This window comes from Pseudomonas serbica (genome assembly GCF_028823535.1).
Taxonomy (GTDB): Bacteria; Pseudomonadota; Gammaproteobacteria; order Pseudomonadales; family Pseudomonadaceae; genus Aquipseudomonas; species Aquipseudomonas serbica.
The window spans coordinates 282,264-447,637 of the sequence record NZ_JAQIYM010000004.1 but is presented as its reverse complement, the minus strand read 5'-3'; the positions used below and the strand labels follow the sequence as shown (position 1 = coordinate 447,637).

At 60.3% G+C, this 165,374-nt stretch carries 152 protein-coding genes, 2 tRNA genes and 1 pseudogene (1 of these 155 only partly in view); 90 read left to right on the top strand and 65 right to left on the bottom strand.

The window, feature by feature from the left end:
* Positions 1–161 precede the first annotated feature (161 nt).
* The 6 genes from NQL71_RS09060 to NQL71_RS09035 form a co-directional block, all read right to left on the bottom strand.
* Positions 162–971 carry an ABC transporter permease gene (locus NQL71_RS09060; RefSeq protein WP_046816458.1) on the bottom strand — a complete coding sequence of 270 codons (810 nt, stop codon included), beginning with the start codon at positions 969–971 and terminating at the stop codon, positions 162–164.
* On the bottom strand, positions 961–1,908 hold the full coding sequence (locus tag NQL71_RS09055) for an ABC transporter permease (RefSeq protein WP_046816459.1): 948 nt from the start codon (positions 1,906–1,908) through the stop codon (positions 961–963). Before NQL71_RS09055 ends, NQL71_RS09060 begins: the two co-directional genes overlap by 11 nt.
* A gap of 1 nt (position 1,909) precedes the next feature.
* Positions 1,910–2,947: an ABC transporter ATP-binding protein gene (locus NQL71_RS09050; protein WP_046816460.1), complete on the bottom strand. Its 1,038-nt coding sequence runs from the start codon at positions 2,945–2,947 to the stop codon at positions 1,910–1,912.
* A 209-nt stretch (positions 2,948–3,156) separates the two neighbouring features.
* Positions 3,157–4,308 carry a putative ABC transporter substrate-binding protein YdcS gene (ydcS, locus tag NQL71_RS09045; protein ID WP_046816461.1) on the bottom strand — a complete coding sequence of 384 codons (1,152 nt, stop codon included), beginning with the start codon at positions 4,306–4,308 and terminating at the stop codon, positions 3,157–3,159.
* 83 nt (positions 4,309–4,391) lie between these two features.
* Positions 4,392–5,849 (bottom strand): gamma-aminobutyraldehyde dehydrogenase, encoded by a 1,458-nt coding sequence (locus tag NQL71_RS09040; RefSeq protein ID WP_046816462.1) that lies wholly within the window; start codon positions 5,847–5,849, stop codon positions 4,392–4,394.
* Between the two features lie 131 nt (positions 5,850–5,980).
* Positions 5,981–6,895, bottom strand: coding sequence for a LysR family transcriptional regulator (locus NQL71_RS09035; protein WP_008151654.1), 915 nt, complete (start codon positions 6,893–6,895; stop codon positions 5,981–5,983).
* Between the two features lie 677 nt (positions 6,896–7,572).
* Between NQL71_RS09035 and NQL71_RS09030 the strand changes: the two genes are divergently transcribed.
* The 8 genes from NQL71_RS09030 (at position 7,573) to NQL71_RS08995 (ending at position 16,805) form a co-directional block, all read left to right on the top strand.
* A complete protein-coding gene (locus NQL71_RS09030; protein ID WP_046816465.1) occupies positions 7,573–8,250 on the top strand; it encodes a tellurite resistance TerB family protein in 678 nt (225 codons plus the stop codon).
* A 117-nt stretch (positions 8,251–8,367) separates the two neighbouring features.
* A complete protein-coding gene (locus tag NQL71_RS09025; protein WP_046816466.1) occupies positions 8,368–9,990 on the top strand; it encodes a methyl-accepting chemotaxis protein in 1,623 nt (540 codons plus the stop codon).
* The gene (locus tag NQL71_RS09020; protein WP_274642532.1) at positions 9,990–10,526 is read left to right on the top strand and encodes a chemotaxis protein CheW; all 537 of its coding nucleotides are present in this window, start codon (positions 9,990–9,992) and stop codon (positions 10,524–10,526) included. Before NQL71_RS09025 ends, NQL71_RS09020 begins: the two co-directional genes overlap by 1 nt.
* The gene (locus NQL71_RS09015; protein ID WP_274642531.1) at positions 10,523–11,794 is read left to right on the top strand and encodes a CheR family methyltransferase; all 1,272 of its coding nucleotides are present in this window, start codon (positions 10,523–10,525) and stop codon (positions 11,792–11,794) included. The genes NQL71_RS09020 and NQL71_RS09015 overlap by 4 nt, the downstream gene beginning before the upstream one ends.
* Positions 11,791–12,474 (top strand): chemotaxis protein CheW, encoded by a 684-nt coding sequence (locus tag NQL71_RS09010; RefSeq protein WP_046816469.1) that lies wholly within the window; start codon positions 11,791–11,793, stop codon positions 12,472–12,474. The genes NQL71_RS09015 and NQL71_RS09010 overlap by 4 nt, the downstream gene beginning before the upstream one ends.
* Positions 12,471–14,750 (top strand): hybrid sensor histidine kinase/response regulator, encoded by a 2,280-nt coding sequence (locus NQL71_RS09005; RefSeq protein ID WP_046816470.1) that lies wholly within the window; start codon positions 12,471–12,473, stop codon positions 14,748–14,750. The genes NQL71_RS09010 and NQL71_RS09005 overlap by 4 nt, the downstream gene beginning before the upstream one ends.
* Positions 14,747–15,757, top strand: coding sequence for a chemotaxis response regulator protein-glutamate methylesterase (locus NQL71_RS09000; protein ID WP_046816471.1), 1,011 nt, complete (start codon positions 14,747–14,749; stop codon positions 15,755–15,757). The genes NQL71_RS09005 and NQL71_RS09000 overlap by 4 nt, the downstream gene beginning before the upstream one ends.
* Before the next feature lie 46 nt (positions 15,758–15,803).
* On the top strand, positions 15,804–16,805 hold the full coding sequence (locus NQL71_RS08995) for a response regulator (protein WP_274642530.1): 1,002 nt from the start codon (positions 15,804–15,806) through the stop codon (positions 16,803–16,805).
* A gap of 77 nt (positions 16,806–16,882) precedes the next feature.
* Here NQL71_RS08995 and NQL71_RS08990 read toward each other — a convergent pair whose 3' ends face one another.
* A complete protein-coding gene (locus NQL71_RS08990; protein WP_274642536.1) occupies positions 16,883–17,239 on the bottom strand; it encodes a hypothetical protein in 357 nt (118 codons plus the stop codon).
* Between the two features lie 382 nt (positions 17,240–17,621).
* Here NQL71_RS08990 and prfB point away from each other — a divergent pair.
* The 7 genes from prfB (at position 17,622) to NQL71_RS08955 (ending at position 24,503) form a co-directional block, all read left to right on the top strand.
* Positions 17,622–18,717 (top strand): peptide chain release factor 2 gene (prfB, locus tag NQL71_RS08985; RefSeq protein ID WP_109790603.1). Its coding sequence is split into 2 segments (ribosomal slippage): positions 17,622–17,693 and positions 17,695–18,717, totalling 1,095 coding nucleotides; the frame shifts between segments, so codons are not numbered across the junction.
* A 95-nt stretch (positions 18,718–18,812) separates the two neighbouring features.
* Positions 18,813–20,315: a lysine--tRNA ligase gene (lysS, locus tag NQL71_RS08980; protein WP_033043263.1), complete on the top strand. Its 1,503-nt coding sequence runs from the start codon at positions 18,813–18,815 to the stop codon at positions 20,313–20,315.
* A gap of 98 nt (positions 20,316–20,413) precedes the next feature.
* Positions 20,414–21,130, top strand: coding sequence for a TetR/AcrR family transcriptional regulator (locus tag NQL71_RS08975; protein ID WP_274642529.1), 717 nt, complete (start codon positions 20,414–20,416; stop codon positions 21,128–21,130).
* A gap of 129 nt (positions 21,131–21,259) precedes the next feature.
* Entirely contained in the window at positions 21,260–21,814 is a 555-nt protein-coding gene (locus NQL71_RS08970; protein WP_046816476.1) for a hypothetical protein, read from the top strand.
* Between the two features lie 32 nt (positions 21,815–21,846).
* On the top strand, positions 21,847–23,124 hold the full coding sequence (locus tag NQL71_RS08965) for a flavohemoglobin expression-modulating QEGLA motif protein (protein WP_046816477.1): 1,278 nt from the start codon (positions 21,847–21,849) through the stop codon (positions 23,122–23,124).
* Positions 23,125–23,262: 138 nt separating this feature from the next.
* Positions 23,263–24,177, top strand: coding sequence for an alpha/beta hydrolase (locus tag NQL71_RS08960; RefSeq protein ID WP_248687797.1), 915 nt, complete (start codon positions 23,263–23,265; stop codon positions 24,175–24,177).
* Positions 24,174–24,503: a PA3694 family proteiin gene (locus NQL71_RS08955; RefSeq protein ID WP_046816479.1), complete on the top strand. Its 330-nt coding sequence runs from the start codon at positions 24,174–24,176 to the stop codon at positions 24,501–24,503. Before NQL71_RS08960 ends, NQL71_RS08955 begins: the two co-directional genes overlap by 4 nt.
* A gap of 76 nt (positions 24,504–24,579) precedes the next feature.
* Here the strand turns inward: NQL71_RS08955 and lptF are convergent, their stop codons facing one another.
* From lptF to NQL71_RS08940, 3 genes are all read right to left on the bottom strand, one after another.
* Positions 24,580–25,377 carry a lipotoxin F family OmpA-related lipoprotein LptF gene (lptF, locus tag NQL71_RS08950; RefSeq protein ID WP_046816480.1) on the bottom strand — a complete coding sequence of 266 codons (798 nt, stop codon included), beginning with the start codon at positions 25,375–25,377 and terminating at the stop codon, positions 24,580–24,582.
* Positions 25,378–25,422: 45 nt separating this feature from the next.
* Complete coding sequence (locus NQL71_RS08945; protein WP_046816481.1) at positions 25,423–25,830, bottom strand: DUF4398 domain-containing protein; 408 nt, start codon at positions 25,828–25,830, stop codon at positions 25,423–25,425.
* Positions 25,831–26,103: 273 nt separating this feature from the next.
* Entirely contained in the window at positions 26,104–26,448 is a 345-nt protein-coding gene (locus tag NQL71_RS08940; protein WP_046816482.1) for a hypothetical protein, read from the bottom strand.
* 200 nt (positions 26,449–26,648) lie between these two features.
* Here NQL71_RS08940 and ppc point away from each other — a divergent pair, with 200 nt between their 5' ends.
* From ppc to NQL71_RS08905, 7 genes are all read left to right on the top strand, one after another.
* Entirely contained in the window at positions 26,649–29,279 is a 2,631-nt protein-coding gene (gene ppc / locus NQL71_RS08935; RefSeq protein WP_274642528.1) for a phosphoenolpyruvate carboxylase, read from the top strand.
* 289 nt (positions 29,280–29,568) lie between these two features.
* The gene (gene adk, locus NQL71_RS08930; RefSeq protein WP_046816485.1) at positions 29,569–30,216 is read left to right on the top strand and encodes an adenylate kinase; all 648 of its coding nucleotides are present in this window, start codon (positions 29,569–29,571) and stop codon (positions 30,214–30,216) included.
* An 87-nt stretch (positions 30,217–30,303) separates the two neighbouring features.
* Positions 30,304–30,978: a tRNA (adenosine(37)-N6)-threonylcarbamoyltransferase complex dimerization subunit type 1 TsaB gene (gene tsaB, locus NQL71_RS08925; protein ID WP_046816486.1), complete on the top strand. Its 675-nt coding sequence runs from the start codon at positions 30,304–30,306 to the stop codon at positions 30,976–30,978.
* A gap of 206 nt (positions 30,979–31,184) precedes the next feature.
* Positions 31,185–31,490 (top strand): hypothetical protein, encoded by a 306-nt coding sequence (locus NQL71_RS08920; RefSeq protein ID WP_046816487.1) that lies wholly within the window; start codon positions 31,185–31,187, stop codon positions 31,488–31,490.
* The gene (locus NQL71_RS08915) at positions 31,487–32,347 is read left to right on the top strand and encodes a DUF72 domain-containing protein (protein WP_274642535.1); all 861 of its coding nucleotides are present in this window, start codon (positions 31,487–31,489) and stop codon (positions 32,345–32,347) included. Before NQL71_RS08920 ends, NQL71_RS08915 begins: the two co-directional genes overlap by 4 nt.
* Before the next feature lie 32 nt (positions 32,348–32,379).
* On the top strand, positions 32,380–33,201 hold the full coding sequence (locus NQL71_RS08910; protein WP_274642527.1) for an isocitrate lyase/PEP mutase family protein: 822 nt from the start codon (positions 32,380–32,382) through the stop codon (positions 33,199–33,201).
* A 2-nt stretch (positions 33,202–33,203) separates the two neighbouring features.
* Positions 33,204–33,899 (top strand): extensin-like domain-containing protein, encoded by a 696-nt coding sequence (locus tag NQL71_RS08905; RefSeq protein ID WP_274642526.1) that lies wholly within the window; start codon positions 33,204–33,206, stop codon positions 33,897–33,899.
* Between the two features lie 3 nt (positions 33,900–33,902).
* Here the strand turns inward: NQL71_RS08905 and NQL71_RS08900 are convergent, their stop codons facing one another.
* On the bottom strand, positions 33,903–34,526 hold the full coding sequence (locus tag NQL71_RS08900) for an energy transducer TonB (protein WP_248687801.1): 624 nt from the start codon (positions 34,524–34,526) through the stop codon (positions 33,903–33,905).
* Between the two features lie 93 nt (positions 34,527–34,619).
* Between NQL71_RS08900 and NQL71_RS08895 the strand changes: the two genes are divergently transcribed.
* A complete protein-coding gene (locus NQL71_RS08895) occupies positions 34,620–35,402 on the top strand; it encodes a class I SAM-dependent methyltransferase (protein ID WP_046816492.1) in 783 nt (260 codons plus the stop codon).
* A gap of 123 nt (positions 35,403–35,525) precedes the next feature.
* Here NQL71_RS08895 and NQL71_RS08890 read toward each other — a convergent pair whose 3' ends face one another.
* Positions 35,526–36,164, bottom strand: a complete 639-nt coding sequence (locus NQL71_RS08890; protein ID WP_046816493.1) for a TetR/AcrR family transcriptional regulator — start codon at positions 36,162–36,164, stop codon at positions 35,526–35,528.
* A 93-nt stretch (positions 36,165–36,257) separates the two neighbouring features.
* Between NQL71_RS08890 and NQL71_RS08885 the strand changes: the two genes are divergently transcribed.
* The 3 genes from NQL71_RS08885 (at position 36,258) to NQL71_RS08875 (ending at position 41,972) form a co-directional block, all read left to right on the top strand.
* On the top strand, positions 36,258–37,358 hold the full coding sequence (locus NQL71_RS08885; RefSeq protein ID WP_046816494.1) for an efflux RND transporter periplasmic adaptor subunit: 1,101 nt from the start codon (positions 36,258–36,260) through the stop codon (positions 37,356–37,358).
* A gap of 6 nt (positions 37,359–37,364) precedes the next feature.
* A complete protein-coding gene (locus NQL71_RS08880) occupies positions 37,365–40,430 on the top strand; it encodes an efflux RND transporter permease subunit (RefSeq protein WP_046816495.1) in 3,066 nt (1,021 codons plus the stop codon).
* Between the two features lie 198 nt (positions 40,431–40,628).
* Positions 40,629–41,972 carry a Fic family protein gene (locus tag NQL71_RS08875; protein WP_046816496.1) on the top strand — a complete coding sequence of 448 codons (1,344 nt, stop codon included), beginning with the start codon at positions 40,629–40,631 and terminating at the stop codon, positions 41,970–41,972.
* 108 nt (positions 41,973–42,080) lie between these two features.
* Here the strand turns inward: NQL71_RS08875 and NQL71_RS08870 are convergent, their stop codons facing one another.
* Together NQL71_RS08870 and plsB are read right to left on the bottom strand one after the other, a co-directional pair.
* Complete coding sequence (locus NQL71_RS08870; protein ID WP_046816497.1) at positions 42,081–42,770, bottom strand: DUF4197 domain-containing protein; 690 nt, start codon at positions 42,768–42,770, stop codon at positions 42,081–42,083.
* Between the two features lie 39 nt (positions 42,771–42,809).
* Complete coding sequence (gene plsB, locus NQL71_RS08865; protein ID WP_166618525.1) at positions 42,810–45,305, bottom strand: glycerol-3-phosphate 1-O-acyltransferase PlsB; 2,496 nt, start codon at positions 45,303–45,305, stop codon at positions 42,810–42,812.
* Between the two features lie 165 nt (positions 45,306–45,470).
* Between plsB and NQL71_RS08860 the strand changes: the two genes are divergently transcribed.
* Complete coding sequence (locus NQL71_RS08860; protein ID WP_007964248.1) at positions 45,471–45,680, top strand: cold-shock protein; 210 nt, start codon at positions 45,471–45,473, stop codon at positions 45,678–45,680.
* Positions 45,681–45,751: 71 nt separating this feature from the next.
* Here NQL71_RS08860 and NQL71_RS08855 read toward each other — a convergent pair whose 3' ends face one another.
* From NQL71_RS08855 to NQL71_RS08840, 4 genes are all read right to left on the bottom strand, one after another.
* On the bottom strand, positions 45,752–46,129 hold the full coding sequence (locus NQL71_RS08855; protein ID WP_046816499.1) for a hypothetical protein: 378 nt from the start codon (positions 46,127–46,129) through the stop codon (positions 45,752–45,754).
* An 84-nt stretch (positions 46,130–46,213) separates the two neighbouring features.
* Positions 46,214–47,023: a putative RNA methyltransferase gene (locus NQL71_RS08850; RefSeq protein ID WP_166618524.1), complete on the bottom strand. Its 810-nt coding sequence runs from the start codon at positions 47,021–47,023 to the stop codon at positions 46,214–46,216.
* The gene (gene dapE, locus NQL71_RS08845; protein WP_046816501.1) at positions 47,023–48,174 is read right to left on the bottom strand and encodes a succinyl-diaminopimelate desuccinylase; all 1,152 of its coding nucleotides are present in this window, start codon (positions 48,172–48,174) and stop codon (positions 47,023–47,025) included. The genes NQL71_RS08850 and dapE overlap by 1 nt, the downstream gene beginning before the upstream one ends.
* Positions 48,175–48,386: 212 nt before the next feature.
* The gene (locus tag NQL71_RS08840) at positions 48,387–50,978 is read right to left on the bottom strand and encodes a glycosyltransferase (protein WP_046816502.1); all 2,592 of its coding nucleotides are present in this window, start codon (positions 50,976–50,978) and stop codon (positions 48,387–48,389) included.
* A 210-nt stretch (positions 50,979–51,188) separates the two neighbouring features.
* Here NQL71_RS08840 and tcdA point away from each other — a divergent pair, with 210 nt between their 5' ends.
* Entirely contained in the window at positions 51,189–52,007 is an 819-nt protein-coding gene (gene tcdA / locus NQL71_RS08835) for a tRNA cyclic N6-threonylcarbamoyladenosine(37) synthase TcdA (RefSeq protein WP_046816503.1), read from the top strand.
* Between the two features lie 113 nt (positions 52,008–52,120).
* Here tcdA and NQL71_RS08830 read toward each other — a convergent pair whose 3' ends face one another.
* The 4 genes from NQL71_RS08830 to NQL71_RS08815 form a co-directional block, all read right to left on the bottom strand.
* Positions 52,121–52,525 (bottom strand): SufE family protein, encoded by a 405-nt coding sequence (locus NQL71_RS08830; RefSeq protein WP_166618522.1) that lies wholly within the window; start codon positions 52,523–52,525, stop codon positions 52,121–52,123.
* A complete protein-coding gene (locus tag NQL71_RS08825; RefSeq protein ID WP_274642525.1) occupies positions 52,522–53,727 on the bottom strand; it encodes an aminotransferase class V-fold PLP-dependent enzyme in 1,206 nt (401 codons plus the stop codon). Before NQL71_RS08825 ends, NQL71_RS08830 begins: the two co-directional genes overlap by 4 nt.
* Positions 53,728–53,857: 130 nt before the next feature.
* Entirely contained in the window at positions 53,858–54,892 is a 1,035-nt protein-coding gene (gene dapD / locus NQL71_RS08820; RefSeq protein ID WP_046816506.1) for a 2,3,4,5-tetrahydropyridine-2,6-dicarboxylate N-succinyltransferase, read from the bottom strand.
* A gap of 33 nt (positions 54,893–54,925) precedes the next feature.
* On the bottom strand, positions 54,926–55,288 hold the full coding sequence (locus NQL71_RS08815) for an ArsC family reductase (RefSeq protein ID WP_046816507.1): 363 nt from the start codon (positions 55,286–55,288) through the stop codon (positions 54,926–54,928).
* 198 nt (positions 55,289–55,486) lie between these two features.
* Here NQL71_RS08815 and NQL71_RS08810 point away from each other — a divergent pair, with 198 nt between their 5' ends.
* Positions 55,487–57,118: a Na+/H+ antiporter gene (locus NQL71_RS08810; RefSeq protein WP_274642524.1), complete on the top strand. Its 1,632-nt coding sequence runs from the start codon at positions 55,487–55,489 to the stop codon at positions 57,116–57,118.
* Between the two features lie 8 nt (positions 57,119–57,126).
* On the opposite strand, the gene dapC is transcribed toward NQL71_RS08810, so the two are convergent.
* The 3 genes from dapC to map form a co-directional block, all read right to left on the bottom strand.
* Positions 57,127–58,326 (bottom strand): succinyldiaminopimelate transaminase, encoded by a 1,200-nt coding sequence (dapC, locus tag NQL71_RS08805; protein WP_248686055.1) that lies wholly within the window; start codon positions 58,324–58,326, stop codon positions 57,127–57,129.
* 121 nt (positions 58,327–58,447) lie between these two features.
* Positions 58,448–61,150, bottom strand: a complete 2,703-nt coding sequence (locus NQL71_RS08800; protein ID WP_046816510.1) for a [protein-PII] uridylyltransferase — start codon at positions 61,148–61,150, stop codon at positions 58,448–58,450.
* 41 nt (positions 61,151–61,191) lie between these two features.
* Positions 61,192–61,974, bottom strand: coding sequence for a type I methionyl aminopeptidase (map, locus tag NQL71_RS08795; RefSeq protein ID WP_046816511.1), 783 nt, complete (start codon positions 61,972–61,974; stop codon positions 61,192–61,194).
* Positions 61,975–62,347: 373 nt separating this feature from the next.
* Between map and rpsB the strand changes: the two genes are divergently transcribed.
* The 23 genes from rpsB to ispD all read left to right on the top strand — a co-directional run bounded on the left by rpsB (position 62,348) and on the right by ispD (position 88,588).
* Positions 62,348–63,085: a 30S ribosomal protein S2 gene (rpsB, locus tag NQL71_RS08790; RefSeq protein ID WP_003222119.1), complete on the top strand. Its 738-nt coding sequence runs from the start codon at positions 62,348–62,350 to the stop codon at positions 63,083–63,085.
* A gap of 190 nt (positions 63,086–63,275) precedes the next feature.
* Positions 63,276–64,139: a translation elongation factor Ts gene (tsf, locus tag NQL71_RS08785; RefSeq protein WP_046816512.1), complete on the top strand. Its 864-nt coding sequence runs from the start codon at positions 63,276–63,278 to the stop codon at positions 64,137–64,139.
* Between the two features lie 211 nt (positions 64,140–64,350).
* Positions 64,351–65,094, top strand: coding sequence for a UMP kinase (pyrH, locus tag NQL71_RS08780; RefSeq protein ID WP_003222124.1), 744 nt, complete (start codon positions 64,351–64,353; stop codon positions 65,092–65,094).
* Complete coding sequence (gene frr / locus NQL71_RS08775) at positions 65,091–65,648, top strand: ribosome recycling factor (protein ID WP_008057309.1); 558 nt, start codon at positions 65,091–65,093, stop codon at positions 65,646–65,648. The genes pyrH and frr overlap by 4 nt, the downstream gene beginning before the upstream one ends.
* Before the next feature lie 13 nt (positions 65,649–65,661).
* Complete coding sequence (uppS, locus tag NQL71_RS08770) at positions 65,662–66,417, top strand: polyprenyl diphosphate synthase (RefSeq protein WP_046816513.1); 756 nt, start codon at positions 65,662–65,664, stop codon at positions 66,415–66,417.
* Positions 66,417–67,223, top strand: coding sequence for a phosphatidate cytidylyltransferase (locus tag NQL71_RS08765; RefSeq protein ID WP_046816514.1), 807 nt, complete (start codon positions 66,417–66,419; stop codon positions 67,221–67,223). Before uppS ends, NQL71_RS08765 begins: the two co-directional genes overlap by 1 nt.
* Positions 67,220–68,410: a 1-deoxy-D-xylulose-5-phosphate reductoisomerase gene (ispC, locus tag NQL71_RS08760; RefSeq protein ID WP_046816515.1), complete on the top strand. Its 1,191-nt coding sequence runs from the start codon at positions 67,220–67,222 to the stop codon at positions 68,408–68,410. Before NQL71_RS08765 ends, ispC begins: the two co-directional genes overlap by 4 nt.
* A 77-nt stretch (positions 68,411–68,487) precedes the next feature.
* Complete coding sequence (gene rseP, locus NQL71_RS08755; protein ID WP_046816516.1) at positions 68,488–69,840, top strand: RIP metalloprotease RseP; 1,353 nt, start codon at positions 68,488–68,490, stop codon at positions 69,838–69,840.
* 72 nt (positions 69,841–69,912) lie between these two features.
* The gene (gene bamA, locus NQL71_RS08750; protein WP_077184456.1) at positions 69,913–72,288 is read left to right on the top strand and encodes an outer membrane protein assembly factor BamA; all 2,376 of its coding nucleotides are present in this window, start codon (positions 69,913–69,915) and stop codon (positions 72,286–72,288) included.
* A gap of 45 nt (positions 72,289–72,333) precedes the next feature.
* Positions 72,334–72,837, top strand: coding sequence for an OmpH/Skp family outer membrane protein (locus NQL71_RS08745; RefSeq protein ID WP_008057318.1), 504 nt, complete (start codon positions 72,334–72,336; stop codon positions 72,835–72,837).
* Positions 72,838–72,840: 3 nt separating this feature from the next.
* Complete coding sequence (lpxD, locus tag NQL71_RS08740; protein WP_046816518.1) at positions 72,841–73,896, top strand: UDP-3-O-(3-hydroxymyristoyl)glucosamine N-acyltransferase; 1,056 nt, start codon at positions 72,841–72,843, stop codon at positions 73,894–73,896.
* Between the two features lie 108 nt (positions 73,897–74,004).
* Positions 74,005–74,445 carry a 3-hydroxyacyl-ACP dehydratase FabZ gene (fabZ, locus tag NQL71_RS08735; RefSeq protein WP_007978374.1) on the top strand — a complete coding sequence of 147 codons (441 nt, stop codon included), beginning with the start codon at positions 74,005–74,007 and terminating at the stop codon, positions 74,443–74,445.
* Entirely contained in the window at positions 74,442–75,218 is a 777-nt protein-coding gene (gene lpxA, locus NQL71_RS08730) for an acyl-ACP--UDP-N-acetylglucosamine O-acyltransferase (RefSeq protein ID WP_046816519.1), read from the top strand. Before fabZ ends, lpxA begins: the two co-directional genes overlap by 4 nt.
* A 2-nt stretch (positions 75,219–75,220) precedes the next feature.
* Positions 75,221–76,351 carry a lipid-A-disaccharide synthase gene (gene lpxB, locus NQL71_RS08725; protein ID WP_046816520.1) on the top strand — a complete coding sequence of 377 codons (1,131 nt, stop codon included), beginning with the start codon at positions 75,221–75,223 and terminating at the stop codon, positions 76,349–76,351.
* An 11-nt stretch (positions 76,352–76,362) separates the two neighbouring features.
* Complete coding sequence (gene rnhB / locus NQL71_RS08720; RefSeq protein WP_046816521.1) at positions 76,363–76,989, top strand: ribonuclease HII; 627 nt, start codon at positions 76,363–76,365, stop codon at positions 76,987–76,989.
* 77 nt (positions 76,990–77,066) lie between these two features.
* The gene (dnaE, locus tag NQL71_RS08715; RefSeq protein ID WP_248686057.1) at positions 77,067–80,588 is read left to right on the top strand and encodes a DNA polymerase III subunit alpha; all 3,522 of its coding nucleotides are present in this window, start codon (positions 77,067–77,069) and stop codon (positions 80,586–80,588) included.
* Positions 80,589–80,738: 150 nt separating this feature from the next.
* Complete coding sequence (locus tag NQL71_RS08710) at positions 80,739–81,686, top strand: acetyl-CoA carboxylase carboxyltransferase subunit alpha (RefSeq protein WP_046816523.1); 948 nt, start codon at positions 80,739–80,741, stop codon at positions 81,684–81,686.
* 159 nt (positions 81,687–81,845) lie between these two features.
* On the top strand, positions 81,846–83,162 hold the full coding sequence (gene tilS, locus NQL71_RS08705; RefSeq protein WP_425520678.1) for a tRNA lysidine(34) synthetase TilS: 1,317 nt from the start codon (positions 81,846–81,848) through the stop codon (positions 83,160–83,162).
* Between the two features lie 274 nt (positions 83,163–83,436).
* Complete coding sequence (gene pyrG, locus NQL71_RS08700) at positions 83,437–85,068, top strand: CTP synthase (RefSeq protein ID WP_046816525.1); 1,632 nt, start codon at positions 83,437–83,439, stop codon at positions 85,066–85,068.
* Between the two features lie 5 nt (positions 85,069–85,073).
* Positions 85,074–85,919 (top strand): 3-deoxy-8-phosphooctulonate synthase, encoded by an 846-nt coding sequence (kdsA, locus tag NQL71_RS08695; protein WP_077184445.1) that lies wholly within the window; start codon positions 85,074–85,076, stop codon positions 85,917–85,919.
* A 226-nt stretch (positions 85,920–86,145) separates the two neighbouring features.
* Positions 86,146–87,435, top strand: coding sequence for a phosphopyruvate hydratase (eno, locus tag NQL71_RS08690; RefSeq protein WP_077184442.1), 1,290 nt, complete (start codon positions 86,146–86,148; stop codon positions 87,433–87,435).
* Positions 87,436–87,605: 170 nt separating this feature from the next.
* Positions 87,606–87,884, top strand: a complete 279-nt coding sequence (gene ftsB / locus NQL71_RS08685; protein ID WP_008057335.1) for a cell division protein FtsB — start codon at positions 87,606–87,608, stop codon at positions 87,882–87,884.
* Complete coding sequence (ispD, locus tag NQL71_RS08680) at positions 87,881–88,588, top strand: 2-C-methyl-D-erythritol 4-phosphate cytidylyltransferase (RefSeq protein ID WP_046816528.1); 708 nt, start codon at positions 87,881–87,883, stop codon at positions 88,586–88,588. The genes ftsB and ispD overlap by 4 nt, the downstream gene beginning before the upstream one ends.
* Positions 88,589–88,643: 55 nt before the next feature.
* Here the strand turns inward: ispD and NQL71_RS08675 are convergent, their stop codons facing one another.
* A complete protein-coding gene (locus NQL71_RS08675; RefSeq protein WP_046816529.1) occupies positions 88,644–89,540 on the bottom strand; it encodes a LysR family transcriptional regulator in 897 nt (298 codons plus the stop codon).
* Between the two features lie 108 nt (positions 89,541–89,648).
* On the opposite strand from NQL71_RS08675, the gene NQL71_RS08670 reads away from it, so the two are divergent.
* From NQL71_RS08670 to rpoS, 8 genes are all read left to right on the top strand, one after another.
* Positions 89,649–90,761 (top strand): S-(hydroxymethyl)glutathione dehydrogenase/class III alcohol dehydrogenase, encoded by a 1,113-nt coding sequence (locus tag NQL71_RS08670; protein WP_046816530.1) that lies wholly within the window; start codon positions 89,649–89,651, stop codon positions 90,759–90,761.
* A gap of 8 nt (positions 90,762–90,769) precedes the next feature.
* Positions 90,770–91,618, top strand: a complete 849-nt coding sequence (gene fghA, locus NQL71_RS08665; protein ID WP_248686059.1) for an S-formylglutathione hydrolase — start codon at positions 90,770–90,772, stop codon at positions 91,616–91,618.
* Between the two features lie 41 nt (positions 91,619–91,659).
* The gene (gene ispF, locus NQL71_RS08660; RefSeq protein WP_077184434.1) at positions 91,660–92,133 is read left to right on the top strand and encodes a 2-C-methyl-D-erythritol 2,4-cyclodiphosphate synthase; all 474 of its coding nucleotides are present in this window, start codon (positions 91,660–91,662) and stop codon (positions 92,131–92,133) included.
* A complete protein-coding gene (truD, locus tag NQL71_RS08655) occupies positions 92,130–93,188 on the top strand; it encodes a tRNA pseudouridine(13) synthase TruD (RefSeq protein WP_274642522.1) in 1,059 nt (352 codons plus the stop codon). The genes ispF and truD overlap by 4 nt, the downstream gene beginning before the upstream one ends.
* Positions 93,176–93,928: a 5'/3'-nucleotidase SurE gene (gene surE, locus NQL71_RS08650; RefSeq protein WP_046816534.1), complete on the top strand. Its 753-nt coding sequence runs from the start codon at positions 93,176–93,178 to the stop codon at positions 93,926–93,928. The genes truD and surE overlap by 13 nt, the downstream gene beginning before the upstream one ends.
* Positions 93,929–93,966: 38 nt before the next feature.
* Positions 93,967–94,602 (top strand): protein-L-isoaspartate(D-aspartate) O-methyltransferase, encoded by a 636-nt coding sequence (locus tag NQL71_RS08645; RefSeq protein ID WP_166618534.1) that lies wholly within the window; start codon positions 93,967–93,969, stop codon positions 94,600–94,602.
* Positions 94,603–94,814: 212 nt separating this feature from the next.
* The gene (locus tag NQL71_RS08640; protein ID WP_077184425.1) at positions 94,815–95,672 is read left to right on the top strand and encodes a peptidoglycan DD-metalloendopeptidase family protein; all 858 of its coding nucleotides are present in this window, start codon (positions 94,815–94,817) and stop codon (positions 95,670–95,672) included.
* A 104-nt stretch (positions 95,673–95,776) separates the two neighbouring features.
* A complete protein-coding gene (rpoS, locus tag NQL71_RS08635; RefSeq protein WP_046816537.1) occupies positions 95,777–96,784 on the top strand; it encodes an RNA polymerase sigma factor RpoS in 1,008 nt (335 codons plus the stop codon).
* Between the two features lie 460 nt (positions 96,785–97,244).
* Here the strand turns inward: rpoS and fdxA are convergent, their stop codons facing one another.
* Together fdxA and mutS are read right to left on the bottom strand one after the other, a co-directional pair.
* Complete coding sequence (gene fdxA / locus NQL71_RS08630; RefSeq protein ID WP_046816538.1) at positions 97,245–97,568, bottom strand: ferredoxin FdxA; 324 nt, start codon at positions 97,566–97,568, stop codon at positions 97,245–97,247.
* Positions 97,569–97,710: 142 nt separating this feature from the next.
* The gene (gene mutS / locus NQL71_RS08625) at positions 97,711–100,290 is read right to left on the bottom strand and encodes a DNA mismatch repair protein MutS (protein WP_046816539.1); all 2,580 of its coding nucleotides are present in this window, start codon (positions 100,288–100,290) and stop codon (positions 97,711–97,713) included.
* 203 nt (positions 100,291–100,493) lie between these two features.
* Between mutS and NQL71_RS08620 the strand changes: the two genes are divergently transcribed.
* From NQL71_RS08620 to recX, 6 genes are all read left to right on the top strand, one after another.
* Complete coding sequence (locus NQL71_RS08620; protein ID WP_046816844.1) at positions 100,494–101,228, top strand: LexA family transcriptional regulator; 735 nt, start codon at positions 100,494–100,496, stop codon at positions 101,226–101,228.
* 144 nt (positions 101,229–101,372) lie between these two features.
* A complete protein-coding gene (locus NQL71_RS08615; protein ID WP_077184422.1) occupies positions 101,373–101,723 on the top strand; it encodes a phage holin family protein in 351 nt (116 codons plus the stop codon).
* 189 nt (positions 101,724–101,912) lie between these two features.
* The gene (locus NQL71_RS08610; RefSeq protein WP_046816541.1) at positions 101,913–102,470 is read left to right on the top strand and encodes a glycoside hydrolase family 19 protein; all 558 of its coding nucleotides are present in this window, start codon (positions 101,913–101,915) and stop codon (positions 102,468–102,470) included.
* A gap of 108 nt (positions 102,471–102,578) precedes the next feature.
* Entirely contained in the window at positions 102,579–103,079 is a 501-nt protein-coding gene (locus NQL71_RS08605) for a CinA family protein (protein ID WP_077184530.1), read from the top strand.
* A gap of 83 nt (positions 103,080–103,162) precedes the next feature.
* Complete coding sequence (gene recA / locus NQL71_RS08600) at positions 103,163–104,221, top strand: recombinase RecA (protein ID WP_008060630.1); 1,059 nt, start codon at positions 103,163–103,165, stop codon at positions 104,219–104,221.
* Positions 104,222–104,229: 8 nt separating this feature from the next.
* Positions 104,230–104,697 carry a recombination regulator RecX gene (recX, locus tag NQL71_RS08595; protein ID WP_046816542.1) on the top strand — a complete coding sequence of 156 codons (468 nt, stop codon included), beginning with the start codon at positions 104,230–104,232 and terminating at the stop codon, positions 104,695–104,697.
* A gap of 40 nt (positions 104,698–104,737) precedes the next feature.
* Here recX and NQL71_RS08590 read toward each other — a convergent pair whose 3' ends face one another.
* Positions 104,738–105,856 carry an LOG family protein gene (locus tag NQL71_RS08590; RefSeq protein ID WP_046816543.1) on the bottom strand — a complete coding sequence of 373 codons (1,119 nt, stop codon included), beginning with the start codon at positions 105,854–105,856 and terminating at the stop codon, positions 104,738–104,740.
* A gap of 481 nt (positions 105,857–106,337) precedes the next feature.
* Between NQL71_RS08590 and NQL71_RS08585 the strand changes: the two genes are divergently transcribed.
* Complete coding sequence (locus NQL71_RS08585) at positions 106,338–106,532, top strand: hypothetical protein (protein ID WP_046816544.1); 195 nt, start codon at positions 106,338–106,340, stop codon at positions 106,530–106,532.
* Between the two features lies 1 nt (position 106,533).
* On the opposite strand, the gene NQL71_RS08580 is transcribed toward NQL71_RS08585, so the two are convergent.
* A complete protein-coding gene (locus NQL71_RS08580) occupies positions 106,534–106,956 on the bottom strand; it encodes a PA3611 family quorum-sensing-regulated virulence factor (RefSeq protein WP_046816545.1) in 423 nt (140 codons plus the stop codon).
* 186 nt (positions 106,957–107,142) lie between these two features.
* On the opposite strand from NQL71_RS08580, the gene NQL71_RS08575 reads away from it, so the two are divergent.
* From NQL71_RS08575 to NQL71_RS08565, 3 genes are all read left to right on the top strand, one after another.
* Positions 107,143–107,886, top strand: coding sequence for a tRNA-uridine aminocarboxypropyltransferase (locus NQL71_RS08575; protein ID WP_274642521.1), 744 nt, complete (start codon positions 107,143–107,145; stop codon positions 107,884–107,886).
* A gap of 219 nt (positions 107,887–108,105) precedes the next feature.
* Positions 108,106–108,756, top strand: a complete 651-nt coding sequence (gene erdR / locus NQL71_RS08570; protein WP_034149864.1) for a response regulator transcription factor ErdR — start codon at positions 108,106–108,108, stop codon at positions 108,754–108,756.
* A 75-nt stretch (positions 108,757–108,831) separates the two neighbouring features.
* Positions 108,832–109,194, top strand: a complete 363-nt coding sequence (locus NQL71_RS08565; RefSeq protein WP_034149863.1) for a diacylglycerol kinase — start codon at positions 108,832–108,834, stop codon at positions 109,192–109,194.
* Here NQL71_RS08565 and NQL71_RS08560 read toward each other — a convergent pair.
* Positions 109,191–110,117, bottom strand: coding sequence for a LysR family transcriptional regulator (locus tag NQL71_RS08560; protein ID WP_046816547.1), 927 nt, complete (start codon positions 110,115–110,117; stop codon positions 109,191–109,193). The genes NQL71_RS08565 and NQL71_RS08560 overlap by 4 nt on opposite strands.
* 139 nt (positions 110,118–110,256) lie before the next feature.
* Here NQL71_RS08560 and fpr point away from each other — a divergent pair, with 139 nt between their 5' ends.
* Entirely contained in the window at positions 110,257–111,036 is a 780-nt protein-coding gene (fpr, locus tag NQL71_RS08555; RefSeq protein WP_008054100.1) for a ferredoxin-NADP reductase, read from the top strand.
* Positions 111,037–111,166: 130 nt separating this feature from the next.
* Here fpr and tsaA read toward each other — a convergent pair whose 3' ends face one another.
* From tsaA to rimO, 6 genes are all read right to left on the bottom strand, one after another.
* Entirely contained in the window at positions 111,167–111,865 is a 699-nt protein-coding gene (tsaA, locus tag NQL71_RS08550) for a tRNA (N6-threonylcarbamoyladenosine(37)-N6)-methyltransferase TrmO (protein WP_077184528.1), read from the bottom strand.
* 168 nt (positions 111,866–112,033) lie between these two features.
* The gene (locus NQL71_RS08545) at positions 112,034–112,804 is read right to left on the bottom strand and encodes an SDR family oxidoreductase (protein WP_046816548.1); all 771 of its coding nucleotides are present in this window, start codon (positions 112,802–112,804) and stop codon (positions 112,034–112,036) included.
* A gap of 209 nt (positions 112,805–113,013) precedes the next feature.
* Positions 113,014–113,484 (bottom strand): YehS family protein, encoded by a 471-nt coding sequence (locus NQL71_RS08540; protein ID WP_166618510.1) that lies wholly within the window; start codon positions 113,482–113,484, stop codon positions 113,014–113,016.
* A 74-nt stretch (positions 113,485–113,558) separates the two neighbouring features.
* Positions 113,559–114,269: an rRNA pseudouridine synthase gene (locus NQL71_RS08535; protein ID WP_046816550.1), complete on the bottom strand. Its 711-nt coding sequence runs from the start codon at positions 114,267–114,269 to the stop codon at positions 113,559–113,561.
* Positions 114,270–114,349: 80 nt separating this feature from the next.
* Positions 114,350–114,823: a GNAT family N-acetyltransferase gene (locus NQL71_RS08530; protein ID WP_046816551.1), complete on the bottom strand. Its 474-nt coding sequence runs from the start codon at positions 114,821–114,823 to the stop codon at positions 114,350–114,352.
* A gap of 112 nt (positions 114,824–114,935) precedes the next feature.
* Positions 114,936–116,273, bottom strand: coding sequence for a 30S ribosomal protein S12 methylthiotransferase RimO (rimO, locus tag NQL71_RS08525; protein WP_008052161.1), 1,338 nt, complete (start codon positions 116,271–116,273; stop codon positions 114,936–114,938).
* A 289-nt stretch (positions 116,274–116,562) separates the two neighbouring features.
* Here rimO and NQL71_RS08520 point away from each other — a divergent pair, with 289 nt between their 5' ends.
* Positions 116,563–118,464 carry a potassium transporter Kup gene (locus NQL71_RS08520; protein WP_046816552.1) on the top strand — a complete coding sequence of 634 codons (1,902 nt, stop codon included), beginning with the start codon at positions 116,563–116,565 and terminating at the stop codon, positions 118,462–118,464.
* A 248-nt stretch (positions 118,465–118,712) separates the two neighbouring features.
* Here NQL71_RS08520 and NQL71_RS08515 read toward each other — a convergent pair whose 3' ends face one another.
* From NQL71_RS08515 to NQL71_RS08500, 4 genes are all read right to left on the bottom strand, one after another.
* On the bottom strand, positions 118,713–120,008 hold the full coding sequence (locus tag NQL71_RS08515; RefSeq protein WP_077184411.1) for a virulence factor family protein: 1,296 nt from the start codon (positions 120,006–120,008) through the stop codon (positions 118,713–118,715).
* Entirely contained in the window at positions 120,008–122,650 is a 2,643-nt protein-coding gene (gene mprF / locus NQL71_RS08510) for a bifunctional lysylphosphatidylglycerol flippase/synthetase MprF (RefSeq protein ID WP_046816554.1), read from the bottom strand. The genes NQL71_RS08515 and mprF overlap by 1 nt, the downstream gene beginning before the upstream one ends.
* A gap of 277 nt (positions 122,651–122,927) precedes the next feature.
* Positions 122,928–123,004: transfer RNA gene (locus NQL71_RS08505), tRNA-Met, on the bottom strand.
* Positions 123,005–123,234: 230 nt separating this feature from the next.
* A tRNA-Met gene (locus NQL71_RS08500) sits at positions 123,235–123,311 on the bottom strand.
* Between the two features lie 298 nt (positions 123,312–123,609).
* On the opposite strand from NQL71_RS08500, the gene dinB reads away from it, so the two are divergent.
* The gene (gene dinB, locus NQL71_RS08495; RefSeq protein ID WP_248686063.1) at positions 123,610–124,671 is read left to right on the top strand and encodes a DNA polymerase IV; all 1,062 of its coding nucleotides are present in this window, start codon (positions 123,610–123,612) and stop codon (positions 124,669–124,671) included.
* Positions 124,672–124,732: 61 nt separating this feature from the next.
* On the opposite strand, the gene NQL71_RS08490 is transcribed toward dinB, so the two are convergent.
* The 4 genes from NQL71_RS08490 to NQL71_RS08475 all read right to left on the bottom strand — a co-directional run bounded on the left by NQL71_RS08490 (position 124,733) and on the right by NQL71_RS08475 (position 129,549).
* Positions 124,733–125,689 (bottom strand): hypothetical protein, encoded by a 957-nt coding sequence (locus NQL71_RS08490; RefSeq protein ID WP_046816556.1) that lies wholly within the window; start codon positions 125,687–125,689, stop codon positions 124,733–124,735.
* 17 nt (positions 125,690–125,706) lie between these two features.
* Complete coding sequence (locus NQL71_RS08485) at positions 125,707–127,422, bottom strand: proline--tRNA ligase (RefSeq protein ID WP_077184405.1); 1,716 nt, start codon at positions 127,420–127,422, stop codon at positions 125,707–125,709.
* A gap of 142 nt (positions 127,423–127,564) precedes the next feature.
* Positions 127,565–129,124 carry an AmpG family muropeptide MFS transporter gene (locus NQL71_RS08480; protein WP_046816558.1) on the bottom strand — a complete coding sequence of 520 codons (1,560 nt, stop codon included), beginning with the start codon at positions 129,122–129,124 and terminating at the stop codon, positions 127,565–127,567.
* Positions 129,125–129,168: 44 nt separating this feature from the next.
* Positions 129,169–129,549 (bottom strand): MGMT family protein, encoded by a 381-nt coding sequence (locus NQL71_RS08475; RefSeq protein WP_178134187.1) that lies wholly within the window; start codon positions 129,547–129,549, stop codon positions 129,169–129,171.
* A 136-nt stretch (positions 129,550–129,685) separates the two neighbouring features.
* On the opposite strand from NQL71_RS08475, the gene NQL71_RS08470 reads away from it, so the two are divergent.
* Positions 129,686–130,693 (top strand): DUF481 domain-containing protein, encoded by a 1,008-nt coding sequence (locus tag NQL71_RS08470; RefSeq protein ID WP_046816560.1) that lies wholly within the window; start codon positions 129,686–129,688, stop codon positions 130,691–130,693.
* A 161-nt stretch (positions 130,694–130,854) separates the two neighbouring features.
* Here the strand turns inward: NQL71_RS08470 and NQL71_RS08465 are convergent, their stop codons facing one another.
* Positions 130,855–131,064, bottom strand: coding sequence for a cold-shock protein (locus tag NQL71_RS08465; protein ID WP_002554837.1), 210 nt, complete (start codon positions 131,062–131,064; stop codon positions 130,855–130,857).
* Between the two features lie 354 nt (positions 131,065–131,418).
* Between NQL71_RS08465 and dcd the strand changes: the two genes are divergently transcribed.
* A complete protein-coding gene (dcd, locus tag NQL71_RS08460) occupies positions 131,419–131,985 on the top strand; it encodes a dCTP deaminase (RefSeq protein WP_046816561.1) in 567 nt (188 codons plus the stop codon).
* Positions 131,986–132,092: 107 nt separating this feature from the next.
* Entirely contained in the window at positions 132,093–132,302 is a 210-nt protein-coding gene (locus NQL71_RS08455) for a hypothetical protein (RefSeq protein WP_017336784.1), read from the top strand.
* A 118-nt stretch (positions 132,303–132,420) separates the two neighbouring features.
* Here NQL71_RS08455 and pdeM read toward each other — a convergent pair whose 3' ends face one another.
* Both pdeM and NQL71_RS08445 read right to left on the bottom strand, forming a co-directional pair.
* Positions 132,421–133,080 carry a ligase-associated DNA damage response endonuclease PdeM gene (gene pdeM, locus NQL71_RS08450; protein ID WP_046816562.1) on the bottom strand — a complete coding sequence of 220 codons (660 nt, stop codon included), beginning with the start codon at positions 133,078–133,080 and terminating at the stop codon, positions 132,421–132,423.
* Positions 133,077–135,563 (bottom strand): ligase-associated DNA damage response DEXH box helicase, encoded by a 2,487-nt coding sequence (locus NQL71_RS08445; RefSeq protein WP_274642520.1) that lies wholly within the window; start codon positions 135,561–135,563, stop codon positions 133,077–133,079. The genes pdeM and NQL71_RS08445 overlap by 4 nt, the downstream gene beginning before the upstream one ends.
* A gap of 134 nt (positions 135,564–135,697) precedes the next feature.
* Here NQL71_RS08445 and NQL71_RS08440 point away from each other — a divergent pair, with 134 nt between their 5' ends.
* On the top strand, positions 135,698–136,198 hold the full coding sequence (locus tag NQL71_RS08440; protein ID WP_248686066.1) for a hypothetical protein: 501 nt from the start codon (positions 135,698–135,700) through the stop codon (positions 136,196–136,198).
* 46 nt (positions 136,199–136,244) lie between these two features.
* Here the strand turns inward: NQL71_RS08440 and NQL71_RS08435 are convergent, their stop codons facing one another.
* The 8 genes from NQL71_RS08435 to NQL71_RS08400 all read right to left on the bottom strand — a co-directional run bounded on the left by NQL71_RS08435 (position 136,245) and on the right by NQL71_RS08400 (position 146,008).
* Positions 136,245–137,009: an ABC transporter ATP-binding protein gene (locus tag NQL71_RS08435; RefSeq protein ID WP_020797089.1), complete on the bottom strand. Its 765-nt coding sequence runs from the start codon at positions 137,007–137,009 to the stop codon at positions 136,245–136,247.
* Between the two features lie 13 nt (positions 137,010–137,022).
* The gene (locus NQL71_RS08430) at positions 137,023–138,141 is read right to left on the bottom strand and encodes a succinylglutamate desuccinylase/aspartoacylase family protein (protein ID WP_077184390.1); all 1,119 of its coding nucleotides are present in this window, start codon (positions 138,139–138,141) and stop codon (positions 137,023–137,025) included.
* A 24-nt stretch (positions 138,142–138,165) separates the two neighbouring features.
* Positions 138,166–138,876, bottom strand: coding sequence for an ABC transporter permease (locus NQL71_RS08425; RefSeq protein ID WP_046816566.1), 711 nt, complete (start codon positions 138,874–138,876; stop codon positions 138,166–138,168).
* Positions 138,873–139,601 carry an ABC transporter permease gene (locus NQL71_RS08420; protein ID WP_046816567.1) on the bottom strand — a complete coding sequence of 243 codons (729 nt, stop codon included), beginning with the start codon at positions 139,599–139,601 and terminating at the stop codon, positions 138,873–138,875. The genes NQL71_RS08425 and NQL71_RS08420 overlap by 4 nt, the downstream gene beginning before the upstream one ends.
* A gap of 56 nt (positions 139,602–139,657) precedes the next feature.
* On the bottom strand, positions 139,658–140,440 hold the full coding sequence (locus NQL71_RS08415) for a transporter substrate-binding domain-containing protein (protein ID WP_046816568.1): 783 nt from the start codon (positions 140,438–140,440) through the stop codon (positions 139,658–139,660).
* 217 nt (positions 140,441–140,657) lie between these two features.
* Positions 140,658–142,343, bottom strand: coding sequence for an ATP-dependent DNA ligase (locus NQL71_RS08410; protein ID WP_274642519.1), 1,686 nt, complete (start codon positions 142,341–142,343; stop codon positions 140,658–140,660).
* Positions 142,340–143,365, bottom strand: coding sequence for a ligase-associated DNA damage response exonuclease (locus NQL71_RS08405; protein WP_274642518.1), 1,026 nt, complete (start codon positions 143,363–143,365; stop codon positions 142,340–142,342). Before NQL71_RS08405 ends, NQL71_RS08410 begins: the two co-directional genes overlap by 4 nt.
* 192 nt (positions 143,366–143,557) lie before the next feature.
* Complete coding sequence (locus NQL71_RS08400) at positions 143,558–146,008, bottom strand: penicillin acylase family protein (protein ID WP_077184381.1); 2,451 nt, start codon at positions 146,006–146,008, stop codon at positions 143,558–143,560.
* Between the two features lie 223 nt (positions 146,009–146,231).
* On the opposite strand from NQL71_RS08400, the gene NQL71_RS08395 reads away from it, so the two are divergent.
* From NQL71_RS08395 to NQL71_RS36750, 3 genes and pseudogenes are all read left to right on the top strand, one after another.
* Positions 146,232–146,891, top strand: a complete 660-nt coding sequence (locus NQL71_RS08395; protein WP_166618502.1) for a peptidase inhibitor family I36 protein — start codon at positions 146,232–146,234, stop codon at positions 146,889–146,891.
* 409 nt (positions 146,892–147,300) lie between these two features.
* Positions 147,301–148,095 (top strand): annotated as a pseudogene (locus NQL71_RS36755) (PAS domain-containing protein); the annotation flags it as partial.
* A 6-nt stretch (positions 148,096–148,101) separates the two neighbouring features.
* On the top strand, positions 148,102–148,641 hold the full coding sequence (locus NQL71_RS36750) for a methyl-accepting chemotaxis protein (protein ID WP_425520679.1): 540 nt from the start codon (positions 148,102–148,104) through the stop codon (positions 148,639–148,641).
* A gap of 92 nt (positions 148,642–148,733) precedes the next feature.
* Here the strand turns inward: NQL71_RS36750 and NQL71_RS08385 are convergent, their stop codons facing one another.
* From NQL71_RS08385 to NQL71_RS08375, 3 genes are all read right to left on the bottom strand, one after another.
* Complete coding sequence (locus NQL71_RS08385) at positions 148,734–149,270, bottom strand: hypothetical protein (protein WP_166618500.1); 537 nt, start codon at positions 149,268–149,270, stop codon at positions 148,734–148,736.
* 169 nt (positions 149,271–149,439) lie between these two features.
* A complete protein-coding gene (locus NQL71_RS08380) occupies positions 149,440–150,078 on the bottom strand; it encodes a glutathione S-transferase family protein (protein WP_077184371.1) in 639 nt (212 codons plus the stop codon).
* A gap of 137 nt (positions 150,079–150,215) precedes the next feature.
* The gene (locus NQL71_RS08375; protein WP_046816576.1) at positions 150,216–151,103 is read right to left on the bottom strand and encodes a LysR family transcriptional regulator; all 888 of its coding nucleotides are present in this window, start codon (positions 151,101–151,103) and stop codon (positions 150,216–150,218) included.
* 152 nt (positions 151,104–151,255) lie between these two features.
* Between NQL71_RS08375 and NQL71_RS08370 the strand changes: the two genes are divergently transcribed.
* Entirely contained in the window at positions 151,256–152,551 is a 1,296-nt protein-coding gene (locus NQL71_RS08370; protein WP_046816577.1) for an SLC13 family permease, read from the top strand.
* Positions 152,552–152,704: 153 nt separating this feature from the next.
* On the opposite strand, the gene gntR is transcribed toward NQL71_RS08370, so the two are convergent.
* The gene (gene gntR, locus NQL71_RS08365; RefSeq protein ID WP_046816578.1) at positions 152,705–153,736 is read right to left on the bottom strand and encodes an HTH-type transcriptional regulator GntR; all 1,032 of its coding nucleotides are present in this window, start codon (positions 153,734–153,736) and stop codon (positions 152,705–152,707) included.
* A 215-nt stretch (positions 153,737–153,951) separates the two neighbouring features.
* Between gntR and NQL71_RS08360 the strand changes: the two genes are divergently transcribed.
* Both NQL71_RS08360 and NQL71_RS08355 read left to right on the top strand, forming a co-directional pair.
* Entirely contained in the window at positions 153,952–154,485 is a 534-nt protein-coding gene (locus NQL71_RS08360) for a gluconokinase (RefSeq protein WP_046816579.1), read from the top strand.
* An 81-nt stretch (positions 154,486–154,566) separates the two neighbouring features.
* Complete coding sequence (locus NQL71_RS08355; protein ID WP_046816580.1) at positions 154,567–155,919, top strand: GntP family permease; 1,353 nt, start codon at positions 154,567–154,569, stop codon at positions 155,917–155,919.
* 90 nt (positions 155,920–156,009) lie between these two features.
* Here the strand turns inward: NQL71_RS08355 and alaC are convergent, their stop codons facing one another.
* Positions 156,010–157,227, bottom strand: coding sequence for an alanine transaminase (gene alaC, locus NQL71_RS08350; RefSeq protein WP_274642517.1), 1,218 nt, complete (start codon positions 157,225–157,227; stop codon positions 156,010–156,012).
* A gap of 139 nt (positions 157,228–157,366) precedes the next feature.
* Here alaC and NQL71_RS08345 point away from each other — a divergent pair, with 139 nt between their 5' ends.
* From NQL71_RS08345 to NQL71_RS08335, 3 genes are all read left to right on the top strand, one after another.
* Entirely contained in the window at positions 157,367–158,029 is a 663-nt protein-coding gene (locus tag NQL71_RS08345; protein ID WP_077184357.1) for a LysE family translocator, read from the top strand.
* Positions 158,030–158,097: 68 nt separating this feature from the next.
* The gene (locus NQL71_RS08340; RefSeq protein WP_077184354.1) at positions 158,098–158,583 is read left to right on the top strand and encodes a GyrI-like domain-containing protein; all 486 of its coding nucleotides are present in this window, start codon (positions 158,098–158,100) and stop codon (positions 158,581–158,583) included.
* Positions 158,584–158,681: 98 nt separating this feature from the next.
* A complete protein-coding gene (locus tag NQL71_RS08335; RefSeq protein ID WP_274642516.1) occupies positions 158,682–159,170 on the top strand; it encodes a GNAT family N-acetyltransferase in 489 nt (162 codons plus the stop codon).
* Between the two features lie 36 nt (positions 159,171–159,206).
* Here NQL71_RS08335 and NQL71_RS08330 read toward each other — a convergent pair whose 3' ends face one another.
* Positions 159,207–159,692, bottom strand: a complete 486-nt coding sequence (locus NQL71_RS08330; RefSeq protein WP_046816585.1) for a GNAT family N-acetyltransferase — start codon at positions 159,690–159,692, stop codon at positions 159,207–159,209.
* A gap of 140 nt (positions 159,693–159,832) precedes the next feature.
* On the opposite strand from NQL71_RS08330, the gene NQL71_RS08325 reads away from it, so the two are divergent.
* The 3 genes from NQL71_RS08325 to NQL71_RS08315 all read left to right on the top strand — a co-directional run bounded on the left by NQL71_RS08325 (position 159,833) and on the right by NQL71_RS08315 (position 161,907).
* Entirely contained in the window at positions 159,833–160,258 is a 426-nt protein-coding gene (locus NQL71_RS08325; RefSeq protein ID WP_046816586.1) for a YybH family protein, read from the top strand.
* 67 nt (positions 160,259–160,325) lie between these two features.
* On the top strand, positions 160,326–160,670 hold the full coding sequence (locus NQL71_RS08320) for a YciI family protein (protein WP_046816587.1): 345 nt from the start codon (positions 160,326–160,328) through the stop codon (positions 160,668–160,670).
* Position 160,671: 1 nt separating this feature from the next.
* Positions 160,672–161,907, top strand: a complete 1,236-nt coding sequence (locus tag NQL71_RS08315) for an RNA polymerase sigma factor (RefSeq protein ID WP_274642515.1) — start codon at positions 160,672–160,674, stop codon at positions 161,905–161,907.
* 112 nt (positions 161,908–162,019) lie between these two features.
* Here NQL71_RS08315 and NQL71_RS08310 read toward each other — a convergent pair whose 3' ends face one another.
* Entirely contained in the window at positions 162,020–162,874 is an 855-nt protein-coding gene (locus NQL71_RS08310) for a LysR family transcriptional regulator (protein WP_077184351.1), read from the bottom strand.
* Between the two features lie 88 nt (positions 162,875–162,962).
* Here NQL71_RS08310 and NQL71_RS08305 point away from each other — a divergent pair, with 88 nt between their 5' ends.
* A complete protein-coding gene (locus tag NQL71_RS08305) occupies positions 162,963–163,409 on the top strand; it encodes a multidrug/biocide efflux PACE transporter (protein ID WP_077184348.1) in 447 nt (148 codons plus the stop codon).
* On the opposite strand, the gene NQL71_RS08300 is transcribed toward NQL71_RS08305, so the two are convergent.
* Entirely contained in the window at positions 163,393–165,006 is a 1,614-nt protein-coding gene (locus NQL71_RS08300) for an inorganic phosphate transporter (RefSeq protein ID WP_274642514.1), read from the bottom strand. The two genes, NQL71_RS08305 and NQL71_RS08300, sit on opposite strands and share 17 nt — an antisense overlap.
* 223 nt (positions 165,007–165,229) lie before the next feature.
* On the bottom strand, positions 165,230–165,374 hold the end of the coding sequence (locus NQL71_RS08295) for a PepSY domain-containing protein (RefSeq protein WP_046816592.1). Its footprint extends 164 nt past the window's final position; only the last 145 of its 309 coding nucleotides appear in the window; its start codon lies beyond the right edge, outside the window — the gene reads right to left on this strand; it ends in the stop codon at positions 165,230–165,232.

The window sequence follows — 165,374 nt, the reverse complement described above, 5'->3', positions numbered from 1 at the left end:
ACGCCGCCTTCGCCGGCAAGCCGGCTCCTACAGGATTCGGTTTTTGTAGGCGCTGGCTTGCCAGCGAAGACGTCATCACAGGCAACGTCGATGTTGGCTGACCCAGCGCTTTCGCCGACAAGCCGGCTCCTACAGGATTCGGTTCCTCCAGGGGTATTCGGTTACTTGCCGCCGCTCCCCGCCACGCTTTCACCGCCACGGGTCAGGTAATAGGCGCCAAGGATCGGCAGCATGGTCACCATCATCACCAGCATCGCCACGACGTTGGTCACCGGCACGTCCCGCGGCCGGCTGAGCTGGTTGAGCAGCCACAGCGGCAGGGTGCGTTCATGGCCGGCAGTGAAGGTGGTGACGATGATTTCGTCGAACGACAGCGCAAACGCCAACATGCCGCCGGCCAACAGCGCCGAGCCGAGGTTCGGCAGGATGATGTAGCGGAAGGTCTGCCAGCCGTCGGCGCCGAGGTCCATCGAGGCTTCGATCAAGCTGTGGGAGGTGCGGCGCAAGCGGGCGATGACGTTGTTGTAGACGATCACCACGCAGAAGGTCGCGTGGCCGACGATGATGGTGAACATCCCCGGCTCGATGCCCAGCGTCTTGAACGTCGCCAGCAGCGCGATCCCGGTGATGATGCCTGGCAGGGCGATCGGCAGGATCAGCATCAGCGAGATGCCTTGCTTGCCGAAGAAGTCCCGGCGATACAGCGCCGCCGAAGCCAGCGTGCCGAGGACCATGGCTATCAGCGTGGCAATCGAGGCGATCTGCAACGACAGCTTGATGGCTTCGAGCACGTCCGGCCGGGAAAACGCCACGCCGATCCACTTCAGGGTGAAGCCCTTGGGCGGAAAACTGAACGCCGCGTCTTCGGTATTGAAGGCATACAGGAAGATGATCAGGATCGGGAAGTGCAGGAACACCAACCCGCCCCAGGCGGCAATGCGCAGGCCTAATGAGGCTTTTTCAGAGTGCATCGAAGGCCCCCAGTCGTTTGACGATGGACAGGTAAATGGCGATCAGCACGATCGGCACCAGGGTGAAGGCGGCCGCCATCGGCATGTTGCCGATCGCACCTTGCTGGGCGTAGACCATGCTGCCGACGAAGTAGCCCGGCGGGCCCACCAGTTGCGGCACGATGAAGTCGCCCAGGGTCAGCGAGAAGGTGAAGATGGAACCGGCGGCGATGCCCGGAATCGCCAGCGGAAGTGTCACTTGCATGAAGGTCTGGCGTGGCTTGGCGCCGAGGTCTGCCGACGCTTGCAGCAGCGACGGCGGCAGGCGTTCCAGCGAGGCCTGGATCGGCAGGATCATGAATGGCAGCCAGATGTAGACGAACACCATGAAGCGTCCCAGGTGCGAGGTCGACAAGGTACTGCCGCCGACGCCGGGAATGCCCAGGATGAACTGCAAGACCGGCTCCAGTCCCAGGTGCTGGACGAACCACTGCGCCACGCCACCCTTGGCCAGCAACAGGGTCCAGGCATACGCCTTGACGATGTAACTGGCCCACATCGGCATCATCACCGCGATGTAGAAAAACGCCTTGGTCTTGCCGGTGGTGTAGCGCGCCATGTAGTAGGCAATCGGGAACGCGACGATGGCGCTGGCGATCGAGACGACGACCGCCATGCTCAAGGTGCGCAGGATGATGTCGAAGTTCGACGGCTGGAACAGCGCGGCGAAGTTGGCCAGGGTCAGGTCGGGGGTGACCGCCATGGTGAAGTCGTCGAAGGTGTAGAAACCTTGCCACAACAGGGTCAGCAACGAGCCGAGGTAGATCGCGCCGAACCACAGCAGCGGCGGCACCAGCAGCATCGACAGGTACAGGTTCGGCCGGCGATACAACAGGTTGGAAAATCGGCGCAACGGCGAGCCACTGGCCGGGTTTTGCGGGAGAGCGACGCTGGTCATTTCACACCTCACCCACGATGGTGTCGTGCAACGGGATCATCGCTTCACGCGCCCAGCGTGCGCTGAGGCGTTGTCCGGTCTGATGTTGTGCGCTGCTGTCGATCCACTGGTTGTTGGCCTGGCTGATGTTCAGGGTCTGGCCGTTTTCCAGTTTCAGTTCATAGCGGGTGGCGCTGCCCTGGTACTGGATATCGTGCAGTAGACCGCTGACTTCGATTTCGTGCGCGGCCAGCGGCCCTTCGGCAAAACGCACGTGTTCCGGGCGAATCGAAAACGGCTGTGGGTTGCCGCTCAATTGCTTCGCCAGGTCGCCGCGAATCACGTTGGAGGTGCCGACGAACTCCGCCACAAACGTGGTCGCGGGTTTCATGTAGAGATTGCGCGGGGTGTCGACTTGCTCGATGCGACCCTTGTTGAACACCGCCACGCGATCGGACATCGACAGCGCTTCGGTCTGGTCGTGGGTGACGAAGATGAAGGTGATGCCGAGCTGGCGTTGCAGCTTCTTCAGCTCGCTCTGCATTTGCTCGCGCAACTTCAGGTCGAGCGCGCCCAAGGGTTCGTCGAGCAGCAGCACTCGCGGACGATTGACCAGGGCGCGGGCCAGGGCCACGCGCTGGCGCTGGCCGCCGGACAGTTGCACTGGCTTGCGCTCGCCGTAACCGCCGAGGGCGACCATGTCGAGGGCTTCTTCGGCGCGTTTCTGGCGCTCGGTTTTGCCCACGCCTTTGACCTTCAAGCCATAGGCGACGTTGTCGAGTACGTTCATGTGCGGGAACAGTGCGTAATCCTGGAACACGGTGTTCACGTCACGCTGGTACGGCGGCAGGCCGGCGGCCTCCTCGCCATGAATACGGATCGAGCCCGCGCTCGGTTGTTCAAAACCGGCGATCAGGCGCAGGCAGGTGGTTTTGCCCGAGCCCGAAGGCCCGAGCATGGAAAAGAACTCGCCGTCCTGGATGTCGATGGAAACCCGGTCAACGGCTTTCACTTCGCCGAACTGACGGGAAACGTTGGTGAACTGGACTGCAAGCGTCATGGTGCGGTGCTCCGAAAAGGCGAGGGCCGTCGCAGCGGCCCTGCCTGGACTTCTGAAAAATCTGAATCGAATACGGTGTGCTGGCTGTAGAGATCCCCTGTGGGAGCGGGCTCGCTCGCGAATGCAGTGTGTCAGGCAACATCAATGCTGGATGTGATGGCCTCTTCGCGAGCAAGCCCGCTCCCACAGGGGCGGTGTCATCTCACAAACTATCTGCCGCCCATGATCGCGATGTAGTCCTGGGTCCAGCGGCTGTACGGCACGAACTTGCCGCCTTCGGCCTGTGGGGTTTTCCAGAAGGCGATCTTGTCGAACTGGTCGAACCCATTGGTCTTGCAACCTTCGGCGCCGAGCAATTCGCTTTCCTTGCACGCGGCCGGTACCGCTGGCAACGAACCGAACCACGCCGCCACGTCACCCTGGACTTTCGGTTGCAGCGACCAGTCCATCCATTTGTAGGCACAGTTGGGGTGCTTGGCTTCGGCATGCAGCATGGTGGTATCCGCCCACCCGGTGGCGCCTTCTTTCGGGATGGTCGAGGCGATCGGCTGTTTCTCGTTGACCAGGCCGTTGACCTGATACGGCCAGGCCCCGGACGCGACCACGCCTTCGTTCTTGAAGTCGCTCATCTGTACGGTGGTGTCGTGCCAGTAGCGGTGGATCAACGGCTGCTGGCCGCGCAACAGATCAAGCACCGCCTTGTATTGCGCTTCGGTCAGTTCGTAGGGGTTCTGGATGCCCAGTTCCGGCTTGGCGGTCTTGAGGTACAGCGCCGCGTCGGCGATGTAGATCGGGCCGTCATAGGCTTGCACGCGGCCCTTGTTTGGCTTGCCGTCCGGCAGGTTTTCGGCATTGAACAACACGCCCCAGCTGTCGGGCGCGGTCTTGAAGACGTTGGTGTTGTACATCAATACGTTCGGACCCCACTGGTACGGGGTGCCATAGGTCTGGTTGTTGACCACGTACCACGGCGCATCTTTCAGGCGCGGGTCGAGGTTCTTCCAGTTCGGGATCAACGTCGTGTTGATCGGCTGCACTCGCTTGCCGACGATCAGGCGCAGGGAGGCGTCGCCGGATGCGGTCACCAGGTCATAACCCCCCTTGGCCATCAGGCTGACCATCTCGTCAGAGGTCGCCGCAGTCTTCACGTTGACCTTGCAGCCGGTTTCCTTCTCGAAACCGGTCACCCAGTCGTAGGCCTTGTCGCTTTCGCCACGTTCGATGTAGCCAGGCCACGCCACGATATCCAGTTGGCCTTCGCCGGCACCGACAGCCTTCAACGGCTCGGCGGCCTGGACACTGGCACTGGCCAGCAGCGCTGTGGTGATTGCACTGAGCAGTGCGGTCTTGTGCACGAACATGGGATTTCCCTCTTCTTCAAATTATGGTCGGGGCAGTTGTGAACGTGGTGAAGCATGCCGCTATCGGCTTGTTATTAGCGTAGTCAGAGATGCTGCCCGTGGCGGGCCATGATGTGCCGCACCACGCTGTAGTCCTGGAGTGAATCGCTGGACAGGTCCTTGCCATAGCCCGACCGCTTGAGCCCGCCGTGGGGCATTTCGCTGACCAGCATGAAATGGCTGTTGATCCAGGTGCAGCCATACTGCAAGCGCGCCGCGACCTGCATCGCCTTGTCCAGGTTCTGGGTCCAGACCGAGGAGGCCAGGCCATATTCCGAGTCGTTGGCCCAGTCCACGGCTTGTTCGAGCTGATCGAAACGGGTCACGGTGACCACTGGCCCGAACACTTCGCGCTGGACGATTTCATCGCTTTGCTTGCAACCGGCGAGCAACGTCGGCTGGTAATAGAAGCCGGCACCGGAATGCACCGCCGCACCGGTCACCCGTTCGATATGGGGTTGGCCCAGGGCACGTTCGACGAAACTGGCCACGCGGTCGCGCTGGCGGGTGCTGATCAGCGGGCCGATTTCGTTGTCGGCATCGCGTTTGCCGGCGAAACGCAGGCTGCTGACTGCCGCACCGAGTTCGGCTACCAGGCGATCGTGGATGCCGGCCTGTGCATACACCCGGCAAGCGGCAGTGCAATCCTGCCCGGCGTTGTAATAGCCATAGGTGCGCACGCCTTCGACAACCGCCTGGATGTCGGCATCGTTGCAGACGATTACCGGCGCTTTGCCGCCCAGTTCCAGGTGCGTGCGCTTGAGGGTTTTTGCCGCGGCCTGGAGGATTTTCTGCCCGGTGACGATATCGCCGGTCAGCGACACCATGCGCACCTTGGGATGGCTGACCAGGTGACTGCCGACGCCTTCGCCGCCACCGCAGACAATGTTGATCACGCCGGGTGGCAGGATCTCGGCCAGCGCCGGGGCCAATGCCAGGATCGACAGGGGCGTGTGCTCCGATGGCTTGAACACCAGGGTGTTGCCGGCGGCCAGGGCCGGGGCGATTTTCCATGCCGCCATCATGATCGGGTAATTCCACGGCGCGATGGACGCAACGACTCCGATAGGATCACGACGCACCATGCTGGTGTAGCCAGGCAGGTACTCGCCACTGAGCTGGCCGGTCTGGCAACGCACGGCGCCAGCGAAAAAGCGGAACACATCGACCGTGGCACTCAGGTCGTCCTGGCGGGCAAGGTGCAACGGCTTGCCACAGTTCAGGGATTCAAGGCGGGCGAGCAGGTCGGCGTTTTTTTCGATGGCGTTGGCGATGTCGAGCAACAGGTTCGAACGCTGCTGCGGCGTGGTCCGCGACCACCCGGCAAAGGCACGGTGGGCGGCGAGGATGGCGGCTTCGACTTGTTCGGTGCTGGCTTCGGCAATGTGCGTCAGGACTTCGCCTGTGGCCGGGTTGAGGATCGGTTCGACACGGCCTTGCCCTGCGACTAATTCACCCTCGATCAACAATGCGGTGAACAACGGGGTCTGCGCGCCAGCCATTTTGCGGGTTCTCTTATCTTGTGTGGCCATGCTGCTCCCTGTGACTGGGGCTGGCCGTCTTATATGGATGCAACAAGACTAGTGCGCAGACCCGAGGTCGACAAATTCTAAATACTGAAGGTGGCGTTCGATTAAATAGATGGCTTGCGCCCGCCGTGGGGTTGCTCGCGGGCGACGGTCAGGAACGGGTCCACCAAGGCCGGGCGGGCGGTCCCGCGGCGCCAGGCCAGGCCGACATCGAGGGTCTGGCTGAGGTCGGCAATCGGCCGCGCTTCGATGATGTCGCCCTCCAGCGACCACGGCCGGTACGTCATGTCGGGCTGGATCGACACGCCAAGGCCCGCGGCCACCAGGCTTCGCACGGCTTCGGTCGAGGCGGTGCGCAGAGTGATGCGCGGTTGCAGGGAGGCGGCTGTCCACATGCGCTGGGCATTGCGGTCCATTTCATCAACGTTCAATTGGATCAGCGGCTCGCGGGCCACGTCGGCCAGGTTGATGCTGTCGTGTTCCAGTAGCGGATGCTGGGCCGGTAGCCACAAGCGATGGGGCGAATGGGTCAACACTTCGGTCTGCAGGGCGTGGCGGTCTTCGAGGTTGGAGAGGATCAGCACGCCGACATCGATCTCGCCGCTGACCAGCAAGTGTTCGATGTACGGGCGCTCGTCCTCCATCACGCGGATCTCGACATTGGGGTAGGCGCGCTGGAAGCGCGTGAGCAGATCCGCCAGGTAATAACCCGCCACCAGGCTGGTCACCCCGATGATCAGTTGCCCGGCCACCTGGTCGGTGCTTTGTTGCAGGCTGCGCTTGGCGTTGTCCACGGTGGCCAGGATCAGGTGCGCCTGACGCAGGAACTGGTGCCCCTGATGGGTCAGGGTCATGCCCTTGGCGTGGCGATTGAACAGGCCGACGCCGATTTCCTGCTCAAGTTGCTGGATCGCCAGGGTCAGGGTGGACTGGGAAATGAACGCGGTTTGCGCGGCGGCAGAGATCGAGCCTGTCTCGGCCACGGCAATGAAATGACGGATTTGACGCAAGGTCATCATGAAGAGCGTACCCGGTGCACTGTTTTATAGACTTTATCGAGTGTATATCTTTTTTTTCGATGGAAGCCTCAACCGGGTTTCGGGCGAGTACCACGCAGGCGCCTACGATGGTGCTCATCATTTCCTGTTTTTTGCCGACACGCTTGAGACTGCAGGACCCTTGAACTGGGAGGTGGCGCGATGAGCATCAGGAAATTGTCATTGGGATTGGGACTTTTACTTGGCCTGGGGGGAACTTGCCTGGCGTCTGCTCCAATCGGACGAGGTGATATCCATTTCCAGGGAGCGATAGTGGAAGCGCCGTGCAAGGTGTCTGTTACCGGCCAAGTGTTGGCGATGCATGGCTGCCCGAGAGCCGCGCATGGCGGCGGCAGCAGTGCGTCGGGCATGGAGCCGGCAGTGACTGTCAGTTCGCTCGATTCTTCGGCCGTCCCCGCCAGGTTGCAGGTCAATGACGGGCCGCTCCCCCGGCAATACAGGTTGCTGGACGCTGCCTCCAGACCGATCAGTTCGGGAAACTATCGGGTCACCCTGACCTATCCCTGAGCATTATCGCCCCCCGGGAATCTGCCTGCCGGCAACATCCGGAAGCAATCCTGCCGGGAGTCGCCGGGCACTTTCGATCTAGGCTGGTGGCCTTAGTGTCCGGTTGAACCCTTTTTTTTTGGAGGCGGAAAATGATCACCCGTGGATTGCTCGACCAACTGCTCAAGTCTGGTCAGGATTTATTGCAAAAAAAGACCGGTGAGACGCAGAACAAAGGCGCGAGCGGCGGCATCGGCAGCCTGCTCTCCGGTGCTGGCGGCGGTGCCTTGGCCGCCGGGGCCATGGGCCTGCTGCTGGGTAACAAGAAGGCGCGCAAGGTCGGGGGCAAGGTCGCGGTGTATGGCGGTCTCGCCGCATTGGGCGTGTTGGCCTACAAGGCCTATGGCAACTGGCAGGCCCAGCAGGGCACGGCCCCGAGGAATGAACCGCAAACCCTTGATCGCCTGCCGCCTGCGCAAGTAGAGCAGCACAGCCAGGCGATTCTCAAGGCCCTGGTGGCGGCGGCCAAGGCCGACGGTCATATCGACGCGCGCGAACGCGAGCTGATCGAAGGTGAGTTCAGCAAGCTCGACAACGACCAGGCGCTGCAACACTGGCTGCACGCTGAACTGAATAAACCGCTGGACCCCAGCGATGTCGCCCGCGCCGCCAGCACCCCGGAAATGGCGGCCGAGATGTACATCGCCAGCGTGATGCTGGTGGATGAGGAGAGCTTCATGGAGAAGTCCTACCTCGATGAACTGGCGCGGCAGCTCAAGCTGGAACCGGGATTGAAGGCGGAGTTGGAAAAACAGGTTCGCCAAGCCTGAAAAATCGGCCACTTCCATTTTTTTGCCAAGAGATGAGAAGTGGCGCAACCGTCTTATAAATGAAACAGCGCCCTCGGCTATACTCCCCGCATTTCGAAATGCCCCCGAGGATTGACTGTGAAGAACTGGACGTTGCGCCAACGCATTTTGGCGAGCTTTGCGGTAATTGTCGCCATCATGTTGCTGATGGTGGTCGTCTCGTATTCGCGCCTGTTGAAGATCGAGAGCAGCGAAGCCAGCGTTCGTGAGGATGCGCTGCCGGGGTTGTATTACAGTTCGATGGTGCGCGGCGCCTGGTCCGACAGTTATCTGCGGATGCTGGAGATGCTGGGACTGGAGCAGGGGCAGGGCTTTAGCGCCAAGGATGCATCGGACTTCAAGGACTTCTCCGAACGTCTGCAGGAGCAGATGGAGCTTTATCGCGAGACGGTCACGACGGATGAAGACAAGGTCGAGTATGCCGCGTTTGAAAAACACCACGCGGACTACAACCGGATCCTGCTTGCCGTCACCGAGTTGCATAAACGCAATCAGGACGCCGAAGCCATCAGGATGTTCAACGAAGAGTTGACCCCCGCCTGGACGGCCGGTCGCATGAAGCTCAGTGATATCCTGCGCCACAATAAAGCCGTGGCAGACCAGGATGTGGCGGCCATTGACGATGCGGTGATCACCGCCAAGGTCATCATGGGCATTTCCCTGGTGTTTGCCGTGCTGGCCGCCGGCCTCTGTGGCCTGCTGTTGATGCGCGCAATCATGGCGCCGATGAATCGCATCGTGCAAATCCTCGAAATCATGCGCACGGGCGACCTCAGTACGCGCCTGAACCTTGAGCGCAAGGATGAATTCGGTGCCGTGGAAACCGGCTTCAACGACATGATGGCCGAGCTGACTTCCCTGGTGTCCCAGGCCCAGCGCTCGTCGGTGCAAGTGACCACCTCGGTCACCGAGATTGCCGCGACGTCCAAGCAGCAACAGGCCACTGCCACTGAAACGGCCGCCACCACCACCGAAATCGGCGCGACTTCCCGTGAAATCGCCGCCACTTCCCGTGACCTGGTGCGCACCATGACCGAGGTGTCTACCGCAGCCGACCAGGCCTCGGTGGCCGCCGGCTCCGGGCAACAGGGCCTGGCGCGCATGGAAGAGACCATGCATTCGGTGATGGGCGCGGCTGACCTGGTCAACGCCAAGCTGGCGATCCTCAACGAGAAGGCCGGCAACATCAACCAGGTGGTGGTGACCATCGTCAAGGTCGCCGACCAGACCAACCTGTTGTCGCTCAACGCGGCGATCGAGGCCGAGAAGGCCGGCGAATACGGTCGCGGTTTTGCCGTGGTCGCCACCGAAGTGCGGCGCCTGGCGGACCAGACCGCCGTCGCCACCTACGACATCGAACAGATGGTGCGCGAAATTCAATCGGCAGTGTCGGCCGGTGTAATGGGCATGGACAAGTTCTCCGAGGAAGTGCGCCGTGGCATGTTCGAGGTGCAGCAGGTCGGCGAGCAGTTGTCGCAGATCATCCATCAGGTTCAGGCGCTGGCGCCGCGGGTGTTGATGGTCAATGAAGGCATGCAGGCCCAGGCCACCGGCGCCGAGCAGATCAACCACGCGCTGGTGCAATTGGGTGATGCCAGCAGCCAGACCGTTGAGTCCCTGCGCCAGGCCAGTTTCGCCATCGACGAGCTGAGCCAGGTGGCGGTAGGGCTGCGTAGCGGCGTCTCGCGATTCAAAGTCTGATGAGCGAACTCACGGCCAGGCGCACCGTCGTGAAACAGGCGGCGCATGCGTTGTTTCTGGTGTTTCGCATCGGTCACGAGCGTTATGCCTTGCAGGCGACCGAGGTGGCGGAAGTGCTGCCGCGCCTGCCATTGAAGCCGATCGCCCAGGCGCCGCACTGGGTAGCCGGGATATTGGCCTATCGCGGTGCGGTGGTGCCGGTCATCGACCTCAGCGCATTGACTTTTGGTACGCCTGCGCAGGCGCGCACCAGCACGCGACTGGTATTGGTGCACTACCGCGCGGATACAAGCGCCGAGGCACAACTGCTCGGGCTGATCCTGGAGCGGGCCACCGACACTTTGCGTTGCGACCCGGCAGAATTTCAGCCCTATGGCCTGGACAACCCCCAGGCGCCCTACCTGGGGCCCGTGCGTGAGGATGCCCAGGGTTTGTTGCAATGGGTGCGGGTGGCCGATCTGCTGGATGATCAAGTTCGTACGCTGCTGTACCCGACGCCACCGCTGGACCTTTCATTGCTGGAGCCGCGGCGATGAGCAGCGACCAGCGTTTTTTCGATTTCCTCAAGGAGCGCATCGGCCTCGACGTGACGTCTGTCGGTCCGGCGATCATCGAGCGTGCGGTGCGCCAACGCAGCGCTGCATCCCAGGCGCAGACGGCCGACGAATACTGGCGAACCCTGCAGTGTTCAAGCGACGAGCAGCAGGCGCTGATCGAGGCAGTGATTGTTCCCGAGACCTGGTTTTTCCGTTATCCGGAATCCTTCGCCACCCTGGCGAAGCTGGCGAGCAGACGCCTGGCCGACCTCAACAACATGCGCGCCCTGCGGATTCTCAGCCTGCCGTGCTCCACCGGCGAAGAGCCTTATTCGATTGCCATGGCGCTACTGGATGCCGGGCTCAAGCCGCACCAGTTCAAGGTCGACGGCATGGACGTCAGCCCGCTGTCCGTGGACAAGGCGCGGCGTGCGTTGTATGGCAAGAATTCATTTCGCGGTCAGGACATTGCCTTTCGCGACCGCTACTTCATCGCCGAGAACGACGGCTATCGACTCAGCGCCCGGGTGTTGGATCAGGTGAGCCTGCAGGTCGGCAATCTGCTCGATCCGGCCTTGCTGGCCAACGAGCCACCTTTTGACTTCGTGTTCTGCCGCAATCTGCTGATCTACTTTGATCTGGCCACGCAAAAGCAGGTTTTCGAGGTACTCAAGCGTTTGACCCATCTCGATGGCGTGCTGTTTATCGGGCCGGCCGAAGGCAGCCTGCTGGGGCGCCTGGGCATGCGCTCGATCGGCATCGCGCAGTCCTTTGCCTTCAGTCGCCAAAGCGCTCCTGAGCCCGAGCCTCTGCCGACATTCGTACCAACATCCTTGCCGATGCCGCTACCCGTGCGCAGGATCGCCCCGGTGCCGACTCCACGGCGGCCGTTCGCCAGCGTTACGCCGACATCGCATGCGGCCAAACCGAACAATTCCGAGGCTGTCGCGCTGCTGGCGAACGTCGCCGCGCTGGCCAACGAAGGCAAAAGCGCCGAAGCTCGCGCCGCCTGCGATCACTATTTGCGCCACCATGAGCCGGTGGCCCAGGTGTTTTACTGGCTGGGGCTGCTCAGCGATGTCGCCGGCAGTGTCCTCGAAGCCCAGGGTTTTTATCGCAAGGCGTTGTACCTCGAACCGCAACATTCCGATGCGTTGATGCACCTGGCTGCCTTGCTGCAATCCCAGGGCGATACCGTGGGAGCCAGACGATTGCAGGACCGCGCCGCCCGCAGCGAGCGCGCCGCTGACAGTGAGCGTAAACGATGATCGCCTCCGACTCCTTGAACGTCACCCATGCAGATGCCCAGGCCATCGACGATTGCTGGAACCGTATCGGCATCCATGGCGACAAGTCCTGCCCGCTGCTGATCGAACACATCCATTGCCGCAATTGCGCGGTGTATTCGGCGGCCGCAACGCGTCTGCTGGATCGTTACGCGCTGCAACAGGACGACCGCGCGTCAATGTCCGTTGCAGTCGAGAGCGAGGTGCAGACCCGTTCGTTATTGATGTTTCGCCTCGGCGAAGAATGGCTTGGGCTGGCCACACGCTGTCTGGTGGAAGTGGCGCCGTTGCAAGCCATTCACTCCTTGCCCCATCAGCGCTCCCGGGCCTTGCTCGGGGTGGCGAATGTGCGGGGTGCGCTGGTGGCGTGCCTTTCCTTGGTCGAGTTGCTGGGACTCGATAGCGTCAGCAGCGTGCCCAATGGTGTGCGGGTCATGCCGCGGATGCTGATCATTGCCGCCCACGGCGGTCCCGTGGTGGTGCCGGTGGACGAAGTGGACGGGATTCATGCCATCGACGAACGCATCCTCGATGCGGCGTCCCGCTCTGGTGCGCAAGCCAGTGCCAAGTACACCCGTGGTGTGATGCAGTTCAAAGGTCGCAGCCTGCGCTGGCTGGATGAAGAGCAGTTGTTGTCCGCCGTGACCCGGAGCCTCACATGACCCCCGAGCAAATGCGCGACTCCTCTTTGCTGGAACTGTTCAGCCTGGAAGCCGAGGCCCAGACCCAGGTGCTGAGCGCAGGCCTGTTGGCGCTGGAGCGCGATCCGACCCAGGCCGATCATCTCGAATCCTGCATGCGCGCGGCGCATTCGCTCAAAGGCGCGGCTCGAATCGTCGGCGTCGATGCCGGCGTCAGCGTCGCGCATGTCATGGAAGATTGCCTGGTCAGTGCCCAGGAAGGGCGCCTGTACCTGCGCCCGGAACACATCGATGCGTTATTGCAAGGCACCGATTTGCTGATGCGCATCGCGACTCCTAACAGTGTGTCGGGGCCTGCGGAAATCCAAGCCTATGTCGCCTTGATGGGGCGCCTGCTGGATCCGATGGCCGCCGCGGTACCGGACCTGGCACCCACCGCGCCGGTGATGGCAGAACTGCAACTCCAAGCACCCGTGGTGGAAGAGCTGGCGCCGTCCGTCGAGCCGCTGGCGGTTGCGCCGAAACAGAACCGGCGCACCACCGAAAACGGCGAGCGCGTGCTGCGGGTCACGGCTGAGCGCCTGAACAGCCTGCTCGATCTGTCGAGCAAATCCCTGGTGGAAACCCTGCGGCTCAAACCGCACCTGGCCACCATGCAGCGGCTCAAGCGCATGCAGAACAACAGCCTGCGGGCCCTGGAAAACCTAAACCTGCACCTCAAGGACCAGGCCCTGAGCCTCGAAGCCCGGGAAGCCCTTGAAGATGCCCGTCGGCTCTTGGCTGAATCCCAGCAACTGCTGGTGGAAAAAAACGCCGAGCTGGACGAGTTCGCCTGGCAGGCCAGTCAGCGCGCCCAGGTGTTGTACGACACGGCCCTGGCTTGTCGCATGCGGCCGTTTGCCGATGTGTTGAGCGGCCAGGTACGGATGGTCCGTGACCTCGGTCGTAGTCTCGGCAAGCAGGTAAGGCTGGAGATCGAGGGCGAGAAAACCCAGGTCGACCGTGACGTCCTGGAAAAACTCGAAGCGCCCCTGACGCATCTGCTGCGCAACGCCGTGGATCACGGTATCGAGACCCCGGAACAAAGGCTGTTGGTCGGCAAGCCGGAGGAAGGCCTGATCCGTCTGCGCGCCTCCCATCAAGCCGGCTTGCTGGTGCTGGAGTTGAGCGATGACGGTAATGGCGTCGATCTGGAGAAGGTCCGGCGCAGCATCGTCGAGCGCCAGTTGTCCCCGGCCGATACGGCCGCGCAACTGAGTGAAGAGGAGCTGCTGACGTTCCTGTTCCTGCCAGGCTTCAGTCTGCGCGACACAGTCACTGAAGTCTCCGGGCGCGGTGTCGGCCTGGACGCAGTGCAGCACATGGTCCGCCAACTGCGCGGAGCGGTCGTGCTGGAGCAGACGGCAGGTAAAGGCAGTCGCTTCCATCTTGAAGTGCCGCTGACCCTGTCGGTGGTGCGCAGCCTGGTGGTGGAGGTCGGCGGCGAGGCCTATGCCTTCCCGCTGGCCCACATCGAACGCATGTGCGATCTGGAGCCGGCGGATATCGTTCAGGTCGAGGGCCGCCAGCATTTCTGGCACGAAGGCCGGCATGTCGGGCTGGTGGCCGCCAGTCAATTGTTGCAGCGTCCGGCGAACCAGGTGGCTCAGCAAACCTTGAAAGTCGTGGTGATCCGTGAGCGCGATACGATCTATGGCGTCGCGGTCGAGCGCTTTATCGGTGAGCGTACATTGGTGGTGCTGCCCCTGGATGAGCGTCTGGGCAAGATCCAGGACATCTCGGCCGGCGCCTTGCTCGACGACGGTTCGGTGGTGTTGATCGTCGACGTCGAGGACATGCTGCGTTCGGTGGACAAACTGCTTAACACCGGGCGCCTGGAGCGCATCGCGCGCCAAGGCAGTCAGGCGGTCGAAGCGGCCCGCAAGCGGATCCTGGTGGTCGACGACTCCCTGACCGTGCGTGAGCTGCAGCGCAAACTGCTGCTCAATCGAGGGTATGACGTGGCCGTGGCGGTCGATGGCATGGATGGCTGGAATGCCTTGCGTTCGGAGGATTTCGATCTGCTGATCACCGACATCGACATGCCGCGCATGGACGGCATCGAGCTGGTGTCGTTGTTGCGCCGGGACAACCGCCTGCAATCGCTGCCGGTGATGGTGGTGTCCTACAAGGACCGTGAAGAAGACCGTCGTCGTGGACTGGACGCCGGGGCCGACTATTATCTAGCCAAGGCCAGCTTTCACGACGACGCCCTGCTCGATGCGGTGGTTGAGCTCATTGGAGGAGCACGGGCATGAAAATCGCAATCGTCAACGACATGCCCATGGCCGTGGAGGCCTTGCGCCGGGCATTGGCCTTCGAGCCGGCGCACCAGGTGATCTGGGTGGCGGGCGATGGCCGGGAGGCCGTGCAAAAGTGTGCCGAACACACGCCCGACCTGATCCTGATGGACCTGATCATGCCGGTGATGGACGGCGTGGAAGCCACCCGGCGCATCATGGCCCAAACGCCCTGCGCGATCGTCATCGTCACCGTCGATCGCCAGCAGAACGTGCATCGGGTGTTCGAGGCCATGGGCCATGGCGCCCTGGATGTAGTCGACACGCCGGCCCTCGGCGCGGGCAATCCCCAGGAAGCGGCGGCCCCACTGTTGCGCAAGATCATGAACATCGGCTGGCTGATCGGCGACAAGGGCAATCGGGAGCGACCGGCCCCGAGTCCCGCGCGCAGTTGCGGCCCACGCCAGAGCCTGATCGCCATCGGTTCATCCGCTGGCGGGCCGGCGGCCTTGGAAATCCTGCTCAAAGGCCTGCCCCGGGACTTTTCCCCGGCCATCGTGCTGGTGCAACACGTCGACCAGGTATTCGCCGCCGGCATGGCCGAATGGCTCGGCAGCGCCAGCGGCCTGAACGTACGCCTGGCCCAGGAGGGCGAGCCGCCGCAAAGCGGCACCGTGCTGCTGGCGGGCACCAATCACCATATCCGGTTGTTGAAAAACGGCACGCTGGCCTACACGGCTGAGCCGGTCAACGAGATCTACCGTCCCTCTATCGATGTGTTTTTCGAGAGCGTGGCCAGTTACTGGAATGGCGACGCGGTTGGCGTTTTGTTGACCGGCATGGGGCGAGATGGGGCGCAAGGGCTTAAACTCATGCGCCAGCAGGGCTACCTGACCATCGCGCAGGACCAGCAGAGCAGTGCGGTGTACGGCATGCCCAAGGCGGCTGCGGCCATCGATGCCGCCGTGGAAATACGCCCGCTGGAAAAGATAGCGCCTCGTTTGCTGGAGCTTTTTCCCAAATGACCCTCTCAACAGCAATCCTGGCCCAAGTAGTTTCAGGTGAACGCACATGAATGATTTACAGCTCGACGACTTCAAGACTGACGAAAATGCCGCCATGGTGCTGTTGGTGGACGATCAGGCCATGATCGGCGAGGCAGTACGACGCGGGTTGGCGAACGAAGAAAACATCGACTTCCACTTCTGCGCCGACCCGCACCAGGCCATTGCCCATGCCGTGCGCATCAAGCCGACAGTGATCCTGCAGGATCTGGTCATGCCTGGGCTCGACGGCCTGAGCCTGGTGCGCGAATACCGCAAACACCCGGCGACCAAGGACATTCCGATCATCGTCCTGTCGACCAAGGAAGACCCGCTGATCAAGAGCGCGGCGTTCGCAGCCGGGGCCAACGACTATCTGGTCAAGCTGCCGGACAACATCGAGCTGGTCGCGCGCATCCGCTATCACTCGCGTTCCTACATGACGCTGCTGCAGCGGGATGCGGCGTACCGCGCCTTGCGGGTCAGCCAGCAGCAGTTGCTCGACACCAACCTGGTACTGCAACGACTGATGAACTCCGACGGCCTGACCGGGCTGTCGAATCGTCGGCATTTCGATGAATACCTGGAGCTGGAATGGCGCCGCTCGATACGCGAGCAGAGCCAGTTGTCGTTGCTGATGATCGATGTGGACTACTTCAAGACCTACAACGACACCTTCGGCCACCTGGAAGGCGACGAAGCCCTGCGCCAGGTCGCCGCAGCCATCCGTGACGCCAGCGCCCGACCTTCCGACCTGCCGGCCCGTTATGGCGGCGAAGAGTTCGCCCTGGTACTGCCCAATACCTCGCAGGGTGGGGCGCGGCTGGTGGCGGAAAAACTGCGCATGACCGTGGCCGCGCTGAAGATCCCGCATATCGCCCCAACAGAAGGATCGAGCCTGACCATCAGCATCGGCCTGTCGACCATCACCCCGACGGCAGGCAGCAATTGCCGCGAACTGATCTCGGCGGCGGACAAGGGGTTGTACCTGGCGAAGCACAATGGGCGGAATCAGGTGGGGATTGAATAATAGGTGGGGATTTTGGATGTCGGACAGGTTCTTGGTTTGCGGAAGATAAGAATCTGTCAGTTATTCAGTTGAGGTCATCAAAGGGCTACTGTCGCAATGAGCCCGGCTGCTCCCAGAGAAAATCCTATGATCGCGCCACGACCTGGCAGCTCTTTCAACATCGCATATATGACGATGGGTTCTAATATGAGGAGCAATGTCAGGGAGGCGACCGTTACCACCCATATATTGCCGGTGCCTTGGTATCCCAGCCAGTACGCTAGTACGAGGCTGATACCTGCAATGCAGATAAGCGTTATCGGTTTGAGGAACATTAATGGTGTTTCGAATGGATGGCCGGGAAGTTTTGATGCATATACTTCACTGTAAATTGTCAGGATTTCTCCAAAGATCATAAGTGTCAGCGACATCGCTAGGTAAGATTGAGACTTCATATTGATCTGAGTTGTCCGGGGGGTGATTTTAAAAAGCATTCCTTGATTTGTGACTTTGGTACTACTTGGTCTATGTGTTTATAGTGGCCGGGAGGGGGCTAAGCAATCCATAACTTAGTAGGAATGTTCTTGTTGTTTTATGGGGGATTTCCTACAGGTTTTTCGAGGTGCATCTTTTGGCGAAAAGCTTTCACGACGCAGGAGAAGCTCACTGGGTTGAGGAATTCGCTCGGTTCGCGCCGAGAGGCTCAGCTATGCCCAGGAACAGGAGTTTTCGGAATTCATCTGATTTCCACTCATAGCCGCCAGGCGGGCTGCCGTGGCAGCCTGATTACGGTATACTCGCCGGCTTTCAAAAGTTCGCCAACGAGTGCTGCCCGCCATGGAAATCAACCCGATCCTTAACACCATCAAGGACCTGTCCGAGCGCTCCGAAACCATTCGGGGGTATCTTTGACTACGATCAAAAGCATGAGCGTCTGACCGAGGTCAATCGCGAGCTTGAAGATCCGAGTGTCTGGAACAAGCCTGAATACGCCCAGGAGCTGGGTCGCGAGCGCGCTGCGCTGGCGCAGATCGTCGATACCCTGGACGAATTGAACACCGGTCTGGCCGATTGCCGCGACCTGCTGGACATGGCCGTCGAAGAGAACGACGAAGGCGCCGTAGGCGATGTCGTCGCCGAGCTGGCCCGTCTCGAGGAAAGTCTGGCCAAGCTGGAATTCCGCCGCATGTTCAGCCACGAAATGGACCCGAACAACGCGTACCTGGACATCCAGGCCGGTTCCGGTGGCACCGAAGCCCAGGACTGGGCCAACATCCTGTTGCGCATGTACCTGCGCTGGGCCGACAAACGCGGTTTCGACGCGACCATCATGGAACTGTCGGCCGGTGAAGTCGCCGGGATCAAGGGCGCCACCGTGCACATCAAGGGCGAATACGCCTTTGGCTGGCTGCGTACCGAAATCGGCGTGCACCGCCTGGTGCGAAAAAGCCCGTTCGACTCCGGCAACCGTCGCCACACCTCGTTTTCCGCTGTGTTCGTCTCGCCAGAGATCGATGACAAGGTGGAAATCGAGATCAACCCGGCAGACCTGCGGATCGACACCTATCGTTCCTCCGGTGCCGGTGGTCAGCACGTAAACACCACCGACTCGGCCGTACGTATCACCCACGTACCGACCAATACCGTGGTCAGCTGCCAGAACGAACGTTCCCAGCACGCCAACAAGGACACCGCCATGAAAATGCTGCGGGCCAAGTTGTACGAGCAGGAAATGCAGAAGCGCAACGCGGCGTCCCAGGCGCTGGAAGACACCAAGTCCGATATCGGCTGGGGTCACCAGATCCGTTCGTACGTGCTTGATGCCTCGCGTATCAAGGACCTGCGCACCAACATCGAACGCAGCGACTGCGACAAGGTACTCGACGGCGATATCGACGAATATTTGGAAGCCAGCCTGAAATCCGGGCTGTAAGTCACTGACACACCGCGATGCCCTGTAGGAGCCGGCTTGCCGGCGATCCCCGGCCGTAGGCCGGGGAAAACGAACCAGATGGAATATTTAAAGACATGAGCGACCTAGAACTCGACCCGCAAGCCCTGCAACAGGAAGAAAACTCCCTGATCGCCCTGCGCAAGGAAAAGCTTGCTGCCGAGCGCGCCAAGGGCAATGCCTTCCCGAACGACTTCCGCCGCGAAAACTACTGCAATGACTTGCAGAAACAGTACGCGGACAAGACCAAGGAAGAGCTGGCAGAGGCTGCAATCCCGGTCAAGGTTGCCGGTCGCATCATGCTCAACCGTGGCTCGTTCATGGTGATCCAGGACATGACCGGTCGCATCCAGGTCTACGTCAACCGCAAGACCCTGTCCGAAGACACCCTGGCCGCGGTGAAAACCTGGGACATGGGCGACATCATCGCAGCCGAAGGCACCCTGGCCCGTTCCGGCAAGGGCGACCTGTACGTTGAAATGACCAACGTGCGCCTGCTGACCAAATCCCTGCGCCCGCTGCCGGACAAGCACCACGGCCTGACCGACACCGAGCAGCGCTATCGCCAGCGTTACGTTGACCTGATCGTCAACGAAGACGTGCGCCAGACGTTCCGCGTGCGTTCGCAAGTCATCGCCCACATCCGCAGCTTCCTGATGAAGCGTGACTTCCTGGAAGTGGAAACGCCGATGCTGCAGACCATCCCGGGTGGCGCGGCAGCCAAGCCGTTCGAAACCCACCACAACGCGCTGGACATGGAAATGTTCCTGCGTATCGCGCCAGAGCTGTACCTCAAGCGCTTGGTGGTTGGCGGTTTCGAGAAAGTGTTCGAGATCAACCGCAACTTCCGTAACGAAGGCGTTTCGACTCGTCACAACCCTGAATTCACCATGTTGGAGTTCTACCAGGCCTACGCCGACTACGAAGACAACATGGACCTGACCGAAGAACTGTTCCGTGAACTGGCACAGCTGGTCCTGGGCAGCACCGACGTGCCGTACGGCGACAAGGTGTTCCACTTCGGCGAACCGTTCGTGCGCCTGTCGGTCTTCGACTCGATCCTCAAGTACAACCCTGAGCTGACCGCCGACGACCTGAACGACATCGACAAGGCACGCGCTATCGCCAAGAAGGCCGGCGCCAAGGTGCTGGGCTTCGAAGGCCTGGGCAAACTGCAGGTGATGATTTTCGAAGAGCTGGTCGAGCACAAGCTGGAGCAGCCACACTTCATCACCCAGTATCCGTTCGAAGTATCGCCGCTGGCCCGTCGCAACGACGAGAACCCGAACGTCACCGACCGCTTCGAGCTGTTCATCGGTGGTCGTGAAATCGCCAACGCCTACTCCGAGTTGAACGACGCGGAAGACCAGGCCGAGCGTTTCATGGCCCAGGTGGCCGACAAGGACGCGGGCGACGACGAAGCCATGCATTACGACGCCGACTTCGTTCGCGCGCTGGAGTACGGCATGCCGCCGACGGCGGGCGAAGGCATCGGCATCGACCGCCTGGTGATGCTGCTGACCAACTCCCCGTCGATCCGCGACGTGATCCTGTTCCCGCACATGCGGCCACAAGCGTAAGTGTTTCAATTAAAAAGCCGCCTTTGAGGCGGCTTTTTATTGCCTGTCTGGTACAAACGTATCAACTTGTTAGTTTCATCTGAGAGGAAAGACCTGTCGTGAATCGTGCAATAGCTCAAGAAGGTGCAGCGGGTATCGCCACTGCGGTCGCTGAAAGTGTTCAGTACCAGGGCCGCAAGGCCAGCCGACAGGGCAGCGAGCAGCGTCGACAGGACATTCTCGATGCCGCGATGCGCATCGTCGTGCGTGATGGCGTACGGGCCGTGCGCCATCGTGCAGTGGCTGCCGAGGCTCAAGTGCCGTTATCGGCGACCACTTACTACTTCAAGGATATCGATGACCTGCTCACCGATACCTTCGCCCAATACGTGGAGCGCAGCGCGGCCTACATGGCCAAGCTGTGGGTGAACAACGAGGGCCTGCTGCGCGATATGATCGCCAGCGGCGACGGCAGTCCACAGGCGCGTTCAAAGCTGGCGGACGATATTGCACGGTTGATGACAGAGTATGTTCATCGGCAGCTGGTGACCCGTCGTGAGCATTTGATGGCCGAGCAGGCGTTCCGCCAGGAAGCGCTGTTGAACCCGCGCCTGGCCGAGTTGGTGCGCTCCCATCAACAGATCCTGCTGCAGGGTTCCTGCCAGCTTTTCCAGGTGCTGGGCTCCCGCGAACCGCAACAGGATGCCAAAGTGTTGACGGCGATAATCGGACGGATGGAATATCAGGGCCTGCTCAACGACGCCGAACCGGTCGCCGAAGAGGAAATGCTCGGTATCCTGACGCGTTACATGCATTTAGTGCTGGCGTCGGTTTAATCCCTTGTGGGAGCGGGCTTGCTCGCGAATGCGGTTGCACAATCAACGTCTATGTCGACTGAAACTGCGCATTCGCGAGCAAGCCCGCTCCCACATTAGGTAGGCGTGCGTTCCAAAAGGGAGTGTTGAATGAGAGTCTGGCGCGTCGTAGTGGTCGCCTTGTCGTTCCTGTTGCTCAGTGGCTGCCTGGTGACCTTCAAGGAGCCGCTGCCTACGCGCGAGCCTGTGCCCAAGGGCTTGCTTGGCAAATGGACCAGCACCAATGCCTGGGGTGAGCCGGTCAACCTGGAGCTGACGCGCATCGGCAACAATCGCTATCAGGCCGTGAGTTACTTCAAGGCCAAACCAAAGGAGCGCGAAGCCTATCCTTTCACCGTGTCACGCCACGGCAGCCGCTGGTATCTATCGGCGAAAGTACCGGCGAAGTTCGGCGGGCATTTCACCATCGGCGGGTTTGAACTCACCGACCAGCATGAACTGGTGGTGTATAACCTCGACCTTGAACAGATCAACCAGGCTCTGGGACAGAAGGCCTTGAGCGGCGAGAGCTTCCAGACCGACGACGGCGATGGCGTGTTGATCAACAGCCCCGTGGACCAAGTGTCCGCCTACCTCGACGACCCGGCCAATTCCGATGTGTTCGTCGAAGTGGTGCGTTACCAGCGCCAGGTCAAAGCCAAGTAACCCAGCACAGCAGATTTCTACAGGAGTTTCGGGTGGACGATTACCAGCAGTCGATACGCATTTTGTCCGATCGCATTGTGCTGGCGCAGACGCCGATTCGCGTCCTCGATGCGGTCAAATGGGACGACAGCATCCGCAAGGGCTTCCTCAAGGCCAAGGGCAAGGAGATGCCGGCGGTGGACCGCGACTACTACCTCAACCGTCCGTTGGCCTTCGATTCCAGCAAGGTGAAGCTGGAATTCCAGAACATCGAGCGCGACATCACCCGCCAGCTTGGCCAGTTCAACCCGGTCGGGCAGATCATGCGCCGCATGTGCAAGGAATACCGCATGGTGGTGCGCATGCTCGAAGCGCGCGGCACCGAGGATTTCGGCCTGATTTCCCAGGAGTTGTACGGCGCTGCGTCCGATGCGTTCCACGCTGGCGACCCGACGCTGTCCGACCTGGGCATGATGCTGTCCGAATACCTGAACAACATCGACGGTCGTGGCGATCTGAAAGATGAACCGAAGACGCTGACGGCCAAGGATGCCGTCGACCTGTTGCAGCATCGCTTGAACAAGGTGTTTGGCGAGGCAGAGGAAACCATCCGGGTGTTCGAGTCCGACGGGATCGTCGCCGATGCGGCAGCCGGCGCCGACTACATCAAGATCCGCTCCGATGCGATGTTCAACCAGCGCGATGTGCGCGCCCTGGAAGTCCACGAAGGGCTGGTGCACGTCGGCACCACCCTCAACGGCCTGAACCAGCCGATCTGCACCTTCCTGGCCAAAGGTCCACCCTCGTCAACGGTGACCCAGGAAGGCCTGGCGATCCTGATGGAAATCATCACCTTCGCCTCGTACCCGAGTCGCCTGCGCAAACTGACCAACCGCACGCGGGCGATTCACATGGTGGAGGAGGGCGCCGACTTCCTGCAGGTGTTCGAGTTCTTCCGCGAACAGGGTTTCGAAATGCCCGAGAGCTACAGCAACGCCAGTCGCGTTTTCCGTGGCTCGGTGCCGACAGGTCTGCCCTTTACCAAAGACTTGTCCTACCTCAAGGGCTTTATCATGATTTACAACTACATTCAGCTGGCGGTGCGCAAAGGCAAGCTGGAGCAGATACCGCTGCTGTTCTGTGGCAAGACCACCCTGGAAGACATGCGCACCTTGCGCCTGTTGGTGGACGAGGGGCTGGTGGTGCCGCCCAAGTACCTGCCGGAACAGTTTCGCGACATGAACGCGTTGTCGGCGTGGATGTGCTTCTCCAACTTCCTCAACCACCTGAGCCTGGACCGGATCGAGGCGGATTACTCCAATATCCTGTAATCACGACAACTTCTGTAGGAGCTGGCTTGCCAGCGAAGAACGATAACGCGGTGCGGCAGGTAAACCGCGTTACGGCGTTCGCTGGCAAGCCAGCTCCTGCAGGGTCAGATATTCACATATATCGCGAGGTTTCAACGGATGAGAATCCTCGGCATCTTCTGCCTTCTCCTGGTCCTCAGCGGCTGCAGTTCCTTGCTGTTCTACCCCGAACCCGGCCAGCTGTTCACCCCGGAAAAAGCCAAGCTCGAATACCGCGAGGTCACCCTGACCACCGCCGACGGTCTCAAGCTGAACGCCTGGTGGCTGCCGGCGAAAAAGGGGGTCGAGGTCAAAGGCACCGTCCTGCACCTGCACGGCAACGGCGGCAACCTGCCCATGCACCTGGGCGGGAGCTGGTGGTTGCCCAAGGAGGGTTACCAGGTACTGCTGGTGGACTATCGCGGCTATGGTTTATCCGAGGGCGAGCCGAGCCTGCCGGCGATCTACCAGGACATCGACGCCGCGTTCAAATGGCTCGACCAGGCCCCCGAGGTCAAGGGCAAGCCACTGATCCTGCTCGGCCAAAGCCTCGGTGGGTCGATGGCCGTCCACTACCTGGTGCAACACCCCGAGCGGCAAAAGCAGCTCAAGGCCCTTGTGCTCGATGGCGTGCCCGCCAGTTACCGTAGCGTCGGCCGCTATGCGCTGAGCAATTCATGGGTGTTCTGGGCGTTCCAGGTGCCGCTGTCCTGGTTGGTGCCCGATGGCGACAGCGCGATCAACTCCATGGCGCAACTCAATGGTGTGCCGAAACTGATCTACCACAGCATCGACGATCCGCTCGTGCCTCTTTCCAACGGGATCCGACTGTATCAAGCTGCGCCGCCGCCGAGGGTGCTGCAATTGACCCGTGGCGGTCATGTGCAGACATTCGCCGACCCGGTCTGGCGCAAGGTCATGTTGCGTTATCTCGATGACCCGCAGCATTTCAACGGCCTGCGCCGCCTGGGTGAAATCCCCAATTACCCGGCGCCACCAAATTCAGAAAATGAACCATCAGAGAGCCCGCAATGAGTGAAGAACGCAACGCCATCCCGCTGATCATCACCGGTATCTGCAGCATCCTCGGCACCGTCGCCGCCCTGTGGTGGTACGGCTACCTGCACTTCGCCAAGCCAGAGGATGCGTTGCTGCTCAACGAATTCACCATGCTCAAGACCGTGCCGGGCGAAGACTACAAAGTCTCCCTGGAGCCGGCGGCGCAGGTGGCGCAGTGCATCGATGGTGTGCTGGTATTGTTCGATACCGAGCAGAAAGGATTGACCGGCGTGTTGATCAACAACAAGAAAAAGGCCGTGCGTTGCATGGGGCAGGAAACGCCGCAGAAGCTGGAGCAGTAAACACAAATAAAATGTGGGAGCGGCGGTGCGACGATTCGACTTGCTCGCTCCCACATTGGTTTTGCGTTATTGCCAATTATTGGGTGTTGGCACTCACCGCCGAACGTGGAATCACCGGCTGGTTGTCATTGGAAATGGTCACTTCCACCCGACGGTTCTGGGCCCGGCCCGAGACGCTGGTGTTATCCGCTACGGGATACTCCTTGCCATAGCCCTGGGCGACGATGCGGGTCGGATCGACGCCCATCTTCACCAGCGCCGTGCGCACGGAGCTGGCGCGACGTTCCGACAGTGACTGGTTATGCGAGGTGGTACCGGTGCTGTCGGTGTAGCCCTCGACAATCACTTTGCGATCCGGATTGTCCCGCAGGTACTGCGCCAATTTGTTGATGTTCACCAGACCATTGGATTTCAGCTCGGCCTTGTCGGTGGCGAACAGCACATCACCGAAGGTCACCAGCGTGCCGCGATCGGTCTGCTTGGCGTTGAGGCTGTCCTGCAACTGCTTGATCTGCTGGTCGCGGGCGTCCAGGCGGGCCTGGGCCCGTTGCGCGGAAGCATTTTTCAGGTTGGCTTCGGCGGTACGCAGAGCGATGGTCTGTTTCGCCACTTCGACGCGCTGATTGGTCAGGTAGGCCAACTGATCGACCTTGGCCGCATCTTCCTTGTCCAGATAGGCTTTATCGGCCTTGTCCAGATAATCACTGGCTTCCTTGGTTTCCAGCGCCGCGACTTTGCTCGCCTGCGGGTTGGCCTGCAGCCCTGAATAATTGGTGCGGGCCTGTTCAAGGCTAGGGTTCGGTGGCGTGGAGCACGCAGCCAGGGCGACGCTTGCGGCCAGCAGGGCAGGGATCATCATGTGTTTGCAATTCATGGTTTAGTCCTTTCAATCGATTAAGAAATACGTCGCGCCGCGCCGTTACTGAACGGTGCGCTGGCTTTCCTGACGCAGTTCCTGAACCCCTTTCTGAGAGTCCTTCACAGACTGTTCGGCTTTCATCGCCTGGGCTTTGCGCTCGGCTACGCGAGCGTCCCACTCAGCCTGTTCGGCCAGGGTCCTGGCTTGATCGTACTGCTTGTCGTGCATGGCAATTTCGGCTTGCTTGAGCTTGTCCTGTGCAGCTTTCATTTCCACGGCGGCGAATTCGGTACCGCCGGCGCTGACGGCGCTGTTGACCGCTGACTCGGTGACGGCGAATTGCTCGGTAGGCGGGTTACCGGCGCAACCGGCCAGTACGAGACTGCCACCGATCGCCAGTGCCGCCATTTTCAGACCGTGCAGGGAAGAGGATTTGCCAGTTCGGGTTTTCATTGATTTCAACTCCATTGGGCTAACTCCTGAGCAACGTGAACATCCATCCTGGGCAAGGAGCCGAAAGCTACCGTTTTGGGGGCGTTTTGATACGGCCGTCCCAGGCGTGGTTACTGGGTTGACCCGAGGCGTTTTTTGAAAGTTCAGAGAAATTAGCCTGCTACCGAAAAAAACTTCGACGAAGTGGGCGGGGCTCTATACCGAGGATTGTGGCGATAAGCATGCATGTTCACGCCCCTCGAAGGGGGCGCGAACAGCGTTTTTCAGAAGGGAAGATAGGGGAAAAAATCAGTGTTTCTGTTTGTCGCCCCCGGCCGACAAATCGTGCAGATGACGACGGGACAAGGCGAGAAAACGTGGGGTCGGGCCGATGTCTTCGTACAGCGGGTCGCCTTCTTCGTCAGTGGCTACCACGGTCGTACCTTTCACATAGGGAAAGCTTTTTTCCAGTTCTTCCAGGGCAGCCCCGATCAGTTCGCCCAACAGTTCTTCGGGATGCCGCTTGGGGTACATCTCGATGATCGCCGCAAGCCGTGCGGCAGCCTCCACGTCCAGATGAATCGAATAGCCTGTGTCGGTCAGGCGACCTTTGGCGTTTTCTTCCCAGTGGTTGGCAAGCTCGCGGATTTTCATAATGACCTCATTGCGCTCCTGCTCATTGCAGGCGGGGAATGTCCGGCAGGCGCCGGCGACAGCCGTTGTACGGCGTACTGTTGAGACTAGCTTCAACGCCAAAGGTTTACAGGCCCTTCGTCGTCTTGCTTGTAAGAACCGGTCTGGAGCGGCACTCTTAAGGTTCCTGGTCGACCGGATTTTTCGCTGGAGAACTGTTGATGACCGATATTGATGCACGCTTGCGCGAAGACGTTCACCTGCTGGGTGAGTTGTTGGGCAACACCATTCGTGAACAGTACGGGGACGGCTTTCTCGACAAGATCGAACAGATCCGCAAGGGCGCCAAGGCTGACCGTCGCGGCTCCATGGATGCCGAACTGAGCGCCAGCCTCAACCAGTTGACGGAAGACGAATTGCTCCCGGTGGCGCGGGCCTTCAACCAGTTTCTCAACCTGGCCAACATCGCCGAGCAGTACCAGCTGATCCACCGTCGCGAAGAGTCCCAGCCGGCACCATTCGAGGCGCGGGTATTGCCGGAGCTGCTCGCCCGCCTGCGCGCCGAAGGTCATGGCGCCGAGTCCCTGGCCCGGCAACTGGGTCGACTTGAAATCGAGCTGGTGCTGACCGCACACCCGACCGAAGTCGCGCGCCGTACGTTGATTCAGAAATACGACGCCATCGCCGCGCAACTGGCAGCCCTGGACCATCGCGACCTGACCAGCGCCGAGCGTGAGCAGATCAAGTCGAGGTTACAGCGCCTGATCGCCGAAGCCTGGCACACCGAAGAAATCCGCCGCACGCGGCCGACGCCCGTCGACGAAGCCAAATGGGGCTTCGCGGTGATCGAACACTCGCTGTGGCAAGCGATCCCCAATTACCTGCGTAAGGCCGACCAGGCCCTGCACGCCGCCACCGGCCTGCGCTTGCCTCTGGAAGCCGCACCGATTCGCTTTGCCTCGTGGATGGGCGGCGACCGCGACGGCAACCCGAACGTGACGGCGGCGGTGACCCGTGAAGTGCTGTTGCTGGCGCGCTGGATGGCGGCTGACTTGTACCTGCGCGATGTCGATCACCTGGCGGCCGAGTTGTCGATGCAGCAGGCCAGTGAAGAATTGAAGGCCAAGGCAGGCGACAGCGCCGAACCCTACCGCGCGGTGCTCAAACAGCTGCGCGAACGCCTGCGCGCGACCAGAAACTGGGCGCACACCGCGTTGTCGACGCCGACGCCGGCACCCGCCGATGTGCTGCAGAACAATCGCGACCTGCTCGACCCGCTGGAGCTGTGCTATCACTCGCTGCATGAGTGCGGCATGGGCGTGATCGCCGACGGTCCGTTGCTCGATTGCCTGCGCCGGGCCGTGACGTTCGGCCTGTTCCTGGTGCGCCTCGATGTGCGCCAGGACTCGTCGCGCCATACCGCGGCGATGACCGAAATCACCGATTATCTTGGCTTGGGTCGCTATGAAGACTGGAGCGAAGAAGAGCGCATCAGCTTCCTGACGCGCGAACAGAGTAACCGTCGGCCCTTGCTGCCGGCCCACTACACGCCCTCGGCCGACACCGCCGAAGTGCTGGCGACATGCCGGGAAATCGCCGCCGCGCCAGGGGCGTCGCTGGGCTCGTACGTGATCTCCATGGCCGGTGCCGCTTCCGATGTGCTCGCGGTGCAGCTGTTGCTCAAAGAGTCCGGCGTGTTGCGGCCGATGCGCGTGGTGCCGCTGTTCGAAACCCTCGCCGACCTCGACAACGCGGGCCCGGTGATCGAGAAGTTGTTGTTGCTGCCGGGCTATCGCTCGCGCCTGCAAGGACCGCAGGAGGTGATGATCGGTTATTCCGACTCGGCCAAGGACGCAGGGACCACGGCGGCGGCCTGGGCGCAGTACCGGGCGCAGGAGCGGCTGGTGGATATCTGCCGCGAACAACAAGTGGAACTGCTGTTGTTCCATGGTCGCGGTGGCACCGTGGGGCGTGGCGGCGGCCCGGCCCACGCGGCGATCCTGTCGCAGCCGCCGGGTTCGGTCGCCGGACGCTTCCGCACCACCGAGCAGGGAGAAATGATTCGTTTCAAGTTTGGCCTGCCGGACATCGCCGAGCAAAACCTCAATCTGTACCTGGCCGCGGTACTCGAAGCGACCCTGCTGCCGCCGCCACCGCCAACGCCTGAGTGGCGCCACTTGATGGACGAACTGGCCGCCGACGGCGTCAGCGCCTACCGCGCCGTGGTGCGGGAAAATCCGCAGTTCGTGGAGTATTTCCGCCAATCCACCCCGGAACAGGAACTGGGGCGCCTGCCGTTGGGCAGTCGTCCGGCCAAGCGACGTGCCGGCGGGATCGAAAGCCTGCGGGCCATCCCGTGGATCTTCGGCTGGACCCAGACCCGGCTGATGCTGCCGGCCTGGCTGGGCTGGGAAGCGGCACTGAGCAAGGCGCTGGAGCGCGGTGAAGGCGAACTGCTTGCGCAGATGCGCGAGCAATGGCCGTTCTTCCGCACTCGCATCGACATGCTGGAGATGGTCCTGGCCAAGGCCGACGCGGATATAGCCCGGTCCTACGACGAGCGATTGGTCGAACCGGACTTGCTGCCATTGGGTGCGCACTTACGCGACCTATTGTCGCAGGCGTGCGCCATCGTTCTCGGGCTGACCGGCCAGTCACAGCTGATGGCACATAGCCCAGCCACCCTTGAATTCATCCGTTTGCGCAACACTTACCTCGACCCGCTTCATCTATTGCAGGCCGAGTTGCTGGCACGATCGCGGCAACCGGATGTGGCACAGGACAGCCCGGTAGAACAGGCGTTACTGGTGTCTGTGGCGGGGATTGCCGCCGGTTTGCGCAATACCGGCTAAGGTTTTTTGCCAGGGGTTGGAGCATCCGGCGCGGGCGTCGGATGCGGCTCGATGGCGGGTGCAAAAGTGCTGCCAGGCGACAGTTAATGATGGGGTTGCGACTTGGGGAACCGGGTTGCGGGGTCATGACAGACAGCGGTTTCTCCGACTTTTGGCGGCTTGTGTGGGCGCAGCCTGCTGTGTATCTTGAGCAGCCTTTGGCCGTTTGGGCGGTCACGACCCTATTTTTGAGATTGGCCCCACGAGGCGAATCTGACGTTATCTAAATAAAAAATTGAGGAGCACATCGATGCGCGTCATTCTGCTGGGAGCTCCCGGGGCCGGTAAAGGTACTCAGGCTAAGTTCATCACCGAAAAATTCGGCATTCCGCAAATCTCCACGGGCGACATGCTGCGTGCTGCGGTCAAGGCCGGCACCGAGCTGGGCATCAAGGCCAAGAGCATCATGGATGCCGGTGGCCTGGTGTCCGATGACTTGATCATCGCCCTGGTCAAGGACCGTATCGCCCAGCCTGACTGCGCCAACGGTTTCCTGTTCGACGGTTTCCCGCGCACCATTCCCCAGGCTGAAGCCCTGGTGACTGCCGGTGTCGAGCTGGACGCAGTGGTTGAAATCGCCGTTGAAGACGAAGAGATCGTGCAGCGTATCGCCGGTCGCCGCGTTCACGAGGCCAGCGGTCGCGTTTACCACATCGTCTACAACCCGCCGAAAACTGCCGGCAAGGACGACATCACTGGCGAAGAGCTGGTGCAGCGCAAGGACGACACCGAAGAAACCGTGCGTCATCGCCTGTCGGTCTACCATTCGCAGACCAAGCCGCTGGTGGACTTCTACCAGAAGCTGTCGGCTGCCAACGGCAAGCCGAAGTACAGCCATATCGAAGGCGTCGGTTCGGTTGAATCGATCACCGCCAAGGTGCTTGAAGCACTGAGCTAAAAAAACGCTTCATCTTCTACGGCCCGCTTGCGGGCCGTAGTTGTTTATACTGGCGCACTTTTTCTGACCTCTCTTGTGGATACATCGATGAGCACCTTGCTGGCCCTGGACACCGCGACTGAAGCTTGCTCCGTTGCCTTGCTGCATGACGGCAAAGTGACGAGCCATTACGAGGTGATTCCGCGCCTGCATGCACAGAAGCTGCTGCCGATGATCCAGCAGTTGCTCGCCGATGCCGGCACCACCCTGCAAGCGGTCGACGCCATCGCCTTCGGTCGGGGGCCGGGCGCGTTCACTGGCGTGCGCATTGCCATCGGCGTGGTGCAAGGCCTGGCGTTTGCACTCGATCGTCCGGTATTGCCGGTGTCGAACCTGGCGGTGTTGGCCCAACGCGCCTATCGCGAACATGGCGTCAGCCAGGTCGCGGCGGCCATCGATGCGCGGATGGACGAGGTGTATTGGGGCTGCTACCGCGAAACCGCGGGGGAGATGCGCCTGGTCGGCGCCGAAGCGGTATTGCCTCCGGAGTCGGCCGCGTTGCCGGCCGATGCCAGTGGCCAATGGTTCGGTGCAGGCACCGGCTGGGGTTATGCCGAGCGCATCGCCGTCGACCTGAGCGGCCAGGATGCGGGCATGCTACCCCACGCCGAAGATTTGCTGACCCTGGCGCGGTTTGCCTGGGCGCGGGGCGAGGCGATCGTGGCGGATGAGGCGCAGCCGGTTTATCTGCGGGACAAGGTAGCGACGCCTAAGGCGCGTTAATCCTTGAAACCGTGTCGTCCCGTTCGCGAGCCCGCCCGCTCCGGGCGGCGATCCGACGAAGGCGATCTCCCTGACGAAACCAATCGTCGTTTTCTAACCCCGGGTTTTAAACCTTTTGCCTTTTATGTGTTCTAGTTATCACTGGGCGGTTTGCGATGTGGCTTAGGTGCCACTAGACTGCCATTACTGATACCGAGCATGCACCTATGCGTATAGACGGCGTTTCCTCTCAGTCCTACCCCATCAAGCGCAAGCCTCGCAAAGATCAGGTCGTGCATGACGAGTCCGTCGATATCGAAGGCGAGCTGGAGTTCGCCTCTGAAGAGCAACTGGCTGCCCGTGCCGCCAAAGCCGCTGCGCAAAAGCTGAGCAATCTTCCCGCCCGTCAGCAGGACATGCTTTATCACCGCGCGATGAGCAGAAGCGTGGCAATGGCACTCTCCAGCTATCTGAGTACTGCCAGTTTCGTCGATTGGGATGCGCAAGTGCTGGGCCTCGATCTGTACATCTGATGCTGCCTTACTACCTCGGTTGCCCGTCCTGGAGTGAAAGCGCCTGGCGCGATTATTTGTATCCAGCAGATGCCAGGCCCGCGGAATTTCTCGATCTGTATTCCCAGGTATTCAACGCCGTCGAAGGCAATACAACCTTCTATGCGAGCCCGGCTGCGAGCACGGTGCAGCGCTGGGCAGAAACCATGCCCGAGCATTTTCGCTTCACCGCCAAATTTCCCGGTGACATCAGCCACGGCGGTGACTTGCGCGAACAACTGACCGCCGCCGAGACCTTCACCCAACTGCTCAGCCCCCTCGGTGAGCGGGTTTCGCCACTGTGGTTGCAGTTGTCGAAAAGCTTCACGCCACAACGCTTGCCCGAACTGGCCGGCTTTATCGATGGCCTGCAACGACCGCTGGCCGTAGAAGTGAGGCATGACGACTTTTTCGCCAAGGGTGATAGCGAGCGCGAGCTCAATCGCCTGTTGCTCGATCGCGGTGTCGAGCGCATTTGTCTCGATCCCCGTGCGTTGTTCAGCTGCACCTCGACCGAGCCTTCGGTACTGCACGCCCAATCGAAGAAACCCCGTGTGCCCCCGCGTCCGGCAGCATTCACGCGGTTTCCACAGGTGCGCTTCATCGGTCATCCGCAGCTTGAGGCCAACGATCCGTTCCTGCTGCCGTGGGTGGAGAAAATTGCCCTGTGGATCGAAGAGGGCCGTACGCCCTATATCTTCCTGCACACCGCCGACAATCTGCTCGCGGCGAAACTGGCGCAACGTTTTCATGCGCGCCTGATGATGCGACTACCTGGCTTGCCGGCGCTGCCTGAGCTATACAGAGAGCCCGCGGCCGAGCAACTTGGCTTGCTCTGACAGCGGACTCGTTTCCCTACAGGAGCCTGCCAATGGATGCGCAAACCCTTCGAGCCCAAGCGTTCAGAGCCCTGCACGAACGCCAGGGGGCTTTTGTGATTCCCAATCCGTGGGATGCAGGTTCGGCGAAAATACTCGCCAGCCTGGGTTTCGAGGCGCTGGCGACCACCAGCGCCGGTTACGCTTTTTCCCAGGGACGCCCCGATGGCGGCCTGACCCTGGACGACACCGTGGCCAACGTCCGGGCGATCGTCGCCGCCACCGACCTGCCGGTCGCGGTCGATCTGGAAAACGGCTTTGCCGATGATCCCGCCGAGTGCGCGCAGAGCATTCTGGCGGCTGCGGGCGCCGGTGCCGTCGGCGGTTCGATCGAAGACTTCACCGGCCGTGCGCAGGGGCCGATTTATTGTTTCGAGCATGCCGTCGCGCGCATCGAGGCCGCCGTCGCGACCGCCCGCAGCTTGCCTTTCGCGTTTACGTTGACCGCCCGGGCCGAGAATTTCCTGCATGGCAATCCGGATCTGGCTGACACGATTCGCCGCTTGCAGGCGTTCGCCGAAGCCGGCGCGGACGTGTTGTATGCGCCGGGATTGCGCAACGCGGAAGAAGTCCTGGCGGTGGTCCGCGCCGTGGCGCCCAAGCCGGTCAACGTATTGATGTCCGGCGGCTTGAAGCTGACGGTCGAGCAACTGAGCGAAATGGGCGTCAAGCGCATCAGCGTCGGCTCGGCGTTGGCCTTGGCGGCGATGGGCGAGTTCTATCGCGCCGCCGGGGAGATCAGGACAGCGGGCACGTTCGGCTTCACGTCACGTTCCATGCCGTACGCCCAGGCCAATCAGTTTTTCAAAGGCTGACGATGCGGCTTCGGGGGTATCTGCTGCTGGTACTGGTGATCATCGCAGCGGCAGGTGCGGGCGTCTGGCGCGGCTGGATTTCGCTGCCGCCGCAGTGGAATCCCTGGGCACCGCTGGACGTAAAGGCCGCGCCGAACCTGTTGACCCGCTACAAACTGATGCGGCTGCGCGCTGATCCGCAGCTGTGCGACCAGGCGCTGAGCAGCTCTGGATTGCGTGTGACCCGTCAGGCCGACAGCCCGGACGCCCAATGTCCGCTGACCAATACCCTGCGAGTCCAGGGCAGCGGAGTCGCCCTGAGCAGCAGTTTCCTCGCCAGTTGCCGACTGGCGGTGTCGTTTGCCCTGTTCGAGCATCACGCTTTGCAACCGGCGGCGCAGGCGGTCTATGGGCAAGCGGTCACCCGGGTCGAACATCTTGGCAGCTTTGCCTGTCGCAATGTCTACAGTCGCGAGAATGGCAGGCGTAGCCAGCATGCGTCGGCCAATGCGCTGGATATCGCCGGTTTTCGCCTGGCTGACGGTCGGACCATCAGCGTGCTAAAGGATTGGCCGAAGGATAATCAGGACGCGCAGTTTCTAAGGCAGGTTCGCGATGGCGCCTGCGGCCTGTTCAGTGTGGTGTTGAGCCCGGATTACAACGCCGCCCATCGCAATCACTTTCATGTGGATGTCGGGCCGTGGTGGGTCTGCCGTTGAGGCTCAGGCGGCGAGGCGCAGGTTCTGCAGAACGATCGGGCGCGCCCAGCGGCTGTCGAAATCGAGCTGCTTCTGTTGTTCCACCAATTCTTCAGGCGAGAACGGCGGGAACGGCTTGTCCAGCAGCTCGAGTTCGAACTCGGCGATGGGCAGGTGCAGCGCACGCGGTTGTGGAGCCGGGCCCGCTGCTGGCAGGGGCTGGCCGGCGGTGAGTACGATCGGTCGGACCCAGCCACTCTCGAAGTCCTGCTGCTTTTGCTGGGCGTCGATTTCTTCAGGCGGGAAGGGTGGGAACGGCTTGTCGGCCAGGTCCATGTCGAACTCGGCAATCGGCAGGAACAACGGCTCTGGCGGACGAACTTCGTTGTCCCTCACGTCGCATTCGCGCTGGGAAACGATGTGTGCCAGCAAGTCGCTGCCAACGCTGGGCTCAACCGGGCTGTCGAGATCGACCGGTGGAAAATTCAACGATTCAGGCAGCACTGCTTCACCCGACTGTTCGGCCAGCGCACGGGCAAAGAAATCCTGCCAGATGTGACTGACGCCGCTCAGCGCCTGGGTGTTGCGCAGGTTGTAGTCGCCGTAGGGCGAGATAAAACCTGTGATTGTGGGTTGAATGTCTGACATTTCTCTCGGTCGACGCTCAGCTCTGGCAAAATGCTCGTTAGTTTTGTTATCGGCCGTTTTTGCCGATCATTAATTTTTTGAGCGTGTTTTCCGATGATTGATCAACCTGCGGCCTGCCGCATCCATGTCGAGGCGCTGGGCGCGGCCTTCGAGCCCCAGGCCGAGCAATGGGCCGAGCGCCTGGGCCTGCCGCTACAAATGGCTGATGGCGAGTTCGCGTTGCAGGTGGGTGACCAGGGGTTGCAGCTGCAACAGTTGGGGCCGGATGCGCCAGGCCCGGTTCGGGTGGATTTCGTCGAGGGAGGTGCGGCGCATCGGCGGTTGTACGGTGGCGGTAGCGGCCAGATGATCGCCAAGGCTGTTGGCATCGCCCAGGGCGTACGCCCGCGTGTGCTGGATGCCACCGCCGGGCTGGGCAAGGATGCGTTCGTGCTGGCCAGCCTGGGCTGCGAGATGAGCCTGATCGAGCGTCAGCCATTGATCGGTGCCTTGCTCGAAGATGGCCTGGCCCGGGGCGCGGAAGATTTCGACGTGGCGCCAATCGTGGCGCGCATGCGCCTGCTCAAGGGCAATTCGATCGAGGTGATGCGCCATTGGGAGGGCGACCCGCCGCAGGTGATCTACCTCGACCCGATGTTCCCCCATCGTGAGAAAACCGCCTTGGTGAAGAAGGAAATGCGCCTGTTCCGGCCGCTGGTAGGGGATGATCCCGATGCACCGGCCTTGCTCGAAGCGGCATTGGCGTTGGCCACCCACCGGGTTGTGGTGAAGCGCCCGCGCAAGGCGCCATGCATCGAAGGGCCGAAGCCGAGTCATGCGCTGGATGGCAAGTCCAGTCGATATGACATCTATCCGAAAAAGGCGCTCAAGCCGTAAGACCGAGTCGCCCCAATCGCGAGCAGGCTCGCTCCCACAGGGAATCTACGATGTGGCATAGATCCATGTGGGAGCGAGCCTGCTCGCGATGGGGCCAGACCCGGCAGCCTGAATCTATTTGGCTCACTCAGGCCGATAAGCCCGCATGAACAACCCCACCACTTCCTGCACATGGCTCTCGGCCGCATCGCCGGTCAACGGCTCGCCGCAGCCGTAAAGCAACCGAAAATTCGCCGCGCCCTTGAGCAGGCAGAAGAAGTGTTCCGCCGCGTTGCGCGGTTTATCGATACTCAACACGCCACTTTCGTTGATTCGCGCCAGCAACCGCTCCATGCCGTGGAGCATGCGCTGGGGCCCAGCCTCGAAGAAGATCAGCGAGAGTTTCGGGTCCTGGCTGCCCAACGCCATGATCAGGCGATGCAGGTTCACCGACTCGTCGCTGTTGATCAGCTGATGAAAGCCGCGGGCGATGTTCAACAGCACCGTTTCCACGGCCACGCCTTCCGGCAATTCGAAGAACAGCGACGGCAATTGCTCCTCGCATTTGGCCACCACGGCGGCGGAGAACAGCGTCTCCTTATCGTTGAAGTGACTGTAGACCGTCAGCTTCGACACCCCGGCCTGCGCAGCGACTGCATCCATGCTGGTGTTGGCGTAACCCTTAGTCAAAAACAGCGTTTTCGCTGCATCGAGGACCGCCTGGCGCTTGGCCAGATCCTTGGGGCGGCCCGGGCCACTGGGTGCTGAAAGATTGTTCGGCATATTCGCTTTTATTACTGGACTGGTGAGTTTGCTATTAATAACATACTCGTCAGTATAATTATTCCAAGCACCATTGGCGAAAGGTCCTTCACCATGTTCCGCTATGCCTTGCCCCTCGCGTTGCCAGTCACCCTGGCGTTTTTATTGACCGCGTGTGGTCATGAGGAGGCGCCTGCTGTCAGCGTGCGCCCGGCCATGGTGGTGCAGCCACAGCCTTCGACCCAGGCGACGGAAAGCTATCCCGGCGAAGTCCGCGCTCGCTTTGAACCGGACCTGGCGTTCCGCATTGGCGGCAAAGTCAGCCGACGACTGGTCGACGAAGGGCAGCGGGTCAAGGCCGACCAACCGCTGGCGGAACTCGATCCCCAGGACGTACGCCTGCAACTGGAAGCCACCCGCGCCCAGGTCGCCGCCGCCGAAGCTAATCTGAACATGGTGCGCGCCGAGCGTGATCGTTATAAAACCCTGATGGAGCGGCAGCTGGTCAGCCGTTCGCAGTACGACAATCACGAAAACCTTTATCGGTCCGGTGAAGCGCGTCTTAAACAGATCAAGGCCGAATTCAACGTCTCGACCAATCAGGCCAGTTACGCGGTACTGCGCGCGCCGCAGGATGGTGTAGTCGCCAAGCGTGCGGTGGAAGTCGGGCAAGTCGTCGCGGCCGGGCAAACGGTGTTCACCCTGGCCACCGATGGCGAGCGGGAAGTGTTGATCAGCCTGCCGGAGCAGAGCTTCGGCCGCTTCAAGGTCGGCCAGCCGGTGTCGGTTGAATTGTGGACGCAACCGGATCAGCGCTTCGCCGGACACATCCGCGAACTGTCGCCGGCCGCCGATCCCAAGTCCCGCACCTTCGCTGCGCGTATCGCCTTCAATGCCGGCAGGGTGCCGGCAGAACTCGGCCAGAGCGCCCGGGTCTTCGTGCAGACCGACGCGGCCGTACCGTTGTCGGTGCCACTGTCGGCGCTGACCGCGGAAAATGGCGTGACCTACGTCTGGGTCGTCAGCGCCAACAACACCTTGAAGAAGACCCCGGTGCGGGTCGGCGCCTTCGGTGAAAAAACCGTCCCCGTGCTCGAAGGCCTCAGTGCCAGCGACTGGGTAGTGGCCGCCGGCGTCCATGTGCTTCTCGACGGGCAACAAGTGCGTCCGGTGGATCGCTCCAACCGCGTGGTCAATCTGGCGGACAAGGAGTAATCCCCGATGGGTTTCAATCTTTCTGCCTGGGCGCTGCGTAATCGCCAGATCGTCCTGTTCCTGATGCTTTTGCTGGCGATCGTCGGCGCACTGTCCTACACCAAGCTGGGTCAAAGCGAAGACCCGCCGTTCACCTTCAAGGCCATGGTGATCCGCACCAACTGGCCGGGAGCGACTGCGCAGGAAGTCTCGCGCCAGGTCACCGAGCGCATTGAAAAGAAGCTGATGGAAACCGGCGAGTACGAGCGCATCGTGTCGTTCTCCCGCCCGGGTGAATCCCAGGTGACGTTCATCGCCCGTGACTCCATGCACTCGGTGGATATCCCGGACCTCTGGTATCAGGTGCGCAAGAAGGTCAGCGACATTCGTCACACCCTGCCGCCGGGCATTCAAGGGCCGTTCTTCAATGATGAATTCGGCACTACCTTCGGCAATATCTACGCCCTGACCGGCGAGGGCTTCGATTACGCCGTGCTCAAGGACTATGCCGACCGCATCCAGATCCAGCTGCAGCGGGTCAAGGATGTAGGCAAGGTCGACCTGCTCGGATTGCAGGACGAAAAGGTCTGGATCGAGCTGTCCAACGTCAAGCTCGCCACCCTCGGGCTGCCCCTGGCGGCGGTGCAACAGGCGCTTGAAGAGCAGAATGCGGTGTCCACCGCCGGGTTCTTCGAAACCAGCAGCGAGCGATTGCAGCTACGGGTCACGGGTAATTTTCAGACGGTCGAAGAGATCAAGAACTTCCCGATTCGTGTCGGCGATCGGACGTTCCGCATCTCGGATGTCGCAAACGTGCGACGCGGGTTCAACGATCCACCGGCACCGCGCATGCGCTTCATGGGTGAGGACGCCATCGGCCTGGCCGTGGCGATGAAGGACGGTGGTGACATCCTGGTGCTGGGCAAGGCCCTGGAAATCGAGTTTGCCCGTATCCAGAAAAATCTCCCGGCCGGCATGCAATTGCGCAAGGTCTCCGACCAACCGGCCGCGGTGAAGACCGGGGTCGGCGAGTTCGTCCAGGTGCTGGTCGAAGCGCTGGCCATCGTGTTACTGGTGAGCTTCTTCTCCCTCGGTGTGCGCACCGGCATGGTGGTGGCCCTGGCCATTCCGCTGGTGCTGGCGATGACGTTCGCCTGCATGTATTACCTGGGGATTGGCCTGCACAAGATTTCCCTCGGCGCGCTGGTGCTGGCGCTGGGCTTGCTGGTGGACGACGCCATCATCGCCGTGGAAATGATGGCGATCAAGATGGAGCAGGGCTTCGACCGGATCAAGGCGGCGAGTTATGCCTGGACCAGTACCGCCTTCCCGATGCTCACCGGCACGCTGATCACCGCTGCCGGTTTCCTGCCGATCGCCACCGCGCAATCGGGTACCGGTGAATACACCCGGTCGATCTTCGAAGTGGTGACCATTGCGCTATTGGCGTCCTGGGTGGCGGCGGTGCTTTTCGTGCCGTACCTGGGGGAAAAACTCCTGCCGGACCTGGCGAAAATTCATGCAGCCAAACACGGTGCCGGCCAACCCGATCCCTACGCCACGCCGTTTTATCAGCGCGTTCGGCACCTGGTGGAATGGTGCGTGCGCTGGCGTAAGACGGTGATCATGGCGACCGTGGTGCTGTTCATTGCGTCCATCGTGCTGTTTCGTTTTGTGCCACAGCAGTTTTTCCCGGCGTCGGGCCGACTGGAGTTGATGGTTGACCTGAAACTGGCCGAAGGCGCGTCCCTGAGCAACACGGCCGAGGAGGTCAAGCGCCTCGAAGCCTTGCTCAAGGACAAAGCCGGGATCGACAACTACGTGGCCTACGTCGGCACCGGTTCGCCGCGTTTTTACCTGCCGTTGGATCAGCAATTGCCAGCGGCGAGCTTCGCCCAGTTCGTTGTCCTGGCGAAAACCATCGAGGAGCGTGAATCCCTGCGCACCTGGCTGATCACTACCCTCAACGAACAATTTCCGGCCATGCGCTCGCGGGTCACTCGTTTGGAAAACGGTCCGCCAGTTGGTTATCCGGTGCAGTTCCGGGTGACCGGTGAACACATCGAGGAAGTCCGCGCACTGGCCCGCAAAGTCGCGGCCAAGGTTCGCGAAAATCCCCATGTGGTCAACGTCCACCTGGACTGGGAAGAGCCGAGCAAGGTGGTGTACCTGAACATCGATCAGGACCGTGCGCGGGCATTGGGGGTGAGCACGGCGAACCTGTCAAAGTTCTTGCAGAGCTCGCTGACCGGTTCCAGCGTCAGCCAGTACCGCGAAGACAACGAGTTGATCGAGATCCTGCTGCGCGGCACCTTGCACGAGCGCACCGAGCTGTCGCTGCTGCCAAGCCTGGCGGTGCCGACCGACAATGGTCGCAGCGTGGCCCTGTCGCAGATAGCGACCCTGGAATACGGCTTCGAGGAAGGCGTGATCTGGCACCGCAATCGCCTGCCCAACGTCACCGTGCGTGCCGACATCTATGGCAAGGAACAACCGGCGACCCTGGTGCAGCAGATCATGCCGACGCTGGACCCGATCCGCGCGGAACTGCCTGACGGGTATTTGCTGGATGTGGGCGGTACGGTCGAGGATTCTGCGCGTGGGCAGAACTCGGTGAAGGCCGGCGTGCCATTGTTTATCGTGGTGGTGTTGACCTTGCTGATGCTGCAATTGCGCAGTTTTTCGCGCACGGCGATGGTGTTCCTGACAGCGCCCCTGGGCTTGATCGGGGTGACGCTGTTCCTGATGGTGTTCCGTCAGCCGTTCGGGTTTGTCGCCATGCTCGGGACCATCGCGCTGTCGGGGATGATCATGCGTAACTCGGTGATCCTGGTGGATCAGATCGAGCAGGATATCGCTGCCGGGCTGAAACCCTGGCAGGCGATCATCGAGGCCACGGTGCGGCGTTTCCGGCCGATTGTGCTGACCGCGCTGGCGGCGGTCCTGGCGATGATTCCGCTGTCGCGCAGTGTGTTTTTCGGGCCGATGGCAGTGGCGATCATGGGGGGGTTGATCGTGGCGACGGCGTTGACGCTGTTGTTCCTGCCGGCGTTGTATGCGGCCTGGTTCCGGGTCAAGAAAGAACCGGCCTGATTGTTCAAGCGTGTACACCTGTAGGAGCTGCGGCAGGCTGCGATCTTTGATCTTGATTGTCAAAATCAAATAATCGTCCAACCACGGCCCGAACCTGCGGCACTTCCTACAGCCATATCAGAACCGTCCGATATTGAGACTCGCAGGTCCGGATGTTGTACTCAAGACTCGGTTTCACGAGTTTTCGAGACAGCTCCAATGAAGAAGCCACCCATGCTGAAGGGGCGGTCAGACCCGGTTTTTGATTTGCTGACAAAGTCGCCCCACAAGGAGCGCCTCACTGAATACCTCGCCTTGCTCAAGCCCCTGGACGAGCAGGGGCGCTATTTGCCATTCGATGATTTGCGTTATCGCTGGGCCTCTGGACTGGATTCGAATCTTTGCTGGGCTTTGGTCAAGAAAGCCCGAACAGCGCAGTACGCCAGCCTGTTGCCATTGGGTGAGCCGGTGCAATGGGGCCGTTTCCTGTTGACGCCCTTGGCGCAAAAAGCGATTTCCTCCGTGGACCGTCGAACGACGACGGCCGCGTTGGAATACATGAGCAGCCAGATCGGCGAGAACGCGCATTTCAGCTACCTGCTCAACGACCTGATCGAAGACGAAGCCATCAGCAGCAGTCAGCTCGAGGGTGCAGCGACTACCACTCGGGTGGCCAAGGACATGCTCAAGCGCCATCGCCTGCCGCGTACGCCGGATGAGCGAATGGTCATCGGCAATTACAGGATGATGAACTTTGCCTGGGAGAAACGGAACGAGCCCTTGAGTGTCGAGCTAATCACGGCACTTCATCGCGTTGGCGTATCCGGTATCGACGATGCGCAATATTCGCCAGGGCATCTGCGGATCAGGGATGACGTGGTGGTGCAGGACGGCCAGGGCAATACCGTTCATGTACCGCCTCCCGCCGCGGGGCTCGCTGCCCGATTGCGGGTGTTGTCGCAGTGGATCAATCAATCCCATGACGATCCGCACCGTGTGGATCATCTGCACCCGTTGATCAAGGGCATCGCGCTGCATTTTGCCCTGGGTTATGAGCATCCTTTTCGCGATGGCAACGGCCGCGTCGCGCGGGCGTTGTTCTACTGGTTCATGTTCAAGAACGATTTCTCGGCGTTTCGCTACATCGCAATCAGCGTCTTGCTGCGCAATGCGCCGGTGAAATACGGCCGTTCCTATCTCAACACCGAAGCGGATGACCTGGACCTGACGTATTTCATCGATTTCCAGTGTTTGGTGGTGCTGCGTGCTGTCAGCAGTTTTACCGAGGCCTACAGGAAAAGTCTTGTTAATGCCGAGAGCCTTGATCGTTGGTTGTCGGAGTCCGGGTTTTTCGAGCGGCTGAGTGGGAAGCAGCGGGCGGTGTATCAGGTGGCCAGGAGCGGGATGGCGAAGGAGTTTACGGCGATCAATGTGAAGGAGAATCTGGGGTGTTCGTACAACACGGCGTCGGCCACCTTGAACGGATTAGTGGATTTGGCGTTGTTCGAGAAACGCAAGCTGGGGCGTGAGTGGGTGTATTTTCTGCGTGTTAAAGCGAACTGATTTGTGGGAGCGAGCCTGCTCGCGAAGACGGTAAGCCTGCCAACATTTATGTTGACTGAACGGGCCTCATCGCGAGCAGGCTCGCTCCCACAGGTTTTTCGGAGAGGTTTAGAGCGTACCAAATACTTTCTTGGCCAAACTGGTCGCCGCCGCCGCCGGGTTCTGGCGGATGGTTTCTTCCTGTTTGCCGATCATCTCGAACAAGCCGTTCAACGCCTGTTCGGTCACATAGTTTTCGACGTTGGCATTCTTCGCGTCGATCACGCCCATGGTCGCGGCCTGGCCGGCGAAGGAGTTGTACTGCTGGGCCAGGCCGACCTGGTCGGTGGCTTGCTTGACGATCGGCAGGAATTTGATGCGGATTTGTTCGCGGCTGGTCTTGTTCAGGTATTGGGTGGCCGAGTCATTGCCGCCGCTGAGGATGCCCTTGGCGTCTTCCACGGTCATTTTCTTCACCGCATCGACGAGGATTGGCTGGGCCTGGGTCACGGCGTTTTCCGCCGCTTTGTTCATGCTGGTTTCCAGTTGGTCGACCTGATCACCCATGCCGAACTGTTTCATTTTGCTGGCGACCTTGCCCAGTTTGCCCGGCAGCTCGATTTTCACCTCTGGGTTGTTGCTGAAGCCACCCGGGGTGCCGAGTTGTTTCACGGCCAGTTGCGCGCCTTGGGTCAGGGCGTCCTTGAGCCCGCCGGTGGCGTCTTTCTGCGACAGGTCGCTGAGGGACAGTGCCGCGGCGCTGGCGGAGATCATCAAGCCTGCGCACAGGCCGGCAAAGCTTAGGGTGGGGCGGAACATGGCAACTTCCTTTTTCAAAAAAATTCTGGGCGAGTCAATCTAGACGGTTGGCGTGGGCTGATCCGCCGCATCTTCGCTGCGATGCAACGCCACCTGACGGATCGACAAGCGAATCTCTGCCGGCAACACCCGTTTGGCCGCGCCTTCGGCCAGTTCGCCGAGCAGCTCGTGATAGCTCAGCTTGCCGGCCTCGTCGCGCTTGAGCACTTGAAGGTCGAGCATCGTCTGGATGAAGTGGCGGAACAGGCTCTTGTCGAAGAATTCCGGGGCGTTCAAGCCATGCAGTATCGACAGGCGCTGGGCCATGACCGTGCACAGGTCTTCCAGCTCTTCGGCGCTGATGCTGTTCTGGCCGCTGTTGAGCAGCAAGGACACGGTCATGTAGAAACGCTGCAACGTCTGGGCGATGCTTTTCGACAGCAGCGTCAGCAGCACAAAATGCCGCGAGCTTGGCGCCGGGCGCAGGTACACGTTGTTTTCGAAACGCAGCAGGCCTTGCTCGACGAAGGCTTCCAGCCACTGGTCGATCACCGCGTCCAGTTCGTCCAGCGACCAGCGAATGAACAACTCCGCTTGCAGGTAGGGGTACAGCGCACGGGTGTAGCGCAGGACCTGTTCGCGGCTCATGCGCGACGCGCTCTGGAAGAAACTCGCGAGCAGCGACGGCAGCGCAAAGATGTGCAGCACGTTGTTGCGGTAGTAGGTCATCAGGACGGCGTTCTGCTCGTCCAGATAGAGAATCTTGCCCAGGGCGTCGCTTTGCTCGGACAGCAGGTCCATGTCCTTCACGTGCTCAATCAGAGTGCGACCATCGCCGTCCGGCAGCGTGGTGTGCGGCGAGTACGGGACTTTGCGCAACAACGCCAGGTACAGGTCGAGGACCCGCGCCATTGCGCGATCGTCCAGGGCCAGGCGGCTGGTGGACAGCAGCGCCAGCGCAACCAGGTTGACCGGGTTGATCGCCGCCGCTTCGTTCAAGTGCCGGGCGACTTTTTCACCGAGGCGGTTGGTGGTTTCGTTGAGCCAGGCCGGTTTGAACTGCGGGCCCAGTGCCTGCGTGCGCCAGTCCGGCTGCTCGCTGTCGAGGAATTGCGCGAGTTTGATCGGCTCGCCGAAGTTCACCGCCACTTGACCGAAGCGCTGCTTGAGCGCGCCGATGACTTTGAAGATGTCGAAGATCGATTCTTTCTTCTTGGTCGCGCCCCGCAACTCGCCAAGGTAGGTGCGGCCTTCCAGCACGCGCTCGTAACCGATGTACACCGGTACGAAGACGATGGGCATGCGCGACGAACGCAGGAAGCTGCGCAAGGTAATCGCCAGCATCCCGGTCTTCGGTTGCAGCATGCGCCCGGTGCGTGAGCGGCCGCCCTCGACGAAGTATTCGACCGGGAAGCCTTTGGTGAAGAGGGTGTGCAGGTATTCGTTGAATACCGAGGTGTACAGCGGGTTGCCCTTGAAGGTGCGGCGCATGAAAAACGCACCGCCGCGACGCAGCAGGCCACCGATCCCGGGCATGTTGAGGTTGATCCCGGCGGCGATGTGCGGCGGGGTCAGGCCATTGCGGAACAACAGATAGGACAGCAGCAGGTAGTCGATATGGCTGCGGTGGCAGGGTACGTAGATCACTTCGTACCCCGGGGCGACTTTTTGCACCCCTTCGATGTTGTTGACCTTGATGCCGTCGTAGATCTTGTTCCAGAACCAGCTCAGCACCACTTCCATGAAGCGGATCGCAGTGTAGGTGTAGTCCGAGGCGATCTCGTTGCCGTAGCGCAGGGCTTGGGCCTTGGCTTTTTCCGCAGAGATGTTTTCACGCTCGGCTTCGTCGAGGATCGCTTGCTTGACCAGCGGCTGGTTGACCAGGCCCTTGACCAGATTGCGCCGGTGGGAAATATCCGGTCCGATGACGGCGGCTTTGAGGTTGCGAAAGTGCACCCGCAAAATGCGCTGGGCCATGCGCACGGTGCGCTCGTGGCCCTTGTTGTGCTCGATCAGTTCGCGCAGGTGGATCGGCGCGGAGAACTGCACGCGGGTCTTGCGCCCCAGCACGATGATGCTGAGCAAGCGACGCAAACGCCCGGTAACGGCCCAGCTGTCGGCGAACAACAGTTTCCATGGACTGTTTTCGCTGTCCGGCGACTGGCCCCAGAACACGCTGACGGGAATGATCTGCGCGTCTTCGGCAGCGTTCTGGCTCAAGGCGCTGACCAGGCGGGTCAGGGTGGGCGGTGCGCCGCGCTTGTCCTGGCGGCCTAGCCAGTCCGGATCCGGGGTCAGGTAGAAGAACGCGGCCGGTTCCAGCAGGTTGCCCACCGAGACTGGCAGCACCGGGCGCGGCAGGCCGGCCTTGGTGCATTCGGTGTCGACCACGGCGAGGTCGGTCAGCGAAGGATTTTGCAGAACGTAGAACACCGGACGACTGCGGTCGAGGTTGAGGGTGAACGACGACTGGTTGATCGTCTCCGAGCGAACCCAGAGGTACAACAGCCGGCGCAGGGTGCCAAACACAAGACGGCGGAACGGGGAGCGGGTCATACGGCTTCTGCGTGAGTGAATAAAACCGAGCGTTTGCTCGGGCGCTCGATAGTGTGCCGGATTCGCTGAAAATCGGCAAAAAAGCAGTCAACCAATCTGTAGTTGAGACTTTTTGTGTGTGTCATATACTCGGCCGCTCAAAATAAAAACAACGGGGGTACTGACATGGCTACGCGCGAAACCGGCAATGTGAAGTGGTTCAACGACGCCAAGGGCTACGGCTTTATTCAGCGCGAGGACGGGGTGGACGTGTTCGTGCATTACCGCGCGATTCGCGGGGAAGGGCATCGCTCGCTGACCGAGGGTCAGCAGGTGGAATACGCGGTGGTGACCGGCGAGAAGGGCTTGCAGGCTGAGGATGTGGTAGGTCTGTAACTCGGATCTTCAGATCACCCAGAACCAATGTGGGAGCGAGCAAGCCCGCTCCCACATGTGATTGGCGTCGTTTACGCGGTTTTCCAGGTGATCTCTTCTTCACCATCGGCGCTGATGCGAATCCAGCGATCCGCCGTCTCTTCACCTTCTTCCTCGACCCAGCTACCCGGTGCGCAGCGCACTTCGACGTTGAGTGCGGCGAACGCGGCGCGGGCGCAGGCGATATCGTCGTCCCACGGCGTCTGGTCGCTTTCCAGGTACAGGCTGTTCCATTTCCCTACGGCCTTGGGCAACCAGGTTACTGGCACGTTGCCGGCCTTGCATTTGTAGGTCTGGCCTTTCTGCACCCAGTCGGTGCACGGGCCCAATGCCGTGCCGAGCCAGGCCGAGATGGCCTTGTGGTCGACGTCGGCGTCTTTCAGGTAAATCTCGATATCGGGTTGGCGCATGGATGTCCTCACTGCGTGTCTGAAAAATCCATTCGCGGATTTAGCCGGCCTCGGGCCGTTGCCCAAGGCCAAAAATGTTTGAAGTTATTGAAGTACGAAATAATCGTAGCGCATCGACACGGTGACCTCGAAAGGCTCGACCTGCTCGATAACCGCTGCCCGGCGTTCGGCACTGGCACGCCAGCCGTGGGGCGTCATGGCCAGCAGGTTCGCCCGGTCCTGACCGCTGGCAAGCGTCAGTTTGAATGTCAGGGTTTCGCTGTGTGCCAGTGCCATGCCTTCGGGCACCAGGTCCAGGTGCTTGTCGTCGATGTACTCGCGGACTTCGTCGTACAGCCGCTCACGCAGCTCCATCAGGTGGCCGCTGGTCGGCCCGACTTTCATCAGGCCGCCGCCGGGGCTGAGCAGGCGCTTGGCTTCTTCCCAATCCAGCGGGCTGAAGACACTGGCCAGGAACTGGCAGCTGCCCGACGCGAGCGGCACGCGGGCCATGCTGGCGATTAACCAGGTGAGTCCGGGATTGCGTTTGCAGGCACGCTTGACCGCTTCCCGGGAAATGTCCAGGGCGTAGCCGTCGGCGTCCGGCAAGGCGTCGGCGATCTGCGCGGTGTAATAGCCCTCGCCACAACCGATGTCCACCCAGCGCTGTGGCGCGTAGCCGGCAGCCAGTTCCGCGAGGCGCTTGGCCACCGGCGCGTAATGGCCGGCGTTGAGGAAGTCGCGGCGGGCCTCGACCATCGCCTGGTTATCCCCAGGGTCGCGGCTGTTCTTGTGCTGCACCGGCAACAGGTTCAGGTAACCCTGGCGCGCGCGGTCGAAACGATGCCCGGCGGGGCAGGCCACGCCGTTGTCCACCGCGCTCAGCGGTTCGCTGCAGATCGGACATGCCAGCATCAGGCGAGCAACTTGATCAGGGTCTGGTAGTAGATTTCGGTGAGCACATCGAGATCGGCCGCCAGCACCCGCTCATTGACCTGGTGGATGGTCGCGTTGACCGGCCCCAGCTCAACCACTTGCGTGCCCATGGTCGCGATGAAGCGGCCATCGGAGGTACCACCACTGGTGGACGCCTTGGTTTCCCGACCGGTGATGTCCTTGATGCTCGACGACACCGCATCGAGCAGCGCGCCCGGTTCGGTGAGGAACGGCAGGCCGGACAATGCCCAATCGATGTGCCAGTCCAGGCCATGCTTGTCGAGGATATCGGCGACGCGCTTCTGCAGGCCTTCGACGGTGGATTCGGTGGAGAAGCGAAAGTTGAACACCGCGATCAGGTCACCCGGGATCACGTTGGTCGCGCCGGTCCCGGAGTTGACGTTGGAAATCTGGAAACTGGTCGGCGGGAAGAAATCGTTGCCGTGGTCCCAGTGCTCGGCGGCCAGTTCGGCCAAGGCCGGAGCTGCAAGGTGGATCGGGTTCTTCGCCAGGTGCGGGTAGGCCACGTGGCCCTGAACACCGCGTACGGTAAGCTTGGCGCCGAGGGAGCCGCGACGGCCGTTCTTGACCACGTCACCGACCAGGGTGGTGCTCGACGGTTCGCCGACGATGCACCAGTCCAGACGCTCCTTGCGCGCGGCCAGGCGTTCAACCACCGCCTTGGTGCCGTGATGCGCCGGGCCTTCTTCATCGCTGGTGATCAGGAAGGCGACCTTACCCTTGTGGTCCGGGTAGTCGGCGACGAAACGCTCGGCGGCCACGGTCATCGACGCCAGGCTGCCTTTCATGTCCGCCGCGCCGCGGCCGCAGAGCATGCCGTGCTCGTCGATCACCGCGTTGAACGGGTCGATCTGCCAGGCCGTCACGGGACCGGTCGGCACCACGTCGGTGTGGCCGGCGAAGCACAGCACGGGCCCATCGTGTTTGCCGTGGGTGGCCCAGAAGTTATCCACATCTTCGATGCGCATCGGTTCCAGGGCAAAACCGGCATCGCCCAGGCGCTGCATCATCTGCTTCTGGCAATCGGCATCGACCGGGGTCACGGACGGACGGCGGATCAGGTCGATGGCGAGTTGAAGGGTCGGCGAAAGGTCGGCGTGGGCCGTCATGGAAAACTCCGGAAGCTGTAAATGCGGGAGCGAGCCTGCTCGCGATGGCGGTCTGTCAGCCAACATAGTTGTTGAATGTGACGGACTCATCGCCAGCAGGCTGGCTCCCACAGGTATTGGGTCGGGCCATAAGGCCGCTGGGCGCGCAAAATGGCGGTTATCTTAAAGCAAAACGGCGACCATTGGCCGCCGTTTAGTGCATCCGGGCTGATTTAGACCACCGGTGCCGTTTGCCCCTCGACCGACGGTTTCGGCAGCGACGACAGGAACGCCATGATCAGCGCGGCCAGGTACGGCAGCGACTGCACCAGCAACATGGTCACCCAGAAGCGCATGTCGTTGCTCGGCATGCCGTTCACCAGGTAAATGCCCAGGGCCGCGCCCCACAACAGCAACATGATGAACACTTCTTCTCGAGCCTCGGAAATCGCCACCCAAAAGCCGTGGTTATCGGCGTTTTTCGGCGTGCGGAAGAACGGAATGCTGCTGGTGAAGAAGCCGTACAGCACTGCCTTGGCGATGGTGTGCGACAACGCCAGCCCGGCCAGCGCCGCGCAGAATGCGTCCTTGAGGTTCACGCCCACCGCACGACGGTAGAGGAAGATGATCTTGCCGACCTTGAACACGAACAGCGCCAAGGGCGGGATGGCGAAAATCAGCAGCGGCGGGTCGACCCGTTGCGGCACGATGATCATCGCCGCCGACCACAACAATGCGCCGACGGTGAAGAAGATGTTCATGCCATCGGCCACCCACGGTAACCAACCCGCGAGGAAGTGGTAGCGCTGGCCGCGCGTCAGTTGGGTGTCCTTGCCGCGCAGCAGGCTGGCGGTGTGGCGCTTGATGATCTGGATGGCGCCGTAGGCCCAGCGGAAACGCTGTTTCTTGAAGTCGATGAAGGTATCGGGCATCAAGCCTTTGCCGTAGCTGTCGTGGTAATACGCCGCCGACAGGCCTTTTTCGAACACGCGCAAGCCCAGTTCGGCGTCTTCGCAGATGCACCAGTCGGCCCAGCCCAGTTCTTCGAGCACCGAGCGGCGGGTCATGGTCATGGTGCCGTGCTGGATGATCGCGTCACGGTCGTTGCGGGTGACCATGCCAATGTGGAAGAAGCCTTTGTATTCCGCGTAGCAAAGCTTCTTGAAGGTGCTTTCGTTCTGGTCGCGGTAATCCTGCGGCGATTGCACCACGGCAATCTTCGGATCGGCGAAGTGCGGCACCATGTGCTTGAGCCAGTTGGGGTGCACGCAGTAATCGGAGTCGATCACGGCGATCACTTCCGCATCCTTGGCGGTGTGCGGAATCAGGTAGTTCAGCGCGCCGCCCTTGAAACCGGCCAAGGGTGCGACGTGGAAGAACTTGAAGCGCGGACCGAGGGTTGCGCAGTAATCGCGCACCGGTTCCCAGACCGCCGGGTCCTTGGTGTTGTTGTCGATGATCAGGACTTCGAAGTCCGGATAGTCGAGGTTGGCCAGGGCGTTGAGGGTCTGTTTGACCATCTCCGGCGGCTCGTTGTAGCAGGGCACGTGGATCGACACTTTTGGACGGTAGCTGGAGTCGCCTTCCACCGGCAGGAACTCGCGTCGGCGCTTGTGCACCCACACGGCTTCGGCCAGTTCATGGGCCTCGGTCAGCAATACGATGAATACACCGAGCGCACCAAGTGCTAGCAGGAATCCTACGGTCAGGCTGAACCATGTGCTGTATTGCTGGCTGTAGTCATAACCGATCCACACCAGCACCGAACCGCAGAGGAACGCGATGAAGGTCAGGAAGGTACGGCCACGCTGACGCAGGGCCGAGCCGTCGATCATCAGCAAGGTCAGCGACAGCAAAGCCAGAACCACCGAGCCGATAGCCAGCACACGCCATTGCGGAATGGCGACCACCGGGCCTTCGAAGTTGAATTTCTGTTGGCGCGCGGCGTTGAACACGCCCCAATAAGCACCCACCGAGCCTTCATCGCTGGCCTTCCACGGTTGGTCGAACGCTTCGATCACGAAGTAGTTGAAGCCCTGGCGGTTGAGCTTGTTGACCAGGGTTCTCAGGTAGATCGCCTGGTCTGCCGGCGACGCATCGGCACCTCCGCGCATGCGGCCGTTGCTCGGCCAGCCCACTTCGGACAGCAGCAGCGGCTTTTTCGGGAACATCTTCTTCAGGTCGCGGGCGCGATCGAGGACGAACTGCCCGGCCTTGTCCATCGGGATGAATTCCCAGTACGGCAGCACGTGGGCGGCGATCAGGTCGACGTGCTTGGCCAGTTCCGGGTGCTCTTTCCAGACGTGCCACTGTTCGGACGTGGTCACCGGCACCTTCACGGCGGCGCGGACGCGGTCCAGCATGACGCTGAGTTCCTGGGCAGTGATTTCCTTGCGGAAGATCGCTTCGTTACCGACCACCACGCGAACCACACTGCGTGAGGTATTGGCGATTTCGATGGCGCGGGTGATTTCGCGCTCGTTGCGCTCCTGGTCCGGGCTGATCCAGATTCCCAGCGTCACCCGCAGGCCGAACTCTTCCGCCAGTTTGGGAATGTTCTCCAGCGTGCCATCGACCGAGTAAGTACGGATGTTGTCCGTCAGCTTGCTCATGATCTCCAGGTCACGACGCATTTGATCGTCGGTCGGGTACTGCTCTTTCTGTGGGAATTGACCCTGCTGGAAAGGTGAGTACGAGAAGCCGGAGATCTGTTCGGGCCAGTTGGGGGCGGTCACCGGGCGATTGATCAGCGCCCAGAAGCCGGTAAACAAGGCAGCGATGGCGAGCACCACCACCAGGTTGAGTCCAAATTTACGCGATGACATAGTTATTTCGGGTTCCAAAGACTGTGGAACGAAGGAACGGTCGGACCGCCAAGGGGCGCGCATCCTACACTGGGCATTCTCTGAACGTACAGCGGACAGGGAATTACCCGATATTGGGCAATTCACTTTCACATAAGTTCTTACACTTACCGCTTGAAGCCTAAAATTTAGTGCTGCGAAGGCCTATACTGCGCGCCGGTTTTTGAGGTGATGGTCATGAGTACAGAAGATCCGCGGTTTGCAGGCATCGCCCGCTTGTATGGCATCGAGGGCCTTGAGCGCCTGCGCGCAGCCCATGTGGCGATCGTCGGCGTCGGCGGCGTCGGTTCCTGGGCGGCGGAAGCCATGGCCCGCTGCGGTGTCGGCGAGATTTCGTTGTTCGACCTGGACGATGTCTGCGTCAGCAACGCCAACCGCCAGCTGCACGCGCTGGACAGCACCGTCGGCAAACCCAAGGTCGAGGTAATGGCCGAGCGCCTGCGCGGGATCAACCCGGATTGCACGGTGCACGCGGTGCCGGATTTCGTCACCCGCGAGACCATGGCCGAGTACATCACACCGAACATCGACTGCGTGATCGACTGCATCGACAGCGTCAACGCGAAAGCGGCGCTGATCGCCTGGTGCAAACGGCGCAAAATCCAGATCATCACCACCGGCGGCGCGGGCGGGCAGATCGACCCGACGCTGATCCAGGTCTGCGACCTCAACCGTACGTTCAACGACCCGCTGGCGTCGAAAGTGCGCTCCACCTTGCGCCGCGACTATGGCTTCTCGCGCACCGTGACCCGTCATTACAGCGTGCCGTGCGTATTCTCCACCGAGCAACTGCGCTACCCGAAACCCGATGGCAGCATTTGTTTGCAGAAGAGTTTTGTCGGTGACGGCGTGAAGCTCGACTGCGCCGGCGGGTTTGGCGCGGTGATGATGGTGACGGCGACCTTCGGCATGGTCGCGGCGACCAAGGCGGTGGACAAGATCGTGGCGGGTGTGCGGCGGCCGGCGGAGCGCGTTAAACCTCAAGCCTGAGGTTGTTGCTGATGGCCTCTTCGCGAGCAAGCCCGCTCCCACATTGGAAATGCGCCGAACACAAATCCCCTGTGGGAGTGGGCTTGCTCCGGGCGGCGTTCCGACGAAGGCGATTAACCGGCCAACTCCATCATCCGCTGAAGCACCGCATTCAGGCCGTTACTACGCGACTGCGACAACTGCCGCCCCAACCCCAATTGATTGAACCACTCCGGCAAATCCACCTGCCGCAACTCAGCCGCTGACAACCCGTTGACCCGCGCCAGCAGCAATGCCACCAGCCCCCGAATCAACCGCGCATCGCTGTTGGCGCTGAACTGCCAATGACCGTCACGTAACTCACCCACCAGCCACACCTGGCTTTCACAGCCGTGCACCCGGTTGGCGTCGCACATGTCCGAGTCGCTCAAGGCGGGCAGGCGCTCGCCCCATTGCATCAACAGCCGCGCACGTTGCTCCCAGCCAGCGGCAGCCTGAAAGGTTTCGAGTGCGGTAACGGCGTCGGCGGGCAAACTCATCGCAGCAACTCCAGCGCCTGGTCCAGGGCTTCAAAGAATCGTTGCAGGTCCTCGGAATCGTTGTACAGCGCCAACGACACCCGAATCGCCCCGGCCAGCTTGTAGCTTTTGAGCAAGGGCATGGCGCAGTGATGACCGGCGCGCACGGCGATGCCCTGTTCGGTCAGCAGGTGCGCCAGATCCGAGTTATGCACACCTTCGACGGTAAAACTGGCCAGGGCCACCTGCGGCGTGCCCAACAAGCGAATGCCGTCGCGTGCCGCAAGTCCTTTCAACAGACAGGCATGCAGCGCTGCTTCATGGGCCGAGACCGCGTCCTGATCGAGACCGACGAGGTAATCCAGGGTTGCCCCCAGCCCGATGACACTGGAGATCGGCGGCGTTCCGGCCTCGAAACCCAGTGGGGCAGGGCGAAAGCGAGCGCTGAGGTAGTCAGCGTCCAGCACCATTTCGCCCCCGAACTGCCAGTGACGCAGTTGCTTGAGCGCCTCGTTGCGCCCGAACAGCACGCCCAGGCCATCGGGGCCGTAGAGCTTGTGGCTGGAAAACACATAAAAGTCGCAGCCCAGCGCCTGCACGTCGTGCCGGCCATGGACCACGCCCTGGGCGCCGTCGATCACGGTCAGCGCGTTGTGTGCCTTTGCCTGCGCCAGCAGCGCGGGTAGCGGTTGCCAGGCGCCGATGACGTTGGACAGCTGGCTGACGGCCAGCAGGCGTGTGCGAGGGCCGATCAACCGTCCGGCGGCTTCAAGGTCGATCACGCCGTCGACATCCAGCGGCAGGATCACCAGCTTGAGGTTGCGACGGGTTGCCAGTTGTTGCCATGGCAGCAGGTTGGCGTGGTGTTCCAGGGCGCTGATGGCAATCTCATCGCCTGGATTGAAGAGAGGCTCCAGGCCATAGGCCAGGAGGTTCAGCGCGGAAGTCGCGCCGTGGGTGAAGATGATTTGACCGCTGTCGCCGGCATTGAGCCAATGGGCGGCTTTGCGCCGACTGTCCTCGAACGCCTGAGTGGCGTGAGCGCCGGGCAGGTGTTGCGCCCGATGCACGTTGGCCGCGCCGTTGGCGTAGTAATGCGCCAGGGCATCGAGCAGGGCTTGGGGTTTTTGCGTGGTGGCGGCGTTGTCCAGGTAGGTCTGGCCTTGCCGTTGCAGGGCGGCGATGGCTGGAAAGTCGGCGCGCCAGGGAGAGAGAATCATCATGCTATCGGGCCCTGGTGAACATGGGCGGGGTATACACAAGACACTGTGGGAGCGAGCCTGCCCGCGAAGGCGTCCATATGGATGCCAGAAGCTTCGCGAGCAGGCTCGCTCCCACAAGTGCCTGCGGCACTTAGTTGTGAGCGTGCAGTGCTTCGTTCAGTTCGATCGCCGATTTGTGGGTTTTGCATTCCACGGCACCGGTTTCCGAGTTACGACGGAACAGCAGGTCGGTCTGGCCGGCCAGTTCACGGGCCTTCACGACCTTGACCAGCTTGTTGTTCTCGTCCAGCAGCGCCACCTTGGTGCCAGCGGTCACGTACAGGCCCGATTCAACGGTGTTGCGGTCGCCCAACGGGATGCCGATACCGGCGTTGGCGCCAATCAGGCAGCCTTCGCCCACCTTGATCACGATGTTGCCGCCACCCGACAGGGTGCCCATGGTCGAGCAACCGCCGCCCAGGTCCGAACCCTTGCCGACGAATACGCCGGCGGAAACGCGGCCTTCGATCATGCCCGGGCCTTCGGTGCCGGCGTTGAAGTTGATGAAGCCTTCGTGCATCACGGTGGTGCCTTCGCCCACGTAGGCGCCCAGGCGCAGGCGCGCCGCGTCAGCGATACGCACACCCGCCGGTACCACGTAGTCGGTCATTTTCGGGAACTTGTCCACCGAGAACACCTCCAGCAGCTCGCCGCGCAGGCGGGCTTCGAGTTGATGCTCGGCCAGTTCGGCGAGGTCGATTGCGCCCTGGCTGGTCCAGGCCACGTTCGGCAGCAGCGGGAACACGCCCGCCAGGTTCAGGCCGTGCGGCTTGACCAGGCGATGGGACAACAGGTGCAGCTTGAGGTAGGCCTCAGGCGTGGAGGTCAGCTGTGCATCTTCGGCCAGGACAGTGGCGACCAGCGGCTTGTGGCTCTCGGCCAGACGGGTCAGCAGGGCGGCCTGGGTAGCGTCGACGGCTTTCACGGCTTCAGCCAGTTGCGAGGCTTGCGCGGTGGTGAAGGTGATGGCCTGGTTGCCTTCGCTGTAGCCCAGGATCGGCGCGATGGCAGCGACCAGTTCGGCCGAAGGATTAAGCAGCGGCTGTGCGTAAAATACTTCCAGCCAGGCGCCTTGACGGTTTTGAGTGCCGACACCAAAGGCCAGGCTGAATGGGGTAGTGGACATGTTGATACCTCTAACAAAATTGAAACGGGCTGCTTACTTGAGCGCGGCCGCGTAGATATCTGGCTTGAAGCCAATCAGGGTTCGGTCACCGAGATCGAGCACCGGGCGCTTGATCATCGAAGGTTGTGCGAGCATCAATTCAATGGCTTTCGGCTGGTCGAGATCGGCTTTGCGTTCGTCGTCGAGCTTGCGAAAGGTCGTGCCTGCACGGTTCAACACCACTTCCCAGCCGTGCTCGTTGCACCATTGGGTCAGGTGTTCACGGTCGATACCGACCGCTTTGTAATCATGGAAGTCATAGCTGACAGCATGTTCATCAAGCCAGGTGCGCGCCTTTTTCATGGTGTCGCAGGCCTTGATGCCGAAAAGGTGCAACGTTTTACTTGAAACGGTCAAGGAATCGCCCCCTTTACAGGTGTCGGAAATAAAAGGTGTCGGATTATGCCATGGCCGGACGGTTTCGCGGCGGCTGTAGGACAAAACCTGTGGTAACGCGGTTGTGACAGCGTGCGACATAGGTACAAGGGCCAGCACATAGTCTAAGCGGCTAATATGGCACTTCAAATGCTGTCGATTGTCCGGGAACCCCGTTTTATGCAAACCGCCTACACCGTCCTGATCCTGTTGATGCTGGTGGGCGTTTCACGCTTGCTGGGGCGGGTGATCCCGCTTCCATTGCCGTTGGTGCAAATTGCCGCGGGTGCCTTGCTGGCCTGGCCGACCCTCGGCCTGCATGTGGCGCTGGACCCCGAATTGTTCCTGTTCCTGTTCCTGCCGCCGCTGTTGTTTTCCGACGGTTGGCGCATGCCCAAGCGTGAATTCTGGCAGCTACGTGGACCGATCCTGACCCTGGCCGTGGGTTTGGTGCTGTTTACCGTGGTCGGCGCCGGGTATTTCATTCACTGGTTGCTGCCAGGTATCCCGCTGCCCGTGGCGTTTGCGTTGGCGGCAGTGCTGTCGCCCACGGACGCCGTGGCGGTCTCGGCGATCTCCCAGAATCGCTTGCCGACGCCCTTGATGCACATTCTGCAGGGCGAGGCGCTGATGAACGATGCCTCGGGTCTGGTGACCTTCAAGTTCGCGCTTGTGGCCGCCGTGACCGGGGCATTCTCGCTGGCCAACGCCAGTGTCACCTTTGTCTTGGTGGCGGTGGGCGGCCTGGCGATTGGCGTCGCGTTGAGCTGGCTGGTGGGGCGCCTGCGCGCGTGGATGATCGCCCGTGGCTGGGATGACCCGGCCACCCACGTCGTGTTCATGTTGTTGCTGCCGTTTGCCGCGTACGTGCTGGCCGAGCGCGTGGGTGCATCGGGCATCCTGTCGGCGGTAGCGGCGGGGATGATGCAGAGCTGGCTCGACCTGCTGCCGCGCCAGACCAACACGCGGCTGCTCAATCGCAGTGTCTGGTCATTGCTGGAATTCGCCTTCAATGGCCTGATTTTCCTGCTGTTGGGCTTGCAGTTGCCAGACATCATCAAGGCCGTTGCCAGCCATGAAACCTCGCTGTGGCCGACGCTGTTGTATCGCTGCTTCGATGTGCTGGCGATTTTCCTGGTGTTGCTGGTGCTGCGGTTCGTCTGGGTGCAAAGCATCTGGCGCCTGTCCATTCTGTTGCGGCGCTGGCGTGGCAAGGCTGAGATTACCCGGGTGCCGAGCGCCCGTTCCTGCTGGTTGCTGACCGTCGGTGGCGTGCGCGGGGCAGTGACGCTGGCGGGTGTGATGTCGGTGCCGATGTTCATGGGTGCCGACGCATTTCCCGAGCGTGACCTGCTGATCTTCATCGCGGCCGGGGTGATTCTGCTGTCGTTGATCGCCGCCTGCATCGCCTTGCCGTTGCTGCTGCGCGGCATCGAGAAAAGCCCGGACGACAAGCGCCGCAATGAAGTGCGCGACGCCTGGCGCAAAACCGCCGAAGCAGCCATCCATGCCCTTGAAACCGAAGAGGTCAACCCACAGGACGCCGCTCAAGCGGCGCTGGCGGCAGAGCTCAAGGCGCGGATCATGTCCGAATATCGGCATCAGCTGGAGGTGTTCAATGACTCGGCCGAAGCCCAGTCACTGGCGTTCCAGATGGATTTGCTGGAGCGGCGTTTGCGCTTGAAGGCGCTGCGGGCGCAGCGCCTGGAGCTGTACAGCCTCAGTCGTCATCACCAGATCGGCGATGACGTGTTGCGTGAGGTGTTGGGTGAGCTGGATCTGAGTGAAGCCAAGCTCGGCCAGGTGAAATAACCCCGCGGTTATTTGCGGCGCTGGATGAAGTCGCGGATACGTTGCGCAGCCTCGACACACTCGGCCAACGGCGCAACCAGCGCCATGCGCACACGGCCGGCACCCGGATTGACGCCATCGACATCCCGCGACAGGTAGGAGCCCGGCACCACGGTCACATGCTCCTGCTCGAACAGGTCGCGGCAGAAGGCTGCGTCGTCACCGGCCACATTCGGCCACAGGTAAAAACCGCCGTCCGGGCGTTGCACGTCCAGCACCGGGCTGAGGATTTCCAGCACGGCGTCATACTTTTCGCGATACAGCGCACGGTTGGCGCGTACGTGTACTTCGTCGTTCCACGCGGCGACGCTGGCCAGTTGGGTCTGGACCGGCATCGCGCAGCCGTGGTAGGTGCGATAGAGCAGGAAGCCCTTGAGAATATCCGCGTCACCGGCCACGAAGCCCGAACGCAGGCCCGGCAGGTTGGAGCGCTTGGACAGGCTGTGGAAGACCACGCAACGCTTGAAATCCTTGCGGCCCAATTCCACGCACGCGCTGAGCAGGCCGGCCGGCGGCGTCTGTTCGTTGAAATACAGCTCGCTGTAGCATTCGTCGGCGGCGATCACGAAGTCGTGTTCGTCAGCCAGGGCAATCAGCTTCTTCAGGGTGTCGACCGGGATCAACGCGCCGGTCGGGTTACCCGGCGAGCACAGGAACAGGATCTGGCAGCGTTTCCAGATGTCCGGGGAAACGGCATCGAAATCCGGGTTGAAGCCGTTTTCGTCCAGGCACGGCAGGTAGTGCGGCTTGGCCCCGGCGAGGAACGCGGCGCCTTCGTAGATCTGGTAGAAGGGGTTGGGGCTGACCACCAGGGCATCGTCGCCACGATTGACCACGGTCTGGGTGAAGGCGAACAGCGCTTCACGGGTACCGTTGACCGGCAGCACGTTGCGCGCCGGGTCGATCCAGCCGTTCGGCACGCCGAAGCGACGCTCGCACCAGGCGGCGATGGCTTCGCGCAGCGCGGGGATACCGAGGGTGGTCGGGTACACGGCCATCTGATCCAGGTTGCTGGCCAACGCCTCGGCGACGAAGCTGGGCGAGCGGTGCTTGGGTTCGCCGATCGACAGCGCGATAGGGCGCTTGTCCGGGTTGGGCGTGACGCTGCCGAGCAGGGCGCGGAGCTTTTCGAACGGGTAGGGCTGGAGCTGGGTCAGGGCGTTGTTCATGAGGGCCTCGTTCAATGTGGGAGCGGGCTTGCTCGCGAAAGCGGTGTGTCTGTCGCCATCAATGGTGTTTGACAGGACGCTTTCGCGAGCAAGCCCGCTCCCACAGGGGGAATATGTATATTCAGATACTGATGCGCGACAACTTGATATCGGGTTCCTGGTTAACACTCAACTGCTCGACGATTGCGTCTTGCAACCGACTGCACAACAACGGGTCGGACAACGGCTGGTTGTTCGCGTCGGTAATGAAGAACACGTCTTCCACGCGCTCGCCGAGGGTGGCGATCTTGGCGTTTTGCAGCGACAGGTCGAACTCCAGGAAAATCGTGCCGACCCGTGCCAGCAGGCCAGGGCGGTCAGGGGCGGTCAGTTCCAGTACGGTCACCGGACGCTGGGCGTCATTGTGGATCGTCACCTGTGGCGCAAAGGCGAAATGCTTGAGCTGGCGCGGCACCCGACGCTGGATGATGGTCGGGTAATCGTCCGGATTGCGCAGGGCTTCGGTCAGGCCGTCACGGATCTGCTTGACCCGCGCCGGATTATCGCCGATCGAGTCGCCGTCGGTGTCGAGCACAATGTAGGTGTCGAGGGTGAACTGGCTGCTGGAGGTGATGACCCGGGCGTCATGGATGTTCAGGTTGAGCTGGTCCATCGCGGCCACGGTCACGGCGAAGAAGTCGTGCTGGTCCGGTGCGTAGATGAAGATCTGCGTGCCACCCTCGAACTCGCGCTGGGTGGTTTCCTTGATCAGCACCAGCGGCCCGCCGTCGGCTGGCTGCTGGAGGATCGCATCACTGTGCCAGGCGACGTCGCCGGCAGTGTGGCGCAGGAAATAGTCATCACCCAGTTGCGCCCACAATTGCTCGACGTCGTCCGGGTCGGTGCCGCCCCGCACGAGGATGTCCAGCGCGGCGCTTTGGGTCTGGCGGATTTGCTCTTCGCGGTCCACCGGGTTCTCCAGGCCGCGACGCAGGGCGCGCTTGGTTTCGGTATAGAGCTGGCGCAGCAGGCTGGCCCGCCAGGAGTTCCACAGCGTCGGGTTGGTGGCATTGATGTCGGCGACCGTCAGCACGTACAGGTAGTCGAGGCGGGTTTCGTCGCCCACGGTCTGGGCGAAATCATGGATCACCTGCGGGTCGGACAAATCCTTGCGCTGGGCCGTGGTCGACATCACCAGGTGGTTTTGCACCAGCCAGACGATCAGGCGGCTGTCCCACACCGGCAACTGATGGCGCTGGCAGAAGGCCTCTGCGTCGACCGCGCCGATTTCCGAGTGATCGCCGTGCCGGCCCTTGCCGATGTCGTGGTACAGGCCGGCCAGGTAGATCAGTTCGGGCTTGGGCAGCTTGGCCATGAGCTTGCTGGCCAGCGGGAATTTCTCCGAGACCTGGGTGTACTGCAGCTTACGCAGGTGCTTGATCAGGTTCAGGGTGTGGGCGTCGACCGTATAGATATGGAACAGGTCGTGCTGCATCTGCCCGACGATGAAACCGAATTCCGGCAGATAACGCCCGAGAATGCCGTAGCGGTTCATCCGGCGCAGGTTGCGGTGGATGCCGATCTTGCATTTGAACAGCTCGATGAACAGGCTGGTGTTGCGAATGTCGTTGCGGAAGTTGTCGTCGATCAGGTGCCGATTCTCGCGCAGCAGACGAATGGTGTCGGCACGCACACCCTTGATTTCCGGTTGTTGGGCCATCAGCACGAAAATCTCGAGCATGGCGAACGGCGTGCGGCGGAACACATTGTCGTTGCGCGCTTCGATATAGCCGTCGTGCAGCTGGAATCGCGAGTTGACCGGTTGTGGCGGTGCCGCATCCTCCGGCGCGAGGATGACTTCCTCGAAGTGCTGGATGATCAGGTCGCTGAGCTGGGCAATGCTCATGACCACGCGGAAATATTGCTGCATGAAGTTCTCGACGGCCTGCTTGGCGTCGTCCCCCTCAAACCCCAGCAGCCCGGCAATGGTGCGCTGGTGATCGAACAGCAGGCGGTCTTCGGAGCGTCCGGCGAGCATGTGCAGGGCGTACCGGACCTTCCACAGGAACTCCTGGGAGGAAGCCAGCAAGGCGTTTTCACTTTCGACCAGGAACCCTTCGCCGGCCAGTGCCCGCAAGTTCAAGGTGCCGTATTCGCGACGGGCCACCCAGAGGATCGTCTGGATATCCCGCAAGCCACCGGGCGAGCCCTTGACGTTGGGTTCCAGGTTGTATTCGGTGTCGTTGTACTTGTGGTGACGAGCCTTCTGCTCGGCGCGCTTGGCCAGGAAGAAGTCCTTGCTCGGCCACATGTGCGCGGTGCTGGTGACATCCAGCATGCGTTGGCGCAAGTGTTCCGGGCCGCAGATGGTGCGGCTTTCCATCAGGTTGGTCACGACTGTCAGGTCGGCGCGGGCCTCCTGGGCACACTCCTCGACCGACCGAACACTCTGGCCGACTTCCAGGCCGATGTCCCACAGCAGGGTCAGGAAACGCTCGATGGAATCGCGGAAAACCTCGTGGTCGGCACTGTCGAGCAGGATCAACAGGTCGATGTCGGAATAGGGGTGCAGCTCGCCACGGCCGTAGCCGCCGACCGCGACCAGCGCGATGTCGGCGTCTTCACTCCAGTCGAACTGTTCCCAGGCCTTTTGCAGGAGGTTGTCGACGAACCAGGCGCGGTCCTCGATCAATCGGCGAATGTCCCGGCCGCTGCGAAAGCGTCCGTCGAGCACTTCGCGAGCCTGGCGGATCGCCTTCTTGAAGGCCGCGATCGGGCTGGCCTTCAGGGCCAGTTCAGCCTGGAACTGGCCACGATCGAAGAGTTCGGGATCCACCTGCGGCATTGATTGGCTTTCCTTTCTATAGGCTGGGGACGGTGACGGGATCAGGCCGAAACGCGGGGGATGGTGTCATCGCTGCGCAAGGTGAAGATCTCGTAGCCGGTTTCGGTCACCAGGAGGGTGTGCTCCCACTGCGCCGACAGCTTGCGATCCTTGGTGATCGCGGTCCAGCCATCGCCCAGCACCTTGGTGTCGGCCTTGCCCTGGTTGATCATCGGCTCGATGGTGAAGGTCATGCCGGCTTTGAGCTCCATGCCGGTGCCGGCACGGCCGTAGTGCAAAATCTGCGGCTCTTCGTGGAACACCTTGCCGATGCCGTGGCCGCAGAACTCGCGAACCACCGAGAAGCCGTTTTTCTCGGCGTGCTTCTGGATGATTTCACCGATGTCGCCCAGGCGGCAGCCGGGCTTGACGATTTCGATCGCCTTGTACATGCATTCCTGGGTTACTTGCGACAGGCGCTCGGCCCAGACAGGTACGGTGCCGACGTGGAACATGCGGCTGGTGTCGCCGTGGTAGCCGTCCTTGATGACGGTGACGTCGATGTTCAAGGTGTCGCCATCCTTGAGCGGCTTGTCGTTCGGGATGCCGTGGCAGACCACGTGGTTGATCGAGGTGCAGATCGACTTCGGGTAGCCCTTGTAATTCAGCGGGGCAGGGATGGCCTTCTGTTCGTTGACGATATAGTCGTGACAGATCTGGTTCAGTTGATCGGTGGTAACGCCCGGTTTGACATGTTCGGCAATCATTTCCAGCACATCGGCGGCCAGTTTGCCGGCGACGCGCATTTTTGCGATGTCCTCGGGGGTTTTGAGGGTGACGGTCATACAGGCTCTCTCTGCGCTCGATGGCGCTTTCTTGACGAAAAGGGCGTTGCGCGATCGCTCTTCGCAGCCCTGAAAAACGCGATTCTAACAGACGATCAACGCAAATCCGCGGCTCTGTGCATCGCTTCTCTTTATAGAATGGTGCATTCTGGGCGGATTCCAAGGGGGTGATGATGAGCATTCGCCTCGATTGTAGAATCCGGGTTCCGTTTTTCCCTGCCTTGTGATATAAAATGCGCCGCTTTCCGGGGATGCCCCGAAAAGCCTAAATCCACACACGTGTCGACACGATGACCTGGGTGCCGCAAGCGAAATGCTGGTGGTTGGTCATTGGGATACGTGGAGGCCAAACCCGACTTATTAAGGAACTATCATGTCCCAAGTCAACATGCGCGATATGCTGAAGGCCGGTGTGCACTTCGGTCACCAGACCCGTTACTGGAACCCGAAAATGGGTAAATACATTTTCGGCGCGCGTAACAAGATCCACATCATCAACCTTGAAAAAACCCTGCCAATGTTCAACGAAGCTCTGACTTTCGTAGAGCGTCTGGCCCAGGGCAAAAACAAGATTCTGTTCGTCGGCACCAAGCGTTCCGCTGGCAAGATCGTTGCTGAAGAAGCAGCACGTTGCGGTTCGCCGTACGTCGATCACCGCTGGTTGGGCGGCATGCTGACCAACTTCAAGACCATCCGTGCTTCCATCAAGCGTCTGCGTGACCTTGAAGTACAAGCCGAAGACGGTACTTTCGCCAAGCTGACCAAGAAAGAAGCGCTGATGCGCTCCCGTGACCTGGAAAAGCTGGATCGTTCCCTGGGTGGTATCAAGGACATGGGCGGTCTGCCAGACGCTCTGTTCGTTATCGACGTTGATCACGAGCGCATCGCGATCACCGAAGCCAACAAGCTGGGCATCCCGGTCATCGGCGTTGTCGATACCAACAGCAGCCCGGAAGGCGTTGACTACATCATCCCAGGCAACGATGACGCAATCCGCGCTATCCAGCTGTACATGGGTTCGATGGCTGACGCTGTGATCCGTGGTCGCAACAACGTTGCCGGCGGCACCGTAGAGTTCGCAGCTGAAGAAACTCAGGCTGCAGCTGAGTAATTGACGCCCTGGCGTTGACTCAGTAAGCAAAAAGGGGGCTTGGCCCCCTTTTTGCCACCTCGAAAACCATTTGTCGGCGCCCACTGATCTATCTGTAACGTGCGGCAGCTAACAAGGATGGTTCGGGAAGAATTGAACGCCCGTTCGATCGGGTGGAATGGTTGATAACCTATCCAAGAGGAATTTAGAAATGGCAGAGATTACTGCAGCGTTGGTCAAAGAACTGCGCGAGCGTACTGGCGAAGGCATGATGGACTGCAAAAAAGCCTTGACCAAGGCTGGCGGCGACATCGAAAAAGCCATTGATGACATGCGTGCTTCGGGCGCCATCAAGGCTGCCAAGAAAGCGGGCAACGTTGCCGCTGAAGGCGCTATCGCCATCAAGGCTGACGACAAGTCCGCCGTACTGCTGGAAGTGAACTCGCAGACCGACTTCCTGGCCCTGCAAGACGACTTCAAGAACTTCGTTGCTGCCAGCGTAGAAAAAGCCTTTGCTGAAAAACTGACCGACGCAGCTCCGCTGATCGCCGCTCAGGAATCGGCTCGTGAAGCCCTGGTGGCCAAAGTTGGCGAAAACGTCAACATCCGTCGCCTGGTTCGCGTTGAAGGTGACGTGGTCGGTACTTACCTGCACGGCAACAAGATCGGTGTTGCTGTTGTTCTCAAGGGCGGCGATGTTCAGCTGGCCAAAGAGATCGCCATGCACGTGGCTGCAAGCAACCCTGAGTTCCTGCTGCCTTCGCAGGTTTCGCCAGAAGCCATCGAGCGTGAAAAGGGCGTTTTCATGTCCTTGAACGAAGACAAGATGAAAGGCAAGCCTGCTGAAATCGTCGAGAAGATGATTGCTGGCCGTATCACCAAGTTCCTGGCCGAAGCCAGCCTGGTTGAGCAAGCTTTCGTCATGAACCCAGAGCTCACCGTTGGTGCCCTGGCCAAGAAAGCCGGCGCTGAAATCGTTTCCTTCACCTACTTCAAGGTAGGCGAAGGCATCGAGAAGCCAGTTGACAACTTCGCTGAAGAAGTTGCCGCACAACTGGCTGCCGCCAAGCAATAAGACGGTTTTTTTAACTGTCGCCCTGAAGAGGCTGCCCGCTCACGCGCGCAGCCTCTTTTCAGATGGGCAGCCAATTTTTATTGGCTTCCGTTTGGAACTGGCTTACAAAGCCATGTTCCGATGGCGCTGAAGCAGCGCCACGCTAGAGTGAACGCCAGCTGAAAACAGCTCGCAAAGAATTTTTTAAAATACGCCGCAGGAGAGATTCGCAATGGCTCAGCAGGGCAGTGGTTATCAGGCTCGCTATAAACGCATTCTACTCAAGCTTAGCGGCGAGGCCCTGATGGGCTCGGAAGAGTTCGGGATCGACCCGAAAGTTCTGGATCGCATGGCGCTGGAAGTCGGCCAACTGGTCGGTATCGGTGTCCAGGTCGGCCTGGTGATCGGCGGCGGCAACCTGTTCCGCGGCGAAGCGCTCAGCAAGGCGGGCATGGACCGGGTCACCGGCGACCACATGGGCATGCTGGCCACTGTGATGAACGCCCTGGCCATGCGCGATGCGCTGGAACGTGCCAATATCTCGGCCATCGTGATGTCGGCCATCTCCATGGTTGGTGTGACCGATCACTACGATCGCCGCAAGGCCATGCGCCACTTGAACTCCAAGGACGTGGTGATTTTCGCGGCCGGCACCGGCAACCCGTTCTTCACTACGGATTCGGCTGCTTGCCTGCGTGCAATTGAAATCGACGCCGATGTCGTGCTCAAGGCAACCAAGGTCGATGGCGTCTACACCGCTGACCCATTCAAAGACCCGCATGCCGAGAAGTTCGATCATCTGACCTACGATGAAGTACTGGATCGCAAGCTGGGCGTGATGGATCTGACGGCTATTTGCCTGTGCCGCGACCACAAGATGCCGTTGCGCGTATTTAACATGAACAAGCCCGGCGCCCTGCTGAACATCGTGCACGGTGGCGCTGAAGGGACCCTGATCGAGGAAGGCCAACAATGATCAACGAAATCAAGAAAGACGCTCAAGAGCGCATGCAGAAGTCCGTCGAATCGCTGGCGCACAACTTCGGTCGTATCCGTACCGGCCAGGCTCACCCGAGCATCCTGGAAGGTGTGATGGTGCCGTACTACGGTGCCGATACCCCGATCAAGCAAGTAGCCAACATCACCGTCAAAGATGCTCGCACCCTGCAAGTCGTTGCCTTTGAGCGCAACATGCTGGGCGCCGTCGACAAGGCGATCGGTAGCGCTGGCCTGAACCTGAACCCGACCAACCTGGGCGAGCTGCTGCTGATCTCCATGCCGGCCCTGACCGAAGAAACCCGCAAGGGCTTCACCAAGCAGGCGCGTGACGTGGCTGAAGACGCGCGTGTTGCTGTGCGCAACATCCGTCGCGATGCCAACAGCCAGCTCAAGGATCTGGTCAAGGAAAAGGAAATCAGCGAAGACGAAGAGCGTCGCGCAACCGGCGAAATCGATGATCTGACCAAGAAGTACGTGGCTCAAATCGACGCGAACCTGGCGCAGAAAGAAAAAGACCTGATGGCCGTATAAGGGTCGCGTTTTCATGGAAAAGACCAAGCAGGTTGCACCTTCCGCGGTGCCGCGCCATGTCGCGATCATCATGGATGGTAATAATCGCTGGGCGAAAAAACGCTTTATGCCGGGTGTCGCCGGGCATAAAGCGGGTGTGGATGCGGTTCGGGCGGTCATCGAGGTGTGTGCCGAAGCCAAGGTGGAAGTGCTGACCCTGTTCGCGTTCTCCAGCGAGAACTGGCAGCGTCCTGCCGATGAAGTCAGTGCCTTGATGGATCTGTTCTTCAAGGCATTGCGTCGAGAGGCCAAGCGCCTCAACGACAACAACATCAGCTTGCGCATCATTGGCGACCGTTCGCGCTTTCATCCGGAGCTTCAGGCTGCCATGCGTGAAGCCGAGGCCATGACAGCCGGCGCCAATCGCTTCGTCCTGCAGATCGCCGCCAACTACGGCGGTCAGTGGGATATCGCACAAGCCGCACAGCGTCTGGCGCGTGAAGTTCAGGCAGGGCACCTGCGGCCGGAAGACATTACCCCGGAACTGCTGCAAACCTGTCTGGCCACCGGCGACCTGCCGTTGCCGGACTTGTGCATCCGTACCGGCGGCGAACATCGCATCAGTAACTTCCTGCTGTGGCAACTGGCCTACGCCGAGTTGTACTTCTCCGACCTGTTCTGGCCGGACTTCAAACACGATGCCATGCGCAATGCGCTGGCCGATTTCGCATCTCGCCAGCGCCGCTTCGGTAAAACGAGCGAGCAGGTCGAGGCTGGAGCCCGGGTTTAATGCTTAAACAACGAATCATCACCGCGCTGATCCTGCTGCCGATTGCCCTGTGTGGGTTTTTTCTGCTGGAGGGTTCCGCTTTTGCGCTGTTCATCGGCCTGGTCGTGACCCTGGGCGCCTGGGAATGGGCGCGCCTGGCCGGTTTCACTGCGCAAGCGTTTCGTGTCGGCTATGCCGCCGTCGTCGCAGTGATGCTGTTCGTCATGTACATCCTGCCTGGCCTGGCGCCCTGGGTGCTGGGGGCTTCGGTGCTCTGGTGGGCGCTGGCGACCTATCTGGTGCTGACCTACCCGCGCTCCAGTGCGCATTGGGCGAGCGCCGCCTGCAAGCTGTTGATCGGCCTGCTGATCCTGTTGCCGGCCTGGCAAGGCCTGGTGCAGATCAAGCAGTATCCGCTGGGCAACTGGTTGATCATGGCGGTGATGGTGTTGGTCTGGGGGGCGGACATTGGCGCTTATTTCTCCGGGCGTGCTTTCGGCAAGCGCAAGTTGGCGCCTCAGGTCAGCCCAGGCAAAAGCTGGGAAGGCGTATATGGCGGCCTGGCCCTGAGCCTTGTGATCACCACCCTGGTTGCCCTGGTGCGCGACTGGACGGTGGCTGAATTGTTCAAGGGGCTGATCGGCGCTGCGCTGATCGTGTTCATCTCGGTGGTGGGTGATCTCACCGAAAGCATGTTCAAGCGCCAGTCCGGGATCAAGGACAGCAGCAACCTGCTACCTGGGCATGGTGGCGTGCTGGACCGCATCGACAGCCTGACCGCGGCGATCCCGCTGTTTGCCGTGCTGTTGTGGATGGCCGCACCGTGAGCCGCCCTCAGCAGATTACCGTCCTGGGGGCGACCGGTTCGATCGGTCTGAGCACCCTGGATGTCATCGCTCGTCACCCCGAGCGCTATCAAGTCTTCGCCTTGAGCGGTTTCAGTCGTCTGAGTGAACTGCTGGCGCTGTGCGTGCGTCACGCGCCACGGTACGCCGTGGTGCCTGAAGCCAGTGCTGCCCGCCGATTGCAGGATGATCTGCACGCCGCCGGCCTATCGACTCGCGTACTGGTAGGGGAGGAGGGGTTGTGCCAGGTGGCTGCCGACCCTGAGGTCGATGCGGTGATGGCGGCCATCGTCGGTGCGGCGGGCTTGCGCCCGACCTTGGCGGCCGTCGAGGCCGGCAAGAAGATCCTCCTGGCCAACAAGGAAGCGCTGGTCATGTCTGGCGCATTGTTCATGCAGGCCGTGCGCAAGAGCGGGTCGGTGTTGCTGCCGATCGACAGTGAGCACAACGCGATTTTCCAGTGCATGCCCCGGGATTTTGCCCGTGGCCTGGAGTCGGTCGGCGTGCGCCGGATCCTGCTGACCGCCTCTGGCGGTCCGTTCCGGCAGACGCCCATGGCTGAACTGGCGCATGTTTCGCCCGAGCAGGCCTGTGCCCACCCTAACTGGTCCATGGGGCGCAAGATCTCGGTCGATTCGGCCAGCATGATGAATAAAGGGCTTGAGTTGATCGAGGCCTGTTGGCTGTTCGATGCCAAGCCTTCCCAGGTTGAGGTGGTGATCCACCCGCAAAGCGTGATTCATTCGCTGGTCGACTACATCGACGGTTCGGTCTTGGCCCAGTTGGGTAACCCCGACATGCGCACGCCGATTGCCAACGCCCTGGCCTGGCCGGAGCGAATCGACTCCGGCGTGCCGCCGCTGGATCTGTTTGCCGTCGCGCGCCTGGACTTCCAGGCTCCGGATGAAGATCGGTTCCCGTGCCTGCGCCTGGCGCGTCAGGCAGCCGAGGCGGGCAACAGCGCTCCGGCGATGTTGAATGCGGCAAATGAAGTCGCTGTGGCAGCCTTTCTCGACGGACGGGTTCGTTACCTGGAAATCGCGAGTATCATCGAGGAAGTACTCAATCTCGAACCTGTGGTTGCAGTGAGTGATCTTGAGGCGGTGTTCACGGCGGACGCCAAGGCGCGTGTGCTGGCCGGGCAATGGTTAAGTCGCCACGGGCGTTAAGTATTGCAATGCGCTGGCCCATGCAGCACTGGATGCAGCACTGGATGCAGGGCTCGATAGAAATGCGGAGAAAATAGATGAGCGCGCTCTATATGATTGTCGGCACCCTGGTCGCTTTGGGCGTGCTGGTTACCTTCCACGAGTTCGGCCATTTCTGGGTCGCGCGTCGCTGTGGGGTCAAGGTGCTGCGTTTCTCCGTGGGCTTCGGCATGCCGCTGCTGCGCTGGCACGACAGGAAGGGTACTGAATTCGTGGTAGCTGCCATTCCGCTGGGTGGCTACGTGAAAATGCTCGATGAGCGTGAGGGTGAAGTACCGGCCGATCAGCTCGATCAATCCTTCAACCGTAAAACCGTGCGCCAGCGTATTGCGATCGTGGCGGCGGGGCCGATTGCCAACTTCTTGTTGGCGATGGTGTTTTTCTGGGCATTGGCGATGCTCGGCACCGAACAGGTCCGTCCGGTCATTGGTGCTGTAGAGTCTGGAAGCCTGGCTGCCAAGGCGGGCCTGAATGCAGGCCAGGAAATCGTGGCCATCGACGGCGAGCCCACTTCGGGTTGGGCGGCGGTCAATCTGCAATTGGTCCGTCGCCTGGGTGAAAGCGGTTCACTGCAGCTGGTGGTTCGTGAGCAGGGCACCACAGTGGATTCGCCTCGTGAGCTGGTGCTGGACAAATGGCTCAAGGGCGCTGATGAGCCGGATCCAATTCGCTCCCTGGGCATTCGCCCCTGGCGCCCGGCATTGCCGCCCGTCCTCGCTGAACTGGACTCCAAAGGCCCGGCCCAGGCTGCCGGCCTGAAGACCGGTGACCGGCTGTTGGCGCTCGACGGCAAGGCGGTGGATGACTGGCAACAGGTCGTCGATACAGTCCGCATGCATCCTGATACCAAAATCATGCTGCGGGTCGAGCGTGATGGTGCTCAAATCGATGTCCCGGTGATGTTGGCTGCCCGTGGCGAAAAAAAGGCACCCAGTGGTTACTTGGGGGCAGGGGTAAAAGCTGTCGATTGGCCACCAGAGATGATTCGCGAAGTCAGTTACGGGCCGTTGGCAGCCGTGGGGGAGGGGGCTCGCCGCACTTGGACGATGAGCCTGCTGACCCTCGATTCGCTGAAGAAAATGTTGTTCGGTGAGCTCTCGGTAAAAAACTTGAGTGGACCGATAACCATTGCTAAAGTGGCGGGCGCTTCGGCCCAGTCGGGTGTCGCTGATTTCCTGAATTTCCTTGCTTATCTGAGTATTAGCCTGGGGGTTCTGAATTTGCTGCCCATTCCTGTGCTGGATGGGGGGCATTTGTTGTTTTATCTGATTGAGTGGGCGCGTGGTCGTCCCTTGTCGGATCGGGTGCAAGGTTGGGGGATACAGATCGGTATCAGTTTGGTGATCGGGGTGATGTTGCTTGCTCTGGTTAATGATCTGGGTCGACTGTAACGCTTCGCTGAATTGCGAATCTGCCGCATTTTGCGGCAGTTTTTATTGCCAGTTGGAATAAGAAAGGACTTCATGAAACGTCTGCTGCTAACTGCGGTTCTCACCGTATTGATGATCGCCGAAGTTCACGCCGAGTCCTTCACTATCTCTGATATTCGCGTCAATGGCCTCCAGCGGGTCTCCGCGGGTAGCGTCTTTGGTGCTTTGCCGTTGAACGTCGGTGAACAGGCGGATGATCGTCGCCTGGTGGAATCCACTCGTGCGCTGTTCAAAACCGGGTTCTTTCAAGATATCCAGCTGGGCCGCGATGGCAACGTCCTGGTCATCACGGTAGTCGAGCGTCCGTCGGTTGCCAGTATCGAGATCGAAGGCAACAAGGCGATCTCCACCGAAGACCTGATGAAGGGCCTCAAGCAATCCGGCCTGGCCGAAGGCGAGATCTTCCAGCGCGCCACCCTCGAAGGTGTACGTAACGAGCTGCAGCGCCAGTACGTGGCCCAGGGTCGCTACTCGGCTACCGTCGACACCGAAGTGATCCCGCAGCCACGCAACCGCGTCGGCTTGAAGGTCAACATCAACGAGGGCACCGTTGCGGCTATCCAGCACATCAACGTGGTGGGCAACACGGTGTTCGCGGACGAAGACCTGATCGACCTGTTCGAACTCAAGACCACCAACTGGCTGTCGTTCTTCAAGAACGATGACAAGTACGCCCGTGAAAAACTCTCCGGTGACCTGGAGCGCCTGCGTTCCTACTACCTTGACCGCGGCTACATCAACATGGATATCGCTTCGACCCAGGTGTCCATTACCCCGGACAAGAAGCACGTCTACATCACCGTCAACATCAACGAAGGTGACAAGTACACCGTTCGTGACGTGAAGCTGAGCGGCGACCTGAAAGTCCCTGAAGACCAGGTCAAGTCCCTGCTGCTGGTGCAGAAAGGCCAGGTGTTCTCGCGCAAGCTGATGACCACCACGTCCGAACTGATCACCCGTCGCCTGGGTAACGAGGGCTACACCTTCGCCAACGTCAATGGCGTGCCTCAGCCCCACGATGACGATCACACGGTAGACATCACTTTCGCCGTCGATCCAGGCAAGCGTGCCTACGTGAACCGCATCAACTTCCGTGGCAACACCAAGTCCGAAGACGAAGTGCTGCGTCGTGAAATGCGTCAGATGGAAGGCGGTTGGGCGTCGACCTACCTGATCGACCAGTCCAAGACCCGTCTGGAACGTCTGGGCTTCTTCAAGGAAGTCAACGTTGAAACCCCGGCCGTACCGGGTGTCGATGACCAGGTTGACGTCAACTACAGCGTTGAAGAGCAGGCCTCCGGTTCGATTACCGCCAGTGTCGGTTTCGCCCAGAGCGCGGGCTTGATCCTCGGTGGTTCGATCACCCAGAACAACTTCCTCGGTACCGGTAACAAGGTCAGCATCGGCTTGACCCGCAGTGAATACCAGAGCCGCTATAACTTCGGTTACGTCGACCCCTACTGGACTGCCGATGGCGTGAGCCTGGGCTACAACGCCTTCTATCGTACAACTGACTACGACGACCTCGACGTCGACGTTGCCAGCTATGCCGTGGACAGCCTGGGTGCGGGCGTGAGCGTCGGCTACCCGATCAGTGAGACTTCGCGTCTGACCTTCGGCCTGACGGCCCAGCAGGACGAGATCAAGACGGGTGTGTATACCGTTGACGAGATCTTCGACTTCGTTAACAAGGAAGGCGACAAGTACCTGAACTTCAAGGCTTCGGCCGGTTGGTCCGAGTCCACCTTGAACAAAGGCGTACTGGCAACGCGTGGTCATTCCCAGAGCCTCGTGCTGGAAACCACGACGCCGGGCAGCGACCTGTCGTTCTTCAAGCTCGATTACCGCGGCCAGTTGTTCCAGCCTTTGAGCGACAACTACACCATGCGCCTGCATACCGAATTGGGTTATGGCGATGGCTACGGTTCGACCGATGGCTTGCCATTCTATGAAAACTACTATGCTGGTGGTTTCAACTCGGTTCGTGGCTTCAAGGACAGCACTCTGGGTCCTCGCAGTACCCCAAGTACCGGCAAGAACCCTGGCACTGCTTTCGACCCGGACCAGGATCCGCTGCCGTTCGGTGGTAACGTGCTGATCCAGGGTGGTGTGGAAGTACTGTTCCCGCTGCCGTTCGTCAAGGACCAGCGTTCCCTGCGCACTTCGGTATTCTGGGATGTGGGTAACGTATTCGACTCATCGTGCTCGGATACTGTGAACGCCGATGGCACGAAGTCCAACACCAAGTGTAACGATATCAGTCTGAGCAATATGGCCAGTTCCGTCGGTGTGGGTGTGACCTGGGTCACCGCACTGGGTCCTCTGAGTTTCGCGCTGGCCCTGCCAGTCAAGAAGCCGGATGACGCTGAAACTCAAGTGTTCCAATTCTCCCTCGGCCAGACGTTCTAAGCGTCTGACCCAAGATAACGACAATGGATTTTGTAGGAGTGCATCGTGCGTAAGTTGACTCAATTGGTTCTCCTGGCTTCCGTACTGGTCGCAGGTCCGGCATTTGCCGACATGAAAATCGCTGTCCTGAACTATCAGATGGCCCTGCTGGAGTCCGATGCGGCCAAGAAATACGCCGTGGATGCCGAGAAGAAATTCGGTCCTCAGCTGAGCAAGCTCAAGACCCTGGAAAGCAGCGCCAAGGGGATCCAGGATCGTCTGATGGCCGGTGGCGACAAAATGCAGCAAGGCGAGCGTGAGCGTCTGGAGCTTGAATTCAAGCAAAAGGCCCGCGACTTCCAGTTCCAGTCCAAGGAGCTGAACGAAGCCAAGGCCGTTGCCGACCGTGAAATGCTGAAGCAGCTCAAGCCGAAACTGGACAGCGCTGTGGAAGAAGTCATCAAGAAAGGTGCTTTTGACCTGGTCTTCGAGCGTGGTGCAGTGATTGATGTCAAACCTCAGTACGACATCACGCGCCAGGTTATCGAGCGCATGAATCAGCTGAAATAATCCATGACAGTGACCATTAAGCTCGGCCAACTGGCCGAGTTCCTCGGCGCCACGCTACGTGGCGACCCGGAGAAAGCAATTACTGGGCTAGCCACCTTGCAGGAGGCTGGCCCAGCTCAGTTGAGCTTTCTCGCAAACCCCCAATACCGGAAATACCTGGCAGGCAGTCAGGCGGCAGCGTTGTTGCTCAAAGCCGCTGACGCCGAAGGTTTTGTCGGGGATTGCCTGGTGGTGCCCGATCCTTACGCTGCCTACGCGCGTGTTTCCCATTTGTTCGATCCCAAGCCCAAGGCGGCCGCCGGCGTTCACCCGACGGCAGTGATTGCCGCGGACGCGGTGGTCGATCCGGCTGCGAGTATCGGTGCATTTGCGGTCATCGAAAGCGGGGCGCATATTGCCGCCGGTACCACTATTGGCGCGCATTGCTTCATCGGCGCCCGTAGCGTTGTCGGCGAAGGTGGCTGGCTGGCACCGCGCGTCACGCTGTATCACGACGTGCGCGTGGGCAAGCGGGTGGTGATTCAGTCCGGTGCAGTGCTCGGTGGTGAAGGCTTCGGCTTTGCCAACGAGAAAGGCATCTGGCAGAAAATCGCCCAGATCGGCGGTGTCTTGGTCGGCGACGACGTGGAAATCGGCGTGAATACCGCCATCGACCGTGGCGCGCTGGCCGATACCGTCATTGGTAACGGCGTGAAGCTCGACAACCAGATTCAGATCGCCCACAACGTCCAGATTGGTGATCACACCGCCATGGCGGCGTGCGTGGGTATCTCCGGCAGCACCAAAATCGGCAAGCATTGCATGCTCGCCGGTGGCGTAGGGCTGGTGGGGCATATCGATATTTGCGACAACGTGTTCATCACCGGGATGACCATGGTGACCCACTCGATCACCGAGCCGGGTGCCTATTCGTCCGGTACGGCGATGCAGCCAGCCGCCGAGTGGCGCAAAAGCGCGGCACGTATCCGCCAGCTCGATGACATCGCGCGGCGTCTGCGACAGCTGGAAAAGCAAACAGGGGAAGTGACCCCTGGCGGTAATGCTTCATCAGATGGCTGATACCATTTCCATATCAAGCGTGCACAGCCGCTAGACTGCGACCTTGATTTGCTAGAGGAGTGTGCGTCAGTCGCGCACTCCCAATCTTTACATAGGCTTCCCCCCGAAATGATGGACATCAACGAGATTCGCGAATACCTGCCTCACCGTTACCCGTTCCTGCTGGTGGACCGGGTAGTGGAGCTGGATGTTGAAGGCAAGCGCATTCGCGCCTACAAGAATGTCAGCATCAACGAACCGTTCTTCAATGGTCACTTTCCTGCGCATCCAATCATGCCAGGCGTACTGATCATCGAAGCGATGGCTCAGGCTGCAGGGATCCTTGGTTTCAAGATGCTCGACGTGAAACCCGCCGACGGCACCCTTTATTACTTCGTCGGCTCCGACAAGCTGCGCTTCCGCCAGCCTGTACTGCCGGGCGATCAGCTGATCCTTGAAGCCAAGTTCATCAGCTGCAAGCGTCAGATCTGGAAGTTCGAGTGCCAGGCTTCGGTCGATGGCAAGCCGGTCTGCTCTGCTGAAATCATCTGCGCGGAACGCAAACTATGAGTTTGATCGACCCTCGCGCAATCATCGATCCGACGGCCGTTCTGGCTGACGGCGTCGAGGTCGGCCCGTGGTCGATCATCGGCGCAGGTGTGGAAATCGGCGAGGGGACCGTGATCGGGCCGCATGTGATTCTCAAGGGCCCGACCCGAATCGGTAAGTACAACCGTATCTACCAGTTTTCCTCGGTAGGTGAGGACACGCCCGATCTGAAATACAAAGGCGAGGAAACCCGCCTGGTGATGGGCGACCACAACGTCATCCGCGAAGGCGTGACGATCCATCGTGGGACCATTCAGGACCGTTCGGAAACCACCCTGGGCGATCACAACCTGATCATGGCGTACGCCCACATCGGTCACGACAGTGTCATCGGCAACCACTGCATCCTGGTCAACAACACGGCGCTGGCCGGCCACGTGCACGTGGAAGACTGGGCGATCCTGTCCGGTTTTACCCTGGTTCATCAGTATTGCCACATTGGTGCCCACAGCTTTTCCGGCATGGGTACGGCGATCGGCAAGGACGTCCCGGCGTATGTCACGGTGTTCGGCAACCCGGCCGAAGCCCGCAGCATGAACTTTGAAGGCATGCGCCGTCGCGGTTTCAGCGAAGACGCGATCCACGCCCTGCGTCGTGCCTACAAGGTGGTCTATCGCCAGGGCCTGACGGTTGAGCAGGCGCTCGCCGAACTGGCCGAATCCTCTGCCCAGTTCCCGGAAGTGGCGGTGTTCCGCGACTCCATACAGTCCTCGACCCGCGGCATCACACGCTAACCATGGCCAATTTGCGTATTGCGCTGGTGGCAGGTGAGGCTTCCGGCGACATTCTGGGCGCGGGTCTGATGCGCGCGCTGAAGGCTCGCCATCCGGCGGTCGAGTTCATCGGTGTCGGCGGCCCGTTGATGCAGGCCGAAGGCCTGGCGTCCTACTTTCCCATGGAACGTCTGTCGGTGATGGGCCTGGTGGAAGTCTTGGGTCGGTTGCGTGAATTGCTGGCGCGCCGTAAGAAGCTGGTGGCCGACCTGATCGCCGCGAAACCAGACGTGTTCATCGGCATCGATGCCCCGGACTTCAATCTCAATATCGAACTCAAGCTGCGTCAGGCCGGGATCAAGACCGTGCATTACGTCAGCCCGTCGGTCTGGGCCTGGCGGCAGAAGCGGGTGCTGAAGATTCGCGAAGGTTGCGACCTGATGCTTACGCTGTTCCCGTTCGAAGCGAAATTCTACGAAGAGAAGGGTGTGCCGGTGCGGTTTGTCGGGCATACCCTGGCCGATGCCATTCCGCTCGAAGCCGACCGCGCTGCGGCGCGAGCCGAGTTGGGATTGCCTGAAGGGCCGTTGGTTGCACTGATGCCGGGCAGTCGTGGCGGCGAAGTGGGCCGGCTCGGTGCCTTGTTTCTCGATACGGCCCAGCGCCTGCGGGCAATGCGACCCGGAGTGCGGTTTGTAGTGCCATGCGCCAACCCACAGCGCCGGGCCCAGCTTGAAGAACTGCTGGTGGGTCGCGATTTGCCGCTGACCTTGCTCGACGGCAAGTCCCATCTGGCCTTGGCGGCATGCAATGCCGTGCTGATTGCCTCCGGTACAGCAACGCTTGAAGCCTTGTTGTACAAGCGGCCAATGGTCGTTGCCTATCGCCTGGCACCGCTGACGTTCTGGATTCTCAAGCGCATGGTGAAAAGCCCCTACGTCTCCTTGCCGAACCTGCTGGCCCAACGCCTGTTGGTGCCCGAGTTGCTGCAGGATGACGCCACCGTCGAAGCCTTGGCCCAGACCTTGTCGCCGCTGATCGAAGGTGGCCAGGAGCAAACCCGTGGTTTTGATGAAATTCACCGGACCCTTCGTCTGGACGCTTCCAACCAGGCTGCGGATGCAGTGCTGAACCTGATCGGCCAAGTACAATGAGTAAAGCAAGCATGCAGATGGGGCTGGATTTCACCTTGGTCGCTGAAGTGGAAGAATTGGTTGCCGGTGTCGACGAAGTCGGCCGCGGCCCACTCTGTGGCGCCGTGGTGACGGCGGCTGTGATTCTTGATCCGAACCGTCCGATCCTCGGCCTGAACGACTCGAAGAAGCTCACCGAGGCCCGGCGCGAAAAACTCTACGACGAAATCTGCGAAAAAGCCCTGAGCTGGTGCATTGCCCGCGCCGAAGTCGAAGAAATCGATGAGCTGAACATCCTCCACGCCACCATGCTGGCCATGCAGCGCGCCATCGCCGGGCTGCACATCCAGCCGAAACTGGCGATGATCGACGGCAACCGTTGCCCGAAACTGTCGATGCGTGCCGAAGCGGTGGTGCAGGGCGATGGCAAGGTTCCGGCGATCGCCGCGGCATCGATCCTGGCCAAGGTCAGTCGCGACCGTGAAATGGCTGCTTTCGAATTGATCTACCCGGGTTACGGGATCGGCGGGCACAAAGGCTACCCGACGCCCGTTCATCTGGAAGCGCTTGCACGCCTGGGGCCGACCCCGATTCACCGACGCTCGTTTGCCCCGGTGCGTCTGGCGTACGAGGCCCGGGAGAGTCTCATCGAGACTTAGTTGCAAGGCTGATTTTTTTTACCAAGGCCCGGTACAATCCGGGCCTTGTTGTTTTCATGACTTAACGCAGGATCACTATGCCGGCTTCATTCGTTCACCTACGCCTGCACACTGAATACTCCCTGGTCGACGGTCTGGTGCGGATCAAGCCGCTGGTCAAGACGCTGGTCGGCATGAACATGCCTGCCGTAGCGGTCACTGACCAGAACAACATGTGTTCCCTGGTCAAATTCTACAAGAACGCCATGGGTGCCGGGATCAAGCCGATCTGCGGCGCCGACCTGTGGCTGTCGAACAAGGATCCGGACAACCCCCTGAGCCGGATCAGCCTGCTGGTGATGAATGCCGCGGGTTATCGCAACCTCACCGAGTTGATTTCTCGCGGTTTCATCGAAGGGCAACGCAATGGCTCGATCATCATCGAGCGTGAGTGGGTAGCCGAAGCCAGCGACGGCCTGATCATGCTGTCGGCGGCCAAGGAAGGCGAGATCGGCCAGGCCATGCTCAGCGGAAACCCCGACGAAGCGGAAAACCTGGCGCGTGAATGGATGGCGGTTTTCCCGGATCGCTTCTACCTGGAAATCCAGCGCACCAACCGCCCCAACGATGAAGAGCAATTGCACGGTGCCGTGGCGCTGGCAGAGAAGATCGGCGCACCGCTGGTCGCGACCAACGACGTGCGCTTCATCAAGCAGGAAGATTTCGCCGCCCACGAAACCCGTGTGTGCATCGGCGAGGGTCGGGCCCTCGACGACCCGCGACGTTCGAAGAATTACAGCGATCAGCAGTACCTCAAAAGTGCCGAGGAAATGGCCGAGCTGTTCAGCGACATTCCCGAGGCGCTGGAAAACACCGTCGAGATCGCCAAACGCTGCAACATCGAAGTCAAGCTGGGCACGCACTTCCTGCCCAACTTCCCGATTCCCGATGGCATGACCATCGATGAGTACTTCCGCAAGGTGTCCTTCGATGGCCTGGAGGAACGGCTGTCCGTCCTGTTGCCCAAGGACACCACCGAAGACTACGAAGCCAAGCGCCAGGTCTATGTCGACCGGCTGAATTTCGAACTGGATATCATCATCCAGATGGGGTTCCCCGGTTACTTCCTGATCGTGATGGACTTTATCCAGTGGGCCAAGAACAACGGCGTGCCGGTAGGTCCAGGCCGTGGATCGGGTGCCGGGTCGCTGGTGGCCTACGTGCAGAAAATCACCGACCTCGACCCGCTGGAATATGACCTGCTGTTCGAACGTTTCCTCAACCCGGAACGGGTTTCCATGCCCGACTTCGACGTCGACTTCTGCATGGACGGTCGCGACCGGGTGATCGACTACGTTGCCGAGAAATACGGCCGCAACGCGGTAAGCCAGATCATCACGTTTGGTTCCATGGCCGCCAAGGCTGTGGTCCGCGACGTGGCGCGGGTGCAGGGCAAGTCTTACGGCCTGGCGGATCGCCTGTCGAAGATGATCCCGTTCGAAGTCGGCATGACCCTGGAAAAGGCCTACGAACAGGAAGAAATCCTGCGCGACTTCATCAAGGTCGATGAGGAAGCCGCGGAAATCTGGGAGATGGCCCGCAAGCTTGAAGGCGTTGTACGTAACGTCGGCAAGCACGCCGGTGGCGTGGTGATCGCGCCGACCAAGCTGACTGACTTCTCGCCTATTTATTGCGACGAAGCAGGCGATGGCCTGGTAACCCAGTTCGACAAGGACGACGTTGAAGCCGCCGGCCTGGTGAAGTTCGACTTCCTGGGCCTGCGGACCCTGACGATCATCGACTGGGCGCTGAAGACCATCAACCGTGACCGCGCCAAGGTCAACGAGCCGCCGCTGGACATCGCGTTCATCCCGCTGGACGACAAACCGACCTACAGCCTGCTGCAAAAAGCCGAAACCACGGCGGTGTTCCAGCTTGAATCGCGCGGCATGAAGGAGCTGATCAAGAAGCTCAAGCCCGACTGCCTGGAAGACTTGATCGCACTGGTGGCACTGTTCCGCCCCGGCCCGCTGCAATCGGGCATGGTGGACGACTTCATCAACCGTAAGCACGGTCGCGCCGAACTGGCGTATCCGCACTCGGACTACCAGTACGAAGGCCTCAAGCCAGTATTGGCCCCGACCTACGGCATCATCCTGTACCAGGAACAGGTGATGCAGATTGCCCAGGTGATGGCGGGCTACACCCTCGGTGGTGCGGACATGCTGCGTCGGGCGATGGGTAAGAAAAAACCCGAGGAAATGGCCAAGCAGCGAGGCGGTTTCATCGAAGGTTGTGCGACCAACAACATCGATGCGGACCTCGCCGGTAACATTTTCGACCTGGTGGAAAAATTCGCCGGTTACGGCTTCAACAAGTCCCACTCCGCAGCCTATGGCCTGGTGTCGTACCAGACCGCGTGGCTGAAAGCGCACTACCCGGCGCCGTTCATGGCCGCGGTGCTTTCGGCGGACATGCACAACACCGACAAGGTCGTGACCTTGATCGAAGAAGTGCGCACGATGAAGCTGCGTCTCGACGCGCCGGACGTGAACACGTCCGAGTTCAAGTTCACGGTGAACGACGAAGGCCGGATCATTTATGGCCTTGGCGCGATCAAGGGCGTGGGTGAGGGCCCGGTGGAGGCGATCACCGAAGCGCGGCAGGACGGTCCGTTCAAGGACCTGTTCGACTTCTGTGCCCGGGTCGACCTCAAGCGCATCAACAAGCGCACCCTCGACGGCTTGATCCGTAGCGGTGCGCTGGATCGCCTGGGCCCGTATTTCCATGACGAAGCCAAAGCCTATCAGGCCAATATCGACCGCAACCGAGCGGTATTGCTGACCGCGATGGAAGAGGCGATCAAGGCCGCCGAACAAACCGCCCGTACCCACGACAGCGGGCATGCCGACCTGTTTGGCGGGCTGTTTGTCGAAGAGGATGCCGACGTCTACGCCAATCACCGCAAGGCCAAGGAACTGACCCTCAAGGAACGGCTCAAGGGTGAGAAAGACACCCTGGGCCTGTACCTGACCGGTCACCCGATCGACGAATATGAAGGCGAAATCCGCCGGTTCGCCCGTCAGCGCATCATCGACCTCAAGCCTGCGCGCGATACCCAGACCGTTGCCGGCATGATCATCGCCCTGCGGGTGATGAAGAACAAGAAAGGCGACAAGATGGGCTTCATCACCCTCGACGACCGTTCGGGGAGGATCGAAGCGTCGCTGTTCGCCGATGCGTTCCATTCCGCGCAATCGCTGTTGCAGACCGATGCGATGGTGGTGGTCGAAGGTGAAGTCAGCAACGACGACTTCTCCGGCGGCCTGCGCTTGCGGGTCAAGCGCGTGATGAGCATGGAAGATGCGCGCACCAACCTGGCCGAAAGCCTGCGCCTGAAGTTGCATGCCAAGGATCTCAAGGGCGATCAGCTACGCTGGCTGGGTGAGCTGTTGAAGCGTCACCGCGGTGCATGCCCGATCACCATGGACTACACCAGTCCCGATGCGAAAGCCTTGCTGCAGTTCGGCGAAGGCTGGCGAATTGACCCGGCGGATGCGTTGATTCAAGCCCTGCGTGACCAGTTCGGGCGAGACAACGTCTTCCTCCAATACCGTTAACGGTCAGGGTGTCGCTTTTGACTTTGAGCGGGACCCTGAGCTTGACCAGAATTTAATCTCGACCTGAACGCGCCTGTCCCTTATGGTAGGGCGCGAATAGACAACCGGCCGGCCCAAGCTCTCTTGGACGTCGACCCAAGACGGACGCCTATGAACCCGAATTTTCTAGATTTCGAACAGCCGATCGCCGACCTGCAAGCCAAGATCGAAGAGTTGCGCTTGGTCGGTAATGACAATTCGCTGAATATCGGCGATGAGATTTCCCGCCTGCAGGACAAGAGCAGTACGCTGACCGAGGACATCTTCGGCAAGCTGACCAGCTGGCAGATCGCGCGTCTGGCGCGTCACCCGAAGCGTCCATATACCCTGGACTACATCGAACACATCTTCACCGAGTTCGATGAGCTGCACGGCGACCGCCACTTCTCCGACGACGCTGCCATCGTGGGCGGCATTGCCCGCCTGGACGACCAGCCAGTCATGGTCATCGGTCACCAGAAGGGCCGCGAAGTGCGCGAAAAGGTTCGCCGCAACTTCGGTATGCCGCGTCCGGAAGGCTACCGCAAGGCCTGTCGCCTGATGGAAATGGCCGAGCGTTTCAAAATGCCGATCCTGACCTTCATCGACACCCCGGGTGCTTACCCTGGCATCGACGCTGAAGAGCGCAACCAGAGCGAAGCGATTGCCTGGAACCTGCGCGTGATGGCTCGCCTGAAAACCCCAATCATCGCCACTGTGATCGGTGAGGGTGGTTCCGGTGGTGCGTTGGCCATCGGCGTTTGCGATCAGCTGAACATGCTGCAGTACTCGACCTACGCGGTGATCTCGCCGGAAGGTTGCGCCTCGATCCTGTGGAAAACCGCCGAGAAAGCACCGGACGCCGCAGAGGCCATGGGCATCACTGCCGAGCGTCTCAAGGGCTTGGGCATCGTCGACAAGGTAATTGGCGAGCCATTGGGCGGCGCGCACCGTGATCCGGCAGCTGCGGCTGCCTCGATCCGTGCCGAGCTGAGCACGCAACTGGCGATGCTGAAGAAGCTCGACCACAAGGCGCTGCTGGACCGTCGTTACGAGCGTCTGATGAGCTACGGTCTCTGATCTGACCGCGCTTTACTCATGTGGGAGCGGGCTTGCTCGCGAACGCGGTATAACAATCGACAATTTTGTTGGATGTTAAGCCCCTTCGCGAGCAAGTCGAATCGTCGCACCGGCGCTCCCACATTTGATTTGCGCTAGGTGATCGATATGAGTCATCCCATGATGAATCTGCCTGGCAGGCTGTTGCTGAATCTTCAGCCCTGGCGCCACGCTACAACCTGGCATATCGCTTTCTCCGGTGGTCTCGATTCCACCGTGCTGCTTCATCTCCTCGCCGATCTGGCAAAAAACCAATCTCTGCCAGCGTTGAACGCCATCCATGTCCATCATGGCCTTCAGGCTGCGGCTGAGGCGTGGCCAGAGCATTGCCGTTCTATGTGCGAGTCGCTGGGAGTGCCGCTGCAAGTCATTCGCGTCCAGGTGCAACCCGGCGCCAGCCTTGAGCGTGCCGCCCGTGATGCGCGGTATGCGGCGTTCATCGAGGCCACTCAAGCCAATGAAGTGCTGCTGACGGCCCAGCACCGAGACGATCAGGCGGAAACCTTGCTGTTTCGCCTGCTACGTGGGGCTGGCGTAAGAGGATTGTCAGGGATGCCGCGCCAGCGCCCGCTGGGCAAGGGGCAACTGCTGAGGCCCTTGCTCGATGCAACCCGTGCCGAGCTTGAGGCCTATGCATCGCAACACAAGCTGCGCTGGATCGAGGATCCTTCAAACCAGGATCGCCAGTTCTCACGCAATTACCTGCGTCATCAGGTGTTCCCGGCCTTGACCCAACGCTGGCCGCAGGCCATGGCGAGCATGGCGCGCAGTGCTGCGCATTTGAGCGAGGCGCAGGAATTGCTAAATGAGCTGGCACGGATCGATTTGAGCGAGGCCAGCGCCGCCAGCGAATTCGATTGGTTGAAATTGCCGTCGATCAAGTTGGCGACTCTGGAAAAACTTTCCGACGCCCGCCAGCGAAATGCGCTCAGCCACTGGCTCGAACCCCTGACTCGGCTGCCAGACAGTGACCATTGGTCGGGTTGGCTCGATTTGCGCGATGCCACCGGCGACGCCCGGCCGATCTGGCGCCTGGCCGAGGGTGAGCTGCATCGGGCGGGCGGGCGTATCTGGTGGTTATCCGGTCGCTGGTTGCGCCCAGCGCCAGTGCCTGGAGCATGGCTTGAGCCCGCGCAGCCGCTGGCGTTGCCCGACAACGGTGTGCTCACGCTGAATGGGCAAATCCCTGATGGCCCCTTGCAGATCCGCTATCGTGAAGGGGGCGAGGTGATGGAGTTAGCTGGCCGCGGCCATCGCGACCTGAAGCGATTGCTCAACGAGCGCGGGGTGCCGCCGTTCGTGCGCGGCAGATTGCCGCTGCTGTTCAAAGACGGGCAATTGCTGGCGGTGGCCAATCTGTCGGGGCTGGATGGCGAGGCGGCCGGAGGCTGGAATCTACATTGGCAACCACCAGGCGAAGATCAAGGTTTGAGCTGAAAGGGGCTTTCCGGTAGACTACGCTCCCTTCTTGATACAACTTCTGTGGATTCGCCTGAATTGCAGGAGTTGCCGATTACCAAGCAGTCTTTGCTGGGCGATTCCAAAAAATGTGTAGCGAGCAACGAACCGGTGTTTCATCTCCCGGTCTGTCCCAACGCGGCGGTTTTTTTGAAAGGTGCACTGTGATTAATGCAGGTGATCGGGGGCTTCGGCCTTCCTTCGCTTTCCCCGGCGGCTCGGACCGCTTTAACGCAGACTTCTAGGGTTTTTCATGACGCGCTACATATTCGTCACGGGCGGTGTTGTTTCTTCATTGGGGAAAGGCATTGCATCGGCATCATTGGCGGCCATCCTGGAGGCGCGGGGACTTAAGGTCACCATGCTGAAGCTGGACCCGTACATCAACGTCGACCCGGGCACCATGAGCCCGTTCCAGCACGGTGAGGTGTTCGTCACCCACGACGGCGCCGAGACCGACCTGGACCTGGGCCACTACGAGCGGTTCATCCGCACGACCATGACCCAGAACAACAACTTCACCACCGGCCGTGTCTACGAACACGTCCTGCGCAAAGAGCGCCGTGGTGACTACCTGGGTGCAACCATCCAGGTGATTCCGCACATCACCGACGAAATCAAGCGCCGCATCATCAAGGGCGCGGGCGATGCCGACGTGGCGATGGTCGAGATTGGTGGCACCGTGGGTGACATCGAGTCGCAACCGTTCCTCGAGGCCATCCGCCAGCTGCGTTTCGAAGTCGGCGCCAAGCGCGCGATGCTGATGCACCTGACACTGGTGCCGTACATCGCCACTGCCGGCGAAACCAAGACCAAGCCAACCCAGCACTCGGTGAAGGAACTGCGTTCCATCGGCCTGCAGCCAGACGTGCTGGTCTGCCGCTCCGACCACCCGATCGATGTGTCTTCGCGTCGCAAGATCGCGCAGTTCACCAACGTTGAAGAACGTGCGGTGATCGCTCTGGAAGACGCCGATACCATCTACAAGATCCCGGGCATCCTGCACTCCCAGGGCCTGGACGATTTCGTCGTCGAGCGTTTCGGCCTGCAATGCGGCGGTGCCGATCTGTCCGAATGGGAAGCCGTGGTCGACGCCAAGCTCAACCCTGAGCACGAAGTGACCATCGCCATGGTCGGCAAGTACATGGAGCTGCTGGACGCCTACAAGTCGCTGATCGAAGCGATGAGTCACGCCGGCATCAGCAACCGTACCAAGGTCAACCTGCGCTACATCGATTCCGAAGACATCGAGAACCAGGGCACCGCGCTGCTGGAAGGCGTCGACGCGATCCTGGTGCCTGGCGGCTTCGGTCTGCGTGGCGTGGAAGGCAAGATCACTGCCGTTCAGTACGCTCGCGAAAACAAGGTGCCATACCTGGGTATCTGCCTGGGCATGCAAGTGGCCGTGATCGAGTTCGCACGTAACGTGCTGGGCTGGAAAGACGCCAACTCCACCGAGTTCGATCGCGCCAGCGGTCACCCGGTCGTGGGCCTGATCACCGAGTGGGAAGATGCCACCGGCGCTGTCGAAATCCGTACCGAAGCGTCCGACCTGGGTGGCACCATGCGCCTCGGCGCGCAGGATTGCCTGCTGGAGCCGGGCTCCCTGGTTCACGATTGCTACGGCAAGGACGTGATCGTCGAGCGTCACCGTCACCGCTACGAAGTGAACAACAACCTGCTGCCGCAAATCATCGAAGCCGGCCTGAAAATCTCCGGTCGCTCCGGTGATGGCGCGCTGGTCGAAGTGGTTGAAGCCCCGGATCATCCATGGTTCGTCGCTTGCCAGTTCCACCCTGAGTTCACCTCGACGCCTCGCGACGGTCACCCGTTGTTCAGCGGTTTCGTCAAGGCAGCTTTGGCTCAACACCAGAAGAAGGCTTGAACCTCATGGCGCAGAAGATCATCCGCGTAGGCGATATCGAGATTGCCAACGACAAGCCCATGGTGCTGTTCGGTGGCATGAACGTGCTGGAAAGCCGCGACATGGCGATGCAGGTCTGCGAAGAGTACGTGAAGGTTACCCAGAAACTGGGTATCCCTTACGTGTTCAAGGCCAGCTTCGACAAGGCCAACCGTTCCTCCGTGACCTCTTACCGTGGCCCCGGCCTGGAAGAGGGCATGCGGATTTTCCAGGACATCAAGCAAGCCTTCGGCGTGCCGATCATCACTGACGTCCACGAGCCCGAGCAGGCCGCGGTCGTCGCTGAAGTCTGCGAGATCATCCAGCTGCCGGCCTTTTTGTCGCGCCAGACCGACCTCGTGGTCGCGATGGCCAAGACCGGCGCGGTGATCAACATCAAGAAAGCCCAGTTCCTCGCACCTCATGAAATGAAACACATCCTGAGCAAGTGCGTGGAAGCGGGTAATGATCAGTTGATCCTCTGCGAACGCGGTTCGAGCTTCGGCTACAACAACCTGGTGGTCGACATGCTCGGCTTCGGCATCATGAAGCAGTTCGAGTACCCGGTGTTCTTCGACGTGACCCACGCGCTGCAAATGCCCGGCGGTCGCTCCGATTCCGCCGGCGGTCGTCGCGCCCAGGTCACCGACCTGGCGAAGGCCGGCATGAGCCAGTCCCTGGCGGGCCTGTTCCTGGAAGCCCACCCGGATCCGGACAACGCCAAGTGCGACGGTCCTTGCGCCTTGCGCCTGGACAAACTGGAGCCATTCCTGGCCCAGCTCAAGGCTTTGGACGAACTGGTGAAGAGTTTTCCTGCCATAGAAACCGCGTAATATCGGCAACCCCGATCCTGTGTAGGAGCTGGCTTGCCAGCGATGAGGCCCGAAAGGACGCCATCGCCAGCAAGCCGGCTCCCACAAATGTGACCTGTAGGAGCTGGCTTGCCAGCGAAGGGGCCCGAAAGGACGCCATCGCCAGCAAGCCGGCTCCCACAAAGTAATGCGAAAGTTATAAATCGAGCGGTACAGCGTTTTCGTCAACTTTGGAGTGTTTACAACAATGGCTAAAATCGTCGACATCAAAGGTCGTGAAGTTCTCGACTCCCGTGGCAATCCCACCGTGGAAGCGGATGTGCTTCTCGACAACGGCATCATCGGCAGTGCTTGCGCGCCGTCCGGTGCTTCCACTGGCTCGCGTGAAGCGCTCGAGCTGCGTGATGGCGACAAGAGCCGTTACTTGGGCAAGGGCGTCCTGAAGGCCGTCGCCAACATCAACGGTCCGATCCGCGACCTGTTGAAAGGCATGGACCCAAGCGACCAGAAAGCGCTGGATCACGCGATGATCAAGCTCGACGGTACCGAAAACAAGGCAACCCTGGGCGCCAACGCGATCCTCGCCGTTTCCCTGGCCGCGGCCAAGGCAGCAGCACAGGACCAGGACCTGCCGCTGTACGCTCACATCGCCAACCTGAACGGTACCCCGGGTGTCTACTCGATGCCGGTTCCGATGATGAACATCATCAACGGTGGCGAGCACGCCGATAACAACGTCGACATCCAGGAATTCATGGTGCAGCCGGTTGGCGCCAAGTCTTTCTCGGAAGGCCTGCGCATGGGTACCGAGATTTTCCATCACCTCAAGGCTGTCCTGAAGGCCCGTGGCCTGAGCACTGCCGTGGGTGACGAAGGTGGTTTCGCCCCTAACCTGGCTTCCAACGAAGACGCTTTGAAAGTGATCTCCGAGGCCGTGGCCAACGCCGGTTACAAGCTGGGCACCGACGTGACCCTGGCCCTGGACTGCGCAGCCAGCGAATTCTACGAAGACGGCAAGTACAACCTGTCCGGCGAAGGCCAGGTGTTCACCGCTGAAGGTTTCGCTGATTACCTGAAAGGCCTGACCGAGCGTTACCCGATCATCTCCATCGAAGATGGCCTGGACGAGTCCGACTGGGCTGGCTGGAAAATCCTCACCGACAAGATCGGCGAGAAGACCCAGCTGGTAGGCGACGACTTGTTCGTGACCAACACCAAGATCCTGAAAGAAGGCATCGACAAGAAGATCGCCAACTCGATCCTGATCAAGTTCAACCAGATCGGCACCCTGACCGAAACCCTGGAAGCCATCCAGATGGCCAAGGCCGCTGGTTACACCGCCGTGATCTCGCACCGTTCGGGCGAAACCGAAGATTCGACCATTGCCGACCTGGCCGTGGGCACTTCGGCTGGCCAGATCAAGACCGGCTCCCTGTGCCGTTCCGACCGCGTTTCCAAGTACAACCAACTGCTGCGTATCGAAGAGCAGTTGAATGGCAAGGCCAAGTACAACGGTCGCAGCGAATTTCGCGGTTGATCGATTGCTGATAAAAAGACAGCGGATTGTGTCGGAAAAATCGCTATAGCGACGTTTTTGCCACTAATCTGATGCCTTATAAGCACAAGCCTGGTTCTTCCAGGCTTCGTGCTATCAGTAGCTTCATGTTTTGATGTGGCTGTCTTTTTTCACTGGATACCTGATATTCGATGCGCAGTCCCAATTGGTTGTTCCTCGTCTTGCTCCTGCTGCTGGCTGGCCTGCAGTACCGCCTGTGGGTGGGAAACGGAAGTCTGGCGCAAGTGGCCGAGCTGACTCAGCAGATTGCCGATCAGCAAGCTGAGAACCAGACGCTGCTGGAGCGCAATCGGGTGATGGACGCGGAAGTCAGTGAGTTGAAAAAGGGCATGGAGACCGTTGAAGAGCGGGCTCGCCATGAATTGGGCATGGTCAAGGACGGTGAAACCCTTTACCAGTTGGCACAATGAACCTGTCTCTGCCGGCCTTCTGGGCCGTGATTCCTGCCGCGGGTGTCGGTGCCCGTATGGCCGCGGACCGTCCCAAGCAATATCTGCAACTGGGCGGGCGCACTATTCTCGAACACAGCCTCGGCTGTTTCCTCGATCATCCTGGCCTGAAGGGCCTGGTGGTCAGTCTTGCTGTTGATGATCCTTATTGGCCGAACCTGGCCTGTGCTGGCGACAAACGCATCCAACGCGTCGACGGCGGCGCCGAGCGTTCCGGGTCGGTGCTCAATGCCTTGCTGCACTTGCATGCGTTGGGTGCTGAGGATGAGGATTGGGTGCTGGTGCACGATGCGGCACGGCCCAACCTGAGTCGCGATGATCTGGACAAGTTGTTGGGCGAACTGGCGGATGACCCGGTGGGCGGACTGTTGGCGGTGCCTGCGCGGGATACGCTTAAACGGGTCGATAAACAGGGTCGTGTGGTTGAGACCGTGGATCGCAGTGTGATCTGGCAGGCCTACACACCGCAGATGTTTCGCCTGGGTGCACTGCATCGCGCATTGGCGGACAGCCTGGTGGCGGATGCTGTCATCACCGATGAAGCGTCGGCCATGGAGTGGTCCGGGATGGCGCCTCGGCTGATCGAAGGGCGATCCGATAACCTTAAGGTCACTCGCCCTGAAGACCTTGAATGGTTGAGACAGCGTTGGACGAACCGCCGCTGAAAGATCGCGTACAACGTGCCCCTGCAGGGACTGCCGAAGGCGGAATCTTTTGCTCTTAACCCCGATACTCCGGCCGCTCGGCCAACCCTTCCTTCAAATAATCCACCAGCTTGCGCACCTTGGGCGACAAATGCCGTTGCTGCGGATACAGCGCCCACACCGCCGTATTGGGCGGTTGATGCGCTTCCAGCAGCGAAATCAATGCGCCGCTTTTCAGATGCTCCAGCACGTAATAATCCGGTAGCTGACACAACCCCACGCCCTGTAGCGCCGCATCCAGCACCGCTTGCCCACTGTTGCAGCGCCAGTTTCCCTGCACCCGTTGCGAAAATTCCCGTCCGTTTTGTTCCAGTTGCCAGAGGTCCGAACTGCCAATGAGACAATTGTGCCGGCTCAATTCCGACAAGCTGTGTGGCCGACCATAACGTTCCACGTAGGAAGGCGACGCGCATAGATACATGCGCCGTGGCGCCAGGCGCGTGGCCACCAGTCTCGAGTCCTGCAGGCGCCCCAGGCGGATCGCCAGGTCCAGGCCCTCATGCACCAGGTCGAGTTGGCGGTTACTCAATTCGATGTCGATCCGCAGTTGTGGATAAAGCCCCATGAAACGGGTCACCAGCGGCACGATGAACCGTTCGCCGTACGCCACGGCACAGGTCATGCGCAGCATGCCCTTGGGTTCGCTGGTCAAGTCGCCGACCGCCCGCAGCGCTTCTTCGCGACCATCCTGCAAACGCTGGCAATGTTGCAGGAACGTTTGCCCGGCCTCGGTCAGTGTGACCCGGCGCGTGCTGCGATAGAGCAGACGGGTTTGCAGGCGCTCTTCGAGGCGTACGATTTGTCGACTGATATGCGAGGACGAAACGCCCAGGCGTTCCGCGGCAGCGGTGAACTGGCTGCATTCGGCGACGGCAACGAATTCGTCGATACCTTCCCAGCGACTGTCAGGCATTTAATGATTATCCCTGTATGGCAATAATGTTTTGCTTTTGTCCTGATTATTCACCGTAAGACGCTGTATTACACTCCTTGTCTCGTTTTTATTCACTGGAGAACCACCATGATCAAGTCGCGCGCTGCCGTTGCCTTTGAGGCCAAGAAACCCCTCGAGATCGTTGAAGTCGATGTCGCCATGCCCAAGGCCGGTGAAGTGTTGCTGCGGGTGGTGGCTTCCGGTGTTTGCCATACCGATGCCTACACCCTCTCGGGGGCTGACCCGGAAGGCATCTTTCCGTCGATCCTCGGTCACGAAGGTGGGGCGATTGTCGAGGCGATCGGCGAAGGCGTTACCTCGGTGGCGGTGGGCGACCATGTGATCCCGCTGTACACCCCGGAATGCCGTCAGTGCAAATTCTGCCTGTCGGGCAAAACCAACCTCTGCCAGGCCATTCGAGCGACCCAGGGCAAAGGCCTGATGCCAGATGGCACTTCGCGTTTTTCCTACAAGGGTGAAACGATTTTCCACTACATGGGCACTTCGACGTTCTCCGAGTACACCGTGTTGCCGGAAATTTCCGTGGCCAAGATCGCTAAAGAAGCGCCACTGGAAAAAGTCTGCCTGCTCGGTTGCGGTGTCACCACCGGCATCGGCGCAGTCCTCAACACCGCCAAGGTGAAACCCGGTGATACCGTGGCCATTTTCGGCCTCGGCGGCATCGGTCTGTCGGCCGTCATCGGCGCGGTCAAAGCCAAGGCCGGTCGTATCATTGCCATCGATATCAACCCGGCCAAATTCGAGATCGCCAAGCAGCTGGGTGCAACCGATTGCGTGAACCCGAAAGATTTCGACCGTCCGATCCAGGAAGTCATCGTCGACATGACCGATGGCGGCGTCGATTTCTCCTTCGAGTGCATCGGCAACGTGCAATTGATGCGTGCCGCCCTTGAGTGCTGCCACAAAGGTTGGGGCGAATCGGTGATCATCGGCGTCGCCGGTGCCGGCCAGGAAATATCCACCCGTCCGTTCCAGCTGGTCACCGGTCGCGTCTGGCGCGGTTCGGCGTTCGGCGGAGTGCGTGGCCGTACCGAATTGCCAAGCTACGTGGAAATGGCCGAAACCGGTGAGATCCCGCTGGATACCTTCATCACCCACACCATGGGCCTGGAAGATATCAACAAGGCTTTCGACCTGATGCATGAAGGAAAAAGCATCCGCTCCGTCATCCATTTCTGAGGTCCGCCATGAGCCTGGAAAATATCTCCTGCCAGAAAAGCTTCGGCGGCTGGCACAAGCGTTATCGCCATCGCTCGGAAACGCTCGGCTGCGACATGGTTTTCGCGGTGTACCTGCCACCGCAAGCGGAGCAGGGCGGCAAATTGCCGGTGCTGTACTGGCTGTCCGGCCTGACCTGCACCGACGAGAACTTCATGCAGAAGGCCGGCGCCATGCGCATGGCCGCCGAGCTCGGGCTGATCATCGTCGCGCCGGACACCAGTCCCCGTGGCCCCGACGTACCGGGCGATCCGGACGGCGCCTGGGACTTTGGTCTCGGGGCCGGGTTCTACCTGAACGCCACCCAGGAACCCTGGTCGCGGCACTATCGGATGCATGACTATGTCGTGCAGGAATTGCCTGCATTGGTCGAGGCGCATTTCCCGGCGTCGGACAAGCGCGGCATCAGCGGCCACTCCATGGGTGGCCACGGTGCGCTGGTCTGTGCCTTGCGCAATCCGGGGCGTTATCGGTCGGTGTCGGCGTTCTCGCCAATCAACAATCCGATGGACTGCCCTTGGGGTCAAAAGGCTTTCTCCCGTTACCTGGGTGAAGACCGTTCGAAATGGCGCGAGTGGGATGCCTGCGCATTGATTGCCGAGGCCGATGAAAAGCTGCCGCTGCTGGTCGACCAAGGTGATCGCGACGATTTCCTGGCCACCCAGCTCAAGCCTGAAGCCTTGCAACAGGCGACCAGACTGGCCGGCCATCCGCTGACGTTGCGTCTGCAACCGGGCTACGACCACAGCTATTTCTTCATCGCCAGTTTCATCGAAGATCACTTGCGGCATCACGCGCATGCTCTAGCAGGCCAATAGCAGGTAGAATCACGCCCTGACAAAATTCGGGGCGTTTTTTTATGCGTATTGGCCACGGCTATGATGTGCACCGTTTCGCTGAAGGCGATTTCATCACTCTGGGCGGCGTGCGCATTGCACACGGCTTCGGGCTGCTCGCTCACTCCGATGGTGACGTCCTGCTGCATGCCTTGAGCGATGCATTGCTCGGCGCTGCTGCGCTGGGTGACATCGGCAAGCATTTCCCGGACACCGACCCGCAATTCAAGGGCGCCGACAGCCGCGTGCTGTTGCGTCATGTCGTCGAATTGATCCACGCCAAAGGCTGGAAAGTCGGTAACGTCGACAACACCATCGTTGCCCAGGCGCCGAAAATGGCCCCCCATATCGAATCGATGCGCGCGCTGATTGCCGCGGATCTTCAAGTTGAATTGGATCAAGTGAACGTGAAAGCCACCACCACCGAAAAGCTCGGCTTTGTCGGTCGCGAAGAAGGCATTGCCGTGCATTCCGTTGCCTTGTTGCTGCGCGCATGAACGAACTGCAATTACTCGGCCCGCGGGCCTACGGTGAAGCACTCGGTACCGCCGTACTGAAAGCCATCGCGGAAGATTTCCAAGTCGACGAAGTCCTTGATATTCCCTTGAGCGGCGACGGCGAACACCTGTGGATCTGGGTGGAAAAGCGCGGTCTGAATACCGAAGAGGCGGCACGCCGAATCGCCAAGGCGGCGGGTGTGTCATTGCGTACTGTCAGCTATGCCGGGCTCAAGGATCGCCAGGCGCTGACGCGCCAGTGGTTCAGCGTGCAATTGCCGGGCAAGGCTGATCCGGATCTGTCGGCGGCAGAAAACGATACGCTGAAAATCCTCAAGACCAGCCGCCACAAGCGCAAGCTGCAACGCGGTGCCCATTCGGCCAACGGCTTCACATTGCGTCTGACGCAATTCACTGGCGACAAGGCGGCGATCGAAGAACGCCTGCAACTGATCGCCAGGCAAGGCATCCCCAATTATTTCGGCGTCCAGCGTTTCGGGCACGACGGTGGCAACGTCGTCGACGCCCGCACCTGGGCCGCGCGCAAGGCCTTGCCGGAGCAACGCAACGTGCGTTCGCGCCTGCTGTCGACCGCCCGCAGTTTCCTGTTCAACCAGGTGTTGGCCGCGCGTGTCGCTGACGGCACCTGGCAGCGTGCTCAGGTCGGCGATCTGCTGGCGTTCACCGACAGCCGCAGCTTTTTCCCGGCCGGCGAAGCCGAGTGCAGCGACCCGCGACTGGCGATTCTTGATCTGCACCCGACGGGTCCGCAGTGGGGCGAAGGTGACTCGCCGGCCACGGGCGCTGTCCATGAACTGGAGCAGGCGATCGCCGCTCGCGAAGCAGACCTTCGCGATTGGTTGATCAACGCCGGAATGAGCCACGAACGTCGCATCCTGCGGCTGCCCATTGCCGGGTTGACGTGGCATTATCCCGAGCCTGACATTCTGCAACTGGAATTCGTCCTGCCGGCCGGATGCTTCGCCACCGTATTGGTGCGCGAGCTTGTTGATCTGGTGCCGGTGGGGCAGACGGACAGCCCATGCGTATTCTGATTTCTAATGACGACGGGGTAACCGCACCCGGACTCGCCGCGCTTTATGCTGCGCTGGCGGATTACACCGAGTGCGTGGTCATTGCCCCGGACCAGGACAAAAGCGGCGCGAGCAGTTCGCTTACGCTCGACCGTCCGTTACACCCTCATACGCTGGCCAACGGCTTTATCAGCGTGAATGGCACGCCAACCGACTGCGTGCACCTGGGCCTCAATGGCCTGCTGGAGCGTGAAGCGGACATGGTCGTGTCCGGCATCAACCTGGGCGCCAACCTGGGGGACGACGTGCTGTATTCGGGTACCGTGGCGGCGGCGCTCGAAGGTCGGTTCCTGGCGCGTCCTGCGTTTGCCTTTTCGCTGGTCTCGCGACAAGTCGACAACCTGGCCACGGCGGCCTACTTTGCGCGCAAACTGGTCGAGGCCCATGCGGATCTCGAACTGCCACCGCGTACGGTACTGAACGTGAACATTCCCAATTTGCCGCTGGAGCACATCCGCGGCATCCAGTTGACCCGCCTCGGCCATCGCGCCCGCGCGGCGGCCCCTGTGCAGGTGGTCGACCCGCGTGGCAAGTCCGGGTACTGGATCGCGGCGGCGGGCGATGCTGAGGATGGCGGGCCCGGCACGGATTTCCATGCCGTGATGCAGGGCTATGTTTCCATCACTCCGTTGCAACTGGATCGCACCTTCAATGATGCCTTCAGGAGCCTCGACGGTTGGTTGGAGGGGTTGCATCCATGACCCGTGGACAAGACGACATGTTGCACCGCGGCATCGGCATGACCTCGCAGCGTACCCGCGAGCGCCTGATTCAGCGCCTCTACGAGGAGGGGATTTCCAACGCCAAGGTGCTGGAAGTCATCCGTCGTACACCGCGTCACCTGTTCGTAGACGAGGCACTGGCGCACCGGGCCTACGAAGACACCGCGCTCCCCATCGGCAACAACCAGACCATCTCCCAGCCTTACATGGTGGCTCGCATGAGTGAGTTGCTGCTCGAAGCCGGGCCGCTGGACAAGGTCATGGAAATCGGCACCGGGTCGGGTTATCAGACCGCAGTGCTGTCGCAACTGGTCGAGCGGGTTTTTTCCGTGGAGCGTATCAAGGTGCTGCAGGACCGGGCCAAGGAACGCCTGGTCGAGCTGAATCTGCGTAACGTGGTATTTCGCTGGGGCGATGGTTGGGAGGGCTGGCCTGCACTGGCGCCCTACAACGGTATTATCGTGACGGCGGTGGCAACCGACGTACCGCAAGCGCTGCTGGATCAACTCGCGCCAGGGGGGCGCCTGGTGATCCCGGTCGGCGCCGGTGAGGTGCAACAATTAATGCTGATCATTCGGGAAGAACATGGATTCTCCAGGCGCGTCCTGGGGTCGGTGCGCTTCGTCCCGTTACTCAATGGTCCACTGGCCTGAGCATTTATTTAAACGTGCTGAATTCTCTTCGATTGCCTCTGTCTTACAGCGGCGGCGATTGATTAAACGGGTTGTTTTGTCAGGCAGCAAACGTGTGCGCCAAGCCATTTCGCTTCATTAAGGGTAAAGCCGGTACGGCCCGTTATACTTGCGACACTTCGTGCTGTAACACGGCAAAATCACATTTTCAGCCACCACAAAGGGAGCGGCGGGTGAGTCTCACAGTCATAGCGCAGCGTATGGGTACAACGAGCTTTCAGCGCCTGGTGACTGGCCTTGTCATGAGCACCTTGCTGGTTGGTTGCTCCAGTAACAAATCCAGCGACGTCCGCGTTGTCGATCGCAATAATGCTGCCGCCCAGCGGCCGGCCGTGACCACGGGGCAGTACGTCGTTCGACCCAAGGACACCCTGTTTTCCATCGCCTTTCGTTATGGCTGGGACTACAAGGCGTTGGCGGCACGCAACAACATTGCGCCGCCGTACACCATCCATCCAGGTCAGACGATTCGCTTCGATGGGCGCAGCGGTTCAACGCCGACCACAGTGGTCAGCTCGTCCAGTTCCTCGCCTTCATCCTCGAGTAAAACCACGGTCATTCGCCGCTCTGCAGACGGTACGACCACGACCACACCGGTGGTTGTACCGTCCGTCGCCAACAAGCCGGCACCCGCTCCACTCCCTCCAGCGGGCCCAGCCCCGACCGGCTGGGGATGGCCTTCTAATGGCATTTTAATTGGTAAATTCTCTTCAAACGGTAGTTTGAATAAAGGAATTGATATCGCAGGGGATTTGGGACAGCCTGTTTTAGCTGCGTCTGATGGGACGGTGGTATACGCCGGGAGTGGCTTAAGGGGCTACGGCGAATTAGTCATCATCAAACACAGTGAAACCTACGTCAGTGCCTACGGACATAACCGCAGGCTGTTGGTTCGGGAGGGGCAGCAGGTCAAGGTCGGACAGACAATTGCCGAAATGGGGTCAACGGGTACAGACCGGGTGAAACTGCATTTTGAGATTCGCCGCCAAGGTAAACCTGTAGATCCGCTGCAATTCCTGCCACGTCGTTGATCGCTTCCAGCCTGTTCCGTCACGTAGAGGGGACAGGCTCCAGCGTTGCCAAGGATAAAGGCGCCGCTTGAGCTTGAGGTCGAACTCACCAAAGGACTATAACAATGGCTCTCAGTAAAGAAGTGCCGGAGTTTGACATCGACGATGAGGTTCTCCTAATGGAGACCGGCATCGGCACGGATTCGATGTCGAATGATGAAGGGGCGGCTCCACCTTCCGTTCGTGCCAAATCCAAACACTCCGCGACATTGAAGCAACACAAGTACATCGATTACACGCGTGCACTTGATGCCACGCAGCTGTACCTCAATGAAATCGGCTTTTCCCCTCTACTGTCCCCCGAAGAAGAAGTTCATTTTGCGCGCCTGTCGCAAAGTGGTGATCCGGCCGGGCGCAAACGCATGATCGAAAGTAACCTGCGGCTGGTGGTGAAAATCGCCCGACGTTACGTCAATCGGGGGCTGTCGCTACTCGACCTGATCGAAGAGGGCAACCTCGGCTTGATTCGGGCGGTGGAGAAGTTCGACCCTGAACGCGGCTTCCGCTTCTCGACCTACGCAACCTGGTGGATTCGTCAGACCATCGAGCGCGCGATCATGAATCAGACCCGGACCATCCGGTTGCCGATCCATGTGGTCAAGGAGCTCAACGTGTACCTGCGGGCTGCGCGGGAACTGACGCAAAAACTCGATCATGAACCCTCACCCGAAGAGATCGCCAACCTGCTGGAAAAACCGGTAGCAGAGGTCAAGCGCATGCTCGGCCTCAACGAGCGGGTTTCTTCGGTCGACGTCTCGCTGGGTCCGGATTCGGATAAAACCCTGCTGGACACCCTGACCGACGATCGCCCAACCGATCCATGCGAGCTGCTGCAGGATGACGACCTGTCTCAAAGCATCGATCAGTGGCTCTCGGAGTTGACCGACAAGCAACGCGAGGTGGTTGTACGCCGCTTCGGCCTGCGCGGTCACGAGAGCAGCACCCTTGAAGATGTAGGCCTGGAGATTGGCCTGACCCGGGAACGGGTCAGACAGATTCAGGTAGAAGGTCTGAAGCGCCTGCGTGAGATCCTGGAGAAAAACGGGCTGTCGAGCGAGTCGCTGTTTCAATAAGCCATTCGTTAGTGCTCAGTGAAAAGCCCCGACTGGTTCGGGGCTTTTCGTTGTTGGGCGATAGCGCAGCTTTGTAGCTTCACGGTGTAAGTCATCGCTTACTCTTTTCGTAAGTGTTCACTATTTTTACAGGTTGGCAGTCGACCATATTGTTTAGAGGTCAGTCCTATCTATTTGAAAAGCCAGTAAGTTTTTTAATATGAAGGGGATGTGACAAGCCATCCTGGCCGAGGCGGGCGATTGCTCCTGACGCTAAACACTCTAGTATCGGTGATGTGTCTACGGACAGACACACTCCTCATGGACGAGGGGGAAAGGACATCGCAGGAAGCGATTCATCAGGATGTGAAAAAGGAATACAGGGAATAGGGAAAAAGTGGGCGGGTCGAACCGCCCCTTTTTTTGCCTGCAGAAAAGCAAAAAGGCCCTTGTGAGGCCTTTTTCGGGAACGCGGGGATAATCAGCGTTCGAGGTGTTCGATCTTGCCTGGCTTGCCATCCCACTCGGCAGAGTCGGGCAATGGCTCTTTGCGTTCGGTAATGTTCGGCCAGATTTCAGCCAGCTCAACGTTCAGCTGGATGAAGTTTTCCATGCCTGCAGGTATTTCATCTTCGGAGAAGATGGCCACAGCCGGGCATTCAGGTTCGCACAGTGCGCAGTCGATGCACTCATCCGGGTGAATCACCAGGAAATTCGGGCCTTCGTAAAAGCAGTCCACCGGACAGACTTCTACGCAGTCGGTGTACTTGCACTTGATGCAGTTGTCGGTGACGACGAAGGTCATTTCTAATTTTCTCCTCAGGCGCGGCTTGCTGCGCCCCTTCACATAGGGGTCGCAAGGTTTGGGAGCGATAGTCTGCAAGCCAGGCTAATAGCCAGCAGCATCCCAAACCGCGCGAGATTCTAACAGCTTGCAAGCCTGTGCGTTAGACCCGTGTCTTTAGTGTATAGAGCATTTCGAGTGCGCGCCGTGGCGTCATGTTATCCAGATCGAGTCTGGCCAGTTCATCCAGCACCGGGTGTGGCAGGCTGGCGAACAGATCGCTTTGCTGCGGCGCGGCTGGTTTGCCTTTGGTCGGCGCAGGCGCTTCGTGGGGCAGGGCAGTGTCTTCCAGCCGGCTCAAATGCTCACGGGCACGCGTGATCACTTCGTTCGGCACGCCGGCCAACTGCGCAACCGCCAGGCCATAACTCTGGCTGGCTGGCCCTGGCAGTACATGGTGCAGGAACACGATGCGTTCGTTGTGCTCGGTGGCATTGAGATGCACGTTGGCCACCAACGGCTGGGCTTCCGGTAGCACCGTCAGCTCAAAATAGTGGGTGGCGAACAGCGTGTACGCCCGCAGGTGCGCCAGGCGCTCCGCCGCTGCCCAGGCCAGGGACAAGCCGTCGAAGGTGCTGGTGCCGCGCCCGACCTCGTCCATCAGCACCAGGCTGCGTTCGGTGGCGTTGTGCAGGATGTTGGCGGTTTCGCTCATCTCGACCATGAAAGTCGAGCGCCCACCGGCCAAGTCGTCGCTGGAGCCGATCCGGGTGAAAATCCGGTCGACCAGGGACAGCTCGCAGCTGGCGGCCGGGACGAAGCTGCCGATGTGCGCCAGCAGCACGATCAACGCCGTCTGCCGCATGTAGGTGGATTTACCGCCCATGTTCGGACCGGTGATCACCAGCATGCGGGTATTGTCGTCGAGGCTCAGGTCGTTGGCCACGAACGGGGTGGTCAATACCTGTTCAACCACCGGGTGGCGACCCTGGCTGATGCGCATGCACGGCTCGCTGACAAAGCGCGGGCAGTTCAGGTCGAGGTTCAGCGCCCGTTCGGCCAGGTTGCTCAGCACATCAAGCTCGGCCAGCGCGGCCGCCGTGTCCTGCAGCGGTGGCAACTGGGCGATCAAGTCTTCGAGAAGTGCTTCGTACAGCATCTTCTCGCGCGCCAGGGCACGGCTTTTGGCGGACAGTGCCTTGTCTTCAAAGGCCTTCAGTTCCGGCGTAATGAAGCGCTCGGCACCTTTGAGGGTCTGGCGACGAATGTAATCGGCGGGTGCGGATTCGGCCTGCTTGCTCGGCAGTTCGATGAAGTAGCCGTGGATGCGGTTATAGCCGACTTTCAGGTGAGACAGGCCAGTGCGGGCTTTTTCCCGGGCTTCGAGGTCGATCAGGAATTGCCCCGCGTTCTCGCTGAGCGATTGCAGCTCATCGAGCTCGCTGTCGTAACCGGTTTTCAACACGCCGCCGTCACGGATCACCGCAGGCGGGTTGTCGATGATGGCTTTTTCCAGCAATGCCGCCAGCTCCGGATAGGTGCTGGTGGTGGTTGCCAGTTGGTTGAGGTGTGGCGCTTCCAGCTCGGTCATTGCCGCTTGCAGTTGCGGCAGCGCGCCGAGGGCATCCCGCAGGCGAGCGAGGTCTCGTGGGCGGGCGTTACGCAGGCCGATCCGGGCGAGAATGCGCTCGATGTCGCCGATTTCCTTGAGCTGCGGTTGCAGCTTTTCGAAACGGTAGCCGTCCAGCAGGCAAGTGATTGAGGTCTGGCGCGCCAGCAACACGCTCAAGTCACGCAGCGGACGGTTCAGCCAACGGGTCAGCAGGCGGCTGCCCATGGCGGTCTGGCAGCGATCGACCACCGATTGCAAGGTGTTGTCGCGGCCACCGGCCAGGTTGGTGTCCAGTTCCAGGTTGCGGCGGCTCGCACCGTCCAGCACTACCGTATCGTCCAGGCGTTCATGGCGCAGGCTGCGCAAGTGCGGCAGGGCGGTGCGCTGGGTTTCCTTCGCATAGGCCAGCAGGCAGCCGGCTGCGCCGATGGCCAGGGTCAGGTTTTCGCAACCGAACCCTTTCAGGTCCTGGGTAGAGAATTGCTGGCACAGACTCTTCAGCGCCGAATCGCGCTCGAAGTCCCAGGGTGCCCGACGACGAACGCCACGACGCTTCTCGGCCGGCAGATCCTTGGGCCAGTCATCCGGGATCAGCAATTCCACCGGATTGACGCGTTCCAGTTCCGCCAGCAGGTTTTCCCAGCCCTTGATCTCCAGCACGCTGAAGTTGCCGCTGGTGATGTCCAGCACCGCCAGGCCGAACAGGCGCTCATCCCCCAGCACGGCAGCGATCAGGTTGTCCCGGCGCTCATCGAGCAGGGCCTCATCGCTCACCGTGCCCGGGGTGATGATCCGCACCACCTGACGATCCACCGGGCCTTTGCTGGTGGCGGGATCGCCGACCTGCTCGCAGATCACCACGGATTCGCCCAGTTTCACCAACTTCGCCAGGTATCCTTCCGCCGCATGGTAGGGAATACCGCACATCGGGATAGCCTGGCCAGCCGACTGCCCGCGAGCGGTCAGGGTGATGTCGAGGAGCTTGGCGGCCTTCTTCGCGTCTTCATAGAAGATCTCGTAGAAGTCGCCCATGCGGTAGAACATCAATTGGTCAGGGTGCTGGTTCTTCAGGCGCCAGTACTGCTGCATCATCGGCGTGTGCGAGGACAGGTCGGAGAGGGCTTTATTCATCGGATTGCCAGGAAAACTCGTTCAAAAGGTGTGGGGCAAAAGCGGGCATTGGCACGGCTTTTCCGCGATGGGCGCAAGGTTACCATGGGCAGTCTTGTCGACGCAGGCATCCACGGCCGGGTGACGCCTTTATTGATGACTCATGCATGGGTTATGCAAATAAGCATTTGTCGCGGCAAAAAACTTCGAGCAATATGCGCATTATGCAAAAACGCAATGTTTCGACCGTTTTACGAGCGCTGCTCGACCAGCACGGTATCTCCCCCACGGAGCTACACCGTCGTACCGGCGTGCCTCAATCCACGCTCTCGCGCATCCTCGGCGGGAAGATCGTCGATCCTTCGGATAAACACATTTCGAAGATCGCCGATTACTTCGCGGTAAGTACCGATCAACTGCGCGGCCGTGCGGTTATCGCGCCGACGATCAGTGCCCGGCGTGAAGCCGCGCATTCTCAGCTCACCGACATCAGTCTGTGGGACGATGACACCCCCATCGATGACGACGAGGTTTCGGTACCTTTTCTTCGTGAGGTTGAATTGGCTGCAGGATCAGGAAGATTCGTCATCGAAGAGAGCGAGCGCGCCAGCCTGCGCTTTGGCAAGCGCAGCCTGCGTCATAACGGTGTGCAATTCGACCAGGCCAAATGCGTGACGGTACGCGGCAACAGCATGCTGCCCGTGTTACGCGACGGCGCCACGGTGGGGGTCAACGCCGGCAAGCGAGGGATTGGCGATATCGTCGATGGCGACCTGTATGCCATCAACCATAACGGCCAGTTGCGGGTGAAACAGCTGTATCGACTGCCGACAGGGATTCGCCTGCGCAGCTTCAACCGCGAAGAGCACCCCGACGAAGACTATTCCTTCCTGGAGATGCAGGAGGAGCAGATCCTTATCCTCGGCCATGTGTTCTGGTGGGGCATGTACGCTCGTTGATCTTTCGTGTACTTGCCTCGCACCTGCCTGGACTGCATTTCTTGCGTGTTAAAGAATGCATTAGTGCATTGACTGTATATGCATCCATGCATAATCTAGGGCCTGCCCGTTAACATCGCACCCCAAACATCCTGGAGGCCCGGCATGACAAACGAGCAACAATTGTTGTTGGACCTGCCGATCTGGCTTGTCGTCACGCTTGCAGTGGTCAGCGGGGTGTCCGGGGAAATGTGGCGCGCCGACAAGGAGGGCGCCCGTGGCTGGTCGCTGCTGCGACGAGTGGCCCTGCGCTCCGGGGCCTGCATGGTCTGCGGTGTCTCGGCAATGATGCTGCTGTACGCCGCCGGGATGTCGATCTGGGCCGCTGGCGCCTTCGGGTGCCTCACGGCGATAGCCGGGGCCGACATGGCCGTTGGTTTGTACGGGCGCTGGGTGGCCAGGCGCATCGGTATAGAGGACGGGCCGCAGCGCGATTCTCGCTCCGACCAACAGTGAATCGGTGTCACTCTGCTCGCTGGCATGAGCGCGGCGCAGCGCGACACAACACGGCGCAACAATTGCTGGCGAGGCTTGCGCGGGGCAGATCTGTAATCTTGCGATCGGGGCACGGTGTCCAACACGCTGAAGACGGAATTCCACCAACCTCACCTTGCCAGTCTCATGCATCAATCAAAGGAGCGAGCGATGCGCCTCACCGAGCAACAGTTACTCATGATTTTTCCAGTCGCCCGCACTCGGGCGGGCGTGTTCATCCTGGCCCTCAATGACGCCATGGCACGTCGTAATATCAATACTCCGGTGCGCACTGCCGCCTTCCTGGCGCAAATCGGCCACGAGTCGGGGCAGTTGCAGCATGTGCGGGAGTTGGGCAGCGAGAAGTATTTCGAGAAATACGATGCCGGGGTCCTGGCCAGGCGCTTGGGCAATTCCCCTGGCGACGGTCAACGCTACCGGGGCCGTGGTCTGATCCAGGTCACCGGCCGTAGTAATTATCTGCAATGCAGTCGGGCACTGTTTAGTGATGAGCGCTTGTTGCAACATCCCGAACTGTTGGAGCTACCACAGTGGGCCGCTGAGTCCGCCGCCTGGTTCTGGGAGCGAAACGGCCTTAATGAACTGGCCGACGGCGATGAGTTCAACAGTATTACCCGACGGATCAATGGGGGCTTGAACGGGCTGCAGGATCGGTTGCTGCTTTGGGAACGGGCAAAGGCGGTGTTATGCCCGCCTGCAAGCCTGTGAGGCCTGCGTCAGAGCGGTTGCCCGCTCACATTTTGATCGGTCCTGTCACTTGCAAGCGCTACTCGCTCGTGTACGTTAGGCCCCATTCCGCTCGATCAGGAGATGACCGTGAAAGAAATCACTCAGCTGGCCGCTGAACTCGGCAGGCGTCTACAGGTTCTCAATGCCCACGTCACCGCCGCAGAGTCCTGTACGGGCGGCGGTATCAGCGAGGCGATTACCCGGATACCGGGTAGCTCGGCATGGTTCGAGGCCGGTTATGTCACCTATTCCAACCGACAGAAGACGCTTCAGCTGAATGTCCCGACCGAATTGTTTTCAACGGTGGGGGCGGTCAGTCGGGAAGTGGTCGAGGCCATGGTCCGTGGAGCACAGGAAAAGAGCAGTGCACGTTTTGCCGTGGCGGTCAGCGGAGTGGCAGGGCCGGACGGCGGTTCGCCAAACAAGCCGGTGGGCACCGTCTGGTTGGCGTGGGGTGTCGACGAGCAGGTGTTCAGCGAGGTGCAGCACTTTGCCGGTAACCGCGACGAGGTTCGCCGACAAACGGTGAAGGCCGCGCTAGAGGGGCTGCTGCGTCATGCCGCGGGAGAAATCTCAAATCAGGGGTAGGCGATCCGCAAACGCTGTGGAATAATACTGTCTACTTATACAGGTGTTGGCCGTCAGGCCTTATTGATTACGTGAGGACTTTAATGGACGACAACAAGAAGAAAGCCTTGGCTGCGGCCCTGGGTCAGATCGAACGTCAATTCGGCAAGGGTGCCGTAATGCGTATGGGCGATCAGGACCGTCAGGCGATCCCGGCCATCTCCACTGGCTCTCTGGGTCTGGACATCGCTTTGGGCATTGGCGGTCTGCCAAAAGGCCGCATTGTTGAAATCTACGGTCCTGAATCCTCCGGTAAAACCACACTGACATTGTCCGTGATCGCCCAGGCTCAGAAAGCCGGCGCGACCTGCGCATTCGTCGATGCCGAGCACGCCCTGGATCCTGAGTACGCCGGCAAGCTGGGCGTCAACGTCGACGACCTGCTGGTGTCCCAGCCGGACACCGGTGAGCAAGCCCTGGAAATCACCGACATGCTGGTGCGTTCCAATGCGGTTGACGTGATCATCGTCGACTCCGTGGCGGCGCTGGTGCCGAAGGCTGAAATCGAAGGCGAAATGGGTGACATGCACGTGGGCCTGCAAGCCCGCCTGATGTCCCAGGCGCTGCGTAAAATCACCGGCAACATCAAGAACGCCAACTGCCTGGTGATCTTCATCAACCAGATCCGCATGAAGATCGGCGTGATGTTCGGCAGCCCGGAAACCACCACCGGTGGTAACGCGCTGAAGTTCTACGCCTCGGTGCGTCTGGACATCCGTCGTACTGGCGCGGTGAAAGAAGGTGATGAAGTCGTCGGTAGCGAAACCCGCGTCAAGGTTGTCAAGAACAAGGTGGCTTCGCCGTTCCGTCAGGCCGAGTTCCAGATTCTTTACGGCAAGGGCATCTATCTCAATGGCGAGATGATCGACCTGGGTGTTCTTCACGGGTTCGTTGAAAAATCCGGTGCCTGGTATGCCTATAACGGCACCAAGATCGGCCAGGGTAAAGCCAACTCGGCCAAGTACCTGGCGGATAACCCGGATATTGCCGCAACGCTCGAGAAGCAACTGCGTGACAAGTTGTTGTCTCCAGCTTCGGTAGCAGACGCCAAGGCTTCTGCGGTCAAAGAGACTGAAGACGATCTGGCTGACGCTGATATCTGATTGATCCGATGACCGCCGTACTCGATACCCTCGTCGCGGTGCGGCGAACCGCAATGGACCTGCTCGCACGACGCGAGCATGGTCGAGTCGAGCTGACGCGTAAACTGCGTCAGCGCGGCGCTCTCCCCGAAATGATCGAAACAGCACTCGACCGATTGACGGAAGAGGGTTTGTTGTCCGAATCCCGCTATCTTGAAAGTTTTGTTTCCTACCGCGCCCGTTCTGGCTATGGGCCGTTACGCATTCGTGAAGAATTGAGCCAGCGCGGCCTGCAACGTAGCGACATCGAACTCGCCTTGCGTGAGAGCGGCATCGACTGGCAGGAGCAATTGCAAGACACCTGGCGGCGCAAATTTTCCGGGCAATTGCCGATAGACGCCCGTGAGCGTGCCAAGCAAGGCAGGTTCCTGGCGTATCGGGGATACTCCATGGAAATGATCAGCCGCTTGTTCAGCGGTCGAGGGATGGACGATTGACTAAAACGGCTCGCTATTTCAATAGCGGGCCGTTTTTGCCTCACGAAACCTTTAATGACTCTCGAGTATGCTGCTGCACAGTTGACTGGTTTTGCGCCCAGTTTTCCGCCAGGTTGATGTAATCCACCAATTCGCGCAGCCGCCCATGATTACGGGCCGTGAAGGTGAAGGCCAGTCGCGCCAGGTGACTGAACTGTGCTTCGTCGTGCTCCTCGCCGTTGTAGGCATGTTGATGGAATTGATCGCTCAGGCACAGGTCGGCGAATGCCTCCTGCATGTGCTCGAGAGCCTGGTCACTGAGCTTGTGGTTCATGCGAATCACGAACTGATGCTTGAGCCAGCGGCTGGAGTGGTAATTGCTGTAGAACTGGTTGATCTGCTCCACCGCTTCTTCGGCACTGTAGACCAGCTTCACCAGCTTCATGTCGGCGGGCAGGATGTAGCGATTTTCCTCCAGTTGATGGTGGATGAAGTCCAGCGCCCCTTGCCAGAATTTGCCGCCCGGCGCGTCCAGCAGCACCACGGGCACCAATGGGCTTTTACCCGTCTGGATCAGCGTCAGTACTTCCAGCGCTTCGTCCAGGGTGCCGAACCCGCCCGGACACAACACCAGTGCGTCCGCTTCCTTGACGAAGAACAGCTTGCGGGTGAAGAAAAAATGGAAGGGCAGCAGGTTGGTCGTGCCCTGGACGGTCGGGTTGGCATGTTGCTCGAAGGGCAGGGTGATGTTGAATCCCAGACTATTAGCAAGTCCTGCTCCTTCGTGGGCCGCGGCCATGATGCCGCCTCCCGCACCCGTGATGACCATCATGTCCGAGCGCGCCAGGGCGGCGCCCAGTTCTCGGGCGAGGCCATACAAGGGGTGTTCCACTGGCGTGCGAGCGGAGCCGAAAACAGTGACCTTGCGTCGCCCCTTGAATTGCTCCAATACACGGAACGCATGCTCGAGTTCGCGCAGGGTTTGCAGGGTTATCTTGGCATTCCAGCGGTTGTGGTCTTCCTGGGCCATGCGCAGCACGGTCAGGATCATGTCGCGGTAGATCGGAGTGTTCGGGCTATTGGGTGAAACCAGGTTAAGTTGTTCTTCGACCTTGCTGATGAGGTCGTGGCCGCTTTCTTCAAAATGACGGCTCAGGAGGTCATTCGGTTGGTAAGGCATTCAACTTCTCCTTCTGCACAGAGCCATCGGCTTCGACAATTCACCGTCAACGCCACGACACGTCATGTGTCGCTGTCTGCCCAGGCCCATGCCTGGGCGATCCACTTGACCCGATCGGCGATCGAGTCATCCATACCGGCTCTGTCTTTCCCTTGGATGAAAGAAACGTTCGCATAGCGCAAGACCTAACGGGCGGCCCTTTTTCCTGCTCTGACAAATGAACGTGGATACCTGAAATCTAGACCCTCGCGGTTATTCGTGCCTTGATCATTGCGCCGCAAAGTCTTTCCTGGCAACCGTTTATTGACGATTTGCAAGGTGGTTTCACCGCTCGTCAGAACCCGCCCCGGGCACTCTGCACTCTGATTTACTTAGATACAGGTATTACACGACAACTTCGCGTCAAGGGCAGGGCGCAGGGTACAAGCGGTTCAAGGATTTTTTCGCTCATCACGAGTGAAGTGCAGGGAGCTGGCAAGCCATGGCCAGGGTCATTCTGGAGATCGATACGCAACTGTATCGATTGCTGAAGTCATCAGCCGAGATCCATCATCTGAGTCTCGAGGAGGAGTGTTGCCGGCGTCTTATGGACGCGGAGCGGCGCTCACGCTATTTGCAGGCGTTGGTGGCGGAACTGCGCGCCGAGGATGAACAGCGGCGCGCAAAATCTCACTGACTCACTTTTTCTTCTGGGTTGCTTTCGGGCAATCCGATTCCTTATAGCTGGCAGAGCCGACCGCACGGTTGGTCTTTACTTCGGTGAAGTCGTAACGCATGACCGCGCCCTTGGCCATCAGCTTGCGGTAGGACGGGTTGTTGCATACCGACGCGCCAAGCTGGAAGTACACGGCCTTGGGATCGGCGCGCATCTTGTTGGCGTGACTGCTTTGCACGCTCAGATGATTGATCAGCACATTGCCTTCGACCGTGTAGCCCTGATCGAGAATGTCTTCATTGATCGCCCGTGGAGTGCCGACGCTGCTTTGCGCGGCGACGTTTCGCAGCTCTCTGTTCAGATTCTGCTCACTCAAGGACGCAGCCTGAGCGTTGAAGGACGACGCCAGCAGAATGGCAGCGGTGGGAACGATAAAGCGCAGCATGAAACTCTCCTGGGGCAGTGATGGGGGTTTGACCCACCACATGACTGTGCGTTCAGTGGCGGCGAATTATAGGGGAGCAGGCCTGGACGGTACAGGTTTGCACGGGTAGGTCTGGTAAACTGCCTGCTCTTTCTCCCTGCGAGTGTTTTTCGTGTCGATCTCTTTTTCCTGCCGGCGTGGCTTGCAATGAACTATGCCCCCAACGCCGTTGCCCGTCTGCGCGACCAGCGCGAAGAGGAAGGCATCAAGCCGATCCAGGCCCGTGGCTGGCGGGCGACCCGCTGCCGCGCGTGCCGCGTGATCGAGAGTCACTGCCTGTGCGCCTGGCGCCCGCAGGTCGAGACTCGCTCCGGGGTGTGCTTGATCATGACCGGCAAGGAAGTATTCAAGCCCAGCAACACCGGCTGGCTGATTGCTGATGTGGTGCGTGACAACCATGCCTTCATCTGGTCGCGTACCGAGGTCGATCAACAACTGCTGGCGTTGCTCTGCGACCCGCAATGGCAGCCTTATCTGGTCTTCCCGGGTGAATATGTCGCGCCCGAGCGGGTGACTCACAGCGTGGCAGTCGATCACACCCGGCGCCCGCTATTCATTTTACTGGACGCGACCTGGACAGAAGCCCGGAAGATTTTCCGCAAAAGCCCCTATTTCGACGCGCTCCCGATTCTCAGCCTGTTGCCCGAGAAGCTCTCCCGTTATCAGCTGCGCCGCTCTACTCGCAGCGAACACCTGTGCACCGCGGAAGTCGCGGCATTGTGTCTTGATCTGGCGGGCGATGTAGAGGCGGCGTCGGCACTCGACGCTTATTTCGATGTGTTCAGCCAGCATTACCTCGATGCCAAGCGTCAGCTGGAAATGAATGTTTCGACGCCGGCGCACACCGAGTTGCTGGCCTATGTTCAGCCAGCCGGGGTATTGATGGACTGATTGTCGCCAATGCTGCAATAAAGTGTGCCGGCCATGTCGCTTGACCACCCCGGTTTCGCTGGGCATGCTTGGCGCCGATTAGGGTGCGGCCAGAGTTTGAAACGCCGTTTTTTGCGTTGAACGTGCCCTGTTGGTGCAGCTCTGTGGCTGTTACCTTGAGTTGTTTTGGTGAGTCCCGAATGCATCGGGCATCCCATGAAAAACAGGATCATTTGAAAAATGGCCACATACGAAATCCTGATTGCCGATGACCATCCGCTTTTTCGTTCCGCCCTGCATCAAGCGCTGACCCTGGGCCTGGGCCCGGATGTGCGCCTGGTAGAAGTGGCGAGCATTGCCGAACTGGAGACCCGCCTGACCGAAAAGGCAGACTGGGACCTGGTGCTGCTGGATCTGAACATGCCGGGTGCGTACGGTTTTTCCGGGTTGGTGCTGTTGCGCGGCCAGTATCCGCAAATTCCTGTGGTCATGGTTTCGGCCCAGGAAGAAGCGACGATCATGGTGAAATCCCGCGAATTTGGTGCAAGCGGTTTCATACCCAAGTCCAGCGACCTGAGCGTTATCCAGAAAGCGGTGCGCGCGGTGCTCGATGGCGATGTGTTCTGGCCACCGCAGGCGTTCGAAGCCGTCAGCGTTTCCGATGAAGCCAAGGCGGCCAGTGAAGGCCTTGCCAGCTTGACTCCGCAACAGTTCCGGGTGCTGACCATGGTCTGCGAAGGGTTACTGAACAAGCAGATTGCCTACGAGCTGAGCGTTTCCGAAGCGACCATCAAGGCTCACGTAACCGCGATTTTTCGTAAGCTGAATGTGCGCACCCGCACCCAGGCGGCGCTGCTGCTGCAACAACTTGAGTCAATTTCAAGCCATTAAGCGCTGGCATCTTCACGCTTTTTTGACTTTGGTTGATCTAGCTTTCTCACTCCTTTTTTGGTCAGTTCCTACTCTATGTCACCTTTCAAAGGCCAGACCGGCCTGAAACGTATCCTCAATGCCTCCGGTTACTCGCTGGACGGCCTGCGTGCAGCTTTCACCGGTGAAGCCGCTTTTCGGCAACTGGTGTTGCTCAACGTCATTTTGATCCCGCTGTCGTTCTTCTTGAACGTGAGTCGTGTCGAGCAGGCGTTGCTGATTGCGGTCTGCCTGCTGGCGCTGATCGTCGAGTTGCTCAATTCTGCCGTGGAAGCGGCCATCGATCGCATTTCCCTGGAATTGCACCCGTTGTCGAAAAACGCCAAGGACATGGGCAGCGCCGCCCAATTTGTGGCCTTGACCATGATCGCGCTGGTTTGGGCGGTGATCCTGCTTTAAGCGATCGCTGGCAGGACGATCTCGTCGCTGCGTTGCACCCCGGCGGTGAACGCGCGGCACAGGTCGAGGAATTCACGCATCGCCGAGGTCTGGTACTTCTGCTTGTGCCAGATGAAATAGAACTGTCGCGCCAGGTCCAGGTCCGGAGTTTCCACCGCGACCAGGCTGCCGCGACGGAAAGCATCCCGCAACGCCAGTCGCGAAATGCAGCCTATCCCCAGGCCGGATTCCACGGCGCGCTTGATGGCTTCGGTGTGTTCCAGTTCGAGGCGGATATTGAGCGCACTACGGTGATGGCGCATAGCCTGGTCGAACGTCAGGCGCGTGCCTGAGCCTTGTTCGCGCAAGATCCAGGCTTCGTGGCTCAACTCCTCCATGCTCGCGGTACCGCGTTTGGCCAGCGGGTGCTGCGGCGCGCAAAAGACCACCAGCTCATCTTCGACCCAGCTTTGCACTTCGATGTCCGGGTGGCTGCAATCGCCTTCGATCAGACCCAGGTCAATTTCGTAGTGGGCAACCTGTTGCACAATATTGGCGGTGTTCTGCACGTGCAGCTTTACCTGGCTTTCCGGGTGGCGCTGCATGAAGCCGCCGATCAACAGGGTCGCGAGGTAATTGCCGATGGTCAGGGTTGCGCCCACCGCCAATGAGCCGAAACCGGATTTGCCATTGAGCAGGTCTTCGATCTCCTTGGCCTGGTCGAGCAAGGCCACCGCCTGGGGCAGTAGCTGTTTACCCAGGGCGTTGAGGCTCAGCCGCTTGCCGGCGCGATCGAACAGCTGGCAGCTGCACTGGCGCTCCAGTTCGGTGATTGATGTGCTCGCCGCCGACTGCGAGAGGTTAAGCAGGCCCGCAGCACGGGAAACGCTTTCCTGCTGGGCGACGGCAACGAACACTTGAAGCTGACGGAGAGTAAATCGCATATCGATATAACCGATAACCCTTATCTTAATAATCCAGTTAACAGATATTGTCGGCGCTATTAGAATGCGATGCAATTGCGCACCGCCGGTCTCTTCCAGAAAGAGCAAGCGCAGACCCAATCTCCAGGAGTCCCCGTACATGAGCAACATGAACCACGAGCGTGTCCTCAGTGTTCATCACTGGAACGACACTCTGTTCAGCTTCAAGTGCACCCGTGATCCGGGCCTGCGCTTCGAGAACGGTCAGTTCGTGATGATCGGCCTGCAACAGCCCAACGGCCGCCCGCTTATGCGCGCTTACTCGATTGCCAGCCCGAACTGGGAAGAGCATCTCGAGTTCTTCAGCATCAAGGTGCCTGATGGTCCGCTGACTTCCCAGCTGCAGCATCTGAAGGAAGGCGACGAGATCATCATCAGCAAGAAGCCTACCGGCACGCTGGTGCTGGATGACTTGAAGCCTGGCAAACATCTGTACCTGCTCAGTACCGGTACCGGCCTGGCGCCGTTCATGAGCGTCATCCAGGACCCGGAAACCTACGAGCGTTTCGAAAAAGTGATCCTGTGCCACGGCGTGCGTTACGTCAATGAAGTCGCCTACCGCGAGTTCATCACCGAGCACTTGCCGCAGAACGAGTTCTTCGGCGACGCCCTGCGTGACAAGTTGATCTACTACCCGACCGTGACCCGCGAGCCGTTCGAGAACGAAGGTCGCCTGACCGACCTGATGCGCAGCGGCAAGCTGTTCAGCGACATCGGCCTGCCACCGATCAACCCGCAGGACGACCGCGCCATGCTGTGCGGTAGCCCGAGCATGCTCGACGAGACCAGCGAAGTGCTGAACAGCTTCGGCCTGAAGGTTTCGCCGCGGATGCGCGAACCGGGTGATTACCTGATCGAGCGTGCGTTCGTCGAGAAATAAGCACCAGTAACTGCTTTTGTTTTACCTGTGGGAGCGAGCCTGCTCGCGATGGGGGAGTGTCAGTCGACATCAATGTTGGCTGTCACACCGCAATCGCGAGCAGGCTCGCTCCCACAGTCGTTTCTGGTGTTCAGCCCTTTGCGGGAATGACTTCGAGCACGCGGATCTGCTCGGGGCACGGATAATGCCAGCGCACATCCACATCCCAGAATTGCGCACCGTATTCCCGTTCCGGCACAGGCGTCTGGTACGCCGGGCGCGGATCTTGCGCCAGGCATTGCTCGATCAGTTCAACCAATGGCTCTTCAAGGCGCTGGGCATGCCCGTGAGCCTGTTGCAGGGCCGACTTCGTCCACTGTACTGGAATCAGTTGTGGCGCGGCGCTGGCGATGCTGTTGGTGGCTGTGTCGATGATGTCGGCGTAAGGCACGTAGGGTTTGATATCGAGGATCGGTGTACCGTCCAGCAGGTCGATCCCGGATATCCACAGGCGATCGGCTTCGACCTTGTCCAGTTTGACCACTGACTGGCCAATGCCGTTAGGTCGGTGGGTGGCGCGGGTGGCGAACACGCCCATGGATTTGTTGCCGCCAAGGCGCGGAGGGCGGACTTTGAGCCGTGGTTTTTCCTCCAGGGCCTGGTGGAACAGGAACAGCAGCCACACGTGGCTGACCTGCTCCAGGCCCTGCACTGCATCCCCTTGATCGAACGGTGCCACCAGTTCCAGTACGCCACGGGCGGCCGGGGCCAGTTGCGGTTGGCGCGGAATGGCGAACTTCTCCTTGAAGCAGGAGTGTACGAAGCCGATGGGGGAAACGCTGTAGGTCATGGTTTGGGGTCGAGGCAGAATTAAGGCGCGCATGATAACCCGTTCGACCAGCATTCAGTTGTGCCTGTGCCGGCCCCTTCGCGAGCAAGCCCGCTCCCACATTTGATATAGGGTACACAGGAGATCAGTGTGGGAGCGGGCTTGCTCGCGAAGGCCGTAACGCCGATTTCAGAGGCTAAACCCACCGTCCAGCGGAATGATGTTCCCGGTCATGTACGCCCCAGCCGTACTCGCCAGGCTGATCGCCAGCGCCGCCATTTCTTCCTCGCGTCCCCAGCGCTTCATCGGGATCAGCGCGGTGTCCTGCGCCAATGCCTGCTCGTCATGGCCGATGTGCTGGGTCATCTTGCTCGGGAAGCGCCCCGGGGCGATCACGTTGACGTTGATGTGCTGGCTCACCAGTTCCCGCGCCAGAATCCGCGACAGTTGATGCAAGGCTGCTTTGCTCGGTCCGTAGGCATACGCCTGTTCGCCGAAGGATGAAATCCCGGCGACTGAACCGATATTGATGATACGTGCCGGGTTCGCGGGCGAACCGGCCTTGCGTAACAGCGGCAGAAATTGCTGGATGCAGTTGAATACGGAAGTCACATTCAGCTGCATGACCTTTTCCCAGCCCTTGATCGGGTAGCTTTCCAATGGCGCCCCCCACGTGGTGCCGGCGTTGTTTACCAGAATATCGAGGTGGGTCATCTGCTCGCCCAGGCGCGTGGCCAGTTGCTGCACGCCTTCTTCAGTCGCCAGGTTGGCGGCCACGGCGTGACAGCGTCCGAGCGCGCCGAGCTCATCGGCGGTTTGCCGGCAGGCTTCGACATCGCGGGCACAGACGTAAACGGTGGCGCCAGCCTCGACATAGGCCTTGGCGATCATTTTGCCGATGCCGCGGGTTCCGCCGGTCACCAGTGCGGTGCGGCCTTGCAGGGAAAAGTAGGAATGCATGGCGAATCCTGAAGACAGAAGGTCATTACACCCTAGCCGTCAGTCGCAGGAAGCGGAGCCATTATTTTTGCGCGGAATGGGAAGCCATACGGCCGGACGTCGACCCCTGTAGGAGCTGGCTTGCCAGCGAAGGGCCCGAGAGCCTTGCGGCGATCAACCAGCCGCCTTCGCTGGCAAGCCAGCTCCTACATGGGCGATCAGCGTCGAGGTTATTGCGGGCGCACACGCAGGGTCAGGCCCTTGAGGAAGTTGCGCAGCAGCTGGTCGCCACACGGGCGGTAGTTGGTATGGCCAAACTTGCGGAACAGCGCGCTCAACTCAGGTTTGGAGACAGGGAACTCGGCGGCCTTGAGGATCGCGTGCATGTCGTCTTCTTTCAGCTCGAAGGCCACGCGCAGCTTTTTCAGGATGATGTTGTTGGTCACCGGCACTTCGATTGGCTGCGGTGGGCGGTTTTCGTCCTTGCCGCGCTTGAAGATCACCAGGCCGTCGAGGAAATGCGCCATGACTTCGTCCGGGCAGCGTACGAAGCCTTCTTCGTCTTCCTCTTTCTTGTCGAGGTAGGTCAGCAGGTCCGGCAAGGTCACGTCCATGCCGCCGAGCTTGATGATCTCGATGACTTTCTTGTCACTGATGTCGAGCATGTAGCGCACGCTGCGCAGTACGTCGTTATGAATCATGGTGTGCAATCCTGATATTCAGCAGTGGGCGCCGCATAGCCGCGGCGCCAGAATGTGTGGCGGCGTGAGAAGCCTTAGAACTTCTCTTTGCCGGACAGGTAGCGCCATTGCCCCAGAGGCACCTTGCCAATGGACACGCCGCCGATACGGATGCGACGTATGCCCACGACCTTCAGGCCGACGGCCTGGCAGAACAGGGCGATCACGCCCGGTTGCGGGTTCTTCATGGCGAAGCGCAGACGGTTTTCGTTCTGCCAGCTGGCCTTGACCGGCGGCAGTTCCTTACCCTTGTAGGTCAGGCCGTGCTGCAGGCGATTGAGGCCATGCTCAACCATGTTGCCTTCGACTTCGACCACGTATTCCTGCTCGATCTTGCTGGAGTCGGCGGTGAGCTTGCGCAGGATCTTCCAGTCCTGGGTGAACACCAGCAAACCGCTGGCATTGGCCTGCAGGTCGGTGCTGGCGGTCAGGCGCTGGAAATGGCCCTTGAGCGGGCGCTTGCCGTAACGGTGCTCCTCGCTCAGGGTTTCGGCGCTGATGGTCGCCATGGCGCTTTCCACGTCCATGCCCGCGGGCACGTTGAGCAGGATGGTCACTGGCTCCGGCGCGGTGGCCTTGGCGTCCTTGTCCAGCTCGACTTTCTGGTCGGCGACTTTGAACTGCGGCTCGTCGACGACTTCGCCGTCGACGGTGACCCAGCCGCCCTCGATGAACAGCTCAGCCTCCCGACGGGAACAGCCGACGAGTTCGATGAGGCGTTTGGAGAGACGAATCGGGTCAGTCATGACAGGGCCGTAACAAAAAAGGGGTGGGCATTGTACCTGCCTGGCGCCGGTTAAGCCCGGTTCCATTTGTGGGAGTTGTGTCAGCCGTGGTGTGAGCGCTGCTGATTCTGCCGCAACCGCATATGCAACAGCGGATAGGGCTGCCCCATGCCATCGACCTCCGAACGCCCGATCACCTCGAAGCCCTGCTTGAAGTAAAACCCCAGGGCTTGCGGGTTCTGTTCGTTGACGTCCAGTTCATCGGCATTGAGGTTTTCCAGGGCGTAGCGCAGTAAGCGCTTGCCAAGGCCCTGGCCGCGGTGCGCCGGGTCGATGAAGAGCATCTCGATCTTGCCCGCCGCGACGCCGGCGAACCCGGTGATTCGCTGCTGCGGGTCTTTGGTGCAGATCAGCATCACCGCGTCGAGGTAGCGGGTCAGCACCAGGTTCTTCAACAGTTCGATGTAGCTGTCCGGCAGAAAATCGTGGGTAGCACGGACCGAGGCCTCCCAGACCCGGGTCAGTTCTTCGTAGTCGCTTTGTTTCGGTGTATGAATGACCGAATGTTGGCGCATGCCAGCCTGCCCCTTGGGTTGTTGGAGATGAGAATCCGTTCCTCTCCAAACGATAGCCGTAAAAAAGCCCCGCATCTCGTCAAGAGAGCAGGGCTTTTCGTATTTTTTGCGTTTAGATCTGTTCAGCCCACAGGTCGTATTCGTCGGCGTCGGTCACTTTGCACCAGACTTTGTCGCCCGGCTTCAAGTTGCTGCCGTTGTCGATGAACACGTTGCCGTCGATTTCCGGGGCATCGAAGAAGCAGCGGCCGACCGCGCCTTGCTCGTCGACTTCATCGACCAGCACTTCGATTTCACGGCCGATGCGCATTTGCAGGCGCGCCGAGCTGATGGCCTGCTGGTGCGCCATGAAGCGCTCCCAACGGTCCTGCTTGACGTCGTCCGGGACGACTTCCAGGTCCAGGTCATTGGCCGGGGCGCCTTCTACCGGCGAGTACTGGAAGCAGCCGACGCGGTCGAGCTGGGCTTCGGTCAGCCAGTTCAGCAGGTACTGGAAGTCTTCTTCGGTCTCGCCGGGGAAGCCGACGATGAAGGTCGAGCGGATGATCAGGTCCGGGCAGATTTCGCGCCAGTTCTTGATCCGCGCCAGGGTCTTGTCTTCGAACGCCGGGCGTTTCATCGACTTGAGCACTTTCGGGCTGGCGTGCTGGAACGGGATGTCCAGGTACGGCAGGATCTTGCCGGCGGCCATCAGCGGGATCAGCTCGTCGACGTGCGGGTACGGGTAAACGTAGTGCAGGCGCACCCAGACACCGAGGGTGCTGAGGGCTTCGCAGAGTTCGGTCATGCGGGTTTTCACCGGCGCGCCGTTCCAGAAGCCGGTGCGGTACTTCACATCGACGCCGTAGGCGCTGGTGTCCTGGGAGATCACCAGCAACTCCTTGACGCCGGACTTGACCAGGCGCTGGGCCTCGTCGAGTACGTCACCGACCGGACGGCTGACCAGCTTGCCACGCATCGATGGAATGATGCAGAAGCTGCAGCTGTGGTTGCAGCCTTCGGAAATCTTCAAGTAGGCATAGTGGCGCGGGGTCAGCTTGATGCCTTGTGGCGGCACCAGGTCGATCAGCGGGTTGTGATCCTGGCGCGGCGGCACGACTTCGTGCACGGCGTTGACCACTTGCTCGTACTGCTGCGGACCGGTCACGGCCAGCACGCTCGGGTGCACGTTGCGGATGTTGCCTTCTTCGACGCCCATGCAGCCGGTGACGATGACCTTGCCGTTTTCCTTGATGGCTTCGCCGATCACTTCCAGGGACTCGGCCTTGGCCGAATCGATGAAGCCGCAGGTGTTGACCACCACGACGTCGGCGTCCTGATAGGTGGACACGACGTCATAGCCTTCCATGCGCAGCTGGGTCAGGATGCGCTCGGAGTCGACCAGTGCTTTGGGGCAACCCAGGGATACGAAGCCAACTTTAGGATTGGCCGGCGCAGGAGTGGTGGACATGTCTAACCTCGGTATTTGTGACGCCTCCAGCCGAAGACGGCAAGGCGACAGACGGGCGCCATGTTGCGCCTCTGGTCAAAAAGTGCGCAATTCTATCGATGGCGGACGCAGTTGACCAGCTTTATGCAGGGAAATACGACGAGTGCTGCGCTATGCTTCGCGCCGTTGGGCTTTACCGATTTTTTACAGTCAACGAAACGTCTGTAACAGCAAGTAAAACAGCGCATGCTGCGTGACAAAGCATAGTGCTTCTTCATAGAAGCCCAGGTCTGGGTAGTAGGAGTGGTGGATGGGTCAGGCAAGTAGTCAGGCTGAGGGTGCCGGTCACTCGGCGGCCAAGCCTATTGGCATGCTGGTCGCGGCGGTCGGGGTGGTTTATGGCGATATCGGCACGAGCCCGCTGTACACCCTCAAGGAAGTGTTTTCGGGGGGCTATGGCGTACCGGTCAACCATGATGGCGTGCTGGGCATTCTGGCACTGATCTTCTGGTCGCTGATCTGGGTCGTGTCGATCAAGTACATGATGTTTGTCCTGCGCGCCGACAACCAGGGCGAAGGCGGGATCATGGCCTTGACCGCGCTCGCCCGGCGGGCGGCGGCAGGGCATGCGAAATTGCGCACGCTGCTGGTGGTCTGCGGGCTGATCGGTGCGGCGTTGTTTTATGGCGACAGCATGATCACCCCGGCGATTTCCGTACTCTCGGCCATTGAGGGCCTGGGGCTGGCCTTCGACGGCATCGACCACTGGGTGGTGCCGCTGTCGCTGGTGGTGCTGGTAGGGCTGTTCCTGATCCAGCGTCACGGCACCGCGCGCATCGGCATCCTGTTCGGGCCGATCATGGTCACCTGGTTCGTGGTGCTCGGGGCATTGGGTGTCCATGGGATCATCCAGCACCCAGAAGTGCTGCAGGCGATGAACCCGGCGTGGGGCGTGCGCTTCTTCGTCGTGCACCCGGGCATGGGCGTTGCGATCCTTGGCGCGGTAGTGCTGGCATTGACCGGTGCCGAGGCGCTGTATGCCGACATGGGCCACTTCGGCCGCAAGCCGATTGCCCGTGCCTGGTTCATCCTGGTGCTGCCGGCGCTGGTGCTCAATTATTTCGGCCAGGGGGCGCTGCTACTGGGCGATCCGGAAGCCGCACGTAACCCGTTTTACCTGCTGGCGCCAAGCTGGGCGCTGATTCCGCTGGTGGCGCTGTCGACCCTGGCCACGGTGATCGCTTCCCAGGCGGTGATTTCCGGGGCGTTCTCCCTGACCCGCCAGGCGATCCAGCTCGGCTACATACCGCGCATGCACATCCAACACACCTCCAGCGCCGAGCAGGGCCAGATCTACATCGGCGCGGTGAACTGGGCGCTGATGGTCGGCGTGGTGCTCCTGGTGCTGGGTTTCGAATCCTCCGGTGCCCTGGCCTCGGCCTACGGCGTGGCGGTGACCGGGACCATGCTGATGACCAGTATCCTGGTGTCGGCGGTGATACTGCTGTTGTGGAAGTGGCCACCGGTGCTGGCGGTGCCTGTCCTGTTGGGCTTCCTGCTGGTGGACGGAGTGTACTTCGCCGCCAACGTGCCGAAGATCGTCCAGGGTGGTGCGTTCCCGGTGATTGCCGGTATCGCGCTGTTCGTGTTGATGACCACCTGGAAGCGCGGCAAGCAGCTGCTTGTGGAGCGAATCGACGAGGGTGGCCTGCCGCTGGAGATTTTCATCAGCAGCATCGCCGTGCAGCCGCCGCACCGCGTGCAGGGCACGGCGGTGTTCCTCACCGCGCGCCCGGACGCCGTGCCCCACGCGCTGTTGCACAACCTGCTGCATAACCAGGTGCTGCACGAACAGGTGGTGCTGCTGACGGTGGTCTACGAAGATATCCCGCGCGTGCCGGCGAGCCGACGCTTTGAGGTTGAATCCTACGGCGAAGGCTTCTTCCGGGTGATCCTGCATTTCGGTTTCACCGACGAGCCGGACGTGCCGAAAGCGCTGAAACTGTGTCATCTCGATGAGCTGGACTTCAGCCCGATGCGCACCACGTACTTCCTCAGTCGCGAGACGGTCATCGCCTCCAAGCTCGAAGGCATGGCCCGCTGGCGCGAGGGGTTGTTCGCGTTCATGTTGCAGAACGCCAACGGCAATTTGCGCTTCTTCAATTTGCCGCTGAACCGGGTGATTGAACTGGGGACGCAGGTAGAAATGTAAGCCGATAAAAAAGCCCCCGTTGCCTTGCGGCAGCGGGGGCTTTTTTGTGTACATTGCCTGAAGGCGACAACGATCCAGAATGTGGGAGCGGGCTTGCTCGCGAAGACGGACTGACAATCGACAGTGATGTCGCCTGACCCACCGCTTTCGCGAGCAAGCCCGCTCCCACATTTGGATTTCTGGTGCTTGCAGGAATGAAAAAGCCCCCGCAACCGAACGGCAGCGGGGGCTTTTTTGTGCGGCTCAGATCACTCTTGAGCTTCTGTTTGCTGCGCTTGCCGCTTCTCGATCACATCCACCAACCGCTGGGCCAGGGCCGGGTAGTTTTCATCGAAGTGGTGACCACCGGGCAACTTGATCGCTTCGCCCACCGCGCTCTTGTCGGTGCAGCCGCTTTCGTCGACTTCTTCCTCACCGTAGATGCACACCACTTTGGCGGCGGGCAACTTGGCCATTTCCGGGCCGGTGGCGGCTTCCTTGCCGGCGTTGCCGAGCCAACCCTCGACTTCGATTTCGAAGCTGCCGGTGCGGGCGAAGGCCAACAGGATAATGGCGTCGACGCGCTGCTGCTCGGACTCTGCCAGGCGGTTGTAGATCGCCGGCAGCACATCGGCGCCGAACGAGTAACCGGTCAGGATGAAGCGCTTGGTGCCCCATTTCTGCCGGTAGTGCTGCATCAGCTCGGCGAGGTCCAGGGCGCTTTGCTCGGGGCTCTTGTGCTGCCAGTAGTAGCGCAGGGTGTCGATGCCGACCACGGGGTAGCCGATCTTGGCCATCTCGCCCGCGACGTCGCGGTCGAGGTCGCGCCAGCCGCCATCGCCCGACAGGAACAGGGTAACCGTATCCTTGGCCTGGCCGGCGGGCACTTCCACCACCGGGATCTGCAGGCCACCGGCGTCCTTGTCGCCACCGACCAGCAGTTTGCGCAGTTCGTTGTTCAACACTTGCGGCAGGTTGATGTCGTAGTCGCTGATGCTGGTTTCGGCGTTGGGCTGGTCTCGCACGAAACCGGCGCTGGTGTCGTCCGGGTTGTCGTTCCACGCCACCAGCCAGTGGCCATGAGCAGCGCTCTTTGGCAGCAGGTGGGTGCAGCCGGGTTTTTCCAGCGCCAGGTCCACCGACACGGCCTGGGCGTTGTCGTTCTTCTGCTCGGACAGCCAGCGCCAGGCCAGCACCGCGCCTGGGCCTATGCCGCTGACCAGCGTGGCCGGGCCCTTCAGTTCCCGCAGGCCCGACTGCAGGGCACGGCTTTGCAGCAGGCAGTCCTTGGGCAGGATCACCTGGACAATCTGCGCCGAACCGCTGCGACTCAGGGTCAGCAATTGCTTGTCGCTGAGCTTCTGGTCTTCGTTGACCGCCACCAGTACCTGGGCTTTTGCCGTGGTGCCGGGGATGACCCGGGTCATGGCCGCGCCGCCGGCAGCGGGTAATTGTTCGAGGGTCGGTTCCGGGGCCGGGCGTTTGAGGTACCAGTAGCCACCACCGAGAATCAGGGCCACCACTACCAGGGTGCCCAGTACATAGCGCAGGGAGCGTTGAATCATCAGCGTTTCACCAATCCAGTCAAGCCACCCGCGATCAGGGCGGCAGTGTCGGCCAAGGCAACCAGCGGATCGAGTCCGGCGGGCACGGCCATATAACGGGGTTCCCAGTCAGGCTGGAACTTGTCTTTGAAGCGGCGCAAGCCTTGGAAGTTGTAGAGCTGCTCACCACGGCGGAATACCATCGAGCCCAGGCGCTGGGTCAAGGGTGCACCGCGACGGGGCTGCAGCCCCGACAATGGCACCATGCCCAGACTGAAACGCGCGTATCCGTGACTCTTATAGTGTTGGATCAGGCCGACCATCATGAACTCCATGGTCAGCTTGGGGGCGTCCGGGTGTGCGCGCATCAGGTCGAGGCTGGCCAGGTCATGGCCGTAGGTCTCGAGCAGGTTGGCGAACGCCACCGGGCGTCCTTCGAAACGGATCACTGCAATGCGGAAGTGCTTAAGGTAATCGTCGCTGAAACGGCCGAGGGAGAAGCCTTTCTCGCGCACGTTCTTGCCGGTCAGCCAGGCATCGGAGATGACCTTGAGCTCATCCATTGGCGCTTGTCCTGGTTCATGGATTTCCAGCGACAAGCCATCGCGGGTTCCACGGTTCCAGGTGTAACGCAGGTCCTTCATCTCCTTGCCCTTGGCCTCAAGGTCAAAGCGCACGAGATCGACCCTGGCTTCTTCGCCCAGTTTGATCGCGGTCAGGCCGATGTCCATGTAGTACGGCAGGTTTTCCGCGCGCACTTGATAGAACACGGGGCGGGCGTGATGGATATCGCACAGGTCGCGGAACTGCCAGATCATTTCCGCCCGTTGCTGGCCCGGGCCGATCGGGTCATACAGCGCCACGAGGCTGCGGCCGCGACGGGCGTACATCAGGAACGCCTCATCGTTGGGGTGGAATAGCAGTGCCTTGTCGCCGGTCAGGGCCAGGCCGCCATCCGGTTGCGCGGATGCCATGAGGATCTTGCTTGCGCGGGCAAGCTCATCGGGTGTGGGCAGGTGGATCACCGGGCGTGCGGTGCGCAGCAACCAGGTCAGCGAAACCACCACCAGCAGGACCGCCGCGCCGAGTAGCGAGCGCAAGCCACGGGGGGCATCGGCATCGAGGGTGAACTGCCACCAGAGTTGATGGCTGTACGGAACGTCCTGGTAAGCGAACAGCAGCAGCCACATCGAGGCGCCGAGTACGCACACGCTGGCCACCAGGTACAGGGGTGAAAACGGCAGCTCGGTCAGGCGGCTGGGGCGATAGAACGAGCGGCGGAAAACCCCCAGCAGGCTCGCCGTCAGCACCATCAGCGTGGCTTCCTCCCAGTCGAAGCCCTTGAGCAGGGAGAGCAGGGCGCCGACCAGCAGCAGAATGGTGGTCAGCATCCACGCCGCCGACAGGCGACGACGCAGGCCCTGGGCCAGCAACAGGCACAACACGCCGATCAGGCTGGCGCCAAAGTGCGAGGCGTCGACCAGGCGGTGCGGGATCAGAAAGCCGATATGTTCAAGGCGCGTGTCGATTTCCGGGGTCGCGCCGGAGAACAGCAAGACAACACCGGACAGGAACACCAGCAGCGCCAATATAGGCGCGGCCAAGCCGGAAGCCGCGCGCAGGGTCTGGCGCGTCTGGAACAAGCGCTGGCCTTCGCTGATCAGCAGGAACAGGCAGGCCACCAGCATCGGCAGCACCACATAGATCAGGCGATAGAGCAGCAGGGCGGCGGCCAGTGGAGCAGCGCCGAGTGTGTCGGAGAAGGCCGCGAGCAGGATCGCCTCGAACACGCCGACGCCGCCCGGCACATGGCTGAGTACGCCAGCGGCCAGGGCCAGCAGGTACACCAGAAGAAAGGCGCCGAACGGCGGTGCTTCCGGCAGCAACAGATAGAGCACGGTGGCGGCGGCGGCCACGTCCAGCGCGGTAATGATCAGTTGCAGGAAAGTCAGGCGGCGCCCGGGCAGGCGCAGGGTGCGGCGGCCGATCTTGACCAGCAGGTTGTCGGCGTAAGGTTGTTCCGGCAGGCGACGGCGGTAGATACCGATGGCCAGTACCGTGAACAGCAGCAGCACAGCCGCCGCCAGGGTGCCCAGCAAGACTTGCGAAAGCCCCAGGGCGGCGGAGGCGTCGGGCAAGTCGCTGAGTGTCGCCAGCGCGGCAAGCGGTGGCAGGGCGCAGCCGAGCGAGAGGCTGGCGAACAGCGTCATGCGTGCGACTTCAGTGGCCCCCAGGCCATGACGCGCATACAGGCGGTAGCGAACCGAGCCGCCGGACAGCATCGAAAGACCAATGGCATTGCCGATGGCAAAAGCGGTGAAGCCGCCCAGCGCCAGGGTTCGTGGTGCCAGGCTTACGCCGGCGTAGCGGCTGGCCGACCATTCGTAACCGAGCAAAATGATGAAGCCTGCGACGGTAGCGCCCAGCGCGCCCAGCAGTGCCGGTTGCGGAACCTCGAGGATCGAGTCGTGCAACGCGTCCAGGTCGAGTTCGCTCAACAAGTGACGACAGGCAATCAGCGCGATGGTGAACAACAGTAGGGTGACCGCCAGGCCGATGGGTTGGCGGTACTTGCTGATTCGATCAAGCAAGCGTAACCGCTGCGCCTTGATCGGCTGTGTCGCTGTGACGGTGTCTTGTGGATCAGACGAGTTGGCGCGCATCAATCACCTCTTGGATTGTGCGCGACAGGATGGGGGTATCCAGCCAAGTTACCAATCCCTGTAGAAAAAAATAATCACAAATATTAACGACTGGCACCCTGTCCCGGTGACAGTTCGTCGTCAGTCGTAGAGGGCTCATCCTGCGATTGAGCATAGTCGGAACCCAGCGAATCGGTGACCCGGAGGGCTCACTGCACAGTGACAGGTCATTGTTGCGAAAGGACTTTTTCAACAGATACAAAAAAGGCCACTCTTTCGAGTAGCCTTTTTTGATGTTTGGTTGCGGGAGCCGGATTTGAACCGACGACCTTCGGGTTATGAGCCCGACGAGCTACCAGACTGCTCCATCCCGCGTCTGTGTGGCGGCATTCTATAGAGAATCGCCGGGGTGTCAACCGTTAATCCCCAATTGAGTCAAATAAGTGTGAGAAAGCGCAAAGCACGGGGGAGGTGACATAAGTTGCGGAATCAAAACGATTTCTCATCGCCGCGTATTGCAAGTCACTGCGAGGCTTGGGCAGGCCGACGACAAAAACTGACACGCACAAAAAAGGCCACTCTTTCGAGTAGCCTTTTTTGATGTTTGGTTGCGGGAGCCGGATTTGAACCGACGACCTTCGGGTTATGAGCCCGACGAGCTACCAGACTGCTCCATCCCGCGTCTGTGTTGGCAATTCTATAGAAATACGCCAGGGTGTCAACCTGCTATTTCGATAAAACCTGTTCCTGTTCAATCGCTTAGCTGCCGATGGTGGTGTGCTGGAGGCCTGAGAGGCAGGCATGGCAAGGGCTGCGGCTCTATTGGGGGGCTCTTCTCGATTGAGAAAATAAATTTCTCACAGGTTTCCTACGAGTAAAAAAGAAGCAACAAGGTACTGGTGCTATATACAGTTGTCAGTGAGATACTGTTTTTCCTACACCGCGTGACGCTATTTCTACACCATGAACACCGCGTTGAAATGACCCAGCGAAAAATCATCCACGTCGATTGTGACTGTTTCTACGCCGCCATCGAGATGCGGGATGACCCGCGCCTGGCAGGAAAACCCTTGGCGGTCGGCGGGTCGGCGGACCGACGTGGGGTGATTGCCACCTGCAATTATGAAGCGCGGGCCTATGGCGTACGTTCAGCCATGTCCTCCGGGCATGCCCTGAAGCTGTGCCCGGACCTGACGATCGTCAAGCCGCGCATGGAAGCCTATAGGGAAGCGTCCAGGGAAATTCATACGATCTTTCGCGATTACACCGACATCATCGAGCCGCTTTCCCTGGATGAGGCCTACCTCGATGTGTCGGACAGCGCTCATTTTGGCGGCAGTGCGACGCGAATTGCCCAAGACATACGCCGACGCGTCTCTAATCAGTTGCACATCACCGTCTCCGCCGGGGTGGCGCCCAACAAGTTCCTGGCCAAGATCGCCAGCGACTGGAAAAAGCCCAACGGGTTGTTTGTCATTACCCCGAGTCAGGTCGAGGCGTTTGTCAGTGGCTTGCCAGTGAGCAAGCTGCACGGGGTCGGTAAAGTCACCGCCGAGAGACTGGGCAAGCTCGGCATCGTCGACTGCTCGCAACTGCGCGAATGGAACAAGTTGGCGCTGGTGCGCGAATTCGGCAGTTTTGGCGAGCGACTCTGGAGCCTGGCCCGGGGGATCGATGATCGCCTGGTGCATAACGACAGTCGCCGCCAGTCCATCAGTGTCGAAAACACCTACGACGTCGACTTGCCGGATCTGCGCAGTTGCCTGGACAAATTGCCGGAGCTGCTGGAGACCCTGGCCGGTCGCATGGCACGAATCGACAGCAGCTATCGGCCGGGCAAACCTTTCGTCAAAGTGAAGTTCCATGATTTCACCCAGACCACGCTGGAGCAGGCCGGGGCAGGGCGGGATCTGGGCAGTTATCAGCTGTTGCTGACCCAGGCGTTCAATCGAGGCGGTAAACCGGTGCGGTTGTTGGGGGTAGGGGTCAGGCTGGAGGATTTGCGGGGCGGGTTCGAGCAGATGGAGTTGTTTGAGCGTTGAAAATCAAAAGATCGCAACCTTCGGCAGCTCCTGCAGGGGCTGCGATCTTTTAACAGGCGCCTCAGTTCGGACGGGGATCCGCCGCCACCAGTCGCCCGGCATCCTTGGTCAGGGATTTGAGGAATTCGGCCTGCAACTCGGGGTCGTTGCGGGTCAGTTCGATCAGGCTCTGTTCCAGTTCGGTGGCTTCTTCTTCCAGGCCCAGCTCCGACAGGCGCTTGACCCGGTGAACCCACTGGCTCACTTCGTCATCTTCCAGGTCGTCGTAAATCAACCCATGGGCTTCGAGCAACTTGCCGCGCAAGGTGCTGCTCAGCGCCAGCGACGAATCGCTGTGCACTTCGTCCTTGGCGTCCTGGACGTTGATCTGCAGCTTGGTCAGGTGATTGAGGTCATGTTCGGCGAACGGGCTGTCCAGCAGGTTCAGGCGCAATACGCCGTTCTTGTCGGTGCTCAGCTCGAAGGTTTCCTTGCCGGCCTTGACTTCGACTGGGCGCTCGCTCCAGGGCAGGCTCGAATACTCCGTGCGCTTGTCGAGCTGGACTTCATCGATACCGGCCAGGTTCTGCTGAGCGCGTCCATGGGACTGCACGTTCATGAACGGGTTGAGCCCGGCGAAGCCGTAGCTGAACCAGTCCTTGGTCATGCTGTCCGGCAGATTGCCCAGGGCGAACACGTTGGCCACATTGGCGCCGACACCGGCCACCACCGCGACCGCGCCCAGCGGGATCTCGTAGACCTCCCGCCAGGGTTGGTACGGGGTGTAGCGATCGTAATGGCGGGTGACCTCGAACTCGGTGACTTCAAAAGTCTTCTGCTCGTGGATTTTCACCCGACGTTGCGGCAGCTCAAGCACCTTGGGCTCGCCAACATCGATCTGCAGGCTATGGTCGAGCAGTTTTCGCTCGACTCGTTCCTCGTGCTCGCTGCGTTGTGACATGTGGTTGGCACAGCCGCTGACCAGCAGGGTGCCGCACAGGGCGGCACCACCGAGGCCTAAGGTGTTTCGCTTGAACATGACGTCTCTATCTGGTTTCAGCGGCGGATACGGGCCTGAAGGAAAGGCAGTACGTCAGCGACGGGCAGCGCTTGCGGCTCGGCCTCGGTACGGCTCTTGTATTCCAGGTTGCCTTCGGCGAGGCCGCGGTCGCTGACCACGATCCGGTGAGGAATGCCAATCAGCTCCATGTCCGCGAACTTGATGCCCGGGCTGGTTTTCTTGTCGCGGTCATCCAGCAGTACTTCGAAGCCGGCAGCAGTCAGTTCGGCATACAGCTTGTCGGTGGCTTCGCGAACCAGTTCGGTTTCGTAGCGCAGTGGCACCAGGGCAACCTGGAAGGGGGCCAGGGTGTCGCTCCAGATGATGCCTTTGTCGTCGTTGTTCTGCTCGATGGCAGCCGCGACCACGCGGGAGACGCCGATGCCATAGCAGCCCATTTCCAGGGTCACCGGCTTGCCGTTCTCGCCCAGCACTTCGCACTTCATCGCCTTGCTGTACTTGTTGCCCAGCTGGAAGATGTGCCCGACTTCGATGCCGCGCTTGATTTCCAGGGTGCCCTTGCCGTCGGGGCTAGGGTCGCCGGTGACCACGTTACGCAGGTCGGCCACGGTCGGTACTGGCAGGTCGCGCTCCCAGTTCACGCCGAAGTAGTGCTTGTCGTCGATGTTGGCACCGATGCCGAAGTCACTCATCAGCTCGACGGAACGGTCGATGATGATTGGCAGTGGCAGGTTCAACGGGCCCAGGGAGCCGGCGCCGGCGCCAATGGCGTCACGCAGCTCGGCATCGCTGGCCATGACCAGCGGGCTGGCCACGCCTGGCTGGTTCGCCGCCTTGATTTCGTTGAGTTCGTGGTCGCCACGGATGATCAGGGCGATCAACTTGCCTTCTTCCTCGGCATGCACGATCAGGGTCTTGATGGTCTTTTCGATCGGCAGGTTGAAGCCTTCGACCAGTTGCGCAATGGTCTTGGCGTTCGGGGTGTCGACCAGACGCAGTTCTTCGGTCGGCGCCGCGCGCGAGGTCTCGCGTGGCACGGCTTCGGCCTTCTCGATGTTCGCCGCGTAGTCGGAACCGTTGCTGAAAACGATATCGTCTTCGCCGGACTCGGCCAGCACGTGGAACTCGTGGGAACCGGCGCCGCCGATGGAGCCGTTGTCGGCTTCTACAGGGCGGAACTTCAGGCCCAGGCGGGTGAACACATTGCAGTACGCCTGGTGCATGCGGTCGTACGTAACCTGCAGCGAAGGCTGGTCAGCGTGGAACGAATAGGCGTCCTTCATGATGAATTCGCGGCCGCGCATCAAACCGAAGCGTGGACGGATCTCATCACGGAATTTGGTCTGGATCTGATACAGGTTGATCGGCAGCTGCTTGTAGCTGCTCAATTCGTTGCGCATCAGGTCGGTGATGACTTCTTCATGGGTCGGGCCGGCGCAGAAGTCGCGACCGTGGCGATCCTTGAAGCGCAGCAATTCAGGGCCGTACTCTTCCCAGCGCCCGGATTCCTGCCACAGCTCAGCCGGTTGAGTGCTTGGCATCAACACTTCCAGCGAACCGGCGGCATTCATTTCTTCGCGAACGACGGCTTCGACCTTGCGCATCACTCGCAAGCCCATCGGCAGCCAGGTGTACAGGCCCGAGGCGAGTTTGCGGATCATGCCGGCGCGCAGCATCAGCTGATGGCTGATCACGACCGCGTCGGAAGGCGTTTCTTTCTGTGTGGCAAGCAAAAATTGACTGGTGCGCATGGTTGGCCGTTATCGATTGCTGATGACGAGAAATGACGGAGCATTGTACGGGCGAGTTCCGCTGGCGTACAGGCGTGCGGTCGGTGCGGTGGCAGGAGGACGGAATTGCTTCCGTCCTCTGTAGGATTTCTGCGATTGTTTCCTAGGATTCTTCCACAACCTGGGTCGGAACCGGTTCCGGCGTCGGTGTAGGACCTGCGCGACGGTTCTCCTGGAACCAGTGCAGGGCGATCAGCAGCAGCGTCGGAACCCCCAGCAGGGCGGTGATCAGGAAGAAGTTGTGGTAACCGAATTTCTCGACCATGACGCCTGAATAACCGCCGATGAGGCGCGGCAGCAAGAGCATGATCGAGCTGAGCAGGGCGTATTGGGTGGCGGAGAACTTGAGGTTGGTCAGGCTCGACAGGTAGGCGACGAACGCCGAGGTCGCCAGGCCCGAACTGAAGTTGTCCAGGGAAATGGTGAGGATCAGCATGTTCAGGTTGGCGCCCATGTCAGCGAGCATCAGGAACAATATATTGGTGCCCGCCGACGCTACGCCGCCAATGAACAGGATTGGCAGGATGCCAAAGCGCACGATCAACAGGCCGCCCATGCCGGCGCCTACCAGGGTCATGATCAGGCCAAAGATCTTGCTGACGCTGGCGATCTGATCCTTGGTGAAACCCTGGTCGATGTAGAACACGTTGGCCATGACGCCCATGACCGTATCGGACATCCGGTAGGTCGCGATCAGCCCCAGCAGCAGTAGCGCTTGCCAGCGATAGCGCAGGATGAAGTCGTTGACCGGCGTCAGCACCGGCGCCAACCCCCGGCGCCCGATGGCCGAGAGGCACAGGGCAGTGAGCGTGGTGTAGAGGATCGCGCGCAGGAACGCGCGGTCTTCAAGCAGCAGGTCGAGCAGGCTCACGCCTTCGAACAGCACGCTGGCGAAGTCGGTGTTGTAGAGCTGGGTAAACATCGCTGGTACGGAGACCAGTAGCACGATCAGGACGAACACCGAAGCCAGTTGATGCGCAAAACTGTAGCGTCCGGCCTGCAGTTGCGTACGCAGGGGTACCGAAGGTTCGCGCATGACGAAAGAGGTAAGCAGCGCCGGGACCATCAGGGCACCGAACAACAGGTAAGTGCCGGCCCAGGCCGAATGCTTGTAGTTGAACCCGGTGGAGCCGAAGCCCTCGGCAAAGAACAGTGCGCCGGCCGTGGCCAGCAGTGCCGCGATGCGGTAGCCAGACATATAACTGGCGGCAAGCGCCGCCTGGCGACTGTCGTCGGCGATTTCCAGGCGGTAGGCGTCCACCGCAATGTCTTGCGTTGCCGAGGCGAACGCGACGACCACCGCGATGGCGATCAGCCAGGACAAATGCTTTTGCGGGTCACAAAAACCCATGCCGACCAGGCCGAGAATGACCAGCCCTTGCGACAGCACCAGCCAGGAACGTCGTCGGCCGAGTTTGCCGAGCAGCGGAAGGCGCCACTGGTCGAGCAGGGGGGACCAGACCCATTTGAAGGCATAAGCCAGGCCGATCAGGCTCGCATAGCCGATGGTTTCGCGCGCCACACCGGCTTCACGCAACCAGACCGAAAGCGTCGAGAACACCAGCATGTAGGGCAGGCCGGCGGCGAAACCCAGCAGTAACAGTACGAGCGTCGAAGGGCTGGCATAGGCAGCAAGCGCGGCGCGCCAGGTTTTACGGGGCATGGGCTGGAGTCTGCCTCAAGAAATACGGAAACAAAGCGCGCACTCTAACCGCTGTGCTCTACCGGGCGCCACCCATGGCGCTGAATATCAACACGATTATTCTGGATACTGATGCCCTCCATGCGCAATCGCGCACGTTGTTCGTCCCCGGAAGCACTGCCTGCGGGCAGGCTCAGGCGCCCGCCGGCACCGAGCACGCGGTGCCAGGGCAATTTGCTGTCGCCGGGCAGTTGGCTCAGTGTCCTGCCGACCCAGCGAGCGGCGCGTCCCAGTCCCGCCAGTTCGGCGAGTTGACCATAACTCACGACCTTGCCTTCGGGTACTTGCGCGAGTGTCAGGTAGAGCGCCGTGCGTCGGATTTGCGCGGCACTGTCGGGTTGTTCGGTTGGCTCGATCACGTTCGCAGTTCCTGAAGTCGTTCGCAGTACCGTCTGTAGAGTAAAGGCTGGATCGCCAATTGAGAAATGAACTCATTAGAAATAGTCGGGTCAGTCCTTGCTAGGGTCTTATTCCTGCGAATAATGCCGACTTTTTTTCGCGAACCTGAGCCTGTATTTGCTTATGTTGTCCAGAACGTTGCTATGCCTCGCTGTTGTCAGTGCTTCCACTCCCTTGCTCGCAGATACCGTCTGGTTGAAGAACGGTGACAAGCTGAGCGGCAAGATCATCCTGTTCGATGGCGGCAAGTTGCTCGTCCAGACTGAATATGCGGGAGCGGTCCCGATCGACTGGAAGCAGGTCAAGACCCTGGAAAGCGATCAGGAGTTGCTGGTCAAGCAGGACGCCTACACCGGCGAGAAGGCCAAGTCGCTGCATGCGGCAGAGGATGGCAAGGTCACCCTGGAAAACGGTGAGGCGCCCAAGACGGTCGAGCTGGCGAGTGTCCAGCAAATCCTCAAGCCCAAGCCGGTGGTCGAAGACCTGGTGTGGAAAGGCAATATCGATGCGGCGCTCGACTATCAGCGGGCTGACAAGGATACCGACGATTACGACATCGATTTCAAGACTACGGCACGCCATGGTCGGTGGCGGCATACCGCAGAAGGCGAGTACAACCGCGAATTCCAGGATGACGTGGTCACTACGGATAATTGGCGCGCAGAGTACTCCCTCGATCGCTTCCTGACGGAAAAATGGTTCTGGCAAGGTCGCCTGGTGTACAAGCGTGACAAGGTCGAAGACCTTTCCCGTCAGCGTACTGTCGGCACCGGTCCTGGTTATCAGTTCTGGGATAACGAGCTGGGGGCATTCTCCCTGGGCTCGCTGGTCAACCGCACGGATTATCAATTCAGCGATGGCAGCAAAGAGAACTTCTATTCTGTCGCGATGAAGTGGGACTACAACCGTTACCTGATTGGCAAGAAAGTCGAATTCTTCACCAATGGCGAGGTGGGCAAGCCGTTGTCGGGCGTGGCCGAATACGCGTTGGATGCCGAGATGGGCTTGCGTTACAAGGTGACAGACTGGGCATCGCTGAACCTCAAGGCTGAGCGGGACATTATCGACGGCACCGATGATGCTGACCTGGACAAGACCCGATACACGGCCGGATTTGGCGTGACCTGGTAAACGCAAAAAGATCGCAACCTTCGGCAGCTTCTACAGGGTGTACATCAATCCTCTGTTGGAGCTGTAGAAGGTTGCGATCTTTTTTGCCCGACAAAAAAAACAGGCGGGCACAAAAAAGCCCCGCTGTTGAGGGCGGGGCTTTTTACTAAAGCAAGTACAAGTTAGATAACTTGAACTTCTTCAGCTTGCATGCCTTTCTGACCGCGGGTAGCGATGAAAGAAACCTGTTGGCCTTCTTTCAGGCTTTTGAAGCCGTCGGATTGGATAGCTTTGAAGTGAACGAACAGGTCGTCACCGGATTGTGGAGTGATGAAGCCGAAGCCTTTTTCATCGTTGAACCACTTAACGGTACCGGTTTGGCGATTAGACATGGTGTAACTCCTTGAACAAAGATAACTGCGACTCAGGAAAAACCCTGGCCGAGACTGAGTGCAAAGAGCAGGAAAAATTCTTGTAGATGGTTGGATCGAAATTCAACATATCGTGTAGAGATTCTCAGTGACACAAGCAGCACAGTGACGCCACCTTAACCCTTTTTCCGGAACGTGCCAATGCTTCTTGCGAAGGTTTCTCTGTTTTAAGGATCGACGGTGTGTCGGTTCGTCGCCAATGCAGGTAATTCCTGGATGTCTGGCGAGGAATTGCAGCGCGGACTTTGAACCCGGCGGCGCGCCCGGTAAGATGCCGGACAGATTTTTTCCACCTCGCTATTCAGGACACCCGCCATGAGCATCAAATCGGACAAGTGGATTCGCCGCATGGCGCAGGAACACGGCATGATCGACCCTTTCGTCGAGCGCCAGGTGCGTGGCAGCGACGATAGCCGGGTGATCTCCTACGGCGTGTCCAGCTACGGCTACGATGTGCGTTGCACCAATCACTTCAAGGTGTTCACCAACATCAATTCGGCGATCGTCGACCCGAAAAACTTCGATGCCGGCAGCTTCGTCGACATCCACAGTGACGTGTGCATCATTCCGCCGAACTCCTTCGCGCTGGCCAGCACTGTCGAATACTTCCGCATTCCGCGCAATGTATTGACCATTTGCCTGGGTAAGAGCACCTATGCGCGTTGCGGCATCATCGTCAACGTCACGCCGCTCGAGCCTGAGTGGGAAGGCCACGTGACCCTGGAGTTTTCCAACACCACCAATCTGCCGGCGAAAATCTACGCCAACGAAGGCGTGGCGCAGATGCTGTTCCTTGAATCGGACGAAGAGTGCGAAGTGTCCTACAAGGACCGTGGCGGCAAATACCAGGGCCAGCGCGGCGTCACTCTGCCGCGTACCTGAGTCAGCCGTCTGACGAACCGTGGGAATTCCTGGGCGCGCGTACACTCTATGGAATGTACTGTTCCGATTCGCGCAAAGCGGGTCGGGCCATCGCCCAGGAGTGCTTTATGAAGATCGACCCGCGTATAAGTGCCGAACTGGCAAGGCTTGAGCCCAATCAGGTTGGCGTCCTGGCCTGGTCCTTGTTGGCACACCCGCCAATCAGCATGGCCGGTGGCATCCCCGGCCAGCCTGATCCCGATACCCCCAACGAACAACCGACCGAACCCGGCGAGCCCACTTTGCCTGACGAACCGCCTCCTGCGCCGGTTGCCTGACATCGCCTGCGTTTGCCGGTGTTTGTAGGAGCGAGCTTGCTCGCGAAGAACGCGAGGGCAATGCGTTTTCCCGGGAAGCCCGCGTCAGCGTTAACGTCCATCGCGAGCAAGTTCGCTCCTACAAGGACACCGGCCAAATTTCGTTGTCGCCGATGACAAAAATCCTGCAGTCGTCGTCCCGTTCAACCTGATAGCCGCCGGTAAACGCGCCGAAGGCGGGTAGCAGGCTGATATCCCCGCCAAGTCTGAAACAGGCCAATCGCAGGCTCTGCCGACCCCGTCCGTTCAGGCGATAAACCGGATGCACGTGCCCGGCGAGCACGTGCCGTTGCGGGTGCGGCTTGGGTTCGTGTTGCAAGGCGAACGGCCCCAGCAGCAAGGGCTCAGGCACCACGCGAATGTTCAACGAAGCCGGCGGGTCCCCGGCGCGCTTGTCGTGGTTGCCGCGAATCAGCGTCATCGGCAGTTCGGCGTTGCGTGCTCTCCAGTCAGCCAAGGCGTTCAGGGTGGCGCTCGCATGTGAGCCCGGTCCGTGAAGAAAGTCCCCGAGGAAAATTAGCTGTCGGCAAGGCAAGCTGGCCAGCAGTCCGTCAAGCACGGCGATATTGCTGCGGGTGGTGCCCTGCGGGACCGGTTGGCCAAGGCTTCGGTAAGCGGCGGCCTTGCCGAAATGCACGTCGGCGATCAACAGGGCATGTTGCGCTGGCCAGTAGAGGGCTTTTTCCGGCAGCAGCCAAAGCTCCTCACCGGCCAGGCGCACGGGGTAGGGCGAACTCATCGTGCTTTCCCCATACCGGCGGTTTTCTCGAGGTCGCTGACCATGCGCCTGATGCGGTCGGCGAGTTTTTCCGAGCTCATGCTCTCGCGCATACGTTCCACCAGCAGTGGAAACCCGAGGGGCGTAGGACGTTTGACCAGATGCAGGTCGAGACGCAGACGACGGATGTGCGCCAAGGTCTGTTCCAGGCGATGAATATCCAGTTCTTCGCGCAGGACTTCTTCGCCGGCTTGGGCTAACAGCAGGTTTTCCGCGTCGTACTGTCTGAACACCTCGAAAAACAATCCGCTCGACGCTTGAACCTGACGTGTGCTTTTCGGTGCGCCGGGGTAACCGGCGAACACCAGTCCGGCGATCCGGGCGATTTCCCGAAAGCGCCGCAAGGCCAGTTCTCCGGCATTCAGGCTGGCGAGTGCATCCGCCAGCAAATGCTCTGGACTGAACAGGTCGGGGTTCAATGCCTGCGCCCAATCCACAGGGGTGGCGCTGAGCAGTTCCAGCCCGTAATCATTGACCGCGATGGAAAATGTCAGTGCCTGCTGCTGGCTGACTCGCCACGCCAGCAAACTCGCGAGGCCCAGATGCACCTGGCGGCCGGCGAAGGGATACAGGAACAAGTGCCAGCCCTCACGGGACTTCAGCGACTCGGCCAGCAACGATTGCGACGTCGGCAAACCAGACCAGCGTTGCTGCACCTCCAGCAGAGGGCGCAATGCCTGCATTTCCGGGCCGCTGAACTCGCCGTGCGCCGCTGCACTGAACCGCTCGACCACCGCTTGTGCCAGTTCATTGGAAAGTGGCATGCGCCCGCCATTCCAGCGCGGTACCGCGGCTTTCTTCACGGTGCTGCGTTTGACATAGGCGGTCATGTTTTCCACGCGCACCAATTCCAGCAGGCGACCGGCAAACAGAAAACCGTCACCGGGTTTGAGCCGTGCGATGAAACCTTCTTCAACACTGCCCAGTTGCTTGCCGCCGCCCTTGCTCCAGAACTTCAACTGAATACTCGCATCGCTGACAATCGTGCCGATACTCATGCGGTGGCGTCGGGCAAGTCGCGCATCGGGTACCCGCCAGATTCCCTGTTCATCCGGTTCGACCCGGCGGTAATCCGGATAGGCTGTCAGGGAAAGTCCGCCATGGTGTACGAAAGCCAGGGCCCAGCTCCAGTCCGCCAGGGTGAGATCACGATAAGCCCAGGCTGTGCGTACTTCATCAAACAATTCATCGGGCACAAACCCACCGCCCAGGGCCATGCTGACAAGATGCTGGACCAGCACATCCAGAGGTTTATGGGGTGACTTTCGAGGTTCGATCCGTCGTTGCGCCACCGCGTCCTGTGCCGCTGCCGCTTCGATCAGCTCCAGGCTGTGCGTCGGTACCAGTGTCACCCGTGAAATCCGCCCCGGCGCATGCCCCGATCGGCCCGCACGCTGCATCAGCCGCGCCACGCCTTTGGCCGAGCCAATTTGCAGCACCCGTTCCACCGGCAGGAAATCCACTCCCAGATCCAGGCTGGAGGTGCAGACCACCGCCTTGAGTTGACCCTCCTTGAGGGCGCGCTCCACCCAGTCACGGGTTTCACGGGATAACGAACTGTGGTGCAGTGCGATCAGCCCGGCCCAGTCCGGCCGCGCTTCCAGCAACGCCTGATACCAGATCTCCGATTGCGCTCGAGTGTTGGTGAAGACCAGGCTGCTGGCGCTGGCTTCCAGTTGCGCGGCGACCTGCGGCAACATTTTCAGACCGATATGTCCGGCCCATGGAAAGCGTTCGATTTCGGGCGGCAGCAGCGTGTCGACCTGCAGTTTCTTTGGCGTGCGGCCTTCTACACTGACGCCGCCTCCCTGTGGGATCAAAACCTGTTCGGCGTGGGCTTGATTACCCAGCGTTGCGGAAACGCCCCATACGATCAATTGCGGATTCCAGCGGCGCAGACGGGCGAGGGCCAATTGCAGTTGCACGCCGCGTTTGTTGCCGAGCAATTCGTGCCACTCGTCGACCACCACCAAGCGCAACGTCGCGAGCGCCGTTGCCGCGTCTGCCCTGGCAAGCATCAGGGTGAGGCTTTCCGGCGTGGTGATCAGGGTGGTAGGGAGGCGCCGGTTCTGGCGCGCGCGTTCGCTGCTGCTGGTATCGCCCGTACGCAGGCCGACGCTCCACGGAATCTGCAGGTCTGGCAACGGCCCTTGCAGCGCGCGGGCGGTGTCCGCCGCCAAGGCGCGCATCGGGGTAATCCACAGGACTGTCAGGGGGGGAGAAACTACCTTTCGTTTACGCGAAGTTTCAACAGTCGGGGAGCAGCAAGCAAAGCGATTGAGTGCGCCAAACCAGATCGCATAGGTTTTGCCGGCGCCGGTGCTGGCATGGAGCAACCCGGACTGCCCGTGCTCGACGGCCGCCCATACCTGTTTCTGGAAGTCGAACGGCTTCCAGTCGCGAGCGGCAAACCAGCGTTTTGCGAAGTCGTTTTGGGTTCCCATTCGGGCCGCATGCGCTCTGAAAGGCTTCTTTCAATGACCACGTCGGGCTGGCAAAGGTTTAATCAAATGCCTGGCTCGGCTCACTTGCCGCTGCGCCATCCGCGCACTTTTCATATTCGGAAATAACTGTGTTAGTGGCTGAAACCTATTGGCCGATTGGCCGTGGTTTTATCGCTGCACCGGTCGCGCTGGCGCATTTTGCGAAAGCCGACCGCGCGCCGTTGTCCATGAACAGGAAAAGGAATATTCAGATGAAGTCAGTTCGTGCGGGGCATTTGCGTGCCGATTTGATCGCGCAGAGTGCGAGTGAGCCCCTCGCGTTTCGAGCGGCGCCCACGCTCGACTATTTCGAGCAGCCGGGCCTGCACTGCCTCGGGGCGAGCAATGGTCAGGACAAAGCATTTTACGTCTATCTGCCGCGCGGTATCGAGAGTGGCAGGTTTCATCTGGGGCTGAGTGAGCGCTCACCCATGATCATCCATGTGACGGGCGACTCGGAAGCGGAGCTGTATCGAGGGGCGCTTGAGTTGACGGTGGGAGGCGACGCACAGTTTGCCGGTAGTTTCCGTGGTCTGGACGCTGAAGGAATCGAGGTGGAGAACGGCAGCTTCAGGCTTGAGCACGCCAGTGGCTGAACCTCAAATGAAAGGGAAGCCCATGCTCCCCTTTCAACTGCGACCGTTACTTCAGGTTGCCGCTGAGGAACTGTTTAAGACGCTCGCTTTTGGGGTTGCCCAGTACGTCTTCCGGCGCGCCTTCTTCCTCCACCAGGCCCTGGTGCAGGAACAACACCTGGCTCGACACTTTGCGCGCGAAGCTCATTTCGTGGGTGACCATGATCATGGTCCGGCCTTCTTCGGCCAGGCCCTGGATCACCTTGAGTACTTCACCCACCAGTTCCGGGTCCAGTGCCGAGGTCGGTTCGTCGAACAGCATCACTTCCGGCTCCATCGCCAACGCGCGGGCAATCGCCACTCGTTGTTGCTGGCCACCGGAAAGGAATGCCGGGTACTGATCCGCTACGCGCGCCGCCAGCCCGACCTTGTCGAGGTAACGCCGGGCACGGTCTTCGGCTTCCTGCTTGCTGCAGCCCAGCACCCGGCGCGGGGCCATGGTGATGTTTTCCAGCACCGTCATGTGGCTCCACAGGTTGAAATGCTGGAACACCATGGCCAGGCGGGTGCGGATCCGTTGCAGTTCATCGGCATCGGCCACGTGCATGCCGTGACGATCCTTGATCATGCGAATGGCTTGGCCGTCGAGGCTCATGGCGCCGTCGTTGGGTTGTTCGAGGAAATTGATGCAGCGCAGGAAGGTACTTTTCCCGGAGCCACTGGCACCGATCAGGCTGATGACGTCGCCCGTGTTGGCCTTGAGCGAAACGCCCTTGAGCACCTCATGATCGCCATAGCTTTTATGCAGGCCTTCAATGGTCAGTTTGTACATGGAGCATGCATCCTCAAGGCGAAAGTAGGTAGCCGCTGCGATAGGCTTCGGCGCCCGCGACGTGGGCGATCACCATGCCAGCCGTGGCCATGCGCCGCAGCGAACGGGCGTACATCAAGCCGGCGGCGGTGCAATGGACAGGCGTGACGCGGTCGCTGATCGGGTCAATGATTTCGGCGATCACTTGCCCGGCTTCGAGGTATTGCCCCGGCAGCGCACTGAACACCAGCAACCCGCCGATCGGCGTCGCCACAGGTTCCACGCCGGCCAGGGGAGTGGCCGGGTAGGGCAGGTCGGGCAATGGCGCCGGTTCACCGGCAATCGCGCCGAACTGGATCAGGTAATCGACCAGCGCCTGGCAGTCGAGGCTCGCCAACGGGTGGCTGACGTCGCCCTGGCCGCGCAGTTCGACGGTGACCGAAAAACTGCCCAAGGGAATGTCGAAGTGCTCGCCGAACCGCTCTTTCAACTGCCACCAGAGCAAGGTGAAGCACTCGTCGAACGACTGGCCGCCGGAATCGGTAGCCAGCAGACTGGCTTGGGCGCCGATGTAGCGGGCCAGCGGCTCGACCTGCGACCAGGCCTCGGGCGTGGTGTACAGGTGGGCGACAGCTTCGAAATCGCAATGCAGGTCCAGCACCATGTCGGCATCGCAGGCCAGCCGTTGCAGGGTCAGGCGCTGGGATTGCAACTGGGTGCTGGCGGTCTGGCGTGCCAAGGCTTGGCGCAGGCTGTCGCGGATCAGTTCGAGGTTGCGCTGCGGGTCGTCGCCGAGTTGGCCTTCGATCGCATTGCCGACCTCTTCGCTCAAATCGACGAACCAGCGGTTGAAGTTCTGCCCGCTTTCGAGCTCATAGCGGCCCAGCGGTACATCCATCAGCACCTGTTCCAGGCCGGCCGGGTTGGCCACGGGCACCAGGACGATTTCGCTGCGCAGTCGGCCAGCGGCTTCCAGCTCGGCCAGGCGTTGCTTGAGGTGCCATGCCACCAGCATGCCGGGCATTTCATCGGCGTGCAGGGATGACTGGATGTAGATCTTGCCCTTGGCCGGTTGTGGGCCGAAATGAAAACTGTGGATCTGTCGTGCGGTCCCCGGCAAGGGGGCCAGCAGGTCGTGTATCTGGTGGCGCATTTTTTTCTTATCCCGAAGCGGGTCCTAGTGGGTCGGCCCGAGGAAGGCCAGCCAGCGGCGTTCGGCGAGGCGGAACAGGCCGACCAGCGCAAAGGTGACGGTCAGGTAGATCAGCGCGGCGATGCCGAACGACTGGAAGGTCAGGAAGGTCGCCGAGTTGGCGTCCCGAGCGACTTTCAGGATGTCCGGGATGGTCGCGGTGAATGCCACAGTGGTCGAATGCAGCATCAGGATCACTTCGTTGCTGTAGTAGGGCAGCGAGCGACGAAGGGCCGAAGGCATGATCACGTAGGCGTACAGCTTCCAGCCTGTCAGGCCATAGGCCTTGGCTGCTTCGACTTCACCATGGGCCATGCTGCGGATCGCCCCGGCGAAAATCTCCGTGGTGTAGGCGCAGGTGTTCAGGGCGAAGGCCAGGATGGTGCAGTTCATCGCATCGCGGAAGAAACTGTCGAGTATCGGTTGCGCGCGTACGGCGGCCAGGCTGTAGATCCCGGTGTAGCAGATGAGCAGCTGGATATACAAAGGCGTGCCGCGAAACAGGTAGGTGTAGAACTGCACCGGCCAGCGGATGTAGAAGTGCGGTGAGACCCGGGCGATCGACAGCGGAATCGAGACGATGAAGCCGATGAAGATCGACGCACTGAGCAACCACATGGTCATGGCCAGGCCGGTGATGTTCTGGCCATCGGTGTAAAGGAAGGCTTTCCAGTATTCCTGCAGGAGTTCGATCATCGTACGGCCTCCCGGGTACCGGCGGCGTAGCGGCGTTCGAGCCAGCGCAGAATGACGTTGGAGGCACTGGTGATCGCCAGGTAGATCAGGGCGGCGAGTACCAGGAAGTAAAACAGTTGATAACTGCTTTTACCTGCATCCTGGGCAGCCTTGACCAGGTCGGCGAGGCCGATGATCGACACCAGTGCAGTGGCCTTGAGCATGACCATCCAGTTGTTGCCGATACCCGGCAGGGCATAGCGCATCATTTGCGGGAACACCACGATACGGAAACGCTGGCCGCGCTTGAGCCCGTAGGCGGTGGCCGCTTCGACCTGGCCGCGAGGCACGGCGAGGATGGCGCCGCGGAAGGTTTCGGTGAAATACGCGCCGTAGATGAAGCCCAGGGTCAGTACCCCGGCGCTGAACGGGTTGATCTCGATGTATTCCCATTCCATGTAGTCGGTGAGCGACGTCAGCCAGGTTTGCAGGCTGTAGAAGATCAGCAGCATCAGCACCAGGTCTGGCACCCCGCGAATCAGCGTGGTGTAGCACTGGGCAAGCAGGCGCAGCAATTTGACTTTTGACAGCTTGGCACTGGCGCCCAGCAGACCGAGCAACACGGCCACCAGCAGCGACATCGCCGATAACTTGATGGTCATCCAGGTACCTTCCATCAGCAGCGGGCCAAAGCCCTTGAGGCTGAAGGCGGAAAGCCCCAGGTTTTGTAATAGGGTTTCGAACATAAATCAGCAACCTGATCGGATGAAAAAAGCGCCCATCACGAGATGGGCGCCGGGCATTACTTGCCGCTGTACAGGTTCAGATCGCCAAAGTGTTTCTTTTGAATGGTGGCATAGGTGCCATCATCGTGTAACGCTTTGATACCTTTATCCAAAAGTGCTTTCAGCTCGGTGTTACCTTTCTTAATACCGATTGCAGTCTTGGCTGGCAGCAGTTCGCTGTCGACGGGTTTGCTGATTTCGTAACCGGCGCCGTTTGGCGACTTCAGGAAGCCAAGTTCAGCTTGCAGCATGTCCTGGATCCCGGCGTCGAGACGACCGGAAGTCAGGTCGGAATACACCTGGTCCTGGTTCTGATAGGCCTGGGTTTTCACCCCAGCCTTGTCCAGAACGGCCTTGGCATAGGCTTCCTGGATGGTGCCTTGTTCGTAGCCGACGGTCTTGCCTTTCAGCGAAGCGACGTCTGCCGTGATGCCGGAACCTTTCTTGGACACGTAAGCGGTCGGGCCGGAGAACAGTTCGCTGGAGAAGTCGATGACTTTTTCGCGGGCCGGGGTGACGGTCATCGAAGAGATGACACCGTCGAATTTATTGGCCTTGAGACCAGGAATCATGCCGTCGAAATCGCTCTCGACCCATTTGCACTTGACCTTCAACTCGGCACAGATCGCATTACCCAAGTCGATGTCGAAACCTACCAGGTTGCCGTCGGCCGCTTTCGACTCGAACGGTGCATAGGAAGGGTCAACACCAAAACGCAATTCCTTGTATTCCTTTGCCAGCGCGGAGCCGGCTGCTACGCACAACGCCAGTGCAGAAAGGGTCAGCAATGCTTTTTTCATTATTCAATCCCTAAGAACCAATATGAGCGCTTGTGGCGCAGAATTATTGTTACTGGTAAGCGTAAGTCCTGATGAAAGTAGCAATTTCCGAACCAGAGTGCCGAACAAGCGTTTAAAAGGTGTTCGGGAAATTGCAGGAGGGGATTAGTGCACGAAAATGGGCGTCATGAAAAGCCCGCACTTTTTTGGTTCTGCGTGAAGCTGGCAAGGATGAAGATCAGCCAAGCAAATCCTGCAGTGTCCCCAGGTGATCAGCCTCTTCGACCGACTTGTCCTGGCGCCAGCGCAGCATCCGCGGAAACCTCACCGCAATCCCGCTTTTGTGGCGTTTGGACAGGGCAATGCCCTCGAAACCCAGTTCAAACACCAGGCTCGGCTTGACGCTGATCACCGGGCCGAATTTTTCCACCGTGGTCCTGCGTACGATGTTGTCGACCTGGCGCATTTGCTCATCGGTCAAACCCGAATAGGCCTTGGCGAACGGCACCAGGGCGCGCTCACTGGCGTCGGGTGGTGCGTCCCAGACAGCGAAGGTGTAATCGCTGTAGAGGCTGGCCCGGCGGCCATGACCGCGCTGCGCATAGATCAGCACCGCGTCGACACTGAACGGGTCGACCTTCCATTTCCACCAGACCCCCATGTCCTTGGTGCGCCCGACGCCGTAGAGCGCGTCCCGCGCCTTGAGCATCATGCCTTCGACGCCGAGCCTGCGTGATTCTTCCCGCTGCCGGGCGAGGTCGAACCAGTCTTCCCCGGTCAACAGGGGCGAGGCGAGCAGCAGCGGATTGTTAGCCTGGGCGATCACCCGCTCCAGCTGACTGCGCCGAAGGCTTTGCGGCTGGTTGCGCCAGTCCGCCCCCTGCCATTCCAGCAAGTCGTAGGCGAGGATGGCCACAGGCACCTCATTGAGAATCTTGCGGGTCAGGTTTTTACGGCCAATCCGCTGTTGCAACAGGGCAAAAGGTTGCACGGCAGGGGCCTCCGGGGCGGGGTCGAAGGCAACTTCCGTGTCCGATCGAGCGGCTTTCCAGGCGACGATCTCGCCGTCGATCACGGTACCGTCGGGCAGGCAGTGGATCAGGCTGTCGAATTCCGGAAAGCGATCGGTGACCAGTTCTTCACCCCGCGACCAGATCCACAGGCGCCCCTCGCGCTTGACGATCTGGGCCCGGATGCCGTCCCACTTCCATTCCACCTGCCACCGGCTGGCGGCACCGAGCTGCGCCTCGAACTGCTCAACCGGTTGCGCCAGGGCATGGGCGAGAAAAAACGGATACGGCTGACCGCCCCGTTGCGCATGCTCGTCGGGCGATTGTGCGGCGATCAACTTCAGGTAGCTGGCGGCACTGGGCCGGTTGGACAGGTCGGTATAGCCCACCATTCGCTGGGCCACGCGTTTGCTGTCCAGTTGGGCCATGGACGCCAGGGCGCGGGTCACCAGCAACTTGGAAACCCCGACGCGAAAGCTGCCGGTGATCAATTTGATGCACAGCATCAGGCTGGGACGGTCCAGTTGCGACCAGAGAACGGGCAGGCGTTCGGCAAGCACATGCGGGGATTCGCCGCGCAATGGCAGCAGTTTTTCTTCGATCCACACCGCCAGGCCGTCGCCGGAACGGTAGGGCATTTCGGGCAGCACCAGGGAAATGGTTTCCGCCAAATCGCCCACCGCCTGGTAGCTCTCTTCGAACAGCCAGGATGAAAGCCCGGAATAGGCCACTGCCAACTCCCGCAGGATGCGAACCGGCACCAGTTGCCTTGGGCGTCCACCGGACAGAAAGTACACGGCCCACGCGGCATCTTCCGGTGTGGCTCGGGCAAAGTAATCCTGCATTGCCGCGAGCTTTGCGTTGCTCGACGTCGTGGCATCGAGTTCGGCGTACAGTTGGGCGAACGCCTTCATGGTGCGGCCTCGATGGCTTCGACTGTCGATGCTTCCTCATCGTCGCCGTACTCGGTACTGAAACCTTGGGCATCGAGGCCTTGTTCGCGCAGGTGGCGCACCAGTACCGCGACAGAACCGTGGGTGACCATCACCCGCTCAGCCCCCGTCTGTTCGATGGCCCAGAGCAAACCGGGCCAGTCAGCGTGATCGGACAACACGAAACCGCGATCCACTCCGCGTCGCCGACGGGCTCCGCGCAATCGCATCCAGCCGCTGGCGAAGCCGTCGCTGTAGTCGCCGAAGCGGCGCATCCAGGTGCTGCCACCGGCGGAAGGTGGCGCGATGACCAGCGCTTGGCGCAGGATCGGATCATTCTTGTTGAAGTCACCGGCGTAGAGCGTTGGCGGCAGATCAATGCCGGCCTCACGATAGACACGGTTCAACGGCTCGACCGCGCCATGCGCCAGGATGGGGCCAAGGCTGGCATCGATGCCGTGGAGGATGCGCTGGGCCTTGCCGAAGGAATAACAGAACAGCACGCTGGCTTTGTCTTGCTCGGCGTTGGCTTGCCACCACTGGTTGATCTCGGCAAAGACCTGCGCCTGCGGCTGCCAGCGATAGATTGGCAGGCCGAATGTCGACTCGGTGATGAAGGTGTGGCAACGCACCGGCTCGAATGCGGCGCAGGTGCCATCGGGTTCGATCTTGTAGTCCCCTGACGCGACCCAGACCTCCCCGCCATATTCCAGGCGCACCTGGGCCGAGCCGAGTACGTGGCCGGCGGGGTGGAAACTCAGGGTGACGCCGTGATGCAGCAGTCGCTCGCCATACGCCAAAGTTTGCAGGTTGATGTCCTGGCCCAATCGCGCACGCAGAATTCCTTCACCGGATGCTGCCGCCAGGTAATGCTGGTTACCGGTTCGGGCATGGTCACCATGGGCGTGAGTGATGACGCAACGCTCAACCGGCCGCCACGGGTCGATGTAGAAATCGCCGGCAGGGCAGTACAAGCCTTCGGGACGCGCGATGACAAGGTCCACGTTGCTATCCAGGTGGAGGGTCTTGTTAGCTAGGAGACTGGCGCGGTGGAAGAAGTTCTATCGGGATGTCCAGGCAAACAACCTACCCCTGTAGGAGCGAGCTTGCTCGCGAAAGCGGCTTCACATTCAACCTGTATGTTGACTGGTACACCGCCTTCGCGAGCAAGCCCGCTCCCACATTTTGGTCCCGCGTTATTTGCCAGGTGTCAGGGTCAGGCGCTTGGTTCCATACACCCGGTCAAAATTCGCCGGCTGCATCGGCAAGCTCTGGTACTGCCCCTTCAGCCACGGCTCGATGCCGTTGAGGTAGTTTGGGCTGGCCGGGTTGCCGGACTGGCCGGTGGCGATCTGGCCCATCAACGGTTCGGGCTGGCCGAAGTCGACGATCAATCGCATGGCCGGTACCCGGGTCGTGTTGAAGTCCTGGCCCACGGCATAGGCGGCCGTGTTGAGGGTCGTCTGGTCGCCACCGGCCGGCTGTGGACCGCGCACGGTCTGGCCACTGGCGTTCTTCCACTCATAGCGGTGCAATTTACCCCACTGCCAGGCTTTGTGATCGCCGCCCAACTGACTGTCGCCGGCAGTGATCGCTGCGGCCAGGCTGCGGGCGAGGATTGCCGGTTTGTCTTCTTTCTGCGCGGTGCGCACGTCATCCCAGAACGGACTGTCTTCGCGCCCCAGCAAATGGTCGGCCTGGGCCGCGTAAGACAATGAGCCGTTGGCGATGAAGGCTTGCCACGCCGGGCTGCCTTGCGGTCCCAATTCATCGAGGAAAATCTGCCGGGTGCTTTCCTGCAGGAACAGCTCATAGATCGCCGCGTCGGCGGAGGTCGCGCCGAGTTTGCCGTCAAACGCCATCAAGCGGGTCAAGGCCTCGCGTGCCTTGCCGCGATCCGCCACTGGCAAGGCTTCGATGGCCTGCTTCAGCGGTTGGGACATCCCCGGTGCCTCGAACATCTTCTTCAGTTTCGCGGCGAACGTGGTGGTCTGGTCGTATTGCATGGCGATCAGGCTACGGGTGTCATGTTTGCCCACCCCAGCCAGCTCGGCCAAGCGCTCGCCGCGTTCCGGTGCCGACCAGGAGTTGGACAGCTGCATGCCATAGCCATGGGGAATGACCCGCTGGTTGGCGGTGCCGAGCCAGCCCTGGGCCGGGTCCTGATCGTAGGGGTGCAGCATCGGGTCGGCGTAACCGTCCCAATCGTAACGCCCCTCCCAGCCGGGCGAGGGCAGCAGGCCTTCGCCTTCGCGGCGGTTCGGATAGCGACCGGTGACCTGCCAGCCAATATTGCTCGCATCGGCGAACACCAGGTTCAGGGCAATGGCCCGAATCTCGCGGCTGGCGTCCGACGCTTTCTCGACGTTCTGCGCACGGGACAGGTCGAAGAAGGCGTCCAGGCTCTTGTCATCGGTGAAGCTCGGCGTTTGCAGGGCCAGGCCGAATCCGCTGCCCTGGGCCAGGCCTTGGGCACTGTTGAGCAGGGGGCCGTGGCGGGTTTCGAACACCGCTTCGCGAATCGGCCGCTGGCCTTTGACGAAGTAGGTTTCGTTACGCACGATCGCCGGCTGCCACTTGCCAGCGGTCTCGTAGGACAGGCCATTGCCCTGGCGTTTGATTTTTTCCAGGAACAGGTCCTGGTTATCGCCCATGACGGTTGTCATGCTCCAGGCCACTTTGCCGTTGAACCCGTCCAGTACCATCGGCAAGCCGGCGATGGTCGCACCGGAGGCCTGATACTTCGGTGCGCGGATCTGCACGTAGCTGAACAGCGACGGCACCCCCATCGGGCCATGGCTGTCGCTGGCCAGCAGGCTTTTACCGCTGCGGCTGCGTTGCGGCGCAATGGCCCAGTTGTTCGATGAAGTGGCGCCCAGCAGGTTGAGTCCGGACAACTGGCCGGTGGCCTTGCTGATGTCAGCCAGCCCCGGTACTTGGCCGTTGAGCTTGATGCCTTGCAGCTTCTCACTTTCGCCCAGCGGCAGTTTTTCATCCGGAGCCGAAGGGGTCAGCCACGGCAGTTTGTCGGTGGTGACGGTCTGGGCCAGCACCAGCGAGGCAATTTCCTCGGGCAGGTTGGCGGATTGGCTGAAGTTGAACAGGCAGAAGATCAGCGCCGAATCTTCCGGCTTCCAATACTCGGGCTTGTACCCGGTGGCAACGAGGTCGGCAGGCAGCTTGTCGCGGTAGCGGAACAAATAGGCGTTGACGCCGCGGGCATAGACTTCGAAGAAGCGCTTGAGCCGCGGTGAAGAGGCCTTGTACAACTCGCCGGCGTTTTTCTTCAGGTTGACCGCGCGCATATAGCGGTCAGCGTCCAGCACGTCCGACCCCTGCATCTCGGCCAATCGACCCTGGGCAAGCAGTCGCAGAGTGACCATCTGAGTGATGCGGTCACTGGCGTGCACATAGCCGAGGGCAAACAGTGCATCGTGGAAACTGTTGCTTTCGATCAACGGCATGCCCATGGCATTGCGCCGCACCGAAACGTTCTGCGCCAGCCCTTTGAGCGGCTGAACACCGGAGGTGGGCGGGAGGGTGTCCTGGGCGTTGAAGCTCTGACAACCGGTCAGGCTTAAAACACCCGCCACTGCTGCGGCAACGCCGAACCGGGGTAGAAAATGTGAAAGGGCTGGCGAGGCCATGGCAAAGCTCCTGCGGGGTAGAGGCGGCGGCGCGCAATAAAGGCGCTACGTTAGTGAGCAGGAGGGGGCCGCGCAAGCGGGAGGCGGGGTTATTTCAACAATCGGCCCGATGGCGCCATCCGTCGACCCTGTTAGTTCTGACAGTAGACAATCAATTGTGTCGAACGGACTCTGGTTTCCTGCTCACGCTGTCTTCAGCGTTCCAGGCGCACGGAGTCTCTACATGAACAGCAAATGGCTGGTTAGCTTCGTGGCAATCTGTCTCGGTGTCGGCGCACTGCTCTTTTCGGCGAAGCAGGCGACGGTCAAGCGCAGCCCCTATACGTTGTTTGAACCGCCCATGACGGTTGAACAAAAAGCCGAGGTGCAGCAGCAAATTGACCGACAACTCATTCATAAGTCTGGCGGGCATCAAGTCAGTGCGACTCAAGTGACTTACGACAACGGTGCCGCCGTGCTGACCTTCCCGGTACCCGGCGACGCAGGTCAGTCGGATAGCGCCTGCGATTACGGTTACGTGTGTCTCTGGACCGCTGCGGATTTCGCTGGCAGGAAATTGTCCTTGCTCAGCACCGCGAGAAGCCGCCCGGTCAATCTGTCCGACTACGATATGAACGCCCAGGTCGTCTCCTGGCAGCACAACAATAAGGCCCACTCAGTGAAGATCTTCGGTGTCGATGGACCTGGCGCCAGGGGCAACATGGTGATGAGCAATATCAGGGAGGTGATCCTGGGCAGGGGCTGTTGTCCGTTCAGTCTTCCCGACGATGTGCGCATCATTGACTCCTGGACGGAGATCAAGGCCCAGAACCGATTGACCGAGCATAACGCCCGGGTCGTGAGCATCGCGTTTGCCCCCATGTTCATGTTGTTTGCCCAGTGAATGCATCAGCTGGCACCCAGACCTGCAGCTGCTGAACCGTTTTTGTCCTCAATGCTGGCCGACTAGTGGCCTTGCAAGCCCAAAGCCGGTGTCTATGCTGAGCCCTAATTAACCATATCGATCGTTATCGGCGTATGTGGTCCATCGAGCCAAGCTGCCAGAGTGCGCAACCCAAGGCACCGACACACTTGCAGGACGTTATCCGGAAATGGAGTTCGCTTATGAGCACGTTAGGGCTGGCCCGACCCCGGGCTATCAAGAGAAGGATGTCTTGATGAGAGTGGCGTGTTAAGGACCTCTCCGATCGAACATCACCTATCACCTGATTGATTCCTCCTCGTTGGAGGAACGCGTGTACCTGTTCTATTGAACGTAGTGGTGGATTTTGAAAGACCGGCAACTTTCATGAATGCGCATAGGTGATACGACCATGTTTAACCTGCATCACAAGGCTGACCTGCTGGAAATCGAACGTTTCAGCTGCGCGCTGACCGAAGCCAACGCCAAGCTGGCGGCTGTCAGTCGGTCCATGGCTATGATTGAATTCACCCCCGATGGCATCGTGATCGAGGCCAATGAGAATTTTTGCAAAGCCATGGGTTACAGCGGCGAAGAAGTGCGCGGCAAACATCACCGGATATTCTGCGAGGAGGCGTTCTACCGCAGTGAGGAGTACGCCAAATTGTGGCGCGATCTCGCACGGGGCGAGCCGATCAGCGGCACCTTCCAGCGCTTGAACAAGAGCGGCAAGGAGATCTGGCTCGAAGCCAGCTACATGCCGGTGTTGGGTCCCGACCGCCAGGTGCGCAGCGTGATCAAGGTGGCCACCGACATTACCGCCCGAGTCAACCAGGACCACGAAAACCAAAGCAGGCTCGCCGCCCTTGGCCGCTCCATGGCCGTAATCGAGTTCACCCCCGAAGGCCGAGTGATCACGGCAAACGACAACTTCCTGAAAACCACGCAGTACTCGCTCAATGAAATCGTCGGGCAGCATCACAGCATGTTCTGCCATCGCGCCGAAGCAGAGTCCCAGGGCTACAAGAACTTCTGGGCCTCACTCAACCGAGGCGAATATCATTCCCATCGTTTCGAGCGCAAGAACAAGCAGGGCCAGACGATATTCCTTGAGGCCTCCTACAACCCGTTGTTCGACGCCAAGGGTCGCCTGTACAAGGTGGTCAAGTTCGCCAGCGACATCACCCAACAGATGACCACCCTGCAAACCGCCGCGGACTCGGCCCACAGCACCTCGGTGCAAAACGACGCCTGCGCGCGCAAGGGCTCCGAGGTGGTGCAGCAGACGGTGCAGATCATCCAGGACATTTCCAAGGACCTGAACCAGGCGGCGCTGAGCATCGACGCGGTGAACAAGCAGTCGGAGATCATCGGCTCGATCGTCCAGACCATCCGCGGCATTGCCGACCAGACCAACCTGTTGGCGCTCAACGCCGCCATCGAAGCGGCCCGCGCCGGCGAACATGGGCGAGGGTTTGCCGTGGTGGCCGATGAAGTGCGCAGCCTGGCCGCACGCACCAGCCAGGCCACCCTGGAAATCGTCGATGTGGTGCGCAAGAACCACGACCTGTCATTGAGTGCGGTGTCGAGCATGCAGTCGAGCCTGAGTCGAACCGGACTGGGCGTGGAACTGGCGAACGAGGCGGGGGAGGTGATCCTCGAGATCCAGCAGGGCTCGCGGCATGTGGTGGACGCGATCAGCCAGTTCAACTCGACCTTGCAGTTGAACTGACCGGCACCTCTCCTGTAGGAGCTGGCTTGCCAGCGAAGGCGTCCAGAAGATCGATCAAAGGTTCAAGGCCGCCTTCGCCGGCAAGCCGGCTCCTACATTTGTTGCTGGGTGATTTCACCACTGTATTGGGCTTTCTCGGTTTGAGCCAGCTTCGCCTTGTCCAGCAGGCGCTCGGCTATTTCCTCGCCGATGGCTTGTTGTTTCTCCGGCGGCATCTGATCGATCTGCTCCTGGGTCAACCCCATCTCCTCCAGGATCGCATCGCGCATGCGCTGTTCCGGGGTCTTGCTCATGTAGTCCTTGAATGCGGACGTCGCCGAGCCATCGCCAATCCTGTCCTTGACCTCGTCAGGCAGTGGCGCAGTGGTCGCTTGCAGGCCCACGCGGGTCTTGGCGAACGCTTCATCGACGTTGTCGCTGATCCGGCTGGCTTCGCTCACTTGTTGCGTGGCCAGTTGCGTGGCGGATTCCTCGACCTGCGTGCTGGCTTGCGTGGTCTGCGCCTGCACGTTGTTTTGCAGGGCCTGGGTCATGACGCTTTGCAGGCCGGCGGCGGCTTCGGCGACCGAGTCTTCACCGGGGCGTTTGGGGAGGGGCGTTACCAGGTTCAATTTTGCACTGACCAACATGATAGGCAGACCTTGTAGGTATTGGCGGTGCAGTGCATTGAGCAAAGAGTATGCCTATACAATAAATTCCTTCAATATCAATAAGTTGAGACTTTACAACCGACAGCTGACCCACAGGCTGCGGTCAACCCTTGCCGTCGGGCGGCAAGGGTTTGCAAGGCATGACTAATCAAGGCAGGCCATTACAGCAGTGTTTGAGGAAGCCCGGGTGTTGCGCCAGGCGCTTGAAATACTCGTCGACGGCCGAATAGTCGGGCCGCTCCATGGGCGTCATCAGCCAGCGGTTGACCGAGAGCCCAATGACAATGTCGGCCACGCTGAATTTTGCCCCGGCGACATAGGCCTGGGTGGTCGCGAGCTGATGTTCGAGAATGGCCATCTTCTGGTTCCAGCCGCGTACGCCGACTTCGATGCGATGGGCTTCCTGGAATTCCGGATCCTTGCGCACCAGCGCCATGAACGCGTAGCTCCAGGACGAATTGAGATCGGTGGCCTGCCAGTCCATCCACTGCTCCACCCGGGCGCGCGCGGCCGGATCGCTGGGCAGCAGCTCCGTATGGTGGTGCTGGTGCCTGGCGCTCAGGTAGCGGCAAATGGTGTTTGACTCCCACAGCACACCGGCATCATCGATGATCACCGGTACCTGTGCGTTGGGGTTGTACCGCAGGAACTCGGGGCTGTGGGTCGAGGCAAAACCGCTGCCCCAATCCTCGCGTTCATAGGAAAGGCCCAGTTCCTCACAGGTCCACAGGACCTTCCTGACGTTGATCGACGAGGCTTTTCCCAGAATCTTCAGTGTGTGTTCCATGGAACGACTCCAGCGAGAGTGGCGTATATTCAAGTGTAGGAGCTACCGCAGGCTGCGATCCTTTGATCTTGGTTTGCGCAGCAATAGCACGCAGCAGTGGTGAGGGAGGGAACTCCTTAACCACAATGGACAATCAATTAGGAAGACTCGATTCTCGTCGAACTAATCAGGTCTTCGACCAGGGTTGACCGGTTCGCCGTTCGTGTGGCCAACCCAAGTATAGCCTTGGGCCAATCAAGCCCAAGCGCTCTGTAGTGCAGGCCATCGCGTTGAATTCGCTGCATCGATGCGGGTACGACCGCAATACCCATCCCCGCTGATACCAGGTTAACAGCGGACGATAGTTGGGGAGCCTGCTGACGGATGATCGGATTGAAACCACTCTGCCGACAGGCAGCCACGATATCCGCACTCAGTCCATAACCGGATTTGCGCGAATACAGGATGAAGTTCTCCTGCCGTAAATCAGCGAGGGACAGTCGCTGGTACGACGTTAATGGGTGGCCATCTGGCAGGACAACAATAAGGGGTTCTTCGGACAGGGTGATGAAATCAATATCGCCGCCCATGGCAAACGGAGGCCTCACAAACGCGGCGTCAATTTCTCCACGGCCGAGTCTGGAAATGAGTGATTCGCTATTGTTCTCTTCAAGGTTGACCTCAACCTTGGGGTGCTGTTGCTGATACCGCCTGATCAAACCGGTGACCGTATCGTTAAACGAGGCGGATTCGGTAAATCCCAGGTTCAATGAGCCGACCTCACCTCGCGCAACGCGGCGCGCATTTTTTTGGGCGTCCTCGGCACGTGCAAGAATGTCTCGTGCTGATACCAGGAATGCCTTGCCTGCGTCGCTGAGTACGACGCCGCGTCCTACACGGTGGAAAAGCGGCGTACCGATTTCATCCTCCAAATCACGTATCTGCTGTCCAAGCGGGGGCTGGGCGATTCCAAGTTGTTCGGCTGCTCGTGTGAAGTTTTCAGCTTGGGCCGTGACGACGAAATAACGTAAGTGCCTGAGTTCCAATTAGGACTCCAAAGATACTGATTCTGGATTTTCTAAATATTAGACATTTTATTTTTCCGCCGCCATGCTTCTCCTACGCTAAAAGTGCAGTCGGTGGTTCGATCAGGACGAATACGTCCGTGAACCGAAGCCGCAGAACATAGGAAAGTAATATGGATGCTCAACTGATAATAGTTGCCGGACTGGTCGCTGTGACAATCTTGCTATGGGCAACACGTAGACTTCCGGAGTACTTGACTGCACTTTTGTTTTTCGCGGTTGCGATGATCCTCCATGTCGCTCCCGCTTCCTTGATCTTCTCCGGTTTTACCTCTGCTGCATTCTGGCTCGTCATTAGCGGCTATGTCATCGGGATTGCTATTCGTAAAACGGGATTGGCCTCTAGATTTGCCAGGGTACTCGCGGTCCATCTTTCCAGGTCTTACCCGCAAATGGTCGCTGGCATAGTCGGCCTCACTTACATGCTTGCCTTTGTTATGCCTTCTAACATGGGACGTATTGCACTTCTAATGCCGATCGTACTGGCGCTTGCTGATCGAGTGGGTTTCAGGGAGAAACGTCCAGGGCGTATAGGGCTTTCACTCGCTGTCGGCTTTGGCACCTTCCAACTTTCGGCATCCATTCTGCCAGCGAATGTTCCAAATCTTGTTATGGCCGGGTCGATCGATACCACGTACGGGATTCAACTCTCTTATCTGCCGTATCTGATACTACATGCACCCGTACTTGGCATTCTGAAGGGGGCTGCACTGTGTGCATGTGTTGTCTGGTTATTTCCGGATAAGGTGGAAAAAAGCATAGAAGTGGAACCCACTCGTCCTTTGAGTCCTGAGGAAAAGAGATTAGGCGTTCTCTTGCTGATGACCCTGGGACTCTGGCTTACCGATTCCTTGCACGGAGTTTCTCCTGCTTGGGTCGGTCTCGTGGCAGCTTGCTTATGCCTGCTTCCACGAGTCGGCTTTGTATCCAGTGACGAATTTGGTCAAGAGGTAAATCATCGGACCGCGGTGTATGTTGCAGCAATCCTCGGCCTCGCTGCACTTGTAGGACAAAGCGGACTGGGAACCTTTATAGGAAATGAACTACTGGCTATCGCACCGTTGGATCCGTCCTCACCGTTCAGCAGTTACGCCTTGATCGTAGGGTTTTCCACGCTGCTCAACTTTGTGGTCACAGCGAACGGAGTGCCAGCCCTATTTACTCCCCTGGCGCAGTCGTTAGCCACTGCATCCGGGTTGCCTTTATTAAGTGTTCTGATGATTCAGGTCATCGGGTTTTCAACACCGCTCCTGCCCTACCAAGCCTCACCGATTGTTCTCGCCATTGAAATGGGAAGAATCCCTTTCATGGCAGCTTTACGATTGAGTCTTGCGCTTGCACTCATTACCTTTGTTGTATTGGTTCCCATCAATTATGGATGGTTCGTCTTTCTGGGTTGGTTACCCTGACCCTGAAGCACGTTACAGGTTAACCGAATAACCAAAGTCGATCTCGCTAGAATGGCTGCCAGTACTTACTCCTGCCAATGATTCATTATCCTGGCTACTGATTCTGAAGCGGCAGACACGGACCATTCTTAATCCGTGTCGCCGAACGTGCCTTTAAGTACTCTCGCGCACCTTCAACTCAAACCCCATGTCCTGTACCGGTCTGGCCACGGTATTACCGGCCATCAGCGTCAGCATCTGCTCCGCCGCGCGACGGCCGATGGCTTCGCGCGGTGTGTTGATGCTGCTCAGGCGCGGGACCATGTGTTCGGACATCGGCAAATCGTTGAAACCCAGGATCGCCACCTGTTCGGGGATCTTGATCCCGCAGCGCATGGCTTCGAGCAGGGCGCCCTGGGCCAGGTCGTCGTTGCCGAAGAAGATCGCATCGACGTCCGGGTGGCTGGCCAGCAGTTGCAGGAACAGTTCGCCACCCAGGCCGACGGAGGAGGAGCGCGGGGTCAGCACTTCCAGGTCCGGGTCGTACAGGCCGGCCTTTTTCAGGGCCTTGCGGAAACCCTCACCGCGCAGCAAGGTGCGTTGATCGAGCTGTGCGCCGATGTACGCCAGGCGTTTGCGCCCGCGCGAGAGCAAGTGCTCGGCCGCCGTTTCGCCGGCCGCCAGTTGCGAAAAGCCAACGCAATTGAGACCGGCAGCGCTGTCCAGTTCCATCATGTACACACATGGGATATTGCTGGCTTCGATCATCCGCCGCGAACTTTCGGTGCGGTCGAAACCGGTCAGCAGCAAGCCGCGAGGCTGATAGGCCATGTAGTTGCGCAGCAGGTTTTCTTCTTCGTCGCGCGAGTAATGGAAGTTGCCGATCAGCACTTCGAAGCCCTTGGGGCGCAGGACCTGATGAATGGCTTCCAGGGTGTCGATGAACAGCAGGTTGGACAGGGAGGGCACCAACACCACCACCGAATGGCTCTGCGCCGAGGCCAGGGCACGGGCTGCGGGGTTGACCACGTAGTTGAGTTCCAGCGCGGCTTTCTGGACTTTTTCCACCAGTTCAGTGGCCACCGTGCTGACCCCGCGCAGGGCGCGGGAGGCGGTAATCGGACTGACACCGGCCAGGCGTGCCACTTCGTTCAGCGTAGGGCGGCCAGTGGTGCGGGTATTTTTATCGTTTTTAGTTGGAGTCATCGACGGCTTGCCAAACAAAATTCAAGGCACTAAGGTAGCGCTGTCTCGATGCAGCTGCAAATGCGTGAGCGGGGGTTCGCCTGATCCTCGCTTTTTGGCGTTGGGGACACACATGCTGCAACCCACAAAATGACAAGAAAGGCGTCGGCAACTTCTGCTTTTGGTCTGGTGTCATAACTGGCAAAGGTAGCGCTGTCTGCGCGCTGAGGTGTTACATGAATCATCCCATCACCGCCCTGGTCATCATGGGCGTTGCCGGTTGCGGCAAGACGTGCGTCAGCGAGGCCCTGTGCCAACTGAGCGGCGCCACTGCCATTGAAGGCGACTCTTTCCACCCTGCCGCCAATATCGAAAAGATGAGCGCGGGAACCCCCCTGAACGATGAAGACCGCGCCGGCTGGCTCGACAGCCTGTGCGATGAACTGCGCCGCATCGATGCCAAGGGCCAACGCCCTGTGCTGACCTGCTCGGCGCTCAAGCATATTTACCGCGAGCGCCTGCGCAGCGCCTTGCCGGGCCTGGGCTTCGTGTTCCTGGAGTTGACCCCGGAAGTCGCCGCCGCACGCGTCTCCCATCGCCCGGGTCATTTCATGCCGGCCACCTTGATCGAAAGTCAGTTCGCCACCCTCGAGTCTCCCAAGGGCGAGCCGCTGACACTGGCGCTCAATGCCTCGATCTACAGCGTTGAAGAATTGGCCGCTCAAGCCCACACCTGGTGGCAGGCCAACGGCCTGAAGCAGGCGGTATGAGCGTGCTTGCAAAGACAGCGCTGTCCGCGCGACTACTGATTAACCCGCTTTAATAACAACAACAACCAGGAGACACCCCTAATGTTTGGCATGTCCCACGAGACGTTCCTTCTGCTCGACGCAGTGGTCACGGTGATCGGGCTTATCGTCCTGATCACCAAGTTCAAGTTGCACCCCTTTCTGGCCCTGATCATCGCCGCCGCCTTCCTCGGGCTGACCTCCGGCATGCCGATCGGCACCATCATCAAGGCGTTCCAGGACGGCTTTGGCGGCGTGCTCGGTTTCGTCGGCATCATCCTCGCGCTGGGGACCATGCTCGGCAAAATGATGGCTGAGTCGGGCGGGGCGGACCAGATCGCCCAGACCTTGATCCGCGCCTTCGGCAAGGACAAGGTGCAGTGGGCAATGATGTTTGCGGCCTTCCTGGTCGGTATCCCGTTGTTCTTCGAAATCGGCTTCGTGCTCCTGATTCCGCTGGTGTTCATCGTCGCCCGTCGCACTGGCGTGTCGATCATCAAGATCGGTATCCCGCTGCTGGCCGGACTCTCCGCCGTCCACGGCCTGGTGCCGCCGCACCCGGGTCCGTTGCTGGCCATCGGCGTGTTCGGTGCCGACATCGGTAAAACCATTCTGTACGGCCTGATCGTTGCGCTGCCGACGGCCATCATCGCGGGCCCTATCTACGGTACCTTCATTGCCAAGCACATTCCTGGTCATCCGAACCAGGAGCTGGTGGATCAACTGGCCCGCGAAACCGATACGGCTGAACTGCCGAGCTTCGGCATCACCCTGGTGACCGTGCTGCTGCCGGTGTTCCTGATGCTGCTCAAGACGTTTGCCGACGTGGTGCTGCCCGACGGCAACATCTTCCGCGCCTTCATGGACCTGATCGGTCACCCGATTTCGGCGTTGCTGCTGGCATTGCTGCTGTCTCTGTATACCTTCGGCTACAAGCAGGGCATCGGTTCCAGCCAAATGATGAAATGGCTGGATGCGAGCCTCGCACCAACCGCCGCAATCATTCTGATCATCGGTGCCGGTGGTGGCTTCAAGCAGATGCTGGTGACCAGTGGTGTGGGTGACGTGATCGGCCACATGGCGGTCAATGCGCAGATCTCGCCGATCCTGCTGGCCTGGCTGGTGGCGGCGGTGATCCGCATCGCGACCGGTTCGGCGACCGTGGCAACCATTACCGGCGCGGGCATCGTGGTGCCGGTGGTGGGGATGATTCCGGGGGTCAACCGTGAGCTGCTGGTGCTGGCCACCGGTGCAGGTTCCCTGATTCTGTCCCACGTCAACGACGCCGGTTTCTGGCTGGTCAAGCAGTACTTCAACATGACCGTGGCCGAAACCTTCAAGACCTGGACGGCGATGGAAACCATCCTGTCGGTGGTGGGCCTGGGCTTTATCCTGTTGTTGTCGCTGTTCGTCTAAGCGATTCGCCAGGCACAAAAAAACCGCAGCGATGCGGTTTTTTTGTGGGTGATGATCTCAGGATGAACGAGATCCAGTATGGGTTTTGTTTCAGGCGTTGGTTTTCGGGGCTAACCCATCCGCCCGGAACATCCCGCGAATCCCGCGTACCGCCTGACGAATCCGGTCCTGGTTTTCGATCAGGGCGAAGCGCACGTGATCATCGCCGTACTCGCCAAACCCGACGCCCGGTGAGACGCAAACCTTGGCTTCGGCCAGCAGTTTCTTGGCGAACTCCAGCGAACCCAGGTGCGCGTAAGCCTCGGGAATCTTGGCCCAGACGTACATCGACGCTTTCGGGTTTTCCACCATCCAGCCCAGTTCATGCAGGCCTTTGACCAGTACGTTGCGGCGCTGCCGATACTGTTCGGCGATGTCGAGCACACATTGCTGATCGCCTTCCAGCGCGGCAATGGCCGCCACTTGCAGCGGGGTGAAGGTGCCGTAGTCGTGGTAACTCTTGATCCGCGCCAGGGCGTTGACCAGTTCCGGGTTGCCGACCATGAAGCCGATGCGCCAGCCTGCCATGTTGTAGCTCTTGGACAGGGTGAAAAACTCCACCGCGATGTCCTTGGCGCCGGGCACCTGCATGATCGACGGGGCTTTCCAGCCGTCGTAGACGATGTCGGCGTAGGCCAGGTCGTGCACCACCAGCACGTCGTACTGCTTGGCGAGGGCGATCACCCGCTCGAAGAAGTCGAGCTCCACGCACTGGGCGGTGGGGTTGGACGGGAAACCGAGGATCATCATCTTCGGTTTCGGGATCGAGCCGCGGATGGCCCGTTCCAGTTCAGCGAAAAAGTCCACGCCCGGCACCAGCGGCACCGAGCGCACCTGGGCGCCGGCAATCACGGCACCGTAGATGTGGATCGGGTAGCTCGGGTTGGGCACCAGCACGGTGTCGCCCTGGTCGAGGGTGGCCAGCATCAGGTGCGCCAGGCCTTCCTTGGAACCGATGGTGACGATGGCTTCGGTTTCCGGGTCGATGTCGACCGCGTAGCGATCCTTGTACCAGTTGGAAATCGCCCGGCGCAGGCGCGGAATGCCCTTGGACGTGGAGTAGCCATGGGTGTCTTCGCGCTGGGCGACAGTGACCAGTTTTTCGACGATGTGCGGCGGCGTGGCGCCGTCAGGGTTACCCATGCTCAAGTCGATGATGTCTTCGCCACGACGACGGGCGGCCATCTTCAGCTCGGCAGTGATGTTGAAAACGTAGGGGGGGAGTCGATCTATGCGCGCAAAGCGGCGCGGCGAACCTTGTTCGGCCATTGTTGCCTCGGATAACGTAAGCGCCCGGAACCGTCCGAGCGACGCTGGCCACTGCGGTGGCCTGTGGCGGAATGTACGATCTGGCGTGGCAGAATGTCCAGCCTCAAGGTAAACAAAATTTTGTGAAGGAAAGGGTTCGATGGAATTTACCAGTGGCTTCCTGTTAAGCCTGTCGCTGTGCCTGGACATCGGCGTGGCCAACATCGCAATGATCACCTTGGCCATGCAGCGCGGCTATTTTCAAGGCTTTGCCCTGGGCTTGGGCACCTGCGTCGGCGACCTGATCTACGCGGTGCTGGCGCTGGCCGGCATGACCGTGTTGTTGCAATACGAAACCGTGCGTTGGGTGTTGTGGATCGGTGGTTCGGCGTTGCTGGTGTATTTTGCGGCGAAGATGATTTACTCGGCGATCCACCATGAGGCGCTGTTGGCCGAAACCGCCGAGGTCGGCCACAACTCCCATCGCAAGGAGTTTTTCCGTGGGATTTTTCTCGCCATGTCGTCGCCCAGTGCCATTCTCTGGTTCGCCGCGGTAGGCGGCACGCTGATCGCCCGTTCCGGCGGCGGTGGAGCGCTCAGCTCGGCATTGTTTCTCGGTGGATTCCTTTGCGCCGGGCTGCTGTGGTCCGCAGGCCTGTGTTTCGCGGCAAGCCACGGGGGCAAGTTGCTCGGCGACAAGTTGCTGCGCTATTCCTACCTGGCATCAGCGGCGATCTTCTGTTATTTCGCAGTGTACGTGATCCTATCGGGCTACAACGAGTTTGTCGGTTCCGGTGCCGCCCCGCCGTTGCACACCCTGTAACTGGGCGAATCGGGTTTGGCTTCTATACTCCCAGCCGAACCCACTTTTTACCTTCCAGGAGTCGAGTCATGGACGAGAAAACACGCGTCGAAGTGACGGAACCACGCTTCGAACACGGGCACTTCCTGCTGATTGCAGGGCTTGGCGAACAATTTACCCAGCAAACCGTGACAGGCATTCCCGAGCTATGGGAAAAATTCATTCCCCATATCGGCAATGTTCCTGGGCAAAAAGGCGAAGTGACCTACGGCGTCTGCTGCAATTTCGACGGCAAGGGCGGCTTTGATTACATTGCAGGCGTCGAGATCAGCAAGCTGGATGATTTGCCGGATACCTACCGCTGGGTCGAGGTCCTGCCGCAGCAATATGTGGTGTTCGAACACAAAGGTTCGCTGGACACCCTGCCGCAAACCTTCCAGTACATCCATGGCACCTGGCTGCCGCAGTCCGGCCGCGAGCTGTTGAACGCCCCGGAATTCGAACGCTACAGCGAAGACTTCAACCCCAAGCTCAATACCGGCACGCTGGAACTCTGGTTGCCGATCAAGGTGTGACCAGTACATCGAGAGACGGGTCAGCCGATTCGTCTCTCGATGTCGCGCCGAGGCTGATTTATCATCCACGGCCTTTCCCTCGCCGATTCCGAGCCGTCATGAACACCCTCATCCGTAATGTCACGCCTGCTGACCTGGACCGCTGCTACGCCATCGAAACCCTTGCCTATGAAGGTGACGAAGCCGCGACCCGGGAGAAAATCGCCACTCGCATCGCCACCTGGCCCGAAGGTTTCATCGTCGCGCAAGTGGACGACGTGGTTGCCGGTTTCATCAATTCCGGCGCGGCGTTCCAGGTGGAAATGTCCGACGAGGCGTTCAAGGAACTCATCGGCCACGACCCGGCCGGACCCCACGTGGTGATCATGTCGGTGGTCGTGTACCCGGATTATCAGGGCCTGGGCCTGGCGAAGCGCCTGATGGGCGAGTTCATCGAGCGCATGCGCACGATGGGCAAGGCCAGCATCAACCTGATGTGCAAGGAGCGGCATATTCCGTTGTACGCAGGCTTTGGCTTCGCCTACGTCAAGCCATCGGCGTCGGATCATGGCGGGATGGCCTGGCACGAAATGACCCTGAACCTCTGAACCCGACGCAGATCCCACATTGGATTGTCGTCAGACTCAGAATCTCAGGCTCATCCGCCGCTCATAGCCGATCCGCCCCTTGTACGCTTCGCCACTGTCGACAAAACCATACCTGGCATACAGCGCAATGGCAGTGTCGTTGTCGGCATCCACCGACAATTCCAGCCCCCTGATTTCCGGCCACGCCAGGCGCGCCACTTCGGGTAGCGCTTGCAGGCAGGCCTTGCCATACCCTTTGCCCTGGGCGCGCTGATCGACCTGCAACGCATGCAGCGTGGCGCTGTGCTCGTCAGCCCAGGCGGGCAATACCGGTGGGCGCTTGAGCAGCAGGAATGCGACAGGCATGTCTTCGGCCAGCAAGGTAAACCCTTTGACGCCGGGGCCCGGCCTGGATAGCAGGGTGTGCAATGCACCGTGAATGTCGCCGCAAAACCTGATTTGTTCCGGGTGTACTTCGATGGCCTCGACCTGCTGGCGCTGCAACGCGTTCAGGCTTTCGTAAGGCACGAGTCGGGTTGTCACTGGAGTGTCCTTTTTCCAACCGAAATGAGCCTCGGATTCTAGCGAGTTTGCGCTTGTGGATTATTTTTATTTCGACTGTCGATCTGGCGGATCGTCGGACGACTAAGGGTGTCTTCCAGTAAAAACCACGGAGAACCACGATGAGCGCTACCCACGAAATCCAGACCCTGATCGCCACCTACCGTGAGGCTGTCATCTCCAAGGACGTCGACAGAATCATGGCCCTTTACGCCGACAACATTGTCTCCTACGACGCCGTCAAAGCCCTGCAATTTCGCGGCAAGGCAGCCTACCGCGCGCATTGGCTCGAATGCATGGAAATGTGCCAGGGCCAACACAAGTTTGACTTCGAACATATGAACATCGTCGCCGATGAACACATCGCTTTCGCCCACTGGCTGGCCCATTGCGGCGGCACCAACGAGAAGGGCGAAACCCAGGCCTGCTGGATGCGCGTAACCGCCTGCTATCGGCGCGAGGCCGGGCAATGGCGCATCGTCCACGAACACTGGTCGGCGCCATTCGACATGATGAGCGGCACGACCTTGTTCAACCTGGAACCCTGATCGTCGGCAAGCCGTGCGAAACGGCCGATCTGCGACCATAGTTGATCCGTTCAATCGGGAGAGCGCGATGAAGTATTTATGCCTGGTCTACAGCGATGAGCGCCTGCTGCATTCGCTGCCGGAAAGCCCCAAGGACGAGGAATGCATGGCCTATGCCGAGTCGATCCAGGGCAGTGGCCGGATGGTTGCCGCCGAAGCGCTGGAGTCGGTGCAGACCGCCACCACGGTGCGCATGCGCAACGGCAAGTTGTCGATCACCGACGGCCCATTCGCCGAAACCAAGGAGCAGTTGGCCGGCTTCTACCTGATCGATGCCAAGGACCTCAACGAAGCCCTGCAGGTCGCCGGGAACATCCCGGCGGCGCGGGTCGGCAGTGTCGAAGTGCGTCCCGTTCGGCAGTTGAATCCTTAAGATGCCGGGGCTGTCGGCACAGGCCAGGGTCGAGCAGGTTTATCGCCAGGAGTCGCGACGTATCCTGGCGACCCTGATTCGCCTGCTCGGCGATTTCGACCTCGCCGAAGAGGCCTTGCACGAAGCGTTTTTCGTCGCGGTGCAACGCTGGCAGCAGGACGGCGTGCCGGACAATCCGCGTGCCTGGCTGGTATCCACGGGGCGCTTCAAGGCCATCGATGTGCTGCGCCGGCGTGCGCGCTTCAATGCTTCGCGGCCCTTCTTACAGGCGCAACTCGAGGCGTTGGAGCAAGCCGACTGGAGCGACGAAGACGTGGAAGACGATCGCCTGCGGCTGATCTTCACTTGCTGTCACCCGGCATTGGCGGCGGACGCCCAGGTGCCGTTGACGCTGCGCGAAGTCTGCGACCTGACCACGGAAGAAATCGCCCGGGCCTTTCTCTCGGCACCGGCCACCATCGCCCAGCGCATCGTGCGCGCCAAGGCGAAGATCCGTGACGCGAAAATTCCCTATCAGGTGCCATCCCATGCCGAACTGCCCGAGCGCCTCGACAGCGTGCTGCGGGTGATTTACCTGGTATTCAACGAAGGCTATTCGGCGTCCGGCGGGGCACAAGTGACCCGCGAAGACTTGACCCGCGAAGCGATTCGCCTGGGGCGTTTGTTGATGGAGTTGCTGCCTGAGCCGGAGGTCATGGGCTTGCTGGCCTTGATGCTGTTGCACGAGTCCCGGCGCGTGGCCAGGACCTGCGCGGACGGCGACTTGATTCTGCTGGATGACCAGGACCGCACGCTGTGGGACGCGCAGATGATCACCGAAGGTTGTGCCTTGGTGGAGCGCGCATTGGGCACCCGACGATTCGGCCCGTATTGCCTGCAAGCGGCAATTGCCGCGGTGCATGCCGAAGCGCCGTCGATCGAGGCAACCGACTGGGTGCAGATCGTCGGGCTGTATGACGTGTTGCTGCGGGCCTGGCCGTCGCCGGTGATCGAATTGAACCGGGCGGCGGCGATCTCCAGGCGCGATGGCCCGTTGGCAGGGCTTACCCTGGTCGAGGCGATTCTGGCGCGGGGTGATCTGCTCGATTACCACCTGGCGCATTCGGCGCGGGCGGAGTTCTGCCGGCAGTTGGGCAGGGTGGAGCAGGCGCGGGCCGCCTATCGGCGGGCGCTGGAGTTGACGCAGCAGGAGCCGGAGCGGCGGTTTATCGAGGCTCGGTTGCAGGCGTTGGAGTGATGTGATTTTTGCTGGGCCCTTCGCGAGCAAGCCAGCTCCCACAGGGAATGGTGTGCACCACAAACCCTTTGAGGGGGTGAGCCTGCTCGCAAAGAGGTCAGAAGCCACACCCCTATTCCAGCATTTTGCCCAGCAACCAGCTCCCAGCCGGCCCCGGCGGATGCAAGCGTGACCACAAGGCATCCACCGACACCGTTTTCGGCCAGCCACGCACCTCCAATTCCTGCAACGCCCCCGCGCCAAAACGCCCAACCAGCCAGCGTGGCAGCGGCGCCCAGCCGAATCCTCCCTGGGCCATTTCCAACAGCATCAGGTAACTGGGTGCCGACCAGACCCGTCCCTTGGCACGGCTTTCGTAGGGGTTGACGATGGTCGCCAGGCGCAGCTCGCGATGCTGTTGCAGTGTGTCCTGGTCAATATTTTCCTGCTTGGCCAGCGGATGCTGGCGGGACACGAACAGGGCGAATTCCGTGCGTTCGTCCACGGTCGAGCTGACCAGGTCCGGCGGATAGCTCTCCTGCATTTCAGCGAAGGCGATGTTGGCCCGACCGCTTTGCACCAGTGCGACCAGATCATCGCATTCGGCAATCAGGCATTCGAGTTCCAGGTCGGGATAACGCCGCTCGAATGCATTGAGTGCCACTTCAAAGCGATCGGACTGATAAGTGTCGGAAAGCGCCACGGTGAGCTTCGCCTCGACGCCCTGGGACAGTTGGCTGGCGGTCATTTCCAGGCGACTGGTGGCGGCCAGGATCTCTTCGGCCCGTTGCAACATGACGTGCCCGGCGGGGGTCAGGCTGGGCTTGCGGCTGCTGCGGTCGAACAGTGTCAGGTTCAGATCGATTTCCAGGCTGGCCACCGCAGCGCTGATGGTCGACTGACTACGGCCCAATTTGCGCGCCGCGGCGGAAAACGAGCCTTGGGTCGCAGCCTGGACGAACGCCTGCAGCACTTCCTGGGATGCCATGAACTATCGCCTTGATCGATGGTTATTGGTTATGAAGTATCGGTCTGAGGTTGGATGATGGCAACCATCGTTACCAGGGAGTCAGGCCATGAGCGCCAATAAATCCATTACCGAACGTATTTTCCAGGCCATCGGGTTCGAACTGCTGGCCATCCTGATCTGTACGCCGTTACTGGCCTGGATCATGGACAAACCGATGCTGGAGATGGGCGCTGTCACGGTGGTCATTGCCGTGTTGGCCCTGGCATGGAACGTGGTTTTCAACGGCCTGTTCGACCGTGTGCTCAAGCGTTTCGCCATTGCCCACAACGCCTGGGTCCGCGTGGTGCACGCGCTGTTGTTCGAAGGCGGACTGGTCGCCCTCGGCGTACCCTTGATTGCCTGGTGGCTGAATATCAGCCTGTGGCAGGCGTTCCTTCTGGATATCGGCGTGCTGCTGTTTTTCCTGCCGTACACCTATGTTTACCACTGGGTGTATGACGTGGTGCGCGAGCGGATGGTCGTTCGCTCTACCTTATTCAGAACAATTGGGTGAACAGCCAGTACAAACTGCCCGACAACACTATCGCCGCCGGCAAGGTCAGTACCCAGGCCATCAGCAGGTTGCGGATGGTCTTCATCTGCAGGCCGCCGCCATTGGCAACCATGGTCCCTGCCACTCCTGACGACAGCACGTGGGTGGTCGAGACCGGCAAGCCGAACATGTCGGCGGCACCGATGGTCAGCATGGCCACGGTCTCCGCCGAGGCGCCTTGGGCGTAAGTCAGGTGGGACTTGCCGATTTTCTCGCCCACGGTCACCACGATGCGCTTCCAGCCGACCATGGTGCCCAGGCCCAGCGCTATCGCTACAGCGATCTTCACCCACAACGGGATGAAGCGCGTGGCGTTGTCGATCTGCTGCTTGAACAACTGCAATTTGCCGGTGGTATCGGCGTCGAAGTTACCGACCTTGTTCTTGTCCATCAGGCGAATGGTCTCGCTGGTCAGGTACATGTCGTTGCGCACGTTGCCCATGGCTTGCGCCGGGACTTTGGACAGCGAACCATAACCCTTCACTTCGTTGCCGATGTTGCCGGTCAGTGCCGCAAGGGCAGGGATCAGTTGCGGCGTGACTTTCTTGCTGCGCACGTAATCGGAGAGGATCGGTCGCGGGTCGGCCGGTGCCGGCAGCGGTGCACGCTTGACCAGCGCCTGCTGGGTCACTTCGGCCACGGCGGCAAACTGCAACGCCTGATCCGCGGGCATGGTGCGGTTCAGCGCATAGGCCATCGGCAAGGTCCCGACCAGAATCAGCATGATCAGCCCCATGCCTTTCTGACCGTCATTGGAGCCGTGGGCGAAGGACACGCCGGTGCAGGTCAGGATCAACAGGCTGCGAATCCACCACGGCGGCGCAATATTGCCCTTGGGCTCCTTGTACAGCGCGCGATTCTTGACGAAGGCTCGCAGGGTCAGGAGCAACATTGCGGCGCAGCCGAAGCCGACCAGTGGCGAGAGCAGCAGGGCGTAACCGACCTTGGTCGCCTGCGCCCAGTCCACACCGCTGGTGCCGTCGCGCCCGTGCATCAGGGCATTGGCTACGCCGACTCCGATGATCGAACCGATCAGGGTGTGCGATGACGAGGCCGGCAGGCCCAGCCACCAGGTGCCGAGGTTCCACAGGATTGCGGCGATCAGCAGGGCGAAAATCATCGCAAAACCCGCCGATGAACCGACTTGCAGAATCAGCTCGACCGGCAACAGCGCGATGATGCCGAACGCCACCGCACCACTGGACAGCAGCACCCCGAGGAAGTTGAAGAACCCGGACCAGACCACCGCGAAATTCGGTGGCAGCGAATGCGTATAGATCACTGTGGCGACGGCGTTGGCGGTGTCGTGGAAACCGTTGACGAACTCGAAGCCCAAGGCAATCAGCAAGGCCACGCCCAGGAGTATGAACGGCGTCCAGGTGGTCACCACCGTGCCAAGCTCGCTCACGTCGTGTATCAGGCTATAGGCGGTGAACAGCAGCCCGAGGCTCAGTACTGTGAAAAACACCACCAGAGTGTACGCGCCGGGTTTTTTGTCCAATTGCGGTTTGACGCTGATGGCGGGCGCCGGGGCGGCGGTGAAAGAGGGAGTGGCCATGCCGGACATTCCTGAGGGGAAAGGAGTGTCGCCCATGATCGATGCGAAATATTACAGAGAAACTGCGCTGGATCAGGTTTTGTTTTTTTTGCGGTGACCACCGATCGAAAAATCCACGCGCCTACTAATCCTGGCGCTTGGGAAACGCCCAACGACCTGCCATGCCACCCAGACGCAGAAAAGCCGCACGATGTTGCCATCGTGCGGCTTTTCTCCGGGGGTATCAGTCGTCTTGCTTGTTCTTCAGGACTTCACCGGTGGCGGCATTCAGGTCCACGTCCCATTCAACATTCTTGGCGTCGCGCAGTTCGACTTCGTACTCATAGATGTCGGAGTGCTTGTCCAGGTCGCTGTCGGTAATCGTCGCG

Excerpts from the sequence above, each read along its gene's own strand:
- NQL71_RS09060 (WP_046816458.1), bottom strand. The coding sequence starts at position 971 with ATGCACTCTGAAAAAGCCTCATTAGGCCTGCGCATTGCCGCCTGGGGC.
- NQL71_RS09055 (WP_046816459.1), bottom strand. The coding sequence starts at position 1,908 with ATGACCAGCGTCGCTCTCCCGCAAAACCCGGCCAGTGGCTCGCCGTTG.
- NQL71_RS09050 (WP_046816460.1), bottom strand. The coding sequence starts at position 2,947 with ATGACGCTTGCAGTCCAGTTCACCAACGTTTCCCGTCAGTTCGGCGAA.
- ydcS (WP_046816461.1), bottom strand. The coding sequence starts at position 4,308 with ATGTTCGTGCACAAGACCGCACTGCTCAGTGCAATCACCACAGCGCTG.
- NQL71_RS09040 (WP_046816462.1), bottom strand. The coding sequence starts at position 5,849 with ATGGCTGGCGCGCAGACCCCGTTGTTCACCGCATTGTTGATCGAGGGT.
- NQL71_RS09035 (WP_008151654.1), bottom strand. The coding sequence starts at position 6,895 with ATGATGACCTTGCGTCAAATCCGTCATTTCATTGCCGTGGCCGAGACA.
- NQL71_RS09030 (WP_046816465.1), top strand. The coding sequence starts at position 7,573 with ATGATCACCCGTGGATTGCTCGACCAACTGCTCAAGTCTGGTCAGGAT.
- NQL71_RS09020 (WP_274642532.1), top strand. The coding sequence starts at position 9,990 with ATGAGCGAACTCACGGCCAGGCGCACCGTCGTGAAACAGGCGGCGCAT.
- NQL71_RS09015 (WP_274642531.1), top strand. The coding sequence starts at position 10,523 with ATGAGCAGCGACCAGCGTTTTTTCGATTTCCTCAAGGAGCGCATCGGC.
- NQL71_RS09010 (WP_046816469.1), top strand. The coding sequence starts at position 11,791 with ATGATCGCCTCCGACTCCTTGAACGTCACCCATGCAGATGCCCAGGCC.
- NQL71_RS09005 (WP_046816470.1), top strand. The coding sequence starts at position 12,471 with ATGACCCCCGAGCAAATGCGCGACTCCTCTTTGCTGGAACTGTTCAGC.
- NQL71_RS09000 (WP_046816471.1), top strand. The coding sequence starts at position 14,747 with ATGAAAATCGCAATCGTCAACGACATGCCCATGGCCGTGGAGGCCTTG.
- NQL71_RS08995 (WP_274642530.1), top strand. The coding sequence starts at position 15,804 with ATGAATGATTTACAGCTCGACGACTTCAAGACTGACGAAAATGCCGCC.
- NQL71_RS08990 (WP_274642536.1), bottom strand. The coding sequence starts at position 17,239 with ATGAAGTCTCAATCTTACCTAGCGATGTCGCTGACACTTATGATCTTT.
- lysS (WP_033043263.1), top strand. The coding sequence starts at position 18,813 with ATGAGCGACCTAGAACTCGACCCGCAAGCCCTGCAACAGGAAGAAAAC.
- NQL71_RS08970 (WP_046816476.1), top strand. The coding sequence starts at position 21,260 with ATGAGAGTCTGGCGCGTCGTAGTGGTCGCCTTGTCGTTCCTGTTGCTC.
- NQL71_RS08960 (WP_248687797.1), top strand. The coding sequence starts at position 23,263 with ATGAGAATCCTCGGCATCTTCTGCCTTCTCCTGGTCCTCAGCGGCTGC.
- NQL71_RS08955 (WP_046816479.1), top strand. The coding sequence starts at position 24,174 with ATGAGTGAAGAACGCAACGCCATCCCGCTGATCATCACCGGTATCTGC.
- lptF (WP_046816480.1), bottom strand. The coding sequence starts at position 25,377 with ATGAATTGCAAACACATGATGATCCCTGCCCTGCTGGCCGCAAGCGTC.
- NQL71_RS08945 (WP_046816481.1), bottom strand. The coding sequence starts at position 25,830 with ATGGAGTTGAAATCAATGAAAACCCGAACTGGCAAATCCTCTTCCCTG.
- NQL71_RS08940 (WP_046816482.1), bottom strand. The coding sequence starts at position 26,448 with ATGAAAATCCGCGAGCTTGCCAACCACTGGGAAGAAAACGCCAAAGGT.
- ppc (WP_274642528.1), top strand. The coding sequence starts at position 26,649 with ATGACCGATATTGATGCACGCTTGCGCGAAGACGTTCACCTGCTGGGT.
- adk (WP_046816485.1), top strand. The coding sequence starts at position 29,569 with ATGCGCGTCATTCTGCTGGGAGCTCCCGGGGCCGGTAAAGGTACTCAG.
- tsaB (WP_046816486.1), top strand. The coding sequence starts at position 30,304 with ATGAGCACCTTGCTGGCCCTGGACACCGCGACTGAAGCTTGCTCCGTT.
- NQL71_RS08920 (WP_046816487.1), top strand. The coding sequence starts at position 31,185 with ATGCGTATAGACGGCGTTTCCTCTCAGTCCTACCCCATCAAGCGCAAG.
- NQL71_RS08910 (WP_274642527.1), top strand. The coding sequence starts at position 32,380 with ATGGATGCGCAAACCCTTCGAGCCCAAGCGTTCAGAGCCCTGCACGAA.
- NQL71_RS08905 (WP_274642526.1), top strand. The coding sequence starts at position 33,204 with ATGCGGCTTCGGGGGTATCTGCTGCTGGTACTGGTGATCATCGCAGCG.
- NQL71_RS08900 (WP_248687801.1), bottom strand. The coding sequence starts at position 34,526 with ATGTCAGACATTCAACCCACAATCACAGGTTTTATCTCGCCCTACGGC.
- NQL71_RS08895 (WP_046816492.1), top strand. The coding sequence starts at position 34,620 with ATGATTGATCAACCTGCGGCCTGCCGCATCCATGTCGAGGCGCTGGGC.
- NQL71_RS08890 (WP_046816493.1), bottom strand. The coding sequence starts at position 36,164 with ATGCCGAACAATCTTTCAGCACCCAGTGGCCCGGGCCGCCCCAAGGAT.
- NQL71_RS08885 (WP_046816494.1), top strand. The coding sequence starts at position 36,258 with ATGTTCCGCTATGCCTTGCCCCTCGCGTTGCCAGTCACCCTGGCGTTT.
- NQL71_RS08880 (WP_046816495.1), top strand. The coding sequence starts at position 37,365 with ATGGGTTTCAATCTTTCTGCCTGGGCGCTGCGTAATCGCCAGATCGTC.
- NQL71_RS08875 (WP_046816496.1), top strand. The coding sequence starts at position 40,629 with ATGAAGAAGCCACCCATGCTGAAGGGGCGGTCAGACCCGGTTTTTGAT.
- NQL71_RS08870 (WP_046816497.1), bottom strand. The coding sequence starts at position 42,770 with ATGTTCCGCCCCACCCTAAGCTTTGCCGGCCTGTGCGCAGGCTTGATG.
- plsB (WP_166618525.1), bottom strand. The coding sequence starts at position 45,305 with ATGACCCGCTCCCCGTTCCGCCGTCTTGTGTTTGGCACCCTGCGCCGG.
- NQL71_RS08860 (WP_007964248.1), top strand. The coding sequence starts at position 45,471 with ATGGCTACGCGCGAAACCGGCAATGTGAAGTGGTTCAACGACGCCAAG.
- NQL71_RS08855 (WP_046816499.1), bottom strand. The coding sequence starts at position 46,129 with ATGCGCCAACCCGATATCGAGATTTACCTGAAAGACGCCGACGTCGAC.
- NQL71_RS08850 (WP_166618524.1), bottom strand. The coding sequence starts at position 47,023 with ATGCTGGCATGTCCGATCTGCAGCGAACCGCTGAGCGCGGTGGACAAC.
- dapE (WP_046816501.1), bottom strand. The coding sequence starts at position 48,174 with ATGACGGCCCACGCCGACCTTTCGCCGACCCTTCAACTCGCCATCGAC.
- NQL71_RS08840 (WP_046816502.1), bottom strand. The coding sequence starts at position 50,978 with ATGTCATCGCGTAAATTTGGACTCAACCTGGTGGTGGTGCTCGCCATC.
- tcdA (WP_046816503.1), top strand. The coding sequence starts at position 51,189 with ATGGTCATGAGTACAGAAGATCCGCGGTTTGCAGGCATCGCCCGCTTG.
- NQL71_RS08830 (WP_166618522.1), bottom strand. The coding sequence starts at position 52,525 with ATGAGTTTGCCCGCCGACGCCGTTACCGCACTCGAAACCTTTCAGGCT.
- NQL71_RS08825 (WP_274642525.1), bottom strand. The coding sequence starts at position 53,727 with ATGATGATTCTCTCTCCCTGGCGCGCCGACTTTCCAGCCATCGCCGCC.
- dapD (WP_046816506.1), bottom strand. The coding sequence starts at position 54,892 with ATGTCCACTACCCCATTCAGCCTGGCCTTTGGTGTCGGCACTCAAAAC.
- NQL71_RS08810 (WP_274642524.1), top strand. The coding sequence starts at position 55,487 with ATGCAAACCGCCTACACCGTCCTGATCCTGTTGATGCTGGTGGGCGTT.
- dapC (WP_248686055.1), bottom strand. The coding sequence starts at position 58,326 with ATGAACAACGCCCTGACCCAGCTCCAGCCCTACCCGTTCGAAAAGCTC.
- NQL71_RS08800 (WP_046816510.1), bottom strand. The coding sequence starts at position 61,150 with ATGCCGCAGGTGGATCCCGAACTCTTCGATCGTGGCCAGTTCCAGGCT.
- map (WP_046816511.1), bottom strand. The coding sequence starts at position 61,974 with ATGACCGTCACCCTCAAAACCCCCGAGGACATCGCAAAAATGCGCGTC.
- rpsB (WP_003222119.1), top strand. The coding sequence starts at position 62,348 with ATGTCCCAAGTCAACATGCGCGATATGCTGAAGGCCGGTGTGCACTTC.
- tsf (WP_046816512.1), top strand. The coding sequence starts at position 63,276 with ATGGCAGAGATTACTGCAGCGTTGGTCAAAGAACTGCGCGAGCGTACT.
- pyrH (WP_003222124.1), top strand. The coding sequence starts at position 64,351 with ATGGCTCAGCAGGGCAGTGGTTATCAGGCTCGCTATAAACGCATTCTA.
- frr (WP_008057309.1), top strand. The coding sequence starts at position 65,091 with ATGATCAACGAAATCAAGAAAGACGCTCAAGAGCGCATGCAGAAGTCC.
- uppS (WP_046816513.1), top strand. The coding sequence starts at position 65,662 with ATGGAAAAGACCAAGCAGGTTGCACCTTCCGCGGTGCCGCGCCATGTC.
- NQL71_RS08765 (WP_046816514.1), top strand. The coding sequence starts at position 66,417 with ATGCTTAAACAACGAATCATCACCGCGCTGATCCTGCTGCCGATTGCC.
- rseP (WP_046816516.1), top strand. The coding sequence starts at position 68,488 with ATGAGCGCGCTCTATATGATTGTCGGCACCCTGGTCGCTTTGGGCGTG.
- bamA (WP_077184456.1), top strand. The coding sequence starts at position 69,913 with ATGAAACGTCTGCTGCTAACTGCGGTTCTCACCGTATTGATGATCGCC.
- lpxD (WP_046816518.1), top strand. The coding sequence starts at position 72,841 with ATGACAGTGACCATTAAGCTCGGCCAACTGGCCGAGTTCCTCGGCGCC.
- fabZ (WP_007978374.1), top strand. The coding sequence starts at position 74,005 with ATGATGGACATCAACGAGATTCGCGAATACCTGCCTCACCGTTACCCG.
- lpxA (WP_046816519.1), top strand. The coding sequence starts at position 74,442 with ATGAGTTTGATCGACCCTCGCGCAATCATCGATCCGACGGCCGTTCTG.
- lpxB (WP_046816520.1), top strand. The coding sequence starts at position 75,221 with ATGGCCAATTTGCGTATTGCGCTGGTGGCAGGTGAGGCTTCCGGCGAC.
- rnhB (WP_046816521.1), top strand. The coding sequence starts at position 76,363 with ATGCAGATGGGGCTGGATTTCACCTTGGTCGCTGAAGTGGAAGAATTG.
- dnaE (WP_248686057.1), top strand. The coding sequence starts at position 77,067 with ATGCCGGCTTCATTCGTTCACCTACGCCTGCACACTGAATACTCCCTG.
- NQL71_RS08710 (WP_046816523.1), top strand. The coding sequence starts at position 80,739 with ATGAACCCGAATTTTCTAGATTTCGAACAGCCGATCGCCGACCTGCAA.
- tilS (WP_425520678.1), top strand. The coding sequence starts at position 81,846 with ATGATGAATCTGCCTGGCAGGCTGTTGCTGAATCTTCAGCCCTGGCGC.
- pyrG (WP_046816525.1), top strand. The coding sequence starts at position 83,437 with ATGACGCGCTACATATTCGTCACGGGCGGTGTTGTTTCTTCATTGGGG.
- kdsA (WP_077184445.1), top strand. The coding sequence starts at position 85,074 with ATGGCGCAGAAGATCATCCGCGTAGGCGATATCGAGATTGCCAACGAC.
- eno (WP_077184442.1), top strand. The coding sequence starts at position 86,146 with ATGGCTAAAATCGTCGACATCAAAGGTCGTGAAGTTCTCGACTCCCGT.
- ftsB (WP_008057335.1), top strand. The coding sequence starts at position 87,606 with ATGCGCAGTCCCAATTGGTTGTTCCTCGTCTTGCTCCTGCTGCTGGCT.
- ispD (WP_046816528.1), top strand. The coding sequence starts at position 87,881 with ATGAACCTGTCTCTGCCGGCCTTCTGGGCCGTGATTCCTGCCGCGGGT.
- NQL71_RS08675 (WP_046816529.1), bottom strand. The coding sequence starts at position 89,540 with ATGCCTGACAGTCGCTGGGAAGGTATCGACGAATTCGTTGCCGTCGCC.
- NQL71_RS08670 (WP_046816530.1), top strand. The coding sequence starts at position 89,649 with ATGATCAAGTCGCGCGCTGCCGTTGCCTTTGAGGCCAAGAAACCCCTC.
- fghA (WP_248686059.1), top strand. The coding sequence starts at position 90,770 with ATGAGCCTGGAAAATATCTCCTGCCAGAAAAGCTTCGGCGGCTGGCAC.
- ispF (WP_077184434.1), top strand. The coding sequence starts at position 91,660 with ATGCGTATTGGCCACGGCTATGATGTGCACCGTTTCGCTGAAGGCGAT.
- truD (WP_274642522.1), top strand. The coding sequence starts at position 92,130 with ATGAACGAACTGCAATTACTCGGCCCGCGGGCCTACGGTGAAGCACTC.
- surE (WP_046816534.1), top strand. The coding sequence starts at position 93,176 with ATGCGTATTCTGATTTCTAATGACGACGGGGTAACCGCACCCGGACTC.
- NQL71_RS08645 (WP_166618534.1), top strand. The coding sequence starts at position 93,967 with ATGACCTCGCAGCGTACCCGCGAGCGCCTGATTCAGCGCCTCTACGAG.
- rpoS (WP_046816537.1), top strand. The coding sequence starts at position 95,777 with ATGGCTCTCAGTAAAGAAGTGCCGGAGTTTGACATCGACGATGAGGTT.
- fdxA (WP_046816538.1), bottom strand. The coding sequence starts at position 97,568 with ATGACCTTCGTCGTCACCGACAACTGCATCAAGTGCAAGTACACCGAC.
- mutS (WP_046816539.1), bottom strand. The coding sequence starts at position 100,290 with ATGAATAAAGCCCTCTCCGACCTGTCCTCGCACACGCCGATGATGCAG.
- NQL71_RS08620 (WP_046816844.1), top strand. The coding sequence starts at position 100,494 with ATGCAAAAACGCAATGTTTCGACCGTTTTACGAGCGCTGCTCGACCAG.
- NQL71_RS08615 (WP_077184422.1), top strand. The coding sequence starts at position 101,373 with ATGACAAACGAGCAACAATTGTTGTTGGACCTGCCGATCTGGCTTGTC.
- NQL71_RS08610 (WP_046816541.1), top strand. The coding sequence starts at position 101,913 with ATGCGCCTCACCGAGCAACAGTTACTCATGATTTTTCCAGTCGCCCGC.
- recA (WP_008060630.1), top strand. The coding sequence starts at position 103,163 with ATGGACGACAACAAGAAGAAAGCCTTGGCTGCGGCCCTGGGTCAGATC.
- recX (WP_046816542.1), top strand. The coding sequence starts at position 104,230 with ATGACCGCCGTACTCGATACCCTCGTCGCGGTGCGGCGAACCGCAATG.
- NQL71_RS08590 (WP_046816543.1), bottom strand. The coding sequence starts at position 105,856 with ATGCCTTACCAACCGAATGACCTCCTGAGCCGTCATTTTGAAGAAAGC.
- NQL71_RS08585 (WP_046816544.1), top strand. The coding sequence starts at position 106,338 with ATGGCCAGGGTCATTCTGGAGATCGATACGCAACTGTATCGATTGCTG.
- NQL71_RS08580 (WP_046816545.1), bottom strand. The coding sequence starts at position 106,956 with ATGCTGCGCTTTATCGTTCCCACCGCTGCCATTCTGCTGGCGTCGTCC.
- NQL71_RS08575 (WP_274642521.1), top strand. The coding sequence starts at position 107,143 with ATGAACTATGCCCCCAACGCCGTTGCCCGTCTGCGCGACCAGCGCGAA.
- erdR (WP_034149864.1), top strand. The coding sequence starts at position 108,106 with ATGGCCACATACGAAATCCTGATTGCCGATGACCATCCGCTTTTTCGT.
- NQL71_RS08565 (WP_034149863.1), top strand. The coding sequence starts at position 108,832 with ATGTCACCTTTCAAAGGCCAGACCGGCCTGAAACGTATCCTCAATGCC.
- NQL71_RS08560 (WP_046816547.1), bottom strand. The coding sequence starts at position 110,117 with ATGCGATTTACTCTCCGTCAGCTTCAAGTGTTCGTTGCCGTCGCCCAG.
- fpr (WP_008054100.1), top strand. The coding sequence starts at position 110,257 with ATGAGCAACATGAACCACGAGCGTGTCCTCAGTGTTCATCACTGGAAC.
- tsaA (WP_077184528.1), bottom strand. The coding sequence starts at position 111,865 with ATGACCTACAGCGTTTCCCCCATCGGCTTCGTACACTCCTGCTTCAAG.
- NQL71_RS08545 (WP_046816548.1), bottom strand. The coding sequence starts at position 112,804 with ATGCATTCCTACTTTTCCCTGCAAGGCCGCACCGCACTGGTGACCGGC.
- NQL71_RS08540 (WP_166618510.1), bottom strand. The coding sequence starts at position 113,484 with ATGATTCATAACGACGTACTGCGCAGCGTGCGCTACATGCTCGACATC.
- NQL71_RS08535 (WP_046816550.1), bottom strand. The coding sequence starts at position 114,269 with ATGACTGACCCGATTCGTCTCTCCAAACGCCTCATCGAACTCGTCGGC.
- NQL71_RS08530 (WP_046816551.1), bottom strand. The coding sequence starts at position 114,823 with ATGCGCCAACATTCGGTCATTCATACACCGAAACAAAGCGACTACGAA.
- rimO (WP_008052161.1), bottom strand. The coding sequence starts at position 116,273 with ATGTCCACCACTCCTGCGCCGGCCAATCCTAAAGTTGGCTTCGTATCC.
- NQL71_RS08520 (WP_046816552.1), top strand. The coding sequence starts at position 116,563 with ATGGGTCAGGCAAGTAGTCAGGCTGAGGGTGCCGGTCACTCGGCGGCC.
- NQL71_RS08515 (WP_077184411.1), bottom strand. The coding sequence starts at position 120,008 with ATGATTCAACGCTCCCTGCGCTATGTACTGGGCACCCTGGTAGTGGTG.
- mprF (WP_046816554.1), bottom strand. The coding sequence starts at position 122,650 with ATGCGCGCCAACTCGTCTGATCCACAAGACACCGTCACAGCGACACAG.
- dinB (WP_248686063.1), top strand. The coding sequence starts at position 123,610 with ATGACCCAGCGAAAAATCATCCACGTCGATTGTGACTGTTTCTACGCC.
- NQL71_RS08490 (WP_046816556.1), bottom strand. The coding sequence starts at position 125,689 with ATGTTCAAGCGAAACACCTTAGGCCTCGGTGGTGCCGCCCTGTGCGGC.
- NQL71_RS08485 (WP_077184405.1), bottom strand. The coding sequence starts at position 127,422 with ATGCGCACCAGTCAATTTTTGCTTGCCACACAGAAAGAAACGCCTTCC.
- NQL71_RS08480 (WP_046816558.1), bottom strand. The coding sequence starts at position 129,124 with ATGCCCCGTAAAACCTGGCGCGCCGCGCTTGCTGCCTATGCCAGCCCT.
- NQL71_RS08470 (WP_046816560.1), top strand. The coding sequence starts at position 129,686 with ATGTTGTCCAGAACGTTGCTATGCCTCGCTGTTGTCAGTGCTTCCACT.
- NQL71_RS08465 (WP_002554837.1), bottom strand. The coding sequence starts at position 131,064 with ATGTCTAATCGCCAAACCGGTACCGTTAAGTGGTTCAACGATGAAAAA.
- dcd (WP_046816561.1), top strand. The coding sequence starts at position 131,419 with ATGAGCATCAAATCGGACAAGTGGATTCGCCGCATGGCGCAGGAACAC.
- NQL71_RS08455 (WP_017336784.1), top strand. The coding sequence starts at position 132,093 with ATGAAGATCGACCCGCGTATAAGTGCCGAACTGGCAAGGCTTGAGCCC.
- pdeM (WP_046816562.1), bottom strand. The coding sequence starts at position 133,080 with ATGAGTTCGCCCTACCCCGTGCGCCTGGCCGGTGAGGAGCTTTGGCTG.
- NQL71_RS08445 (WP_274642520.1), bottom strand. The coding sequence starts at position 135,563 with ATGGGAACCCAAAACGACTTCGCAAAACGCTGGTTTGCCGCTCGCGAC.
- NQL71_RS08435 (WP_020797089.1), bottom strand. The coding sequence starts at position 137,009 with ATGTACAAACTGACCATTGAAGGCCTGCATAAAAGCTATGGCGATCAT.
- NQL71_RS08430 (WP_077184390.1), bottom strand. The coding sequence starts at position 138,141 with ATGCGCCACCAGATACACGACCTGCTGGCCCCCTTGCCGGGGACCGCA.
- NQL71_RS08425 (WP_046816566.1), bottom strand. The coding sequence starts at position 138,876 with ATGATCGAACTCCTGCAGGAATACTGGAAAGCCTTCCTTTACACCGAT.
- NQL71_RS08420 (WP_046816567.1), bottom strand. The coding sequence starts at position 139,601 with ATGTTCGAAACCCTATTACAAAACCTGGGGCTTTCCGCCTTCAGCCTC.
- NQL71_RS08415 (WP_046816568.1), bottom strand. The coding sequence starts at position 140,440 with ATGAAAAAAGCATTGCTGACCCTTTCTGCACTGGCGTTGTGCGTAGCA.
- NQL71_RS08410 (WP_274642519.1), bottom strand. The coding sequence starts at position 142,343 with ATGAAGGCGTTCGCCCAACTGTACGCCGAACTCGATGCCACGACGTCG.
- NQL71_RS08400 (WP_077184381.1), bottom strand. The coding sequence starts at position 146,008 with ATGGCCTCGCCAGCCCTTTCACATTTTCTACCCCGGTTCGGCGTTGCC.
- NQL71_RS08395 (WP_166618502.1), top strand. The coding sequence starts at position 146,232 with ATGAACAGCAAATGGCTGGTTAGCTTCGTGGCAATCTGTCTCGGTGTC.
- NQL71_RS36750 (WP_425520679.1), top strand. The coding sequence starts at position 148,102 with ATGACCACCCTGCAAACCGCCGCGGACTCGGCCCACAGCACCTCGGTG.
- NQL71_RS08385 (WP_166618500.1), bottom strand. The coding sequence starts at position 149,270 with ATGTTGGTCAGTGCAAAATTGAACCTGGTAACGCCCCTCCCCAAACGC.
- NQL71_RS08380 (WP_077184371.1), bottom strand. The coding sequence starts at position 150,078 with ATGGAACACACACTGAAGATTCTGGGAAAAGCCTCGTCGATCAACGTC.
- NQL71_RS08370 (WP_046816577.1), top strand. The coding sequence starts at position 151,256 with ATGGATGCTCAACTGATAATAGTTGCCGGACTGGTCGCTGTGACAATC.
- gntR (WP_046816578.1), bottom strand. The coding sequence starts at position 153,736 with ATGACTCCAACTAAAAACGATAAAAATACCCGCACCACTGGCCGCCCT.
- NQL71_RS08360 (WP_046816579.1), top strand. The coding sequence starts at position 153,952 with ATGAATCATCCCATCACCGCCCTGGTCATCATGGGCGTTGCCGGTTGC.
- NQL71_RS08355 (WP_046816580.1), top strand. The coding sequence starts at position 154,567 with ATGTTTGGCATGTCCCACGAGACGTTCCTTCTGCTCGACGCAGTGGTC.
- alaC (WP_274642517.1), bottom strand. The coding sequence starts at position 157,227 with ATGGCCGAACAAGGTTCGCCGCGCCGCTTTGCGCGCATAGATCGACTC.
- NQL71_RS08345 (WP_077184357.1), top strand. The coding sequence starts at position 157,367 with ATGGAATTTACCAGTGGCTTCCTGTTAAGCCTGTCGCTGTGCCTGGAC.
- NQL71_RS08340 (WP_077184354.1), top strand. The coding sequence starts at position 158,098 with ATGGACGAGAAAACACGCGTCGAAGTGACGGAACCACGCTTCGAACAC.
- NQL71_RS08335 (WP_274642516.1), top strand. The coding sequence starts at position 158,682 with ATGAACACCCTCATCCGTAATGTCACGCCTGCTGACCTGGACCGCTGC.
- NQL71_RS08325 (WP_046816586.1), top strand. The coding sequence starts at position 159,833 with ATGAGCGCTACCCACGAAATCCAGACCCTGATCGCCACCTACCGTGAG.
- NQL71_RS08320 (WP_046816587.1), top strand. The coding sequence starts at position 160,326 with ATGAAGTATTTATGCCTGGTCTACAGCGATGAGCGCCTGCTGCATTCG.
- NQL71_RS08315 (WP_274642515.1), top strand. The coding sequence starts at position 160,672 with ATGCCGGGGCTGTCGGCACAGGCCAGGGTCGAGCAGGTTTATCGCCAG.
- NQL71_RS08310 (WP_077184351.1), bottom strand. The coding sequence starts at position 162,874 with ATGGCATCCCAGGAAGTGCTGCAGGCGTTCGTCCAGGCTGCGACCCAA.
- NQL71_RS08305 (WP_077184348.1), top strand. The coding sequence starts at position 162,963 with ATGAGCGCCAATAAATCCATTACCGAACGTATTTTCCAGGCCATCGGG.
- NQL71_RS08300 (WP_274642514.1), bottom strand. The coding sequence starts at position 165,006 with ATGGCCACTCCCTCTTTCACCGCCGCCCCGGCGCCCGCCATCAGCGTC.